This is a genomic window from Acinetobacter sp. A1-4-2 (assembly GCF_040233925.1).
Taxonomy (GTDB): domain Bacteria; phylum Pseudomonadota; class Gammaproteobacteria; order Pseudomonadales; family Moraxellaceae; genus Acinetobacter.
Map to the genome: position 1 here is coordinate 2,475,608 of NZ_CP157981.1, position 230,686 is coordinate 2,706,293.

Sequence of the window (230,686 nt, forward strand, 5' to 3'; positions counted from 1 at the left end):
CGATCAAATACTTCCAGTGCAGCTTGAGTTGTACCATTTGGAGAGGTCACATTTTTGCGCAATTCTGCAGGTGTATTTGAACTGGTAATCGCCATTTGTGCGGCACCCAATGCTGTTTGCAAGGTCAATGCAGTCGCCACTTTTTCATCCAGCCCCAGGTTTTTGCCTGCACGAATCATGCTTTCCATCATATAGAAGAAATAAGCCGGACCAGAGCCAGATACTGCCGTTACAGCATCAATTTGTGCTTCTGAATTGACCCAAATGGTTAAACCGGTTGCAGCCAAAACCTGACTGGCCAATTCACGATCCTGTGCATTCACCGCTTCCGTTGCATACAGGCCATGTGCTCCTGTTTGCACCAAAGCAGGTGTATTGGGCATAACACGAACAATTCGATTGGTTTCTAGCAGGTTGGCAATAGTCGCGATTTCAGCCCCAGCCACAATCGACATCACCAGTTTGCCTTCAAACAAACCTTTAAGAGGTTTTAATACGCTGGCCAGTACTTGCGGTTTCACTGCAAAAAGTACGATATCGGCATCACGAATGGCAGCAATATTGTCATCCGTCACATGTACATCTTTTTCTGTTAATAAAAGACGGACTTTTTCGACCGGATCAGAAACTGTAATACGTGTTGGCGGCAAGCCACGCGAAATCAGCCCACCAATCAAGGCCTGGGCCATATTACCGCCACCAATAAAACTAATATTACAATTTAAAGCTGCACTCATGGATTCATACTCGACTTAGAATTTTTTAACTAAGAGATCAAATTTGGTTGCCATCCACCGATTTCACAATATTCAGATTGGGCTAACCAAAACCCTTTTGGTGTAAAAACACCAAGCATAACATTATCTATGCTTAATATTTGAATTCTATAACGCTGCCAGGGAAAAATTTGTGCTTCCTGAATGGCTTTCTTTAACGGCCAAGCTCCTACTCGACCATATAAATGAATTTTTTCGCCCCCCTGACGCATCACTAAATCCAATTTTTGACCCAGCAATGCTGTTGATAGGCCTACTTTTGCAATTTCAGCCAGATAATTTCCTGACAGTATTTCAAGCTTTTGTCCTAACTCGACAAAGATTGCCTGTTTATTAGCAACCGATTGATTTTTTCCAGCCAAATATTCTGTGGCACTTAAGCGGAAAAGTTTTTGCTGATAACGCACATAATAATATTGATTCCAGTGCAATGCCGCCTGTGCATCAGATTTGGATCCAATCACTTCAAGCAACAAGCGTTGCACCATTTCAAAACTCGGGCGATAAGTATCCTGCCCTTTCATCCAGGCAGAGAGCAATTGCCTTTGCCGTGCACTTGATAATGGGGATAACTTTTCTAAATCCAGTTCAGTGGCCGATCCGCAAGCGCTTAAATCCTGCTGTAATACGTCCAGCAAAATATCTTCCGCATCCTGCATCAGATAACTGGTGCGGCTGAGTGCCTGTTGCATTTTTGGATAACGGTTTTGCAACAGCGGCCACAATTCATGACGGCACCAGGCACGATCATAATGGGTATCTAAATTGGTGGGATCTTCAATATTTTGCACGCCCAGATGGGTGGCCCATTGGCCAATCTGCTCACGGGAAATATCAAGCAGCGGTCGCCAAATGGTGAATTGCTTTCGTACATCGACCTGCTTCATGGCGGATAAACCATGTACGCCGGCACCCGAAAGCAAGCGTAGCATCAAGGTTTCAGCCTGATCCTGCTGATGATGCGCCAAGACCAAGATTTCATTGGCTTTTAAATGTTTTGAATAAGCTTGATAACGCGCGTTACGTGCCTGATGTTCCAAGTTGCCATATTGCACTTCAACGACTTCAACAATACACGGTACATTCACCGCTGCACATTGATCAGATACAAATTGCCCCCAGTCTGCACTAATTTTTTGCAACTGGTGATCGACATAGATCGCACGGATTTTTTCAGGAAATAAATCAGACATTAAACGCAATAGCAGCATGGAATCCATGCCGCCACTACATCCAATCAAGAAAGTGCTTTCAGGAGGAAAGCACTGGATTTGTTTTAAGATGCCAGACCGGAATTGTCGCTGCCAAACTTCATTAAGCGCTGGTAACGTGCTTCGCATCTCTCATTCGCATCCATCGATTGCAATTCTTCTAAAGCCTGTTGTAACACATCTTTAAGATCTTGCATCACTTTTTCAGGCTGCAAATGCGCGCCTTCACCTTCATCAACCACATATTCAACAATACCAAGTTGTTTTAATTTCTCTGCAGTTAATGCCAAGGCTTCGCTGGCTTGTTCCGCTTTCTCTGCTGTTTTCCATAAAATGGATGCACAACCTTCAGGAGAAATCACCGAATAGATACTGTGAGATAACATCACCACGCGATCCGCCACACCAATACCGAGTGCACCACCTGAACCGCCTTCACCTAAAACGGTCGCAACCACCGGAACTTTCAGGCTTGAAAGCTGTGCAAGGCTAGTGGCAATGGCTTCTGCCTGACCACGTTCTTCCGCACCGACCCCAGGATATGCACCCATGGTATCGATAAAAGTGAATACCGGCAGTTTAAAACGTTCAGCCATGTCGAGTAAACGCTGTGCTTTACGGTAACCTTCGGGATTACTCATACCGAAGTTGTGTTGCAATTTTTCACGAGTGCTGCGACCACGATGTTGCCCAACAATCATCACTGGCTGACCATTAAAACGTGCCAAGCCACCGATCATCGCACCATCGTCACCAAATACCCGATCTCCATGTAAAGCATCGAATTCAGTGAAGATTTCACCAACATAATCCAGGAATTGCGGACGTTCTGGATGACGCGCAATTTGAACCGTTGTCCATGCTTTAGATTGAGCAGCTTTATTTTTCATAGGTCGACCATTATCCCTAAATTAACAATACCTTGTTAACCAATCACTTGTTAATAGATAAATTGTTCCGACTGAATATTCAATTCAATATCCCAATGCTTAAACTGCATCTGTTCATCATGCAAGTCTGCTACAAGCAAAGGCCATTGTTTGGCATCGCCAGAAACGCTGAGCTGCCATTGTTGCTCATTGATGATACTTAATTCAATGGCAGGAAGCATCTCATCACTACGACTATGATTCAGTAAAACTGCTAAACGCAGCAATAGACATAAGTACACAAGTTTGCTACCACCGACCTTAGCAACATCAACCCGTGCATCGCCACGAAGTTTACGACGGTGATGAGCGACCAAATGTGACAAATGGTTTTGGTCAATTTGTGAGAAACCGGGAATATCCGAATGCTGCAATAAATAAGCCCCATGGCGATGGTAACCACTGTGACTAATCGCCAGACCAATCTCATGCAAATATGCAGCACGACGCAGTAAGTCACTGTCATCATTAGTTAAATTTAATGATTGTGCAACGCCATTAAATAGTTGCTGTGCCGTATTGACTACACGTTCAGCCTGTTTGCTATCTGCGTTATAACGCCCCATTAAAGCATGCACAGAACGGTCGCGAACGTCTTCATGCTGGAAACGACCAAGCAGGTCATACATGACACCTTCACGTAACGCACCATCTGAATAAACAAGTTTGTCCAGACCCAGTACATCAAATACCGCATATAAAATGGCAATCCCTGCTGGCAAAACTGCTCGGCGGTCTTCTTTCAGGCCGTCAAATTCCATTTCGGTCACGTGCTTGTATTTGAGCAGCTTGTCTTTGAGTTTTTCCAGACCTTCACGGGTGAGCTCTTCTTTTTCATTGCTCCAGCCCATATTCACGGTAATCTGACGACAGGCTTTAATTGTTCCGCTTGAACCCACCACTGTATCCCAACCGGCGGCTTTATAAGTATTGGCAATGCCTGAAATTTCCTTACGGGCAGCGGTCACCGCTTTATCGAAACTTTTCTGATTGATCTCACCCTCCATAAAATAGGCTTTGGTGAAGGCCACACATCCCATTTGTACAGATTCAGTATGGATCGGCTCGAATGCCTCTCCGATAATCAGTTCAGTTGATCCACCACCAATGTCAATCACCAGGCGGCGGCCACTATTGGCCATGGTATGCGATACACCTAAATAAATCAGACGGGCTTCTTCACGACCGGCAATAATTTCGATCGGTTTAGGTAAAATTTCTGCAGCTTTTTGAATAAATTCATGACCATTTTTTGCCTGACGTAAAGCATTGGTAGCTACAATACGCAACCGGTTGGCCTGTACAGAACTTAAACGCCCGACAAAGCGTGCCAGACAGGCTAGACCCCGTTGCTGTGCCGCCTCAGTCAAATTTTTGTTTTCATCTAAACCCGCGGCCAATTGTACTTTTTCTGACATTGAAGCCACTTTTTTTACTTCGCCATGATCTACACGTGCAATCGCCAGGTGAAAGCTGTTCGACCCCATATCGATGGCAGCAAGTAACTCTTCATCAATCAAAAAATCAGACATTATTCAAACAAACCTATAAGAATTGTGCTTAGAGTAATTCACATGCATGCAATTTAAAAGCCATTTATCAGTTCAACTGAAGCAGTTTTTAATTTTTTTAATCGCTTAAACAATTGTAGAACACGATAATCAATATCGTGAGCATCAATTAGACAAACTCAATATAATGATTGAAAATTTACATATCCCTCTACATAGTTAAACGAGGCTATGTAATACTTATAGTTATAGAACTAACTTAAAATTTATCTGGAGCATTCCATGTCTGGCAATATCGTAAACACAACTGATGCGAACTTCGAAGCTGACGTTTTACAATCTGACATTCCTGTACTGGTCGATTTCTGGGCAGGCTGGTGTGCACCTTGTAAAGCTATTGCACCTGTACTTGAAGTATTATCTACAGAATTCGAAGGCAAAGTAAAAGTTGTTAAAGTTGACGTAACTGCTTGTGAAGCGACTGCCGTAAACTACAATATCCGCAACATTCCTGCACTATTGATGTTTAAAAATGGTGAAGTTGTCGCTCAACAAGTCGGTGCTGCGCCAAAATCTAAATTAACTGCTTTTATTGAAGAAAATATCTAATTTAAGACAGTGTAATTGAATCCAATGCGCTATCGCCAGATAGCGTATTTTTTTCGTCTATAAATTGACAAAAATACGATTAGCTCTTATATTGCTTGTTCAAGGAATAAAGGATTTCTAATCCGTCATTTTCTTACAAGACACAACACATAAGATCGCCGCTCGGCAACAGAAATTGTTTTTACACTTTTCTCTTCGAAACAATGAATCAGACCTCTGAATTGTTATTGTGCAAATACAATTGCGTTACGTTTATTGCGTGTAAGCGGCTGAATGTTGCTCCCTTTTCTCATCTCTATCCCAGAATTTTAATTCTATCTGACCCCCTATGAATTTAACTGAACTCAAGAAAAAACCGATTGGCGAACTCATCAAGATTGCCGAGTTTATGGGCCTGGAAGGAATGGCCCGTAACCGCAAGCAAGACATCATTTTTGCCATCTTAAAACGCCATGCAATGAATGGCGAAGAGATTTTTGGTGATGGTGTTCTGGAAATTCTGTCTGATGGTTTTGGTTTCCTCCGCTCAGCAGCGGGCTCTTATCTTGCAGGCCCAGATGACATTTATGTCAGCCCATCACAAATTCGCCGTTTCAACTTACGCACCGGTGATACCATTACTGGCACAATTCGCCCACCCAAAGAAGGCGAACGCTATTTTGCACTTTTGAAAGTGAATCAAATTAACTACGACACGCCTGAAAACTCGCGCAACAAAATCCTGTTTGAAAACTTGACCCCATTGTTCCCGACTGAACAATTGGTAATGGAACTGGGTAACGGTACGACTGAAGACTTAACTGCACGTGTAGTGGACTTGGTGGCTCCGATTGGTAAAGGCCAACGTTCTATTATCGTTGCGCCGCCAAAAGCGGGTAAAACCATGTTGTTACAAAATATCGCACAGTCGATTGTACGTAACAATCCTGAATGTTTTCTGATCGTGCTTCTGATTGACGAACGTCCTGAAGAAGTAACCGAAATGGAACGTACCGTTCGTGGTGAAGTGATTGCTTCAACTTTTGATGAATCCCCAGCACGTCACGTACAAGTGGCTGAAATGGTCATTGAAAAAGCAAAACGTCTGGTAGAACACAAGAAAGATGTGGTAATTCTGCTGGACTCGATTACTCGTTTAGCGCGTGCCTATAACACTGTCATCCCTTCATCAGGCAAGGTGTTGACTGGTGGTGTGGATGCACATGCCTTAGAGCGTCCAAAACGTTTCTTCGGTGCTGCACGTAACATTGAAGAAGGCGGCTCATTGACCATCATCTCTACTGCCCTGATTGAAACCGGCAGTAAGATGGATGAAGTGATTTACGAAGAATTCAAAGGAACCGGTAACCAGGAAATTACGCTTGATCGCCGCATTGCCGAAAAACGTGTATTCCCTGCAATGAATATCAAAAAATCCGGTACTCGCCGTGAAGAACGCCTGATGTCTGAAGACAACTTACGTAAAGTATGGATTTTGCGTAAATTGTTACATACTCAAGATGAACTGGCTGCTATGGAATTCTTGCTGGATCGTATGAAAGAAACCAAAACCAATGATGATTTCTTCGATCAAATGAAGCGTAAAGCGACCAACTAAACACAGCATTATTCTTTTTTTCTATAAAAAGGCTATCTTAACGATAGCCTTTTTATTTGGTTGACTTTATTTACATAAAGCTACAATCAAGTCTTTTCTTTGTAAACTTAAGGGACAAGTTCATACCTGTTAAAAATATTAACTTTAAAAAACCATAATTTTTAGCGAGTTATTTAGTATTTATCCAATATAAACTCTCCGATTGATTGTTATTTTCTGTTAAAAAAATGCTCGTTTTTTATCTTTTTTTGCATTTTTTACTAGCCTCCTAGTAGCAATTCAAAATGCGCAGTGATAGCATATTCGCAGACCAGTTAGACTGCCTCTGCATTGTTACTGCCTAACAGATTTTAGGAAGAATAAAAGCACTCAACAGGCTAACATAGGTTTTTTTTAATCTCATATTTTAGAGAGTGATGCCATGTTATTCAAAAAAATCGCTATTGCTGCTGCAGTTGCTACTACTTTAGCTTTCGTTGGTTGTGCTAAAAAAACTGAAGAAGCTCCTGCTGCTGACGCTGCTGCATCTCAAGCTACTGTAGCTGCTTCTGAAGCTACTGCTGCTGCTTCTGCTGCTACTGTTGAAGCTTCTGCTGCTACTGAAGCTGCTGCTTCTGCTGTTGACGCTGCTCCAGCTTCTGAAGCTGCTGCTTCTGCTGCTAAATAATCTTTACGATTATTCAGTACAAAAAAGAGAGCCATTGGCTCTCTTTTTTTATGACTAAAATAAAGTTCAATTCTATAAAAACAATTGTACCTCTCCCTATTCTAAGTACAGAATTGATTTCTAATCCCGATTGTCAATTAAATTACAAGGGGCTGAATCTCTCAAATACTTAGGCTCTACTCCACAAATAACGCTTTTATATACAAATCTTATAGCAAAAAAAGAGCAGATCAATCGATCTGCTCATTTCCTACACGCTGGCGGAATTTCTGCCCTGCGCGGAATGTGACTACACGGCGTGCTGAAATTGGAATTTCCTCGCCAGTTTTCGGGTTACGGCCTGGACGTTCACGCTTGTCACGCAACTCAAAGTTACCGAACCCCGAAAGTTTAACCTGTTCGCCCGAGATTAGCGCTTGGCTAATCTCATCAAAGAACAATTCGACCATTTGTTTAGCTTCACGACGGTTTAAACTCGTGAGCTCACTTAAATGATCAGCCATTTCTGCTTTTGTTAGTGCTGTCATGAAGCCCTCAATGTCGCTTGGTAAGTGTTTTCCAACACTTGAAGGATATTATCCATACCTGATTTAATTTCAGCATCTTCCAATGTACGGCTTGGATGCTGCCAGAGAAGGGCAAATGCCAGTGAGCGTTTCCCTTCTTCTACCCCTTGTCCAGTATACACATCGAATAACCATGTCGAGTCTAGCAGCTCCCCACCTGTTTTTTCGATAAGTCTCTGAATTTCGCTAACATTAATCTTATCACTAATTAAAAGCGCAATATCACGTCTTACTGATGGAAAACGTGATAATTCTGTAAAATTAGATACATAAGTTTGCAAAACAGCCTTTTGATCAAGTTCGGCAACCCAAGTCATGCCCAAATCAAGTTCATCTTCCAAAGAGGGATGTAAACGCCCCAGATAACCAACAGACTGACCATCAACCAGAATTTCAGCTGATTGTCCAGGATGCAACCAGCTACGCTCTGAACGAACATATTCCACTTGAACCCGTCCAGCTGCCAGAATTTCCTCAACTTCACCTTTTAAGTCAAAGAAATCCATCGGTAGAGCCTTGCCATGCCAAGATTCAGTTGTTTTAGCACCGACTGCAATTAAAGCCAAAGTCGGAATCTGTTTTAGATCATGAATGCTTTGTGCATCCTGATAATCAAAACGTAAACCCAGTTCAAAGAAACGTACGCGGTTTTGCTGACGGTTAATATTGTATTGCACACATGGAATCAAGCTGGATAACAAAGTCGAACGCATTGCAGCCAGTTCGCTTGAAATCGGGTTGGCCAACATCAACGGATTGACCGCAGGATTCAACTGTTTTTCAAGTTTAGCATCGGCAAAGCTAAAGCTAATCGCTTCCTGATAACCTAAAGTCACCAGGGTTTGACGAAGTTGTGGCAATTCAAACTGATCTTGATGTTTGGCAAGTTTGACATCAATCACTGGTAAGCTAATCTGAATGTTGTCATAACCATGAATACGGGCAACTTCTTCAATCAGGTCTTGATAGATTGCCATATCATAGCGATGTGATGGAGAAACTACAGACCATTGACCCTCTGCTTTTACAGTCACCACACAAGCTAAGCGTTGCAGTGCATCGGTAATAAAGTCACTTTCAACTTTGTAACCCAATAACTGATCCACTTGAGCTTGATTCAGCTCAATCGCTTCACGTTTTGGTAAAAGCTCAGTTTTTTCTGCAACAGTAATTGGACCAAACTCACCACCAGCAAGATCAGCAATCAGTTGTGATGCGCGGTGCATGGCGATAAGTGGTAATTCAAAATCTACGCCACGTTCATAGCGCTGAGATGCATCGGTATGTAAACCAAAGCTACGTGCACGACCCGCAATATGTAAAGGCGCAAAGAAAGCAGATTCCAGGAAGATTTCCGTGGTTTCATCGGTAACAGAAGAAGATAAACCACCCATGATGCCGGCAATTGCCAATGCTTTCACATCATCAGCAATCACCATTACATCATCAGATAACTCAACTTCTTGTTCATTGAGCAACACCAGTTTTTCAGCAGCAGTGGCTTGACGTACATGCACTGAACCTTGAACCTTGCCACCATCAAATGCGTGTAATGGTTGACCCAATTCAATTAAGACATAGTTGGTGATATCGACCAAAATGCTGTGCTGACGGATACCTGAACGAGCAAGTGCACGTTCCATCCATACTGGGGTCGCTGCTTTGGTATTGACGTTTTTAATTACACGACCCAAGTAACGTGGGCAGCCTTCAGTTTCTACAACTACTTGCTTCTCATCAGCAATAGTCGCAGCCACTTCCTTGATTTCCGGTGCAGTCACAGCAAGCTGGTTAATGACACCAATTTCACGTGCGATACCACGAATACTGAAACAGTCACCACGGTTAGGCGTGATACTGATATCAATGACATTGTCATCAAGGTCTAGATATTCACGGATATTCATGCCCACCGATGCATCCGCAGGTAGTTCTAGAAGGCCATCAATTTTATCTTCAAGATCAATTTCAGAAGCACCACACAGCATACCTTGGGATTCGATGCCACGAAGCTTACCTTTCTTGATTTTAAAATCACCCGGTAAAACTGCACCAATGGTGGCTACAGGTGCTTTCATGCCTGCACGTACATTCGGTGCGCCGCAGACAATCTGTAAAGGCTCACCTGAACCGATGTTGACTGTAGTCACACGTAAACGGTCTGCATCCGGATGCTGTTCTACAGTGAGTACTTCACCCACAACCACACCTGTAAATGGTTTTGCCGCTGGCGCCAGTTCATCCACTTCCAAACCGAGCATGGTGAGTTGGTCAGATAAGGTATCGCTGTCGATGGCTGGGTTGACCCAGGTGCGTAACCAATTTTCGCTAATTTTCATTTCTATAAAAACCTGTAATTTCAATCTCTAGAATCCCCCTCTGACTCCCCCTTTTTCAAAGAGGGAAAACCCCTATCTTTTTGCGGAGTCCCTCTCCTTTTTTAAAGGAGAGGTTAGGAGAGGATTAAATAAAAGCCTTAAGCAAATTGGCGTAAGAAACGCACATCATTCTGGTAGAACATACGCAAATCATTAATGCCATAACGCAGCATGGCAAAACGCTCTACACCTAAACCAAACGCAAAACCTTTATATTTTTCAGGATCAATGCCTGCTGCCTGAAGCACATTCGGATGCACCATACCGCAGCCTAAAACTTCTAGCCAACGACCACGTTCATCCATGATATCCACTTCAGCACTTGGTTCAGTGAATGGAAAATAAGATGGACGGAAACGGACAGTTAAATCTTTTTCAAAGAATTCGTTCAGCAAGTTCACCAGCAAACCTTTCAGTTCAGCGAAGCTGGTATTTTCAGCCACGTATAAACCTTCAATTTGATGGAACATTGGCGAATGGGTTTGATCAGAGTCGCAGCGATATACGCGACCCGGGCAGACAATACGAATTGGCGGCTGATTCTTTTCCATAGTACGCACTTGCACCCCTGAAGTGTGGGTACGAAGCAAGTGGTTGGCATCAAAATAGAAAGTATCATGCATTGCACGTGCAGGGTGATGACCTGGAATATTCAGTGCTTCAAAGTTGTGATAATCATCTTCAACTTCAGGGCCTGTCGCAACCGTGAAACCGGCTTTGGTAAAGAACTGGCAAATACGTTCTTGCACTTGAGTCACAGGATGAATACTGCCTACGCTTTGACCACGACCCGGCAAGGTAATATCAATCGTTTCGCTGGCAAGTTTTTGTTCTAGTGCAGCTTTTTGTAATTCGGCCTGGCGTATGGTTAATGCACCAGTGATGGCTTCACGCACAGCATGAATTTTTGCCCCGAAAACTTTACGTTCTTCAGGGTCCATTTTACCCAGTGCCTTGGATTGTTCCGCGAGCTGGCTTTTCTTCCCTGTAAATTGCACTCGTACTTGATCGAGTGTAGCAAGGTCCTCTGCTGCTGCAATCGCAGCGAGCGCTTCAGTGGTCAGGGCTTCCAGTGACATAGTAACTCTCAAAGCAACAATTTAAAAATATAATAAAACTCCATATTCTAACAGTTTTTAAGCGCATTGATGAAGTTCCCTGCAGAGGAAAAATTAGATTGGCAACCATATTTAGAAAAAGTATAAGATAAAGCCAATATTTATGAGATCAATAACAATGGCACTCGATCAGATTTGGAAACAGCAGCTTACTTTGGTGACCTATGGCAATGAATATCTCAGCCAGAATCTGAGCTTTAATCATTGGGTACAACATGCCATTTTTAACCAGCACAATTTGCGTTTCCGAAATCTGCTGTCACAACATTTATTGGCACAACATTTTCAAATCTGGCTGGAAGGTCTAAAAAAACAGGGAACGCTGCGCATCAGCCTGCACAGTTCCAGCCTGCTCAATGATGAACAGAATCCAAATGCCAATGTTGAACTGCTAGCCATTCCGCATTTTATTGTCAGCCATGAACAAAATAAGAAAACGGCATGGATTTTCGGCAAGGAGTTGGCGGAGTGGTATAACGCAGATCATGACTATGCAGCGCCCAAGCCACAACAGGAACAGTGTCGTCAGGAAACCTTCTGGCGTTTCGAGCTGAATTCAAAACTGGCAAAGCGTATCGATGCCGACCTGCAACAGCCGAAGTGGGATGACATTCAGATTTATACCAACAACGAATTATTTGACAGCAAGCTTGCCCAAGGCTTTATCGAGCCTGCCAATCGTGATTTTCCATATTATGGAATGCCGCAAACTGCAACGGAAAATGCCGATGGTTCCCCATTGTTCGAGAGTAAATATCTGCCTTTACTGCCAAGCGATTATCAGGCGGATTATGCGCATACCACACTGCATCGTTTAGAAGCACTATCCAGTTATATTCAGCAAAAACAGCAATATCCCTATCATGCGGATGGCAGTGAACTGACAGCAGAAGAGCAGCTGAATCTACGCCATTTCTCGCAAAAACTGGATGATTTAACCGCAAAATTTATAGTTAAAGTTGCCAATCATTATCAATCCGCACGCTTAACCAAAGTTGAAGTCGCCAATCCTCTGGATGATACACCCAGCACTCCGCATAGCGCTCCACAAGTAAAAAGCCATCCTGCACATGCCTCGCACAAGGTCGGGACATCAGGCGTCATCAAACTGATTCTGCTGACCATTGTGATTTGTGTATTGGCTTATTATTTTGGACTTTAATTTTCTATAAAGATGCTCAAAACTGCTGCCAGGTATGGAAAATTTCAAATAGATCCAACGAGTATACTGATACTGCGGATTTTTCAGCATGATTGAGATGCAAGATGAACTCGATAACCTAGCATCGAGCTCATCCTTTTATAAGCTTCTAATTTTTATCGTGATTGGATCATTGCAGTTTTTTAGGCTTTTTTAGTGCCAGTTTTTTTAACACTTCTGATACCGCTACCATAGCAAAACTTGAAGTCACCACCACTGCCGAGCCATAACCGCCACAGCGCAGGCCGGCACTGGCACAAACTTCTGCGCCAGAGAACGGATTATCTATGGAATAAACGCAGGTAATGCCAAATTTTTCTTTCGGCTTTTTGCAAATACCTTTGGCACGTAACTGACTACGCAGTTTCGCCAGCATCGGGTCCTGTTCAGTTTTGGACAAATCGGCAACCCGAATTTTTAACGGATCCAACTTACCACCGGCCCCACCCGAGACAATGAGCGGAATTTTATTAAAACGGCAATGCAGCATTAACGCCAGTTTGGCTTTGACATCATCAATACAGTCCAGAACGACATCAGGGGTATTTTCTAACAGTTCTTTAACATTGTCTGGGGTTAGATAATCATCTACCAGATTGATCTTGATCCGTGGATTAATTGAATAACAGCGCTCGGCCATCACTTCAATTTTTTCCCGACCCAAGGTCGAACTCATGGCCGGCAATTGACGGTTAATATTCGATGCCGCGACCACATCCATATCAATCAGGGTCAGCTCAGCAATGCCGGTACGTGCCAAGGCTTCAACCGCCCAGGAACCCACGCCGCCAATCCCGATCACCATCACATGGCTGTGTTCGTACTGACGAAACGCCTCATCTCCATAAATTTTTTCTACCCCGGCAAAGCGGCGCTCATATTCATCATCTTCAGGAAGATCAGTCATTCGTCATCTAACAGCTAAAAAACACCGCTGCATTTTATCAAATTCCGGCTCAATTCGATAATCTATCTCTTTCACATCATTCAATAACTGTAGCAGACATAAAAAAAGAGACTTTCGCCCCTTTTTCTTTGAACCCTGTTCAGTCCTCTTTCATCACTGTTTATACCCTCTTTATTTTTCTCCCAGAGGGAGAAATAAAAAGCGTGATGAAAGAATCCTGTTACTTATTCATGATAAAGAAATATTCACGGTAATATTTGAGCTCTGCAATGGAATCACGGATGTCATCCATTGCCAGGTGTGAGGCATTCTTTTTCAAGCCACTCATAATTTCCGGGCGCCAGCGTTTTGCCAGCTCTTTTACTGAAGATACGTCTAGGTTACGGTAATGGAAATACTGTTCCATTTCCGGCATTAAACGGTGCAAGAAACGGCGATCCTGGCAAATCGAGTTACCACACATCGGGGATGATTTTGGATTGACCCATTTTTTCAAGAATTCGAGAGTTTGCTGTTCGGCATCTTGTGCAGTCAATTTACTGCGGCGTACCCGCTCGATCAGCCCCGATTGACCATGCTGACGCGTATTCCATTCATCCATCGCATTTAGTACGCGATCCGACTGATGCACAGCCAGCACTGGACCTTCCGCCAGAATATTCAGGTTATCGTCAGTCACAATCGTTGCAACTTCAATAATTTGATCGTTATCCGTATCCAGACCTGTCATTTCAAGGTCAATCCAAATCAGGCGGGTATCAGGGGTGCTGCTCATAAATGTGCAATCTTATTGGGCTTAAAAACCGCTATAGTAGCAAATTTATTGCAACTTGGCTGTAACTCCTACCCCGCTTCATGCTATTTTTGCCATTCTTAGTCCATGCTTTTTTTAGGATATGAATGGCTTTAATTCGTAAACGTCGTTTAACTGAACAGCAGCAACGTCGCATTCAGAAACAACATCAAACACGTCAAGAAGAACCCGACACTTCAAATGATTTAGAAGGCCTGGTGGTTCAACATTATGGCCGTCAACTTGAAGTGCAAGCCTTATCAACGCCCGAAAATCACCCGAGTAAACCTGTCGTTGCAGCAGGTGAACCCGAACCGTTCTGGAAGCCGATTGAAGTCGGCAGTGTATGGCGCTGTCATACCCGAACCAATCTGGAAGCACTGGTCACAGGTGACCGGGTCAAATGGCAGGCCGATCCGAATACCGGACTTGGTATCATTACCGCCATTCATCAACGTAAATCGCTGCTAACCCGTCCCGACCGTTATCACAAGGTCAAACCGGTAGCTGCCAATGTCAGCCTGATTGTGATTGTGTTTGCATCCTTTCCGGAAGTTGCCCCCAGCCTGATTGACCGTTATCTGGTGGCCTGCGCGGATGCCGATATTCCAGCTTTACTGGTATTGAATAAAGCAGATTTAATTCAGGAAAATGACCCGATTCTAGACCTAGTCAGAGAATACCGAGACCTGGGCTATGAAGTCATGCAATGCCAGTCTACCGGTGATGTATCGGTTTCCGCACTGGCAAAACGCCTAGCCGGTGAAACGGTCGCCTTTGTCGGTCAGTCTGGTGTGGGCAAAAGCTCGCTGATTAATGCCATGGTTCCCGAAGCGGCGCAAAAAACCAATATCATTTCGGAAAACTCGGCGTTGGGTCAGCACACCACCACCTCTACCCGTTTAATCGCCTTTGGTGAAGGTGCTGCACTAATTGACTCTCCGGGAATCCGTGAATTTGGGTTATGGCATCTGGACCTGGCCAAAGTGCAGCATGGCTTTCCTGAAATTGAAAATTTGCTGGGACATTGCCAGTTCCGTAACTGTACCCATAAGCATGAAAAGCAATGTGCTTTGCGTCAGGCCGTGGAATCTAGTGAAATCTTGCAACGCCGTTTAGACAGTTATTTGCGTTTAATCGATGAAATTACTGAAGCGCAGCAAAAAAATTAATTTTTCTTAACCCTTAGCCCTTGAAGCAGTGATTTTGATCGCCATATTTATAGGCTATACTCTACGCAATTTTGAAATTGTAATTAGGTGACTTGTGGAACGTTGGTTCGAATTTATGGGGAATCACCCCTTCTTGTTTGGAACACTCGGGGTGTTGGTTGTTTTGTTCTTTATTTTAGAAGGACAACGCAATGGCCGTAAAATTTCACCACAATCTTTAGGTATTTTAGTCAAAGCTAAAAATGCCATGCTGATTGATTTACGTGATGCTAAAGATTTCCGTGAAGGTCATATCAGCGGTAGCCGTAATATTCCCTATAGCCAGATTACCAGTCATATTGAAGAGTTAAAATCTGCCGATCGACCACTAGTGTTCATTTGTAACCTGGGTCAAATCGCAGGAACTGCCTTACAACAAGTGGGACATGCCGACAGTTACCGTCTAGACGGTGGAATCAACAACTGGAAAGTGCAAGGCTTACCCCTGATTAAAAGCAAATAATACGCTTGGAGATTTTGAATGGCTGAAGTAATTATTTATTCCACCACCGTATGCCCATATTGCATTCGCGCAAAACAACTTCTTGAGCGTAAAGGCGTGGCTTATAAAGAAATTAACTTATCTAACGAAGCGCCTGAAGTACGTGTGGAACTGATGCAACGCACCAATCATCGTACTGTTCCACAAATTTTTATTAACGACCAGTTTATTGGTGGTTTTGATCAACTTTATGCTTTAGAGCGTGAAGGAAAACTAAACGAACTATTGGCTTAACCCTATATTAAGTCAGCTCTTCATATTAAGGATTAAAGAATGAGTGAACAACAAGCTCAACCACAATTAGCACTAGAACGTATTTATACTAAAGATATTTCTTTTGAAGTACCTGGGGCACAAGTATTTACTAAAGAATGGCAGCCTGAATTAAATATCAACCTGTCTTCTTCTGCAGAAAAAATTGATGCGACGCATTACGAAGTGTCATTACAAGTCGTGGTTCAAGCGAACAATGCAGGTGATACTGCATTTATCGTGGATGTAACGCAAGCCGGTATTTTCCTGATTGACGGTGTTGAAGAAGAACGCCTGCCATATATTCTGGGTGCTTATTGTCCAAATATCCTGTTCCCGTTCTTACGCGAAGCAGTCAATGACATGGTCACCAAAGGAAGCTTCCCGCAATTGCTGCTTACACCAATCAACTTCGATGCTGAATTTGAAGCAAATATGCAACGTGCGCAAGCAGCCGCTGCTGAAGGCCAAGCTTAATCGCTTAAGCTTCAATATAAAAAAGACCGCATTTGCGGTCTTTTTTATTGCCATATTTCTCCTTCTCCCTTTGGGAGAAGGTCGGGATGAGGGGGAAAAAGCAATCCCTCACCCTAGCCCTCTCCCACAGGGAGAGGGAATTGACAGATGATTATTCACCATCCATCATTAAATCAGCGCTCATACCCACAGTATTAAAGCCGGCATCAACATACATAATTTCGCCAGTAATACCATTAGCCCAAGGTGAGCACAGGAACAATGCCGCATTACCGACATCTTCAATGGTCACATTACGTTTCAGTGGCGCAACTTTTTCATTCAGGTCGAGCATTTTACGGAAAGACTTGATGCCTGAAGCTGCAAGAGTACGGATTGGACCTGCCGAAATGGCATTTACGCGAATGCCTTCAGCACCAAGGCTTGATGCCAAATAACGCACACCCGCTTCCAATGATGCCTTCGCCATACCCATAACGTTGTAATTTGGCATTACACGTTCAGAACCCTGATAAGTCAAAGTCAGCAAGCAGCCTTGGCGAACTTTTAATAAAGGTTTTGCAGCACGTGCCATGGCAATAAAACTGTATGCACTGATGTCGTGGGCAATGTTAAAACCTTCGCGGTCGGTAACATCGGTAAAGTCACCATCTAAAGTATGTGCTGGTGCAAAACCGATTGAATGAACCACGCCATCCAGACCATCCCAATGTTTTGCCAATTCTGCAAAAGCCTGGTCAATTTCAGCATCTACCGCCACGTCACAAGGGAAAACCAGTGTTGAACCGAATTGTGCAGCAAACTCATCAACACGTTTTTTTAATTTTTCATTCGGATAGGTAAATGCCAGTTCAGCACCTTCACGATGCAAGGCTTGAGCAATACCAAATGCAATGGATAATTTACTTGCAATACCCGCGATGAGAAAACGCTTACCCGCCAATAGTCCTTGTGCCATGTGAATCTCACTCAAAATAATTTAGCAGCATAATGCCAAGTCTGAAGCATTTGCGAAATTGCATAATGCGCCTTTTTTTAACATGTTGTGTAAAAATCAAAAAAAATGCTCCACCATTGGGGAGCATTTCTGAACTGATCGTGCTATCTAGCTCGCTGTCCTGGTTAAAAGGATTAATCATCCCCTTGTAATAAACCCAGCAAGCGCAGGAAGGAATAATACATCCAGACCAAGGTCGCCAACAAGGCAATACCACACAACCATTCCATCGCTTTTGGCGCATACTGTGCCGCAGATGATTCGATCAGGTCAAAATCGAGTATCAGGTTTAATGAAGCGATCACTGCAACAAAGGCAGCAAAGCCAATCCCCAACCAGTTACTTTCAAAAATATAGGGAATACTAGAACCAAAAGCCAACCCCATAACCATTTGCACTACAAATACAATGGCAATGGCAATCGAAGCGGACATCACTACAGCTTTAAATTTTTCTGTGGCACGAATAATCTGGAAGCGGTATAACCCAAACATGACCAATGTGGTAACAAAGGTTGCCAGCAAGGCTTGTAAAGGTACACCTGGAAATTTCAGCTGAAATACAACCGAAATTCCCCCTAAAAATGCCCCTTCAAACAGTGCATAAGGAATGGCTAATGTGGGGGCGGTATTCGGCTTGAATGTGACGATGAGTGCCAGGATAAATCCACCAATCGCTCCCACCATTGCGGCAGCATAAGCCATCGATATATTCAGGGTCAGAAAGCTATATAAAAAGAGTGATATACCGACTACAGCAGCAATTACCGTCAATATCACCGATTTTTGAATGGCACCTTGCACCGTCATGGCATGGTTAAAATCACTCTGGGTTTCGACCCGGGTTAAAATAGGATTATTACTTTGCATAATTCCCTCATTATTGTCATTTAGATTTTTGAATTAGTATAAAACGCATCTAAGAACAGAAAATGAATCTTTGCAACTTTGCATAAAATATCGCTCAGACAAGCAAGCCGATTCATGGCACAACATACCTTAAAAACCCATATTGATGGATAAAATATGATTTTACAATGTTTTTCAAGATGCCAACTTTAAAGCATCCAGGGAGTTTTGCCAGAGTTGTGCGGCAAGAAAAGCCTGATCCAGATTCAGCGATTGTGCCAATCCATCCAGAACATAAGGTAAATTGACTGGCGTATTGCGAGTTCGATGTTCAGTGGAACTTTGACAGCATAAGGGTGTCATATCCGGACAATCGGTTTCCAGGACCAGATGTTCAGCACCTATAGCCTGAACCACGCGATGCAGTTTTTTGGCATTGGGATTGGTAATTTGCCCAGTGACGCCAATTTTAAAGCCCAGTTGAATAAAGGCCTTGGCTTCTTCTATCCCGCCACTAAAGGCATGGGCAATTCCACCCAAGCTAAATTGCTGCTGTTTTAATATCGCCAGCGTTTCTGCATGTGATTTGCGGATATGCAATAACACCGGCTTATCAAACTGTTGCGCCAATTCCAGTTGTGCAGCAAAAAAATCTTTTTGTTTCTGAAACATGGCTGGCTGCTTGTGCTGTGTTAAAAAAGTATCCAGGCCAATTTCACCCACTGCGACACAATCTTCATTTTTCAACACTGATTCTAAATCGCCCAAATGTGCATTTTGATGCTGTTCAATATAAACAGGATGCAATCCCGGTGCTAAATAACTTTGAGGAGCATCCTTTAATTGATTGAGAAAATGCTGCGTGTAGAGCAGATCCTGAAAACGCGACTGAACAAAACCAATCAAAATCAGGCGTTCTACCCCCACTGCTTTGGCCGCATGCGCCAGTTGCTCCCGATCTGCATCGAAATCGGGAACATCAAAATGGGTATGGGTATCAAACAGTGAATAAGACATTAAGATTGGGCTTTATTTGCAATAGGTGTACTTGCCGATGCAGCATCATTTTTGACTTCAGCCTGAGGCAAGTACTCTTTCTTCAGTACTGTTTGCAACTGCTCATAAGGAATGGTCAAACGTGGCAATCCCACCACATAAGGCCCAATTTCATATTCGCCATATTGCAAAATCAGACCTTGAGTGGATAGGTAAAAATTGTCCGATAAAGTAAATTTCCACGCCTGTTCGTATTCTTCAACGCTATTTGCCAACTTGGAATCAATAACCCAACGTTTAAACTCTTCATGAGCTTTCTGTTCCAGTACAGCTTTCTGTTTTGGCGCCAGAATATCATCCAACTCGACCAATTTTTTCTTTTTCAAATCAAAGTTATAATAATACTGTGAGGATGAACCATGTGCACCACCCAGATAACTGCTGGAATTTAACACCACAGTTGCCAAAGGTTGGCCTGCATTGAGAATCTTCGGCTTGATCATCAGGCTGATCTGATGATTGGCACTTAAAGCTTTCAGTTCTTTATCCAGCGATAAAAAGGTCTGTAGATAAGGCGCCACCTGTTTTTCCAGTTTCTGTTTCGGTGTTTCAATAGTTTCCGATGCAGCAGCTTCAGATGCCTGAGCTGGATTTAAATCTTTCGAATTTCCGCTTGCTGTAGTCGCCTGCTGCTCTGTCTTCAACAATTTCGGCGAAATATCTAAAATTTGATCCAGCTGCTTTAAAACTTGTTGATCAATAAATTCATCAATAAATGCCTGGTTACTAGAAAGACGCTCGACATTTATTTCAGGACAACTATTCCCATCACATTCAGGCAAATTTAAAGTCAGCTTTTCCGTGTCGCCTGCCAATGTTAAAGCTTCGGCTTGAGCAGCTTGCGATTGGGCTACTTTGTCCTCTTTTTTAGGCTCAGGCTGTTTAGGTTGGCATGCACTCAAGGCAATTGCCGCCGCAACAACTCTGAGGGTAAAGATCGTTTTATTTTTTAGCATCATCTGACCTATAAACTTAAATCTGGTAAATGGACGTTCACTCAATGTCTGAATTGATTACCGATGACTAAAACATATGCTGATAAGCGTCAGCTTTCAATATCTGCTTGGTTTGTTCTTTGGTTAAATAAATATCAAGCTGGGCACCATCTTTAACAATTTCATGGGTGCGATAATGCAAACCGATCCCTTCCTGATCAAAGAACCAGTCTGCCTGTCCCCAGTACAGTTTCTTTGGCGCTTTCTGTCTGACTTCAGCCTTTTGTTGCTTTAACCATTTTTGATAAGCCTGCTGCACAATACTATTCATGGCGGTTTGCTGCTGAGGTTCCAGAATATCCAGCAACGTCACCGTTTTCTGTTTTTCACGGTCAGCCACAAAGAAATAATAGCGCTCTTTCACTTTTATTTCTTCTTGCATCGTGTCAACGCCTAATTGCATCAGCACATACTGGTTCCGCTGATAGGCAATTCGGGTATACATTGACAGTTCATAGGGCTTATTTTTGGCAAATTCGGCCTGCCAGGCATCCGACTTTTTCACATAGGCATTTACGGCCTGCTGCAGGCTCATGTCCTGTTTTAAGCTAATTTGATCTTGAATAACCTTGGCCTGACTCTTGGCAATCCAGTCATTTAACCAAGCATCTTCGGTATGTACCGTTTGAATACTCAGGTCAATACAGTTCTTTGTTTCACAAAAAGGCAAGGCAATTTTTGCCGGCTGTTCCTGAATGTTTAAATAGGGTAAGATATCTGCCTTTTCGGTTTTAAAGACTGAAGCTGGCGACTGTTCCTGATCAGGTTGTTTGGATTCTTGTTTTGAAGCATCACAGGCACTGAGCATCAGCCCCATGATGATTACGGATGTAGCCCCGAGTTTTCCGTTCATGCTGACCACTCTTTTTCTAAAGCAATTCATTTATCTTAATAATTTTACACAGGGTCTGTTGACACTTCATCTATGTTTGCGACGATACATATTGATGAAATGTCATCAACTCCCTAAAAAAACAGCTTCATAAAGAAGCTGTTTTATTGGTTGTCTTAGTGTTCACGGGTATTACGGAACACGATATCCGGATAACGCTCCTGCATCAGCTGCAAATTCACCCGGCTTGGTGCAAGATAAGTCAAGTGACCACCCCCATCCACTGACAACTGATCATGGGCTTTTTTCTTGAATTCGTTGAATTTCTTCTCATCTTCACAAGATACCCAACGAACGGTATTGATGCTGACCGGCTCATAGACACAGTCCACTTTATACTCTTCTTTCAGACGGTACGCGACCACTTCAAACTGCAGCACACCGACTGCACCCACAATCAGGTCATTGCTGTTTTGCGGCATGAACACCTGAGTTGCACCTTCTTCTGAAAGCTCTTTCAGACCTTTTTGCAGCTGTTTCGATTTCAATGGATCTTTTAGACGCACACGGCGGAACATTTCCGGTGCAAAGTGTGGAATACCGGTAAACTGCAGTTTTTCCCCTGAAGTAAAGGTGTCGCCAATCTGGATGGTGCCGTGGTTGTGTAAACCGATAATATCGCCCGGCCATGCTTCTTCCAGGTGCTGACGGTCACCGGCCAGGAAAGTCAAGGCATCACTGATGCGCACGTCTTTATCAATACGTACATGCTTCATTTTCATGCCTTTTTCGTACTTGCCTGAACAGATTCGCATGAAAGCAATACGGTCACGGTGTTTCGGATCCATATTGGCCTGAATCTTGAAGACAAAACCGGTAAAACCTTCTTCAGTGGCATCTACTTTACGGTCTTGGGTCGGATGGGCTTTAGGTTCAGGTGCATAGTTACTGAAAGCCTCCAGTACATGATCTACACCAAAGTTACCCAGCGCGGTACCAAATAAAACAGGTGTTTGACGACCCGCCAGGAATTCTTCACGGTCTAATGGATCATTGGCCATTTGCACCAGTTCCAGCGATTCTTCAAATGCCGCCCAAGCCAGTTCCCCTACTTTTTCACGCAGATCGGCATGATCATAGCCATCACGGACTTCGATATCAGTAATCACTGAACCAAAACCGGCTTTATAAACGTAGAATTTTTCTTCCAGAAGATTATAAACACCGGCAAAATCACGGCCGGTACCGAGTGGCCAGGTTAATGGCACACATTTGATTTTCAGGACGTTTTCAATTTCATCCAGCAGCTCTAAAGGCTCACGGATTTCACGGTCCATTTTGTTGACAAAAGAGATGATCGGTGTATCACGCATACGACACACTTCCATCAATTTAATGGTACGGTCCTCGACACCTTTTGCACCATCAATCACCATCAACGCTGAATCCACAGCAGTCAGGGTACGGTAAGTATCTTCCGAGAAGTCTTCGTGCCCCGGGGTATCCAGCAGGTTGATCATCTTGTCTTTAAACGGGAACTGCATTACCGAGGTCGTGATCGAAATACCACGTTCCTTTTCCATTTCCATCCAGTCAGAGGTGGCGGCACGGTCCGATTTACGGCTTTTCACCATCCCTGCAACCTGAATCGCCTGACCCCATAACAGCAGCTTTTCTGTCATGGTAGTTTTACCGGCATCGGGGTGGGAAATAATGGCGAACGTCCTGCGAGTCGCGACTTCTCTAGCGAGTTGCTCTTTAAACATAGGGAAAATCTTCAATATGTACACCGTTTTGTACACACGTATCAATGTGTATCAAGCCAGTGAAGTGATAACTTAAAATTGGCGCAATTGTAGCAGATTTATAGTTATTGTATCGGGCTGTTGTGATTAAAGCACTTTGATCACCACTGATAGACGGTTCATATCTCTAGATAGCATCATTCTATCCCCTAGCTATCTATTCGGTGAAAATTAAGAAAAATTGCTGTAGGAGTAAAACTGCTGTTCATACATGAACATCATCAGCATGAGGGAATGATTCTACACAACAATAAAAGCTGTAGATAAAGAAAAGCCCGGATGATTTCATCCGGGCCCAATTAACACTTAAATTATTCTGCTTTCTTCACACCAGTGACATCAACTTCTACCCGGCGATCCGGCTGCAAACAGGCAATCAGTGTTGCCGTTGCCTTATTGCCCACACAACTGGTGGTTTTAGGCTGACTTTCACCGGCACTTGCCACTTCCATCGCCACATTCACACCTTGGCTCATCAGATAATCCTTGACCGTGGTTGCCCGGGCCAGGCCCAGACGCTGGTTGTAGCTTTCCGAACCAAGACGGTCAGTATGGCCGGTAATACGAATCTGTTCAATCCGTACATAACCATTACTGATGCGGCTCGCCAATTCATCCAGCTGACGGCGTCCTTCAGGTAACAGATCCGCAACAGTGGAACGGTCGAACTTAAATAGGGCATCCGCAGACAGTTCCACACGCTCCATCTGTACAGGTGCTGGTGGAACCACAACTGGTGCAGGAGCCGCTTCTACCGGCGGACACCATTTATTATCAACATTCTGCAGGCTGGCACACGCTGTCAAACTAAGCAAAGCTGAAGCCACACATGTCATTATCAGTTTTTGTTTCATCACGATTTCCTTCTATTTCATGCTTGAATGATCATCCCCGACATGACATATGCCGAGAATGACCTGCTTCAGAATTACCAGCTGTGTTTCAGACCAATCGTGCCGGTGTAGCCATTACGGTCTTCACCAGACAGCTCTTGCTGATAGCGTGCATCTGCATAAACATAGGCAGATGTGGCAATCGGCAACTGCATCCCTAAACCAACCTCACCCCAAGTACGGCTATAGTCTTCATTCAACTTGTCACGGCCAATATTGACATCAGTCGGTTCAATAAAGTCACTCAGTACATTGGCAACTGCATAGAAAGTTTTGGTACGGTAGTCTGCAGTCGGTGCGTTATACGCCAAACGTGTACCAATACGGCCTCTCAGGCTGTGTTGATCATCCTGATCTACATGTGCACTGCCATCATTGAAGTCTTCCAGGCTAACAAACTGATAAGACAATTGAGCTTGCGGTTCAATCAGCCAGTGGCTGTTGCCCAATTTGTACGGACGACCCACCTCAGCGGATAAGCCAGCACCCCAACCGTCCTGATCAGCATTATGACCATCACGAGCTTTATATTCGTTTTGCAAATAAGACACTTGACCAACTAAATCCAGATAGCTGCCATTTTTGTCGTAATAAGTCGAGTACAATCCTACACTTGCTGCATCGGTAGTGCCTTCACCAGTAAATTTATCTGCAACGATCTGTGCATTTTCGGCGCGGTATTGGTCAAAGAAGTCGATCTTGCTTTGGCCATAGCCCAGCATGAAACCGGTATGACGACGTGAACCATTGTCCGGATTGTAGTTGACTGAAAAATCATAGCCCAGTTGGGCTACGAAGTTATCCATTTCCATATCCAGACGGTTATCACCCGTTAACTCGGTATTGCCGCCACGTACTCGTGCCCATACTTGGTTGCCCTGAGTTTCCTGGCATTCACCACACTTGTCCCAAGCCCAAGTCTGCTGCTCACCGACACGATCATGCAAGGTGCCCAGCATGTCATAGCCCAGCAAGGTGTTGGCATATGGCATTTGGGTATAGCCCGATACTTCCGCTTTATAGATTGGTGTGCCTTCAGCGTTCAAGGCATTCAGCGTCCAGCTATATTCCGTTCCTAGTTCATTTGATATTAGTTGACCTTCACCAGCATTTGACGTTCCTGCCATTCCAGTAAATGTACCACCACCTGTTGGATCTGTAACAATGACCGTCGGAAGTTGAGTGATCTGATCTGCCGCAGTGACATCGCCTAAACCGTTAATCGCGGTCACATGGGTATTCCCTGTTGCAGTCCCATTAATCACAAGTTGGTCTGATGCACCTGTAGCCAGATTCACATCCACAATTAAATCTGAACCAGCAGCATAATTCCCTTCAACGGTTAACGTGTTGACAGGTGCTGCATCACCACGATGCAAGTCGATAGTACCAAAATTGTTCACATTCGCAGTTACTGTCGATGCAAGGGTGCCTGGTGCCAACGCGAGCGTACTACCCTCTTCAATATTCAATGTACCTGTTGTAGTTGGCGCGAGCATCGTGATTGTTGGCACAGGCTCAGAATCACCTGATAAATTAAGATCACCACTCAGGCTAAAGACTGCACCCTCCTGCACATTAACGGTTTCCCAGCCTACCAGTGCGACATTACCCGCTGCACCTGGCAATATTGGGAATTCAGGGTAGATGGTCTCTGCTGGCTCGGCTTCAGAACGACCAGTCAAATCGACACCGATATTTAAGGTATCCGCTTGCGAACCACCGTCCAGATAGCTAAGTTCTGAAACATCAGTTCCTGCTTTCAGGCTCAGGGTATCTGAACCAGCTTCCATCCAGATATCACCGACTATTTTACCGCCAGTTGCAATCAGCGTATCGTCACCTGCTTTCAGATTAATACCACCGATTAGCGTACCACCTTGCTGATTAACCGTTTCGTCACCAGCGCCACCTAAAATGGCGTACATATCTGCCAACTCCCAATTCGCAGGATTTTCTGGTTCGTTAGGGAAAGGTAAATCACCTTCAACTGGGACATAATCTCTAAAAGCAGCCGTAATATTTGCAGTATTGGTAATTTCAGCAGCACCTGAAGTATTGACACGAATACCATTGCCAATAGCACTGATTATATTTCCAGATGTATTGACGACAACTTTGTTGGCATTCACAAACTCGGTGCCATCGTCATTATGACCACCTGAGTGAGCATAGATTCCATCTTCATAGGCCAACAAATCACCTGAAGAATTTACTGTAACGGTTCCACCGCCAGAATGGGCATGAATCGCACGTCCACCATTGCTAATATCCTGCATGGCGGTTGAACTATTGGCATAAATAACTTCATTATTGATAGGCTCAAGCGTTGCAGCCACAATATCAGCAGCATTATTGACAATCACGTTACCACCACCGGAATGGGCATGAATGCCGGATTCAGCAGCTTGAATCGAGCTACCATCAGCGGTGACGACAGTCACAACACTTTTATTTCCCGATGCTAATCCATCTTCGCCTTTATAGTTGCTAGTATGGGCATGAAGACCACTTTCACCAGCAACAATTTGCGCAGTTGAAGCCAGATTCACTGTTACATCGCCTGCGCCCGCATGTGCATGAATACCGTTACCGCCAGAATTAATCGTGCCAGCCATCGCTACAGTGACATCACCGGCTTCACCTTCTGCAGCGATACCACCATCACCAGCACCAATAACTGCACCCGCATCCTGACTAATATTCACGGTGCCCAAGCCACCTGCAACGCCCTTAATTCCAGCACCGCCAGCCGCAATGGTACTCGTAGACAGCTGTGTGATAGAAATGGCTTGTGGCGTTTCAGGATAAATTCCTGTTGGTGATAGAGTATCGACATAAACACCATGACCACCACCGGCAGTCACTACAGCTACTTCGCGGGTATCCCCGGTAGGCTCCATGACCTGAAGATAAACAGGATCACCATTTTCATCAAATACAGGTTTGTCGTGTTCAATTAACTGGACATAGACAGGATTATTGAACTCATCAAAAACCAATTCACCATTTCCATCGGTTTGCTGAACATAGATAGGATTGCCGTTTCCATCCACAGCAGGGCCTAATACATTTCCGGTATACGTGGCACCAAACACACGATCTGGAGTATTGATATCTCCAGCAATGGTTACGTTCACATTACCGGTCTGGTTGGCTGCATAAATACCATGTGCAGTACCTGTAGCGGTCAAACTACTTTCAGCACCTAAATGAATTAAAGTATTGCCTGCATCTGCAGCTTGCACAACAGTTCCAAAAGTACCGTGATCAACAATCTGTACAACACCGGCAGGAACAGCGGCGAGCTCTAATTCACCATGCTTACCTTTGGTGGTCTTGGCCATATCGGTGGCATTCTTATCCAAATAGGCCTGCTGTGCTTGCGTTAATGTACCACTTCCATCTCCCAATAAATTGAAAGCAGTTGATGCATAGTTATTGGTAGCTTCCAGCGATGAATAATTAAACTGTGCACCATTGGCCACGACAATGGTTGAATCTGGCTGAGGATCTGGCAAAGTTTCAGGATAAGATCCAATTTCAGCATCAATCGGTCCTACAACAACAGGCGTTGTTGCAGAAGTCAGAGTAACGCTCGCATCACTTCCATCTACAATAATTTGTGAATAACTGGCTGCTGGTAAATCAACTGCAAAAGCTGCAGAGCTGCCTACGGTTCCCGCCACAGCAAGGCTGGTCGCCAAAATGGTTTTTGCTAAACGTCCCCGGCTGCGCTTGCCCTTTGCCTGTGCTAGCTCACTAACAGCCACCCATGTACCTAATGCTTCATTATATATACAACGATAAATCTTATTCATAATCTAGTCCTCTCAACAAAATGAGGTGGAAATTAGATGCCTTTGACCAGCATCCTTTTTTTCTTAAATTGAAACGTTTTATTTAAAAGTTAATGATTTCGTGAAAATACATTTAAAGATTACTAAAGTGTTTCCTTCACTTTTTATTCATAATGTTTACAATTTAGAACTTTTCCAACAACACAAATATGGCTTTTTGTATCATTTTTAGACAAAATCATCTAAGCCACCTAAATCGGAAACAATACTTTAAATTTTTATAAAATGTATAAATTTCAACCATATATATTATCTTCGACTAAAGTTGCACAAAAAAGCCCATTGAATAAAAAAATAATTATATTTATTTATATCAATAACTTAATTAAAAAATAACTCTTTAAAGATGATTAGAATTGGTAAAAGCAATCATTATTATTTTTATCTTATATTTGTAATGCTGACATTTTATTCCATTGTAACTAGACCAAATCTAAAGCAGCTGAATATAGTTGAAATATAAAGTGTATTTTCAAACGACTCTTCAGCCAGACTATGAATTTATTAAATAAACTTAATGATATTATTCACCCTAGGTGGGAAATAATGGCAAATGTACGTCGCTGAACGACCTGCGCCGCTAACTCATCTTTAAAACTTATGGAAAATACTTACTGCAGAACCAGAGTGCTCAAGATCAAATATGATCAATATGAAAAATTGACCATATTGCAGCAGATCATAAAACTTTTGAAATAAACTAAACCTGTTCAACCCGCATCAAGTTTAAGTAAATAGTGCCTTGTCCATTGTTTCCAGACGGTTCACATCCATTGGCATTCCCAGCAGAAAACCCTGCAATTGCTGACAGCCTAAACGGGTCAGGATATCTGCCTGCAAAGGTGTTTCCACCCCTTCTGCAGTGACCACCAAACCCAGTTTTATGGCCAGCTGGATAATACTTGCCAGAATGATTTCATCTTTTGAGCCGACTGCCAGATCCCGGATAAATTCCCGGTCTATCTTCAACTCATCCACAGGCAGGTTCTTCAAATATAAAAAGCTGGAATGCCCGGTTCCAAAATCATCAATCGCCAGTTTAATCCCCATCTGACGTAACCGCTCAAAACTCCGAATGGTAGAGTCCACGTGATGCATAGCTGTCGATTCTGTAATTTCGATGGCTAAATGATTAGGATTAATCTGATATTGAGCAAATAATTTTTCTAGTGTTGTAAACAGATGTTTATGTTCAAATTGTACGGCGGATAAATTCACTGCGACTGGAAAATAGTTGGAATCGGTCTGTTCCCAGATTTGAATTTGCTTACAGGCTTGCTCGAGTGCCCAATAGCCCATTTGAATAATCAGCCCGGTTTTTTCAGCCCCCGCGATAAACATGTTTGGCGTCAACATTCCCAAGCTTGGATGATTCCAGCGGATCAGGGCTTCTACGCCGCAAATGGCATAATCCCCAGTGGTAAATTTGGGCTGATAAAACAGAACAAATTGTTGTTCTTCAACTGCTTTATATAAATCATTAATCAGCTTGGTCTGACTTTTGGTCTCCTGCTGATCAGCACTGTAACTAAACAGCGAATAGGTATTTCTCCCTTGATATTTCGACGTCAACATGGCTGCATCCGCATTAATCAGCAGATCCTGCAAATTATTACCATGATCGGGATACAGGGCGATGCCAATGCTGCTAGAAATATTAATTTCTTTACCAGCAATCAAAAAGCTGTCCTGGATTTGTTCCAATAACTGCTCGGCCTTTTCAACTGCATGTTCGAGGGTAGCCTGTTCCAGCACCATCAAAAACTCATCTCCACCTAGACGAAGCAGTTTTTCGTTTGGTTTCAGATTCTGCTGAATGCGGGTCGCCAGTTGCACCAGCAACTGATCACCGATATGATGCCCAAATACATCATTGACCGCTTTAAAACGATCTAAGTCGATATAGAGAAAGGCAATTTGATCATCCCTGTAACGATGATCGGTAAATAAAAAATGTGAATATTCCGCTAGGAATAAACGATTGGGCAACTTAGTTAAATTGTCCTGCACAGCCTGATTGGCCAGTTCACGATTGGCTTTAGAAAGCTGTATATTTCGGATTTCCAGTCTTTGTTCCAGCACAGCAACACAAAATGCAGCGAGAAAAATTAAACTGGTGACTAAAATCACACTTAATAAAATTAATCCTTGGCCAATTTGATAAGGTGCAATCTGTTGATCTGCAGAAACTTCATAAAAAGCGATTGCCCACATACCGACATAGTGCATCGCGACAATGGTTAGCGCCATCATCAATACCAGAAAAATCTTGATCATCAGCTTTTGCTGTACTGCATTTTTATATTTAAAAATAAGCCAGAACGTTAAACCTGAACCTGCAATTGCAATTAAAACAGAAAAAATTGTCAGCAAAGGATCATAATAAATCCGATGCTGATCGATGATCAGCGCCATCATGCCAGTATAGTGCATTCCGGCACTACCTATTCCCATCAGTACCGCACCTAAAACAAGCCGGCCAAAGGGTAAGGTTTCTCGTGTAGTCAACCAAATGGCAAAAGTAGATGCAATGAACGCAATAAGATAGGAAACAAAAGTAAGACTATAATCAAAAGAGTAATCTGCTGGTAAATGACAAGCGAGCACACCAGCAAAGTGCATACACCAAATTGCAGCTCCAAGCATCAGACCACTGATGACGAGAAGCATTTTTTCATATTTCTGACGCAGGCCACGGAATAATAATTGTTCGAATGAAACAGTAAAATAACAGACCAAAATAGTAACAACTATCGAAGCAATCACCAGACTAAAATCATAATGTATATGAACCATATTCAGTTCCGTATAAGGTATCTTTCTTGTTTTAATCCACGTGATTGATACTTTTCATACAAGCAAGAAAATTTTTATCTTTAAAGAGTGGTTATAAAAACAATCAATTAAAACAAGAATCTAATACTATTCCATTTTGGTCAAGTGATAATTGCTCTATTCTTTTTTATTTCTATGTATTCATTTTACAATAGAAACATAGTTCAACATTTTTATCATTATCCTCACACCGTTCATATTTTTAAAATAATGCCTCTGTTTGCTCATGCATCAATAAAAAGCCAGTCAGATCAACTAACTGGCTTTTTCGGAAAATTTAAATGAAAAATACCAAATTACAGCGCCTACTGGCCAGCAGCCTTAGTGGATTGTAATTTTGCATAATCTAATAAAATATTGGCAGATTCCATAACAAAGCTTTCTTCTTCGGGCAAAGCAGGTCGTTGTGTTGCTTTCATTTTCGCACGCGACTCGATTAAAGCATCCATTGAGGCTTGATAACTTTCCCAATTAGCATAAGGCTTTTGCCCCGTCAGGCTGCGGCGCTGATTTTCCGCCTCTAAAGTTTTCTGCTCAAGTGCGTTCAGCTCGGCTTTGCGCTGATCAATATCCAGCACTACACGCTTTTGCTCATCGGTTTTTTTCGCAATCGCTTTACGTTGCTCCAGATATTTAAATTGCGGATCAACACTTACACGCTGTTGTGACATTTGTGCCAGATTTTGCACATAAGGTTGTACCGAACCTTCACGCTTAAATGGTGCAGTTGGAATGGTATCCCATTTCAAGGCATTCTTCGCCTTACGCTCGCCAAACTCTTCATTGTAGATATCAACCAGCTTGATATCAGGTACTACCCCTTTATTTTGGGTACTTCCACCCGTAACACGATAGAACTTACGCTGGGTCAAGGTTGCCTGACCATAGGCCAAAGTATCCAGTTGAACCTGGGCTGTACCTTTACCTGTGGTGGTACTGCCAATCACGATACCACGCTCATAATCCTGAATAGCAGCAGAATAAATTTCACTGGCCGATGCTGAAGCCAGATTAACCATGACCGCCAGTGGACCGGCATAGGTTTGTGCACCACCGTCATCGTCCTCAAATACGCTGACATTGCCATTACCGTCGCGAATTTGCACCACTGGACCAGATTTGATGACTTGTCCCAGCATACGTGCAACTTCTTCCAGCGAGCCGCCCGGGTTATTACGCAAATCGATAATAATCCCTTCTACATTCTTGGCTGCCAGGCTTTTTAAAGCATTGTTGGTGTCTTCAGAAACCGAACGATAATCCGCACCTGCACGGCGCGCACGATAATTCAAATAAAATGACGGAATTTCAATTACACCAAAGGTATGGTTTTTGCCATCCCGTTTGATCTCAACTGTACGTGAACGAACACCCGCATCTTCTTCCTGAATGACATCACGCACCAGGCTGACTGTACGTGCCTGCCCCATGGATGCACCCGCGCCCAATAAACGCAGACTCACCTTGGTTCCACGCTTGCCACGAATCAGGCCGACCACTTCATTACTGGCCCAGCCGATGACATCGACCATTTTATCGCCGTCTTGTGCTACACCAATAATACGGTCTCCGGGTTTAATCTGACCTGATTTGCTGGCCGGACCACCTTCAACAATGGTTTCAATCTTGGTGTAATCTTCATTACCGCGTTCAGGACGAATCGAAACCCCGATCCCCTCTAGCTGCAAGGTGGTTTGACGGTTCAATTCCATCGCATCAACCGGCGGGAAATAATTGCTATGCGGATCATAGGTCAGCATCATCGCATTCAAAGTCTTGTCGAGGACATCATCGCTCTTTACACGGCTAACGCGTTCAAGCTGACGGGTATAACGCTTGGTCAGGGTTTGAACTGGAGTTAAATCTTCAGGGCTGGCCAGATCCTGACCATTGGCCAGGGTCGGATCATCTTTTAAGGCTTTTTGCTTCGCAGACTCTTCTTCTTTACTAATGTTTAAGTTGATGAGTTGCGATACCAGCATTTTTTTCCAATGTTGTTGCTGCTCTGCGGCAGTCTTGAAATAAGGTGCTTTTTCACGATCAGTTTCAATATAAGTATTGCCTTGCTTCAAGTTTTGCGGCTTTTTCAATTCCGCCAGCATGAACTCATAAAACTGTTTTAAGCGTTCACGATACTGTGCATGAATTAAATACGGACCCGACAAATCCCCAGCTTTTAAAGCCGCCCCAAAATTTGCACCATACTTTTTCTTATATTGTTCTACTTCAGGTGCCAAAAATAATGAATGGTCTGCATCCAGACTATCTAGATAAAAATCAAGGATCCGATTAGAAGTCGCCGCATCTAAACGCTGATTTAAATAATGCTGACGGTCAACCAAAGTCGCCAATTGGCGTGATACAAGGGCTTGTTCCTGCGTTGGCTGAATGCTTTGAGAAACTGCAACGGTATTGTTTGCAGCAATTGCCTCATTTACTACATGAGTAAAGAAAAACCCTCCAGTCGCAATTGCAACTGCACAAGCTAATGATTGAAGTTTCATAAATAATTCGTACTTCCTTGGTCTTTGACCAATATTGCAACGTCGTTTTTCAACATGAACGCAGTATATTCAAAATCTTAAACAACTTAATATGTGTATGTCGTGTAGTTTTATCATATTCTGTACTGTCAAAATGTAGCAAATCATTGCAGAATTCGGGTATTGTTTTTCTTTATAAAATTCCAACACGGACACCGATATGATTGGCGCATTGATGCTAGACATCGCTGGCACAGAACTTACTCAAGAAGATATTGAACTATTACGAGCACCGCAAGTAGGCGGCATGATTTTATTTTCACGAAATATACAATCACCTGAGCAGGTTCGTGCCTTAACCGATCATATGCGTCGTGTCAGACCTGATATTTTAATTGCTGTGGATCAGGAAGGTGGTCGCGTACAGCGTTTGAAACAGGGCTTTACCTTACTTCCAGCCATGGGCCGTTTAGGTGAACTTTATCTCACTGAACCTGAAAAAGCTGTTGATCTGGCTGAACAATGCGGCTGGCTGATGGCCACCGAAGTGCTTGCTGTAGGTATTGATTTCAGTTTTGCACCGGTACTGGATTTGAATGATGTCAGTGATGTGATTGGCGATCGTGGATTTGCCAAAAATATTGATGATATTGTTCCTCTTGCCAGCGCTTTCATAAAGGGTATGAAACGTGCGGGCATGGCCAATACCGGTAAACACTTCCCGGGTCACGGTTCTGTTAAAGCAGACTCACATGTAGCCGCACCGGTAGATTCGCGTTCTTATGAAGAAATTTATCAAAAGGATATGCAAACCTTTATCCAGCTCATGCCGCAGCTGGATGCCTTGATGCCCGCACATGTGATTTATGATCAGGTCGATCCGAACCCTGCTGGTTTCTCACCCTACTGGATTCAAAATATTTTGCGTCAGCAACTCAACTTTGATGGCGTGCTGTTCTCCGATGACTTGACCATGCAGGCCGCATGTGTTGCCGGCGGTGCCGATGCCCGTATTCAGGCTGCACTCAAAGCTGGTTGTGATATGGGTCTGGTCTGTAATGACCGCTCAGCAGCATGTACGGCATTAGAAGGGATTCGTGATTTGCCTTTACCGCATCAAACACGTCTGCAGCGTATGCGTGGTAAAATTCCAGAGATTAGTGTTGGGCAAGCGCTGAACTTGGGGGCAAAATGGCAAAAAGTTCGCGATACTATAGAAAATTTTAAAAAATCATTTAATTAATGCGACAAAAGGAACACGACAAGGTGTTCCTTTTTCTTTATGATAAATAAAAATAAATTACGCTTACTTCCTTCAGGTCATTGCGCTTTGTGTCAAAACTAAAAATAAGCTGAGCTGGCAATGTAAGAAAACTCAACCGATAAACAACCAAAGTTAAAAACTAAAAAAACAGATAAGGTCAGGATGACATGACACGACAACTTTCAGAACATCGACATATTTCATTTACTGCCCATTACACCGGATACATCTGGTACACCATGGGAATTTCTCATCCGGTTTTTGCGACATCTAAAGGAAAAATGCTCGCCAAACTGCTGCATCCTTTAGAAAGCTGGGCAGAAAAATTTGTTGGCGGCAGTATGCGTACCACCTTGAAACAACGCCACCACATGATTGATCAGCATCTAATTCAACTGATTGAACAACACCCGGATTTACAGGTGCTTGAAATTGCCAGCGGGCTTTCTCCGCGTGGCTGGAATTTCCGACAGAAGTTTCCCCATATTGATTATCGTGAACTTGATTTACCCGATATGGCAAAAGTCAAAACCGAGGCCTTAAAACAGATTGACGCCAATAGCCCGGAAGTTTTATCCGTGGATTTATTCACTGCTGATTTTGAACAGGCTTTCCACGTCTTTGATCCAAACCGTCCTTTGATGGTGATTAGTGAAGGCCTGATCAACTATTTTAACAAAGACATGTTATTACAATTGCTTAAAGCAATTCATCATTATGGTGAAAATTTCAGAGAACTGCATTACTTGACTGATATCTATCCAGAACCGATCAAAAATAAACTGGCCAATTTTATTTGGGCATGCAGTAAATTACTGAAATGGATGTCTAAGAGCGCATTTAGTTTCCATTTTATTAATCCTCAGCAGGCGCAGGATTTTTTCCAGCAAGCTGGTTTTGAACAGGTCAGTATTCTACAACCGCAGCAGTATTTTCAAAATCCAACTGTGCCCTCTCCCTCACATGAAGAACACCTGGGTGATCTGGTGTGGATGATTCATGCAAGCAAAAAAAACAGCGTTATATAACGCTGTTTTTTTTTGGGGACGGATCACAAATTAACTGACCGATTCTAAAACCGTCATCACTTCTTTTTGTCGTTGCACATAACGCAATAAACGTTCCGCCACATCAAAACTGCCATGCTTGAATAAAGCCCGAACTCGTGTTGGATAAACTTCAAAAATTAAGCACTCAATTTTAAATTGACCTTCTTCATCTTCCAGATGCAAAGCCAAATCACGTGGATACTGTGCAACTTTGTCAGTTACCCCAGGAGTAAACTCGAGTAAAACGCCAAAAAAGTTTAAATCAACAATATGGGTAGGTAACTGCAAATCTGAATGACGATGCATTAATACAGTCATCGGTTTTTGTACCGCAATACGTTCTTCAGCACGGCGCTCCAAAGTCGACAACTGGGCACGGCTCATGGGAATAATCCCTTCTACATTTTGAATAGATTGTCCCTGCAGGAATGTTGCGAACAGGCCCATGGTTTCCTTACGGCGCTGTAATTGCGGAACATGGTCGGCATTGGCAATCATGGCAAATTCCATATCCGGACATTGCAAAGCAAAATTGGCATTTTCATGTGGCAAGGTAAAACTGTCATATTGCCCACATGCCACCAGTACTTTACATTGTGGAATAGGGACATCAGTTAAACGTAGCAAACGGCTACAGTTAATTTCATAACGGTCTTGCTCGGTTGCGGTAAATTCAGCCATCTGTTTAAAGAATAAACGTTTTGCTGTCGGTGACATGCGGGTTTGGTCGATTTTGGCATGATTGACCAGATACAAAATCACCGCCTGACCAAACTCATCCATGCGCTGTTCATTCATTAAATGCAAAGATTCTTCCAGCAACATACGCCAGCTTTTACGCGTCTTTTGCATCACACCCATCAGAATCATGCGATCGACCAGTTCCGGACGTTGCACGGCAAAACTTGAAGCCACAACCGAACCGAGCGACATACCCATGACTGAAACTTTGGATAAATTTTCGATATCGACCCACTCACCCAACATTCGAGCCAAATCAGGTAATTCCAGTGTTCCCGCAGAAATACCGGTATCGCGATTGGTAATTTGCTGATTGGCGCCCATGGAAGGCAGGTCAATTAGAATGATCGGGCCTGCACTGAGCAATTGCTCCACACAATATTTATAAGAATTAAAATTTTGAAAAGCACCACCAATAATAACAATTGGAGTGTTGTGGATGGTTTCTGGCTGGGCAATGGCCATATATTCTATTTTCCAGCCATCAATCCAGGTGGTACGTGCCAGTTGTTTAAAACTGTTCCTATGGTAAAGATCAAAAAAACCAGAATTTGAGTTTGATTCTTCTACTTCCGAGTCCATTTGGATCATGGAATTCATATCCCTTCCTCCATTCTTGCCTTATTGTTATTTTGCAAGAAAATAAATATAGAATTTCTGCGTTATGCTGCGTCCATTCTTCGCTGTAATTATCAGACTTCACTGTCTTTATCTTTTCATAATATACAGAGGACGCTTGCGCAAGCAACTGATTCCATAACCACTTATCTAAATTTAGCTAGAAAAGGATTTCAAAATATTAACAGTCCAAAAGTTTCAGGGACTTTTTTCTGAGCAGGTGCTTCATTGTCGGGTTCCAGACTGTTACTATCGAAGATGTAATTTCTAAGTGATCAAACCGCTATGCAAGATTCGATTGAACAATATATGCAAACGGTAGGACAACAGGCACGCCAGGCTTCTCGCGTGTTAGCAAGCGCTTCTACCCAAACCAAAAACAATGCCTTATCTGCAATTTACACTGCATTACAAGACAGTGAAGCTGCTATTCTGGCTGCCAACCAAATCGATATGACCAATGGTCGTAACAATCATTTGGACAGTGCATTACTTGATCGTTTAGAACTTACCCCCAGCCGCTTTAAAGACATGCTGCATGGCTTGAAAGATGTGATGAACCTGGTTGACCCGATTGGCGAAATCACTGACCTTGCCTATCGTCCTTCAGGCATTCAGCTCGGAAAAATGCGCGTACCTTTAGGTGTGGTCGGTATGATTTATGAATCGCGTCCGAACGTGACTCTGGAAGCCGCCTCACTTGCCTTGAAATCAGGCAATGCCATTATTTTGCGTGGTGGTTCGGAAGCATTGCAATCCAACAAGGCGATTGCTGAAGCGATTCAGCATGGTTTAAAGGCTTCAGGCTTGCCTGAAACTTCGGTACAGGTCATTAATACAGCTGATCGTGCCGCAGTCGGCCATCTGATTACCATGTCTGAATATGTGGATGTGATTGTTCCACGTGGAGGCAAAGGGCTGATTGAACGGATCAGCAATGAAGCACGTATTCCGGTGATCAAGCATCTGGATGGAAATTGCCATGTCTTTGTTGAAGCACAGGCCGATTTGCAAAAAGCCCTGCCCATTGCACTCAATGCCAAGACCCATCGTTATGGCGTATGTAATGCCATGGAAACCTTGCTGGTGGATGAGAAAATTGCAGAAGATTTCTTGCCAAGCATTGCTGAACTGTATGCAGAAAAGCAGGTCGAGCTGCGTGGCTGCCGTGAAACCCAGCGCATTCTCGGTTCAAGCGTCAAACCGGCCAGCGAAGAAGATTGGTACACTGAATATTTAGGTCCAATTTTGGCAGTTAAAGTGGTGAGCGGAATTGATGAAGCCATTGATCATATTAACAAATATGGTTCACACCATACCGATGCCATCATTACCGAGAACTTTAGTCTTGCGCGTCAGTTCCTGGCCCGTGTCGACTCAAGCTCAGTGATGATCAATGCCTCTACCCGTTTTGCCGACGGTTTTGAATATGGTCTGGGTGCTGAAATCGGCATTTCCACCGACAAGATTCATGCGCGTGGCCCAGTCGGTCTAGAAGGTCTGACTTCGCAAAAATGGGTGGTATTTGGGGATGGTCAAATTCGCCAATAATTCCTCTATCTAAAGTATCTTTAAGTGTTCAGTTTCAACTATGAGGCTGAACACAGCGACTACACTATCCCTGCCCTAAATTTTGTAACATGATAAAAAAATTGAAAAAGATAAAAGGGAAATCACATGTTTTATTATTTGATCATTTGTACCTTTTTACTGGCATTACTGGTTTCTTTTACAGTGATGAAAATTTTTTCCAATTCGATTAATGCCATTCTGGCACGTATTATTCACGACCCGATTCATGAAGCTTGGGCAAAATATACCAAATTTGCCGGCATGGTGGTCGGAACATCTTCAGGCATTCGTATTTACGATATGGAAAAATACATCACGCCGCTGACTTATACTGAGAATGACAAGAAAATTGTGATTGAACTGACTCAAGAGCGCTGGGTACTGGAAATTTACCGGACAATTATTGAAACCTTGCAAGGTCTGGCCTGGATGATGCTGGTGTTTTTTATGGTGGCATTGATTGCCTATGTCATTGTACGCTGGTCAGAAATCAAGTATCAAAACTAAGCATAAAAACAACACTTAGCTCCTGCTCAAAATTCATTTCTCATGCTAGGGTTAAAGGCGTACAGGAAGGAGCGTTTATGCTTGAGTACTATTTCATTAATAAATGAAAACCATCAACCAATAAATTCTATTTATTATTATTTCACTGGTCGATAGTGCTTAAGTCTAATCTCCTAAAGTCTATCTAGGACAGAAAATCAACACATGATACAACATGCAGACTGATCTGAATTGCATTGAAATGTACTGCATAAAGATCACTTTAGGGACGACTTATTTCAATTAAAATTCGGGTATTAAAACGTGTCTACATCAGTATTAGTTATTAACTGCGGCTCATCTTCTATTAAATATGCACTCGTTTCAGAACGTCGTGAAGATCGTATTTTTGGTTTAGCAGAAAATTTAGGTTCTGCTGAAGCACGCATTAAGGGTGTCACTGTTGGTGGCGCGCCACTCGAACTGTCTATTCCACATGCCGATCATGAAAAGGCTTTGGAAACCATTTTAGAACGTCTTTCTCATTATAATCCTCAAGCGATTGGGCACCGTGTCGTACATGGTGGCACATTGACCAAAGCTGAGTTATTAACACCAGAAATCATTGATCGTATTCGTGAAGCGACGCCACTTGCCCCGCTTCACAACCCTGCTCACCTTGTAGGAATTGACGCGACCATGCGTTTGTTCCCGGACCTTCCACAAGTGGCAGTATTCGATACAGCATTCCACCAAACCATGCCAGCGCATGCTTACCGTTATGCCGTACCAAAATTCTTATATACAGAGCACAACGTGCGTCGTTATGGCTTCCATGGTACCAGCCATGCTTACGTGTCTGAACGTGGTTCAGAATTGGCAGGCAGCTTAAAACAAGGCGGCTGGTTAACTGCACATTTAGGCAATGGTAGCTCGACCTGCGCCATCTGGAATGGTCAAAGTGTTGATACGTCAATGGGCTTAACCCCGCTTGAAGGCATTGTCATGGGCACCCGTAGTGGTGATGTAGATCCAAGTTTGCACAGCTTCCTGGCTGCCAACCTGGGCTGGGATGTGTATAAAATTGACAGAATGCTGAACAAAGAAAGTGGTTTGCTCGGTCTATCAGACAATCTTTCAAATGACATGCGTACCTTGATTGAAGCATCAGAACAAGGCAATGAAGATGCAACGCTGGCCATTGAAGTATTCTGCTACCGTTTGGCTAAATCTCTGGCTGCTTTAAGCTGTGGTCTGCCACGTCTTGATGGTCTGTTCTTTACTGGCGGTATTGGCGAAAACTCGGCTTATATCCGTGAAAAGACCATGGCTTACTTACCTCACTTCGGTTTCAACTTAAGCAAAGAACAAAACAATAATTTAAAACGCGGTACAGAAGGTCGTATTGATGCTGGCACAGGCCCTCAAATCTGGGTCATTCCAACCGATGAAGAAGGCCGTATTGCCAAAGAAACAGCACACGTTGTAGAAGGCGAGGTAAATCAGTCAGCTGCAAAAAAGCCTGAATGTGAGACTACGATTGCTTAAGCAATCGTAGCCTACTTATGCTTTCAATAAATCCCTTTATGATTTAGAAAAAATTATGAAAACAATACTTTTGGTTCCTACAGAAATTGGTGTTGGCTTAACGTCTGCATGTCTTGGTTTAATTTATGCATTGGAATGCCAAGGTGTAAAAGCAGGTTTTCTAAAGCCTTTCTCTCAAGAATTACAGCCTGAAGCAGACCGCACCACTGCACTGTATCGTCACCTGTTTAAGCATGAAACCGTTGAACCGATTTCCTATTCGGCCCTGACTGAACGTTTAAAAAATGATGAAAATGACGAGCTGCTTGAAGATGCAGTACGTTTACACCGTGAAATTTCCAAACATCACGATGTCATTATTGTAGAAGGCGTGCTACCCAACGGACGTGATCCTTTTGCGACAGAGCTCAATGCCACTCTGGCGAAAGCGCTTGATGCCAAAGTGATTATTGTCAGCAATGCCGACATTAACAATGCGGCAAAAACCGCGGCAAAAGTTGACAATCAATTACGCTTCTTTGGTGGTGCGACTTGCGAGCGTACTGCAGGCGTATTGTTCATGCGTACCAAAGGCTTGCCGGAAGATTCTGCACAGATTCCTGTGACGCTTGATCCAAACCTGCGTTTAATTAGCGATACCAACCGATTTGTGAGTGCGATTCAAAGCACGCACCCAATGATTGGTAAAGACTGTATGCCAGTCATTGGCTTAGTTCCATTCAGCAACACTTTAAGTGTGCCACGCATGTCTGACTTGGCTGTGCACATTTCTGCAGAATGGATTAACCAAGGTGAAGCAGCACAACGCCGTGTATTACACAGCAGTTTAATTGCATCGAATATTGAACACGAAATGCATAAATTCGTGGCAGGTGAACTCATCATCAGCGGTTCTGATCGTGTTGATGTCTTGCTTGCAAGTAGCTTGGCAAGCAGTAATGGCATTCCACTGGCAGGTTTGGTTTTAACTGAACATCAGGCACCAAGCACTCAAGCTTTAGAATTCTGTCAAACAGCAATCAAAAATGGCTTGCCAATTTTACATACCAAATTGAGCACTTTTGACACAGCACAACAATTGCTGAATTTAAGCAATGAAATTCCGGTAGATGATACCGAGCGTGCTGAGCAGGTGACCCGTTTCGTGGCCAGCCACATCAATGCAGACTGGTTAACGCAGTTAATCAGCGATACACATAAACCACGTTTGTCCCCTTCTGCATTCCGTCATGAACTGGTGCAAAAATCAATTGCAGCGAAAAAGCGCATTGTTCTTCCTGAAGGGGATGAACCACGTACCATTCAGGCCGCAGCAATTTGTCAATCTCGTGGAATTGCCCACTGTATTTTACTGGCAAAACCTGAAGCTGTGGTTGAAGTAGCAAAAGCACGTGGAATTGAATTACCGCATGATTTAGAAATTCTTGACCCAGACCTGATTCGCGAAAATTATGTTGGGAAAATGGTTGATTTACGTAAAGGCAAACTCAACGAGTTACAAGCGCGTGAACAACTACAAGACACGGTAGTTTTAGGCACCATGATGCTGGCTCTTGATCAGGTTGATGGCTTGGTATCTGGCGCAGTCCACACGACAGCCAATACGGTTCGTCCTGCATTCCAGTTAATCAAGACTGCACCGGATTACTCACTGGTATCTTCAGTATTCTTTATGCTGTTACCGGATGAAGTCTATGTCTATGGTGACTGTGCGATTAATCCTGATCCAGATGCAGAACAACTGGCTGAAATTGCCATTCAATCTGCAGACTCTGCTAAAGCATTTGGTATTGACCCACGCATCGCGATGATTTCTTATTCAACCGGTACTTCAGGTGCAGGAGCAGATGTAGAAAAAGTAGCCAAAGCGACTGAAATTGCCAAGCAACGCCGTCCAGACTTACTGATTGATGGTCCATTGCAATATGACGCAGCTTCGGTTGAAAGCGTAGGTCAGTCTAAAGCACCAGGCTCGCCAGTTGCAGGTCGCGCAAATGTATTTATTTTCCCTGACTTGAATACAGGTAACACCACCTATAAAGCAGTACAACGTTCTGCCAATGTGGTGAGTGTTGGTCCAATGTTACAAGGCCTGAACAAACCTGTGAATGACTTGTCACGTGGCGCATTGGTCGATGACATCGTGTTCACGATCGCACTGACTGCCATTCAGGCAGAGCAACAATCGGCTCAATAATTCGTAAATTTAAGTTTTCCAAACCATCTGATTGAAAAATTGGGTGGTTTTTTTTTTGATATTTTAAAATTTAACTTATCTATTCACCGAAACTTTTTAAGCATGGCTTAATCAAAACTTTTGCGCCAACCATACCGTATGCCCTGTACAGTCCTGATCTTCCTCGACCATCTTGACCACGTCAAAACCGTGATCTTTCAATACTTGGCGATATTCATCTTGCGACAAACTGGCATGATACAGTACATCACCAAACAGATCTCCAAGAGCCTCTCCATGACTTGTCCCACTGGTGAACATCAAAGCTGCCCCTGTTTCAGCCAACTTAGAAAACTGAGCAAACATCTTGCGCTGATCATCTTGAGTCAAATGAAAAAAACTGTCCCACGCTAAAATCCCCTGAAACTTTTGCCCTAAATCCAGCTGACGCATGTCTGCCTGAATCCAGTGCTGTTCAGGAAAGTTGTGCTTTGCCATTTCAATCATCGTATCTGAGCTATCCATACCCGTCACGGCATGACCTTGTTCAATTAAATAAGCCGCAACCGGTTTTCCCGAGCCACAACCTAAATCTAGTATTTGAGCATGTTCGGGAATCAGCGAAAGAAAATGATCGAGCCAGGTTTTTTCATACAAAAACTGGCCGCGTAATTCTGTCCATGCACGTGCATGTTTCTTATAAATTTTAATAATATTTTTGGCAAACTCAGACTGATCTTTCATGAGCAGTTTTTCTAAACGTTATTCTCAAGAGTATAGGCAGATTTAGATCTAGATTTGAAGATTTGAAGATTTGAAGATTTGAAGATTTGAAGATTTGAAGATTTGAAGATTTGAAGATTTAGAATGTTTTTATTTTTGAGAAAATTTAAAGCAAAAAAAGAAGATAAAGCCTATGCCTAATCTTTTTGCTGACCGAAACCCTATCACTGCACGATATAAAGAAAAACTCATGCCTGGAGCAATTGAAAGAAGTCTGTATTTATCAGATGAGATTTGATGCACTTATGATGTAAAAATTTTAGGACAAATTTATGACAACTTGACCACCTTTAACCCTACTAAGAAAACAGAAAAATTAAATTTTACTTTTCAATAATTCCAGATAATAAATAAATTAAAACCATTTAAATCAATATTTTAAATGTCATTTTTACCCAAAACAAGGATTACTCTTGTCATCTCTATGACAAAAATCACTCAAAAAACGACCATTCATTTGTGCTGAAATTCACCATTAAACTTTCGGCCAAAAAGCACGCAAAATGCCCACAAAACATGCTTTTTATCTTATAATTTAGCCCGCTAGCTAACAGCCCGCTCAAGAGATATTTGATATGACAACTATTATCAAGCAAGATGACTTGATCACATCGGTAAAAGATGCGCTTCAGTTTATTTCTTACTATCATCCACAAGACTTTATCCAAGCGATGAGCCGTGCCTATGATCGTGAAGAGAACAAAGCCGCAAAAGATGCTATTGCACAAATCTTAATTAACTCCCGTATGTGTGCAGAAGGCCACCGTCCTATCTGTCAAGATACCGGGATTGTGAACGTATTTCTTGAAGTGGGTTTAGACGTTAAATTTGATTTAACCATGAGCCTGGACGATGCAATCAATGAAGGTGTACGTCAAGGTTACCTGGAAAGCTCTAACGTACTTCGTGCATCAGTTTTAGCTGATCCTGCATTTGGCCGTAAAAACACCAAAGACAACACCCCTGCAGTAATCCATTACAAACTCGTACCGGGTAACAAAGTCGACATTACTGTTGCTGCTAAAGGTGGCGGTTCAGAAAACAAATCTAAACTTGCCATGTTGAACCCTTCTGACTCAATCGTGGACTGGGTACTTAAAACTGTTCCGACCATGGGTGCAGGCTGGTGTCCTCCAGGTATGCTCGGTATCGGTATTGGTGGTACTGCTGAAAAAGCCATGATGCTTGCCAAAGAAGCATTGATGGAAGAGATCAACATGGACGAATTACTTCGTCGTGGTCCACAAAGCAAAATGGAAGAACTCCGTATTGAGATCTTCGAAAAAGTAAATGCCTTAGGTATTGGCGCACAAGGTCTTGGCGGTTTAACAACTGTTCTTGATATTAAAATCAAAGATTATCCATGTCACGCTGCGGGCAAACCGGTGGGTATGATTCCGAACTGTGCTGCAACTCGTCACGCACATTTCCAATTAGATGGTTCAGGTGTTTCTCACATTCAAGCACCTCGCCTTGAAGACTACCCTGCTGTAACTTGGGATTCATCAACTTCTAAACGTGTTGACCTGGACAACATCACCCAAGAAGAAATGAACTCTTGGCAACCAGGTGATACCTTATTACTTAACGGTACAATCTATACCGGTCGTGACGCTGCGCACAAACGTATGGTTGACATGTTGAATAACGGTGAAGAACTTCCTGTAGACCTTAAAGGTAAATTCATTTACTACGTTGGCCCAGTTGATCCTGTAGGTGACGAAGTTGTTGGTCCTGCTGGTCCTACAACAGCTACACGTATGGACAAATTCACTCGCCAAGTGCTTGAAGCAACTGGCTTGTACGGCATGATTGGTAAAGCGGATCGTGGTCCGGCTGCTGTTGAAGCGATTAAAGACAACAAAGCAACTTACCTGATGGCTGTCGGTGGTGCTGCTTACTTAGTATCAAAAGCAATTCGCGAAGCTGAAGTTGTTGCTTTTGCTGACTTGGGTATGGAAGCAATCTACAAATTTGTCGTTAAAGACATGCCTGTTTCTGTAGCTGTAGATGTGAACGGTACTTCAATTCACGCGACTGCACCAAAAATCTGGCAAGCAAAAATTGGGAAGATTCCTGTAGTTGATGCTGCTGCGAACTAATATTCCAAGTTAAAAAAAGCACCCATTAGGGTGCTTTTTTTATTTTAAGATGAATACTTTGTCTACTCTAAACCACTTAAGGTCTATTTCACCAAGCCAATACTCTTTCTTTACCAGGTTAAAGGATTCCACAGTTTAAAAGGTTTGATCAGCTGTACATCTTCTGCAGGATCATATTTTGCAGGTTTCATTTTTTGCGCTTTCTTACGTACCTTCCCGCTATTTTGATCGAGCGCAACAAAGTTATAGCTTGCAGATTTCAGTTGAGTATAGGCAATTTCATTTAAGCCAGTTTTTTCCGGCATCAAGATTAAAGGCCCCGAAACTTCACGACGGGTGGTTAAGTTTTCTTCATCATACTTAATAAAATAAGACTGTCCTGCCTGCACGGTAAAATCCAGATATTTGGGCTTTTGGAAATGCTGTACACCTACAGGACGGCTGGTTGATATACGATATGTTCCTGCTGGTAATTCAACCCAGTAATAATGATTGTTTAATAAACTTGGAATACGTTCACTATTGATAAACAGGCTGGAAGCCACAATTTCCTGACGGTTCCACTTACTGTCAGGACGGTATAAATAAACAATGGCCGCCTGATCATTCTGTGCCTGAACTGGCTGAAAGCGCTGGCCTATTTTTTGATTGACCCAAGCACCAATGCTAAACATGCCAAAACGGTACTGTTCCAATAATCCCGGTTCATGTTCAGTATTGACAGGTTTTAAGGTCGATGTCGCTTGAGTGTGCTCCATAGCAGATTTGCCATGGCATCCCAATAAAATAAAGCTTGCACAGACTGCAATACAGACTCCACGCATGATTTTCCCTCACCGCGTATTTTTTTATTTTTGTACTAAACTGAATTAAGCACTTCATTGTTTGCTATATATTGATTTTATTTCGGCGTCCACGCCGAGTTCTTGAGATTAACATTAGGTTTTATTTTTGGAAATAAAAAACGCGCGAAAACACAAGTTTTCCGCGCGTTTCTGACGAATAGCGAATTAAGCAGATTTAGAATTTATCACTTTTAAATCTACTTTAGCCTCATTTTCAGTCTCTGATTTAGGCTGACGTTCTGCTTTTAACACTGGTTTTGCTTCACCTGCAATCACTGCATCATTCACAATCACAGTCCCGACATCGGTACGGCTTGGTAAATCATACATGGTTTCAAGTAACGCATTTTCTAGGATTGAACGCAGACCACGTGCACCGGTATTACGTTCCAAAGCTTTTTTTGCCACGGCACGTAATGCTGAATCTTCAAATACCAAATCCACATGCTCCATATCAAACAAATATTGATATTGACGGGTTAAGGCATTTTTTGGCTCAGTCAGAATCTGCATCAAGGCTTCTTCATCCAGCTCATCCAGAGTTGCGATGACCGGCAAACGACCAATAAATTCTGGAATCAAGCCAAATTTCACCAAGTCTGTTGCTTCAACCTGACGGAACAAATCAGACAACTTTCGGGTTTCATTTTTGTTCTTCACTTCAGCAGTGAAACCGATCCCGCCTTTTTCCTGACGCTGTTGTACGATTTTCTCTAGGCCAGAGAAGGCACCGCCACAGATAAACAGGATATTCGAGGTATCAATCTGAATGAACTCTTGCTGCGGATGCTTACGACCACCTTGCGGAGGAATGGAAGCAACCGTACCTTCGATCATTTTTAACAGCGCCTGCTGAACACCTTCACCAGATACATCACGGGTAATCGACGGATTTTCAGATTTACGGGTAATCTTGTCGATCTCGTCGATATAGATAATACCCTTTTGCGCTTTTTCTACATCATAGTCGGCTTTTTGCAACAGCTTCTGTACGATGTTTTCCACATCTTCACCAACATAACCCGCTTCGGTCAAAGTGGTCGCATCGGCCATGGCAAATGGAACATCAAGCAAACGCGCTAAAGTTTGTGCCAGCAAAGTTTTACCTGAACCTGTTGGTCCAACCAGTAAAATATTACTTTTTGCCAGTTCAACTGCATCATCATGCTTATGGCCGCTATGGGTCACTTTTAGACGCTTGTAATGGTTATACACTGCAACTGAAAGCGTTTTCTTGGCAACATCCTGACCAATGACATATTGATCAAGTGCGGCACGAATTTCGTGTGGCTTAGGCAACGGTTTGCTCGCCCAATCGCCCGATTCAACTTGCTGGCTGGTTTGGACTAAATCTAGGCATACGTCCACACACTCATTACAGATGTAAGCGTCCTCACCTGCAATCAGTTTCCCGACTTCAGACTGCGTTTTACCGCAAAATGAACAATGCTTTTGTCCTTGAGGATGATCGGACATATTCACTCCAATATAAAAATCTGAAAATTATGGACGTTTAGTAAGTACTTCATCCACGAGACCGTATTCTTTAGCAGCCTGTGCTGTCATAAAGTTATCACGGTCAGTATCTCTAGCAACAGTTTCATAGTCTTGACCACTATGCTCTGCCATTAAACGGTTTAAACGTTCTTTAATAAATAGAATTTCACGCGCGTGAATTTCAATATCCGATGCCTGACCACGGAAACCACCAAGTGGCTGGTGAATCATCACACGGGCATTTTCCAAGCAATAACGTTTACCCTTAGCACCTGCATTAAGCAGGAATGCACCCATAGAGGCTGCCTGTCCCATACAATACGTCACGACATCCGGTTTAATGAATTGCATGGTATCGTAAATGGCCATACCTGCAGTCACTGAACCTCCTGGTGAATTAATATAAAGGTGTATATCTTTATCTGGGTTCTCTGCTTCTAAAAACAACATTTGAGCAACAATTAAATTTGCCATGTTGTCTTCAACTTCACCGGTTAAGAAGATGACGCGTTCACGCAAAAGACGTGAGAAAATATCGAAAGAACGCTCACCACGAGAAGACTGTTCAACCACTACTGGCACTAAAGCGTTATCAATTGTTGGAACATACATACGTTATTTATTCCTAAATTTTTTGTTACTCAACTCATAGTCACAATATGAGGGATAATTGCCGAAAATGCAAAATATTCCCAATTAAATAACAGATATTTTTATATAAGCTTTGTGAATTCAGGACAGGTTCAAAATAAGCCTGTACATAAAAAAAGGCGCATCATGCGCCTTTTTTCGGTCAGCTAAGCTTAGCCTTGTTGACGAGCTTGTTGCTCTTTCAATAAGTCTTCATAGCTTACTTTTTTGTCAGTCACTTTAGCAGATGCCAAGATGTGATCAACTACTTGATCTTCTAATACAACAGCTTCGATTTGAGCACGTTGCTGTTTGTCATTTTTGAAGTATTCAATCACTTCAGTTGGGTCTTCGTAAGAAGAAGCCATGTCTTCGATGTAAGCTTCAACGCGAGCAGCATCAACTTCAATTTTAGCGTCCGCTAAAACCTTGCTAACCAATACGCCAAGTTTTACAGATTTTTCAGCTTGTTCTTTGAACAGGTCATCTGGAAGCATGCTGCTGTCAAATGCTTTCGCACCTTGAGCACCAAACTGTTGAGTGAACTGTTGAATCATTTGTTGACGTTGACGGTCAATTTCTTGAGACAACATAGAAGCAGGAACTTCAACTTCGTTTGCAGCTACAAGTGCATCGAAAGTCGCGCCTTTTACCTGATTACGAAGACCATTTTTCACTTCACGTTCCATGTTTTTACGAACGTCAGCTTTTAATTTTTCAACGCCTTCTTCTTCAGTTAGACCGAAGATTTTCAAGAATTCAGCATCAACTTCTGGAAGTTTTTGTTTTTCAACTAGCTTCACAGTGATTTTGAATTGAGCAGCTTTACCCGCAAGGTTTTCTGCTTGGTAATCTTCAGGGAAAGTAACATCAATTACTTTCTCTTCGCCTTTCTTCATACCAACGATACCGTCTTCGAAGCCAGGGATCATACGACCAGAACCTAGAACCAGTTTAAAGTCTTCAGCAGCACCGCCTTCGAATTTTTCACCGTCTACAGTACCTTCAAAGTCGAAGGTAACTTGCATGTCTTTTTTAGCCATGCCTTTGGTTTCAGTCCAGCTTGCACGTTGCTTTTGAAGGTTTTCGATCATTTGATCGACGTCTTTGTCGTTGACTTCAGTTGCTTTACGTTCAACTTCCAAGCCGTCAAATTTCACTTCAACTTCTGGATAAACTTCTACAGTTGCTTCATAAACAAGAGCGTCTTCTTTATTTTCAACTTTTTCAATGTTTGGCATGCCAACTGCATTGATTTTCTCTTGTTGAATCGCTTCGAATACTGTGTCACGAATTACATCGTTCACAACTTCTTGATAAATGCCTGCGCCATATTCACGACGTACTACATTTAAAGGCACTTTACCTGGACGGAAGCCGTTGATCTTCACAGTTTTAGCAGTGCGTTTTAAACGAGCTTCAAATTGCTCGTTCACACGGCTCGTCGGTACAGATACATTTAAACGACGGGCAACGCCCGAAACCGCTTCAGAAGTTACTTGCATGGCTTCCTCGATATAGAAATAGTAATTGCAATTTTGAAAGTGCCACATTATATGACAACATTGAAAGATATACAAAACAGGATGATTTAACCATTAAATTTTAAGCATTCTGATCATAAAAGTCTGGCTTAATTACAACTTTGAACATCTGTAGTGTATAAACATCGCCATTTTCTATATTTTTTTTACCGCTTTCGCCTATTTTTCGCTGTTTGATACTTTTTATTTCAGTATTTTTTCTGGCTATCTTTTGTGGTTCTCATTCAGCCCTGTTTTAGCCACAGTTCATAATTTTTGTCTAAATTCCCTGTTCCTCCTGCAAAAAGCTCTTTTGAGTAGAAATTTCATGATCGCATTCCCTGTTTTTATTTTTTACAAAAAAGATTATTTACTTAAAACCAGGAATAGCCTTTAAAAGTAGAATTACACGCTTGGACTCAGCATAAACATTGAATACAAAATGAAATTTTTGTTGGTGATTTGCCATATCACTGTTAAAAAAATTAGCATCAATATTCCCAATTAAAAATATAAAAACCATAGTAATATAAAATATATATATAAATTAAATAATTAACTTAGAGTAACCACATTATTTGATTCAAAAAACAAATCAATAACTTAAAAATGATTACCAATTACAATTATAACTCATAGTGATAAAAAATAAGAATCATTATTATTCTCATACGTTTTCACAGTACCCTTTTGAGTTCGAAATGGCCTTCATTAAAACACGCAAAAAAATCGTATCTTCTGCGATTGTTTCCTCACTTTCAGTGATGGCAGCGAATGCATTTGCACAAGATCAAGTTGCTCAACTTGAAACTATTCATACTCAGGCAGAAACAGAAACAACTCAAGGTTTAAAAGTAGACCAATCTGCCAACTCCAAGTTTGTTGCTCCTTTGCTGGATACGCCTAAATCAGTTTCTGTAATTTCAAAGCAATTGATTGAAGATACTCAAGTGACAACTTTAAGCGATGCTTTGCGTACAGTGCCCGGTATTACTTTAGGGGCTGGTGAAGGGGGTAACCCAAACGGTGACCGTCCATTTATTCGCGGTTATAACTCAGAAAGTTCCATGTATGTAGATGGTGTACGCAACGCGACTTCACAAAACCGTGAAATGTTTGCTGTAGAACAGGTTGAAGTCACTAAAGGTTCAGCTTCTGCAATGGGCGGTGCAGGTACGACTGGTGGTAGCGTTAACATGATTTCTAAAGTTGCAAAAAAAGGCGACTCATTAGAAGGTTCTGTTGGTGCAGGGACGGACAATTACCAACGTATTACCCTAGATGGCAACAAAGATTTTGGTAATGGTATTGCTGCCCGTGTGGCCGTGATGGGCCACCATAATGAAAAAGCCGGCCAAGCCGATGGTACTGAATACAAACGTGCCGGGATTGCGCCAAGTATTACTTTTGGCCTGGATACTGCTACTCGTGCGACTTTAAGCTATTACTACTTAAAAACAGATGATACCCCTGATTCAGGCGTACCATACAATAACCCAACTGGATATTCCCAATATTCAGGAAAACCAATTGATGTCAAGCAAGGCATTTATTACGGGTGGCAAGACCGTGATTTCCAAAAACAGGAAAATCAGGTGGGTACAATCAAGTTAGAACATGACCTGACTGATAATCTAACCATTTCAAATACCGCAGTTTATAACAGCTCTAAAAATGATTATCTGTGGACCAACCCAGATGATTCTCAAGGAAACATTTATAAAAATGGCAATGTATGGGCACGTGTAAACTCACGTATCGCCGATACAGATACATTTACCGATCAGTTAGCATTAACTGGAAAATTTAATACTGGCGCTCTTAAGCATAGCTTTAACTTAGGTGCTGAATATAGCGACCAAGAAACTGACCGTACCCAATATATTATTAACAGTTTGTCTGCCACAGGTGCAGAATACAATAAATGTAGCCCTGCCGATATTGCTTCGGGCTGGTGTACCTCTGTTCAAAACCCTAATCGGGGACCATGGACCGGAAGTATCAGTACTGAAGGTGCAGACCAATACAATACACAAACCAAATCCACTTCTGTTTACTTCCTGGACAGCATTGAATTCAATCCACAATGGATTTTAGATTTGGGCGTGCGTTGGGATAAGTTTGATACAGAGCAAACCATGACCTATGGCGCACTAAATAGTGCTGTGACTGCAACAACCCCTACAGCTCAAGCTGGCGACAAAGTAACAACAGAAAGTGATACTGACTTCTTTACTTATCAAGCAGGCCTTACTTTTAAACCGGTTAAAAATGCTTCAATCTATGCCAGCTATGCAACATCTGCAAACCCTGTGGGTGTAGATGCTGGTGACGGTTCTGAAGGTATAGGCGCGGCATATAGCAATTTAGATCCTGAAGAAAGCCAGACTTTTGAAATTGGGACCAAATGGGATCTTTTACAAGATCGCTTGAATTTAACTGCCGCTATTTTCCGTACTGAAAAGCAGAATGCGCGTATCCAGTTGAGTCCTACTACTTATAGTAATATTGGCGAAAGCAAAGTTGACGGGATCGAGTTGGGCTTGAACGGTAAAATTACAGATCAATGGGAGATCAGCGCAGGCTATACCTACCTAGATAGTGAAGCGACCAAGAATGGCGTCAGCTGTCGCGGTACCACCTGTACTGACCAAACGGTATTTAACGGCAACCAAATGCCAAATGTTCCTAAAAACAGCGCTACACTTTGGACAACATATCAGGTTCTTCCGCAACTTCAACTTGGTGCTGGTGCAACTGCAATGGACAAAGTCTATGGCGACCTAGCCAATACCAAATACGTTCCAGGTTATGTACGTTACGATGCCATGGCACGTTACAACGTTAACGAAAATGTTGACCTGCAATTGAATGTCAACAACCTGTCGGACGAACGGTATTTCACTAAAGCATATGCCTCTCACTACGCCACTGAAGCAGAAGGTCGTAGTGCAGTATTATCGCTAAATTTCAAATACTAAGCTCAATTAAAACCATAAATTAATTATGGATTTAATCTAAAATAGCCTCATAATAATGAGGCTATTTTTATAGCTAAAAGAATTCATTCTTCCAAAGGTGTATTGCCGTGATCCATCATATTCCGCATGTCCTGAGTAAAGAACAAGTTCAATATTTCCGTGAAGAAATGGCAAAAATTGAATGGGTCAATGGTAAAGTCACTGCTGGCACACTTTCAGCCACAGTTAAACAAAATCAGCAACTGCCTGAAGATCATCCCCTGACTCATCACTTAAGTACCATCATTTTAGAATCATTGGGTCAGCATCCCTTGTTTTTATCTGCGGCCATTCCCCTCGACATTATTCCCCCGCTGTTTAACCGTTATGAAAACAATGAAGCTTTTGGTTTTCATGTCGACAATTCCATCCGCCGTATCCGTGGAACCAACGACCGTTTACGCACGGACTTGTCCTGCACGGTTTTTTTAAGCGACCCGGAAGAATATGAAGGTGGAGACCTGGTGGTAGAAGATACCTATGGCTATCATGAAATCAAACTGCCGGCGGGCGATATGATCCTCTACCCGTCCACCAGTGTGCATGAAGTCACGCCAGTAACCTCCGGCTGCCGTCTCGCGTCTTTTTTTTGGGTACAAAGCATGATCCGTGATGATGCGGAACGCCACATGCTGTTTAATCTGGATCAGTCCATTCAGAACTTGCGTATGCAGTTGGGTGACAAGCATGAAGAGGTCATTAAACTCACCAATCTCTATCATAATTTAATGCGTAAATGGGCTGAACTCTAATGTCGAAGCAATGACAGGCTCAGCATTCAAATATCCCTCTACTCATGATGGTTTTTATTTGTCTAAAGGACATTTCAGTATAAGTCAGTATAAAAATCCCAGCCTAATCATCATTCTTTTTCATTAGCGCAATGGATTCAGCACATCCACTGCGCTTTTTTAAACCACATTTTAAATAAAAACGAATAATCTTCTATAAATTTATTGCAAATAATAATTATTATCATTAATATTTGTATCATTGTTACAATCCATAACAATCTATCCACTTTTAGTTCCAGATTACTGACCACAAAAGTTGCAAAACAGTATTGGAATTCCGTCATATATGAAACTAGGGATGACTGACCATGGCACACATCAAAAGCCGTAAACACCACAGAAATGCTCAACTGGTTGCCTTAGCGGCCTCATTCCCGCTCATGACTCATGCAGCAGCAAGCAATGGTGTCACTCAGCTGCCAACCATTACCGTGGAATCTAAAGCGGAAAATAAATATAAAGCCGATAGCGTCAGTTCCCCCAAATATACCCAGCCGCTGGTCGATACCCCGCAAACCGTTTCCGTGATTAAAAAAGAACTATTAAAAGAACAAGGTGCAACGTCTTTGGTTGAAGCCTTAAGAAACACACCGGGAATTACCCTGCAACTGGGGGAAAACGGCAATACCAGTGCCGGCGATGCCTTTCAAATGCGCGGCTTTTCGACTCAAACCTCTACCTATGTCGATGGTATCCGTGATTTAGGTACAGTCACCCGCGATGTCTTTAACCTGGAACAGATTGAAGTGGTCAAAGGCCCTTCTGGTGCGGAAGCTGGTCGTGGTGCAGCATCAGGGTATATCAACCTGGCCAGCAAACTACCACAGACTGAAAATAGCCGTGAAGTTTCTGCCACTTACAATACTGCAGAACATGCCCGCCTGACTGCTGATATCAATCAGGTAATTAATGATGGCATTGCAGTTCGTTTAAATGCCATGGGACAGGACGGCGGCGTTGAAGGCCGCGACTTTATTGAAAACAACGGCTGGGCCATTGCACCCTCGATTGCTTTTGGCCTGGATAGCGATACCCGCCTGTATCTCTATTCACAGCATATTCGTCAACGCAATATTCCGGATGGCGGTATCCCAACTATTGGTATGAAGGGTTTCTACAATGCCGATTCTGCTTTAGCTTCAGCACCTAAAGTCAACCGTGAGAATTATTATGGTCACGTCGATGACCATGAAGATGTCGATGCAGACATGTACACGGCAAAAATTGAAAGTGATCTGGCTGAAAAGGTCAAACTGACCAACATCACCCGTCTGGGTAAAACCAGTATGAACCGTGTTTTAACCGGGATCAATACCGGTTCAGCCGGTTTAAGAACCAATGGTTCAACTAATCCGAAAGACTGGGAAGTTAACCGTTCACGTCAGGGTGTCGATCAGGAAAATAAGATTCTGGCTAATCAAACGACGTTGAACCTGAATTTAACAACCGGTGCGATTGAGCATGATGTGGTTGCCGGTCTGGAATTCTTAAAAGAACAGCAACATACAAAAACTATGGCTACACAAATGCCGGGACAAACGACGGTAGCCACATCTTGGGCCAATCTTTATGATCCAAATCGCAATGAAGCAATGCCCGGCCTGATGTATAATGGGGGCTATACCCATGGTGAAACCGATACAGCTGCTGCCTATTTATTCGATACGCTTAAATTTGGCGAGCGCTTCCAGCTGAATGGTGGAGTACGGGTCGACTATTATGATACCGAATATGATGCTTTGACCTTACCATCGGGTAGCAACAGCTTGGTTCCATCCAGTTTTGGTGCCCATGACACCTTGGTCAGCTGGAAACTGGGAGGCCTATTTAAACCTACAGCTAAAAGTAGCGTATATGCTTCTTATGCTAAATCATTAACTCCTCCAGGAAGCGCCAACTTTAGCCTTTCAGCAACAGGGATTAACAGTGCGGCTGCAAAACCGCAAGAAACCCATCACTATGAAATTGGCACCAAGTGGGATCTGTTGAATGATCAACTGGCACTCAATGCTGCAGCCTATTACACTGAAAATGAAAACCAGTTTACACAAGATGCGATTACCCAAGAATCCATTCAGCAAGGTAAAACGACCGTGAAAGGGGTTGAACTGAGTGCTGTGGGTAAAATCACGGATGCATGGAATGTATCTGCCGGCGTGGCTCATATGAAAACTGAACAAGAAGACCAGCTCAGCGTGAATGCAACAACTGGAGCAATTACCCGAACCAACAATGTGCGCTGGTCACCGGAATGGACAGCAAGCTTATGGTCGACCTATGATGTTGCCGGCTTTAAACTGGGCTTGGGTGCACGTTATGTCGATGAGCAAAAACGTGTGATTACCGACAGCACTGCAGCGGCGAACATGCCAAACATTCCAGGCTATGTGGTATTTGATGCTATGGCTGGTTATAGCCTGAATAAAAATGCTTCAGTCAACTTGAATGTCTATAATCTGGCAGACAAGGAATACATCAGTACCCTCAATAATGGCGGTGGCCGTGTGATATTAGGACAACCGCGTTCAGCAGCTTTAACCTTTAATTATAAGTTTTAAGTCATTCGCTAAGTCTTAGCAGATTGAGTATAAATATAGTGTGTTAGATTTAGTGACTGTTGACTCCTCGTGTATGAAATAGCAACTGTACCTAATGCACTACATGATTTATTTTTGAATCCAATTAATGTTAGGGATGCAGATCAAGCTGATGATGTTACATATTCCTGAAATTCTAAGCAAACAGCAGGTTGTCGAGCTACGACAACAATTAGATAACAGTCAGGCCTGGATTCAGGGTCAGCACAGTGCCGGTTTTCAGGCACAGAAAATTAAAAATAATCTACAGATTGATCCCAACAGCATTGCTTATCAATCCTTTGCGGCCAAAATTCTCCAGGCCTTGCAACACAACCTCCTGCTCAAATCTGCGGCATTGCCCAAGCATATTCTTCCGCCTTTATTTAACTGCTATCAGGATCAGGGGCATTATGGCAATCATGTCGATAATGCCGTGCAATATTCCAGCAGCATTGGACAAGCCATTCGGACTGACGTTTCCATCACCGTATTTTTATCTGAACCGGATGAATATGCAGGCGGTGAACTGATTGTGGAAGACAATTATGGCAGCCATGAAGTCAAGCTCGATGCGGGAGATGCCATACTCTACCCTGCGACCAGCTTACATCGGGTGGAACCGGTGACCCAAGGCAAACGGATTGCGGCCTGTACCTGGATACAGAGCATGGTCAAAGATGACTGGCAACGCAGCATGCTGTTTAACCTCGACATGAACATTATTAAATTGCGCCAGCAGATTGGCGATAATGAAGAAATTCTAGGTTTGACCAGTCACTATCATAATTTATTACGCCAATGGGGAGACCTATGAAAACCGTTACACCCCTTGCTCCCCTCTCGCAGATTCCGGCTTATTTACAAACCCTTGCCGATTATGAAATTCAGGCACAAAAGCATCTGTCTGATATGGTCTGGCAGTACTTGCAAGGCGGTTCTATGGATGAGGTCAGCGTCAGGGATAATCTGGATCAGTTTCAACAGATTCACTTATTGCCCCGAATGCTCAAAGACCTGACTCAAGGTCATACCCGCTGTAAAATTTTAGGGCAGGAATATCCGCACCCGATTTTTCTGGCCCCGATTGGACACCAGCAGCAATTCCATCCTGAAGCTGAAGCAGCAACCGCACTGGCAGCAGAAGTGCTGGGTAGTAATATGGTACTCAGTACCTTTAGCAATACCGACATGCGCCAACTGAAACAGGACAATCCATACAAGTGGTTTCAGCTGTACTGGCAAGGTGACCGGGAACAATCGCTGGCGCTGGTAAAACTGGCCGAACAGCACAATTTTAAAGCCCTGGTGATTACTATGGATTCACCGCATAGCGGCATCCGTGACCGCGAACGCCGGGTATTTTTCCATTTGCCGGAAGGCATGCAGCATCCGCATACCCCGGCGCATATTCCCTTGCCTGAACTGCATGAGGGAGACCATCCCGTATTTAACGGTTTAATGAAAATTGCACCGATTTGGGAAGATATTGCCTGGATGGTTCAACAGACCTCATTACCCGTTATTTTAAAAGGAATCGTCAATCCGCACGATGCCCGGCTGGCCATACAGCACGGCGTACAAGGCCTGATTGTATCGAATCATGGTGGTCGTGTATTAGATACTTGCATTCCTCCACTGACTGCATTGCAGTTGATTAAAAAAGTGCTGCCGGCCGATTTCCCGCTGCTATACGATGGCGGGATTCGTCGTGGTTCAGATGTGTTTAAAGCCATTGCTTTGGGCGCTGCGGCGGTTTTCATCGGGCGTCCTTATATTTATGGACTGGCAACTGCGGGAGCACTGGGTGTGGCGCATGTGATTAAAATACTGAAGGAAGAATTTGAGATTACCATGGCATTAATGGGAACAGCCACGCTAAATGACATCACCGATGAGTATATTTTCCACAAAAAACAAAATTATTGAAAAATATTTTCTTAAGTCATGTTTTGGATGCAAAAATAGAAAAATATTTTCGGAATAAATGGATTAATATTAAGTTATAGATTTACAAAGTCTGTGGTAAAACTAACTTATAAGAAAGCATTGGTTTTATTACAACTTTCGACTAATGTCTTCCAGGGTCAGACTTGTAAATTGCTAGAATAGACACAATCTATATTCGTAGTACGTTGCCGTGATCTACCACTGAAAGCAACCGTTGCTACCCAAGGAGTTACCTCATGATGTTGGCTGATCCAAGTAAAAAATATCGTCGCATGTACCAGCGTGTCGACTTGCCAGACCGTCAATGGCCAAATAACGAAATTACCAAAGCGCCAATATGGATGAGCACCGACCTTCGTGACGGTAACCAAGCCATTTTTGAACCGATGGATATGGATCAAAAATTCAAGATGTTCCAGATGTTGGTGAAAATTGGTTTCAAACATATTGAAATTGGCTTCCCGTCTGCATCGCAAATTGACTTTGACTTCACCCGCAAATTGATTGAAGAAGGTCATATTCCGGATGATGTGTACATTGAAGTTTTAGTGCAGGCGCGTGATCACTTGATTCAGCGTACTTTCGAATCCTTGGTCGGTGCAAAACGTGCCATCGTGCATATCTACAACTCAAACTCTCCGACTTTCCGTCAAAAAGTTTTGAATGTGGATGTGGAAGGTGCACGTCAGTTAGCAATTAATGCTGCTCAAAAAGTGAAACAATACGCAGCACAATATCCTGAAACTGAATTTGTATTCCAGTACAGTCCAGAATGTTTCTCTGCAACCGAATTGGAAGTGGCGAAAGCGGCCTGTGATGCCGTGACTGAAATCTGGGAAGCATCACCTGAAAATAAAGTGATTTTAAACTTACCTGCAACAGTAGAGGTATCTAGCCCGAATATCTATGCCGATCAGGTGGAGTGGATGCACCGCAATATCGAGCGTCGTGATGGTGTGATTATTTCCGTACACTGCCACAATGACCGTGGTTGTGGTATCGCAGCGACTGAATTGGCGATTATGGCGGGTGCAGACCGTGTCGAAGGTTGTGTCTTTGGCAATGGCGAACGTACCGGTAACGTCGATGTGGCAGCTGTGGCCTTGAACATGTATACCCAGGGTGTTGCACCGCACCTAGATTTCTCCAACATTAACGAAATTATTGCCACTGTTGAAGAATGCACAGGCTTGCCAGTTCACCCTCGCCATCCATATGCAGGCGACTTGGTGTTCACTGCATTCTCCGGTTCACATCAGGATGCCATCAAGAAAGGTTTTGAATTCCAGAAAAATGAAGAAATCTGGGATATGCCTTACTTGCCAATCGATCCTAAAGACTTGGGCCGTGATTACGATGCCGTGATTCGTGTCAACTCACAGTCGGGTAAAGGTGGTATTGCCTACTTGTTAGAATCCAATTACAACGTGGTGTTACCGCGTCGTTTACAGATTGAATTTTCGCAAGTGGTTCAACAGGTGACTGACGAGCAAGCCAAAGAAGTTTCTGCACAAGACATCTGGGCATTGTTTAAAGATACTTATGTGGCCGTGAAAGATTCACATTACTCTGCCAAAAACTACAAATTGTCCGATGAAAATGGCAATCAAGTCATTGAGTTAGATATTGAAGTAAACGGTGAAGTTCAGCACTTGCGTGGTGAAGGTAACGGTCCGATCTCAGCCATCTTGAATGCATTACAGTTGCCAATTGATGTGTTGAACTATGAAGAACGCAGTATCGGTTCTGGTGCAAATGCCAAAGCTTTGGCCTTGGTTGAGCTTCAGGTCAAAGGTGCCGGTAAATCAGCCTTTGGTGCTGGAGTGCATGACAACATCGTGACCTCATCTATCGAAGCGATTATTGCCTGCACCAACCGCTTGATTGACCAGGGTGTATTAAGTACCGATCAGGTCATTGCTGCTGCAGTATAAGCTTTATCAAATAAAAAACTTTAGAAAGGATACCCTCAAGTGGTATCCTTTTGTTATTCATCCTAAAGATTTAAGGCGAAAATTTCCTGTGTCTTTTCCAGCTGACTCAGTGGGCTTAGTTACCCCGCAAAAGTTTATTTTCGAAGAGCCGTTAGAGCTCGAATGTGACCGAATTCTTCCACGTTTTGAGCTCATGGTCGAAACTTATGGCGAACTCAATGCCGACAAATCCAATGCCATTCTGATTTGTCATGCCTTGTCTGGCCATCACCATGCGGCAGGTTATCATCATGAAGATGACCGCAAACCGGGTTGGTGGGATGCATGTATTGGACCAGGTAAAGCCATTGATACCTCTAAATTCTTTGTCGTCGCCCTGAATAATATTGGCGGTTGCAGCGGTTCAACCGGCCCGATTTCGCCCAATCCGGAAAATGACAACCGTCCTTATGGACCGGATTTTCCTCTGGTCACCGTGCGTGACTGGGTCAAAACCCAGGCCCTGCTTTCTGACCGCATGGGCATTGATGTCTGGTATGCCATTATTGGCGGTTCTCTGGGCGGCATGCAGGCTTTGCAATGGTCGGTAGATTATCCGGACCGTTTAAAAAAATGCGTGATCATTGCCAGTGCTCCAAAACTATCGGCACAAAATATTGCGTTTAACGAAGTGGCACGTCAGTCGATTCTGTCTGATCCCGACTTCCATAATGGCCGTTATCTGGAAAATGACAGCTATCCTAAACGTGGCCTGATTCTGGCACGTATGGTCGGTCATATTACCTATCTGTCTGAAGAAGCCATGAAACAAAAATTTGGCCGTGATCTGAAGTCAGGCAAATTTATGTATGGTTTTGACGTTGAGTTCCAGGTCGAAAGTTATTTGCGTTATCAGGGCGAGCAGTTCAGCCGTAACTTTGATGCCAACACTTACCTGATTATGACCAAGGCACTGGACTACTTTGACCCATCACGCGAGTATGAGCAGTCATTGAAAAAAGCCATGGCCAATACCCAATGTAAATTTCTGGTGGTGTCCTTTACCACAGACTGGCGTTTTACCCCGCAGCGTTCACAAGAAATTGTCGATGCCCTGATCAGCAACCATAAACCTGTCAGCTATGTCGATATTGATGCAGAACAGGGTCACGACTCGTTCCTGTTCCCGATTCCGCTTTACGTTAAATCATTACGTGCATTTTTAGGTGGTGCAGAACACCTCGAAGCCACACCTAAGGAGACTGTGTAATGCGTATCGATCATCAACTGGCAGAAAAATGGATTAAACCCGATTCCAGCGTACTGGATTTAGGCTGTGGCGATGGCGAACTGCTGGCCCATATGAGCAAAAAGCACAATATTCGTGCATATGGCCTAGAAATTGATCAGGAAAAGATTGCAATTGCGGTAAGTCGGGGGTTAAATATTATCCAACAAGACTTAAACCTCGGTTTAAGCCGCTTTGCAGACCAGTCCTTCGACTATGTGGTGATGGCACAGGCCTTGCAAGCTGTAGATGCACCAGACGTATTATTGCGTGATATGGTGCGTGTGGGGAAACAGGCGATTATCACCTTTCCTAACTTTGCCCACTGGAAGACCCGTTCTTTCTTGGCATTAAAAGGAAGGATGCCGGTTTCGGAAGCTTTACCGTATATGTGGTATAACACGCCAAATATTCATTTATGTACTTTCCGTGATTTTGAAGCACTGTGTGCGGAAAATGATATCCGGATTATTAATCGACTTGCCGTGAATGGGGATCAGCAAGGTAGTTTACTTAGTAAACATATCCCGAATCTGTTTGGTGAAGTCGCTATTTATCGAGTGAGCGCACTATGAAAAAAATATTATTAAGCACACTATTGGCTGGACTGTTTAGCATTCAAGCCCATGCAGAATATGTTGCACCTACGGCATCGGTTTCAAGCCAGGCTGCGCAGTATTCTGTTATGGATATTAACAACCTGACCAAAGCTGCCAAAGCCGGTCAACCCGCTGCACAATTTTATCTCGGTACCCGATATCAGCAAGGCAGAGAGGTCCAGAAGGATGAGCAGCAAGCTTTTTCCTGGTACAAAGCTGCTGCCGATCAAGGTCTGACTGCTGCACAACTGAATGTCGGCCGTATGATGGCTGATGGTATTGGCACCAAAAAAGATGAAGCTTTGGCACGTAAATATTTTGAAAAAGCAGCAAGCCGTGGCGATAACCGCGCCAGCTTTAATCTGGCCATGATGGAAGAGCAAAAGAAAAACTATGTCGGTGCATATCAGTGGTATGAATTGTCTACCCGTGACGGCATGCTCGACAATAAAGTGATTTCACTGTCTGAAGGTAAGAAAACCGCTTTGGCTGCCAACTTGAGCCAAGAACAGATTCGTCAGGCACGTGACCGTGCGGACAAGTGGATTCAGGCACAGTAATTCTGCATAATTCTATAAAGCACCTTCGGGTGCTTTTTTATTGGCTGATTGTTAGTCCCCATTTCAGGTAAAATTGAACTTATTTTAAAAATTAGAGCTTTTATAGAATGTCTGCACAAGATTGGTTATCGCAAGGAACACTGGTACTGGCAAGCAACAACAAAGGAAAGATTGCTGAATTTGAAAAAATGTTTGCCGAGCTAAATTTACCTGTTGAGGTAATCCCTCAAGGCAAACTGAATATTGAAGATGCAATTGAAGATGGTTTGAGCTTTGTTGAAAATGCCATTATAAAAGCCCGTCATGCATCTAAAATTTCAGGCAAACCGGCCATTGCCGATGATTCCGGGATTTGTGTTCCTGTACTGGGTGGTGCGCCAGGTATTTATTCTGCTCGCTTTGCCGGCGAACATGGCAATGATACCGCCAACAATGAAAAACTCTTAACCCGACTTAAACCGCTGCGTAAAGAAGGCGAAAGTATTGAAGGCATGTTTGTCTGCGTGCTTGCTCTGGTTCAACATGCTGAAGATCCGCTACCTCAAATTTTTCAGGGCATCTGGACAGGTGAAGTGCTGGAAGCGCCCCGAGGCGAAAATGGTTTTGGTTATGACCCGCTATTCTGGTTGCCTGAACTGGGTATTTCTAGTGCCGAAATGAGTAAGGAAGATAAAAATAAAATCAGCCATCGCGGTCAGGCGATGCAGTTGTTTAAGGCGAGCCTAGAGAAGTAATTTCCGCCTCTTATTACCCCCTCTCCCTTTGGGAGAGGGCTGGGGTGAGGGATTTTTAAAATACATCTCTCCCTAAAACTCTCCTAGTAGGAGAGAAAAAAATTATCTTTCTCTAAAGCTTTTAGACCCTCTCTCTAACTCTCTCCCACAGGGAGAGAGGACTTTTTTATATTTTTATAAACCCGACACCAATGCATGCAACATTACGCCATAAATCCCGATCAATATCGCACTGGCCACAGTACCCGACGCAATATATTTTGCTGAATAACCCGTCCCCTGATAATGCGTTTCTAGCGCTACAATATTGGCCGCCGGCGGCAGTAGAAAGAACATCAACATCACGGCATAGGTCAGCATTTGATGCGGAATAGGCAAAAACAGATAAGCTGCTATACACAATAAAACAGACAATAACATACGGCTACTGATGATCAATAAGCTACGTTTCAAATCACTCCAGCCAATCCTGACCTTACTCAGCCACATACCCAAAACACACATACCGGCAAAGGTCACCAAGACTTTATTGGCCTGGTAAATCAGCTGTATTACGGGATGAGATTCATAGCTGCTAAAGTCCCAGAATGACAAAACAGCAGCAGTGGTCAAGGCAATGACAGGAGGCGAAAGCATTACATTTTTAATAATAAATCCCCTATCCTGCCGGGTTTCACTCACCGCCATCACTGCACAGATATTGCCAAATAAAGAACCGCCGATATACAAAGCCACAATGGTGCTGCTGGCTTCCGGTCCAAAGACGGCTAAAGCAAAAGGAAGGCCTAACCATGCACCATTCAAATAACTAAAACACAGGGCACGTAATTTGTCTTTTTGAAGATAATAAAAACCACTGAAGAAAATAATTGAACTGAACAAGCTGAAACCGATCAGCCACAGACTGCCTTCTTTATAAAACACCATATTGTAAATAATCAGCAGCGGTATAAAGAGACGGGCCAGCAAAGCTGCCAATAATGGCCGGATCGGCTTTAAAACATGCACTCCCCAATATCCGGCAAGAAAAGAAATAAGAGGAAGAATCAGTGCCATGAGGGTGCAAACTTGGTTTTTTACTTAAGAAATCCATCCTAGCACAGCTGATATTCAAACATGATCTTGCAGGACTCATTTTTCATATTCATCTAGCCATGAATCACTTTGTCTTAAAACCGAAACAGAAACGTCACGGCAATGTCATACAGACCTGTTGAGATAGTTCTCAATAAAAATGAGGATATTTTCATGGCAGGATTATCAATTTGGCACGTTGTCATTTTTGCAATTGTGGTGATTTTATTGTTTGGCACATCCAAACTGAAAAATCTGGGTAAAGATGTCGGGGGTGCCGTTAAGGATTTTAAAAAATCGATTAAAGATGATGAAGTCACTACTTCTGCATTAAATGAACCGCGTACCATTGAACATCAAGGCAATCCTGCCGATGTTAATTCCACAGCAAAAACACATTCAGGCTAAAACGTTATGCTCAATATCGGTATGACTGAACTGCTGGCTTTTGGCATCATTAGTTTATTGGTGCTTGGACCGGATAAGCTGCCGGAAGCTGCTCGTTTTGTTGGCAAATGGTACGCCAAAATCAAGCGCACCATCAGCAATGTGCAAAATGATATTGACCGAGAGTTACGGGTGTCCGAATTACGTGAACAGATGCAACAGGAAATGCAGCGTATTCAAGCTCTCGAACAGAAAATGCAAGCTCAAATGCAGCAACTACAACAACAATCTCAGCCTGCTAAAGAAAATATCTTACAAAATGCAGTGCCACATAATAAAAATGCTTTCACTGTTTATATTTTTATTCAATCACAACAGTCTTGTCGTATTTATCTAAAAATACCGGATTGTGCCAAGCAGACAATGGTTCAACCCGCACCATTAAATAACATGCCTGCAAGTACACAGTTCAATCCGTTAAAGGTGGCCGTATGAGTACTCCCCTAGAGCACCAGTTACCCGCTCCCCTAGCAACGCAACAGCAACCACCACTTGAAGAAATGCCTATTACCAAACATTTAATGGTATTGCGTAAACATCTTTTTAAAATGATGGCCTTACTGATTGGCTTATTTTTTTGTTTATTGCCTTTGGCCAATAAAACCTACCAAGTTTTGTCAGAACCATTACGCGCACAGTTGCCTAGTACCTCGACCATGATTGCTACCGATGTCACGGCAACATTTATGGCCCCATTTAAACTGAACTTTTTTGTGGCCTTGTTATTGGCCATGCCTTATATCCTGTATCAACTGTGGGCCTTTGTAAAACCGGCCTTATATGAAAAAGAAAAGAATCTGGCTTTACCCTTACTGATCGGCAGTATCAGTCTATTTTATATCGGGATCAGCTTTGCCTATTTTGTTGCTCTGCCTTCTATTTTGCATTTTTTCATCAGTGTTTCCCCCGAAACCGTTGCTCCGATGACAGATATTAATAGCTATCTGGCCTTTTGCTTAAAGCTGTTCTTGGTATTCGGATTTACTTTTGAAATTCCGGTGATTACCTTGTTATTGATTTTAATCGGGCTGGTCAATACCGAACAATTGGTGGAAAAACGACGCTTTATTGTGGTGGGCTGTTTCTTTGTGGCGATGTTTGTTACTCCGCCGGATGCCCTGTCAATGATTATGCTGGCTGTTCCAATGTGGCTGTTGTTTGAAATAGGTTTATGGTTGGGCAAGCTGCTAGAAAAACGGCGCACCGTTTAAATGTAACCGCGATATTACTGAGCAGACTGAGGTCTGCTTTTTTCATGAAACAGACTTATTTTCTTCACCAGAATGTCATTCAAACGTCAGCACGTTGTCATATTTTTCACCTAAGTTTAAAACAACTTTACAACAACCATACATTTGGAAAATTATCATGACAGACTTTACGCCATATCATGAAGATCAAGAATTAGACAATAATACTTCTGAAAATATCCATTTCCGTGACATTTTAGAGCAGGCGATTACACGCCGCAGCCTCATCAGCAAAACTGCGAGCGGCGCAGTTGCCTTGACTTTAGCTTCAACTTTGACTGCTTGTGGCAGCGATAGTGACAGTACCCCAGGCACAACAACTCCACCTGTTGATCCAACCAAATTACCGACAAAGTTAAGCTTTACCCCAGTGGCAAAGAACCTGAAAGATATCGTCACGGTTCCTGAAGGTTATGAAGCTAAAGTACTGTATGCAATGGGTGACTCCATCAACCCATACTATGAAGCATGGGATGACAGCAAGATTCCTTCAGGTGCAAGCTTTCAGTTCCGTTCTGGTGACTGTCATGATGGCATGAGCTTTTTCGGTTTAAATACTTCGACAGGCCGTTACGATAACACCAAATCAGATCACGGCTTACTGGTGCTGAACCACGAATATATTAACCAGACTTTCTTACACCAGACAGGTCCGACCAATAAGGGAACGGGTCCTCGCCCTGAAGATGAAGTGATCCGTGAAGTCAATGCACATGGCGTATCCATTATTCATCTGAAAAAAGACAGTAAAACCCAAGCCGTTGAAATTTTGAAAAATTCAATTTTTAACCGCCGTATCACAGCTTCTACACCCATGACTTTTACCGGCGTTGCTGCTGGTTCAGCTTTACTTTCAACCCGCTTCTCTCCATCTGGTGTAAAAACCCGTGGTACTCAAAATAACTGCGGTAATGGTTATACACCTTGGGGCACCTACCTGACTGCTGAAGAAAACTTTATCGGTTACTTTGTGCGTAATGCAGCAGATGATAGCTCGCGCACTGCCAATGAAATTATGGCATTAAACCGTTACGGTTTAAAACAAGGGGCTAAATCGCGTTATCAATGGGAAACTGCAACAGGCAGCCTGGAACAACAGGACATGTATGATCGCTGGAATGCATCTGTTGTAGGTGCATCTGCATCTGTCGACTATCGCAACATTCCGAATACTTTTGGCTGGATTGTAGAAATTGATCCATTCGATAGCCGTCAGGACCCTGTAAAACGTACCTCACTGGGCCGTTTTGCACACGAAGACTGTCGTACCAGCCGTGCCATTGAAGGCCAGAACTTGGCATTTTATATGGGTGATGACTCACGTGGTGAATACATCTATAAATTCGTTTCTGATGCGAAATGGGATGCAAAAGATGTCAACGGTGGCTATGCAGCCGGCGATAAATACATGAATAGCGGTAAACTGTATGTTGCCAAATTCAATAGTGATGGTACAGGTCAGTGGATTGAGCTATCGATTAGCAACCCGGCAATTTCTGCTTACACGACTTATAAATTTGCAGACCAAGCGGATGTCGTAACACATGCACGTATCGCTGCAGATGCTGTTGGCGCAACCAAAATGGACCGTCCTGAATGGGTTGCAGTCAATCCGAACAATGGTGAAGTATATGTCACTCTCACCAATAACAGTAACCGTGGTACCAGCTATGTAACTGATGCCGCCAACCCACGTAACTATACAGATCCTGAAGGCGGTAAAGGTAACGTGAATGGTCACATTATCCGCTTCCGTGAAGATGCCGACAAGACAACAGCTACCACATTCAAATGGGATATTTACCTGTTTGGAGCTGAAGCAAAAATGCTTGAAAATGTTAACCTGTCTGGCCTAACTGACAATAATGACTTTTCTAGCCCGGATGGTATGTGGTTTGACCCACGCGGTGTGCTCTGGATTCAAACCGATGATGGTGCCTATACGGACGTAACCAACTGCATGATGCTGGCTGCATTGCCAGGTACAATGGGTGATGGTGGCACAGCAACTGCACTTTCAGGTGCTGGTACACAAGACACCTTTATGGGTGCCAAAGTGACCGATGAAAATTTACGTCGCTTCCTGACTGGTCCAAAAGAGTGTGAAATCACCGGCGTAACCATGACACCGGATTACAAAGCCATCTTCATTAACGTTCAGCATCCAGGTGAAGATTCGGCTGCTTATAATAACGCAACCAGCCACTGGCCTGCGACACAAACAGATCCAAGCAATACCACTGCACGTCCGCGTTCAGCAACGGTAGTGATTACCCGTAAAGATGGTGGAGTAATTGCTGGATAAGTTTCCAACGTTTTGAAAATGCCGACCTCGTGTCGGCATTTTTTATTTACTTAAAGGTAAATCTATCTGAATAATATTGCCCTGGGTTGTCCCTTGCTGGGATTTTTCCTGCCATTGCCATTGCTGATTTTTCATCCGTAGAAAATTGGAACAACGCGTACCATAGACCGGGCTTTGAATAAAAGTGGATGAAAGCAATTCCTCCATCTCTAAACTAATGCCGGTTTGAGGCAAAAGCTCGGGAATAATTTTCCGTTCATCTTCCAGAATGTCCCAAACCGCAAATTCCAGATCTGCTTCGGGTGTCGCTGCCTGCTGGAGCATCGGTAAAAATTCCTGGGTAAAGCGTTTGCGTAGATGTCTGGTTTTTTCCCAATGCTCGGTCATTAAACCATTGGACACTACATACACGCCTTGGGCTAACACCTGCGGTGCTTCACCACGGTTGCTCATATATATAGCCTGGGTTTGATCACCTAAAAATAAATTAAAGCCGGCATAATCACACTGGCGTTGTTCTAATGCTTGAGCAAATCTGATCGGAGCTAAGACTGATTCCAGAAAAGCCTGAATCAGATGACCGCGTGAAGTCGGATACTGTGTTTTATCGGTCGCATCCCTGAAATTGGTCAGCACGGCCCAGCGACCTGATGCAGTAATCCCCATCCAGGTACCACCAGACTGCAAATCTTTTCCGGCAACAATCGGACTATTTTCCCAGCAATGCAATGCTGCACTCTGCCGCTGATAAAACTCATCCCGATTGGAAATCAGACATAGTGGAGTATCCGGCAAAACTTGCCAGGCTAAAGCGACAATACACATAATTCATGCTCTTTATCTTTACACATTGAATGTACAACATTTTTCCCAGGTTTCAGCTAAAATCTGTGCAAAACATAATGACAAGGAACAGGAATGCTGACCTATCCAAATATAGACCCGGTTGCGGTATCGCTGGGACCATTACAAGTCCACTGGTATGGATTGATGTATTTACTGGCATTTTTATTTGCCTGGGGACTTGCCACCTATAGAACCAAACAACGTGATGGCTGGACACCTGACATGGTCTCTGACCTGATCTTCTATGGTGCCTTAGGGGTTGTGGTGGGTGGTCGTGTAGGCTACGTATTCTTTTATGGCTTTGAACAATTCATGGCCAATCCACTGTGGTTATTTCAGGTCTGGACCGGTGGCATGAGCTTCCATGGCGGATTCCTGGGTGTGATGCTTGCCATGCTGTTCTGGTGCAAAAAATACCAGAAAACCTGGTTTCAAACGCTGGATTTTATTGCCCCTTGTGTCCCGACTGGCCTAATGTTCGGTCGTATTGGCAATTTCATTGGTGGTGAACTGTATGGCCGCCCGGTTTCTGATCCAAACTTTACCTTAGGTATGATTTTTCCTACCGATCCATTGCAGTTGGTCCGTCATCCCTCACAGCTTTATCAGGCTTTGGGCGAAGGTTTAATCCTGTTTATTGTATTGTGGGGGTTCAGCTCCAAGCCGCGTCCGCGTATGGCAGTTTCTGCCCTGTTCCTGATCGGTTATGGTATTGCCCGTTTTGTGGTGGAATTCTTCCGTGAACCCGATAATGGTCAGCTATTTATTGACTGGATGAGTAAAGGCCAGTTCCTGACCGTACCGATGATTTTGATTGGCCTGTGGATGATGTGGTATGCCTATCAGAAGAAAATCTATGATTGGGGTCCACAGAAAAATAGCTAAATAAAATTCCTTCTCCCTTTGGGAGAAGGTTAGGATGAGGGAGACAAAAAATGTCTCCTTTTTTTATCTCTCTAGTTATGTGCTCTTAAGAAAGAGATTTAAAATAATCTACAGGTAGGTTGAATCTGTGCTTCCCTCTCACTCGTATGCTAAAGTGCCCTTAGTTCTTATTCATCCAATAGAAAAACATGCTCGAATTTTGGTTTAATCCTAAAGTTTCCATCCTCCGTAAGCTGCTGATCTTTGTGGTCATCGCAATTGCCACGGGCGGACTGTACTGGATGGAACCTTTAAAACCGGATGCTATCCTGATGTTCATGGGTACAGGTATTATTTTCCTGATTTGCCGTTACTGTAAAATTCATTTTGCTGCTAAAAACCCGACCGGCCTGTTCTATCGACTCTTGGTCTGGATTCCGCTTGCCTTGCTGCTGGCCCTGATTTTCATGCATATGCAGAATGGTGAAATTCTCATCCCGGGTGCCCAAGGCATCGGTTTTATGGCTTTGGCCATTTGCCTGTTTTCACCCTTGTCTTTATTGAATAAAAATGCCACCTTGGATGAGCAAAAATAATGCTGGAGTTCTGGTATTCCGACAAATGTAGCCGCCAGCTGAAACTGATGGTCTGTATTGCAACCTGTGTGATCATTTATCTCTGCTCTACGGTACAGCAGCTTTCGCCCATCTTGACAGGAATAAGTGTAGGCATTGGTATGGGCATACATGTATTAAGGGCTTTAAGCTTAAAAATTACAGCAGATAATCCCTATAAAAAGGGGTTTGAGATTCTTGTGTTCATCATGCCGCTAATGGCATTCATTACTTTAATTTCTGCGTTGCCCGCACAACATCAGCTGATGCTCGCCATTCAGGCGATTGGCTTTGCCGCCATTGGCCTATTTATATTATCGGGCTTTCCAAAGCGCAAGTTTGATTAAATTGAAGTGAATTAGCTTCTCGTGTATTTCACACCCTTAAATAAGCCGAAATCCATATTGGATGTATTTTAAAAAGCCAAAATAAAAAAGACCGCTAAAAAGCGGTCTTTTTCAATCATCGAGAGATGATTAAGCAGCTAATGCGCCTTTAGCTTTTTCAGCTAAAGCAGCAAATGCAACTGCGTCATGCATAGCGATGTCAGCAAGTACGCGACGGTCGATGATCACTTGAGCTTTTTTCAAGCCATCGATCATACGGCTGTACGACAAACCATTTTGACGAGCACCAGCGTTGATACGTGCAATCCACAAAGCGCGGAATTGACGTTTCTTTTGACGACGGTCACGGTAAGCGTATTGACCTGCTTTGATTACTGCTTGGAACGCAACGCGGTAAACGCGTGAGCGAGCGCCATAGTAACCTTTAGCACGAGCAAGAATTTTTTTATGACGGCGATGAGCCTGTACACCACGTTTTACACGAGCCATTTATAAATCTCCTTAGATGTATGGGCACATAGCACGAACTGAAGCAACGTCACTTACGTGAACCATCACACAGCCGCGCAATTGACGGATACGTTTAGCAGATTTTTTGGTCAAAATGTGGCGTTTGAACGCTTGTTTACGCTTGAAACCGTTAGCAGTCGCTTTGAAACGTTTAGCTGCACCACGGCGAGTTTTTAACTTAGCCATAACAACCTCTTTAAACACCTGTTCAGCACGTCTGCACCATTGCAAAAACGACCTGCAGGTAAGGGAGCCAATATTCTAAAGCATCTTTGCTCAAAACAAAAGCAGAGATACTGAAAATTGCACACCAATGATCAGATTCTCTTAGTCTTATTTTCACTATCAAAAGCGGGATGTTTTTATTAATAAATCCACTATTCGGCATTATAATTATCAGCCCATAAGAATACTGGACTGCTATGAACCCTGCACAGGATGCTTTTGCCGCCCTGCGTTATCGTGACTTTTCCATTGTCACGATGAACCAGTTCTGCCTGACGCTCGCCATTTTAATTCAAGAAATTATTGTCGCGTATTCACTGTATCAGATTACCAAAGATCCTTTAACACTAGGTTTAATTGGTCTGGCCGAAGCCATCCCTTTTATTGCCTTGTCCTTGTGGGGCGGTTATTTTGCTGACCGCTTTAACAAACAGACTATCATGAAAATATGTCTGTTTTTTGCCGTGCCCTTGCCTGTGATTTTATGGTGGCTATTCCATTCCTATGGATTAGGACAGATCGACGTGACTACACTGTCTTGGGGGATTTATGCGGTTATTTTTGCCCTAGGGACTATCCGTGGCTTCTATAATCCTTCCGCTACTTCACTCAAGCCTTTTTTAATCCCACGTGAGCTTTATACCAATGGTGCCACCTGGACCACGATTGGTTGGCAAAGTGGCGTGATTATCGGACCCATGCTGGGTGGATTTATGCTGGCTTTTTTAGGCCGTGAAAACAGTTTATGGGCGGTAACCGGGTTATTGTCCATCTGTTTTGTCCTGATTAACCTGCTACAAAAGCGCAGTTTTCCCAAAATTGAAACTAACAACCTGCTGGAAAGTTTGGGAGATGGTTTCCGCTTTATCTGGAAAACCAAAATTGTACTCTGGGCCATTTCGCTGGATCTGGTTTCGGTGCTGTTTGGCGGAGTTATTGCCTTACTGCCAATATTCGCTGAAGATATTTTAAAAGTCGGTCCTGAAGGTTTGGGTTACTTGCGTGCAGCGCCATCGATTGGTGCACTGATCACCATGATTGCCTTAACCAGATTTCCACCAACCCAAAATGCCTGGCGTAATATGTTGCTCGCCGTTGCCGGATTTGGCCTATTTACCCTGCTGTTTGCCTTCTCGAATAACCTGTGGCTATCGCTATTCGCTTTGGCCATGACTGGTGCCTGTGACAGTATTTCAGTGGTCATTCGCCAGACCATTCTGCAAATTTATCCGCCAGAAAATATGCGTGGCCGTGTCGCTGCGGTGAATGGCATGTTTGTCTCATCCAGTAATGAACTTGGTGCTTTTGAATCCGGCTTAGCCGCCAAATATATGGGCACCATTATGGCAACCGTCTTTGGGGGCTGTATGACTATGGTAGTAGTAGCGCTGAGCTGGGCAAAAACCCGCGATTTATTTGGCGTCGACATTACCAAAGTGCATGATCATGAACATTAATTGAGTTTTTAGACTTGCCAGTATTTCCAATTCAGGAAATACTGCGCACTCATAATACTCCGCTACCACTGCAACATCTGGTTTGACTAAGAAATAAATATTTATGAAGCAAATACTGTGTTTTTCTCTACTCATGTGTGTACCCTTCAGTACTGTTTACAGTGCTGAATCTAAAGCAACCAAACAGCTTGCCGTTCAGAAAAGCGTAGCCCTTCCCGCGCATTTGACCACACGCATTCAGTGGACCAAATTTCCGCATCCAAACTATAAAAATGAAGATTTAAAAGAGCAAAACCGCAGTGCCATTATTCGCATTTATGCAGATGAAACCGGTAATGTCATCAAGGCCAGCGTACAGGAAAGTACCGGCTTAAGCCATCTGGATAACCTGCTGGTTCAAGCCGTGCATGAAGCACATGTCAAACCCCATATCGAAAATGACACGGCAACACCTCTCATTGGCTATCAAACCTTTAGTTTAAAGTTAGACCAAGAGGATGTTGAAGCCTGTCCCTATCAGTTTGAATCGAAAAATTGGCAAGCCCAACAACAGAACAGAAAAACAGCCTTTTCATACCGTACCCAGCCCCAGCTAGAGCTTAATTCTGACTTACTGGCTGGACACAATCGCGCGGTTAAATTTAACTTTAAAGTGAATAAACACGGTGAGGTGAAAAAGGTCAAAGTTACTCAGGGCTCGGGGATTTATGCTTTAGACCAGAAAGTTGTTCAAGCGGTATCAAATAGCCAAATTAATGTAAAGCGCACTGCCAGCACTTTATGGATGTATAAAAAATCCAGCTTTAAAGATGAAATTAAGTTCGACCTAAATCACTGTGAATAAGCAAAATTAAAAACGAGATGCCGAAGCATCTCGTTTTTTTAAAACAGGCTAAAAGCCAGATAGATAAACAAGTAGCGCCCTATTTTAGCAATTGCAACCATCAATAAAAATCGGGCAAAATTTTCTTTTAGCAGACCGGCAATAAGGGTAATGGGATCGCCAATGATGGGCACCCAACTCAACAATAATGACCAGTAGCCATATTTGTGATACTTCGCCTGTGCTTTCACCATTTGCTGCTGTGAAACAGGAAACCATTTTTTGTCTTTGTAACGTTCAATCTTAAAACCGAGCCACCAGTTCACGCAAGATCCCAAAATATTTCCCAAGCTTGCAACAAATAATAGCCAAAAAACTGAATGACTGCCCTCCGCCAAAAAAGCCAATAAAACCGCTTCAGACTGCAAAGGCAATAAAGTTGCCGCACCAAAGGCAGAAATAAACAGTAACAGGTAAGCCGGCATCAGGCTGCTACCGGGTTAAAGCCCGAGTTTTTTCTTGGTTGAGGTATATTCATAAACTGTCCAAAGCACAGACAGAACCAGGACCAGATAACGGCTATAGCTATAGCGTTGTGTCAAAGGCTGGATGGCTGCATATAAGGCATTTTCGTCCTGTGTATTTAAAGTCGCCATAAAATTCTGGATGTGCACGGCTTCGGCAATAAAAAGAATCAAACAGGCTGCTATACCAAAAATAATGCTCCAGTAGATTTTGGCATTGTGTTCCAGAATACGCGTTGAATTTAAAAAGAATGCTTTCATAAGATGCTGATCCAGTAAAAAACCACAGCACGGGTGGTTTATTTTGCTCTATCGTCATCTTAACACAACTGCGCTTCAAGTCATTTTAGCCAGAGACCTGAATCGACAATGCTTTCTGAATGGCAGGACGTGCAGTCAGGCGATCTACATATTCTTTCACGTAGGGATAATCTTCCAGCTGAATTTGCTGCCATTCATGGCGTAGGATCCACGGTAAAATTGCCATATCGGCAATTGAATATTCACCCGCCACATACTTTTGCCCAATCAGCTGCTTATTCAGCACGCCGTACAGACGCTTGGTTTCATTGACATAACGGTCTAAGGCATAGGGAATTTTTTCCGGTGCAAAGCGACCAAAATGATGGTTCTGTCCCAGCATCGGCCCGAAACCACCCATTTGCCACATCAGCCATTGCTCGACTTCAACGCGCTGTTGCTCATCTACTGGATAATACAATCCGGTTTTACGGCCCAAATACTGCAAAATTGCCCCAGACTCAAATACTGAAATGGCTTCACCACGCGGTCCATCCTGATCCACAATCGCGGGAATTTTATTGTTAGGTGAAATACGTAAAAAGTCAGGCTGAAACTGATCATTTTCTAAAATATTGACTGGAAAAATTTGGTATTCCAAACCCATTTCTTCTAATGCTATTGTAATTTTATGACCATTGGGTGTTCCCCAATAATAGAGATCAATCATGTTTCCTACCTTTTGCCTTTTTCGTTTTACATGACATGCTTAAAATTTATTCCAGTTATAGCATGATTTAGTACCATACATCCGCATATTTAATTATAGATTCATCAATAAAACCACTAAATATAAAGCATTATTTTCAGGCAAAAATCAGCCCCGGATGTTGTTACATATTGATGCTTGAAAAGCCTCCACCCAATCTTATATTAGACATGAAGCAATCATCCATTCAGGATATTGCTTCACATTACTTATGCCATCCATTACAGAATTATCATCATGCTTCTATAACTTTTCTGAGAACCGGAGGTTCTATCCATGAGCAATTCCAGTCTTACCCCACTGTTCCGACGTAGCATCGGTTTTGACCGTTTTAATGACCTGTTTGACTATGCAATGCAAAGTGAAACACCGAATTATCCACATTACAATATTGAAAAAACCGGCGATAATAATTACCGCATTGTCGTCTCTGCAGCCGGATTTAACGAAGACCAACTCGAGATCAACCTGGAAAATCAGGTTCTGACCATTAGCGGCAAAGCAGTTGAAGAAAAATCGGATACTACGGTAGAATTTTTACACAAAGGTATCGCCCACCGTTCCTTTAAACTGTCTTTGCGTCTGGATGAACACGTAGAAGTACAACAAGCTGACTTTGCAAACGGTTTGTTAAAAATCGAGTTACAGCGCAATGTTCCAGAAGAAAAACTACCTCGCCAGATTCCAATTGGCAGCAAAACCACGGAAAAACTTACGTCACCTCAACAGGAAACAACAAAATAACACCCCAAAAGACTGGTCAATGACAGGTCTTTTAAATAATTGAAACGATCTCTTAAAAAACCGATTCAAAAAATCATCGCTATAAAAAAGCCCTGCTTTTGCAGGGCTTTCTTCATCAATAGAGGCTTACTTTTTCTTTTTAGGACCAAGTAGCATACCCATTTGACGACCTTCCATTTTTGGTGCTTGTTCAACTACACCGAATTCAGCCACATCTGCTTCAACTTTTTGCAATTGAGCCAGACCCAGCTGTTGGTGAGCCATTTCACGACCACGGAAGCGTAAAGTGATTTTTACCTTGTTGCCTTCTTCAAGGAACTTGATAATGGCACGTAATTTTACGTTGTAATCACCAACATCAGTCGCAGGGCGGAGCTTGATTTCTTTCACCTGTACTTGATGCTGTTTTTTCTTCGCTTCTTTCTGCTTTTGTTTCAGATCAAACAAATGCTTGTTGAAGTCCATGATTTTACACACGGGTGGCTCAGCATTTGCAACAATCTCAACCAGGTCAAGATCGACAGCTTCAGCTGCACGTAAAGCATCATTTAAGCTTACGATGCCTTTTTGCTCGCCATTTTCGTCTACAAGACGGACTTCTTTTGCACGAATTTCATCATTCAAAGCAGGACGGTTTGATTTGTTACCGCCCTGTTGATTACGGTCAGGCTGTTTAATCGCTTTTACTCCACAATATACCGGCCGCGTTCGGCAACGGCTGCTTTTACTAGGTCAACGAAAGCATCGATTGACATAGTACCCAAATTTTTTCCTGAGCGGGTACGCACATTCACTGTACCTTCCTCTACTTCACGGTCCCCAAGTACCAATAAGTAAGGAATACGCTCTAAAGTACGTTCACGAATCTTAAAGCCGATTTTCTCATTTCTCAAGTCGGAAATGGCACGAATACCGTTTTCTTTAAGTTTAGCGACGACTGACTCACATGCTTCCGCTTGAGAATCGGTAATGTTCATTACACATGCTTGTGTAGGTGCCAACCAAGGTGGCATAAAGCCTGCGTAGTGTTCAATCAGTATACCAATAAAACGTTCGAAACTACCAAGAATTGCACGATGTAACATAACAGGCTGATCACGGTCGTTATCTTCTGTTACATAAGAAGCATCCAGACGCTCTGGCAAGTTGAAGTCACACTGAATTGTACCGCACTGCCATACACGGCCTAGGCAGTCTTTTAATGAGAATTCGATCTTAGGACCATAGAATGCGCCTTCACCCGGTTGAAGTTCCCACTCCAAACCGGCAGCATCTAAAGCATCAGCCAAAGATTTTTCCGCCATGTCCCAAAGTTTGTCATCACCGACACGTTTTTCCGGACGTGTAGAGAGTTTCATTTGAACGTCTTCAAAACCGAAGTCTTTGTACACATCTAAAGTCAATTTAATGAAATCTGCAACTTCAGTTCCAATCTGTTCTTTGGTACAGAAAATGTGTGCATCATCTTGGGTAAAGCCACGAACACGCATAATACCGTGCAATGAGCCTGATGGCTCGTTACGGTGACATGAACCAAACTCAGCCAGACGGATCGGAAGATCACGGTAAGATTTCAACCCCTGGTTGAATACCTGTACGTGACATGGACAGTTCATTGGTTTAACCGCATAGTTACGGTTCTCTGAATGAGTCGTAAACATGTTGTCTGCATAGTTTGCAGCATGTCCCGATTTTTCCCAAAGCGTGAAGTCCACCACTTGCGGGGTACGAATCTCAAGATAGCCATTCTCTTGCTGAACTTTACGCATGTACTGTTCCAATACCTGGTAAATGGTCCAGCCATTCGGATGCCAGAACACCATACCCGGTGCTTCTTCCTGCATATGGAACAAGTCTAAAGCTTTACCGATTTTACGGTGATCACGCTTTTCTGCTTCTTCAATACGTTTTACATACGCTGCAAGCTGTTTCTTGTCCGCCCAGGCTGTACCGTAAATACGTTGCAGCTGTTCATTCTTCGCATCACCGCGCCAGTAAGCACCAGAGATTTTAGTCAGTTTGAACGATTTTAAGAATTTGGTATTCGGTACGTGCGGACCACGGCACATATCCAGATAGTCTTGATGGTAGTACAAGCCCATTTGCGTTTCTTCAGGCATGTCTTCAATCAAGCGGAGTTTGTATTCTTCGCCACGCGCAGTGAATTCTGCAATCACTTCATCGCGTGGGGTCATTTTTTTGATGACATCATAGTCCTGATCGATGAGCTTTTTCATACGCTCTTCAATCGCCGCCAAGTCATCTAAAGTAAACGGACGTGGCATCCAGATGTCATAGTAGAAACCTTCTTCAATGACCGGACCAATCACCATCTTTGCTTCTGGGAACAATTGCTTCACCGCATGGCCGACCAGGTGCGCACAAGAGTGACGAATGATGTGAATACCATCTTCATCTTTAGGCGTAATAATTTGTAAGGTTGCATCTTCGGTGATGAGATCAGACGCATCAACCAAACGGTCGTTTACGCGACCCGCAACTGTATTTTTTGCAAGACCCGGACCAATGCTCAGTGCAACGTCCATCACAGATACGGCTTGATCAAACTGTTTTTGATCGCCATTTGGCAAAGTGATAATTGGCATAAAAAAATCCTTAAGGAGTGATGCCCCGTACCATAGGGCATGTCACCGCGAGATTATGATCGAGGCAGAACCTCAAAAGATAAAAACGGTGGATAAATAAAAATCGATTAGAATTTTACACGTCTTATCCACAGGATTAAACCTTTTCTCCTAGAAAATTCGCGATTTGGCGCATTTTGAATTTATTTGCCAATGCCTTAGCTCTAGCTCAATCAAGGAATTTCCACTTCCCTTTTTATGCTCTAAAGTTATTCCATGCTTGGAACTTGCACTAAGCATAGGAATAAAGCTGAGCAAATTGCGGAATCACAGCTTCGCTCTGGGTGGGTCTTAAAAATACATAATCACCCCATTTCGGATAGAGCTCGTGTAATGCAGCGTACCCCAATGCAATCGGCCCTAATATTTCTGTAAAATGGGTTCGACCAAATCAAATATCGCCTTATAATCCTGTTTATAAAACTGGTGAATGGAAATGGAGACCGAATCGCGCTGATTGGCTAAAGACTGATTGATCGGAGCAAGATATTTCCCCAGGTCATATAAGCGTGTATCTGATTGAACTGTGCATTAACTTCTATCTTCATCAAAGGCCAGCATGCCTTTTAATTGATCAAAATTAAGCAAAGTTTCATCCGTCTTGGCCAACGCACTAAATGAATGCCCTGCACGACGACACGAATATGAGCAGAGGATTTGACTCATTTTTGTAATTCATTGACATGCTGAGGTTGAAAAATTTCTGGATGTGCCTGCTAGCTTCCAGACCAGTTCTGCTATCCTTTATCCGCCTGTTGTATTTTCATTATTATTTCCTGGCTAATGTTATTTAAATTGCCTGTTTAGAGTAAAATACCTAAAAAAGCAAATATGGGAACCCGTGCGTTCAAAAAAAATCCATGCCATAAAATAATTTTTTAATTTTCAATATGTTAAAAATTACCAAATAGCACTCGACTAAAGCATAACTGCAAGATTTCTGATAAATGCATATCTTTTTCAAAAGGATATGAAAACAAATATAGAATGGAGTTTTAACATGGTTAGCGCATATGATGAATTACCGCGTACCCCCGCAAATTTTGTAGCGTTGTCACCTTTACGCTATCTGGATCGGGCTGCTTATATTTACCCGAATCAAAATGCAATTATTCATGGTAAACGTCGTATTACCTGGCGTGAAAAATATAATCGTTGCCGCCAGTTTGCCCACCAACTCCAAAAACTCGGGATCGGTAAAAATGATACCGTTTCGGTACTGCTGCCTAATGTGCCGGCAATGATTGAAGCACATTTTGCCGTACCAATGGCAGGTGCCGTACTGAATACCTTAAATACCCGTCTGGATGCCAAAACAGTTGCCTTCATGCTGGAACACGCCGAAAGCAAGGTATTGCTGGTTGACCCCGAATTCAGCCAGCTTGCTACAGAAGCCTTGGCGCTAATCCCGCAAAAAATCTATGTCATTGATGTCGCCGATGAAGAATATGAGGGTGAAGATACCCGTATTGGCCAGATTGAATATGAAGACTGGATTGCACAAGGTGATACCAATTTTGAGTGGCATTTACCCGCAGATGAATGGGATGCCATCAGCTTAAGCTATACCTCGGGCACCACGGGTAACCCGAAAGGCGTGGTCTACCATCACCGCGGAGCCTACATTAATGCAGCCAGTAACATCATTGCCTGCGGCATGATGCCTCGCGCGACCTATTTATGGACCCTGCCATTGTTTCACTGCAATGGCTGGTGCTTTGCCTGGACCATGGCTGCCAATGGCGGAACCAATGTCTGCCTGCGCAAAGTTGATGCAGAACAGATTTTCAAATTGATTGCCGAACATAAAGTCGACTACTTCTGTGGTGCACCGATTGTCCTGTCGATGCTGATCAACACCCCTGAAGAAAAAAAGACCCAGATTGATAACCGGGTTGAAGTGATGGTGGCCGGTGCTGCACCTCCTGCGGCGATTATTGAAGGCATGCGTAATATTGGCATTAATGTCACTCACGTCTATGGTTTAACTGAAACTTACGGCCCTTCTGCACTGTGTGCATCACAAGCGGGCTGGAGCGACCTGTCGATTCAGGAACAGGCACACTTGCACTCTCGTCAAGGAGTTCCATATCCACTGCAAGATAGCATGAAAGTACTTGATCCGGAGACCATGCACGAAGTGCCGCATGATGGTAAAACCATGGGCGAGATTATGTTCCGCGGCAATATCGTCATGAAAGGCTATTTAAAGAATCCGGAAGCAACCGCCGAAGCCTTTGCTGGTGGCTGGTTCCATACTGGTGACCTTGCCGTTTGCCAACCGGATGGCTATGCCAAAATTACCGACCGCTCTAAAGATGTGATTATTTCCGGCGGTGAAAATATTTCCTCGCTCGAAGTGGAAGAGGTGCTGTATCAGCACCCAGCAGTCCTGACGGCAGCGGTAGTGGCAAAACCTGATCCACGCTGGCAGGAAGTTCCATGTGCCTTTGTGGAACTCAAACAAGGTAAAACGGCAACAGCGGAGGAACTGATTGAATACTGTAAACAGCATTTGGCCCGTTTTAAAGTACCTAAAGATGTGGTGATTACCGAAATTCCAAAGACATCTACAGGCAAACTGCAAAAATTCATCTTGCGTGACTGGGCCAAAGAACGTGCTACAGGCGAGTTTCAGTAACTCTCCCTCACCAGCCCTCTCTAACTCTCTCCCTGAGCAAGCGACAACGCACTGCTTTGTCGCAAAGCGCAAGAGAGCAATCTTAAGGCATAAAAAAGCGACTCCATCGAGTCGCTTTTTTAATTTTATTACTGAAGCTCAAGATCAATTATCTGAAATCAAAGCCACTTGCTGAATATAGTTGAACAGTTTCAACTTGGATGCAGCCAGCTCTTCTTCCGTCACCTGATTTTTGATATCACGATGGATACGCAAAATATGCTGACGAATCGCATGATGCTCAGCAGCATTATGCGCTTTCATGAATTCTTTAATCACCGGATCACCTTGCGCGATCATACGATCGACCCAACGTTGCAACTGCGCGGTTTTTTTCGCACCTTGCTGTGGGGTTAGGTAAGACAAAATCATGGTTTCATCTTCATTACGCAATAATTTTCCTACACGCTGAAACTGACGGCGACGTGCTTCATGTGAAGTAATGGTTTGCACATCCAGTAAAGCATCAATCAGACGTTCTTCCACCGGAAGGTTTTTAATTTGTTTGATACTCAACTGAGCCAGTTGCTCACCTAAAGCAGCCATACGCTGAACTGCTTTTTTCTGTTCGGTTTTACTCGCCCGCCCTTCTAAACTTTCAAAGTCATCTTCAGTAAAACGGTTCGGTCGACGTGCCACGATTAATCTGCCTCGTAAAATTTTGCTGCAAATAATGCCTGAATTTCAGATAAAGCCTGTTCTTCATCTGTACCTTCAAGCACTAAACGTAAAGTTGTGCCTTTGCCTGCACCGAGCATCAGCAAAGACATAATATTTTTTGCATCTACTAATTTGTTGCCTTTACCAATTTGAATCGATGAACGAAATTTGGTGGTAACTTCGATTAGCTTTCCAGACGCACGCGCATGTAAACCTAGTTTATTAATTACGTCAACAGTTGTGTCAATCATGACCAGTGCTTCATTTCTCTGTGGAGGACTTGGATAGACCATTTTTCCTCAAGGGCTTTTTTGAGTCTATCTACGATATATACGGAACGATGCTGCCCGCCGGTACAGCCAATGGATACCGTCATATAGTGACGATGCCCTTCTGCAAAGGCAGGCAACCACTTATCTAAAAAATGATAAATGTCTTGGAACATTTCATTGGTTTGTTCACTTTGCAGCAAAAACTGTTGTACAGGCAAATCCAAACCTGAATATTTTCGCAATTCCAGATCCCAATGCGGATTCGGCAAATGACGTACGTCAAAGACATAATCGGCATCAAGCGGAATACCGTGTTTATAACCAAATGATTGTAAAATTAAAATGAGGTTATCTGATTGTCCAAGTTTAGACAACAAGGTATGTTTCAGATCATGTACGCTTTTATCGGTGGTATCAATATGTACCGTTGAACGCAACTGTATCGGAAGTAATAAGGTTTTTTCTTCCTGTATACATTCAATCAGGCTTTTAAAACGACCTGCTAAAGGATGCGGACGCCGCGATGCACTAAAACGCGAAATCAGTTCCTGATCTTGCGTGGTCAAATAAATGATATCCACCGAACCAGATTTCTGCAGTTGTTCAAAAACATGATCAAATTCCTGCAAATCTGCACGCGTACTGCGTACATCTACGCCCAGTGCCAGCTGTTCAAGATTATTGTCACGATCCAGTTTTTCCACAATTTCCGGCAGCAATGCCAGCGGTAAATTATCAATACAGTAATAGCCCAAATCTTCAAGCACCTGCAGGGCAGATGATTTTCCCGATCCAGATTGTCCTGTGACGATTAAAATACGCTTCATGGCAAGGCTGTCCTTAATAGTGAAGTCTATGCGGTATGCTTAACCTGCAAGTTATCAATCAGTCTGGTGGTGCCCAATTTAGCGGCAACAAACAGCACCACATCCTGATCAAAGGCTTCTATTTTTTGTAATTCCGGAGTGCGTGCTTCCACATAATCCAAAATAAAACCAGCTTGTGTCAACTTTTGCTTTATATTTTCTAGCACGTCCGCAAGGCTGACACCACTGTGCAGTTCCTGCTCGGCAGCAGTTAAACTCTGGTAAATGGTCGGAGCAATGGCACGGTGTTCTGCACTCAAATAACCATTACGCGAACTAAGGGCCAAACCATCTTTGGCACGGGTAATCGGCACCCCAATCACTTCTAGCGGAATATTCAGGTCACGTACAAACTGACGAATCACCGCCAGTTGCTGGTAGTCCTTTTGCCCGAAGAAGGCAAAATTTGGCTGCACAATATTAAACAGTTTAGTAACCACTACCGCCACGCCATCAAAATGCCCCGGACGCTGCAACCCGCATAAGTCATTGGTAATCTCAGACACGCTAATGTTGGTTAAACGCGGCTTGTTGCCATACATTTGCTCAACGCTAGGGGCAAAAATAATGTCACAGCCGACATCTGCTAACAAATGACTATCCTGCTCCAGAGTACGCGGATAACTGTCAAAGTCTTCATTGGGCCCAAATTGAATCGGATTGACAAAAATACTGACCACAACAACATCACAGATTTTTTTTGCTTCACGTACCAGGTTTAAATGCCCTTCATGCAAATTCCCCATGGTCGGAACAAAACCGATAATTTTTCGTGCCGATCGAGCTGGACTCAGTGAAGCGCTTAATCCCTGAATGGTAGTTTCTGTTTTCATGTTTACAGCTCAACTTGAAAAGTTTGTTCTTTAGCAGGAAAAGATTGATCTTGTACCGCTGCATGGTAAGCCTTAAAAGCATCCAGAATTGCAGTTTCCCCTGCCTGTTCTTTCATAAAATTACGTACAAATTTGGCCACATGACCACCGGTCAGTCCAAGCATGTCCTGTACAACCAACACTTGGCCATCCGTATCTGCTCCCGCCCCAATGCCAATCACAGGCGTATGTGGAAACAACTCACTAATTTCCTTACCCACCTGCGCCGGAACACATTCCAGTAGCAGTACCGCAGCACCGGCTTCCACCACAGCCTTACAATCGGCAATCAGCTGATCGGCAGCTTCACGGGTACGCGCCTGAACCTTATAGCCGCCAAACACATGCACAGATTGTGGAGTTAGGCCCAAATGCACACATACAGGAATACCATTGCGGGTCAAGACCTGAACGGTTTCAGCCAGCCATGCACCGCCTTCAATTTTCACCATGTGCGCACCAGCTTGCATGACTGTTTTTGAACTAGATAATGCCTCATTGAGGGTGGCATAACTCATAAATGGCAAATCAGTCAGAATAAAGGCATGCTGGTTACCACGGCGAACAGCTGCGGTGTGATAAGCCATATCCTGTACCGTCACAGGCAGGGTAGAATCACAGCCCTGAATGGTCATTCCTAAAGAATCACCTACCAGAATCGTATCAATTTCAGCAACTTCCATTGCTTTGGCCATGCTCGCATCATAGCAAGTCAGGCAGGAGAATTTGCGGCCTTGCGCTTTAAATTTTCTTAAGTCACTTAGACTAATCATCCGGATATTCCTCTTATGACGACTTTCTCAAGCGGTCATGCAAAAAATTAAATATTTGCCCAATTTCCCTCATCCAATACGGTAAGCGATGGATGTTGCAATATCGGTAAATCTTTTAATAATTGTCCTTTGAGTTGTAAATTTGCCTCTAAATCAAGCAGTGGCATCAGCACGAAATCACGTTCCATAACACCAATATGTGGCACGGTTAAACGCTCATGATGAATCTGTTCTTCGCCATACATGAGGAGATCCAGATCCAAAGTCCGCTCCCCCCAACGGCGCAGTCGAACCCGACCGGATTCTTGCTCAAAACGCTGCAACTCATCCAGCAAAGCCAGTGGCTCCAAGTCTGTAACCAGCTGTACAGCCGCATTTAAATAATTGGGCTGGTCTTGTGGCCCCATTGGAGGACTTTGATACAACCTTGATGTTTTCACTGATCCCAAAGTCGCCAGTTTCTGGACTGCTTCGGTCAGAATTTGACGCGAATTACCCAGATTACTGCCTAAGCCGATGTAGGTTACTGTGCTCATTGTGTCGGTCCAAAAATCACCTGGCTTAAGTCACGCTTAACCCGTTTGCGTTTTAAAATCGGATGATCGGAGGCAATTTCGGAACCGCCTGCTGACACAGTTTGAATCGGTCTTTCCGGTTTTGCCCGGCTCTTACGTTCACGGCGACTACGCGGTTCCGGCTCGTTCACCAAAGGTTCAATTTCAGTAATTGCAGCAACCGGTTTGGTTTCCACCACATCGTCTGTAGTTGCCTTACGGCGGCTTTTTGCACGCTGGCGGTTATATTGACTGATGGCACGTTCTTTTTCATCCGTAGACATCTGTTGATACGCATCCCACCATACACCCATGCCTTGAGTGGTATCGTCACCCGATTTCTCACGCAGTAACAGAAAGTCAAATCCGGCACGGAAACGCGCATGGGTCGATAAAGCCTGAATTTGCTGCGGCTTCGGATTGAGTAAACGCGTTTGCATTTCCCATACTTCACGAATAAAAGTTTCTGCAAAACGTGGAATGATGGTCCGGGTAGCCTGACGCTTTAAGACATCCAAACCGGCTTGTGCTCTTGCCTCTGCCGGAACAACGCCTTTACTTAAATAAAATTCACAACGCTCTAAAAAAGGTTTCCATAACAATACGGCATAGAAGAATGCAGGATTGATGGTCTTGCCCATTTGAATGCGCTGATCGGTATTGATCGCAGCGCGTTCGATAAAGGTGGAGATATCCGGACTGATGTCCGCAAACAGCTGATGCCAAATACCGAAATCAATCAGCATTGGCAGCACCCGGTTCAAATGTCCCATGGTGAACAGCTTCTGTGATTCATCATATAAGCGGTGTGGAGAGATATCACGCAACAGTTGAGTCAACTCGGGGGTAAAAATCTCTAGAATTTCAGGTGCAATACTAAAATTTAATTTTGCAGCAAAACGTAAAGTACGCAGCATCCGTACCGGATCTTCTTCGAAACGTAAGGTCGGGTCACCCAACAAGCGCAAGGTTTTATTTTTTATATCATCAATGGCATGGCAGAAATCCAGCACAATCCCTTTACGCGGCTGGTAATACATCGCATTAATGGAAAAATCACGACGCACAAAATCTTGCTCAATCGTGCCCCAGTTATTGTCGCGCAGAATCATACCTGAGGCAGAAGTGACTGCTTTTTTAGGCGGGGCACGGAAAGTGGCCACCTCGACCAGTTCGCGACCGGCATAGACATGAGCAAGCTCAAAACGTCGTCCGATAATACGGCAACGTCGTCCGAAGACCTCTTTGACCTGAGCCGGAGTTGCGTTGGTGACCGCATCGAAATCTTTAGGATTCAGCCCTAAAATTAAGTCACGGACGCCGCCACCGACGATATAAGCTTCATAGCCTGCCTTGGTTAAGGCATCAATAACATCTAATATGTAAGAAGGTAATTGAGCGGTTGATAAACCACATTTTGACGCGCGCAAAGTTTGCAAAAGACGCTGTCTCCTACGTCTGAACGTAAAATATCTAAGATGACGCTAATCATATCTCTAACACAATCAAAGGGCAATTTGATTATCTTAATGCATCATACTTTGTTCGATATTCTAAGCGGATATTGCCATTCATCTACAAGCCTAAACGGTCTTTATTCTTGCTAAATAGCGCAGGTCCAATCCCCTTGACCTGTTGCAATTCTTCAATATTTTTAAATTTTCCATTTTTTTGTCGATAGGCAATAATTGCTTCCGCTTTCTTCTGTCCTACCCCTGAAAGTTCTTGTAGCTGTTCCGCATTGGCCTGATTCAGGTTGATCTTGTTGGTCGCTGAAGTCGCAGAGTTTAAAGCAGGCCTAGCCAAATAATAATTTCGTGTTGAGACGCGCGGTATTTTTAACCGTGCATCCTGGGCCTCCTGTTCAACCTTCCATTTTAAATACTGCTGGTCAAACTGTTGAGCATAACTACTGGATACACTCAACAAAGACAGCAGACTAAAAATATAAGAAATCCCCTTCAGGATAGGTATTATTTTTTTCATTGGGAAACCTATTATTTTAATTGTTGTTTCGCTTGCTCCCACAGTTGATCCATTTCTTCTAATGATAGGGCTTCAATATTTTTATGTTGTTGCTGAGCCTGATCTTCAATGAAAGCAAAACGTGTTCTAAATTTATGAATGGTACTTAACAGTGCCATTTCACTAGAAAGCCCTAGTTTACGTCCAACATTGATCAGTGAAAATAAACAATCGCCAAATTCGTCGAATATTTCGTCGGAATTTTGCCTTTGCATGGCGTGTTGTAATTCGCCTAATTCCTCATTCAGTTTGCCATAAGCACCTGCCACATCTGGAAAGTCAAAGCCAATTTTCGCCGCATTTTTTTGAATGTCATGTGCTTGCTGAATGGCAGGACCATGCTTGATCTCATCTAAGCGTGATTGTGCTTTGCCCTGCCTTTCCTGCTGTTTAATTTGCTTCCACAGTACGGATACATCTTCCGCGCTCAATTGTGAATATTGTTCTGCCTGAAAGACATGAGGATGACGGCGAATCAGTTTTTCACTAATGGCATTGACCACATCATTAAAATCAAAAGCACCTTGCTCACTGTACATCTGTGACTGAAATACTACTTGTAACAACAAGTCGCCCAGTTCATCGCGCACTTCATTTGCGTTTCCTGCTCTGACTGCCGCTTCGACTTCATACGCCTCTTCTATGGCATATCGGGTTAGGCTTTGCGGTGTTTGCAGCTGATCCCATGGACATTTTTCACGTAGCTCACGCATGACTGCCAATAATTTATCCATGTTTTCATTACTCCCCGACATGTTCAGATACAAGCATTTTCCTGCTCCATTGTAGTGATATTGAACCCCATTGCACTCAAAAATAAAGTACCCCAATCATAAAAGTGCAAAGAGAACACATAGGGGCACTCGATCGGTATGGGTGAGACAACACAAGATAAGATGCGAGGAATTATGCGACTTGCTGTTAATAGGCAGTGGCCTGCGCATAAAAATGGGGAGAGAATAAAGAAAATACCAGCAAAAGAGCCTGATGATCAGGCTCTTCTTTAGTGTTCAATATATTTAATGAACGGTACGAGATTTTAATCAGTCTAAAATCTATATCCCAATCAATATGTTAAATATCATTAAGCACTCTTGGTTTTTCTGCAGAGCTGGTTGGCAGTTTAAATTCAATACCGGCTTTTTTAAACAGCTTAGGATATTCTACCAAAGCCAAGGTTGAGTTTTTTGCAATACCGGTAATATCACCCACTACATTTTTAGCATCAACCAATGACATTCCAGTATTGGTCAAGCTGGCTGGATTTGTGATCAAACTGGTACTCACCTGTTTTGCCCCTACCGCCAATTCACGAGCGGTTAAACTTGCAATCACAAAGTTTGTTGCAGAATCCAACAAGTGTTTCTTTTGGTCTGCATTCAATGATGCAAGTTTTGCGACTGTTGCTGCCTCATCCTTTTGAGAAGCTTCTAAAACAGCATTAGACATCGCCACAATTTCTTTTTGAATGGCTTCTTTTTCTTTCAGATCAGAAGTCGTTTTCAGGCTTTTCTGTTTTGCTTTTAATTCATCCGAATCCTTTTTGCTTGCAAGCAATGAAGCTAAAGCAGTACGGCTCTGAAGAAACATCGCATTCGCGGCTTTGGCTTGAGTAAAGAAACCATTCAGATCCATATTTGACGAAGATACCCCAGTAGCCGATTCAGTGAGTGTCGAAGCCAGGCTACTAAGTGAACCAAAACCGGCATAAACACTTGATGCTCCCATTGATGCACTGATGGCTAAAACAATCGAAATTTTTTTCATATCCTATTACCCTTATTGTGAAGAATCGGCTTTTTGCACGATTTGATTTAAAATTTTTGGCAAAGCATCAAACATCTGAATGTTATACATTTCATGACGATGCTGATGAACAATGCCTTTGAGTTGAATTTCCTGCTGCAAACCATATGCACCGATTTTTTCAGCGTTCTGGTTGAATCTGCGCGCACCACTCGTCATGACCAATGTCGCATCACAACTGGATTGATCACTATTACATTTCACCGAGTTTTCTTTCACCTCGATCTTAAAGACAGGCTGCAAACATTCATCTTTTGGAAGATAGAAATTCACATCCATATTCTTTTTAAAACCGGCATTTTCGGTCATACGAATAACAGCGTCTTTTAATAAGGTTTGCCCTTTAAAACCTGCACCAGTGGCATAAAACGGTCGCTTCGACTGGCTGGTAAAAGCGCTATAAAGCAATGGACCAAAACCGTAAAACGGAATTTCACCCACTTGTTCGGTATGTAAGCCCGGACATAAAACCCGTGCCTGCTTGGAATCACCGACGGGTGCAGAACTGTCCAGCAAAATACTGTCGCCAGAACGCACCGGCAAACGATCATTGCTGCTGACCGGGAAGTCGAGTTGCGCGGTGACTTTCTTGTCTTGACGTTCTAATATGGTCGCTTCCCATGTAGGAATCAGGATATTGCGTCCTGCTGCCCGATCGGAGTGATAGACATGAACTTTCATGCCTCGACTTAAGCGCTCACCGGCATCATCAATGGTGATGCTTTGCCCGCTTGAACCCGAAACCTTTAAATCAGAGCGGGTGAATTGAATACCCTTCTGAAATTGTTGACCCAGTTTCAACAGCGCATTTTTCAGCACCACTTCTTTACGAGCTTCCAAAGAAAAGCCCATTCCTTCAGAAATCACATCTTTAATTTCATCTGTTGCATGGGTTGAATAAATCACCCGACCGGAACGATCAATCATTTCGGCAAAGACTTCACTATGAAAGATCTGCTGTTGGGTCATTTTGCCAATCCGCTGCTGATAAGCAATCACAGGAATGACATTAATCCGAATAAAGAATTCTGGCAGCTCGCGCTGATTAATATCGGCACTTTGCGCCAAAGCCGTCTGCTCACTGATACTTTGTGCCATCGCACTATAACGGCGGTTGACTGGCGTCAGGGTAAAAGATGCCTGCTCACCAATCGCATCCGAAAAAATCTGTTCGATCAGGTCTTTGGACTCACCTTGATAGGTCAATACATCCACCACCAAGGCTTTAGGCTTGTTCATGGCCTGACGTGTATTGGTCGATACTTTGCTAAAGCGTTTGCTATTGCTCTGCATCAGCACTGGTACAGCGACAGCATAATCGCTGTCTGCATGTACCACACGAATCAGGTCACCTTCAGCAGAACTGAGTTCATCCTGTATGGCAATTCCCTGCTTAAATCCTTTATCCAGCACCAGATAGGATTTCCACTGGTCAATCACCTGCGTATCAATTTCAGTCACCTGGAGCTTGGTTTTCAAGTCTTGAGTGAGTTGCTGCGTCAAGCTCAACAAGGTACTTTGAAATTTCTGTTTAATCGCTGCTTTGGTTGCTGCCGACTCAAGCTCACTGCTCAGCACCTGGATTGGCTGAGACAAGGTCGCACTGTCGCTATAAATCACTTCGCCCGACAAGACATTCGTGAGTTTCAAACTCAGGGTCACAGGCAGAAAAATTTCAGCCGTTGACTCTTTTTGAATGATATATTCACTGGCACGTAATACGTCCAAGGATGCAACATAGGTGCGGTGCTTGGTCTTTTGCGAAATGCTGTCGACAATTTGTTCGCCCAGACTTTGCTTTAATCCCTGCACAAACAGTTGTTCTGCTTGCTTACGAATCACATCATTATCAATTGCCTGGCTAAAATCACAGACTATGGATGCACCATTGGCTTCATATTTATTCGGGTCGGCACGGCAACCTTGCTCCAGGCCAAAAATCCCTTTTGATGGATAAATCTGGATATCTGCATGTGCGACTGCCGAAAATAGCATTAGCATCGCCAGACACAGGGCTTTGAATTTTACTTGCATTGTGTACCACCAATACACAGTGTGATGGTATTGCCCGCCTGTAAGCGTTCAGCATTTGACAGGGTTGGATTGACATTGCGCAATGCTTTGGCCAACTCTGCACTCATCGGCTTTTCACCCTTATAGGTCATGGTCATTTCAACCAATTTGCCATCTTGCGTACGAATATCGATATTCTCCGCACCGTCCATTTCATCCAGTGCAATATATAAGTCATCACCTAAACGGCTCGATACATTGCCAGAAATGCTTTTCACAAAAATGGTGATTTCCTTACCATACATGGAACGGTTTTTTGCATAACCCAAAATCTGCGGGCCAATTTGGCTAATCGCCAGCTCGCCGAGTTTAGCCGCTACATTGGTTCGGCAGGCATCTGTCGTTGCGCCAGTTGATGATTCAGTACGGGTTTGGCCACCCATTAGGGTCGAGTCATCCACTGAATAAATTTTAAAGCTCACCGCACCATCACAAACAAACTGGCCCGTTACAGGAGAACGGCCACGGTCATAAATATACGAACTGCCAGCCATAAACCAGTCAGCTTTTTCCTTACGTGCAGCGGCCACCAGTTTATTCAGTTCAGCATCACTCGTCAGCTGCTGAATCGTCATACTACGGCCATTCAAATACTGGCTTCTGAAACGGTCAGAATCGAGTAAGCGCAGGTCATAACGAACCGCTGACTCAGCAATCGCATTCAAGGTCTGGTTATCGCGTTCGGCCTTGGTGCTTGGCGTTTGATATTCCACATATTTCACGAAACTTTGAATATCATTTTGCCGTTCAGACTGGCTATATTTTGCCGATTCACTGGCATTGTAACTACTTGAAGATGACGATTTTCCCGAATTATTATGACTTGCCGAGCGTGCCGACACGCCCACACCGGCACCATAATAGTTGTCATAGGCATAGCCTGATGCAGCAGATGACCGGCCTTTAGATGAATAAGAGTCTGAAGCACTGGCTTTAGCACTTTCACTGGCTTTGTAACTGGCATTTTCATCATAGCTATAACTACGATCGGAAAAATAAGAGGTAAATTCTTTGACGGGTTTGGAATTATCTTTGGGAACACCAAAGTATTCATCCATGACAATCATGATCGGGCTGGTTCGGCTATTTTTTTTTGCTAGCCCCAGATCATTTAAAATAGAACGGAACTCTTGATCATCCATTTCAAGACTGACCTGGGTCAGCAATTCATTATTGCCTTGAGTTGAACTGCCACGGTTAATGAGGTAGCTGGAATCGACTTGCTTCACAATTTCATCCAGATACTGCTGAGCCTCTTGCATTGCTTGTGGACCATTTATTTTTTTAATCATTGCAATGACAGCATCAGTTTTTGCATTCTGGAATGCCTGGTTACGCGTAGCATTCGGATCTTTTTTGATAATCGGCGCGGTGCCTTCCCCATTCACTTTAATAATTTCTGCATTAACCGCCTGAATACCACCCAGACACAAAAGTGCCAATATGGTCTTTTTCATGATTTACACCCTTTTTCACTAATTTTTTCTGATTTACTAATAAATAAATTTAGATATTTTTAACGTGATTTTTAAAATACAAAAAACACACAAATCATAACAAAAATTAAGACCAACTCCATCACTAAATTCTATTTTTTATTGATTTTTTATACCATTCAATCAATAACATAATTTTATAAGTCAAATTAACACCCCCTTAGACACAAATTCATTACTCTATTTTGATGGTTCCTTTTGAATAAATATTTCAGTATATTTCAATCAATCTAAAATACAAAAAGAGGCATTTAAAACACCATTGTTAAAATTATTTCGTACAGTAGCTCAACAGCCCCAAATCACGGACTGCAATCCCCTGCACAGACATAGCCTGAACAGAAAATTCACGTTCATCCATCAACAGTCCGATCACAACATACGGGTCGCTTAGGAAGCATCTTGTGCAGGATAAATGGAAGACATCCCCCATGAAAAATGGGCAAATACTCATGAATACGCCTGAGAAACCAGCTTCATCAGCAAGGGCTGGATCAGAAGAATACAGACTCATCTTTCCTAACAATTGGTAAAACTTTAGCTAAAAAACAACTGTTGGCAATATCGCAACTGGGACTAAAATTATCCCTAGAATCCTTCAACATGAATAAGGCGATAATAATGAAAAATGCTCTTCTAATTTTAATCGGCAGCTTAAGTTTAATGGCTTGTTCGACTATGCCTTCCGATAAACAGACTCAAAATAACTCATTAAATTCGGAGCCGAATAGCAATGCCACCAAAGAGGTTTCGATTGATGGCAGCTATACGGGTGAAATTGTTGGCGATTACCAAAATTCTAAATTTTCCCAGTTAAAAATTGGTATGTCTAAAGGTCAGGTAGAAGATTTAGTTGGTGCTTCAACAGATCAAAGAAGCTATCAAACAGTGAAAGCCTGGATTCCAGTCGCAGGTGCTTTTTCCAAGGATCAATTTCGGATTGAAACCTACTACAAAGAGGCTGGACGCTTAATCTACGCCAATAATGGAACCAAATTATATCGAATCGAAGTGGATCAAAGCGAAGATGGCCTTCAATAATCCCCGGATCTTTTCACACACTCACTAAACATTCATCACTATCGATCATTGAAATAAAAATGCCTGTTTTGATTTTAAAACAGGCTATACAGGTCGCTGTTTTTTTTATCCTATCGATTTTTATTAATCTGTGTTTATCCAGATGAATCTTGGACTTTAAAACTGTTATGATCTTATGGCGACATGAATAAGAACCACATATTTTAAGATGACCAAATTATATTTATTTCAGGAAAGCTAAACCCCTTACAGGAGGCTTCTGAACGCCAGGCAACCGTAAGCATGACATGCCCCAAATGAAAGTTTTGATAAGCAAATGTTCCAATTAAAGGATGACTGCACAATCCGCCATTATGTACTGGATGAACGAAAGTATTTAACTCATTTAAATTTAAGCGCACGCCCAGTCCGGCAGCTTTCAATACTGCTTCTTTAGTGGTCCAGACTTTGAACCAATATTCAGAATCCTGCTCCAAGTCATTCCAGTATTTTAATTCATCAGGATGAAATGCATGATTCGCCAATGCTTCAAATCTAACCTTGCGATCCAGATCTTCAATATCCACCCCAATATCAGGCATAGTATGACTGGTGGCTAAAGCATAATTTTTTTGGCTATGACTATGATTAAAATAAAATTCAGGAAAATTAATTAAATACGGTTTACCATATTCAGTAGTCGTCAACTGCTCTTGCTGAATTGTGACCTGCAATTGCTCGGAAAGTAATTGATTACGAAAGTGATGGATTTGTTGTTTTTGCAACTGGATTTTGCTCTTGTGATCAAGTGCATGATCCAAATGAACGATCTGCTCCAGTGCATTTACTTCTACCCGTATCCGTCTGCTCACCAAGATCACCTGTCAAAAATAGAAGTATATTTTAAAAGAAAAAAAGCCCAAAGATCACTTTGGGCTTTTTGAATACCATTTAAAGCTGGTCTTTAACCACGTTTAAATTTCTTCTCAGCTTTCTTAAACTTCTGAACATAACGACGCTTACGTGCTGCAGTACGTTCATCAAGCTGAGATTTACGCCCTTCAAACGGGTTTTCTGAGGTTTTAAACTCAATTTTCACCGGTGTACCTTCAAGCTTGTACACTTTACGGAACACGTTTTCCAGATAACGACGATAATCCGCAGGGGTTTTATCCACCTTGTTCCCATGAATGACAATCGTCGGCGGGTTCTGACCACCAATATGGGCATAACGCATTTTGATGGCACGACCTTGAACTTTCGGTGGATGATGTGCATCGGTTGCATCATTCAAAATTTGCGTGATTTTTGCCGGTGATACTTTCAGATGTGAAGAATCATAAGCTCGGTGAATTGATGGATAAAGATCACCGACACCCGTACCATGCAGTGCAGAGATCAGGTGAATCTTCGCCCAAGGAATAAAGTCAAAGCGACGTTCCACATCCAGCTTGCATTGCTTACGATCATACTCGGACATGTTGTCCCATTTGTTGATCGCAATCACCATCGCACGACCGGCTTCAATCGCATAACCAATTAAATGCAAATCTTGCTCGACAATCCCTTCACGCGCATCCACCACGATCACCACAACATGTGCATCTTTCATGGCCTGTAAAGTTTTCACAATCGAGAATTTCTCGATCATTTCATCGACTTTACCTTTACGACGTACACCAGCAGTATCAATCAGGGTGTACTTACGGCCATCACGTTCGAACGGAATATAAATCGAGTCACGTGTTGTACCAGGCTGGTCAAATGCCACCACACGTTCTTCACCTAGAAGACGGTTGACCAGTGTCGATTTACCCACGTTTGGACGACCAATAATTGCCAGACGCAAGCCTGTGTCACGGTCATGTTCATCAAGGTTTTCATCTTCAGGCACATCTTGCAATACTTCTTCAAGCATTTGCTGTACGCCACGGCCATGACTGGCAGCAACTTGTAGTGGCTCACCCATACCCAGTTTGTAGAATTCACCCAGTGCAGCTTCAGCATGTACACCATCTACTTTATTGGCAACCAGGAAGACTTTTTTGCCCAAGGTACGCAAATCACGTGCAATCTGCTCATCAGATGCAAGCAGTCCGGCACGCGCGTCTACCACAAAGATGATTATGTCAGCTTCATGAATGGCTGTTTTGGACTGTTCAGCCATGTACGAGTCGATTCCACCTTCAGTTTCGCCAATACCACCAGTATCGACAACGATGAACGATTTATTTTGATATGTCGCATCGCCATACTTACGGTCACGGGTCAGACCGGCAAAGTCAGCAACAAGCGCATCACGGCTCTTGGTGATCTGGTTAAACAACGTTGATTTTCCGACGTTCGGACGACCAATGAGCGCAATTACGGGTTTCATAGATTAACCTTTATTCAAGATCAGCCAGTAGGTCTGGTCTGAACAATCAGAAACAATGGAAGAAATAATTAGCCAAAAATAAATAAAACACGGGGCATTGAACACTCAATCCCCCGTGTAAAAAAAATACGGTTAGCTTAGTTTAACATAAGGCTGAAAAAAATTTTAACGGTTCTGCCAAATGCTTAAAGCCCCCTTACGGGTCGCTACATAAAGTTGGTTATCAATTACACGCAGGGTACGCACTTCACCACTGGTTTTTGAACGACCAATCAGCTGGCCTGTAGCCGGATCAATGAGATGCAATACGCCATCCAGATCACCCACCACCAGATCCTGACCCAGAATTACCGGATTGCTGAGCTGGCGATTCAGTAAACTGTCATTTTGCCACAATTGTTCACCGGTGGTCAGTGAATAAGCGGTAATTTTTCCATCGGCTTGAGCCACATAAACGGTGTTATTAAAGACTTCCGGGCGTTGGATACTGCTGGCATCTTCGCTCCACACCACTTGTTGACTCGCCAGATCCATCACCGTTACCTGTCCCTGGTAGCTGGTTGTTACCAGAAATTGTCCAGCCACAACAGGATCGCCATCCAGATCATTCAGACGCTGAATATCCGAACGTCCATCACTCACAGCAACACGACGCTGCATACGCGGCACACCGCTAATAATATCCAGCGCATAAATATAGGCATTGGATGAAGCAATCAGTACAGTACGCGGATCAAGCGCAACCGGTGTCGCAACACCACGCAAGCTAAACTGTACATTCGGCAGATTATAAGTCCAGACTTGCTGACCAGTAGCCAGATCATGCGCATAGACCGTGTCATCATTGCTAACCGTAATGACACGACCGGACTGAATAAGTGACGCAGATAAAATGGCACCCGATAACTGGGCTGTCCACTTTTGCTCACCTGTGGCCTGATCCAGAGCAAACAGTTGACCTTTTTTATTACCGACCACCACCATGCCTTCGGCTGCTTCTATACCCGAGCTTAAGCCCAGCTTAGACACCTTTTTCTGCCACAAGCGTTGTTTGCCCTGATAGGCAGTCACTTCACCATTTGGATCGACAGCAAAAATCACGCCGTTATCGGCATCTAAGCGTAAACGTAACGGGTCTGCTTTACTGGTCGAAGAAACACTTTGAGAAAATACAGGAACAAGAGTCTTTGCTTGCACCAATTTAGGCAATGGATTCGGTTTAACCTCTTCTACCTTGATTTTATTGGTAGAACAACCAGCAAGTGCAAATGTTAAAATTGTTAGTGCAAACGGTATTTTGTATTTTCTATCCATTACGACTCATCCACTTGTGTTTCTAAAATTGGGCGTTCAACATCAGGATCATCAACTAAAACGCCAACACTTTCGAGTTTAATTTGTAAAATTTGACGTTCTTGCTTACGTTCAAGTAACGCATCCCATGCGCTCATATACGATTTTTTAGCATTTTCGATATCATTTTTAGCCACATAAACATCACCGCGTGCTTCATCAGCAGTTGCCTTAAAGGCAGGATCGGTCACTGCAGCTAATGTTTTAATGGCATCGTCATATTTTTTTTGTGCCAACTGGGCATAAGCCAAACGCAGCTTAACCACCTGTACCAGACCGACATCATCCAGTTTGGAATTTTCAACTTTTTTCAAGGCACGTTCTGCATGTGCATAATCGGCTTTGTCATAAGCCAGTTTGGCCATTAACAATTGAGTTTGAATGGCCTGCACAGAATCCGGAGCTTCTTTAACAATCTTGTCTGCAGTTGCAGATAAGGCATTAAATGCATTGGCATCGCCTGAGACACTTTTTGCATCATCCATCAACTGTTGAACCTTGGCTGTTTCCATTTGAGACTCAGCCAGGTTCTTCTTCTGCCAATATTCCCAGCCGAAAAAGGCAATCAACGCAATTAAAATTCCGCTCATCATGGCAGAACCATATTTTTTAGCGAAAGATTTTAAGCTATCAAGTTGTTCTGCATCACTCAATGCGTTCATGGGATTACCTTTTCCTTATGTTATTCGGCTTATTTTGAAGAAAATTTTTCAATGATAAATGGCACAAAGTCAGTCACTGCAATTTCAGTCTGTTCTGCTGTTGCCAGTTCCTTGACCAGAATGTGCTGCGCTTCAGCTTCACGCCCACCAAAGATTAAAGCATAAACAGCACCCGCCTGATCGGCTTTTTTCATCTGGCTTTTCATTGAACCTTGTGAACCGGTTTTTAAACGGATACGGCTATTGGCTGCTTCAAGCTGGTCACGGATCTGTTCGGCAAGCACCAAGGCTTGACCTTGAGTTGCAGGGTCTGAAACCAGGAACATTTCACAGTCACGGACTGGCGTATTGTCTTCCACCTGTTCAAGTAGCAGCAACAAACGCTCCATACCCATGGCAAAGCCCACCGCAGGCACCGACTGATCAGGCTTGCCTTTAAGCTGACCAACCAGACCATCATAACGACCACCGGCACATACGGTACCTTGTGAACCCAAATGCGTGGTGGTCCATTCAAATACAGTTTTGTTATAGTAGTCCAGACCACGTACCAGCTTCTGGTTAATGACAAAACTTACGCTAGCATCAGTCAAATATTGCTGAAGCTGAGCAAAATGCGCCAAGGTTTCTTCACCCATGAAATCATGCAGCTTAGGCGCATTTTCCAGAATCGACTGCGTTTTCGCATCTTTAGAGTCAAGAATACGTAGCGGGTTTGTGGTTAAACGGCGCTGAGAATCCTCATCCAGATCGGCTTTATGCGACTCTAAAAATTCAACCAGTGCTGCACGGTATGCTGCACGCTCATCCGACTCACCTAAGGTGTTGAGTTCAAGTTGAACTTTGTCCGCCACACCCATACGTTTCCACAAACGTGCCGTCATCAGAATCAATTCAGCATCCTGATCTGGCGTTGCCACACCAAACGTTTCCACACCAAACTGGTGAAACTGGCGGTAACGGCCTTTTTGCGGTTTTTCATAACGGAACATTGGCCCGATATACCACACACGAGGGGTCGCACCGCGAAGCAAGTTATGCTCCAGCATGGCACGTACACAGCCTGCCGTTCCTTCCGGACGCAGCGTCAAAGACTCGGGTGGATTACCTTTGTCCAGAAAAGTGTACATTTCTTTTTCGACGATATCGGTTGCATCACCAATTGAACGCTTGAACAGATTGGTCTGCTCAACCATCGGCAAACGGATTTGCTGGTAACCATAAGCATCCATAAGTGATGCTAAATGTTGCTCAAGACGTCTCCACGCGGGGGTTTGCGTTGGAAGAATGTCATTAAAACCTTTGATTGCGACAATTGAACTCATGATCTACTCAGAAAAACCTGTGCGAATAATCTCTTTAGATTTAGCTTCTTCAAGCTCGGAAACACGTTGACGAACCATAGATTCGATTTCATCAACCAGTTGATTGGTATCGATTAAATGGCTTTTCTCGCCATTACGATACACCAGTGAACGCGGACTTGCACCTACCACGCCAATATCGGCTTCTTTGGCTTCACCCGGACCATTCACTTTACAGCCAATCACAGACACATCCATGGGGGTACGAATATCTTCTAAACGCTCTTCCAGTGCCTGCATCACTTTAATCACGTTAAATTCCTGACGTGAACAGCTTGGGCAGGCAATGAAGTTAATGCCGTTGGAACGAAGACCCAGTGATTTTAAAATATCAAAACCGATCTTGATTTCTTCTTCAGGCTCGGCCGCCAGCGAAATACGCATGGTATCGCCAATGCCTTCCATGAGCAGACCGCCAAGCGCAATCGCCGACTTCACTGAACCTGTACGGTAGATACCTGCTTCGGTCACGCCTAAATGCAGTGGATTATCAATTTGTTGAGATAAAAGACGATATGCATCCATAGTCAGGAATACGTTCGAAGCTTTCACTGACACTTTAAACTCATGGAAGTCTAAGCGGTCTAAAATATCGATATGACGCATGGCCGATTCAAGCAATGCCTGACCAGTTGGTTCGCCATATTTTTTCTGGATATCTTTTTCCAGTGAACCGGCATTCACCCCGATCCGCATAGAAATGTCATGATGTTTCGCCGCAGCCACCACTTCACGAATTTTTGCTTCCGAGCCAATATTGCCCGGATTAATCCGTAAACAGTCTGCACCCGCATCCGCCACCGCTAAAGCAATTTTATAGTCGAAGTGAATGTCAGCCACCAGCGGAACATTCACCTGCTTGCGAATTTCACCGAATGCGGCCGCTGCTTCCATACTGGGTACGGAAACACGCATGATATCGGCACCGGCATCTACACAACGCTGAATTTGTGCAACAGTTGCAGCAACATCACAGGTTTCGGTATTGGTCATACTCTGGATGCTGATCGGGGCATCACCACCTACATACACAGAACCGACACGAATTTTACGAGTGGGACGGCGCTTAATCGGATTTTCAATCATTGCTATCGCTCTATTCTTGACTCATTAACGTGACAAACGGAAATCTGCTTTTCCGTTGACGGTATAAGGTGACAATGCAATATTTTCATTGTTTAACTTCAACGTTACCGCTGCTGCATCATCCAGACGAATCTGGAAAGGGGTTTCACCATTCAGCTTCAAGGTAGATGCCTGACGGCCTGTTGCCAACACTTTACCCGTTGAATCTACAATATGCACAGACGTTGGCTGGCTAAACTCTAACTCAAGCTGGTCACCCGAAACCACAGTCGAGTTATCCAGATTCAGCACCTGCACATCGGATTCGGCAGGTGCTGCTTCAGGACTCTGGGCATCTTTGCTGGATGACCAGTTTTGTATCCCCATCACAACAGCAGCGATGACAACCAATGCCACCAAAGCAAGCAGAATACGTTTTAACCATTTCTTGTTACGATCACGATTAGAACCTGGTAGCTTACCCATGATTTTAATTGGTGAATTGTTTAAGGCATGATTGGGCAACAATCCTGTATCATTTTGATAAATTTCATCAAAACGTTGAATGATAGAACTTGCATCCACCTTCAGGTACTTCGCATAGGTACGATAATAACCCTTAATAAAGGTCGCTTCTGGCAAAGACTTATAATCATCTTGTTCTAAAGCAGTCAAAGTCTTTATAGGGATATTTAAATCTTTGACCACTTCACTTAATTCACGCTTTTGTGCAATTCGAACTTGACGTAAGTACTCGCCTGGACGCTGAACATTTCCTAACGCAGTGGGTACTACGCTTGAACCATTCGATTGCGGTGAATTAGGATTTACTTCCATACGGCCTCAGTACTGTACTGTAATTGCAGATAACGTTGGTATTCCGGACTCTCGGGAAAAAGCGCGCGCAACTGATTGACAAGCACCTGTGTTCCCATTGGGTCGCTATTTGCCCGCGCAATTCGGATACCAATCCAAAGCGCACGCGCACCTTGATTCTTTTGACCAACACTGCGCACAAACTGTTCATACAATTGTGTTGCAGCAGCGGTCTGCTGTTTGAGATAAAAAATTTCTGACAACTCTAACATTGAAACATAAGAGTCGCGATTTACTTGCAGAGCCTGTTTGAATGTTTTTTCAGCATTCACCATATCGCCTTGCTTTAAATAAATCCGTCCCGCATTTTCCAATGCTCTGTAGCGTTGTTCATAGCCCAACATAGTTCCGGCCACATTGAGTTGTTCAAGCGCGTCATTATAACGCTCAATTTGATACAAATAAGTACCGTAGTTGTTACGCGCTTGTGCATTTTTCGGATCAGCAGAAATTGCGCGCTTAAAATAGCTCTCTGCTTTGTCCATGCTGATTTTACTGCCCTCTTGTTGCAGTAAAACCCCCATCATCATATTTGCTGTTGAATCACGTGAATCTACTTCCAGTGCCTGATCCAGAGTACGTTTTGCTGAATCCAGGTCACCCGACTTAATATATTCTGCCGCCAATTGAGTGCGAACTTTCACTGCCTTCTCAGGATCTTTTTTCCCGATTGTTGCTGGTGTCTGACACCCGGCAACAAAAATTGCGGACATACAAATTGTTGTAATAAAAGCTAATTTATATGTGGGCTTTCTCAATTGACATCCCCTTTATTATCCTTGAGTGCGCAGAATCTCATTCTGCTGTGCCACTTTCTTTTTCCACTGTTCCGCACGACGGGTACGGTCAGCAACTTGTCCAACCAACTGTCCACACGCGGCATCAATATCATCACCACGCGTCTGACGAATCGTACACACAAAACCGGCATCAGACAAAGTTTTTTGGAAAGAAATAATCCGGTTACGGCTGGAACGCCCATAGGGTGCATGCGGGAACGGATTAAATGGAATCAGGTTAATTTTGCTGGGTAAATTTTTAAGCAGCTTAATCATTTGCTGTGCATGCTCAGGATGGTCATTCACGCCATCCAGCATCACATATTCAATAGTCACGTGTTTACGTGAACTTTCATTACCATCTTTGCCAATATAGCGCTGACAGGCTGCAATCAACTGCTCTAAAGGATATTTTTTATTGATCGGCACCAGCTCGTTACGCAGCTCATCATTGGTGGCATGCAATGAAATCGCCAAGGCAACATCAATATCTTGTGCCAACTGATCAATTTTTGGTACCACGCCCGAAGTCGACAAGGTCACACGGCGTTTTGACATGCCATAAGCAAAGTCATCTAGCATGATACGCATTGAATTCAGCACGGCATCGTAGTTCAACAATGGCTCACCCATGCCCATCATCACCACATTGGTCACAGAACGCTCACGTTCTGCCACAGGCACATCTTCCATATAGGAATAATTTGCCATCCACAGCTGACCGATAATTTCAGCCTGGCTTAAATCACGCTGGAAACCCTGTTTGCCCGTAGAACAGAATGAACAGTCCAGTGCACAGCCGACCTGTGAAGAAATACACAGAGTTTTACGAGAACCGGTTTTGTCTTCTGCAGGAATCAGCACGGTTTCAACAAGAGAACCATCACCATCGCCGACACGGAACACCCACTTACGGGTACCATCTTTGGAATAGTTTTTATGCACCACTTCCGGGGCTTTAATTTCACAAATCTTTTCTAATTTTTCACGCAGTTTGCCAGAAATATTGGTCATTTCAGCAAAGTCGGTCACGAAGAATTGGTGAATCCATTTCATCACCTGCCCGGCACGAAATTTCTTCTCACCCATATCTTCGAAGAATTTTTCCATTTGCGGACGTGACATGCCAAGTAAGTTCACTTTTTCCACAGAATTTTGCTGCGTCGGAGCGGATGGAGATGGTTGCTGTGCATCAGAAATTGCTGATGTAGCGACTACTTCAGTACTCATGTGTATTACCTAAACCATGCCTAAAGATGAAAGGAGAAGCTCAATATCTGAGCAGAGAATTATTCAGAGAATAAAAAAACCAGATAAGTATAATAACACTTATCTGGCTTGAATACTGCGTATTAACGAGTACGTGGAGCAATCTCAGTTTGCGCGAAGAAATAGTTAATTTCGCGGTCAGCAGATGCTACAGAGTCAGAACCGTGAGCAGCATTTTCGTCGATGCTTACAGCAAAGTCTGCACGGATAGTACCAGGAGCTGCTTCTTTAGGGTTAGTTGCACCCAAAATTTCACGGTGAGCAAGTACTGCGTTTTCGCCTTCAAGAACAGAAACTACAACTGGACCAGAAGTCATGAACGCAACTAAATCACCAAAGAAACCACGTTCTTTGTGCTCAGCATAGAAGCCTTCAGCTTCAGCTTGAGTCAAGTGTTTCATTTTAGTTGCAACGATTTGAAGACCAGCTTTTTCGAAACGAGCAAAAATGTCGCCGATGTGGTTTTTAGCAACTGCGTCTGGTTTAACGATAGATAAAGTACGTTCAATAGCCATTGATTGGCTCCTTAAGTCAATTGTTGACATGAAAATTTGCCGCATTATACCGAATAATGGGCTTTTTTCTGCTTTTGATATGTAAAAAAATTGCTTTTTTCGATGTAGCGCTTAACGCACTTCATCAATCCAGGCCATTTGAATTCCTTCCAGCAAACCTTCAGTCGATTTGGTTGGGTCATCACTAAAGTCTGGTAATGCACATACCCAGGCATGTAAGTCGGTAAAACGAATCCATTGCGGATCCACATCTGGATGTGCTTCAGAAAGCTCAATCGCAATATCAATAGTATCTGTCCAACGCAAACCCATGGCTATTCCTAATATGTTCAAATCAGTGGCAATACTTTAGCAAATTTTGGAAAAATCGCGTGATTTTCCTGATTCATCAGCATGCATTTTTATAACATGATATTAAAAAAAGGCGCACTCTCAATAATGCCACCTGCAATCACAACACCAATCAATGCGCCTACCAGCACGTCACTCGGATAATGTAGCCCCAATACCATACGTGATATCGCCACCAGAATGGTAAAAGGTAACATCAGAATCAATAGCACGGGCTGAATATAGCCCATGACCGTACTTGCCATGACAGCATGCAAAGTATGACCAGAAGGAAAACTGAAATGGTCGAGCGGCGGTTCTTGCAATCGAATCACCTGATGTACTTGATAAGGTCGAGGACGTACCGTTTTTTGTTTTAAGATTTTATAAATTACGGTACCTACCGATCCGCTAACCAGCAGATATAACACTTGTACAATATAAAATACCCCTTCCAGCACCCATAGACTGGCGAGCATAATGAACCAGAACAAACCATTGCCAAAACGGCTGATTATTTTAAAAAAGTGGGCTACCGTATGTGAATGTGAAAAATTATTCAAATACAAGCAACCCTTTAAATCCAGATCCAACATCGTTATTTTTGCTTTTTTTAAATCCATGATGATGCTCCTTTAAGCTGTCGCTTAAAATTTAGGATGTCATTACTGTCTCCATCGCTGCCGTATACAGTGCTTGCTCAAACTGTTGCACTGGATATTGCCAACCTATATGTTGCACGGCCTTTCGAGCTTCCAGTCCCATATGTTTCAATTGCTGATTGCTCGGCAACTGATACATTGACTGCATAAAACCTGTCTTATCACCCAAAGAACTCAACCAACCTGTCAAGCCGTGTTTAACATGCAAATGTGCACAGGCATAATTATAGGCAATCACTGGCAAACCGCTTGCCATGGCCTCCAGCACCACATTGCCAAAGGTTTCAACCTGACTGGCAAATACAAAAACATTTGCACTTGCATAAGCTTGGGCAAGTTTCTGACCTGATAAATTTCCTGTAAAAATGACATCATGTCCTTGGCATAATGTTTCGAGACGACCACGCTCCGGACCATCCCCCACAATTACCAGTTTGATATCCGGATTATTTTTCTTCATGGAGAGATAGGCTTGAACCAGAACATCTATCTCCTTTTCAGGTGACAACCGTCCCACATAAAGCATGACCTGAGTGCTCGGTGTTGCCTGCCATTGCTGACGTAAAACGCTGGAGTAATGTTGGGGTGAAAAATGCGTAACATCCACGCCACGCCCCACCACAACCAAAGGACAACAAATGCCAAATTCTCTTAAAATATATTCCGTATCTTTACTGGGAATACAGGTCAGTTGTGTATTGTTATGAAACCAACGTAAATAACGCTGAATGGGCTTAATTAAAAAGGCTAAATCGAAATAGCGACTAAATTCTTGAAAAGGTGAATGGAAGGCACTTGAAACAGGTATGCCCTTTGTCTTCGCTGCCTGCAAAACGCTTAATCCCAATGGTCCTTCTGTAACAATATGCACAACATTTGGTGCAAACTGATCCAATGCCTGAGAGACTTTTAAAAATTGTGGCCAGCCAAATTGCAAGCTTGGATATTGAGGAATAGCCTGAGCTTTGACTAAACACTGCTGATTTGGCAAAAATTGATCACACAGCTGCTTTTGTTCCGGCCGAATCAGTAAAATTTTATGGCCCTGTTTCTGCAAACCCTTGCAGAGTTGCAATAGAGACAGTGCCACGCCATTAATTTCTGGAGACCAGGTTTCTGTCACAATGGCAATTTTCAGCCGTGGGCGAATTAACCCAGTGAGTATCGCGACATCATCAAAAATGCGGTCTTGCTTATTTTTTTTAAAATAAAATTGGAAATTTTCTGGAAAATTTTGTTGTCTTAGCAGGTTGCTCGCATACAAATTTGCCATACAGCACCTATATCGTTATTTTAGATTTAGCTTAGATGTTAATTCTTTCAGTTTGATGATTCTTAGATGACTGTTTATTGAAACGTTGTATAATGCTAACAGCCAATAAAAACACGCTCCTCTTCCAAAGCTAGCTATTTTAAACAGCTCTTTTCAGTTTTACGTTCAATTACAGACCAGTCCTTCACTGGCATACAAAATAATTAAAATAATAGGTTTACGTATATTACATCGCTATATATGCCAACTGGCGTACGTATAGAAGGCTGTTCTTCCAATCGTACCGCAATGACATATTTACTATCTTTTGAATTTCCCGACTGGGAAAGAGGCACATTCCACTGATTTCTCACAGGACCCGAAATATTCATTCGGGTTTTCAAGCGGTAAGTACCATTTGATACATAACTCGAACCATCCGAGCTACGCAAATTTTGACTGCTAAATTTAATTGCATAGGACTGGTCACAAAAGACTTTAAAGGAAGTTGCAGCAAAACTATGATAATAATCTGCCAAATGCATGACCGGTTCTGATATAGCATTTAAATAGCATTGCCCCGCATAAGCTAAAGCACAATTTGCATAGAGTAAAATGACCATGATAATTTTTTTCATTGTAATAACCCTTTCTAGCGACAAATAACATCCATAACTGACTGCTCTAGCGCTTTTTGGTTCTGATTTGACACCTCAAAAGTACCCTGACATGTCTCGCCACCCTTGGCTTTCGCTAAAAACCGATATTTATTCGGTTTTAATCCATATAAATACACCCTACCCTGGGCATCCACAGGGAAATACTGGCTCTCTTCACCATTGATATATACTTCGCTTGTACGAGGCATCTGTTGATTATTTTGATCCAATAAACGCAAAATGACTTGTTGGGTATGATATACAGGAAAATCTAGAATATAGCCCCGTTGATTTAAGCCAATCATTTTTTGGCTCGAATAATCAAATGCATCTTCAATTGCTAACTGATTTTGGTCAAACGAAATATCATAGGGCACATAAGGAATAATATTATGTACAAACACATAGCCATCTTTATTGGTGCTTCCTACAGGAGATAATGACCTTGCAACATCAATCTCTGGAGAATCCTCAACTTTAACTAAAGCGAATGCATTATCAACAGATTTTGTTAATGCTACTTTTCCACCCAACCAGACAATAGCCCCGCGATAAATCACCTGATTATTTTCATATTCATCAGATTGGTCCAATTGAACACGTAAATCCCCTACATTTGATTTTAATAAACCCGCAGCTTGATAAGCTAAATTTCCACGACGCTGATTTGCCCCCAAAACATAATCAAACCCAGTTTGTGCTGGAGATGCTTTGACAAATTGCACCCTTGTTTCATTATCTGTTGAATGTGAGAAGTAAGCATTCTTGTTATTACCTAAGCTATAGTTTAAAGATAAATATGCACCAGAATTTTTATCACCAGCAAACTCTTTAAAACCTGAAATACTGAATGAAAGATTTGAACGCAGCATTTTAGAAATACTTAGATTTAATATACGGCTATCTGAAATATTAAAATTATCATTTTCATAATAAATTCGTTCTAAATAATTTAAATTAAAATTATTTATTATTGGCAAATCATACATACTGAAATAAAAAATATAATCATATTTTGGAATGAGTACTTCATTACTATAGCCCAAAGTTTTATAATTATCAGTGGAATACTGCCCACTAAAACCCAAGTAAATATTATTTACAGTACGACTAATCGAGCCACCTACCGAATAGCCAGATCCATCATTACTATCACTTCCTGCAATAAAAGCGTCTAATAATGCATATTTACTAATCGCTTGAGTCCATAAAAACCCCAAATTCTTTACTTCTTCACTATATGTAGCATTAAACCCAAGGGTAGTTAAATTACTTATACCCCGCCTAAAATAAATATTAGAAAAAAATTCCCTATAATCATTACTTTGAAGATCATAGTTATATCTAATCTTACCTAAAGAAATATTATATTCATTTAACCCAGGTTTAAGCAGTTTATTATTAATATATACAGGAAAAATCTGGACTGTTTTATTACCCAAAATATCTTCTACCACTACCTGAGCATCTCCAGATTGTTGAATCAATGCACCAGGCTGTAAAGTATAATTCCCCGGAGTAATTCTTTGTTGAGAAATACTCACCCCATTAATATATAAATCCACAGTTGAGGGTAAAACAGCGCTTCCTTTTAAAGTCGGCATATTCCAATAAATATAGTCAGGCCGATCTGTAAAATTTGTTCCAAAACTTAAACCACCATAACGTACTGAATTAACGAAGGGGTTGGAAATAGTGGTGGTATCACCCACGGTTAAACTTAAAAACTTATCGGGAAAATCTAGATCAAAAGCGGACCTTAGACGAACTATTTTTTCTTGTTTTACCTCTTCCGGTGCCAGAGCCAGTTCATTCTCAGTTAAATTTCGTATAAGCGTAGAATTTTGAAATAACCAATAATCTTTAAACACCCCTAATTCTGCTAATGAATTAAATTGGTCATCCTGTGAAGTCTGCTCATAAAAAAGATCATAATTTAAAAAAGCACCCAAAGCTGCCCTATTAGGCATAATCAATTTTTCTTGATCTATTTCTTTAGCTTGAAAATACTCTGCGGGTACTGTTAGTTTTACTGACTGTACATGTGTATCTATTTCAGCAAGAGCTGGGTTCAGTGAAACCAAGCAAAACTCTTTTTTTATGGGATGGATAGGAAAATAATCTCCTTTCAACTCTAAAGCATTTAAAGATTGGCACTCTATATATATTTTTTTATCTTCTTCAAATACTAATGTTTCTATATTTTTATCTATACCATTTAACCAGACGTTACTAAAAAAAACATTGTTCTCCTCTGCATTTACCCGCTGAATAGGTAGGACTATATTTAAAAATATACATGGCAAAAACAATATGATTTTTTGCATAACCCCTCACCCTGACAAATTAAATTCCATTGGCAATTCACTTCTATCTGTTTCAATGATTAATTTATATTTATTGAAATCCCCCAACTCAATCTCACCAAAATTAAATTTTTGTTGCTGATTATTAAGTAAATATTTCATATCTGTAGTGACTGCAACTTCTTTTTTCTTGTCATCCAGAATGGTTATTTTTTTAATTTGAACATGTGTATTGGTATTATTTTTCACATTTAATGAAAGCTGTGATCCATTATATATCGGGTTAAAATTTAGCTTCACTTTTTCTTGTACCCCTACGAATAGTGGGACAGAAATATTAAACAGGAAATTAACTTTTGACTCTTTTACAGTAGGTGCAATTTCATTAAAAATGATTCGCCAAGTTTCTTCTTTTTTTGGGGCTTGCATTTGAGTGAATCCTACCCGAACAATCTGCTTACTATTGGGTTGTAATACAAAGTTTTTAGGATTAATCACTACGGAATTATCAGGCTCTAAAACATCTTCCCCTTCTGCATTTTGTCCCCATTTAACGGCAGAAACTTCAAATATTTTAGCTTGATCAGATTCACTATAATCTAATGTAACGGTAGCACTACGCTGTTTTTTAACATCCGATATATACAGTTGAATAGGCGTAATTTTTAGTCCTGCATAAATTGTCTGTGAACATGCCAACACAATAGAAATAGCGAACATCGAAAATAACTTATTCATTTTCCCCTACCTATTATTTTTTATTTTTAAATTTTGATCTTTTTATAGTGAAGTTGGCATCACTATAAAGTGATACCAACTTTTTTTATTTCTAATTAAAAATTAGAATGAAACAGCAATTCGCAATTCTTCAGTATAAGTACCTACTGGTTTAGATACACCAACTTGTGGACTTACAACAGTAACATCATAAGGCGTCCACCCTCCTGGCGTAAATGGTTGACCTGCTGTTGTCGCATTCAAAGGAATAGTGGTTGTACCATTACGTTTGGTGGTAATTGTAACAGGAATTTCATTAGCACCCATTTTAAGTTTAGAACCATTTGCAGTTGTTAAACCAATCTTAAACTGTGCATTTGCCCCAACACGGAAACTGCCCTGTGCAGTATCGCCACCCACTTTATCTTGTAAAGTCAAAGTAGGAGTAAGTACTTGTAGTTCACAATGCGGTTCAACTTTAAGTTTAATATCAATTTTACCACTACAATCTACATCACAACCTGAAGGTGGTGGTGGAGTTGGTATCCCTCTTGCCAAATCATCTTCTGCATACACGCCTGTTGCACAAACGCCAAGTACTAATGCCGCTAATGCAGCTTGGGTCATTTTATTCATGATTTTCTCCATTTCTTTTTTTAAAAGAATATGTGTGTATAGTTATTTTAACGATTACGATGTAACTCTTTTTATTGTGAGTAAGGTTACGTAACCGTTGACCTATCTTATTATCTTTAATTTTAAAAAATGCAAAAATGTTATTATTCACAATACACAACTTTAATATTTGTTTTTTATTTGTTTTACAACTTTAATTCTATATTTATAATAAGGTTACGATACAAAATAAAATGATACAATTTAGAAATGTTTCCAATTATGTCAAATAAAAAAACAATAAAATAATATTTAAAACACATAAAAAAAACTAAATCACTAATTTTATTATTATTTTTTAAATCATCTCAACTTACACTAGCTTAAAATAAAGTTACATAATTTACAAAAGTTTGTAAATTACAGCTTATTATTTAAAAAATATGTGATTTTATCGATAATTTTACTTTATTTCTCAAACATTAATACTGTTCTTTAGGCACAATAAATTTAATTCCAAATTCCATCAAAAAATAAATTCATTTAGAAAATAACCATTTAAAAAAAATCAAACTTATATAAATTATTTTTATAAAAAAGAGAAGGCGAAAAAATTATTTTTAGTCTTGTTTTTATTTAATACCAATTTTTTCTCAACCGTAATGTATCTTACTTTATTTAATACAACATGTAATATTTTATGGTTATAAAAATTTGACATATAACCATTTAGTAAAAAATATTATTCATATAAATATTTAAGGAATTTATAAGATGAACATTCATCCAATTAAATATTTTCTTTTAATAATAATTAATGCAAACTCAGTTTTTTATTTATATTTTTTAAAAAATTATTTTATAAAATATTTTTCAATTATTTTCTATCCGATTTAATAAGCCATCTTTTACTTGATAGACTTGCCCATAACCGAAATCAATTTGTTGTTTTTCTCCCTGAACAGCTGGAAATCCAGTAATATTTTCTAATTGGGGGGAGCGTTGAAATTGATGGGTTTTAGGGTTATACATCCAGTAGATAAAGCGCTTATCTTCAATTTTCCGTTCATTGGAAGTATCTGAAAGCACGATGTCATAATAGCCATCAAGATTAATATCCATATAGCCAATACTCTTGGGATAAGCAGTAAACCCTGACAAACTTTGAACGACTGTATTGGTCGTTTTATTCCATACATCCACTTGTTTTAAGGCTCTTCCATAAGGCTGTTGGGGATTTTCAAGACCATAAAATTTAAATATGAACAGCGGCTTTTCTACTGCTGTAAATGCAGGCCCAAATTGAATTGAAATACTTTCGTTATTCTTTGCTGTGATCAAAACTGATGACATCTGTCCTGTATTGGCATTTAAATTTCCATTCAACTGATATTGTTCAGATGCTGTTGCCTCCCCCTCTACACTTACCGATTTAAGATTAAGCTGATCTCCTTTTTGCAAACCTTTAAAAGCAATCGTTTTTTGCTCGTTCAAATCATGGAATTTGCCGTGTGGATTCCAGATTCCTGCATACAAATCAAGAAAATAGCGTCCATCATCTGAACGCAACATTCGCTGCATAGAGACCCGAACATTTGTGAAAGATTTGAGGTGATCAATCCTGGTTACAGGCATTGTTTCTGCAAAACTTAAACATGCAAAAGATAAAGTGGTAAGACATAGCAGGATTTGAGTTTTCATTACTCAGCCAAACTTAACAATAAATTATGTCTACTCTATCACACTTAAAATTACATTTGATCTATCCTCAGCCGCTGTGTTTTGTTGCGAATTATTAATAGACTGATCTTCATCAAAAAACTAAAAATACTTTAGACAATAAAAAACCCTTGTATCAACAAGGGTTTTTTAAAGATTAAACTAAAAAATTAGTTCTTCTCTTTGTCAACGATTTTGTTCGCTTGAATCCAAGGCATCATTGCACGTAACTTGTTACCTGTTACTTCGATACTATGAGCAGCATTTTGACGACGACGAGCAGTCATAGATGGGTAGTTCAACGCACCTTCCTGGATGAACATTTTCGCATATTCACCAGATTGGATACGTTTAAGCGCATTACGCATTGCTTCACGAGACTGTTCGTTGATCACTTCAACACCAGTTACGTATTCGCCATATTCAGCATTGTTCGATACTGAATAGTTCATGTCCGCGATACCGCCTTCAAACATCAAGTCAACGATCAATTTAAGTTCGTGTAGACATTCGAAGTAAGCCATTTCAGGCGCATAACCCGCTTCAACCAAAGTTTCGAAGCCCATTTTAACCAGTTCAACAGCACCACCACAAAGAACTGCTTGCTCACCGAAAAGATCAGTTTCAGTTTCTTCACGGAATGAAGTTTCGATAATACCCGTACGACCGCCACCTACGCCTGAAGCGTAAGAAAGTGCTACATTACGCGCGTTACCAGAAGCATCTTGGTGAATCGCGATTAAATCAGGAACACCTGAACCACGTTGGAATTCAGAACGTACAGTGTGACCTGGTGCTTTAGGCGCAATCATGATTACGTCTAAGTCAGCACGTGGTACAACTTGGTTGTAAAGAACAGAGAAACCGTGAGCAAATGCTAGAGTCGCGCCTTGTTTGATATTTGGCTCGATCACGTCACGGTAAAGTTGAGATTGGAACTCATCTGGAGTCAAAATCATGACTAAGTCAGCTTGAGCAACAGCAGCAGGAACTTCTGAAACTTTAAGACCAGCATTTTCAGCTTTTTTCCAAGAAGTCGAACCAGCACGTAAACCTACAGTTACGTCAACGCCAGAGTCTTTAAGGTTAAGCGCATGCGCGTGACCTTGTGAACCATAACCAATGATCGCTACTTTCTTAGATTGGATGATCGATAAGTCTGCGTCTTTATCGTAAAAAATTTGCATTGCTGTCTCCGCTTAAATGCTTATGTTTTCTTTTATCCAGGTCAATGATGTTATTGGTATTCATTGACCTGGATCCTCATCTCCACGATGAGTAGAATGTGTTAAAAAATTAGACTGTTAAAACTTTTTCGCCACGTGCGATGCCCGATACACCTGAACGCACCACTTCAAGAATGGTATTTTCTGCAAGCGCATCAATGAAACCGTCAAGCTTTTCAGTTGTACCGGCAATCTGAATGGTATAAGTCGTCGGGGTCACATCCACAATTTGTGCGCGGAAAATGTCAGCGGTACGCTTGATTTCTGCACGTGCCGATCCAAGTGATTTCACTTTAATCAGCATCAGTTCGCGCTCGATATGCGCACCCTCAGACAAATCAACCACTTTCACCACTTCAACCAGTTTATTCAGCTGTTTGGTGATTTGTTCAATTTTATGATCATCACCATAGGTGGTCAGCGTCAAACGCGACATGGTTGGGTCTTCGGTTGGCGCAACGTTCAAAGTCTCAATGTTATAACCACGTTGAGAGAATAAACCCACCAAACGAGAAAGCGCGCCCGCTTCGTTTTCTACGAGAACAGAGATGATATGTCTCATTGAGTGCGCTCCCCTTTTCCTAACCACATATCTTGCATCGACTGACCCGCAACCAGCATTGGATATACATGCTCGCTACGATCAACCATAACGTTAATAAATACGCATTTATCGTTGATGGCCATGGCTTCTTCAAGCTTGGATTCAAGTTCATCAGCATGGTTAATCTGGATGCCTACGTGACCATAAGCTTCCATCAACTTGGCAAAGTCAGGTAATGATTCAACATAAGAGCTTGAATGACGACCTTCGTAGTTCATATCCTGCCACTGTTTCACCATCCCTAAGGCACGGTTGTTGAGGCAAAGAATTTTCACATTTAGGCCATATTGCTTACATGTTGATAATTCCTGAATACACATCTGAATCGATGCTTCACCGGTAATACATACCACTTGCTGGTCTGGGAATGCCAATTTCGCAGCCATGGCATAAGGCAGGCCTACACCCATGGTTCCCAAACCACCTGAGTTAATCCATTGACGTGGACGCGTGTATTTATAATACAACGCACCAAACATCTGATGCTGACCAACGTCAGAAGTAATAATGGCCTGGCTATTGGTAATTTTATCTAAAGCGGCAACGACTTGTTGTGGCTTCATCGTACCATCAGTTGGTGCTACAACTTTTAAGCCGTGTGCTGCACGCCACTCATCAATTTGTTTCCACCAAGCTGCAATATCTTCAGGGTTCGGTTTTGAAACATTCATTTGTTTCAACTGCACCAGCATCTCTTGAAGTACCGGCTCTACCGCACCCACAATTGGAATGTGCGCCATGATGGTTTTAGAAATGGTTGCCGGGTCAATATCAATATGAATAACCTTGGCATTTGGACAGAATTTTGCCGGATTATTGGTCACGCGGTCATCAAAACGCGCACCTACACACAGGATCAAGTCCGCATTGTGCATGGTCATGTTGGCTTCATAAGTACCATGCATACCCAACATACCGATAAATTGAGGGTCATTGCCCGGGAATGCACCCAAGCCCATCAAAGTATTGGTTACCGGATAGCCCAATAAATGAGCCAATTCAGTCAATAATGCTGAGGCATTACCCTGTACCACACCACCACCAGTGTAAATCACTGGACGTTTCGCACTGATCAATTCGTCAATTGCTTTACGGATCTGGCCTGAATGACCACGATGCGGTGGCTGATAAGAACGCATCTTCACTTTTTCAGGATATTCGTAAGCAAATTTTTCTGCAGGATTAGTGGCATCTTTAGGAATATCGACAACCACAGGACCCGGACGGCCTGAAGAAGCAATATAGAATGCTTTTTTAATAATCGCAGGAATTTCGCTGGCATGACGCACTTGGAAACTGTGTTTTACGATTGGACGAGAAATACCGACCATATCGGTTTCCTGGAACGCATCCTCACCGATAAGATGGCTTGCAACCTGACCAGACAAAATCACCATTGGGATTGAGTCCATATAAGCCGTTGCAATTGGCGTTACGGTATTTGTCGCGCCTGGACCTGATGTGACAAGCACCACACCAGTTTTACCTGTTACACGCGAATAAGCATCAGCCATATGACCGGCAGCCTGTTCATGACGTACAAGGTAATGATTAATTTTGTCTTGTTGAAAGAGCGCATCGTAAATATGCAGTACTGCGCCGCCTGGATATCCAAAAACATGTTCAACGCCTTCGTCCGCCAATGCGCGAACAAGCATTTCACCACCAGATAAAAGTTCCAACGTGATTCACCCTAATCTTTTTTCACGCACAAATGGAGGGCATTTGTGGTGATTCATTCATTCACTGTGTGCTCTGTTATAGCACACAAATTTCATAGTTTTCATAGCAATAAGAAAAAAATCTGACCTGGTCGCTGTTTGAGCAATATGAGGTCTAAAACATGTTGGGATAAACATATTTTGTTGGCTTTGTTCAGCTTCTCGGCTAGAGAAGAAGTCCATTGCTAAAAGGCGCTTATTCGAAGGGTGATCGATCTAAGGCATATAAAACTAAAGCAGCATTTTTGTGGTTTCGAGTATTAAAGTCAAGTTTAAAAATTAGCTTTTTATAGCTTAATTTTAAATTATTCATTTTTTATGCATTAGTTTTGTCTTTAGCAGTGCACACCATAATAAAAAAAAATTAACTTTTTTATATTTTTCAAATAATTAAAAAATATTTTCATAAAAAATAAATATAAAAATTATAATAAAATGGAATGAATATTTATTTTATTAAAAAATGTTTTTATTAATTCAAATGTATTTCTTACACTTTGATTTTGTATCTGGATATATTTTTGTATTCAGATTCACAACACCGTAACGAATCAAGGAGTATCTTTCTAATTAAATGAAGATCAAATAGTACGATTGCCTAATCATTCATTTATCTGCATTTTGGGACAGTTTATCTTTTTTCTCTGCAAAACGATCAAGATCATATAAAATACTGAAGCAATCAGGAGTTCTATTTACCCCACACTCTATCCAACTGATTATGACAATAAGGACTTGATTATTATGGCATCATCTTTCATCAAAATTGCATTCATGGCTGCATGCCTGAGCTTCAGTCTAAGCTCAACCACGAGTTTTGCCAAAGAATATTACAAATGGGTGGATGCCAAAGGGTCTACGCACTACACCACCACCCCACCACCAAAATCGGCAAAAAAGAAAGGTAAAGTGGAGACTTATGGCACGACACATTCTGCTAGTCCTGCGACTCAAGAAAATAATGCTTCGAAAGAGGCCAAGAATACTGTTCAAGAAAATAAGCCAGTTAATCCTACAATTCCTGTAATTCCAGAAGGCAGCATTCCTGCAACACCTAAAGTCCAATAATATTATATTGTGCCCAGGAGTGATTACGAACCGGTAATCACTCTAGATAATCTAAAAAACTATAAAGATGAAAAGAGCGATAACAAAACCCTATATTCACCTTAGAAAAAGGGTCGCAAATGCTTAAGCCTTATTCGCTGTAATGAATAGATGAGTACTTCTGCTTGTTGATGCTGCGAATAATATTGCCCCCTCATATTATTTTTCCCCATCCAGGCATGCTGAAGATTTTTATAAAGGATTGGATACCAAGGATTCAACGCATACTGGCAAAGCATCTCCGCCGAAACATGCATAGAGACCAGACTTATATCAACCTTTCAACACAAAACTGAACAAGCTGAAAAAGTAGTAGCATTGTCCAGACAACATATAAGAAAGATCCTTATGCAAGCATGTTTGGTGCGATCACATAACAAGAAATCCACGCATCAATAAAAGCAGCTTATTTATAAAACAAAGAGAAACTTGCGAATTCAAAAACATTAGATCATTAAATGATATGTTTAAAAGTTCCATTTCTGGTGCTCAGGAAGATAAAATCCTGATTTGAAAACTGACATTGCATCGCATTTTGCGCTATGCTGTGGGCTAAATTTTTTAACCGTTCTCTTGTATTACGTATATGACTACTCACATTGACTCTGAATACCAAGCCAGTGCGATTGAGCCTCAAGTCCAACAGGATTGGGAATCTCGCAAAGCCTTTAAAGTTGCCGACACTGTAGAAGGTCCACGTCGTTATATCCTCTCGATGTTCCCTTACCCAAGTGGCAAACTGCATATGGGTCATGTGCGTAACTATACGATTGGTGACGTAATCAGCCGTTTCCACCGTCTAAAAGGTGAAACCGTGCTGCAACCTATGGGTTGGGATGCATTCGGTCTACCTGCTGAAAACGCGGCGATTGCCCATCAGGTTGCACCTGCAAAATGGACCTTTGAAAATATCGATTACATGCGTAATCAGTTGAAAAAACTCGGTCTGTCGATTGACTGGGATCGCGAATTTGCAACATGTACACCAGAATACTACCGCTGGGAACAATGGTTATTCGTTCAGCTGTATAAAAAAGGTCTGATCTACCGTAAGCTTTCAACCGTCAACTGGGATCCTGTCGACCAGACTGTTTTGGCAAACGAACAGGTTGAAAATGGCCGCGGCTGGCGTTCAGGTGCATTGGTTGAAAAACGCGATATTCCAATGTACTACTTCCGCATCACAGACTATGCACAAGAATTACTTGACGATTTAGAAACTTTAAAAGACGGTTGGCCACAACAAGTTTTAACCATGCAACGTAACTGGATCGGTCGCTCACAAGGGATGGAAATCACCTTCCCTTCAGCGAATCCAGACGTTTATGCAGATGGTTTAACGGTATTTACCACACGTGCGGACACGTTAATGGGTGTGACTTATGTTGCTGTTGCAGCAGAACACCCGATGGCGCTGAAAGCGGCTGAAACTAACCCTCAACTTCAAGCATTCATTGAAGAATGCCGTATGGGTTCTGTGGCAGAGGCCGATCTTGCCACTGTCGAGAAAAAAGGCATGGCAACAGGGCTATCTGTTAAACACCCGGTTACAGGTGAAGAAGTTCCGGTTTGGATCGCAAACTATGTATTGATGTCTTACGGTTCAGGTGCGGTGATGGCAGTTCCATCACATGATGAACGTGACTTCGAATTTGCCAACAAATATGGCTTAACCATCAAGCAAGTGATTGATGCTAAAGGCGCAGATGATGCTGACTTTGATGCAACTCAATGGCAAGAATGGTACGGTTCTAAAGAAGGAAAACTGGTTAATTCAGGCGAATTTGACGGTTTAGATTTCCAAGGCGCATTTGATGCTTTCCTTGCTAAACTTGAGCCACAAGGTCTTGCCAACGTTAAAGTTCAATTCCGTCTACGTGACTGGGGTGTGTCTCGTCAGCGTTATTGGGGTTGTCCAATTCCAATGATCAACTGCGACACTTGTGGTCAAGTGCCCGTACCTGAAGATCAACTTCCGGTGGTTCTTCCAACTGACGTGGTTCCAGATGGTTCAGGGAATCCACTGAACAAAATGCCTGAGTTCTACGAAACCAAGTGTCCTTGCTGTGGTGGCGACGCACGTCGTGAAACAGATACATTGGATACATTCGTAGAGTCATCTTGGTATTATGCACGTTATGCATCTCCAGACTTTACGGGCGGTATGGTGAAACCTGAAGCGGGTCAAACCTGGCTTCCTGTAAATCAATACATCGGTGGTGTTGAACACGCGATTTTGCACTTGCTCTATGCACGCTTCTTCCACAAATTGATGCGTGATGAAGGTGTGGTACAAGGCAACGAACCGTTCACCAACTTGTTAACACAAGGTATGGTACTGGCTGATACTTACTACCGTGAAGCAGAATCAGGCAAGAAAACCTGGTTTAACCCTGCGGATATCAAGCTGGAAAAAGACGAAAAAGGTCGTGTGCTGTCTGCAAAATACACAGGCGACGGTCAAGAAGTCGTGGTTGGCGGTCAGGAAAAAATGTCGAAATCGAAAAACAACGGTATCGACCCGCAAGCGATTATTGACCAATACGGCGCAGATACTGCACGTGTGTTCATGATGTTTGCTGCTCCACCAGATCAATCACTTGAATGGTCGGATGCAGGTGTCGAAGGTGCAAACCGCTTCTTGAAACGTGTATGGCGTTTGGCAACAGGTTTCCTTGAGCAAGGTAACAATGCTTCAAACATCGACAAAGTGGCGCTTTCTACGGCTGCACAAGACTTACGCCGTAAAACGCATGAAACCATCCAGAAAGTGGGTGATGACATTGAACGTCGTCATGCCTTCAACACTGCCATTGCAGCGATGATGGAATTGTTAAATGCGAACAACAAGTTCGAAGCGAAAGATGACAACGATGTTGCTGTTGCTCGTGAATCCATCACCACACTTCTGACTTTATTGGCTCCATTTGCGCCACACTTAAGCCAGACTTTATTGGCTCAGTTTGGTATTGAATTAACAACTGCTGCGTTCCCTGCTGTAGATAAATCTGCATTAACACGTAATACGCAAACGATCGTGGTTCAAATCAACGGTAAACTTCGTGGCAAGCTCGAAGTGTCTGTGGATGCATCTAAAGATGACATCTTGGCACAAGCCAAAGCATTGCCTGAAGTACAACAATTCTTGACCGGTCCAACCAAGAAAGAAATTGTGGTGCCGAATAAGTTAGTGAACTTGGTGGTTTAAGAATCCCTCCAAACCTCCCTTTGAAAAAGGGAGGCTTTCCCTTCTTTATCAAAGAGTGGTTAGGGGAGATTTCACAATTCCCAAACAAAGCCCGTTGTCAATCAACGGGCTTTGCACATACAATCACTACATATTTTTCGATCTTCCTTTTTTGCTTTGAAGAACAATACAGAGGACAACGCATGCATTTGGGCAAACGTTTAGCAGCAATTGTTTTAACTTGTGGTCTAAGTGCAGGCTTAGTGGGCTGTGGCTTTCATTTAAAAGGGACCAACCCGACAACTGCTCCTGTGGCTTATTCTAAAATGAAATTGGCACTGCCGGATAATGCAGGACAATTGCATGAAAAACTTGCAATTTATTTGGGTGCAACAGGTATTCAGCTGAGCAATAGTCCCGATGCTTATGTGTTGCGTATACTGGATTACACCCCACAGCGTCATGAATTGAATGGCAAACTGGTGGAAACCCTATTGCGCTTAACCGTGACTTTCCGTATTGAAGATGCACAAGGTAATCCGGTTACTGAACCGCGTGCCATCATAGCTTCACGCAGCTATCAATATGATGTGGCTACGGTAAACACGGATGATCAGGAACAGAAGTACCTCAATCAAGTGATTGTTGATGATGTGGCACAGCAAATTGTGCGTCAGATTTCATCCAACCGTTTACCCAAAGTCGTGACCAAACCAGCGGCTTCTACGACCCAACCTTAACTATAGAAAATCGCGCTATGAAACTTGACTATCCCCAAGCACTCAAACGTGTTGATGAAGCTCGCGGTGCCTGGATTATGTATGGTCAGGAACCTCTGCTCGAACAAAATTTACTTGATGCTTTCCGGCAGAGTTGGCAAAAACAGGAAATTGAACGTCAGCGTTATGATATTGGCAATGTCAGTGACTGGAAAAATGTCTTTAATGCTTTAAACAGCCTGTCCTTGTTTTCCACACAACTGGCTGTTGAAGTACATGGCAATATCAAGCCCGATGCCAATGGCATCAAGCAACTGAAAAGCTATATCCAGCATAATGAACAAAACCTGCTATTGGTGGTAATGCCGAAACAGGACAGCAGCAGCCTAAAATCCAGTTTTTTTCAGGTGGTGGATGCCAATGGCGTGACAGTGTCACTTGCGGCCAATTATCCGCAAGATCGGCAACGGATTTTAAGTATTGAGGCCGAAAAGCTGGGCATTAAACTAGCCCCTGATGCTTGGGCCTGGCTGGAACAGCACCACGAGCACAATCTGCTGGCTGCAAAAAACAGTCTCATGCGCGTCAGCGATACTTTTGCCGATGTGGAGATCATCCAGATTGAGCATTTGTATTCATGTCTACAAGATCAGTCGCGCTACACCACTTATGATTTAAATGATGCCCTGCTTGCAGCCAATCTGGCTCAGGCAATTAAAATTTTCCAGTATTTAATTGCCTCGGGTGAACCGATGAGCCTGATCTTGTGGAGCATCAGCAAAGAAATGCGTTTACTGATGCAACTTTTTGAACAGCCACACAATGCCTTACAGTTGGGCATCTGGAAAAATAAAGTTAGCCAATATCAACAAGCCTTAAGACGGCTCAATCCGAACTGTTTCCTGACTTGGCCATCCCTGTTGTTACGCATTGATGCTTCAATAAAAGGTTTAGGCAAAGAAAACCCCGAACATCTGGTTCTGCAAGCCATTAGCAGCATGTGTGGTCAAACCTTATTTTTATCGCCAAGTGCCTAACTAAAGAAACGTGAAAACCAGCTTTTGCCTTTTTTCTCTTCTTGTTTACGTAGATAGCTCAACATATTGTCTCGCACTGCATCAACATAATCCTGATCATCATGCTGAATATGGTTGATCAGCCACTTGGACAGCAGACGATACAAGTCTTTTTCAATCGATTCACCTTTTTCAAATTTCAGGCGGTAATCATTCAGACGTTTTACAAATAAGTCATGGATACCACGATGTGATGGTAAGTATTGATAACTGACTTGTTCCAGCAAATTTTCTTCAAAGCTAAAATGCGACTGGGTGTAGTCAATTAAATCCTCCAAAACCTCTTTAATTTTATCGCGCTGCCCCGTGTTTTTCACCTGCTCCAAAGCATTAATATAATCCAAGATCTGACGATGCTGATTATCAATCACATCAATCCCAATATTATAGGTTTCATTCCATTCCATCACTTACCTCTTACAAATTTTAATATTAAAGTTATGATCTTTTTCGCATAATTATGGGGATTAATGCTCTTATTATTAAACCCATAATTATTTTATGGATTTAATACTACAAACTTTTTTTATTTAAATCTAGAGATAAAACAAAGATTTTTTAAATTATGTCTACCAGTTGGAAACTCAGGAGAGTGAAGGTAAAAAAGAAATCAACATCTCCAGCACGAAAAAGCTATTTAAATAAAAATCATTAAATAAATCCATTATCATTCGACTAAAATCCAATGCATCTTGATACCACGGATTCAGTGAACGACATTCCACTTTTTCAGCAGCATTTTGAAAAACTCAAGCATCAGGCTGAAAACCATCTTTTAGAAAATTGATGGAATCGAAATTTAATAAAATTTCTCTCCTCTATTCATTCATGCTAAAAGTTTTGTTAAAAAGGAATCAACTCTCTGTTTAGTAAATTTTCAAGAGAACTTCAAAAGGAAAATAATTCTCATTTGTTTTTAAAAAGTTCACGTTTTATCCTTATTTAGCTTTTATAATTGCTGCAATTTTCCTCATTTATCAGCTCACTATGCCAAAAATAAAACCGTCTAAAATAGTTGTCGCCATAGTCAGTATTGTTGTTATTGCAGTCACCGTCTGGTTCTTTTTAAAACCAAAAGAACAAACGCCGCAATACATTAGCAGTGAAGTCACGCGTGGCGATATTGAAGACTCTGTACTTGCAACCGGTGTACTTGAAGCCACCAAAATGGTCAGCGTCGGGGCGCAGGTTTCAGGTCAGGTGAAAAAAATGTATGTGCAATTGGGTGACCAGGTCAAACAAGGTCAATTAATTGCGCAAATTGATTCGATCCGTCAGGAAAATGACCTAAAAACGGCTGAAGCAAGCATTAAAAACCAGCAGGCTCAACTGGCAGTCAAACAGGCAAACTTGGCGAAAGTCCAAGCTGAATATCAACGCCAGCAAGCCATGTATGCACAAGATGCAACTTCTCGTGCAGAACTTGAGGCTGCATTGGCCAGCTATAAAACTGCCCAAGCGGAAATTTTGGCCATTAATGCCCAGATTGAACAGTCACGCTTAACCCTGGCAACAGCCAAAGAAGATTTGGGCTATACCCGGATTGTTGCACCTATGGATGGCACCATCGTGGCCATTGTGACTGAAGAAGGTCAAACCGTTAACGCCAATCAAAGCGCACCGACCATTGTCAAACTGGCCAAGCTCGACAACATGACGATTAAAGCTGAAATTTCTGAAGCTGATGTGATGAAAGTTGAAGAAGGTCAAACCGTGTATTTCACCACCTTGGGCAATAGCGACAAAAAACATTATGCCAAACTACGCCAGGTAGAACCGGCACCGAACTCTATCAATACAGAAAGCAATAACTCATCCACTTCGTCTTCAAACACGGCTGTGTATTACAACGCCTTATTTGATGTACCCAATGAAGATGGCAAACTGCGTATTGATATGACTGCGCAAGTGTATATAGTCTTGGCTGAAGCAAAAAATGTATTGACTGTCCCTGCAGCAGCTTTGCAAAGTTCAAATCGCCCTCAAGGCAAACGTGCTGATCGTAATGCGGATCAGGCAAAACAACAAAATCCGACTGATCATGATCAAGCTAAAACTGACAGTCCCAAACGCTTGCAACTGTCTGCGGAAGAAAAATCACTGATTGAACAAGGCAAAGCCTCCATGTCGATGGTCCGTGTAGTTCAGGCAGATGGTACGGCCAAACCGCAACCTGTCTTGGTCGGCTTGAATAATCGGGTAACAGCACAAATCATCAAAGGTCTAAAACAGGGTGACCAAGTCGTGATTGCAGATGCTTCCGATACATCAAATGATGCTGCCAAACGCAGTAACCGTGTAGGTGGTGGTGCCGGTCCAGTGAGAATGTAATCATGAGTCAAGATCAACAGCCTTTGCTCAAGGTCACAGATCTGACTCGTGAATTCCCCGCTGGGGAAAGCACCATTCAGATTCTAAAGGGCATTAATTTAGAGATTTATCACGGAGAACTGGTCGCCATTGTCGGACAGTCCGGTTCGGGAAAATCCACCCTGATGAATATTTTGGGATGTCTGGATCAACCAACCTCAGGTAGCTATCAGGTCAAAGGGCGTGAAACACGTCAATTGGAAGCAGATGAACTGGCACAATTGCGCCGGGAATATTTCGGTTTTATTTTCCAGCGTTATCACCTGTTGGGCGATTTAAGCGCGGCAGCTAACGTAGAAGTTCCGGCCATTTATGCAGGTGTCGATGCCTCTGCGCGTCAGCAACGTTCAACCGAACTGCTCTCGAACCTGGGATTGGCTGAAAAGACCCAAAACCGCCCCAGTCAGCTTTCCGGTGGCCAGCAGCAGCGTGTTTCCATCGCACGTGCCTTGATGAACGGCGGTGACGTGATTCTGGCCGATGAACCGACCGGTGCACTGGATAAAAATAGTGGTATTGAGGTGATGCGTATTTTGCGCGAGCTGAATGCCAAAGGTCATACCATCATCCTCGTTACCCACGATCATAACGTCGCCAAAAATGCCTCGCGTATTATTGAAATTAGTGACGGTAACATTATTTCAGATAAACCGAATGTACCTGAAGTTGCCACAGATGAAGTTTTAGAAAAACAGACCTTAGAACAAACCACACAGAAAAAAACATCTTCTTGGCGCTCTGCGGCAGACCGGCTAGGCGAAGCTTTCCACATGGCCTTACTGGCCATGAACGCCCACCGTATGCGGACCTTCCTGACCATGCTCGGGATCATTATCGGGATTGCATCGGTGGTATCTGTAGTCGCACTGGGCAATGGTTCACAAAAAAAGATTCTGGAAAATATCAGTAGCCTCGGCACCAATACCATTACCGTCTATCAAGGCCGTGGATTTGGGGATAACTCCAAAACTTCCCAGGCTAAAACCCTGGTTCCTGCCGATGCTGATGCCTTGGCCGAACAGCCCTATGTCGATGGGGTCAGTCCTTCAGTTAATAGCAGCGTCACTGCCCGTTTTAAAGATACCGAAGCTTCTGCCACAGTGAATGGTGTCAGTGAAGACTTCTTTTATGTAAAAGGTATGAACTTTGCCTCAGGACAGCCTTTTGACAAAGAAGGTGTCACTGAACGCGCCCAAGACGTAGTGATTGATGACAATACCAAAAAGACGTTTTTTAGTGATGGTACCGACCCTGTCGGTCAGGTCATTCTGTTGGGCAGTGTGCCAAGTCGTATTATTGGTGTGGTTGAAGCACAAAAATCAATGATGGGGAATTCAGACAGTCTGAATGTGTACCTGCCCTACTCCACCGTGATGAGCCGCATGTTAGGTCAGGCCAATGTGCGTAGCATCATCGTCCGGGTCAAAGATGAATACCCGAGTGCAGCAGCTGAAAATGCCATTTTAAATTTATTGGTACAACGTCACGGCGCACAGGATGTTTTTACCCAGAATGCAGACAGTATCCGTGAAACCATTCAGCAAACCACCCAGACCATGACTCTACTGGTTTCTGCAATTGCGGTGATTTCCCTGATTGTCGGCGGGATTGGGGTGATGAACATCATGCTGGTTTCGGTGACCGAACGAACTCAGGAAATTGGGGTGCGTATGGCTGTGGGTGCACGTCAAAGTGACATCTTGCAGCAGTTCCTGATTGAGGCGGTACTGGTCTGTATTTTAGGCGGAATCTTGGGGGTGCTTTTATCTTTAGGCATCGGACAGTTGTTTAGCCATTTTGCTGGCGGTACCTTCCAGATGGCCTATTCCACCACTTCGATTCTTGCAGCCTTTGTCTGTTCCAGCATGATCGGAATTATCTTCGGCTTTATCCCTGCCCGTAATGCCGCACAGCTCAATCCTGTCGATGCACTTTCTCGCGAATAAGGATACCTAGAATGCAAATGAATTTTACCAAACTTATTGCTAGCCTTATTTTAACTGGCTCATTGGTCGGTTGTGCCACGGTGGTAAAAACACCGTACGAACAGCCTGCCGTGAATATTCCAGGCAGTTTCCAGAATAGCAAAGTACTCAGTCAGCAGGTGCATGCCGATGTCTATGCCGATCAATGGTGGACCTTATTTGGCGATGCGCAGCTGAACCAGCTGGTCAATCAGGTTTTAACCAGCAATAGCGATCTGGTGGTTGCCGACATTAATTTGCAGCAGGCAAGTTTACAGGCCGGTTTGGCGAAAAACCAGCAAGGCCCTCGGGTCAACTCCAGTGTTTCTGCTGGACATACCGTTGATCTGAATTCCGGTGATGATGCATCTCGTGGCTTGTCTTTAAGTGGCGGCGTAAGCTATGAACTGGATCTGTTCGGCAAACTGGCACGGCAAACTGAAGCCAGCAAGTGGGAAGCGCTTGCCACTGAACAGGACTTGCAAAGTACCGCACAAAGCTTAATAGCAACGACTGCGAATTTATATTGGCAGTTAGGTTATTTAAACGAACGCTATCAGATTGCCCAACAAAACCTGACCAGTACGCAAAAGGTCTTTGAGCTGGTGCGCACCCAATATCGTGTCGGTGCAGTTTCCGGTCTGGACTTAACCTCGGCAGAACAATCGGTGCAAAGTCAAAAAGCTAGTTTGAGTCAGATTGAACAGCAGCGTGTGGAAGCACGCACGGCTTTGGCAGTTCTACTCAATATGCCCGTGCAGCAACTGAATATAGCCGAACCGCAGCGCTTACCGCGTATAGCCTTGCCGACTATTTCTGCCGGCTTGCCAGCTGATCTGTTATCACGTCGTCCAGATTTACAAGCCAGTGAACTGCGTTTACGCAAGGCACTTGCCACTAAAGATGCCAGCAAAGCCAGTTATTATCCTTCCATTAACCTGACCGGAAACCTGGGCTCTTCCAGCACATCTTTAACCAGTCTCTTGCAAAATCCGGTATTAACTTTGGGTGCCAATCTCAGCCTGCCGTTCCTGCAATATAACGACATGAAAAAAGATCTGGCAATCAGTAACCTGGATTATGAAAAAGCGATTGTCCAGTACCGTCAAAACCTGTATCAGGCCTTTGCCGATGTGGAAAATGCCTTGTCTGCGCGTACTGAATTAAATAAACAGGTGGCTTTGCAAGAGCGCAATGTACAGCTTGCAGAGAAAACCGAGCGTCTAACTGAAGTACGTTACCGCAATGGTGCCATTGCCTTGAAAAACCTGCTCGATGCGCAGGAAACCACACGTAATGCCCGTTTGTCTTTGGTTCAAACCAAACAGAGCCAATACAATTCCTATGTCACCTTGATGCAGGCTTTAGGCGGTAGTCCAGTCAAACCGTTGCCTTAAGTTAAAAGTGAAATAAAAAAGATGCCATTTGGGCATCTTTTTTATTTCAGAAAAATTTCTGAGAAAATGTTCTGTTTGGCTATTTTTAACTTTTTAAAAATTAAAAACTCGGGCGGTAATATTTATAGGTCAGGCCTTTTTCATTATAAACATCATAACTTCTTTGCTTAAAGTCAGATACCCATTGCTTGCCGTTAAATCCTGCAATATGTCCATACACATGCTTGCCGGTTCGATCAATAATATAAATATCACCTTCTTTCGGGGCATCGAACTTAGGATTAATTTCTCGATAACCAATTTTCATCAGGGTATTTCCCCAGTCTGCCGCAGCGACGGGATGACTTTGAAATCTTGCACCCGCTGACTCCAAAGCAAGTCTGATACTTTTGGCACATTTTTGTGAACTGCTGGTTGAAGAAACGGACTGCAAGAAATCGGTGAATTTACTGATATCAATTCGCTGGCCATTCTTTGCAAGCACATTCTTTTTAGCTATGGCCTGCCCAGTCTGAAATTCTGAAGATTTTTTCGAATTTTTACCCGATTGGGAACGAATTATGATGTTTGCCTGAACAGGAGCATGAACTGCACTCATGTTTACATTATGATCATAAACCATTCTTTACCAAACACTCCTAAACCTGAAACTACCGGCTTTTCACTCATTTCGACGGCAAGATGGTAACCCCTAAAATGTGATTTTTCATATAACAAATGTAATTAAATATAAATAAATTACCGATAAGTGAGTTAACTGACTATTTTTTGTAGATTTTTATCATCAAATAATGCCTATAAATTTATTTTATCCTCACTCCATTCACATTGCGCTGTCATTGAAATCCGGATTTTCAATTAATAAATTGCTGGGATTGAACAGAATAAATACACAATCTGGCGTTCAGCAGATCGTGTATTGCTTTCTCCACACATGCTTTACTTCATTTAAATGATGAACCCATGTTTTTATTCTTTGATATCGGCAGACCTATCAGATTTTTTATCAAGCCCGGGAAAATACATTCAATAAAATGTAATACATTTTCCTCAGCCTTATAATTTTTAATTAAACACCGCCAAGATTAGGCCCTAGGATTTATACCACTTTACAAAAACAAATAAAACACATATAAATCATTTACTTATAAATATAATCACCATAATTTAAACTTACTTCTCCCCTCAATGGATACAGTTTCCTCCCCGGTAAAAAAAGGCTAATATGTGCCACAAGAAATTCACAATATTATGAGAGAGACATGCGTCAATATTTAGACCTTTTACAACATATCCTTGACAACGGTGGCGATAAAGGCGACCGCACGGGCACAGGTACACGTTCAGTATTCGGTCACCAAATGCGCTTTGATCTTTCTCAAGGTTTTCCTTTATTGACCACTAAAAAAGTACACTTCCGTTCCATCGTGATTGAACTTTTGTGGTTTCTAAAAGGCGATACCAACGTTAAATATCTGCAAGACAACAAAGTCACGATTTGGGATGAATGGGCTACTGTAGAACAAACGGCGCGTTTTGGCCGTCCTGAAGGTGAATTGGGTCCGGTTTATGGTCATCAGTGGCGTAATTTTGGCGCAAGCAAAAAAGAAAATGGTTTATATGAACAGGATGGTTTTGATCAGATCACATGGCTGATCAACGAAATTAAAACCAATCCCAATTCACGCCGTTTAATTGTGTCAGGCTGGAATCCGAAAGAAGCGGGAACGGTTGCCCTGCCACCTTGCCATACCCTGTTCCAGTTTTTTGTAAAGGACGGCAAGCTATCCTGCCAGTTGTATCAGCGTAGTGCCGACGTGTTTCTAGGCGTTCCATTTAATATCGCCAGCTATGCCCTGCTCACGCACATGATTGCGCAAGTTTGCGGTTTAGGTGTCGGTGACTTTGTCTGGACCGGTGGCGACACGCACTTATATGTGAACCATTTTGAACAGGCTCAATTACAACTTAGCCGTGAACCTTTGCCGCTTTGCCAATTGAAACTGAATCCAGAAATTAAAGATATCTTCGCGTTTAAATTTGAAGATATTGAAATTGTCGGCTATGCATCGCATCCCGGCATTAAAGCGCCAGTAGCGGTTTAATTTTTTCTCATTCATCATTCCACTTAAATTCCTAATCCCCCTAATTCCCCCTTTAAAAAAGGGGGAATTGAATAAAAAAATCCGGGAATATAATCAGATAAGGCGAACTTTATGACCTTCCAAAATTTAGAAGTTGTGCATGTTGTGGCCATGGATCAACAGCGCTGCATTGGCAAAAATAATGACCTGCCTTGGCACATTTCAGCTGACCTCAAACACTTTAAGGAAATCACCCAAGGCGGTGTGGTGGTCATGGGACGCAAGACCTTGGAGTCTATGGGCCGCACTTTGCCAAGACGGGTCAACTGGGTCATTACCCGTGACAGCAACTGGTCATTTGAAGGCACCAAAGTAGCCTACTCGATTGAAGACGCCTTGGCTCAAGCCGTTACCGATGTTAAAGCATCAGAAAAACCTGAATCAATCTTTGTGATTGGCGGCGGTGAAATCTTTAAACAGACCATGAACATTGCCGACCGTTTAGAGCTGACCCATGTTGAACTGGACGTTCAAGGCGATGCCTACTATCCGGAAATTCCAGCTGAATTTAAAAAGGTCGTCTCAGAACAACATATTGACGACAAAACCGGGATTGCTTTTGAGTTCGCAACTTACAGAAAATAAAGGCAATAATTATAGATAACAGTCAAATATGCATAATACTGAAACAAGAGAATTCCTTCTTGCCTTAGGCATGGTGCTACTCCACACTGCGTTTGGTCTGTTCGTTATTATGTCCTCTATTTGGCTATGTCTGGCCTTATGGTTTCAGCAACCCTTTGGTGGCTTAGTCACCCGTGTACTGATCGGCATCTGGATTGCCTTTGCCTTAAGCATACTCGCCCTTTATATCACCCAATATGTCTTGAACCGTCAGACTGATGTTCTGATCTATGTTCTGTTCTTTCTTGTCGGCTTATCCTGGTATTTTGGTTTGCAAGCCAGACAAGATCGTGAGTGGAATCCGGAAGTTGCCCAGATACTGTCTTATGAGCAACAGGATAATCTGGTTACACTGCACAATGTGCGTCATTTTAATTGGCATGCGGATGGCAGTTATGATGAACGTTGGGAAACCCGGCAGTTTGATTTAAACCAGATTAACGGTGTAAATATTATTACATCGTACTGGATGGGACCACGCATTGCCCATACGCTGGTCAGTTTCGATTTTGCCAACAGCCCGCCGCTGACCTTTTCAATTGAAATTCGCAAACAAAAAAATGAAGAATTTTCCACGTATGGCGGTTTTCTCAGAAAATATGAACTCAGCCTGATTGCAGCAGATGAAAAGGATCTGATTTATACCCGCAGCAATATTCGTGGCGAACAGGTCTATTTTTTTCCAATTAATATGCCAAAAAGTGAAATACGTGCCCTGTTTGAAGAATATCTGCATAAAGCCAATGAATTAAAACATCAGCCAAAATGGTATAACAGCCTAACCAGTAACTGCACCACCCTGGTATTTGACATGGTGCAGGCAATATCCAAAAGACCTTTCCCAACAGATTACCGCCTGCTGGCTTCAGGATATTTACCTAATTACCTCTATGACTTGAATGCCATTTCCCATCACTTAAGCATGAAACAGTGGTATGAGATGGCCTACATTAACCCACGTGTCAGCCAGTTAAAGAATATCTCCAGCACACAATACTCACGCCTGATTCGTCAGGGCATCCCCGCAGCGACAACAGACGAATCAGCTGAATTTTAAAATTAAAAATATAAAAAACATCCATTTAATCCTAGTGAAAAGCCTGTTTTTTTGTTTATATAGACTCCAAGTTAAACCAAAAATGAGAACTCCAATATGTTAAAAAAAATATTTGCTATTGGCATACTAGGCACTGCTATTGCTTTGACAGGTTGTGAAACCACACCAAGTGCATCTGCCACCATTGAAACTGCCAATTTAGTGCAACTGCAAAACCGTAGCTGGATTGCCACCCATATTGGCAATACCGCAATCAAGACAGCACCGACTGCACACAATATTCCAAGTTTACAATTTGATGCCATAACTAAACGTGTCAGCGGTGCCGATGGCTGCAATCGTATTATGGGCAGCTATGCAGCAGGTCGAGATACCCTGGTGCTCAGTCAAATGGCAGGGACTAAAATGGCCTGTCTGGAAAATAACAATCCGTCTGAACAATTTAATGCAGCCTTGGCTAAAGTAGCCCACTATCAGGTTTTCGGGAAAACGCTTAAATTGCTTGATCGCTACGGCAACGTGCTGCTGCAATTTACCAGTCCGGTGCAACCACGTTAAACTGCTCAAATAAAAGCCTGAAAGCTCAGGCTTTTGTGTTTAAAATGTTTCAATACATTTTAGCTTCATAGAAAGCCTCTATATTAAAAACAATAAGCAAATACAGGATCAAACTATGCAACAGGCCTTATTCGGTGGTGGATGCTTCTGGTGTGTCGAAGCCGTTTTTTTACAGTTAAAAGGTGTGGAAAAAGTGGTCAGTGGTTATGCTGGTGGCCATACTGAACATCCCAGTTATGATGATATTTGCCGTGGCGATACCAACCATGCCGAAGTCATCCTGATTGATTATGATGAAACGCAAATAAGCTTCGCTCAGCTGTTAGATGTCTTTTTTACCACGCATGATCCAACGACCTTAAACCGTCAAGGTAATGACATCGGCACTCAATATCGTTCTGTGATTTATTATTTTAATGATGAACAGCAACAGCAGGCACAACATACAATTGATGCACTAAGAGCAGAAGGTCTCAATATTGTGACTGAGCTAAGCCCTGCACCGCAGTTCTACCCTGCCGAAGAATATCACCAGAATTTCTTTGCCCGCAATCCTGCTCAAGGCTACTGCAATTTCACCATCCCTCCGAAATTAATGAAATTGCGCAGCAAGTTTCAGGACCTGCTGAAACCGGAATAAGCGACTGTGTATAAAATTCTAGCCATAAAAAAAAGCGACCTTAACGGTCGCTTTTTTAAAGGATCAGATTAGTTATCAGTCGCAAAGGCAATATCGCTGAGCCCGGCTTCGCTCGCACGAGACATCACTTGTGCAACCGTATCATAACGTGATTCTTTATCTGCTTTCAAAATAATGGTTGGCTGACGCTGTTCCTGACCCGCTTGGTTAAATTTCGTCTGCAATTCATCAAGCGTGAGCACCTTGCCATTCCAGGCAACCTCTCCACTGGCATTAATACTGATGGTGACGTTTTTAGGCGGCAAATCCGTAATATCTGCTGTTGTTTTAGGTAAGGTTAATGGAATTGACGGGTTAGCAACGGTTGCTGTCACCAGGAAGATGATCATCAATACCAACATAATATCGATCAGTGGAATGAGGTTCATCTCATTCATACCTACATCGTTGTCTTCGCCCAATTGAAAGCCCATTAAGCCTGACCTCCCACCAGATTGTTTGTTGCTGCTTTAGTTTCTACCTGAGCTGCACTGTACTGTTGCAACATGGTATCAATCAACAAACTGTGTGCCTGATCTTGTAACTCGTGTGACAAACTTCGATTGGCACGGGTACACATGTTATAAGCCAGTACCGCAGGAATCGCGACAGCCAAACCTAGACCGGTCATAATCAAGGCTTCACCAACAGGTGTCGCCACTTGAGCTAAGCCTGCCTGACCACTCTTACCTACTGCAACCAGCGCGTGGAAAATACCCCAAACCGTACCAAACAAACCTACAAACGGTGCCAGTGAAGCAATGGTACCCAAAACTGCCACACCTTTTTCAGCATTGGATTTTTCAGCTGAAATTTGACGCAACAAGGCCTGTTCAGCGACCGCTTTACGTTGTTCAAAATTCAAAGCTGCAAATTTTGCTTTTAACTTGCTTAACGCTTGAGAAAGTTGAGCATAAGCTTGTTGCTTCAGTTGGCGAGTCCCCATTATACGTAAAATGAAGATGGTCCATGTCGCAATCGACATTGCCAATAACACGAAATACAGGGTTTTACTCACTGCATCAGCATGTTGCCAATAAACTGAAAAGTTCATACTCGAACTCCTAATAAATGTTAGCCGCGTGGATTCACTGTCAATTCCAATGGGAGGTTAGCCTTGATTGGATAAGCCACGCCATTTTCTTTGTACGGTTTGAATTTGGAACTACGCACTGAGCGTAAAATCTTTTCATCTAAAGCAGGAACGCCGGTCGAACGCACTATACGCGCTGAGGTAATCACCCCTTTTTCATTCGCTTCAATATACACCATGGCTGTACGCGTTTGCCCTTGCAGATCGCTATTGCTATAGGACGGTTTTGGCGAACGGCTCCATTGCACGCCTGAACCACCAATCGAAACATTTTTTGGTGATGGCGGTGCAGAAGGTGCAACCGGTGCAGGCGGTATAACTGGTGCTGGTGGAGGTGTCACCGGAACAGGTTTCACCACTTTGGTTTCAGAAATTGTGGTCGTTACTGTCGGTTTGGATGGTGCTTCCACCGGTTTGATCACGGGTTTCGGTGTTTCTGCTTTTTTAACTTGTTGAACCTTTTCTACCTTTTTCGGTGGGGGTGGAAGCTGTTTTTTTACAATTTCAACCTGTTTCACTTCTTTCGGTTTTTGGGGTTCTTTTTTCGGTTCCGCTTTAGGCTTTGGTGGTAGCGGTTTTGCTGGCTCTTGAATTTTTACAAAACGCACCTTTAACGGTTCTTTTTCAATCGGTTTCAGTTCCGGCGTTTTCATGTGCCCTACCGCCCACAACACGCCCATATGACCCACCACCACCGCAAGCAAGGCAGTGATCATTTTCTTTTTCATTGGATTGGGAGTTTGCATCTTTAGAGCGGAGGATTGACTCATTAAAATCAGTTACCTAATTAAAGCGATTGTAGATCAATTAAGATTTCAGCAATCAGGCCCATCGGTTAGTACAATTAAAGCACCGCAATAATAAATGAGAAGTGTTTTCATTTGCAACTATTAAATCGTAAGTTTTGATGAGTTTTTTGAATCAAAAATAAGAAAGGCATACTTAAAGTACGCCTTTCTTTAAAAATTAGTCAATGTTGTTTTATTGGAAGACTACGGTTTTATTGCCATCGACAATAATACGGTCTTCCAGATGCCATTTCACTGCACGGGCCAAAACATTTCGTTCCACATCTTGTCCAAGTTCACGGAGCTGATCAACGGTAAAATCATGATTCACGCGTTCCACATCCTGTTCAATGATCGGACCCTGATCGAGGTCAGCAGTCACATAATGTGCTGTTGCACCAATCAGTTTCACCCCTTTATCATAGGCCTGTTTATACGGGTTCGCACCAACAAAGGCTGGCAAGAAAGAATGGTGGATGTTGATGATTTTCATTTCCCACTTTTGCACGAATTCTTCATCCAGAATTTGCATATAACGCGCAAGAATCAGTAAATCGTTGCCCTGCATGATTTCATCAATTTTGGCATAGGCTTCACGTTTATTTTCTTTATTCACCGGCACCACTTCAAATGGAATACCAAAGTTTTCTACCGCTTCACGCAAGGTGTCATGGTTGGAGACCACTTTGGTAATTTCACATGGTAAACCGCCACGTGCATGACGCCATAACAGCTCAAGCAAGGCATGATCGACTTTAGAAACCAGAATCCCGACTTTTTTCACATCACTGACCAGTGCCAGACGCCATTGCATGTCATAGCGTTCTGCCACATTGGTGGCAAAAGTCTGGGTTAAACTTTCTTTACGGCTTTGCAAATTTTCCAGTTCAAATTCAACACGCATGAAATAACGTCCGCCCTGAGCTTCAGTCGCGTATTGATCAAGTGCGGTAATATTTGCTCCCTGATGATACAAAAAGCTCGAAACAGCTTGCACGATACCTGGTTTATCTTCACAAGTAATCAGTAAACGTGCCGTGTTAGCAGTGGACATATTCATGTTGGTTAATATCACTAATCAGTTAAATTGAAAAACAAGCCGAGTATTCTAACGCTTTTTTTAGGCTTTCTAAATAGGCTAGCCTGCATCATGTTTTTTACTGGACGATAAACTTTCAAAAAGCTCTGAAGGGCCGAGCGTTTCAAGTAAATGTTCATAGGTTTGACGGCTTTCACCACGCAGGTAAGCCCCTTCCAGAAATACCATTTGACGTAATGCCTGCCATACCCATTTTTCTTCCAGATGGTTCGAATCGGTAATATGACCTGACATATACAGGAAGTTGGTCCAGTTGGTCAAAACAATCCACAAGTTAATAATCAGGGCTTCAATTTCTGAGTCTGTCATTTCCATTAAGCCCGCATTCACGAAAGCTTTATAGATTTTTTGCCCCTGCTGCATCACCTGTCCGGCAAAGCGTGGATACATTTTTCTAAAATCTTCATTATTTTCAACCAAATGATAGACATCACGATGCAAAAAGCGATAGGCCCAAAGCTGGCTGCTCAGCACCTGAAAATAACGAATTTTATCGTTGGCATCAAGCGGACGATCATCAGGCAATGCCAGCATCTCCAGAGTTTCGCCTTGATACTGCTCCATTAACTCTTTGATGATTTCGTTTTTATTGCGAAAATGGTAATACAAATTACCCGGGCTCATATTTAGTTCAGCTGCAATATGATTGGTTGTTACCGAACGCTCACCGCGTTCATTAAATAACTGTAAGCTGAGCTGTAAAATACGTTCTTTGGTTTTCACCGTTTTGGAGTGAGACATCCTAAAGTAACCATTCATTCAATAGGTTAGCGAACTAACACATAAAGTAACTTGACTATTTAGAGTTTTTACTCTAAAAATTAAATTAATCGCTTTTTATTCAATGGTAGCAGGTCATGAACAGTCAGACAAAAACAACTTCAATGACACCACATTCGTTTAATATTCAGCACTTACACGACGTACTAGAACAGCAAAAGCACGCTTACCTGCGTCATTCCTTTCCATCGGCAAAAGAGCGGATTGACCGTTTAGCACGCCTCAAGCGTATCTTAGTTAAATATCAAGATCAATTTGCTGAAGCAATTAATCAGGACTATGGTAACCGTTCTATTGGTGAAACCAAAATCGGTGAACTACTCACCTGCCTTGAACAGATCAGATATTATAGCAAGCATTTGACCGGCTGGATGAAACCTTCGAAGCGCCATGTTGGAATTATCCATCAGCCGGCAAAAGCATGGGTGCAATATCAACCCTTGGGTGTGATCGGGATTATTGCTCCATGGAACTACCCATTATTGTTGTCGGTTGGTCCACTGATTTGTGCAATTGCCGCCGGCAACCATGCCATGATCAAGATTTCTAGTGCCTCCGGCCATTTTGGTCGTGCCTTGGAAAAAGCCTTGGGTGAAGCATTTCCGACCGAACTGGTTGCCGTGATTAATGGTGGCGGGCCAGTTTCCGATGCTTTTAGCCATTTAGCCTTTGATAAAATTGTTTTTACCGGTTCAACAGAAATTGGTAAAACCGTCATGGCAGCAGCTGCAGAAAACCTGGTGCCGGTAATTTTAGAGCTGGGCGGAAAATCACCGGTACTGGTTCATCCTTCTATTGATTTGCAAGATGTGGCACAGCGCCTGGCCGCGGGTAAACTGTGGAATTCAGGTCAAACCTGTGTGGCACCAGACTATATGTTCCTGCCTAAAGGTAAAACGGCCGAATTTATTGAGCATTTTAAAGCCTGTGTGGAAGAAATGTATCCGAGTATTGAATACAATCAGGATTACACCTCGATTATTAATGACAAACAATACAACCGCCTGCAGGGCTATCTGGAAGATGCCCGTACCCATGGCGCTAAAATTATTGAATTAAATCCGGCACATGAAGATTTAAGCAAGGTTCGAAAAATTGCGCCAACCGTCGTGACCGGTGTCACAACGGAAATGCGGATTATGAAAGAGGAAATTTTTGGTCCGATCCTTCCTATTCTCGAATATGATCAAATTGACGATGTGATTGACTTTATTAATAGCCGTCCTCGTCCACTTGCATTATACTATTTCGACTTTGATCAGGCGCGTGCCGACTATGTCGCACAGCATACTCATTCAGGGCATTTCGGACAGAATATGGTATTAACCCATGTAGCACAGGATGACTTACCTTTTGGTGGGGTCGGTGCTTCAGGTATGGGTAAATATCATGGTCCAGAAGGTTTCTTCAGTTTGTCGCATGAACGGTCAGTAATGTCTAATCCAAAGCTGTATAGCTTAAAATTCATTCTCCCACCGTTTAACAAGCCGATTCACAAACTGATTTCCAAGACCCTTCTTCGATAACTGATCAAGGCATGATCTATCACACATGATCATGCCGCGTTTTTCTTAAATTCGCTTGTCTTTTAAGCGTATTTTTGGTATAAAACGCCCCTTGAATGATTTCATCCGTTTACTTTTAATGACTAGCCGCACAATCGGTGCTGTCTAGCAATGGAGTTCACCATGTCTAAGGTTTGCCAAGTTACCGGCAAGCGTCCAGTCGTTGGAAACAATGTCTCGCACGCCAATAACAAAACCAAACGCCGGTTCGAGCCGAACCTGCATCACCACCGTTTCTGGTTAGAAAGCGAAAAACGTTTCGTACGTATTCGTTTAACCACTAAGGGTATGCGTATTATCGACAAATTGGGCATTGAAAAGGTTGTTGCTGATCTTCGTGCTCAAGGTCAAAAGATCTAAGGAGTCAGTACAATGCGTGATAAAATTCGCCTAGTTTCTTCAGCTGGTACAGGTTATTTCTATACTACGACTAAGAACAAACGTACTATGCCGGAAAAAATGGAAATCAAAAAATTTGATCCAAAAATCCGTCAACACGTAATCTTCAAAGAAGCTAAAATTAAATAATTTTGACTTCTTGAAAAAAGCGGCCCTTCCGGGTCGTTTTTTTTTGCATTTTTTTTACCCGACTTGTTACACTTCTAGACATTCTTTTTTGGCATTTTTTGTGCTTATTCTTTTTTACCCTTAACTTTGGCTCAAGCTTAAGGAGTCTTTAGTGCCTCATGATGTAGATCTGATTATATTACTTGCCGTTGGCTTTGGACTGGCACTCATTTTTGGCTATATTGCTGCACGTATTCGTCTTCCTCCCCTAATTGGCTATTTAGTTGCGGGTATTGTGATTAGCCCGAATACGCCAGGCATTGTGGGCGACATTCATCTTGCCAACCAGCTGGCTGAACTGGGGGTCATGTTCCTGATGTTTGGTGTCGGCATGCACTTTTCCTTAACCGACCTGATGCAGGTACGCCGTATTGCCTTACCAGGTGCAGTTCTGCAAATTGCTGTAGCAACCTTGCTTGGTATAGGCGTAACGATGATCTGGGGCTGGAGTTTTGGCTCGGCACTGGTGTTTGGTCTAAGCCTGTCCTGTGCCAGTACCGTGGTCCTCCTGAAAGCCTTGGGAGACCAAGGTCTGATTAACTCTGTAAACGGCAAGATTGCCGTGGGCTGGTTATTGGTTGAAGATCTGGTCATGGTGCTGGTACTGGTACTACTCCCTGCCACTGCAGTTTTACTGGGTGGAACAGCAATTTCCGGCTCAGACCCGAATGCCAATATCTGGATGACTTTAGCTGTCACCCTATTGAAAGTAGCCGGCTTTATTGCCTTTATGCTGATTGTGGGTAAACGTCTGGTACCCTGGATTATGCAGATCGTTGCACGTCTGGGATCGCGTGAACTGTTTACCTTGACCGTAGTGGCAGCTGCAGTTTCTATTGCCTTTGGTGCTTATAAGATTTTTGGTGTGTCGATGGCACTGGGTGCATTCTTCGCCGGGATGGTAGTCAAAGAGTCCGATTTCAGCCATCGTGCCGAAGAAGAAACGCTTCCACTACGCGAAATTTTTTCCATTTTATTCTTTGTCTCGGTAGGCATGCTGTTTGATCCCATGATCTTAGTGCAGCAACCGTGGCATGTGCTTGCCGTGGTGGCCATTATTATGGTTGGCAAGACTATCGCGGCAATGGCACTGGTGCTGTTCTTCCGTTATCCAATTAACACCGCTTTAACAGTGGGTGCCAGCCTTGCACAAATTGGCGAGTTTTCTTTTATTTTGGCAACTTTAGGCGTTTCACTAAATCTATTGTCTTTAGAAGGACAAAACCTGATTTTAGCCGGTGCACTTATCTCCATTACCTTAAATTCATTTGTGTTCTCTGCCATTGAACCGGTACAAAACTGGATTCGTGAACGCTCACATTTGGCCCGCTTGCTTGAACGTAGTGGTGACCCGCTATCGATGTTGCCAGATGAAGTCTCACAAGAATACTTGCGTGATCAGGTGGTGATTGTCGGTCATGGTGAAGTCGGTCGTCGTATTACCAAAGCCTTAATGCAGCAAGAAATTAAAGTGGTAATTGCCGAGGAAAACCGTGAGATCGTTGAAAGCCTACGTGACAAAGGCATTGCGGCGGTATCCGGACACGCGACCGAAGCCGGGGTACTCATTCAGGCGCATATCCAGCATGCACGCCTGCTGGTACTGTCTCCAATGGATATTCTGGATATCCATAAAATTGTCGACATTGCCAAAACCTTGAATCCACAAATTCAGGTATTGGTATGTGCCGAAAGCAAGGAAGAAGCTGAAGTGATTCGCCGTGAAAATATCGGTCAGGTTTATTTTGCCAAAGAAGAAATGGCCATCAACATGACCAATCATATTTTAAATCAGATTCAGATTGCGCATCATCAAGCACCGACACACTAATCTTCAATTCATAAAAAAGCGCACCAAAGTGCGCTTTTTAGGTTTAAACAAGCTTAGCTCAGATACTTCGGCTGTTCATCCATGATTTCAGCCTGCCATTCATTGACCTGCTTTTCCATCATTGCAAACAAAGCTGCTTGCACCATATGCTGGGCAATCACTGGCGTCTGGTCACCAAGTAACGCTTTAACTTCATCATTAAACTGAATTTTGACGAGCGGTTCTTTTTCAGAGCCTGCATTTCGCAATGCCAACTCACCACCTTCAAGTTGAACAAGTTCTAAAATCGCTTCTTGACTACCAAATAATTCTTTCAAATGTTCTATAGACATATATCCTCCATGTTCAACATGGTGGCAAAGAGCTGTTGCACTTTGCATTGCTTAGACTATTTTATATAAGGTCGATGACAGAAACTTCAAGAGTACCGGTGCTAAAGTTTAAAATTCAACCATTTCATTACGAAACCCGTCAATTAACTGGGTCAGGTCACGATGCCATTCACGCAGGATTTTGGTATCCGGCAGCCAGGCTTGAGGCGTTTGAGTCACTTTAATAATCAGGTTGGAAGAGGTTTCATCTTCAGGTTCTGGAGCACTCGGTTCCGGTGCATATTGACACATACGGTAGGCACGTTTTAGCTCGGCAATAAAACCCTGTTTCGCCAACTGCTGCATCACCGTCACTTCAGGTGAGATCTGCCCTTTTTCTGCCATATGTTCTTCAATCGATTTCAAGGTCGGGGCAAAATCATTTAAACGGTAGTAACGAACCAGTTCCTGCAAAAATGCCAATACCGCACCATGCAAATGGAATACCGCAGCTTCACGATGTGCCTGAGCCTGCTGAATATGGTCGGTTTGTTCCGCTTGTTGACATGCAAGACGTGCAAAATACAGTTTCTGATTGGTACGATCGGCATGAAAGCGAGCAACACGAGACATGGTGATTTCCTAAGTTTTGGCGTGATTACACCGTTAAGATTAAACGGTCTTTCAGAAAAATTACAATAAAAATTGTGGAAGATTAATTTCAATGAGTGAGATATCTGCTGTCACATCAATGATCATGGATGATTTCAGCCAGAATAATTTACGTCCTTCCAGCTCAAGAGATGGGGATTCAATAGACCAATTCAACCTGATCAAAGCCTGGTTGTTTTATCCATAAAAAAAGGAGCATCGCTCCTTTATTCTTTACTCTGCTGCTGGCTTGTCTTCAGCCTGCTTGACCCGAATACCCTGTCCATGCAAACGCAGGGTATTTAAGCCTTTAATCGCTTTCACCGCTTCACGGCCATGTGGCATTTCCACAAAAGCAAAACCCTTTGATTTACCTGTGGCAGCATCTAAAACCAAGGTGCATGAATCTACCGTGCCATATTGCTTAAACAATTCCAGCAATTCAGCTTCTGTCACTGTACGTTCTAAATTACGGACTAAAATTTTCATCTGATGACCTTTAAATAGGCTAAAAAAACCAAAAAGCACTCGCCTACTTACTTTTTGCACTTCAATATTGAGATAGTTTAATCGAGATCGATACCAAAATCTAAATTAATCGATTGCCGCTCAATTAAGGCACTTTTCACCGTTTGTTGCCGCTGCTTGTAATGGGTCTCGGTCGTGCACAGGTTGCGGGTCAAGTCATTCAGAAAATAGCTTTCAATTTTTCGTCCCTGTTCATCGACCTGGTCGCGCGCCCAGAGATTCAAATTTTGCTTGGTTAAAATCAGTTCATTTTTGGCACGGGTTAAAGCCACATACAAAACCCGACGTTCTTCTTCGACTTCATCAAAATTGCCTTGCGCACGTGCATGCGGATACTGTCCGGCAGAAACATTGGCCACATAGCAAATCCTCTGTTCTGTGCCCTTGGCAGAATGGATAGTAATCAGCGTCACCACATCATCTTCAGACTGGCGTTCAATTTCACTGATTGATACCGGATCGAGCACATATTCTTCCAGAAATTCACTCAGCTGATCATGTTTGGTGGCTAGCTGTTTGACCAGATCAAAATCACCCATGCGTTTCGACCAGTCTTTCTTGGCGTAGTTTTCTTCCAACTGTTCGACCAGGGCTTCTATTCCCAAAGTGACACAAGCTTGCACCTGATCTTTTAATACCGACATCTGCTTCATAATCAGCAAGGTTTTTTCAGGAATACGGCCAAATTTTTCCAGTTTGTCGAAAATCAGTTCTGGATTGTCCTGCTGCAATAAATGCTGCGCCAATTTACTAGCACCAACATCCCCCACTCCATTCCACAAGGTCAGAAAACGCATCCAGGCAATATCATCCAGCGGATTGGCAATCACCCGTAATAAACTGAGCAGGTCTTTCACATGCGCGGTTTCCAGCAGTTTCATGCCACCAATAAAACGATAAGGAACATTGGCCTGAATAAACGCCGCCTCAATGTGACGTGCCGCAAAACTGGAACGCACCAGTACCATATGGTCATGCCACGGGGTTCCTTCCAGAAAATGCCGCTCTTTAATATCAATGGCAATCCATTTGGCTTCATCAAACTCGTTCGGGAAAATATGCAGTTTCGGTTTAATGCCCTCGCCACGATGTGCATCCAGACGTTTGTCATACTTGATTGGACTCTGATCCAGCAACCAGTTAGACAAGTCCAGAATTTGCTGGGTAGAACGGTAATTCTGTTCCAGTTTAAAAATCTGCGCATCCGATACGCGTTCTTTAAAATGGTGGATATTTTCAAAGTCTGCGCCACGAAAACCGTAAATCGACTGAGCATCATCCCCGACACAGAACAGGCTGACTTTATCTTTTAAAGGTTCCAGCAAAGCCCATTGCAGCGGATTAGTATCCTGCATTTCATCTACCAGCATATGCTGACAGATAGAAGCTACATAATCACTCAGTCCTTCCGATTGAGCCAGTGCCGATGCTACCACCGCCAAAATATCGTCATAGTCCAGGAAGCTGCGCACACGTTTTCGTGCCTCATACTCTTTCATAATGTCAGCGATCTGATCTTTATATTCCAAAAATTCAGGATGCTGTTTCTCTAAAGCAATACTGAGTTTTTGTCGGGTATTGCGGGCAAAGGAATACAGGTCACACAGCTGCTGTGGCTTGGGCAAGGCATTGGGATTTTTTTTATCATCCTTACCGCGAATTAAGCGGAACATCATCAGCTGATCATCCCGGTCGATAATCGAAAACTGTTCCAGACCAAAAGCTTTCGGAATACGGCGCAGCAGATACATACAAAAAGTATGAAAGGTGGATGCGCGTAAACCTTTGGCCTGCTCACCCAAAGCCAATTCGACCCGTGCCACAATTTCACTGGCGGAACGACGGGTAAAGGTCAGAATTTGAATCTGATTCGCTTGAACGCCCTGATCAATCAGATAGGCTGCCCGAGCCACAATGGTTTTGGTTTTGCCACAACCTGCCCCTGCAAGAACCAGACTGTGCTTTGATTCAGTCGTGGCAGCCTGTTTTTGTTGCGGGTTTAATTCATTAATCAGGGTGGCTAAACTCATGGTGTCTCATCGTGCTAGGGAGATGAATAGTTTAACAGAGGTTTTAGTAAAACCTGAGTAATGCGCCTTGATTCATTTTTTTATTCCTTAAGCATTTTTTCAAAAACTGAATACTGTGTTTACTCAATCAAATGCCCATCGTTATTCCCTCTCCTTTTTAAGGAGAGGGTTAGGGAGAGGTTACTATTTAAAACTCCCCTCATCCTAGCCTTCTCCCTGAGGGAGAAGGAACTTCACAAATTTGATGATGTCTTAATTATTTAAATAAGTTCATTAAAATTATAGTTTCTTACATATTGCTCAACTGCTTCTTCCAAATACATTGAAGCATGCGCAATTGCATGTTCCATTGAAATTTCAGGAGGATTAATCCCGATAATTTGACTAAAACCTAAGTCATATAGTTCGCCAACTACACCCGCAAAAGCAATCACAGGCTTATTGAATTGCTTTGCGACCTGCGCCACCCCAAATGGTGTTTTGCCAAATTTGGTTTGAAAATCAATTTTTCCTTCACCCGTCAACACATAATCAGCCTGAGCAATTTTGTCTGCCAATTTGGTCTGTTCAATTACCAGCTCTACACCTGAGCGAATCTTGGCATCTGTAAACACCATCAAACCAAAACCCAAGCCACCTGCTGCACCGGCTCCAGCAATCTCCCGACAATCTATTCCAAGTTGCTGCTCCACGACATCAGCAAAATGATTTAAGTTATTATCCAGAGTTTTCATCATTTCAGAGGTAGCCCCTTTCTGCGGCCCAAAAACATACGATGCCCCATTTGCACCACACAAAGGATTATTCACATCAGAAGCAATCAGGATTTCAACCTGTTTTAACCTTGCATCCAAACCGGAAAGATCAATCTTTTTAATCTGGTCAAGCTGACCACCGCCTAACGCAGCATCGCAGCCTGTAGCATCGAGAAATTTTACACCCAAAGCCTGTGCCATACCCGCACCGGCATCATTGGTCACGCTGCCCCCCAAACCGATAATGATCTTGGATATAGCTAAATCCAGCGCTGCTTTAATCATTTCTCCTGTACCTAAGGTAGTGGTGAGTAAAGGATTGCGCTGGGCGGGTTCTAAAAGATGGATGCCATTGGCTTTTGCCATTTCGATAATGGCTGTTTTTCCCTCCTCGACTAAACCGAAGTAGGTTTGGATTTTTTGCCAGGCTAATGGACCAGTCACTTCACACTCAATCTTTTGTCCGCCTTGTGCAGCAATCAAAGCATCCACAGTACCCTCACCACCATCTGCCATGGGCACCGAAATACACACTGCATCTGGATATACATTTTGAATGCCACGCTGTATCGCCTGACAGGCCTGCTCGGCAGTCATACTTTCTTTAAAGGAATCGGGTGCAAGAACAAAAGTTTTAGGCATAATCAACAAAAAGTGAAAGCAATAAATCTTTATACAATAAAAAAGAGCACTCTATGCGCCCTTTTCTCCTAGTTCACTATTATACATCTGCCGAACTTTGCGGTACTTCACGTTTGATATACGATGCTAAAGTCAAATAATTAATCCCCTGAAATAAAACATCTATCGCCAGAAACAGCCCCAGTACCCAGAACGGAGCATCAGGTGATTTTAAAATCATAACCCCGGCCACCAGGGTTAACAGGCCCGAAAATAAGATCCATCCCCAACCTTGATAGATTTTAAAAATAATGGCACTAAAAATACGGATGATACCGGCCACGATCAATACAATTGCCAACAGATTGGTCAGCACAATCGCGGTTTTTACCGGTGTGCTAAAAGCATAATAACCAGCAACCAGATACAGTACGCCAAACAGGGCCCATAGCCAGCGGGTCCCCCCTTCAAAAATTTTAAAAGCTGCAACAAAGTGCAGAATACCGCCAATCATCATCAGTATCCCAAACAGGAATACCACAGAAAGCGTAGCAAAAGGCAGTGAAGCAAGCAGTACAAGAGCAAACAAGGTCAGCACAATGCCCAGACCTAAATACCACTTTCGATTTTCATGCAGCTGATGTCGAACTAAATCATTTCCTACTGTTCTCATGTTTTTTCTCAAGTCTTTTGTTGAGGAATACCTGTAGTTTTAGCTGATTTTCGGTCAAAAGTCTGTTATTTCTCTGCATTTTAATCCACAGCCCGATACGTAACTGTGGATAAAAGCATCGTTATCCCCAAGGGTTATTTTTTCCAGCCCAATTCAATTGCGGTTATTTCATTAATCAAAGTCTGTTTCAATGAATCCGGCATCCTGCTTTTTTGTTGTGACAGTGGAATATGTCCGGCCATCAACTCTGCTTTGGCTTGAGGAAATAAAGGCTGCTGGTTTGGATAAGCATATCCAATCGGATAGGCAGGCTGTCCTGTGGACAAATCATACTTATCACTTGCGCCAAAGCTATGCAGTAATTCATGCACCAATACAATCTTGTTTTGTTCAGCCTGTTTTTTAGATGCAAATAAATTGACTGAACCAATGCGGCCTTTTTGCAAGGCAGTAGAATGTTTCAACTCTTTAATTTTTTCCGGATCATAATAATTTAAATACAGCGTCACACTGGGTGAACCGTCAGCACTTTCATGCTGTTTCCAGGCATAAAAACGGAATTTCAGACTCCATAAAATGGTATCTAGCATGGTTGCCTGTGCAGGTACTTTCGGGGGTAATTGTTTCAGCTCACGACCCAACTGAAAGTAAATGGCAATCGGCTGTCCTCGATACTGTGCCGACATCTGCTGGAGATATACTTGTGCCCCATTCAGCTCAGACAAGTTTAGCGATTGAATATAATGTTGAGTCGCAGCTCGTCCATCTGCATTGATGGGATGCAGCATGACAATAATGGGTTTGGACCAGTCCTGATTCTGGTCACGGTAAGCATTTACTGCCACAATCAATAAAATGATGAGTAAACACAGTATCCGAATGTTTTTCCACATTAATTTTTCTCATTATTAAGCAATAAAATTTTAAAAATCCATCCAAGAATTGGATACACAAGAAATCATCCGCACTTGTCTGAGATAGACTGAATTATTATAGATAATGTTTCTGCGAGCTTTTAGATAAAATAAGAAATCTGGCGAGTTTTACGGTGAAAAGTTTCTAAATAATTATTTAGACTCTTCGCAAGATGGCTTTCTTACTCACTATCTGTACTTATTTTTTCCAAAACCAAACTAACAGATGAGCTCCAAGCATTAGATGGAATATCGAGAAGACTTCGCTGAACCACATAGTATCAACAGATAAAAAATGCCGACTTTCGTCAGCATTTTTTACATTTCTTAAAACTTAAGCTTCAACCCATTTTCCATCCTGAAATACCAGACCCCACTTGGTTTGCTTGCCTTCAGGCGTTTCCGAACCAATATATTGCGCCTGGTTCTTACGGCTGAATTTCACTAAAGTTGGATTTCCTTCAGGGTCAACATCCGGAGCTTGTAAAATAAACTGATATTTTGGATCCAGCTGCTCGGCCACAGTACGAAGTTCTGCCACTTTCGGTGCACGTGTTTCACGAACTTTCGGGAACTTACTTGCTGCCAGGAATAAACCTGCCGCACCATCACGCAGGACAAAGAAGTCATCATGTTTGGTAGAACGCAAGTGTTCCATTTTGATTGGATCTACACGCGGAGGAGCAGGCTGACCATTCTTTAACACTTTACGGGTATTGTCACAGCTGGTGCAGGCAAAATAAGGCCCAAAACGACCGGTCTTGAGCTGCATCTCGCCATCACATTTATCACATGGGATGGTCGGGCCATCATAACCCTTAATTTTGAACTCACCTTCTTCAAGTTCAAAACCGGCACAGTCCGGATTGTTCCCGCAGATATGCAGTTTACGGCCACCATCAATTACATAGCTGTCCATAGCTGTGCCGCAAATCGGACAACGTTTTTTCGACATCAAGTCGGCAGTTTCTGCCGCGTCGTCATCAGACAGCGCTGCCAGAGATTCAACCGGGGTTAAATTCAAGGTGCCTTTACAGCGCTCTTTAGGTGGCAGGTTATAGCCTGAACATCCTAAAAATACGCCTGTGGTTCCGGTACGAATCTGCATTGGACGAGAACATTCAGGACAATGTACTGCCTCTACTTCCACAGGCAGGTTACGGCGCATACCGTGTTCGCCTTGCGCTGTAGTCAAGCGTTTCTTAAAGTCGCCATAGAAATTATCTAACAACTCTTTCCAGTTCCGCTGGCCATCAGCCACTTTATCCAGCTGACCTTCAAGATCTGCGGTAAAGTCGTAGTTCATCAGGTTATTGAAACTTTCATCCAGACGATCGGTGACAATTTCGCCCATTTTTTCGGCAAAAAGACGACGGTTATCCAGCTTCACATAGCCACGGTCTTGAATGGTAGAAATAATGGCTGCATAGGTCGAAGGACGACCGATGCCTTTTTTCTCTAATTCTTTTACCAGTGAGGCTTCGGTAAAACGCGCAGGTGGTTTGGTAAAATGTTGCGATGGATCAAGTTTCTCAAGTTTAAGCACTTCACCCACTTTTACTGCAGGCAACAATACATCATCATCCGACTTGTTTTGACCACGTACTTTGGTGAACCCATCAAAGATCAAGGTACGGCCTTTGGCTTTCAGTTCCACACCGTTGGCATCGACTAAAATGGTCGATGACAGATATTCTGCTGGAGTCATCTGACAGGCCACAAACTGGCGCCAGATCAGGTCATACAAACGCTGTGCATCACGTTCCACACCTGCAAGGCTGTCGCCTTTCAATGCCACATTTGAAGGACGAATTGCTTCATGGGCTTCTTGTGCACCCGCCTTGTTGCCATAACGATTGGGCTTAGCAGGCAGGTATTTTGCACCATATTCATTTTCAATATGACCACGCACCATATTGACTGCATCATCACTCAGAAAAGTGGAGTCAGTACGCATATAGGTGATAAAACCCGCTTCATACAGGCGCTGCGCCAGCATCATGGTTTTCTTTACAGAAAAGCCTAAACGTGTGCTTGCAGCCTGTTGCAGGGTTGATGTGATATACGGGGCGCTTGGGTTGACCTTGGTCGGTTTATCTTCACGACTGGCAACTTTATATTCAGCGTCTTTAATCAGCTTGAGTAAAGCATCAGTTTCAGCTTGATTACGCAGTTTGAGGGTTTTACCGCCCTGCTTCACAGCTTCAAGACGGATATTATCTTTTTGAGATTTGGTGTCTGCAAAAACCTGCCAGTATTCTTCAGGAATAAAGGCACGAATTTCGCGTTCGCGTTCCACCACAAGTTTAACTGCAACTGACTGGACACGACCCGCCGACAGACCACGGGCAATTTTTTCCCAAAGTAATGGCGAGATCATAAAGCCCACAACACGGTCGAGGAAACGACGCGCTTGCTGCGCATTGACCTTGTCGATATCCAGACGTGCAGGCTGTTTAAAGGCTTCCTGAATGGCATTTTTGGTAATTTCGTTAAATACTACACGCTGATAGCGTGAATCATCCCCACCAATCACTTCTTTTAAATGCCAAGCGATGGCTTCCCCTTCACGGTCCAAATCCGTTGCGAGGTAGACCTCATCGACTTGCGATGCCAGTTTTTTCAGTTCCGCCACGACATTTTCTTTGCCAGGAAGCACTTCATAATGCGCTTTCCAGCCATGCTCAGGATCAACCCCCATACGGTTGACCAAAGCCTGTTGTGCTTTTTCCGCTTTTTGCTCATCGGTTAATTTGGTACGGGTTGCCGGTTTTTTTTCTGCCGTTTTAGAACCGCCAGTCGGCAAATCACGAACATGACCTACCGATGATTTCACGATGTAATTTGGACCCAGATATTTGTTGATTGTTTTCGCTTTTGCAGGCGACTCCACAATCACTAAGGCACGTTTGTTCGCAGCACTCGGTGATTTTGCTGTGGTGCTTTTGGATGTGGACCGAGGAGCGTTCGCCATAGTTAACCGTTAATCCTGTTTGATGGGTTTATAAATTAAAATTCAGCCAAAGACGTTAAATAAGCTTTGATGTCATCTAACTGAGTTGCTCGAAGGTCTGATTCTTCATCCCAATAGAGTCCTACACAGTTTGCCTGCATATCAATAGCATAAATGCCCTTTAATGCAATGGGAAAATCGTTAAACTTCTCATCACCTTGCACAACTTTGAGTTTCTGATCTTCCACACGTGCACGCATCAATGGCAGTCGGGCATCTGGAATTAAAATACTGTAATAGGCCACCATACTGGCACGCTTTTCCGTTGCCATAGGCACTTTGGTCCAATCGGGAGCAGCCACTAAACGCGGATGTAAAGCCATCTTGCGCGCCTTTTCACGCATCAGGCCTAATGCTTTTTCTCTTGGGCTGACACGTAGCCCAAAAATTGAGCCGAGTACAAACAGCACAATGAAGACTGTAATCCAAATTCCAGTATTTTCCATAGCAAAACCTTTTTATTCCTTTATTAGAGTTGCATAAGCTGAATATAAAACGCAAGTTACAGCGATGAAATTAATTCAGGAACAGCTCATGACTATACAGGACTTCACTACCATTCCAGTAAATATATCCTTTCTCAATCAATTCCTTAAGCAATAATCGTACATCCGATTTCGGGAAAAGCTGCTCCAGCAAATCGCGCAAGGCATAAATGTCTTTCGGTTTATCAGATTTTAATTCACGTAGTTTTTGCGCCACAATCACCTGCACCGGATCAATCTTGGAAAAGTTTTTAAATAACTCTTTTTGCGCCTGATGCAATATTTTGGCCTGTACTTCTTCTACTTCTTGTGAAGATTCAGTGGATAACTCAGCAAAAGCAGAGGACATGTTCTGGGATTTTTCTAAAGATGTTTTCTGCTCCAAATCCAGTTGCATCCATTGCTTAATGACTTTTTTACGGAAACTGATTTGCTGGTCAAAACGTTTCACAATTTTTAGATTAATCAATAAGCCAGTGAGATGTTGCAACTGATCATTTTCGACTTGCAAAATATTCGCCAGCGAGTTCTTCAATTTCTCCAGCGTATTCGGTTTGCCCTTCATTTTCCCTAAAGCATCACAATACTTTTTGACAAGCAACAAATCCGGTTTTTGCAGAATGGTCTCGACACTGGGAATTTTGTACTTGGTATTTAACGCCGGTTCTTCAGCCTGAACCTGGATCAGACTACAGTTCAGGTTGGAAGACTGCAGCATTTCGACCAGCATTTCACTGCTTGGCATGGCAGATATGAGTTCAATAGAAACATCGGCATCTAGCAGCGCAAGCAGTTGCCCAACCACAACCGCATACTCAAACTCTTTGTGCTCGACTTCTGCCGTTTCCAGAATGACCACTTGCCCACTGCTGACCCAACTTGAAAATTCCGTTAAATCTTGCAGAGAATATTCAAATTTTCCCTGGCAATTAAACAGGTAAATTGCTGCATAATGCGGAATGATGTTACGCAACAATTGCGCAGTCGGCATATTATTTTCAAGATCAAGAAGAACGACTTTATGACTCATATCTTCGAATAAACAGTTCGGCTAGGCAGATGCGGTGCATTAGAACGGGAACCATGGCAAAGGTCAAATACTTTATGCTTCTGGTTTTTTACTCAGTGGCATGACTCGACCTAGTGCTTTAATTTTAGAAGGTTATTCAATGGCGAAGGAAAGGATAAGTTAAGTTCTTTTTCAAATAAAAAAGCCCTGATCAACACCAAGGCTTTAATACACGGACGGGTTCAGCTCAATAATGCGGTGGCCGGTTGGACATCGGATCAAAGGCAGCAATGCCTTCCGATAAATCGGCAGATTCCACACGCTGATAAAGCAGCTGCATTTGCTTCTTTAAATCCATAATTTCAATATGTTGACGTGTTACCTGTTCATTCAGCTGTTCAACTAAATCATCTAAAAATGTAATTCGGACTTGCAAATCTTCCAAGTGTGCGGAAAATGACGCCTGATCATTAAGATTTTTTTGTTTAGTCATTTTAAGTCCTCATTGGGGATTTCAGGAAACAGTATGGCCTATATTACTTTAAGGGATGTCCAACTTGCGTTTGGCGGACCGTCCCTGCTCGACGGCGCGAACTTTAATCTGGAACGCGGTGAACGAGTCTGTTTGATTGGCCGTAATGGTGAGGGTAAGTCTACCTTACTTAAACTCATCGAAGGAAGTTTGCTGCCAGATCGTGGTGAAGTTTCTATACAAAATGGCATCACCATTTCCATGCTGGCCCAAGATGTACCGATGGATTCCGGCAAAGTCGCCGACATTGTAGCCGATGGTGCTGGTGAAGCTGCTGCTGTACTCAAAGCTTATCATGAAGCCAGTGATGCCTGCGTACTGGGAGATATGGAAGCCTGCGACCGCATGGGTAACTTACAGCACAAACTCGATCAAGTCGATGGCTGGGCTTTAGAGAACAAAGTAAATTCAATTTTAAGCAAAATGGGTTTAGACCCGGATGCCGATTTAGCCGATTTGTCCGGTGGTCGTAAACGCCGTGTTCTTTTAGCACGTGCCCTACTCACTCAACCCGATGTACTTTTACTCGATGAACCGACAAACCATCTGGACGTTGAAAGTATTGAATGGCTGGAAAAATTCCTGCTCGATCAAAATAACCTGACCCTGTTATTTATTTCGCATGACCGTTCATTTGTCGACAGCATTGCCACCCGTATTGTCGAGTTGGACCGTGGTCAATTGCGCAGTTTTGAAGGCAACTATTCACGTTACCTTGACCTTAAAGCTCAGCAAATGGAAGCAGAAGAGAAGCAAAATGCTTTATTCGACAAACGTTTGGCTGAAGAAGAAGTCTGGATTCGTCAAGGCATTAAAGCACGCCGCACCCGTAACGAAGGCCGTGTCCGTGCCTTAAAAGAATTGCGTGAAGAATCAAAAGCACGTCGCTCACAGCAAGGCAAAGTGAGCATGGCCACTCAGGACGCCAACCGCTCAGGCAAGGTCGTGTTTGAAATTGAGCATTTACGTGTGGCCTTTGGCAATCAGGAACCGATTATCAAAGATTTCTCTGCCTTGGTATTACGTGGCGACCGTATAGGTCTGGTCGGTGATAACGGTGTCGGGAAAACAACCCTGATTAAAGCCATTTTAGGTGAAATTGAACACGGCGGTTCGGTAAAAACCGGCACCCAGCTTGAAATTGCCTATTTTGACCAGCTACGTAATGCACTTGATTTAGAGAAATCGGTTAAAGATAACGTTTCTGAAGGTTCGGACTTTGTCGATGTCAACGGTGGCCGCCGTCATATCTATAGCTATTTACAGGACTTCCTGTTCTCGCCTGAACGTGCGCGTACACCAGTCAAAGCACTTTCTGGTGGTGAACGTAACCGTATTCTGCTCGCCAAACTGTTGCTCAAACCATCCAACCTGATTGTGATGGATGAACCGACCAATGACCTGGATATGGTGACACTTGAACTGCTGGAAGAAATGCTCGGCGATTATAAAGGTACCCTGTTACTGATCTCGCATGACCGTGCCTTTATGGACAACGTGGTGACATCCACCTGGGTATTTGACGGTAAAGGCAATATCGATGAATACATCGGCGGTTATCAGGATTACTTGCAACAACGTCCTGATCAGACTGTGGTTGATCAGAAAAGTGATGTCAAAAAAGCTATGGCCAAAGCAGAAGCCAAAGCCGCTGAACCTGCTCCGGCAAAGAAAGTGAAACTCAGCTATAAAGATCAGCGTGCTTTAGAGCAACTGCCTGCTGAAATGGAAGCGCTGGAAAAAGAGCAAGCTGAAATTAACGCTCAACTTGCCGATGGTTCCCTGTTTGTGAGCGATGCAGACAAAGCCATGAAATTTTCCAACCGCTTGACTGAAATTGATGACCTGTTACTGGAAAAATTAGAGCTTTGGGAAGAATTAGAAAAGCTGGTCAACGGCAACTGATCTGATTCATTCTAGGGGCACCTGTAATTAGCGTTGCAGGTGCTTTTTTATTAAAAAAATAACTTCATGTTACACTTGCAAAAAACTTTTGTTCAAAATGGTCACTATGAGTAAAAAGCCAGATTACACTCCCGGAGAATTCCAATGGTCTTTCCTGCTCCCTCAATATTGGGGCATCTGGATCGGTATTGTCTTGCTGATGATTTTGGCGATTTTACCTTGGGCGATTCAGTACCGTCTGGCCACTTTTATGGGCAATCTGGCCTTCGACAAGCTGAAATCGCGCCGCAAAACCACTGTCCGTAACCTGGAAGTCTGTTTTCCTGAATGGTCCGCACAGCAGGTTCAGGAGAATGCACGTCAGGTTTTTATCGACCAGATGATTGGTATTTTTGAAACCTTGAATGCCTGGTACTGCCCGCAATGGTTTAAAGACCGTGTCACGATTGAAGGTCTGGAACATATTCAAAATGCCCAAGCCGCAGGAAAAGGGGTTTTACTGCTTGGTACGCATTCTACTTTGCTGGATGCAGGTGGCTACCTGTGTGCCCAGTATTTCGAACCGGATGTGGTTTATCGTCCGCAGAACAATCCTTTGCTCGATATGCTGATTTACCGTTGTCGTGCCACGATTTATGCCCACCAGATTGACCATGACGACATGCGTGGCCTGATTCGCAATCTGAAAGAGGGTCATGCCATCTGGTATAGCCCGGATCAGGATTTTGGTTTAAAACAGGGTGTGATGGCACCGTTTTTCGGTACTCCTGCTGCCACGGTAACGGCACATCGCCGTTTACTGAAAATATCCAAAGCCGTACCGATTCCTTTATATTTTTATCGTAGCGGTGATTTAAAAGATCCGCGTTATCATGTGCTAATTGAACCTGTGGTGGATAATCTGCCCAGTGAAGATGAAGTCGATGATGCCACACGTGTCAACCAGATTATTGAACGTCAGCTACGTATTGCCCCAACCCAATATATGTGGTTCCATCGTCGCTTTAAAACTCGTCCGGAAGGCTTTGAGAAAATCTATTAATAAGATAATTAAGATAACTAGGAAACCTCGCACAGAATCTACTATCGTGTAAAGGCGACAAGGATGTCGCCCGTTGGACTGCGATATCATAGATGTATCGTCAGTCCAACAGATGGTTTTGTTACTTTTGCCGAAACAAAAGTAAAGAATACACTCCTAATATTGGATAAATGAACGGTAAAACTCCGCTTTGCGACAACCCTAAAGGCAAAAAACCATGAAAGTGATGCAACTTCTTCCTGAACTGAATAGCGGTGGCGTAGAACGCGGTACTTTAGAAATCGCCCGTGCCTTGGTTGCAGAAGGTCATGAATCTTTGGCGGTGTCGAATGGTGGCCGGCTGGTGACCCAGCTTGAAGCGGAAGGTTCAACACATTTGACGCTAGCCATTCATAAAAAAGCCCTGTCGAGCTTATGGCAAATTCGTCCGCTACGTCAGCTGATTGAACAGCACCAACCCGACATCGTGCATGTGCGTTCCCGCGTGCCTGCATGGCTGACCCATTTTGCTTTAAAAGGCATTCCTGCTGCGCGTCGTCCACATTTAATCAGTACCGTGCATGGCTTCTATTCGATTAACCGTTATAGTCAAATCATGACCCAGGCTGAAAAAGTCATTGCAGTATCAGACAGTGTGGTCAAATACATCACCGACAATTATAAAAATTGCCCAGCACAAGATATCGTGCGGATTTACCGTGGTATAGACCCTGTAGCATTTCCACATGGCTATCAACCGTCTGTACAATGGCTGAATCAAACCTTTAAAGACTTTCCTGAACTGGAAAATAAGTTTTTACTCTGCCTGCCAGGACGGATTACCCGTTTAAAAGGTCATGAAACCCTGATTGGATTGGTCGAAAAATTACAGCAACAATACCCCAACTTGCATGCGGTAGTGGTGGGTGGAGCCGATCCGAAAAAAGCCGCTTATTTGAAAGAAATGCAGGACACAATTCAAGGCAAAGGCTTAACTAAAAAAATTACTTTCGTTGGTCATCGCTCAGATATTCGTGAATGGCTGGCATTTAGCGATGTGGTGCTCTCCCTTTCCAATCAGGCAGAAACCTTTGGTCGTACTGCTTTAGAAGCACTATCGGTAGGCACTCCGGTGATTAGCTGGAACCGTGGCGGGGTTGCGGAGATCTTATCGCAGCTGTATCCACAAGGTTTAATTGCCGTGGATGATCACGCTGCACTGTGCAATGCAGTCAAGAAGCATCTGGATGAACCGCAACAAGTAAAGCCAGTCACAACGTTTAGCTTGAAAGAGATGTGTGATCAGACGCTTCACTTATATAAGCAAGTCTTGAAATAGACTTCATTGATGAGTCATTTTTCAATGGCGACAAGCTGTTAGTAATACCGAAATTAAAAGCAAATTTTCGTAAACATTGAATAATTGGATATATGAAGAGGATGGCAGGCATTGATATTTCGAAAGCCATAACGTATTAAACCCTCCACACCCGAAATCTTGCCATGAGCCAAATGAGCAGCGGCCAGAAAATGGTATTGATGATATCGTGCACACTGGCACCAATGTGCCACAGCCCATAATTGATTAAATCATCACGGGCATCCAACAGCTCTGCAGCAATTGCAACAATAAGCACAGCCAAAATCGCCCACTTCGACTTCAACTGATGATGGTGGAAAAACGCCACGATAAAAAATAGCGTCAGCCCTGCATAAATATGTAAAGCATCACGTGATAGTTCAGTAAAATTTACGACATAAATTTTAAGTTCTTGAAATATTGATAAATACATGACTGAAATTTTATTTTCAAGAGGTTCTATAAAACCATAGACCCGAGTTCTGCATCCTGCAAAACTCGGGTACATGAGGTTGTGCTTTCAAATGTTATTTTTATTCTGTTATTGCTATCCATTGCTGCATCATATCCATGATGACTTTCTATCAGCCATGTGTTTGATCTTCCATAATGGGATTTTCCTTTCCCGGCTCCTTGGCTGATGAGTACAGATTAAGCTAGTTTATAAAAAAGAAACATTCGCAATTGACCTAAATCAATGTAAGCCATTTCGTACACTTTTCTATTATTTAATCTGCCTGCTTGATTGCATTTTTATAGCTCTGGGCAATTTCATCAGTGACTGGTTTTTCTTCTTTTTCAGCTTTTTCAATACCTTCTTTTATTGTTTCTTGTGCCTGCTGTTCATCAGCATCCGTTTGCTCCAGTTCTTCTTGCACCCGTTCAAAAACACGTCCTGTCTGTAGAACCACATAAACCGGAAAATGGTCTGAACCGATATGAGGCAACCGTTTCATGTGAACCAAGGCAAAATCGGTACTGTGAAAAATATGATCCAGTGACCAACGCAATAAGGGATAATCGGCATGGAAGGTATTGACAAAGTGACGCCCCACCCGTGGATCGAGCAAACCACTCATGCGCTGAAACAGTCGGGTCGTTCGCGACCAGGCCACATCATTCAAGTCTCCCATCACAATACAGCTTTCATCCAGATCCTTGATCTGGTCACCCACAATTAATAGTTCCGCATCCCGTAGCGTCGAATCTTTCGCTTCAGTAGGGCTCGGCGGTTTGGGATGTAGGCAATAAAGCTGGACTGGCTGACCTGAACGCAAAATGACTGTGGTATGAATGGAAGGAATTTCATCACTTAAAATGAACTTGACCTCGGTATCTTTCAGCTCTAAACGGCTATACAAATGCATGCCGTATAAATTATCCAGAGGTACAGGCACCCGATAGGGATAATCTTTTTCAATCGCGGAAAGTGCTTTTTGCCAGACCCGATCTGATTCTAGTGTTAACAGCAAATCTGGCTGATGCTTTTGAATCTGCTCAATCAATAACTGGTATTGGGTATTTGGCGTCAGTACATTAGAAATGATCAGGGATATTTGCTTGTCCGGATTCAGCTGATGTTTGCGGACATGCTTGACCTGCTTTTTCCAAAGAAAGGTATAAGGCAGCACCATTTTGAGCTGGTACGCCAGTGCAGCAATCAGACCGATAAAAATAATTTCCCGTATTAAATTCCAGGGTTGGTCCCAGACCAGCAGCAGAACAAAAGCAATCAGTCCTAAAACCAGAATTTGTAGCCGTGGAAAATCAGCACCTCGAATCCACCACTCATCCCGTGGAATCAGTGACCAGAATGTCAGCCATATCACTAAAACTGCAATTATTTCCACCCAAATCATCAGCTTTACTCTGTTTATCTTGGTAATTCGATCTGCAGTTGAAAAACTTTATCAATTTTGTATGTAACATAAACAAGAGATTTCTCTCAATAATATTGATGTTTTCATTATGTAGTACTTGCAGTCACGTCCCTTTTTGATACACTCGAATCCCTTTTGATTTTTTTTAACGCACCGAGGCGAAGTGGCATGAAAGTAGGTCTGGTCGGTTGGCGCGGGATGGTAGGTTCCGTCCTTATGCAACGTATGGTTGAAGAGAATGATTTTGCTCATTTTGAGCCATTCTATTTTTCTACCAGTAATGCAGGTGGTGAAGCGCCTGCGTTTGGCGGTAAGACTGCCCCAGCACTTATGGATGCGACAGACATTAACAGTCTGAAGCAAATGGATGTCATTATTACCTGCCAGGGTGGTGATTACACCACTGACGTTTTCCCGAAACTGAAAGCTGAAGGCTGGAATGGTTACTGGATTGATGCAGCTTCTACCTTACGTATGGATGATGAAGCCATCATCGTGCTTGATCCGGTCAACATGAACGTGATTAAAGATGGCCTGGTGAATGGTACTAAAACATTCGTTGGTGGTAACTGTACCGTTTCCTTGATGCTGATGGGCTTAGGTGGTCTGTTCCAGAATAATCTGGTGGAATGGGCAACTTCGATGACTTATCAGGCCGCTTCTGGTGCGGGCGCGCAAAACATGCGTGAACTCATCAACGGTATGGGTTACTTGTATAACAATACCAAAGATTTGTTAGATGACCCTCGCTCTCCAATTTTAGAGATCGATTCTAAAATTGCGGCTTTACAACGCAGCGAAGGTTTCCCATCAGCAAACTTTGGCGTGCCTTTAGCAGGTTCTTTGATTCCGTATATCGACAAACAGCTTGAAAGCGGTCAGTCGAAAGAAGAATGGAAAGGCCAGGTTGAAACCAACAAGATTCTGGGTAACTCGCAGATTGTTCCTATTGATGGTCACTGTGTGCGTATCGGTGCAATGCGCTGCCATTCTCAAGCACTTACATTGAAATTGAAGAAAGATGTACCGCTTGATGAAATCGAAGACATTATCCGTAATGCAAACGATTGGGCAAAAGTCGTTCCAAATACCCGTGAATCATCGATGACCGATCTGACGCCAGTGGCTGTTACAGGTACCCTGTCTGTTCCAGTGGGCCGTTTGCGTAAACTGAATATGGGTAAAGAATACCTTGGCGCATTCACTGTCGGCGATCAGCTGCTATGGGGTGCTGCAGAACCTTTACGCCGTATGTTACGTATCCTGATTGATTACAAAAATGCTTAAGTGCTAAATGAAAGAAAAGCCGATCACAATTGATCGGCTTTTTTATGTATCCTTTATGTTAAATGTTTTACAATTCTGCAACACCTCGTTAATGTATAACTTTCGCAATACGATAAGAAACCGAGCTAAAGATTAAGATGACCGTATATAACAAATTAAAGATAGCCATTTTAGCCATTATTGCTTCGCAGAATATTCATGCGATTACTATTGATCCTATTCAAGTTCAATCTGCAGCAGGTGAATTATTGTATGCGGAAATGAATTTTCGCAATGCTGATCCTCATGCACAAATCCAAGCCAGCCTGGCTGATGCAGAAGATATCGCAACTTTAGGCGCTGTCTATCATGCTCCCGGACATCTCAATTTCTTTACCCGTCGCGATAGCTCGGGCAATGGTGTCATTACCATTACCTCATCACGCCCCTTAACGGATGCTGAATTGAACATTATTGTTAAAATTCAGGAAGGTAATGCGACACGTTTACAGCATATCAAGACCCCTCTGAAGCGCAGCCAGGTAAATGCTCAGGCACGGGCCTCAGGCAATGAAAAACCTTTAATGCCTATCACCATTGTGAATGAAAAAGATATTGCCTTACAACTGCCTGAAAGTACGCAATTTCGGATTGAAAAACCACAAACGGCACTACCGCAATCATTTGAAGCACCATTAATGGTACATAAAGCGACACCACCGATTTTAAATAGTACCTCTGCTGCACCCGTCGTCATTGCAGCAATGGCGATACCATCTGCACAGCCACTTCAGACTCCGCAAAATACGCCAGTCAAAACCAAGAGTTCCATTGCAGCACAACGTTTGACAAAAAATGAAGCGAAAATTTCAGCTAATTCAAACAACTCGAATAACAATGTCTCCACAGACCCTTTAGTCAGACAATATGCAGCATCTGCACATCAACACGTAGCTAAAGCAAAAGTAACGGCAGAACCTGTAGCAGCCGCTGCGCCAAAAGCCAAATCAGAAACAGCGCCTACACCATCACCTCAGCCTGCGGCCACAGCACTAGCCAACCAGCATGTGGTGCAATCGAATGAGTCACTGTGGGCAATTGCCTCACGTGTGGCCACTGAGCAAAATCGTCCGATTGGCGAAGTCATGAAACAAATCAAGGCCAATAATGAACATGCCTTTATTCAAGGGGATGTGAACCGTTTACGCCGTGGCGCTGCTTTGAATTTAAATACTGTGACCAGCCCCAAAGAAGAGCAAAAAGCAAAAGTTGCCCATTTAGCCCAAGCCCCTTCCAAACCGTCCAATCAGTCGGCTAAAGCCAAATATCGCTTGAATCAGGCAGAAATGAGCCTGGTTGCAGAGAAAGAACAAGATTCAGCCAGCGGTTCTGCCAAAAAGAACACAGAAAAAAGGCAAACTTCAAATGAATTATCATTAAAAGTTATGACATCGCGTGAAAAAACCGTTAAATTACAGAGAAACGTAACACAGTTAGAATTGGCATTGCGTAACAAGGATCACAGAATTCAATTATTAAATACTCGTCTTGCCCAATTGCAGCAACAATTGAAAGCACAACAAGTACAGAAAAAGCCAACGCACTAAGGGTGTTATACAATTTGATTTTTTAGGATGGGTTTCATGGATAAAAACTCAATCCTGCAAGGGGTAACAACATGCTGCTTTATGTGATTCCGTTTATATTGTTATTAGTGATCGCAGTTGTATTAAAAAAGCGCGAGGCAAGTAAACAAACAGAACAAACACCAAAGACGAAAAGCAAAAAAGTCACTTCAACCAAAAAGTCACCGCAAAAAACTCAAATTGTGGAAAGCTCGGTTGTTGCAAAGAAAAAAACCACCCCTTTAGCTGCCGATGTCCGCAGTAAAATTGAAGCCCTGATTCACGAAAAGAACTTTTTCTCGGCCGAAGCACAGATTAATCAGGCTTTAAATAAAGACAATTCACAGCATGAGTTGTATTTGTTGTTGCTGGACATTCACATCTTGCAAAAAGATGAATTTGCCATCAGCCAGCTGATTAATCACCTGCGCTCATTAGAACTGGATGATTTTTTAGAACAGGCACTTGCTAAAAAAGCAGCACATGAAAAACAAACACTAGGTTCTAAAGATACCATTGAGTTTAAGCCATCATCAACTGTTGCTAAAGCAGCTGAACCAGCGGTTGCAGAAACAAAAAATACGGCTGCTTTTGATGCTTTAATGAGTGATGCTGTACCCGCTGCAACAAAAAATGATCTTGCCTTTGATCAGTTACAGCAGGAATCGCGTTCGGCTCAGCCGGAAGTTGTTAAGGAAATCAAACCTCTTGATTTCAATTCTGCATCTTTAAATACAGCACCAAAAGCAGAAATAGCAGCTACTCCGGTGGAAGAAATCAAACCCCTTGATTTCAGCAGTCTATCGCTGGATTCAGCGGCAGAAGCAGCAACTGCACCAGCTGAAGAAATCAAGCCTTTAGATTTTACTAACTTTAAGCTTGATCCTGTACCTGTGGCAGAAACCAAGCCGGAAGCTGCCCCAGTTCAAGAAATTCAGCCTCTGGATTTCTCATTTAGTTTAGACACTGCAACAACCGGGCAAGCAGAAACAGAGAAAGCGGCTAGCATTGAACCTACTGTAGAAGAAAAACCTGAATTTAATTTTGATTTTTCCGTTGCAGAAACTCCAGTAGCTGAAACAAAAGTTGCAACTGAAGAAATTACGCCAAGCCTGGAACTGGACTTTAATTTAGAGTCAGCAAGCACGGTTGAAGAGCCAGCTGTAGAAGTAGCTCCAGCAAAAGCCGCAGGCCTAAACTTTGATATTAGCAATATCAGCTCATCTGCTGCCAAAGCAGATAAAAATGATCCATTGGTTCAGTCTTTCCCCGAACTGATTGAAGTCAATGAAATTAACCTGAATCTAGAACTGGCGCAGCAATATATCCAGCTTGGTGCGTTCGAATCGGCACGTGAATTACTGGCAGAGCAAGAAGCTGGCTATACACCTGAACAACGCCAACAGGCAGATCATTTACGCAATCAAATAGCATCTTAAGCAATTTCGATCTACTATAAAGCAGTCATCCTTGGCTGCTTTTTTTATGATGAAAAAAATAGCGTTAATCTATATGGGCGGTACATTTGGCTGTATTGGTGATCCACTCAGCCCTATGCCAGCTGAGCAATTTATTCCGAAACTGCAACATGTTCTCCCTCTCGATCAGCAGATCGAATGTTTTGTTGCACCAGTCATTCAGGACAGTAGTGCTTGTACAGCCACAGACTGGCTAAAACTGGTTCAATCTATTCAACAACTTCAGTTACAGCAGTTTGAGCATTTTGTGGTTATTCATGGTACCGACACCCTCAGTTATGCTAGTGCGGTGCTGTCACGCTTTCTGGGTCAATCCGCGCATGTGGTCATGACCGGCAGCCAGTACCCCCTGTTAAATACTGCGGGAGACAATACCCGTGAATTTACTGATGCCATTGATAATTTAAACTTTGCCCTGGACTGTGTAGTTAAATATCCGGTGGGAGTTTATTTAGCCTTTCATCATCATTTAGTACATGCACAGACGGCATTAAAAATTCATACCACAGAACTGGATGCCTTTAGCGGGATCAACGCAGCCGAGCCCATTACCCACAGCCCCAGCTATATCGTACATGAGGGTGATATCAGCAAGGCATCGAGGTTTAACTGTTTAAGCTTGATGATGCAACCGCTGGATTTAGCTCAGCAAGTTGCCAATCTGCAAACCATTTGCCAAGCACCGCCAAACTGCCTGATTTTGCAAGGTTTCGGCACAGGCAACCTGGCAGTGAATGAACCATTCATTGCTTGCATTCAAAAACTGCAACAAGCAGGCTGCGTCGTCATTCTCACCACTCAAGTGCCTTTTGGGAGGATTGATCAGCGTTATGCCATCAGCCAATGGAGCCAGCAGACCCATATTCTTCTGAATGACTGTTTGGGACATGCAGATCTTTATGCAAAAGCACTGAAAATGTATTTACAATACGACGCTGTAGACCAATGGCAGGCACATTGGCATGATCACGTGTAATTTGAGGTAAGTATGCAACGTTTTGCAGTCGGTATTGAGTTTTGTGGCATTCGATATAGAGGTTGGCAAACTCAACAGCCTGGCGTTCCAAGCGTGCAGGAAACCATTGAAAAAGTACTCAGTAAAATTGCCGATGAACCGATCATCTTACATGGTGCGGGTCGTACCGATGCCGGGGTCCATGCCACCAATATGGTCGCGCATTTTGATACTAATGCTATTCGCCCGATTCGTGGCTGGCTGATGGGGGCAAACAGTCAGCTTCCTAAAGACATCGCCTTCCAGTGGATCAAGGAGATGGACAGCGATTTCCATGCCCGCTTTAAAGCTCAGGCACGCCGCTATCGCTATGTCGTCTATAACAATCCGCAGCGCCCTGCACTTTTGCATAAGCAGGTCACCCATGCCTACTATCCGCTGGATGTGGAGAAGATGATTGCTGCGGCGAAAAAGTTTGAAGGCACGCATAATTTTGAAAGTTTCCGTGCTGCAGCCTGCCAGTCCAATCAGCCGGTTCGGCATGTCAAACATTGTCGCCTCATTCAACATGGCTGTTATCTGGTGTTAGATATTCAGGCAGATGGCTTCTTGCACCATATGGTACGCAACATTATGGGCTGTTTACTGGAAATCGGTCAGGGCATGTATGAAGTTGACCATATTGACCATATTTTTGCCGCTGAAGATCGCAAAGCAGCAGGAATCACCGCACCACCGGATGGCTTGTATTTTATCCACGCTGATTATCCGGAACAGTTTGATCTGCCGAAAATGCCATTAGGCCCGCATTGGCTGAATATGCCGGAGTGATTTCTTTTAAAAATTTTGACCTTCCCCTCACCCCCTATAAAAATACGGTAATGAAAAATCCCTCCGTTCAGGAGGGACTTAGGATGGTAGTTTAACGCTGCTTCCGCTTGCGATATTCCACTGGGGTTTCATTGGTCCAGCGCTTAAAAGCCCGATAAAAAGTGCTGGGTTCGGAAAATCCGGTCAGATACACAATCCGTTCCACGCTTTCTGCCGTATTGGCCAATAATTTCTTTGCCAACCGGCAACGATAGTCGGACAGAATTTGCTGAAAACTGGTATTGGCTTCACTCAGCTGGGTACGTAAACGGCGCGGCGTGATATTTAGATGTGTGGCTACGGTTTCCAAAGTGGTTTCGCCACTTTCTAAAGTCGAACCAATTGCACGGCGTACTTCACCGACCAGATCATAACGCGCCAGCTCCTGCAGCTTTTCAATCGCCAGTTGCTCATGTAACTGCAATAGCTCTGGCTCTGCTTGCCATAACTGGTAATCTAAAATTGCAGGATCGAAATATAAACGGGTTTCTTTTTGCCCTAAGCTGACTGGACATTCATAGACCCGGAAATATTCATCATCAGGTGCACCCTGACTGAAATTAAAATCGATATAAATCGGCTGAAAACGACCTTCGGTAATAAACTTGAAAAAACGCAATACGCCGGATAGTGCACATTCGGAAAAATGCCGATTAACGATATTTTCGCCCCAAGGTTGCTCACCATTGGTCAAATAGCAACGGTCATCTTCAATCACCAGTTTGGCATGGAAAGCATCACTAATCAGGCGCTGATAAGCCAGTGCACGTTTGAGGCCTTCACCAAAGTTTTCACTGGAAATAAACAGGTGCTCAATCACCTGCCCCCGGTATAAAGGCAGGTGTTCGCCCAAATGCAAACCAATATCGGGATCTTTACTGACCTCTTCCGCAGCCACCCAAAACGCATATTGAGCACTAAGCGGAGTACGGTCATTGGTTTCGACCTGATTTAAGGCCACACCAGCTTTCATTAAAATTTCTTCAGTTGGCAAACCTGCACGACGGATGGCTTGATAACCCAATCGTAAAACAACTGATGCATCAGTTAGCTGACCCACGCAAAGACCTTCCTTGTATGTTCTTCATTTATACTTAAAAAGATTGATTTTAGATTAACTGCGATTGACCAAACTGACAACATGACAATGGGCTTTTTTACAGAAAATCTGTATACGGAGGGTTCGCTTATTTAACTGACAGATGAACGAGCAAAGCCGCATTGCGCCTTGTTTTATGCAAAAAAATTGACTATAATTTGCGCCTTTCCAATTTATTCATTCAGGTAGGCTATGGCCAATAAAGAGGAACTCATCGAGTTCGAAGGCGTTGTCACCGAGACGCTTCCTAATACTATGTTCCGTGTACGTTTAGAGAACGGTCACGAAGTGATTGCCCACATCTCTGGTAAAATGCGTAAGCACTATATTCGTATTTTAACTGGCGACAGTGTGAAAGTAGAAATGACGCCTTACGATTTGACCAAGGGTCGTATTACTTACCGTGCACGCTAAGTTTTAGCGAAAGCATGAAAGCCACCTTTGAGTGGCTTTTTTATTGCCTTCAGTTTTTATTATTCAATAAAACAATTTGACACCGTTTGATCATTTAACGGCTATAATTTAATTAAAATTAAGCAGATATGCTAAAAAAGATGAAAATAAAATATTTAACCCTATTTTCCTGCCTGATGCTCACAGCATGTGAAACAGGTGGTTCTCATCGTCTTAACCAGTCTCTACAACAATATGTTGGTCAAACTGCAGCACAAGTTCGTAGCCAGCTTGACCTGAATAAAATGGGATTTAAAACCACTCAAGAGCCTACTCAGACAGCAGAATTGCTCAGCTATACCATTGTTCGTGATATGAATATCCCAATGGGCACGCCCAATATTAGCCACAGTATTTCGATGGGTGCACCGATGCCTACCCCTTCAAATGGTGGCTACAATATCAAGATGGAATGTCAGGTAGGATTTAACCTGAAAGACGAAATAGTTCAATCCATTCACTATACTGGTAGAGCTTGCTAATTGCCAAGAGCATAGGTTAAGGGTCTATATCAGATTGAATAAGGGCTTAGCATCATGGCTACACCTCTCTGTACCGTGTATCAAATCACAACAGTATTTCTGCCTGCAATTTGCTTAACTTAAACTGATTTTATTTGGTGTGAGGACAACTCATGAAATTCACACTGATTTTGGGATGCTGTATGGTTTTTAGTTTACTCACTGTATGCACGACAACATCCACGACAACCGCTATGCAGCGTGATGCCTATTTACAGCAATTCATCGGGCAGACCAGTCAAAGCATTCAAGCTAAGCTCGATTTAACCCGCATCGGTTACCAGCTGGTGTTAGCGCCTGTCGCGAATGATCAGACACTTACTTATACCGTCATTCGTTCTGTCACCATTCCGGTACCAATGGCACAAAATCCTGCCGATATTAATGCTGGTCATATCCCTATACAAGTTACACCCCGAGCACAAAGCTATGATATCAACTTGCAATGTAAAATTATCTATCGCCTAGAACACAACATTGCCACATCGGTTCATTACACTGGCCATACCTGTTAAAACCCTCTGAAAAGCCATAAAAAAACGCAGCTCATGGCTGCGTTTTTTCTGTCAGGCGAACTTAGTTCAATGCAGTAACCACTGCTTGACCCATTTCAACTGTACCTACCTGAGTATTGCCTTCTGACATGATATCGCCAGTACGTAAACCCTGATCCAGTACATTGCCTACCGCATCTTCAATGGCTTGCGCTGCGGCTTCTTCACGGAAGGTATAACGCAGCATCATCGCTACAGAAAGAATGGTCGCTAACGGATTGGCAATGTTTTGGCCTGCGATGTCTGGTGCTGAACCATGACATGGCTCATACATGCCTTTACCGTTTTCATCCAGGGATGCAGATGGCAACATGCCAATAGAGCCAGTAAGCATCGCTGCTTCATCAGACAAGATGTCACCGAACAGGTTACCGGTCACAATCACATCAAACTGCTTAGGCGCACGTACCAGCTGCATTGCGGCATTGTCGACATACATATGTGACAGGTTGATTTCTGGATATTGCTCTTCCTTCAACGTAGTCACGGTTTGCTTCCAAAGCTCGGTCACTTCAAGGACGTTGGCTTTGTCGACTGAACATACTTTACCACCACGAAGACCAGCAAGTTCAAATGCAACTTTAGCAATACGTTTAATTTCAGACTCTTTATAAACGTCAGTATTGAAGCCTTGTTTCTCACCATTTTCCAGTTCACGGATACCACGTGGCTGACCGAAGTAGATACCACCAGTGAGTTCACGCACAATCAGGATATCCAGACCAGAAACGATTTCAGGCTTTAAGCTTGAAGCACCGGCAAGTTGCGGGTAAAGAATTGCAGGACGCAAGTTTGCAAATAAATTCAATTCAGAACGGATTTTCAATAAACCACGTTCAGGACGGATTGAACGTTCAATCGTATCCCATTTTGGACCACCGACAGCACCGAGCAGGATTGCATCCGCACGTTTTGCCTGTTCTGCCGTAACGGCAGGGTACGGTTCGCCATGTGCATCAATCGCTGCACCACCCAATAAACCCTGTTCCCAAGTCAAACCCAGATTGAATTTTTCATTCACGCGTGCAAGCACCTGTTCAGCTGCTTTTACGATTTCAGGACCAATACCATCACCTGGTAAAATCAAAATATGTTTTGACATGAGTGTTTCCATTTATGAAGTCGATAGATTAAATCGACGGGATTTTAAATTTTCTTTTCCACAAACTCGCCCAGACCGGTCAAGGCATTATAGGGTCTGCAGAAACGTCGGATTGTCTTGTGTTCTTGCAGGAGATCTACACATAAGGGTTCAGGTGCAGATACATTCAGCAAGCTGCCCTGCTGTTTGTTGCGTTCACGGTACATTTTAAAAATGTAACGCTGCTTCGGCTTAAACTGGTGAAAAACATGAAGGGTTTCGGCACGATCCTTGGAAATCGGATAAAAGCGGATCACCAGTTCATGTTGCCCAGGAGGGATTGAAAGATATAACGCATTCGGCTGACTTAAGGAATTCGCCTGTAAACGTAAAATACCCGATTCAACCGCAGCACTATTCACACGGCGCTGTGCTGCATCAATAATTTGAATTTTGTTTAAACGTTCAAATTCACAGTTCGCAGTACCCGCACAGTAAATTAAGGCATTTGTTTTGCTACTTTCAGTTTCTTTTACATGTTTAATTCGTACTGTATCAATACTTTGGCATGCACTTAAGGATGCGGCCATAAGACCCAGTACAGCAAGCTGACCGTAAACTTTTGTCATTGTTTGAGCCCAACCCTCACCAAATAAAGCCAACTAAATATTTTTATGGATCCGATATTAGCAAGAGTTAGGCTGCGATACTACTAGCGCTGAAAATTCAAGCAACTAACCGTGAATTTCCTGAAATACCCACGGACGTGACTGTTTGGTCTTTTCTTCATAAGCACGAATATCATCTGCAGCTTGTAAAGTTAAGCCAATATCATCCAGACCATTTAACAGGCAGTGTTTACGGAACGGATCGACTTCAAATTTAAAGCTCTCACCCGATGGTGTACGCACTTCCTGAGCTTCCAGGTCGATGGTTAACTGGTAGCCTTCTGTCGCAGCACATTCTTTAAACAACTGATCCACGATCTCTTCAGACAAAATCACCGGCAACATGCCGTTTTTAAAGCTGTTGTTGAAGAAAATGTCGGCATAGCTTGGTGCAATCACGGTACGGAAACCGTATTCGTTCAACGCCCATGGCGCATGCTCACGGCTTGAACCACAACCGAAGTTGGCACGAGAAATCAACACAGTCGCACCTTGATAACGCGGCTGATTCAAAACGAAATCAGGATTCTTTGGACGTTTTGAATTGTCCTGACCCGGATAGCCTTCATCCAGATAACGCAATTCATCAAATAAGTTGTCACCAAAACCGGTACGTTTGATCGATTTCAAAAACTGCTTTGGAATAATTAAATCTGTATCGACATTGGCACGGTCTAATGGTGCAACGATACCTTGTTCAACGGTATATTTTTTCATGTCATTTGCTCCTTTAGCCGAAATTAAAACGTACGTACGTCAACGAAATGACCGGCAATCGCTGCCGCAGCTGCCATCGCAGGACTCACCAAGTGCGTACGACCGCCATTGCCCTGACGACCTTCGAAGTTACGGTTAGAAGTTGAGGCACAGTGCTCGCCCGGTTGCAATTTGTCTGCATTCATCGCCAAACACATTGAACAACCCGGTTCACGCCATTCAAAACCAGCTTCCAAGAATACTTTATCCAAGCCTTCAGCTTCAGCTTGCTGTTTGACCAAACCAGAACCCGGAACCACCATGGCCTGTTTGATTGAAGCAGCTACTTTACGGCCTTTAATCACTTCAGCGGCAGCGCGAATATCTTCAATACGCGAGTTGGTGCAAGAACCGATAAATACGCGGTCTAACTGGATGTCTGCCAATGCCTGACCGGCATTTAAACCCATATATTGATAAGCACGGGTCCAGTCATTACGTTGCACGTCATCTTTGGCCTGTTCCAACGTTGGAACCGCTTGGGACACCGGAATCACCATTTCAGGGGAAGTCCCCCAAGAGACTTGCGGTTCAATTTCTTCACCCTGTAACACCACCACAGTATCGAAATGCGCGCCTTCATCAGAATGCAAGGTATTCCAGTAGGCAACAGCAGCATCCCACTGCTCAGCTTTTGGTGCATAGTTGCGGCCTTTTACGTATTCAATGGTTTTGTCATCAACAGCCACCATACCGACACGGGCACCGGCTTCAATCGCCATGTTACAGACGGTCATACGGCCTTCGATGGACATGTCACGGAACACTTGACCGCCAAATTCAATCGCGTGACCAGTACCGCCTGCAGTACCGATTTTACCGATAATCGCCAAGACCACATCTTTTGGTGTAACGCCCTGACCCAATTTACCGTCAACACGCACCAACATGTTCTTCATTTTCTTTTGAACCAGGCACTGGGTCGCCAATACATGTTCAACTTCTGAAGTTCCAATACCGTGAGCCAAGCAACCAAATGCACCATGAGTTGCCGTATGCGAGTCACCACATACCACAGTCATGCCCGGCAAAGTCAAACCTTGCTCAGGCCCAACCACGTGCGCGATCCCTTGGCGAATATCGTTAATATCAAATTCAACAATATTGAAAGTTTTACAGTTATCATCCAGGGTTTGCACCTGAATACGTGAAGTTGGATCTTCAATACCGGCAATACCCTGCTCACGCTCGGTTTTTGAAGTCGGTACGTTATGGTCTGGCGTGGCCACATTGGCACTTAAACGCCAAGGTTTTCGACCTGCAAGTTGCAAACCTTCAAAAGCTTGTGGTGAAGTTACTTCATGTAATAAATGACGGTCGATATAAAGTAAGGCTGAGCCATCATCGCGTTGTTTTACTAAATGGTCATCCCACAATTTATCGTATAAAGTCTTTGCTTTTGGGGTATTGCCTGCCATGTCGACGCGCTCCATAGAACTGGGTAATGCTTTCATTAACTTCGATTATAACCACGTATTCACATAAATCTAATTTATCATTTTTATTAGTTTAAAAACTTTTTGGAATTAATTTTAACCCTATTAAAACCCTGAATTTTGGCAAAATTTTATCTCTTGGTTTTTAAACCACACGGCTATCTCCTTATGCTCAGACTTAACAAATCAGGCATATTTAAAGCACCGTGCAGGGAATGATACAGACAGGATTTAGCCCGACGGATTGTCTTTTGCTGCGATCAGCTGCTCAATTGCCCGGATGAGTTCTGCTTTCGCTGCGCCACATTCAGCGGCAGCCTGATTTTCGTCATCTTCATCATCGGCAATTTCATAGACCTGACTGCGTTTTTCCACAGCTTCCTCAAAAATATCAAGGAGGTATTTGATGTGTTTAATATCCATATGTTCACCCTGCCAGAAAAGTATCTCTAGACATATATCTCCAGGCGATACCATTCCCCAGTTGTTGTATTGATGGTTCAGTTTAACCAGCCAAATAATTCACAAAACCGATTAAAAATATAAAAATGTTCGTTTTTACAAATTAAATAAGACTAATTATCATTTAGCTATATCCCAAGGCAAAGATTGAGGAACAAACCATGGCTCATATTCAAAAATTTGTTAATAACAACCAGCGTATGTTCAAGAAAACCTTTAGCTATTACATTATGCACATCACCATTGCCATGTTGGTCGGTTATTTCGTCACAGGAAGTATCTGGATGGCAGTAACCCTCAGCTTGCTTGAGCCGACGATTCAGGCAATCGCATTCTTCTTCCATGAAAAAATCTGGGAAGCCAAGCCAGCTCAAAGACAGAATAGCAATAATAATATAGTCATCTAAAGGCTGCATCGGCCCAAACTAGAGATCATGGCTTGCCCGCTTCCACTTTATTATCACTCCATTCCAATGGGGTGATTTTTTTATTTTTACCTTTTAAGTTCACATCTGTATACATTTTTTACGGTCTTTTTTAAGATGAAATACCCCTTTGGTATAAAAATATTTTATAATTATTTAACTTTAATATAACCAGATATCTCCCTATGAATCTTGCTGCCTTTGAAGCTTTTATTAAAGTCATGGAAACAGGCTCTATTTCTATGGCTGCCGATTTATTGTTTATCACCCAGCCTGCTGTGACCAAACGAATTCATAGTCTGGAAGAATATTTTGGTGTGAAACTATTTGAGTCTGCCGGTCGTGGTGTTCAGGCCACCCACGCTGCCCACTCTTTATTACCGAAAGTGAAAAACTGGCTCAATGAACTGGGCGATATTCATCATACCCTCAGTCACGAACAGGAACAGGTGCAAGGCAAGCTGAAAATTGGCACCAGTCACCATATTGGTTTACATCATCTGCCGCAGCACCTGCGCAATTATGTGCAAAAGTTTCCTGAAGTCACTTTAGATGTGCATTTTGTTGACTCGGAACAGGCTCATGAACAGGTACTGGCGGGTGACCTGGAGCTGGCCTTTTTAACCCTCCCGCCGAAAGGTGATGAACGCTTGAGTTATGTGACCATCTGGAATGATCCGCTGGTCTTTGTGGTGGCACCTTTTCATCCATTGGCGCAAAAAAAGCATTTGAGTCTGGAAGATTTGATTCAATATCCAAGCCTATTGCCAGCATCGCAAACCTATACCACGCAAATCACCTTGGCAGAATTCGAAAAGCAAGGCGTTAAACCAAAAATCACCATGAGCAACAATCCGCTTGAATCCATCCGAATGCTGGTTTCAATTGGTTTGGGATGGTCGGTATTACCGAAAACCCTGCTGAATCAGGATCTGCAAATGCTGGATATTAATGTGCAAATGCAACGTCAACTGGGCATGGTCTGGCATCCGGGGCGTACCCAGTCACGTGCCGTACAGGAACTGGTGGCCATGATGAAAAACTCCAATCTCAACTAAAACCAGCTCTAGTGCTGCATCTGCATGGATGCAGCATTTTGTTACCTTAATCCTCAGCACAGCAGCACAGCTTTCGAGTACTTTTAAATAAAACACATAAAACAACATGTTTTAAATGTGCAAAAGAATTCGAAGGAGTATGGGGCTATGCTGAGGGATTCATCACCAACAATATCTACAACAAATTCACCTGAAACAACCCAATTTAAAACCAACCCAGTCAAAGCCGATGTCGATGCTCCACATATATGGCCAAGCGCTAAAATTTCTTTGTTGCCTACGTCGGATTTAAACTTTACTGATGAAGCCACGGCACGGCATAGCTTGCGTGATTATTTCCTCAATACTTTTGACAGCTATAAACTGCTGTTTGACTGTCTAAGAAATGATGCAGCCTATTACCTTAAACCCATCTCTTTACGTCATCCGCTGATTTTTTATTTTGGTCATACGGCGACCTTTTTTATCAACAAATTGCTGCTCAGCAAACTGATTAGTACACGTTTGAACCCACAGCTGGAAAGCATTTTTGCTGTCGGGGTCGATGAAATGAGCTGGGACGATCTGAATGATCAGCATTATGCCTGGCCGAGTGTAGAAGAAGTCCGGGCTTATCGTAATCAGGTACGAGCACTGGTACTGAATCTGATTGAGCATGCCCCTCTGACGTTACCCTTGAACTGGAATCATCCATGGTGGTCGATTCTCATGAGCATTGAACATGAACGGATTCATCTTGAAACCTCATCAGTCCTGATTCGCCAGCAGCAGCTGGACTATGTCTACAATCATCCACAGTGGCATGCCGAGGTTATGACTGGAGTTGCGCCAGAAAATGCCCTGCTTGCTGTGCCTGCAGGACAAGTCAACCTGAATAAGACTTTTGACAGTAACTTTTATGGCTGGGACAATGAATATGGCCAGCATCAGGCGGATGTGGCCGCTTTTCAGGCTGCACAATATCTAGTCTCCAATCAGGAATTTTTCAGTTTTGTGGAAGATGGCGGTTACACAACTGATCGCTACTGGACAACAGACGGACAGGCCTGGCTGAAATTTTCTCAGGCCCAGCATCCCAGCTTTTGGCGAAAAACCCCTTCAGGTTGGTCACTACGTCTGATGCTGGAAGAAATTTCCATGCCTTGGGACTGGCCGGTAGAAGTGAATTATCTTGAGGCCAAAGCTTTCTGCAACTGGAAAGCAGAGAAAACCGGTCAAAGCATTCGCTTGCCAACAGAAGATGAGTGGTATCGGCTGTATGATGTGGCCGGTTTGGATCCTGACCTGCCCAGTCCTGAACAGGCCAACATCGAACTGAAATATGGAACCAGTCCCTGCCCGGTCAATCATTTTCAGCAGGGTGATTTTTTTGATATTCAGGGCAATGTCTGGCAATGGACTGAAACCCCGATTTACCCTTTTGACGGTTTTCAGGTGCATCCGATCTATGATGATTTCAGCACTCCTACCTTTGACGGACAACATAATTTAATTAAAGGCGGTTCCTGGATTTCTGCCGGCAATGAGGCTTTGCACAGTTCACGTTATGCCTTCCGCAGACATTTTTTCCAGCATGCCGGATTCCGCTATGTCGCTGCCTCCCAAGAACTTCAACAGTTTCAATCGCAGTATGAAACTGACCAGATGATCTCGCAATATCTGGAATTTCAGTACGGTGCAGAATATTTTAACGTGCCCAATTTCGCCCAAAGCCTGATTAACCTTGTGCAACCCTATTTTAAGAATATTGCTACCGAGAAGGCATTAGATATCGGTTGTGCCACAGGTCGGGCCAGCTTTGAACTGGCAGCTTATTTTGATCAGGTCACAGGACTGGACTTTTCCGCGCGCTTTATTCAGCAGGCGGTACAGCTGGCACAAGGTGAAACGCTACGTTATACCCTGCCAATTGAAGGTGAACTGATGGAATATAAAGCCTGTAACTTAAAAGAGTTGGGTCTGGATACCCATACGGATCGGGTCGAATTTTTCCAGGCCGATGCCTGCAATTTAAAACCTCATTTTAGCAATTATGATTTTATTCTGGCTGCAAATTTAATTGACCGCCTGCATCATCCGAAAGATTTCTTAGCCGAAATTCATCAGCGTTTAGCCATGGGTGGCATTTTAATGCTGGCCTCTCCCTATACCTGGCTGGAGGAATATACTGCACGCAGTGAATGGCTTGGGGGCTTTAAGAAAGATGGAGAAAACTTAAGTACGCTGCAAGGTATTACGGAACTATTACAAGCGCATTTTGAAATGCTCGATGAACCTCAGGATGTGGCATTTATGATTCGTGAAACCGTACGTAAGTATCAACATAGCCTGTCCCAAGTGACTTTATGGAAACGAGTCAGATAAACCATTTGCCCAAAAAGCCAATTAGTTGATTTAATACTGACCAGTTAAAGGATTTGACCATAAAATCCTCAGCTTTTAGGTTATTCACAGCAGAGTCTTATTTTTTAAATCAAATATTTGGAGTTCGTCAGTTCTTTTGTTTCGCCAAAAGAACCAAAAACATTTGTCATTCTCAAAACTCGTCCACTACCACCGAGTAGCAAATTCCTCGCAGAAACAGTAACTTCTTAATGTAATCCTGCCTCAAACAGTTGCGAATGACGTTCTCGCGTATCAAATAACATTATGAATTAAAAATCAAAAATGCCAGCCAATTTCTTAACTGACTGGCATTAAATCATTTGATTGACTTTGATCTTTATTGAATCACTGAATCTTCATGTAAGGATTCATTTAACTGGTCAACAATAATGGCCCATGAACCATCGGATTTAATTTTTTCTGCTAAAAACTGGCGCTGTGCTTCAGTCCAATATTCCGCTTCGGTAATTTTGGTCTGGGCATTGAGCTGATGCGTGGCAATAAACAGGGCTATCGCCTCTTCACTGGAATCTAACCCTAACTGCTCAAAAAGATTGGTCATTCTTGGACGTGTTTGGCTCATTCTTCTCTCCCATTCTTCTTCAATTTCAAACTATAAATTTTATTTTTTACCCTTTTGCTTTCAGTCTACTATACGGTAAAGGCATAATCATAGTAAGGCTTATTTTATCGTCCCTTAGTCGATATAAAACATTCCATCCGGTTTAGTAGATCGGTAGACACTATCTACAAACATGCAAGGATTCCGGTGCAATCATTTTTTATTTTTAACTTTTAAAGCAGAGAGAACAACCATATTCCATACAGCTCTCCCCTCCATCAAAACAAATTGCCTAAATTGACCAGTCCTGAATTTCCCAGTTTTGCGCTTTGGCCAAAGCCTCCAAACGCTCATCCGGATTGACCACAATGGCATGATCGGCATATTCCAGCAAGAAACGGTCATTGAATGAATCCGAATAGGCCCATGACTCATCAATATCGCGCCCTTGCAGCCATTGTTCCAGACGGATCAATTTACCCTTTTGATAACATGCAGTATTGATGACTTTACCCGTATATTTGCCATCCACCACTTCTGCATTGGTGGCAATAATTTCAGTAATACCAAACTCGTGAAAAATCGGTGCCGTAATAAAATCGGAGGTTGCGGTAATCCCGACCAGCTCGTGTCCTGCATCACGGTGTTTTTGAATGGCCGCAAAACCTTCAGGACGCATTTGTGGACGAATGACCTTTTTCATGAATAATTCATGTAATTCAGTCAAATAATCATTATCATGCTGGGTTAAAAATTCAAAGACGAATTCGTTATAGGCAATCGGGTCAAGTTGCCCTGCTTTATAGTCTTCATAAAACTTGTCATTCATTTGACGGTGTCGGATTGGATCGACTAAACCCTCGTTTACTAAAAACTCACCCCATGAATAATCTGAATCGGTATTTAATAAGGTGTGGTCGAGGTCAAATAAAGCCAATTTCATGAAAATACTCGTAAAAACTGAAATTTAAGAAAAAAATTGTAAATCTATCTCCGCTAGTCGATAGAAATTCGTTAAGATCATAGCAATTTTTAACATTTAAGCTGTGCTTTTTTTCGAGATGGATATAGAAATAACAATCCCCGAACAAAAAGCCATACATTACAGAAGATTTAGGTAGCCAAATGATCGACTCAGAAGGTTTCCGACCGAATGTCGGGATCATTTTGGCAAACGACATTGGACAAGTTTTATGGGCAAAACGCATTGGACACAATGCTTGGCAATTTCCGCAAGGAGGAATCCAGTTTGGAGAATCCCCCGAACAGGCACTTTATCGTGAGCTGAGAGAAGAAGTTGGCTTATTGCCCGAACATGTTCAAATTGTAGCGCAAACAAAAGGTTGGCTGCGTTATCGTTTGCCGCAAAGATATATACGCCCAGATTCGGACCCGGTGTGTATTGGTCAAAAACAGAAGTGGTTTTTACTCAGGCTGACAGCGCCAGCAAAGCATATTCAGCTGGACCTGTCAGACCCACCAGAGTTTGACCAGTGGCAATGGGTAAGTTACTGGTACCCATTAGGTCAGGTCGTGAATTTTAAACGCGATGTATACCGAAGGGCGATGGTGGAACTGTGTCAGCAGTTACCCTCACTCTAGCTCGAAAAAATTGCATGAAAATGCAGATTTTTTAGTAGCATGTTGTTATAAATAAAAACAGTTTTAAACTTATTTTGGAGCAGATTTTATGTCGAATATGCAACTGGACACCTTAAGACGCATTGTGCAAGAAATCAATGCGTCCACCAGTTTGCATGAGTCACTCGACATCATGGTCAATCAGGTTGCTGAAGCCATGCACGTGGATGTCTGCTCCATTTATCTACTCGATGAGCGTAACCAGCGTTATCTGCTCATGGCGTCTAAAGGGTTAAATCCTGAAGCTGTGGGGCATGTCTCCTTACATACCAGTGAAGGTCTGGTCGGACTGGTGGGACAACGCGAAGAAATCGTCAATCTGGATAATGCACCAAAGCACGAACGCTTTATGTATCTGCCTGAAACCGGAGAGGAAATTTATAATTCCTTCCTGGGTGTTCCGGTGATGTACCGCCGTAAGGTTATGGGCGTATTGGTAGTGCAAAATAAGGAACCGCAAGATTTTAGCGAAGCAGCGGAATCGTTCCTGGTCACCCTGTGTGCCCAGCTGTCCGGTGTAATTGCCCATGCTCATGCCGTGGGTAATATCGATGTGTTCCGCAAGCCAAGCAATTTGCCTGCTTATAAAACCTTTCAGGGCGTTTCCGGTTCAGGCGGGATTGCTTTAGGGCGTGCGGTAATTCTCTACCCGCCTGCAGATCTGGCAGCTGTGCCTGATCGTGAAGCAGATGACATCAGTGAAGAACTTGAGCTTCTGGATGCCGCATTAAATGCAGTGCGTCAGGAAATTCAGGCACTGGATGAAAAAATGCAGGATGCCTTGATGGCTGAAGAACGGGCTTTATTTAGCGTGTTCTTGCGCATGCTGGATGAAAACTCCCTGCCTGCTGAAATTAAGGCTGAAATCCGCGATGGTAACTGGGCACAGGGTGCGGTCCGTATTGTCATTGATAATCACATTGCCCTGTTCGCACAAATGGAAGATGACTATTTACGCGAACGTGTGTCCGACCTGAAAGATCTGGGGCGCCGTATTCTGGCATTTTTACAGGAAGCCGATGCCAGCCATCGTGAACTGACCGATGAAAGCATTCTGATCGGGGAAGACATTTCAACCGCGGCACTGGTTGAATTACCGGTGGATAAAATTGCCGCGATTGTCACCACTGAAGGTGCCATGAACTCACATATGGTGATTGTGGCACGTGCACTGGGCATTCCAACCGTGGTCGGTGTGACTGAACTGCCAATCAATACCCTGGATGATGTGGAGATGATTGTCGATGCCCATCAGGGACGGGTGTTTATCAATCCGCCGCGCCGTTTACGTACCCGCTATAAAGAAATCCAGAAAGAAGAAGAACAGCTGGCGAAAGACTTAAAACAATACGAAACCAAAGATGCCATTACACCTGATGGTGTTGCAGTCAAACTGTATGTGAATACCGGTTTAATGATTGATGTCGTTCGCGGGGTACAGCGTGGTGCTAAAGGCGTAGGTTTATACCGCTCTGAAATTCCGTTTATGCTACGTGATCGCTTCCCTGGTGAAGAAGAGCAGCGTGCCATTTACCGCCAGCAACTCAGCCACTTTGCCAATAAACCTGTGGTGATGCGTACCCTCGACATTGGTGCAGATAAAGATTTACCGTATTTTTCGATTGAAGAAGAAAACTCGGCGTTGGGCTGGCGCGGCATCCGTTTTACCCTGGATCATCCTGAAATTTTCTCTTCCCAGATTCGTGCCATGCTGAAAGCCAGTATCGGGCTGAATAACCTGCATATTTTGCTACCCATGATCACCAGTGTCAGTGAAGTGGAAGAAGCCCTCTATCTGCTGGACCGTGACTGGACCGCAGTGCAGGAAGAAGAACAGGTTAAAATTACCAAGCCCAAAATCGGCATTATGGTTGAAGTACCGAGCGTGCTGTTACAGATTGAAGAATTTTCTGAGCTGGTGGATTTCTTCTCGGTCGGTTCAAATGACTTGACCCAGTATTTACTGGCAGTCGACCGTAATAATCCTCGGGTTGCCAATGTCTACTCGCATTTCCACCCTGCCGTCTTACGCGCTTTAAGCCGTTTGGTTCAGGAATGTCATAAATATGACAAACCGGTGAGCATTTGTGGAGAAATGGCTGGCGACCCATTGGCGGCTGTGCTGCTGATGGCGATGGGCTTTAATACCCTGTCGATGAGTTCAAGCAATATTTTGCGGGTGCGTAAGGCCATTTGTCATGTGCCGATGAGCGATGCACAGGAACAACTGGAACGTGTATTAAAAATGAGTAATCCACTGATGGTGAAAAGCTGGATGGAATATTACTTCAAGACCCATGGTCTGGGCGATATGGTGAAATCTGCTACCCGTATTGTGGGTGCTTAATTCTATTTAGATGTAAGAAAATACGGTAAAATAAAAAGGGAGATAATCATCTGAGTATCTCCCTTTTTTGTGCTTGTCATAGCCACGTTTTGCATTTTTCTTTCGGTCTACAAAGACCTGGCTTTTGTTGACCTCATACATGTGTTTGGCCACAAAGTTGTGAATCACCACTTCTGGCAGTACTTTTTTCTTTGCCATTTTACTCACCTGTTTTCATTTACCATCCGGATGGGATAGCAAAGTGATATTACGCTTTTTTGTACAGAATTCAAGCAGTTTTTAAAATCAGATAAATATTTAAAAAACAATTAATTTCAAAAACTTAAACTCAAATTTAAAGTCTATACATAAACCGAATATTAAAATTTCTGTATATTAAAAAAATGCATGGTCAAATAACCAAGAAAAAGCAGCCAGATTAAAATAATCACACCTGCCGCCCAACGGTTTACAGGCCGTTCTGCCAATAGCGAGGCACGAATCCTGCAATCCTCTATAATTTCTTGTGGCGTAAGCTTAATCACCAATAGCAGCCCCAAGGGCACAATAATAAGATCATCCAGATAGCCCAGCACCGGAATAAAATCTGGAATCAGATCAATCGGAGATAGCGCATATGCAGCAATAATTAGTGCCAGTATTTTGATCCAGACGGGCGTTCGCTCATCTTTAGCCACCAGCCAAACCACCAGAACATCTTTTTTAATGGTTTTGGCCCATTGTTTAATTTTTTGATACATACAGGTACTGAAAATCAAAAATTTATAAATGACATGTTAAATAAGTTTTCTTAAATAAATATAAGTTTTGCAGCTTTAACATTTTTTATGTAAGTGGTAGAAGGACAACTTTCATTATAAATCACAATAAAAAATAAATTTATTAAAGAATTTTCCTCATTTAGAAAATTCACAATATATTTTGAGTACGCAAAAGAGAGATTCTTAACATTTAATTATTTAATTCTCCCTCCCTCTAGCTCCCTCCCATAGGGAGGGAGAATTTCGATTGTGAATTCCCTCTCATTCCAGAAGATGAATAGCACGGCTACAAGGGAGAGGTGCTTTTAACACTGAATAATTAAAAAGTGGAGTACAAGCGAAGGCTAGAAAGAGGGCAATTTACACAGCCAACGCCCTTTCCAGCACCCGCTCCACATCTACCTGCTTCACTGCAATCATACCCACCACACGGCCATGAAACTTGCTGTAACGGGACTGGATAAATCCGTTTGCGACAAAATCAGGTGAATAGCGTTTTAACAAGACTGCTTGTGCCAAAATGACTAAACGGCTGACCAGACTGCGCCCCATACACTGCAACTCTTCGGGTGATTGCTGGAACAACTTGAACAGGCTCTGTAATTCATTTTGCAAAGTTTCATCATGCATTGCAGTTGAGGCTAAATCTTTAAACAATACGTCTATGGATTCAGGCTCACGTGCAATCGCGCGCAGTACATCCAGGCACATGACATTACCCGAACCTTCCCAAATAGTATTGACTGGGGCTTCTTTAAAAATACGCGCCATGATGCCGTTATCGACATAACCATTGCCGCCAAACACTTCCATCATCTCGCCAGTCAATTCGACTGCACGCTTGCAGATCCAGAATTTAGAGGCTGGTGTCATGATACGCTTCCACGCCAAAGAGAGAGCATCGTCAGATTCATAGCAATGTGCCAAATGGAAACTGAGTTGCATCGCCGCTTCGGTTTCCAGGGCTAAATCTGCGAGTACTGCTTGCATCAGGGGTTGTTCAGCTAAATGTTTGCCAAAAGCTTTGCGCTGACGGGTATAGGCAATACATTGCACCAAGGCCTGACGCAGCATCGCTGTACTGCCCACAGAGCAGGTCAGACGGGTATAATTGGCCATTTCAATAATAGTCGGAATGCCACGACCTGCTTCACCGATCAGGATGCCCCAAGCTTCCTTAAATTCGACTTCCGAACTGGAGTTGCTACGGTTGCCGACTTTTTCTTTGAGGCGCTGCACATGAATATGGTTCTTGGTTCCATCCTCCAGCCAGCGCGGGACAAAGAAACAGGCCAAGCCATCCTGCTCGGTTTTCGCCACCACCAGATGTGCATCACACATCGGAGCTGAGAAAAACCATTTATGCCCGGTCAGCAAATAAGCCTGCCCTCGACCTGATTCCCTAACGGGTACGGCAAAAGTTTCATTGGCACGCACATCAGAACCGCCCTGCTTTTCGGTCATGCCCATACCGAGCCAGATTGATGTTTTCTGGGCAATCGGCAGGTCACGTTCATCATATTCAGTGGATAATAATTTTTCGCCTATTTTTGCCCACAGTTCAGGTTCACGCTGAATCAGGGGAATGCTGCCAAGCGTCATCGAAGTTGGACACAGACTGCCACACTCCACCTGCCCGCTTAAGTAAAAACGCGCTGCCCATTCCACCCATTTGGCAGATGATTCTGCATGATTAAATGGATGAGCATGGCTGTCAAACTTGCGGTTTAAAGCCATCCATTTATGCCATGCAGGATGAAACTCGATGTAATCTTTACGACGACCACGTGCATCGAAGGCATGTAAAATAGGCGTGTGTTTATTGGCTAAATCGGCATATTGATAATACTCGGCTGATCCCACCACTTTACCCATATCATACAAGGTTGCTTGGTCATGGCTGCCATAACGCTTCAATATTTCATGTAAAACCGTATCTGATGAAAATAAATTGTAATCTTGCAGTTCATCAAACTGATTGCTGATTTGATGGGTCATCCATGCCTGATTCGATAACTGGTTCGATGTATTCATCGTCTATATTTCCTGCTTGTTGTTCTGGGCTTTTCATTCCAGTATAGAGAAAAAATAGCCACTGCATGTTCGGCTTTGTTGGGTCAAACTTTTTATGAAAAATCCACAGATTCAGGTACGGCGTAAGCCGCGTCAATCAAGAGCCAAACTGACACAGGAAGCCTTGCAGGACAGTTTTGTTCGGCTTTTGCATGAGCATGCCGCACATGACATTACCATTCGGGAAATTACCGATTTGGCTGGTGTAGGCTTGGGCACCTTCTATGAATATTTTTCCAAAAAGGAAGATTTGGTTGCACTGACCATTCACAGACACGTAAAAAACAATGCCGAGGACTTAAAAACTTATGCATACAGCCTGCTCAAGTTATCCACAGATATGGCTCTAGATGATTATTTACAGCAAGTTATTCATTATCAACTTGAGCAGATTCAGGCACAGCAGTTTCTATGGGCACAGACGTTTTTGCTGGAACGGCAGATTTCCAATATTGAAAGTTACCGTAAAAGTTATGAGATGATGGTGCAGATGTGGCAAAGTATTCTCGCGCCTTTTATTCAGGATGCTAAACAGCTCACGCGGATGAGTTTAAATGTACAACGGGTGTGTTATGGCTTTGTGTCGCAGACGTTGTTGGTAGAGCCTGAGTTTGGGGAGTGGGAACAATTAGAATTTGATATATTTCAATTTCTACTGAGTATCAAAAATAAATAGAATGACTTTTTGAAATTTATTAAATAAATTTTAAATACCTTCATAATTCTTTAATATACAAACTTGCAGAGTAATAAACATGGAAAACTCAACATTCAGAGGAGCTGACCCCATAGAATTTAACGCTTGTGTAGGAAATAATGGTATTGTTAATTATTTAACCTATGCTAAAGGTTTTTCGAAAGCTGCCAATCTAATTTTAGATCAAGTAATTCATACCAATGGAAATGATGTAGATTCCTTTATCTATCCCATTTGTTTCAACATGCGCCACTCTATTGAATTACGATTGAAAGATGCTATTGAAGAGATTAATAATTTAGCTAAGATCCAAAAATTAAAATTAGCTGACTTTAATTTAGCAGGATCACATAATATTAGAAACATTTGGGATTACTTTAAAACTAATTCTGAAAATTTAGATCAATGCTATCAAATAATTAATGATGCTATAAAAACAACTATTTTAGATATTGCTGAAATAGATTCTACGGGACAAACTTTTAGATATCCATTTGATACAGAAAATGTAAAGCACTTAACCGAACAAAGCATCATTAATTGCTTAGTATTGAAATGTAAATTTAAAGAACTTGAAGAAAATCTTGATAACCTTCACTACCTAAATGAAATGTTAATTGAAGAGTAGAGAGAAGGTACATTTACAAGCAAATTTTCACGCTCTCAAATTTTCAATTTGGTGCAAGAGCTACCATTACATAAAAGCTGGAAAACTAATTTAAATAAATCAGCTCTTCAAGAGAAATATACTTTAAGTAGTAGTGAGTTATCAAAAATCTTGACCTTTGTTCAAAACAATTATGAAATCAGTTCTAAGATTGGAATTAAAAAGAATTTAATTACGCTACCAGATGATTTTATTCTAGATATATGTTCTGCATGGGTATCATTTTTTCATGCTGATTTAAATTCTTTAAATATAGAAGGCGCTGTATTAACAAATGAATCAGATTCATTTAACCCTCCAACATTTGATGAAATATTGGAATATTCAGAACAAAAAAAAGTTGTTTACAAAACCTTTAAAGAAAAGATAAATATAGACTTAGTTGCAGATTTATGGAGTTTATTTTACTTATCCCGAGACAATTATAAATATTCTGAAAGTTACCTTTGGTTATATGAGTCTTATCTACTAGAGGTTAAAAATGAATCTTCTCTTTTAGATACCTTTAATCATGTATTCTTTAAAACTAATTTTTTAAAAAAAATTATTCGTAGCTTATTCTTTTTACAACAAATTGAGCTTGCCGAAAAAATAGTAAGCACTCTGAGTTTGGAAAAAATATTTCCCGAACTCATTTCTAAAGCCCGCGATAGAAGCCTATTTCAGAAATGGGAATATTTAGATTATCAAGTCTATTAAAAATAAAAAACCGCCCCTCAAGGCGGTTTTTTACATCCCAATGCAAATTATTTCTTCACATCAAAACGGTCTGCATTCATCACTTTGGTCCAGGCAGCAACAAAGTCTTTGACGAATTTTTCTTTGTTGTCATCTTGTGCATACACCTCTGCATAAGAACGCAGAATCGAGTTCGAACCAAACACCAGGTCCACACGTGTTGCCGTCCATTTCACTGCGCCCGTTACACGGTCTACAATCTCATAACGGTTCTTGCCAACCGGTTTCCAGTTATATGCCATGTCAGTCAGGTTCACGAAGAAGTCGTTGCTTAACACGCCTTCACGGTCTGTGAACACACCTTCTTTTGCACCCGCATAGTTGGTTCCCAGTACACGCATACCACCAACAAGTACCGTCATTTCCGGTGCAGTTAAACCCAATAACTGGGCACGGTCTAACAGCAATTCTTCAGGTTGCGCAGTGTAGTCTTCTTTTAGCCAGTTACGGAAACCGTCGTGTTTCGGCAACAAGTCTTCAAATGAATAGACATCAGTTTGTTCCTGGGTGGCATCCCCTCGTCCCGGCATGAATGGAACTTGAATATCCACACCCGCAGCCTGAGCCGCTTTTTCAACTGCAGCTGTACCGCCCAGTACAATCAGGTCGGCAATGCTGACTTTCTTCTCAAGACCTGCCTGAATTTCTTCAAGTTTCGCCAATACTTTTGCCAGACGTTCAGGTTCGTTACCGCCCCAGTCTTTTTGCGGTGCCAAGCGGATACGTGCACCATTGGCACCGCCACGGTAGTCAGAGCCACGGAAAGTACGCGCGCTGTCCCAAGCGGTGTTGATTAACTCGGCTGTGCTTAAACCGCTGTTCAGCAATTTCGCTTTGAGGTCTTCAATTTCCGCTTCAGACAACACGTAGTTCACCGATGGAATTGGGTCTTGCCAGATTAAATCCTCAGCAGGAACATCGGCACCTAAATAACGCGATTTTGGCCCCATGTCACGGTGAGTCAGCTTGTACCATGCACGCGCAAACACTTCAGCAAAATAAGCTGGGTCTTTATAGAAACGCTCAGAGATTTTGCGATACTCAGGATCAATTTTCAGTGCCATATCGGCATCGGTCATCATCGGGTTACGGCGGACATTCGGGTTGTGTGCATCAACGGGTTTGTCTTCCTCTTTGATGTTGATCGGTTCCCATTGTTTCGCACCTGCCGGGCTGAGGGTTTTTTCCCACTCATAGGTGAACAATAAATAGAAGAATTCATTGTCCCATTTGGTTGGATGCGTGGTCCATGCCCCTTCCAGACCACTGACCATGGTATTGGCACCGTTACCTGTACCTTCAGGGTTATGCCAGCCTAGGCCCTGGAATTCGACATCCGCACCTTCAACGTCTTTACCCAGCAATTCAGCCTTGCCGTTACCGTGTGCTTTACCAATGGTGTGACCACCTGCAGTCAAGGCCACAGTTTCTTCGTCATTCATGCCCATACGGTCGAAGGTTACACGCATATCCTGTGCCGTACGCAGCGGATCCTGTACACCATCTACCCCTTCAGGGTTGACGTAAATGAGACCCATCTGCACGGCAGCAAGCGAATTGTCTAATGACTTACGGTCCTGATCATTTTCATAACGATTTTTGGTGGCATCCAGCCATTTCTTTTCAGAACCCCAATTGACGTCTTTTTCAGGATGCCAGATGTCTTGACGACCGCCACCGAAACCAAAGGTTTTCAGACCGGCTTCTTCGTACGCCACTGTACCGGCCAGGATGATCAGATCGCCCCAAGAGATTTTATTGCCATATTTACGTTTAATCGGCCAAAGTAGACGGCGGCCTTTATCGGTGTTGACGTTGTCTGGCCAGCTGTTGAGTGGTGCAAAACGCTGGTTACCAGTATTGGCACCGCCGCGACCGTCCTGTTTACGGTAAGAACCGGCTAAGTGCCAGGCAGTACGCACGAACATGCCAATGTAGCTACCGTAGTCCGATGGCCACCAGTCCTGGCTGCTGTTAATCAGTTCGCGTAAATCCTGTTTCACTGCTTCCAAATCCAGTGAATTGAATGCCTTGGCATAATCAAAATCCGGGTCCATCGGATTGGTTTTTTTATCGTGTTGAGCAAGAATGTTAAGATTTAGAGCATTCGGCCACCAAGCGGCATTTGAGCTGGCGGCATTGGTATTCGCACCTTCTTGATGGAACGGGCATTTCCCTGCAGTTTTCGTATCATTATTCATATCTGAGCTCCAAATTAATCATAAAATGACGATTGTCATGAACCGTTAAAAATTTCTAACTCATCATCAAAATAGCTGTTTTTTATGACAATAGAAAGCAAGTTATACGAATGAAAACGATCGAAAAAGCCTATTCTAAAACGGGCTTAAAAACAGGATTTATCAACCCTCACAACAAGAGATCAAATTTTTAGAACTGCTTTATCAATTGGTGATAAAGACGATCAGGATTTGAGATTTTGGACAATATTTCTGATTAAAAATAATGTGCTATAGTGAAGTCGTAACAAGCAAGAATACCTCACATCATGTCGATCAAGCATGATCGCTATTGCTGAGAACAGACCGTATTTTCTGGAACCTGCCATTCGTGAATCATCAGCCTCTATTGGAAAAACCGCTTCGGCTCATTCAGATCACACTTGCTGCACTCTGGATTTATCAGGGGTTGGTTCCGAAAATTCTGTTTCAGTCAGCTGCAGAAATCGCCATTTGGCAAAGCATGGGTTTAGAACTCCCTCTGGCAAAAATGGCGGTTACCCTGTCAGGCATAATTGAAATGATGTTTGGCTGTACTTTCCTTATTTGGCAAAAAGCAGCCGTCATCCATCAGCTGAATATTTTAGGTTTAGCCGGATTATTAGTGCTGATTGCGCTCACCAGTCCCTTGCAACTCACTTCTGCATTTAACCCGGTCGTGATGAATATGGCCATGATTTGCCTTTCAATGCTTGCCCTTCAACTGTTAAAGCTGAGCCAACCTTCATCTTAAGAAACAAACATCTTGCACAACATCAAACCACCAGACGCCGCCCTTCGCGAATGCAGTAAAAAGGGGTCATCAATTTGGAGGTATTTTTCATGGCCACTTTTAAGTCCAGTTCAGGCTGTTCCCGACTTTCATCGGTCAGCTGAAAAGTGTGGTAATGAATCGCCAGCGAACATTTAGAATGTAAATCCTGATGTGCCTGAAAAGCCTCCTGCGGATTCATATGCATATAGTTCATCAGCTCACGCGGCTGGTAGGAACCAATCGGTAACAATGAAATACGCGGTGCACCCAAACGGGTTTGAATCTCTTTAAAATGTGGTGAATAGCCGCTATCTCCGGCAAAGAAACAATGATCCTTTCCAGCACGCACTGAAAAACCGCCCCACAGTGCCCGGTTGTGATCGCGTAAGCCGCGACCGGAAAAATGTTGTGCTGGAGTATAGATAATTTTTAAATCATGCAATAAGGACGATTGCCACCAGTCCATTTCCAGCACATGAAAACTTTTCGGCAAATACCATGCATTGCCCAGGCCAGTATAAATCGGCATGGCAAATTTATCATGCAGCCATTCCAGGCTGGCCAGATCCATATGGTCATAATGATTATGACTCAGCAGCACCGCATGAATGGTCGGCAATTCTTCTAGGGCGATTCCCGCAGGGATGACCCGTTTCGGACCTTTGCCCTGCTGGGGACTGACATGTTCGCACCAGACCGGATCGGTGAGCAGATTATAAGGCCCAATTTGTAACAGTACCGTAGCATGCCCGACAAACCACACTTGCCAGTCGTCTATACTGGCGTTTGGACGGCTCTGGGGAATAGCGCGTTTGCTGGCATGGAATTCGGCTTGTTCTTTATTTATATCGACATTCCAGGTCGATGAGTTGCGGCTAAGCAGCCACTTGAGCAGCTCGACCCGCCCATGTCCTGCAGGACTGGGCAAGGCATTGAAGAACCGTTCACCATCATGATGATTGGAATGCATAAACTGAAATGAAGGCTGACGCCAGGTATGTGACCAGCATGCTTTGGTCGGGAGTTGAAAGTGTAATTGTTCAGGCTTCTGCTTCATGTAGATTCAATTTCTTAGTCTGACCTCAACATTCAAAATCCGGTATTCTGAATGCACTGACATATATATCACGTTTTATTCTAAACGTCCTTGCATACGTTCCAACCACACCTGTTTAGTTTGCGGTTTGATAAACAATGCCACAATTTCCGGATGAATCTGTTTGATTTTCGCTTCAATTCTATTGACGCAAGCTTCGATGTCATCCGAGCTTAAATTGTCTTCAAACTCCAGGCTTAACGATGCCAGCACCTGATGTGCACCCATCTGTTCGGTCAGCACGCCATTGGCTGACTGTACCGCTTCATCTTCCTGGGCAATCAGCAAGATATCATTACGCAGTTGCGGATCGGCCGTTTCCCCCAGCAATAAACCCTTGGTTTCACGCGCCAATAAAATAGCAGAAACCGCCAGCACAAGACCAATCAAGATCGAGGCCATGCCATCCAGTTCAGGAATATTCAAGGCATGGGCCAGATATATCCCGATCAGGGCAATCAACAGACCACATAACGCGGCAGTATCTTCAAACAGTACGGTAAAGGTAGTGGGATCTTTACTGTGTCGAAAAGCCTCGAAATAACCTTGCTTGCCTTTCACCTTACGGAATGCTTTTAAGGCCACCAACCACGAGGTGCCTTCACACAAGATGGCGATGCTTAACACAATATAATTAATGGTGGGATTCAGCATTACTTCAGGATGCAGCACATGTTGTATGCCCTGATAAATCGACACAATCGCACCCAGTGCAAAAACCATCAATGCCACAATAAAGGCCCAAAAATACAGCTCACGGCCATAACCAAAAGGATGCTTATAGTTGGCGGGCTGCTGGGATTTTTTCATGCCATAGAGCAGCAAAATTTCGTTCAAGGTGTCTACCACCGAGTGAATGGCTTCACTGAACATGGCCGAACTGTTGGTGATATAGGCGGCCACAAACTTGACCAGCGCAATCGCCAGATTACCTGCCAGTGCTGCATAGACCACAATCTTATTCGAATCAGACATTCAAATTTGTCCCGGGTGTTTTTTTGTTAAGCGTTATTGTTATCAAATAGATCTATTTGATTTTTATAGCTCTTTGCATAGTACTCAATGTAGTTGTTGTCGTGGTTTATTCTTTTGTTGTTTTTAGCGTAACTGGTGATTATTTCGCCAGTGCGTATATTGATGTTTCATGTGAAACGCTGTGATGAAATATGATGCATTTTCACAATTCACGCAGATTGCAAGCTCATAAAAAGGAAGCCTAAACTTCCTTTTTATCCTGTTGTATTAACGCAGTTTAGAAAAATACTGCTGGCGCCATTCTTTCCAGAAATACATCACAATACCGAACATCACCACCACAATGCCGACAAAGGCATTCGGACTGATATGTTCATTATTCAAGGTGGCACCCAGAACCAGGGCAATCACCGGGGTCATGACATTGCTTAGGGAAACCGTAGAGGCATTTAAACGGCGGATCAGCCAGAAGTAACACAGCATGGCCACAATGGAAGACATGATCATGGTAAAGATAAAACCAATCATCGCTCGTCCACTAGGCAGTGCCGTTGGGAAATGCTGCCAGATAAACGGAATGATCAGCAGAGAACCCACGGCTGAGACCATCAGTGAACCGGTCGCTTGAGACATCGGTTTGAGTGGAGCATTAATCTGTTTGACCCAGAAAATCGAGCTGATATAAGACACCATGCTAATCAGCATCAACACCACACCAATTGGATTGACTTTACTGTCGGCAGAATCGGCAAAGACAAAGCTCAGACCGGAAACCGCAATCGCCATACCCAGCCATTGTAGCCAGATCAGTTTTTGCGTTTTTAAAATCACATGTCCGATCAGGCCTGCAATCAGCGGTGAAAAACCAAAAATCAGTGCCATTAACCCGGAAGTCAGATAATTGGCTGCAAGATAGATAAACAGCTGCGCACCAATTAAATTCAGACTGCCCGCCACATAACTTTTTAAAGAAGTCTGATCAAAAGGCAGCGGGTCACGCATCAGCTTTAAAAGGAACAAGGCAATCAGCGACGCGCCGAAATAACGGATGATCAGCACCCACATCGGGTGGACTTCCTGCACGCTCCAGACAATTGCCAGTGGCGTAGTGGCCCAGATGAATACCAATAAAGCGTAAATACTTGCCATGACCATCATGGAAGATGAATTTGAACTCATAAATTGCTCAATTAAAATTTATCAAAAAGCAGCGAACCAAATTTATGTTCAAATCCGCAATCAACAATACTGATGGCAGCATGCATGCCGCCTGTGGTACTGGGAGATATAGACATCCCCTCAGCACCACAGAAGATTTTTGTTACTTTTCATCTTTGAAAAGTAACAATCACCTATACGAAAATATATTAAATCACACTGACACATGAAGTCATGACAATGAAGGTAAAGACATAAAAAAACAGACCTATGCAAAACATAGGTCTGTCCAGAAATATCTCAATAAAACTTAAGCCACTTTGCGTAAATCCAGGCTTAAATCAAGATGTTTTTCTGCTTCAAAAACGGTATTTTTGCTGATCATTTTTTTCAAATGACGCATTTCTTTTGCAGCATTGACCGTAATACCGGCAACGATTTGACCGTCAGTCACACCATACATCACGAATGAATTGTCTGCACCTTTGGCTGCATCCATTTCACCGCGAACATGCCATTCAGCTGCAGCCATATCGCCCACAAACTGATAGTTAATGTCGAGTTGATCGGTCCAGAACCATGCCGGATTGGCTTTCGGATGCTCTACACCCATCACATGACGCGCGAAAATACCTGCCTGTAGGTTGGCATTTTCCCAGGTTTCGACACGGCGGTATTCACCATCTTCACGAAGCTGACTCGCGACATCACCTGCTGCATAAATGTCAACATTTGAAGTCTGGCAGTTTTCATTGACTTTAACCGCAAAATCAACATCCAGGCCAGCCTCAACAGCCAGCTGAGCATTTGGCACGATACCAATACCGTAAATGACCGCATCGGCACGAAGCTCTTCACCACCCTCAAGGGTCACGACAACTTCTTCACCATCTAGCTTGCAGTCTGCAATCTTGGTTTCCAGACGTACATCCACACCGGCACGGCGTTGCTGCGCCAACAAGAATTCGCTCAGGATACGTGGCGATGAACGACCCATCACCATTGGACCCTGTTCAATCACTGTCACTTCACATTCTTTGTAACGTGAAGATGATGCAAGTTCAAGACCAATCACCCCACCACCAATCAACACAATACGTTGACCGGCTTGAAGCACAGGTACCAGTGCTTGTGAATCTTCAAGATTACGCAGGGTATACACATGTTTACCCAGCGCATCAAAGTTTGGTAAACGACGTGCTGCACCGCCTGTTGCAAGCAATAGCTTGTCATAAGCAACAACGTCACCGTTTTGAAGTTCAACTGTATGGGCCTCGGCATTGATTTTAGCCACGCCATTGCCACGAATAGTTGTTACACCAAGTTCAGCCAGTTTTTGCTCTGACAGAATTTCAATCTTGGTTTCTTCAGGTTTTAGAATCACATCCTTGGATAATGGTGGACGCTCATAAGGCAGATGCGTTTCATCACCAATCAAAATGATTTTGCCTTCGTACTTATTGGCACGAAGTTCTAAAATCGCACTTGCACCTGCCTGTCCAGCACCTACAATTACGATGGTTTCGATGTTGCTCATGTCATTAACCTTTTAACTCTGCAGATACGATGCCGAAACCAGCGATCCACTCACTGATGTCTTCGTAGCAATGTGTCGTCATGTCATATTCACCCATTTCATGCAGGGCAGCGAATGCAGCCATCCATGAACGGACTTCCTGACCACCACGGCCACCGTCACGGCGGATGTCAGCTTCAGTCATGGCTTCCAGTGCAGCGAAATCTGCATTCTTGAATTTCTCAAGCAATGCAATATCCCACTCCGGGCTTAATGGTACAGAAACTGAGGTATCCCCTGCAGCAAGCTTCTGTCCTACAGCAATCACTTTGGCCTGACGGGCATTACGTGCTTCAGGGCTTGGGTTACGGCCCGCGATCAGGAATTCTTCCACTTCTGGTGGAACAGAACCCATTTGCGGAGTCGGTGGATCGTGCGACAAACCACCGGTACCCAGTACAAGAACACGTTCATTTTCAAGGTTTAAAGACTTGATAAACTGACCTACAGCACGACCTAAAGCGATGGTACGCTTGGTGGTTGGCATGGGTGCTGCAGCGCCATTAATAAAAACTGGAATCGTTGGATAACGATCAAGCTGACCTTCACACAGGAAATGTAAAGGCTGAGTCACACCATGATCCGCCTGCATACGGTATGAGTATGCAACGTCCACACCTTCGTCCAATACGCGGCGAACCAGCGCCAGCGCCTTGTCTTCAGGCACATCAATATGATCATTGTCCTTACCATAATCCCAGTCACCTGCCGCTTTGGCACGAATGCCCACGCAGAAACTTGGCATCAGGTCATAGAAGAAACCATTGAAATGGTCTGGACCAAAGGTAATGATCAGGGTTGGGTCGTAAGCTTTGACTTCAGCAGACAATTTCTCAAAAGCAGCACGGACTTTCTGCTCTTTAGACTGATCTTGTGGTGAAGCAAATTCCATTAACGGACTGTGCGAAGCACAAATAAGTTTAACGGCCATGAGAGACTCCTTAAAAGGAAGGCAGCCAGAACAGGCTGCCGATAAGTCCATTTGATTTAGACTAGATTTTTATTCGTCAAAGAAACCGGCACGAGGCTGACGTAAGCCGCGAATTCCCAGACCACATTCTGCATTGATCAGAACACCAGTCAAAGGACGGTTATTTTGACGAGATGCCAACAGCACGTATGAACCCGTCATGTCTTCCGGTTCAGGCAAAAAGTTCAGTGGCATGCCACGTGCAATTTTCTCAGGATCACGCGCATCCAGCAGACCAAGATTTTCCTGACCTAATGATGCTGCCCCTTTGATATTGACATTCATACCTGACGGTGCAACGGCGTTCACTCGTACTTTAGGCGCAAGCTCGTAAGCCAGTTCTTTCATAATACCCACACCAGCATGCTTAGATGCCGTGTACACAGGGCCTCCGCCTGCCGAGTACAGTGCAGAGTTAGACAAAGTAAATATGATAGAACCTTCAGAAGCTATCAATGCATCCAGCGCAGCTTTGGCACCAAGAATTAAAGACTTGGTGTTAATACCCATGATTTCATCAAAGGCTTTTTCCAGTTGCTCACCCGATGTATTGACGATATCTGCATAATGATCCCAGATACCAGCATTGCCAACGAAACAGTCAAGCTTGCCGAAGCGCTCAACTGTTGCGTTTACGGCACGGACGTTGTCTTCATAGCTGGCTACATCACCGGCAATTGCTAATACTCGATCACCGAAATGGGCTTTCAATGCATCAACTTTTGCCTGTGAACGTTGAAGAACAGCAACTTGTGCACCCTCTTCCAGGAAACGTTCGACCAGTGCCCAGCCTAAACCTGAACCACCACCGGTAATAAGTGCAACTTCGCCTTGTAGCCAACCCATGATTACTCTCCTGCCATCTCTACAAATAACTGACCATCTTCCACAATCACCGGGAAAGTCTGGATTGGATCAGTTGCTGGTAAGCATAATGCTTGACCAGTTTTCAAACAGAAACGTGCTGAATGCAGTGGACATTCCACAGTGCCGTCATCTTCAAGATAACCTTCCGACATAGAAGCATTACCGTGTGAACAACGGTCGTTCATTGCAAAGAACTCACCGCCATTGTTAAAAACTGCAAGCGCTTCGATACCGTTCACGCCGCAATCCACTTTCAATGCTTCGCCTTCGTCCAATTCGTCAACTTGGCAAACAAAAATCTTATTCATCAGAAGAACACACTCAGGTTATGTGAGGTATAGGTCACTTGGTCTAGGGTGATTTTGCGGTCAAAAATTTGCCAGCCTAAACCACCTTCAACTTTACGGATCTTGTCGTGACGTTTACCACAGTAAATCGTAATATCTTTCTCTTTTTGAGAACGGTAGAGCAGATAAGTCACGTATACGTCGTATTCGCCTGCAACTTCAGTTGGTTCAACAATCACGTTGCTCACCATGTGAGTAGTACGTGATGGAGGCTCTTCCGCCCAAGCCATACCCGTTTCCAGACGCGCTACACGGCGTTCCAACAGATGTTTGTTGTCGTTGAACACCCAAGTTGTTGGTGGCTCAACTGAACGACGACGGTCACGGGTTTGCGCGTTTGGCGTGGTACGTAGCGTGTACGAAATATCTTCCGCCATTACGTCCAGCCATTCGCGGAATTTCCAGTCATCCAGCAATTTTGCTTCACGATAAAGGAACTGACTAATTTCGTGATGAAGTTCTAAACTGATTTGACTCATTTCACAAGCTCCTTCTCATATGCTTCAGCTGCTTTCTCAACATCTTCCCATTTTTCATGGATCAGCAGGTCTGCCCAACGGCGGTATAAGCCACGTGCAGCAGTTTCAGAGAAGATGTAGTTGGTAATACCTGGAATACCATCTTCACGTACTTTTTCGTTACCTTTACCCATTTCCATAATGAGTTTGTTTTGACGAGCTTTATAACCACGTAATACTTTTTGAATTTCTACCCAGTTTTCAGAGTCATCTTGCTCTAGGAAACCAGCAGGACCGAAAGCACGGGTTGCAGAACGTTCAAATGCTTCTTTTACGTCTTGTGGTGCGTCAGCATCACAGATACAGAATGCCCAAACTTCAGTTTTGTTTGGACCACGTGGGTGCCATACACGAAGTGTTGCCGTACCGTTCAACCAAGACAATGTCGGGAACATGGTGTTGTGACCAGCAAGGCGTAGCGCACGGATTTCACCTAAACGGTCTTTTACTTCTTCGTAAGTTTCACGGAAATAGTTTGCTACTTCACCATCTACCCAAACGTTAGCATCTGGTTTTTCAGTGAAGAAGAAACCTGAACCATGGCCACGTTGACCGTATTGAAGAGCATCTTTCGCTGTTTCCCAAACTGGACGAGCCGTTTGTGCCGCACCTAACTGTTTAGACGCGTCATCATCCGGTTTTGCACCAAGAACTTGTACCGCAGATGCGTGAGAGAACAATGCATGGTATTGGTCAGATGCAAACTGTTCAGCTGCAAATTTCCAGTTACACTCGATTTCCCACTTGTGTACACCACCAACGATGCAAGTACCGCCAGGACGACGATCAAGAACACCATCCAGGTACCAAGCGATGTCACCCATGTATTCTTCTAGGTCAGGTGTTGTTTCATCCCAGCAGCCAAATACCAGGCCTTTGTAAGATTTAACACGGTTAACTTCTACCAGACCCCATTGCTCTTTACATGCACCCTGTGGGTAAGCACGCTCTTCAAGCGGGATGTCTTTTAAAGAACCGTCAATACCGTAAGACCAGCCGTGGTATGGGCAAGTAAATGCACGGGTATTACCACAGTCTGCGAAGCTCACGCGCATAGAGCGGTGACGGCATTGGTTTAAAAATGCTTTGATTGAACCGTCTTTTTGACGTGCCACAATAATCGGATCTTCACCCATGTAGGTATTGAAGAAGTCACCCGCCTTAGGAATCTGGCTTTCATGACAAAGGAATAACCATGTACGACCAAAAACGCGTTCAAGTTCTAGTTCATATAGATCTGGGTCTGTATAGATAGATGGCGAGATACGTCCATTTTGTGCATCGACTAAAGCGTCGATTTCGCGCACATCAATTTTTCCACTCATGAAAAGCTCTCCTGTGACCAGTAACGGCACAAAGTAAATAGACTCAACTTTTCAGCGATAATGGATTTTTAGCCAGTTTTGGGGAAATATTTTTTTTGTTTTAATTAAGATATTTTATGAATTACTTAAAACTGTAGCTTATATATTTAAACACTAATGAAAAATACAAGATCATTTATTTTCTAAATGGCAGAATAATCTTCACCTAATAGTTGTTTATAGATTATACTGCTACAAAAATATAGTAAGACATTTTTTGGATTACTCTTTTGGACGAGTTATATGGAATTACGACACCTACGCTATTTTATCACCGTTGCAGAAGAACTTAACTTCAGTAAGGCTGCATTAAAGCTTTATACCGCACAGCCCTCTTTAAGTCAGCAAATTAAAGATCTGGAAGAAGATGTCGGGGTAAAACTGCTTTATCGTACTAAACGTAAGGTTGAGCTGACTGAAGAAGGTGCCGTATTTCTCGAGCAGGCGCGCTTAACCCTGGCACAGGCAGATAAAGCGATTGCCATGGCACGCCAGGTTTCGCAAGCCAAACAGCAAATGCTGCGCATCGGCTTTGTTCCGGTGGCGGAAATGAAAATTTTTCCTTACGTACTACCGAATTTACGCGTGCAAAACCCTGATTTAAAAATCGATTTGCTCAGCTTAAACAACAGTGAACAAATGAAGTTGCTGAAAAAAGGGGAACTGGATGTCACCTTTACCCGGCACAATCTCAATAGTGATGAAATTGAAAGTCTATTTGTGTTACGTGAGCCACTGATCTTTATTTTACCGAAAGACCACCCTTTGGCTAAGTATGAACGTATTCCTGTTAAAGAATTGAATGGTATAGATTTTATTATTCCTGCTGCAGAACAGTCCTTAACATTACATAATGCCATTATAGATTTTTCCCATGCCAATGGCATTGAATTCAATATTGTACAAAAGGCCGATAACATCCTGTTTAACATCAATTCTGTAGGGATGGGTTTAGGCTGCACCATTCTGCCGGGCTATGTTGCGCCACTAACCATGGAAAATACCGTGATTCGCCCTTTAGATGTAGAACTGCCTTACCTCGACCTGTATGTGAGTTACCATAAAAACAGCAGCTCTATCGCAGTGAAGAAATTTATTGAATTGCTGACTCATGTGTTCTATCTAAATATAAACCGCACTTAAAAAAATTTTTATGCTTTTGCACCGGATTGAAGCCACCATTATTTTACTAATAAATAATGGTGGTTTTTTTTATTTCAATTTGTGTATTTTTAGTCCAGATTAGACTTAAGTCTTACGCTTTTTTCTTATCATTAACACGCTATTTATAGGGAATAACGCATAACTTTTTCTTTAGCCATTTATAAATCACATTTCATCATCGATGAATTACAACTTAAGTCTAATAAATTTCCCACAAACTTTTTAAAATGTTAAAAAACAACAATAACGATAAAAGGTTGCCCACTCATGCATCTATTACGCCGTATAAAAACAGGGATTCAGCACCATCTTTATTTCTTTCTAACCTTTCCGTTTATTGCTGTGCTGTATGCTACTTTTCAGTTGATGACCTCATGGAACTGGTCAACCTGCCTGCTAATGAGCTGGAATCTGGTCATCTATGCCTATTTATTTTTCACCCTGAAAAAACTCTGGCGCATTGATCATGCGCATATCCTGCAACGTGCGAAGGAACAAGATGCCAGTAAATGGCTGATTCTATTTCTGGTCCTGCTGACCTTATTCATCTGCTTCATTGCGCTTATTATTGAAGTGAATAATTTGCCGAGCAATACGCTCATTCAAACCGCTCATATCATTTTATCCATGGTGACCATTACCTCTGCCTGGTTCCTGATGCATACCATTTTTGCGATTCATTATGCACATGACTTCTATCTGGCACTCGACAAGAATAATGAAGGCGGGCTGGAGTTTCCCAAAACCCCTAGACCGACTTATCCCGACTTTTTATATTTTAGTTACATCGTCGGTACTTCCGCACAAACGGCGGATGTTTCCATTACCCACTCCGCAATGCGGGTTTTAAACACCCTGCACCTGCTGCTGGCCTACGGCTTTAATACCACCATTCTGGCCATCACGATCAATGTGGCAGCGAACTTTATCAGTCCTTGAGCAAGAGCATAAAAAAAGGATGACCGAAGTCATCCTTTTTTTATTTGCTAGACGGCGGGATTAAACGCCACGAGCAGTTAAATAGTTTTTAATCACTGTATTGAACTCTTCAGCTTTTTCCACTTGAGACCAGTGGCCACACTGGCTGAAAATGTGTGCATCAGCATTTGGTACAACATTGAGGATATCCCAGGTACGAGAAACTGGAATCACCACGTCTTGAGTACCGTGAATCAACAATACAGGCACAGTGATGTCTTTCATTTTTTCGAAGTCTAATGGGAATTCGAAACGGTCACGGTCACGTGCGCCCACTACGTCCATCAAACGGTTCGATGCATAGTCATTTGCAGCAGAAGCAAAGCGTACTTTCACCAGTTCGTCTGTGATCAGGTCTTTGTTCACTACAAACATAGACAATGTTTTCTTGATGCCTTCCTCGGTCAATACCGGATTCGCATGCGCTTTCAGTGCAGCAGTCTGTTTTGCACCACCCGTACCCATAGATACAATACCGAGAACACGCTCAGGGTAATCCAGTGCCAATTGGAATGCCAACCAGCCACCCAGTGAGTTACCCACCAACCAGGTTTTTTCAATGCCCAGTGCATCTAAAGTACGAACTGCATGGTCTACCCAGGCACGGATACCGTAAGCTGTGTTTGGTGCAACTACAGTTTGACCATAACCAATAGTGTCGATAGCGATACAACGTGCCTGCTCACCAATTGATGGCAAGTTTAACCACCAGTTTGCCGCAGCAGATACACCGGTACCTGAACCATGCAAGAATAGGATAGGTGTACCTTCACCCACTTCGTGATAGTGAGTCAACTCACCTTCTGCAGTTTCAATCCATTTGTCTTCTAAGCCAAAGAATGGATCTGTTGTATATTCAGGGATTTGAACAGTGCTCATACATACTCCTCGTACAGTCTTTAGCTTGCGTTTCCATCTTGATTCAGAATTTAACGTCAAGTTGACTCGGTGAAATTTACTTTTTTACTGCCTTATATTACCTGTTCAAAGCAGTCAAACTGATACAAATTTACGATCAAATACTATAAAAAAACGATAATTTAACTATTTGTTTTTTAAAATTTTATTAAAGACCAAACCCTTATTTTTATTAAGGCATTTAATAATAAAATAGCGCTCTCTATAGAAAAAAAAGCGACTTATTGAAAGTCGCTTTTTTATTACACTGTTTAATTAGAACTTGTAAGTATAAGTTGTCGCTACACGGTACTCTTTTAAGTCTGATTTCCAGTCGAAATCGGTGTCAATATACATCGCCTGGAAGCCTAGGCCCTTAAGTTTACCTTCTGGAACCGTGTAATTCAGAATCAAATTCAGCTCATCCGATTTCTGGTCTTTCAAAGTAGTCGTTGGAGATGTTTTCACCTCAGCATCTGAACCGATAAAGTACACTGCAGTAGCATTCAAGCCTTTGGCACCCAATTCAGAGAAATCATAGCCATAAGTGAAGCCCCATGATTTTTCATTGGTATTGGTAAAGGTTGCGACACCCCAGTTGACCAAGTACGGCTGCGGCACCCAGCCACCCAATGTCGGGAACGGAGAATCACCAAACATTTGCTGGTAGCCCAAACCAACAGTATGTGCGCCATAATTGACTTTAGCGCCTACAGACAACGCCTGGTTATCAATATTACCATACAGCTTGTCACCTGACTCCGAGTTATCAAAGTAACGGATATGGCTGTCTAACTTGGCTTTTTTACCCAGCTTGGTTTTGTAGCTTGCACCGACATAATGCTGCTGATAAATATCTTCAACATCTGCATACCAGTAGCTACCACCAATTTCAGGGGTAAACTGATGATCAACACCCGCAATCAACATGCCATCAGAAGCATCACCATTATCGTAATACTTTTTGCCCTTAGCAGGTGCAAACAAAGTTAAGTCACGGAACTGGTTGTCATAACGGTTATTGATCTTATCAATATAAGCCACAGTCAGTTTGGTGTCTTTAATCTCTTTAGACTCTAACCATGCACCGCTATAAGTCGTCAATAACTGACGTGATGGATCGAATACTAGTACTGGAGATACCGGTAATAATTCACCGACTTTTAATTCAGTTTGTGAAACTTTGGCTTTTAAAGTTGCACCAACTTTACCAAAATTGTCTTTCGACTCTTTGCCATCATGCGGCAAAACCCAGTCTGCATTTTTATCACGACCATTCAATTTAAATGCGTGCTGCACCAAAAGGTCTGCACCCACTTGAATACCGCCACCGATATCCTGATAACCCGATTTTGCATCTAGTGTGATACCCTGAGACCAAGAACCCCAGTTGTTTTGCGGAAGATCCGCATACTGACGGTCTAAATAAAAGTTTTTAAATTTTAATTGGACATTACTGTCGTCAACAAAATCTGCATTCGATGCAGTTGTTCCTAAAGTTGCTGTCGCAGCAAGCATTGCTATCCATAAGTTTTGACGACGCATGGCTGAATTCCCTAGTAATCAAATTAAGCTATGGCGCCATCATGCTAAACAATCACAAAAAACGAAATCCGACCAGAGTATTAAGATTTATTGCCTTTATGGCTATTTCTGCTTGTTTTTATTTTAGTGATTCAAATCACGTTAAGAACTTTAAACAATAAGTCATTTTATCTTCCGTTTATTTCATTTTTGTTAAACCTTTGTTTCAGTGTTTATTTTAAAAGAATTTAGGCTTTTTGACCGCAAAAAAAAATTGATTAATCGCTTTTAAGTTTAACCCAGAGCTAAAGCCACTTAAATAATTGATTATATTAATATAACTATCCTATGATATGATATTTTTTATCTATAAACTCAAGTGTAAAATCAAGGTCTAGCCATAAAAAAAGCGCCCTTTCGGACGCTTTTTTTGCTTCAACTTAAAGCAGATTAAGCATTGGCTTCTTTAGCTTTAGACATGGTCAATGCCAAGTCTTCAATCATGTCTTCCTGACCACCTACAGTACCACGGCGACCCAGTTCCATCAGGATTTCACGCGCAGACACGCCATATTTCGCTTCTGCACGTTTAGCAAACAACAGGAATGAAGAGTAAACACCCGCATAACCTAAAGTCGCTGCGTCACGGTCAGCACGAATCTGATGGGTCATCATTGGAATGATCAGATCTTCTGCAACGTCTTGAACCTTAAACAAGTCTACACCGGTTTCAATTTGCATACGGTTAGCAACCGCAACAAACAGTTCAAGTGGTGTATTACCTGCACCTGCACCTAGACCAGCAGAAGCCAAGTCAACACGCGTTGCACCAGCAGTCACAGCAGATACAGAGTTTGCAACACCCATACCCAGGTTATGGTGACCATGGAAACCGATTTCGATGTCTGAACCTAAGTTAGCACGTAAAATACCTACGCGGTCAGTCACATCTTGAGGAAGCATGTAACCTGCAGAATCCGTTACATAGATACAGTTTGCACCGTAAGACACCATTTTTTGTGCTTCTTCCAAAAGTTTTTCTGGAGAAGCCATGTGTGCCATCATCAAGAAGCCCACAGTGTCCATACCGAGTTTACGTGCAGCAGTAATGTGCTGTTCAGAAACATCAGCTTCAGTTGAATGCGTTGCCACACGAATGGTAGAAACACCGACATCATGCGCCATTTGCAAGTGATCAACCGTACCGATACCAGGTAGTAAAAGTGCAGAAACTTTTGCCTGTTTCAGGTTTGGAATGACAGCTTTTAAGTATTCTTCATCAGTTGCCGCTGCAAAACCGTAGTTCACAGAGTTACCGCCCAAGCCGTCACCGTGTGTAACTTCAATTAAAGGGACACCTGCATCATCCAGAGCCGTTGCAATCGCAACCATTTGCTCAGGTGTAGTTTGATGGCGCATAGGATGCATGCCATCACGTAAAGTCATATCATTAATAATAATCTTAGACATGAAGATGCTCCTTATGCTTCAACTGCGTTTAAAACACGTTCTGCAAACATTTCTGCGGTACGCGCAGCTGCTGCAGTCATAATGTCGAGGTTACCGGCATATTTAGGCAGGTAATCGCCCAAGCCTTCAACTTCAAGGAAGATGGATACACGGTTACCATCAAATACTGGACCGTTTACAAGTTTGTAACCTGGAACGTATTTTTGAACTTCCTTGATCATCGCATGCACAGATTCAGTGATGGCAGCCTGATCTGGCTCACCTTCAACCAAGCAATGTACTGTGTCACGCATCATTAATGGTGGCTCTGCCGGGTTGATAATGATGATCGCTTTACCCGCTTTAGCACCGCCGACTTTTTCAATCGCGCCAGCAGTAGTACGGGTGAATTCATCAATGTTTTTACGTGTACCTGGACCTACAGATTTAGTCGATACAGTGGCAATGATTTCACCATATTCAACCGGTTGAACACGCGAAATTGCGGCAACCATCGGAATAGTCGCTTGACCGCCACAAGTCACCATATTCACATTTGGCACTTCGCCTGCATCTAACAAAGCTTCCAAGTTTACTGGTGGTACACAGAATGGACCGATCGCAGCAGGCGTCAAGTCAATCATCAACACGCCAAGTTCGTTCAACTTGCGGCTGTTTTCAGCGTGAACGTAGGCAGACGTTGCATCAAATGCGATTTTGATTTCGTCTTCAATCACATGAGGAAGTAAACCGTCTACACCTTCACTTGTAGTTTTCAAACCCATTTTCGCAGCACGTGCCAAACCTTCAGAAGTTGGGTCAATACCCACCATCCATACTGGCTCTAGAAATTCACTGCGTTGTAATTTGTATAGCAAGTCAGTACCAATGTTCCCCGGACCGATCAATGCACATTTAATCTTTTTCATGAACAATTTCTCTTAAAAAACGCTCTTAAAATCTGGACTTATTCAGCAGCGAATGCAGCAGTTACAGAACCAAAACCTTCAATTTCAACCACGAATTCATCACCCGGGTTAGCGACAACCATAGGACCTAATGCACCTGTCAGGATGATGTCGCCTGCAAGTAAAGGACGACCACGACGTACCATTTCATCTGCCAGCCAAACCGCAGCATTTAACGGGTTAGCCAGACATGCTTTACCAACGCCTTGAGACACGACTTCTTCACCGCGTTTCATGGTCATTTTGCAATTTACAAGATCGAGATTTTCAAGTTTCACAGGACGTGAACCCAAAACATAAGCCGCAGAAGATGCGTTATCTGCAACAGTATCAATCAATGAAATTTTCCAGTTTTCAATACGGCTATCGACCACTTCTACAGCAGGCAGTGCATATTCAGTCGCACTGATAATGTCTGCATAAGTGTGTTTTTCTTGGGTTAAATCTTTGTTGATGATTAACGCGATTTCTGCTTCAACTTTAGGTTGAATCAATAGACCCGCTGGAATCGCTTCGCCATCACCATAAGCCATGTCAGCAAACAACATACCGAAGTCCGGTTGGTCTACACCCAGCTGCGCTTGCACAACTTTAGAGGTCAAACCAATTTTACGGCCAACCAAACGACGACCTTCAGATAATGCGCGCTCTGTATTTACTTCCTGAACGGCATATGCGATATCCACGTCAGCACTTTCGCCACCAAGTTGCGGGCGAACAGGGGCAATCGCAGTTTTTGATAATTCAGCGTTACGTAATGCTTGCGCAACTGATTCAACAACAGCAGAATTCGACATCAATGTTTCCTTAAACTGCAAAAATTGGACTTATACCGTTATCGATGGAAATGCGATGAACAACAAGAAGAAATCTGTGAACTGATCAAAGCCATCAGCAAAGGGCTGCTGCCCATCTTGGCAAACGCGTATATGTATAAACAGTTTTAGAATCGGAAAATTGCGCTTTTTATGCCAATACTTATTTTATTTATGACAATAGCTAATTCCTATAAATTAACTTGGTTTTATTTAAAAAAAACAGCCATATGAACCAAATATAAAAACTGTTTTCCCATATGAACTGAAGGTCAGATTGTCAGATTCATGAAATAACCATCGATCTACGACTAAAAGACTAGATCGAATGCTTATTTTGAGCACAAATATTCTATTTCAGCAGACCTAAAAATGTTATTTATACTTTTTAAAATCAACAAACTATACCTACTTTATGAACCGCAAAACCATTTTCAGTACAATTTTACTGAGCACCCTCTCCTGCTCAACTTTCGCACAAAATTATCAACAGTCGCTGAAAGGCAAATATCTTGTTTTGGCGGGAGCTGAATGTGCAGGCTTAAAATTTAATGCCCAGGCAACCGCCGCAGCATGGCAAAATGAAATGGACTGCAGCGATGGCTACTATAATAAAGATGCCTGGCGTATAACCTGGATTGCACCAGAAATTTTTGTCATGACTGAAGTGATTCGCCCCAATGAAATTTCACCGCCACGCAATGAAATTTATAAAATCATGAGTATTCAGAATAAAACGGTCACCGTTACCAATTACTGGACGGGTTGGGGCAGTCACAAACCGGAACTACAAAAATTTAGAATCCAATAAATATAAAAAGGATGATAAAGCTCATCCTTTTTATCTAACTTACTGATCAAACCGCCTGTTTTAAATTCACATGGTTTAATAAAAGCTGATTTAAAGCCGTAACATCCTCTGCAATGGCCAGCGGATGATAGCGGGCAAGCACTTCTGTAGTATGCACGCCATAACTTACCCCTATACGCGGCATGGCAATATTTTGTGCCATTTCCAGATCATAGGAAGTATCACCGACCATAATCGCATGTTCAGCCTGGACACCAGTTTGTGTCAAAATTTCTTCCAGCATTAAAGGATGTGGCTTAGATCGGGTTTCACTGGCCGCACGTGTCGCCGCGAACAGCTCCATGCTTTGTGTCTGCTTCAAGACACGATCCAGACCTTTACGGCTTTTGCCTGTAGCGACTGCCAGTTTTACCCCCGCTTGAGCCAATGCTTCTAACATGTCGGCAACACCAGCGAACCATTGATCACCAGTTGAGTTGGCAACATAGTGCTCTGAATAGGACTGTAAAATATCGGCATGTAACTCAGGCACAGCCGGAAATAAACGCTGTGCGACTTCCGGTAAACCTAGCCCAATAATACTTTTGGCATCTTCATCAGTTAAGGGTTGCTGGAATTGTTGTGCTGCGAACTGCAAACTTGCCACAATTTGACGAACCGAATCAAATAAAGTGCCATCCCAATCGAAAATGACCAGTTTTACAGGTGTGTTCATAAATGCTTTCCTAGTATTTGATTCAGTATTTAATTGTTCACCTCTCCCTAACCCTCTCCTACAAGGAGAGGGAAACCCTTTTGCTTAGTCATTCATTTTTTACTAAATCAAAATACTGACTACACGAAGTCTGAGTTAATGACAGAATATTTTACGTGATGTCCCCTCTCCTGAACGAGTTTAAAGCACTGCTTTAAACGACGTGCAAGAAAGGAGACTTGCGCAGCAATGCTGCTCAGGGAGAGGATTAAAACTTACTAGTCGTCAAAAGTAACGACCGGCTTATCCTTCTTCTGCGCTCTGAGCTGCGCCACCAAACTCTGCATATCTTCAGGCAAAGGTGCTTCAATGGTCGGATAACCCGGAATTTCCAGACGCATGGCATGTAAACATAAACGACGCGGCTTTGGCCCCTTATATTCAGTCTCATGACCGTATTTATCATCACCAATTAAAGGATGACCAATACTCAAACCATGTACACGAATCTGATGGGTACGACCTGATAGCGGTGAAGCATATACTAGTGTGCCATGCATGAAACGCTCTGCCACATTCCACTGGGTTTTACTGTCTTTACCTTCTTTAGAAACACGAACCCGGCGCTCACCATTGGCCAGCTCATAACGGTGCAATGGCTGGTCAATGAGTTGCTGATCCAGGCTCACCTGCCCTTTCACAATCGCGGCATAGGTTTTTTTGATTTTGTGTTCACGCAGCAAATCTTGCAGCGTTTTTAAGGTACTGCGTTTTTTACTGATCATCACCAAACCGGATGTGTCGCGGTCGATACGGTGAATCAGTTCCAGATATTTCTTGCCGGTGGCTGCACGCAGACCTTCAATCAGCCCGTAGGCCACACCGCTACCGCCATGCACCGCAATGCCTGAAGGCTTATTGACCACCATCAGCCCTTCATCTTCATAGACCACACGGCTGAGCAGGCTTTGTGCCACCTTGTCCGATACCGGTGCCGCCGTTTCATCTTTAGGCTCAAAACGAATTGGTGCAACGCGAATCTGGTCGCCAATATTCAGTTTGGTTTCCGCCTTAACGCGCTTTTTATTGACCCGAACCTGTCCTTCACGGATTAAACGATAAATCCGACTTTTTGGTACACCTTTCAGTCTGGAAAATAAAAAATTGTCGATGCGTTGACCCAATTGATGCTCGTCCACTTCAAACCAGGTGACACTTTGCCATTCTTGCGTAGAATTCATACAGTTACGATGACCCAAAAAATACTAAAATTGATTAAAAACTGATCACTTGGGCTATGCTTTACACAAGAAAGATAAGCTTAGCCCATAGGCAGATGATGCAAGGTTTGATATAGTCAGCGCACGGATACCACCGTTAGTGTGAAAAAATTTAATCACTTCAATCTTTTTTGAAGCTCAATATTAAATTTCACCATTCACATTAAATACGGAAAGGTCCCTAAAGAATATGCCGACGCCGAAGGCTTATTATATCGGCAAAAAAGCAAACTGTTGCGTTTAATTGTACTTCGTACATAAATCAGTTTGCCCTAAAAAATATGTCGCCAACCTAGTTGGTTTTTAAACGTAAACTGATACACATCAGATTAGTCGCACCCTGAAGTCGCATTCAGGCTACAACGTTGATGCATTGGATCTGCACATAAAGCAAAGATACGATGATAATTCCGTATCAAGACGCCCGATCATGAATTAATGAAGGGACGATCTTCAAGCTACGTGACAGTGAAAGTTACTCACATCTAATGCACCGTTTGTCCGCCAGTGAATCGTTCAGGTGACTTTAATCGTTTATAAGATTGAAGCCGTATTGCCATCTTCAATACGTGAATCAAAAAACCGCAGCCCAAAAAAAGGCCGGTAAAAAAGCTCAGACCACAATTGCGTCATTTTGAGATCTGGGTGTTGATCCGTAATGTGTGATGTTCGCTACGTGTATAGCGATGTCCTGCTGTGTATCACTATTAGGTGTTACACCCATGAAACGTATGTTGATTAATGCAACACATGCCGAAGAGATTCGCGTTGCACTTGTCACTGGTCAGCGTCTTTACGATTTCGATCTAGAAAATCGTACCCGTGAACAAAAAAAATCCAATATCTATAAAGGTCACGTCACTCGCGTTGAACCTTCTTTAGAAGCTGTTTTTGTAGAGTATGGTGCAGGCCGTCAAGGCTTCCTATCCATGCGTGAAATCGCAAACTCGTATTACAAGGCAGATCCTCGCCAAACTTCAAATATCCGCGAATTGATCACTGAAGGTACCGAACTTTTAGTACAGGTAGAAAAAGAAGAACGTGGCAATAAAGGTGCTGCCCTTTCTACCTTCATTTCGCTTGCTGGCCGTTATTTGGTGCTTATGCCAAATAACCCGAAAGGTGGCGGTATCAGCCGTCAAATTTCCGGTTCAGTGCGTGAAGAACTGAAAGAAATGTTGGCCTCACTGAATATTCAGCGTGGCATGAGCGTGATTGTGCGTACCGCAGGTATTGGCCGCTCGCAAGAAGAATTGCAACTTGATTTACAGCACTTGATGGATCTTTGGGCCCAAATCCAAAACACCGCAAGTTCTGGTCCATCACCCATGCTGGTCCATCAAGAAGCCGGTGTGGTAACACGCGCAATTCGTGACTATTTACGTGATGATGTTGCAGAAATCCTGATTGACTCGGAACAAGCCTATAACGAAGCCTATAACTTCGTGAAAGCAGTAATGCCACGTCAAATCGACAAGCTCAAAACCTATACTTTAAATGAGCCTTTATTTGCCCATTTCGGTATTGAAAGCCAGATTCAGACGGCTTATGAACGTGAAGTAAAACTTCCTTCTGGCGGTTCAATCGTGATTGACCAGACTGAAGCTTTGGTATCGATCGATATTAACTCGGCTAAATCGACTCGTGGTCACGACGTTGAAGACACTGCTTTAAACACCAACTTAGAAGCAGCAGAAGAAATTGCGCGTCAACTGCGTTTACGCGATATCGGTGGATTGGTGGTGATCGATTTCATCGACATGACCAAAGACCGCAACCAGCGCATGGTGGAAGCCAAACTGCGTGAAGCCACCCAAAGCGACCGTGCCCGCATCCAGTTCGGTCAATTGTCGCGTTTTGGTTTAATGGAAATGAGCCGTCAACGCTTGCGCCCATCGCTGGAAGAAGCAACCGGTTACGTTTGCCCACGCTGTCATGGTACCGGTATGGTGCGTGATTTACGTTCTCTTTCCCTTTCGATCATGCGTAAAGTGGAAGAAATTGCACTGCGTGAACGTCACGGTGAAGTTCAGGTTGAAGTTCCGGTTGAAATTGCCGCATTCATGTTGAATGAAAAGCGTCATACTTTGGTGTATTTAGAACAAACTTCAAATGTCCGTGTAACCGTGTTGCCACATCCGCACCTGGAAACACCGCATTACGAAATCACTTATAATGCTGAAGGTTTTGCACCAACCAGCTATGAACGTACCGAAGCAACCCGTTCAAGCGAAAAAGAGTTGGGTTATGAATCTTCTGAATGGCATTTGGAAGGTGAGCAACAAGCTCAAGCTGCTGCGCAGGCACCTGCTCAGCAACAGGCTAAAAACCAAAACAACAAGCCACAACGTCGTCCACAACAAGTAGCTCAAGAAGTACAGCAATCACAACCAGCTCAAGTTGCGCCTGCTGCTCAAGCTTCATCAAGCCCATGTGCATGGCTAGAAAACCTGTTTGTGCAAAAGCAAGCTAAAACAGTTGATCAAGCACGTACTGCAAACAATGCTGCTGCTGCCATTGAACAAATGGTCAATGCTGGTGCGGTCAGCCGTGGTCAATTCGGTCAGGTTGTAACATCTGCGCCTACTCAGAGCGCACCACCGGTTGCCACTGCAAACAACAATGCTTACTTATCGCCAACTGCGCCTGTAACACAAAAACAGGAACAGCATGAAGTTGCAGATAAATATTCTGATAAGGAAGAAAAATCGCAACGTCACAATAAAAAGCGTAACAAGCCTAAAGAGCAACGTGAACAAGTTCAGTACGACAATCAGCAAAATCAAGTGCATGAAGAAATTGTTCAGGTTTCCCGTCATGAGCAACGTCAAGAACAACGTCCGGAACAGCGCCAGGATTCACGTGAAAACAAGCGCCCTTCTCGTCGTCAACACGCTGAACAACAACATGCTGATCAGCAAACCGAGCAAAATGCTGTGCCACGCCGTGACCGTCGCAACCAGCAACGTCCGGAACGCCCGAATCGCCACCGCGATCAGAGCGTATTAAACGAACAGCCAGCGCAACAAACTGCAGCTGCTGTAGTCGTAAATGAACGGGAACCTAAGGTCGAAGTGATTGATACACCTCGTCAGGAAGTTCTGCCAACTGCATTGTTGGTCAATGTTGATCAGGCAAAAACCGAAATTGTTGCATTAAATTCAGCACCTGCTGCAGTTGAAGCACCAATTATTCAGGCTGCTCCTGTAACAGTTGAAGCACAAGAGCCGGTCATCGAGAAACCAGTGGTCGTGCAGGAAGAAAAACCTGCTGCAGCTGAAACTCATGAACCACACAAGCCACGTCCTGCAGAAAAACGTGCCAGCAACGATCCGCGTATGCGTCGTCGCCAAAAACGTGAAGCTCAGGCAAGACAGGCTCAGGCACCGAAGCTAAGTCCTTCTCAGGTTCCAACTTTGGGTCAATACACCGTGATCAGTCTCATTCGCCATGTCTATGGTGAAGATTGTTCAGTGCTGATTGAACAGTTTGGTTTAATTCCAACGTTCAACCGTGCCCTGGTGAAATTTACCGAGCAATATGCTGCAACACTCGCGACTCAGACAACTGAAGCACCAGCACAGCCGGTAACACGCGATGTAGCAGTCACCAAAGCCGCACCTGAAGCAGAACCTGCACCAGTGCTGGACTTGACACCACCAAAACCGGTGTCTGACAAACGTGTAGCAAATGATCCACGTGAACGTCGCCGTTTGGCAAAACAGGCTGCTGAACAAGCTTTAGAGCAAGCAAAGCAGGCGCATAGTCAACCTGAAACTGCTCCGGCTGAAGCAATACCGGCCGAAACTGTTGCTGTAACAGAAGCAGAAACAGCGCCAGCCGAAGTGGCCGAGCCTGTTGTGACTGAAGTAGTTGCTGAACCTGTTGCAGAAACTGTTGTTGCTGCTGAAACAGTAATTGCTACAGAGGAAACCGAACAGGCTGCTGAACCCGTACAGGCTGAATTGGCGGTAGAAGCTACTCAGGACGCACAAACTCAGGTCGAGCCAACCGCAGAAGCTGAAAAAACCGAAGGGGAAGATGGAGACAAACCTGTCCGTCCTCGTCGTCCTCGCGGTCGTCCACCAAAGAAAGCAACACCTGCAAATGAGTCGTAATTTGTTTTAAATTAGCTCTAGTGCAGTGAAATAAAAAAACCTAGTCATTCCGGTGACTAGGTTTTTTTTGATACTTTTGTCAGATTAGGTTGATTGCACTAGATTGAAACGATTAAAAGACAAGTGTACAAATCACAGCAAGTGTATTGCAAACAAATAGACTGTATTGGATTATGAAAAAATAAATAGGATTCATATGAACCACACTACACCGAGCGATCTTATTGGTATTGCGGATGTTGCAGCAAAAATACCTAAATTCATCAGCAAAGTCCCTCATTTATTGAGTGGTCTCAAACAAGCCTATTTGCGCACATCCAATACTCCAGCAGGCTTGGGTATTGCCTTTGAAAAAGCGGTAAAACATAATCCGCACGGCATGGCTTTATTATTTGAAGATCAGAAATTCAGTTATCAGGAACTGAATGAATGGGCCAACCAAATTGGACACTTCTATTTATCGCTCGGTGCACAAAAAGGCGATGTGATTGCGGTGATGGTAGAAAACCGTCCGGAACTGATTGCCACAGTTATCGCCCTGGCAAAAATTGGCGTCACCTCTGCTTTGGTCAATACCTCACAAAGCGGTAAAGCGCTGACCCACAGCATCAACCTGGTCAAGCCGATTGCCGTAATTGTCGGTGAAGAATGCCGTGCAGCTGTAGAAGATGTTCGTCAGGACCTAGAACTGGCAGCAGACCGTTTCCACTGGTTTGCCGATCAAGCTACACAGGTGGATGCCGGTAAAGCACCTCAGGGCTGGACCAACCTGGCGGAAAAAGCCGACCAATTTCCAAAATTTAATACTCCGACCACGCACACCATTCAAGGTAAAGATGGCTTATTTTACATCTATACCTCAGGCACGACCGGACTACCTAAAGCGGTCATTTTCACCCATAGCCGCTGGACTTTGGCTTATGGCACCTATGGTCACGTGCTGGATTTAAAACCTGATGATGTCATGTACTGTACCCTGCCGCTGTATCATGCCACCGGTATTGTGGTGTGCTGGTGTGGCGTGATTGCAAGCAGTGCAACATTTGCATTACGCCGCAAGTACTCAACCTCTGCTTTCTGGAAGGATGTCAAAAAATTTGATGCATCAGCCATTGGATATGTCGGTGAACTCTGCCGCTATTTAATGGATGCTCCCCCATCTGAACTGGAAAAAGGTCACCGTGTCACCAAAATGATCGGTAATGGCATGCGCCCGAATATCTGGGATAAATTCAAGGAACGCTTCGGGATTGAAGAAGTACTTGAGCTGTATGCATCCAGTGAAGGTAATGTAGGCTTTAGTAACGTGTTTAACTTTGACAACACGGTCGGCTTCTCTCCAACACCTTATGCGATTATTGAATTTGATAAGGAAAGTAATCAGCCGGTGAGAGATGCCGAAGACCGGTGTAAAAAAGTGAAAAAAGGTGAGGTCGGCTTACTGGTGGGAAAAATTACCCGTCGTTCACCTTTTGACGGCTATACCGATCCGGAAAAAAATAAATCTGTCATTATGAAAGATGTGTTTAAACATGGAGATGCTTTCTTTAATACCGGTGATCTGGTACGCGATATCGGTTTCCGTCATGCCCAGTTTGTAGATCGCCTCGGGGATACTTTCCGCTGGAAAGGCGAAAATGTGTCTACCACTGAAGTTGAAAATGTAGTCAGTGAATATGAAAAAATTGCTGAGGCAGTGGTTTACGGGGTAGAAATTCCCCATACCAATGGACGTGCCGGCATGGCAGCCATTACCTTGAATGAGGGTGCAGAATTAACTGCACAAGACTTAAAGCAAATGGCAAGCGAGTTCAAAAAATGTTTGCCGGCTTATGCTGTTCCGGTATTTTTACGTGTTCAGTCTCAAGTAGAAACGACAGGCACATTTAAATATCAAAAAAATACCCTCAAAGAACAGGCTTTCGACCCCAACAAGACCGATGAGCGTTTACTGGTCCTTCTGCCAAATGCGACAGAATATTGTGATTTAACTGCGGAAATCTTCAGCAATATTCAAGCCTATCAATACCGTTTCTAATTGCAGAACCGCTATTTTTTTATAAGATTAGGCAAATTTGTTGTATTTATAATCAAACATCAACAAGTTTGCTAATTTTTACTTGCGCTCGTTTGATAACTTGCTACAATACGCTCCATCAAAACGAAGTGGTGTTGAGAAAACTCTTTCTTTTCTTTCACTGCACATTCGGACAAGTTCTGAATGTTGGTTCAGGGTCGTTAGCTCAGCTGGTAGAGCAGCGGACTTTTAATCCGTTGGTCCCGCGTTCGAATCGCGGACGACCCACCACTTATTTTGATTGATCTAGAGATGGGTCGTTAGCTCAGCTGGTAGAGCAGCGGACTTTTAATCCGTTGGTCCCGCGTTCGAATCGCGGACGACCCACCATCTTTTCAAAGGCTTCTGACATGAAGCTTTTTTAGCTTTTAAAGCACATTTTCTGAATGGGTCGTTAGCTCAGCTGGTAGAGCAGCGGACTTTTAATCCGTTGGTCCCGCGTTCGAATCGCGGACGACCCACCATTCTTTCTTAGGGCTTCTTTCTGTACTACAATAGAAACGAAACCTGCAATATTCCGACCAAGACAAACCACACCGTTTCGGTTGATTCGCCATTCTCGAAATTTTGCTAGACCGATGTTGCAAAACACAATGCTTCAATGCATCTGTAAAAAATCTTCGATTTTTTTCTTGCACTCGGGTGAACCCTTAAAGCAATGCTTTAAGTTCACTAATCCTTGCTCAGGGTTGTTAGCTCAGTTGGTAGAGCAGTAGACTCTTAATCTATTGGTCGAGGGTTCGAGCCCCTCACAACCCACCAGATTTTTTATTATTCATCTTATATCCACACGCCCATATAATAAAAAGTGCTCCACATTTACAGCATTTCTCCCCCTCTTGAATTGCAAGTCTGGTTAAATGAAAACAACATCCAATTTTTCTTTAACTGACTTTCTCTTTAACCAAACGATATGCCTGTTGTGGAAAGGGATTGCCTTCGGCAAAATATTGCTCGTTTAAGACAGAAGCATGCACAATCTTGTCCAAATCCATGACCAGATTTTGATCTTTATCAATATCATAGAAAAATTCCACCCCATTTGAGCGATGCAAAATCACCTGATGATTTTGCCTATCATAAGACCAGCGATCTTGCCGGTGATACAGATTTGAAGCGAAGCTGATTTGCCCCGAATGGATCAGGGTGCGATGGGCAATTCCATCCTCCTGTAAATTAATAATATAATCTGCTGTACCATCTTTACATCTGACAAAAGGATCATCACAACTGATCGTGGCTTGATAACGGCCAATATAAGGCTCGGCACAGTCTGGAATGGCTTTTTTGATTCTAGATTCTGCCTGTTCCACCGGAACAGTCGCCCGCCCTGCAACATCAGTCAGGCTTCTAGCCTGCTCATCGCTATTCGTTGGAGTTTCTTTTTTTATTTGTTGCGCGACAGAGTCTTCTAAAGGCTTATTGCAACCCACCAAAGCTGCACAAATCACCCCCAAGAAAAAACCACAATAATTCGCTTTTCGAAACACCGCTCTCCCTCCTGAGAGTTAAATTTTGTTTGGCTTTCCATAGCCATATTTGCCGATGTACACAATAAAGACTAAAGCACGGATCATCATTTTACCCTCACACATATGGGAATATTTTGTTGATTTTTATTCATATAAATCAACTTATTCAACAAAACATATCTTAAATGACGACCTCGCAATTAAGCCCTTAGCTTTACATAAATTAACTATTTTTTATGGCATGCCCCTTTAAAAAGAAGGGTTCATCTCCATTTTTTTATTACAGGCATGTTGTTTTAACTGCTTTGTTATTTTTATTAAGGAGACCTAGATGGCCAATGTTGGTTTATATCGCTCTAAGCGTCAGAACATGATTGCAGGTGTAATGGGCGGTATTGCTGAACGTTTTGGTTGGAATGTGACTTTACTGCGCATTATTTTCGTTCTGGTTTCTGTCATGAGCGCAGCATTTCTGGGAATCCTGGTGTATTTAATTTTGTGGCTGGTGATTCCTAAACAGCCCAATACCATGTTTGGTCAGACATCAGCCTATAACAACCCGATCCGCACGGTAAATCCGGATCAAAATCGCTAACATCCCGTTGAACTCCATGAGTTGAGTTCGTTTTATGCTACGACTTTTCCCCCAATCAGTCGTAGCTTTTTTTTTGCTTCATTTCTGCTTTATGCCGCTACATTCAACTGCTGGTTCAATGCCGCAATTATATCGGCACGGCTAATAATGCCGACCATTTTCTGTTTTTCCACCACTGGAATATAGTTAAATGAACGCTCAACAAAGTAAGGCACCAGGTCCTGAATCGGTTGCTCCGGCTTTACGGTGACCACTTGGCGAACCATAATATCCTTGACCTGACGCTGCCATGTGGTTCTTAAATCGGTTGCGCGCTTAAACCATTCCACCACTTCATATAAAGCCAGCGTACCGACCAGTTGCTGCTGGGCATTAATCACAGGCAGACTCATCAAATTCATATGTTTGAATTTATCCAGTGCAGAATGGATATCATCATTTGCATTCAGGCTAATCACGTCTTTGGTCATGATGTCCTGACACTTGAACTGGCTCACACCCCGGGCATTGGCTTTCTCCTGAGCGGCCAAAATAATTTTTTGCAGGTCATATTCACTAATATCCAGCAGCTCGGTCTGCTGATCCAATGTGGCCTGAATATCTTGCGGTTGAATGGTGACTTTTTGCGTGGGCGTTGGGTCTTTGGAACGCTGGTTGATTTGTGCTACTTGTGGATACTGTTTTCCTAAAAGACGGTTAAAGATAATCGCTACAAACATCAACAGGACCGAATTTAATAAAACCGGATAAAAAATAAAGTAATATCCCAGCTCATGGACCGCTTCGCCACCCAAAACGGCAGTAATCGCCACCGCCCCACTCGGTGGATGCAATGAATCCGTGGTCATCATCAGAAAAATAGACAACGCCACCGCTACACTAAAGGCTTCGGTCAGGTTTGGAATATAGGCCGCGCAGGTCACCCCAATGACTCCTGCAATGATATTTCCAATCACCATATTCCACGGCTGTGCCAAAGGACTGGCAGGCACGGCAAACAGTAATACTGAAGATGCACCCATCGGCGCGATATACCATGCATTGATATCTCCCAACACCCACCAGCTTATGAAAGATGAAAGTGTCAGTCCAAGTAATGCACCCAGACCGCATAGCAGACGATCTTTCAGAGGAAGAATCTTGAAATTGGGTTTTAGGGTATTTAGCCATTCGAGTCGGGAATGAAACACAGCACGCCTTTTATTGTTTTGGGGAAGAAGTTGCAAATTATAGAATGCTAATGATTAAAGATGTATTTATTTTATATCTTATATTTATCAATAAATCTGTGAATCATTTTTAAACAGCTGATTTCTTGTCCTGAAACCTTTGCCACACCTTTGCAAAATCCTTATACTTAGAGCCAATTTTTCTCTAATTTTAATGGATGCTACATGAGTCGCGCCATATCGCATATTGATACATTTCAAGGCTTAATTCTTGCCTTACAAAACTACTGGGCTGAACAAGGTTGTGTAGTGTTACAACCTTACGATATGGAAATGGGGGCAGGAACATTCCACACTGCAACTTTCCTTCGTGCTTTAGGGCCAGAAACATGGAACGCGGCTTACGTACAACCTTCACGTCGTCCTAAAGATGGCCGTTATGGTGAAAACCCGAACCGTTTGCAACACTACTACCAGTTCCAGGTGGTGCTTAAGCCAAACCCGGACAATATCCAACAATTGTATTTGGATTCCCTCAAAGCCATTGGTATTGATACCCTGACTCACGACATCCGTTTCGTGGAAGACAACTGGGAATCTCCAACGCTTGGCGCTTGGGGCTTGGGCTGGGAAGTCTGGCTAAACGGTATGGAAGTGACCCAGTTCACTTATTTCCAGCAAGTCGGAGGTGTTGAATGCTACCCGGTAACAGGCGAAATCACTTACGGTCTGGAACGTCTGGCGATGTACCTGCAAGGTGTAGACTCGGTTTACGATCTGGTCTGGACCAAAGGCCAGTTCGGTACGGTAACTTACGGTGATGTATTCCATCAAAATGAAGTGGAACAATCCACTTACAACTTTGAATATGCACCAGTCGATAAAATGTTCGAGCTGTTCGACTTCTACGAGGCTGAAGCAACACGTTTAATTGAAGCTGAACTGCCACTTCCTGCTTATGAACAGGTGATTAAAGCATCACACAGCTTTAACTTACTGGATGCTCGCGGTGCGATTTCAGTCACTGAACGTCAACGTTATATTTTACGTGTCCGTACATTGGCACGTGCCATTGCACAAAGTTACGTGGCAGCCCGTGCGAAACTGGGTTTCCCAATGGCAGAACCACATTTACGTGACGAAGTATTGGCGCAGTTAAAAGCACAAGTTGAAGCAGAAGCAGCTCAAGCAGAAAAAACAGGGGAGAACAAATAATGTCTAAACATACTGTTTTATTTGAACTTGGCTGTGAAGAACTTCCACCGAAAAGCTTAAAAAAATTACGTGATGCCCTTCAGGCCGAAACTGAAAAAGGCTTAAAAGATGCTGGCCTAGCTTTCGATGCCATTGAAGCTTATGCAGCACCACGTCGTTTAGCATTGAAAATTATCAACGTTGACGGTGCACAAGCAGATACACAAAAACGTTTTGACGGCCCTGCCAAACAAGCAGCCTTTGATGCTGAAGGCAAACCAACTAAAGCCCTAGAAGGGTTTATGCGTGGTCAAGGCATCACCGTTGATCAAGTATCAACTTTCCAGGCCGGTAAAGTTGAAAAAGTGTGCTACTTAAAAGACGTCAAAGGCCAAAGCCTAGACGTACTTTTACCACAAATTTTACAAGCTGCTTTAGACAACCTGCCAATCGCTAAACGCATGCGTTCTGCGGCAAGCCGTACCGAGTTTGTACGTCCTGTGAAATGGGTTGTGTTGTTAAAAGACAACGACGTGGTTGATGCAACTATTCAGGATCACAAAGCAGGCAACGTGACTTATGGTCATCGTTTCCACGCACCTGAAGCCATTATCTTAGCCAATGCAGATGAATATCTACCTAAATTAAAAGCAGCGCATGTTGTTGCGTCATTTGAAGAGCGTCAAACCATCATCGACCAGCAAGTCAAAGCATTGGCTGATGAAGTCAATGCGATTGCCATTGTGCCTGCTGACCTTCGTGATGAAGTGACTGCATTGGTTGAATGGCCTGTTGCGTTACGTGCCAGCTTCGAAGAACGTTTCCTTGCGGTTCCGCAAGAAGCATTAATCACGACGATGCAGGACAACCAGAAGTACTTCTGTTTGGTAAATGCTGACAACAAACTGCAACCTTACTTCATTACTGTGTCAAACATTGAGTCGAAAGATCCGACACAAATTATTGAAGGTAACGAGAAAGTGGTTCGTCCACGTTTGTCAGATGCTGAATTCTTCTTCCTGCAAGATCAAAAGCAACCGCTTGCATCTCGTAAAGAAAAACTGGCCAATATGGTGTTCCAAGCTGAATTGGGTACACTTTGGGACAAATCGACACGTATTGCGAAACTGGCTGTAGCATTAGCGCCGATCACTGGTGCTTCGCCTTCCGATGCTGAAAAAGCTGCCCTTCTTGCGAAATGCGACTTAACCTCTGAGCTAGTGGGTGAATTCCCAGAACTTCAAGGGATCGCAGGTACTTACTACGCACGTCTTGAAGGTGAAAATGCTGAAGTTGCTGAATCTTTAGGTGAGCAATACTTGCCTAAATTCGCAGGTGACGTGTTACCGAAAACCAAGACTGGTACAACCATTGCCCTTGCCGACCGTTTGGATACCTTGACCGGTATTTTCGGTATTGGTCAAGCGCCTACAGGTTCTAAAGACCCGTTTGCACTGCGTCGTTCTGCAATTGGTATCTTACGTCTTGTGACTGAAAACGAGCTGGATGTGTCGATTGAAGACCTAATCAAACTTGCTTTAGCTTCATATGGCGATGTATTGAAAGACCATGACAAGACTTTGGCAGATGCTATTGCATTCCTGGAAGGTCGTTACCGTGCGAAATACGAAGACCAAGGCGTTGCAGTTGATGTGATTCAAGCTGTTCAAGCGTTGTCTCCAAAATCTCCGCTTGATTTTGACAAGCGTGTAACTGCAGTCAATCACTTCCGTGCGTTGCCTGAAGCTGCTGCACTTGCTGCTGCAAATAAACGTGTTGCAAACATTCTTGCAAAAGAAGCAACACCTGAAGGTGCTGTAGTTGAAGCGAATCTGGTTGAAGATGCTGAGAAAGCATTGTTCGCTGAACTTGCGAAAATCACGCCTGTGGTTGAGCCGTTATTTGCTGCGAAAGACTACACTGCTGCATTGTCTGCACTTGCTGCACTTCGTGCGCCAGTAGATGCATTCTTTGACGGTGTAATGGTCATGGCACATGATGCTGACCTGAAAGCAAACCGTTTGCGTATGCTTGCACAGCTGCGTGATTTGTTTACGAAAGTGGCTGATATTTCGGTATTACAACACTAAGCCTTAAACAATTGTAATTTAAGAAAAACCCCGCTATAAGTTAGTGGGGTTTTTTTATATAGATAAATTATGAAAATAGAAAAGAGAAAGCTAACTTACACAATTAATGGCATTAAATTTATCGATTTAGATTGTCTGGAATATGCAGTTCAAAAAAAACTTTTTAATGCTTCATCTTATCAATATTTATTAAAATCACACAAAAAGAAAGGGGATAAAGATAACTTAATCTCTTTTACATTTTTTCAAGAGATTTTAAGAAAGCTTCCAAAGAAGCAGCCATGTTGGTGTTTATCTAATTTAAATTTCATAGATTGTCATTTTCATAAAGAAAAAATGCAACAAAAGACAGAAAATGAGATTAATAAAATATTCAAAAATAATTTTTCTTATAAATCATGCCTTCACCAAGGTGTTTCTAATTGTGATGGCTCAATTATAAAGGCTCACTCAATCTCAAAAAAAGGTTCACTACAATATATTAGTGATAATCAGCATGTTTATGGGATGAAATTTGAAATTAATGGTTTTAATTTCAAAAAGATAGGAATTGGAAATGCCTCAACATTTACTGGCTTTTGTAAGTGGCATGATGAAATTCTATTTTCATCTTTTGAAAAAAATAATTTTGAAAAAACGTCTAAGCAATTATTTGATCTTTGCTATCGAGCAATTTGCATTGAATATAATGCTATGCAATCAGTTAGCAACTTATTAACATTGATTAAAAAAAGTACTGACAACTCAAAGGATATTTTGTCCCAAATAACATTTCAAATAGAAATTAATAGCCAAATAGCTTTTTATAACCTTGGCTTAAAATATAGCAATTACTACAAACGTAAAATGGAGGAATCATATAAAAAAAATAATTATGACAACTTACTACAGCATTATATTTTTGAACTACATGATGGATACCCACGTTTCCAAAGTAGCAGTTGTTTCAACTTAGATTTTGACCTAAACGGCGTAGAACTTCAAAATTTAAATAATGCTGAAAAACAATCTAAAAACCTTTACGTTAATTGTATCCATCTAAATGGAAAAGGATATTTTATCTTAAGTTGGTTTACAGAAAATAATGAATATGGAGAAAGTATCATTCAATCTATATTAAGTGAACCTTTAAGAATTGAAGATAAACTCTTTTCATTAGTATTTTTATATATACATAATACTTATGTATCACCATCTTGGTTTGAAAGCTTATCTGAAGAACAACGACTTAAAATTAAAGAACTACAGGACTTTTGGAATGAAAAGAATAATTTCAATACCACCCTTCTTCAAGACCACATGAATTCCCTTAAAGTTAAAAACCATTACTATCTGAAAACATATGAACTTAACAATATCAAAGACTAATAAACTATATGAAATTTTATATCAATTCCCTATACTCAAGCTAACAACACTCAACAAGAAAGAATCATATGAAATTGAAAATGCTTATTTTGACTGGTCTTGCGGGTATTGCTATTACGGCGTGTACGACTGCGCCTAAAATCCCGCAACTTGAAGCAGGCGTATTACAAGAAGTTCAAAATCTGGAAGTCTATCCAGACACAGTGGATAACAAAGCCAAACTGACTAAATTTATTGATAAATGCGTGATTGAATTTACTGGCAACCTCAAAGCAGGGAAATCGATAGAACACTGGTCATTTAAAGGCAATACCCTGATTTCAGGTGGCGCAACCACCTTTGCACAAGATGGCTCAAGCACCGCCAATAACTTCGACCTGCATAACCCAGAAGTACAAAAAAACTTCCTTGCCCTGCGCCATCATTTCCATAAAGATGCCTTGGCCCAATGTAACTAATTCCCCCATCAGAATCACTGAATCTATTGGCACTTGGTGATTCTTTCTTTATACAGTCAAAGCGATAGAGAAACTAAACTTCCAACTGTATGGCTTAAAGCAGCATGACTCTTATAAAATAATAAAAATCAAAAACATATATAATTTAGTTTGTAAATTATTTTCACATATTGCGGCAGATTGTTATTCGGTGTTGCGAAAACATGTGAATTTAATCTCTGATTCCAAACTCCCGCATTAAACTGGTTATGATGGTGCTCTTATAACTCGGTAAACACTCGAGTTTTATCATGCAAGGATAAATCGGGCTATGAAAACAATCAGAACAATAGTGATGAGCACAGCACTTTTAGCTTGTACTTCCCTTTTTGCTAACCCATACACCAAAACAACTTCAGAGCTAAAAGCTAAACACAGTGATCAAAATACTGCTGACATCGTTCATAGCAGTCAAAAAGGGATGAGTAAAACTCGAACTGAAAAGCCAGGCTCCCCAGAAAACATCCAGAACTTTGCCGCTGAAAATGCTCCCCCAAGTAAAAATAGTAACCATTCACATCCCAGCAATATGGATATTAACGGTCAAACCCATGCAGAACTGAATCCATATTCTGAAAAAGCAGCTTCAGCCGATCCCACTCAGGAAATTGAAAAATAAGGTATCTTTTTAAATGACTGTATAAAAAGCTCATTTTCACGAGCTTTTTTTCTTGGATAAAACAATCAGGAGATTGAACTTAAATGTAATGAATCTGTATTAATTTCGCCACATTTCACATTTTCCCCTCAATTCACTCTTAGAATAAAATCCAATAGAGAATTGAATTAGATTGCAGCCATTACTCGCACAGGAATTATCCTTACAATGAAAACGATGAAAACGGTATTGATTACAAGTGCCATTTTGGTATCCACCTCTGTTTTGGCTCAAACCAGTACCAAAGTTACAGCACCGACACCCGCGCACAGCCATCCTGCACCTTATGGAGATAATCCCAATATCTTTAAAGTGCTCGGTCATAAGGCCCAGCAGAAGGTTCAGAACACAGCGGAAAAGGTTGATACAGCGGCACAAAAAGAAATCGCTAAGGTAAAACCAAAAGTCGAAAATGCGTGGGAAGACACCAAGGACTTTGCCACTGAAAAATCTGCCGTTGCCAAAGAAAAGTCACAACACGCAGCAGCCACGGTCAATCAAAAAATAACTGAAACTAAAGATCATATTATTGGCAGTCCAAATGATCAGCCTGCACCGATTATTTCGCATCCGCTCAGTGAATCTTCAACCAGTAATTAATTTGCACCTACATATGACTGGCTGCTCAAGTACAAGCTGTATAGGAAAACCAACGCCGATTTATAAATCAAGTTGATTATAAGCAATCAGCCTCTGTGTGAGAGGCTGATTGAAAAGATAAATTAATTGACCTGACGAATCGGTTGTCCTGCTTTAAAGGCCGCTACATTCTGCTGCATTTGCTGCACAATCCGTTGCCGTGCATCGACACTGCCCCATGCACTATGCGGAGTAATGATCAGGTTGGGAATATCATCGGCTAACAGCACATTACCTTGTTTAGGCGGCTCAACCGTGAGCACATCGGTGGCAGCTCCGGCAATTTTGCCCTGACGCAAGGCACCAGCCAACGCAGCTTCATTGACGATTCCACCGCGTGCGCAGTTAATTAAAAATGCGCTTGGTTTCATGGCATCGAAAGCCTGAGCATCAATTAAATCACGGGTATCGTCAGTTAAGGGACAATGCAGACTCAGGAAATCCACTTGCGGCAACAGTTCAGCAAAAGGTACACGGCTCGCATCACCAGGACGGTTCGGCAATGAGCCGACCAAAACCGTCATGCCAAAAGCTTCAGCCAGCTTTGCCACAGCCTGTCCCAATTCGCCATAACCGACAATACCCAGCGTTTTACCTGCCAACTCGATAATCGGGAAATCCAGCAGGCAGAACTGTGAAGCCTTATTCCACTCGCCTTGCTTTACGGCACGGTCGTATTTGAGTAATGACGTTGCTAAAGCCAGCATTAAGCTTAAAGTATGCTGTGCCACTGCCGCAGTGCCATAACCCTGACAGTTGCATACCACAATGCCTTGTTTACGTGCCTGAACCAGATCAATATTATTGGTGCCCGTTGCGGAAATTAAAATCAGTTTTAACTGTGGACATTGTTGCAAGGTAGCAGCATCGACCACGACTTTATTACTGATAATGACCTCTGCCTCTTGTACACGTTCGAGCAGCTGTGCCTGGGTCGTCGTTGGAAAAAGTGTCAGCTCATCAAATACAGCTTCAAGCTGACTGAAATCCAGATCATTTTTATCCAGCGATTCATAATCTAAAAATACGGCTTTCATGCTGCTTCCCTTGGCTGAGTTTGATGAATATCTAAAAATTATTGCCCAGACATTAAAAGCCAGTTTTACATTCTTTTTCAACCAAATTTAGAGATGAAAAATACAAAACCCACTATTTAGTGGGTTTGTTCATATGCAGCTGAATTGACTTGTAGATTTCATAAAATACATAAATTGCCAGGGTAAACACCACCAGCATTCCCCCGCCCATAATGATATAAGTCGGATCTAGACTGTCTGCGAAAGCATAGCAAGGTATGAATATAGAGATGATGGTTAAAAGTACAGCCAGTATAAAATCACGTTTCATCCTGAAGCACCCGTTATTTATTGTTTAATTTTGAGTCATGAAAACTTGCCTTACCGTTCTATCTTAGACCGATTTAAAGATAAAGCAAGTGATCAAAATTAAAACAAATTGGGGTGCATGCTCAACCCTGAATCTATAGGCTATAGCGCAGATAACGGGTCAGGCTGGGTCACAAATTGCGCAGTTTCAGGAGCATCTTCCACAAACTCATGACTGCCATATTCGTTATTGCTCAAGTTTAAATGCTTATAACTAAGCAGATAAAAATCACTATATTTTTTAATGACCAAGGGATGCATCCCTGCGGCTAAAGCTTCCTGTTCCCTGAACAGTTTCATCACTTGCCGGTCATTCATGGCCACGATAAAACGTTCGTCATTCATTGAAATGTGTACCAGTCCACTGCCCTTGGCAAAGATCGGCATCAGAAATTTATGATTCAGGGCGATGGCACTGGCCGCATAGCTTTCAATCTTCTGGTTAATCACATTAAATACCAGACCATGACCAAAACAGTCCAGTAACTGACTGCGATTTTCCTGCGGCAAATTGACCTGTATGCCCAGTTTCAGTAAATCTTGCTGACTGACCTGTTTATTGCGCAGCAATTCCCTGAGTAAATTATTCTTTAACTTGGCATCAAAAAACTGACTGTCCAGCTGCAAATCATTATTGACCAGAATGGAACCCAAGGCATTGCGGTGTCGGGGCAACAGGTTTTCAATGACTTTACGATAGTAAAACTTGCTGTTCTTTTTCACCTGACGGATTTTGCGATAAAAATAGCTGGCATCAAACTCATGCAATAAAAAGTCATGCAGCAGTTCTGAATTGGCCAGTACCGCAATGGCATCGTGTCCGGTAAAAGGCAGGTTCAGGGTCTGAATTTTTGGCAGCACCTGTTCAAGTTTTAAATAATGCGCACGGTCTTCCGGACAGTAAGGGTCATAGACCACAATATATTCACGTTCCGCTGCAACATCCTGAGGCTGAATGCGCATATGGGCATTCTGTTTAGGATGAAAGAACATGTTATAGCGCGGATCTTCGACTTCTTCAGGATTGATGGAATACTGCGGCACCAGCGCCACTACGCGCTTTAAATCCAGCAGGTTGGAATACTTGATGACCGCATACCCGCCCATGGAACCACCATAGCCAATCCGGGTTTTAAACGGTGCAATCAGTTCCTGAATCTGGGCAAACATCTCGCGCATCGAACTTTCAGGAAACCAGGATTTCTGCTTCGGCATAATGCCAATCACGTTAAAGTTATACTTATGCAGTGATTTTTCCGCATTAATCGACAGTCCTTTGGCGCGGGTAATTAAATCGCCAAAAGAAAAAATCAATTCATCCGATGAGCCTTTCAGAAAGATTGCACGAATTTGTTCGTCTTCAAAAATAATGTGTTTATCCATTTCCACACCGAAGCAAATCGGCCCTTTATCAGAATCAATGCTACAAATAGACACCTTGCCTATTTACGAAAAGCGACTATGGTATTTTATAGATGCCATGAAGATTAAAAAGCGCAAAATATGACACAATCACTTCATCCTGCTGCTCAAAAAGGCTTCAGTTCTGCCGCTGAACTTTATCAACAAGTTCGTCCGAGTTATCCACAAGACATCGTCAATTGGCTACGTGATCAGCTCCAACTGGGTGAACAGTCGCAGGTGGTTGATCTGGGTGCAGGTACTGGCAAATTCTTACCTTACTTAAAACAGCTGACCTCACACATCATTGCCATTGAGCCGATTCAGGCCATGCTGACACAATTGCAACACGCCTATCCCGACATTAAAACGCTACAGGCGTCGAGTGACTCTCTGCCTTTAACCGCCCATAGTATAGATGCTGTGGTCTGTGCACAATCCTTTCACTGGTTTGCCAATCTTGAATCATTAACACAAATTCATCAAGCGCTCAAACCATCCGGACATCTGGCACTGATCTGGAATCAGCGCGATGTTCAAGTCGACTGGGTCAAAGCACTGGCAGACCGTATTGAGCCTTTGGAAGGCAATACGCCACGTTATCATAGCGGTCAATGGAAAAAGGTCTTTGAACGGCAAGCCTTGTTTCAATTACAAAATACCGCAACTTTTCAGCAGCAACATGTCGGCACTGTGGAACAGGTGGTGTCCAAACGCCTGCTCTCTACCAGTTTTATTGCCGCCATGTCAGCACATGAACAGCAGCAGTTAAAAGCTGAATTTGAACAGATCGTTTTAGAGTATACAGGCAAGCATCCTCAAGATGAAATCGCATTCCCCTATGTGACCTATGCCTATGACTTTAAAACACTCGATCAGAAATAAAGGAACCATCATGATGCAACGTCAATTCAAACATTTTGCTCTTCCTGTTTTACTGTGTTCAAGCGTACTGATGACGGCTTGTAATGACCGTGACGGTACTCCATCTCCAAATGATAAAGTTCAATCCGAAGATAAAGTGATGCAGGAGCTGATTACTGAACCGGTGAAAGCATTTGAAAAAACCCCAGATGATCCGCATGATATCGCCATGCTGACTGACTTTGACACGCGTTTTACCCAAATGAGCGATGAAATGGAAGATGAACTGGTGAAAATGCAGGAGAACGGTTCGCTAACAGAGGAATTTGCCTACAATCGCAAACGTGACAATATCCAGTCTGCCCTGAACATGCTCAAACAACTGGATTTAAAGACTGAACAAGGGCGCTATATTCAGGGGCTGATGGCGGAATACTGGCAATCTCAAGCCAAACTTTATGATGAGCACAAAGATAAAAAAGCAGAACCCATTAAAAACTCAGCAGATCAAGCCAAAGGCCTGGGTGAATTTTTACATGCTCAGGAACAGCTGGAACACTGGCAATCACAATATCCGGACATGAACCAAGCCGAAACAAAAAAAACTGAAGTAGCCAAATCCGAGACAACTGAATCTGGCTACTAAAATCAGGTACATAAAAAAAGGATCATTTGATCACTACTGTCCCATAATTAAAGTCCAGGTGTTAGATTCGCGAGTGTGGCAGGGATGCCACACATTCTCCATCACGACAGGATGTCGTGTATGGGGAATAAAGACTTTTGCCTACTTTTGGTCTGTCAAAAGTAGGGTTCAGCCTACACAAAGCGACTTAAACTCATAAAGAAAAGACAAGGCTGTAAAAAATAAATATCAAATACTTAAAAATAACAGGTCATCATGTTGATTCATTACTGAAATAAAATTCAAATTATGGGACAACACTGATCATTTGATCCCTTTATCTTTTAATCTCAGGCTTCAGCATGACTAAGGCCGCTCGTCATATTGTGGCAGACCATCACAGATGGTATCCCACTCAGCCTTGGAGGCCACAAAAATATGTTGCGTCGGCTTTTGCTGCAATGATGTATCCAGCGTGCCGATTCTCAGGCGATACAGATCGGGCGTATCGGTTTTAATGCTGATAATCGGCGAGCCACAATCGCTACAAAAACAGCGCTGCGTGGTTTCTGTGGACTGAAATTTTTTCAGTAAATGTTCACCTTGCACAATGTGAAAATCGGCTTTTCGAATTGGAGCATTGGTGGGGCAAAGGCCGTCCCATTGGCCTTACGGCAACGTTGGCAATGACATTGCACGATGTCGCCAATTTCGCCCCGAATTTCATAGCGCAAACCGCCACACAAACAACTTCCTGTATATCGCTTTTGTTCAGACATAATGGCTGCATTTTTTATAAAGATTGAATCTGCAACTTAGCATGCTTTAAATCACAGTTCAAAACCGGCCGCATAATGCACTGTTATTTTTGTGCAGCCAGATAGGCATGCACACCCTCGCCTGCAGCACGACCTGTGGCAAAACAGGCAGTAAGCAAATAGCCTCCGGTCGGTGCATCCCAGTCCAGCATTTCGCCGCAACAAAACACATGCGGATTGGACTTTAATTGCAACTGTTCCGACAACACATCGCGTTTTACCCCACCTGCACAGCTTATGGCTTCTTCGATCGGCCGGAATCCCGCTAAAACAACAGGCAAATGCTTGATCTGCTGGGCCAAAGCCAGCGGATCGTTCCATACGTCTTTTTTAACCAGTTCACGTACCAGATTGGCTTTGGCTGCATCCAGTCCGGCCTTACGCCAGACATTGCTCAACGACTGCTTTTTACTTGGCTGTAATTTTTTCGCCAATTGCTCCATGCTTTGCTCGGGGATTAAATCCAGATACAGCTGCATGGCCTGACCATTTTTCACTTGCTGGCGTAATGCCCGTCCCTGCTTATAAACCAAGCCACTTTCCAGACCATAATGGGTAATCACAATATCGCCCATACTTTTGGCTTGACCATCTACCCAAGCTTCCACACGTTTTAAAGGCTGGCCAAAGACCAGCTGCATAAATTTGGACCAGGTACGCTCCACACCGGCATTACTGGCCTGAAAGGCTTCAATGTCCTGCGCGGGCAGCCATTGCTGCCAGGCACCGTCACTGCCCAGTTGCGACCAAGATACAGCCCCACAAGCCATAATGATGGCATCAAAAACCTGCTGGCTGTCTTGCTGGGTGGTTAAATCCCGGATACGCAATTGCTGAGCCTTTAAATTCAAAACCTGATGGCGATAATGAAAGATCACGCCCTGTTCAGCCAGACGTTTTAGCCAGGCACGAAGTAAAGGTGCCGCCTTCATTTCTACCGGAAACACCCGTCCTGAGGAGCCGATATAGGATTCAATCCCCAAACCATGCATCCATTGCTGAATCCAGTTCGCATCCCATTTTTTTACCCAAGGGGCGAGCCATTCTGCCTGATCGTAGCGCTGAATAAATTGCTCGATTGGCTCGGCATGGGAAATATTCAGCCCAGTTTTACCCGCCATCAAAAACTTACGTGCAGCAGACGGCTTTTGTTCATAAACATGAATTTCGTAATCATATTGGCTTAACAGTTCCGCGGCCATTAAACCGGCGGGGCCTGCTCCAATAATTGCAACACGCTTTTTCATAACCAACTCATTCAGCGTTTTTAATATCAGCTTCTGCTGCTACCGCTTGAACCGGATTTTGCCCTTGCAAAGGCATAAACTCATCAAAACGTGTGCTGTAACCTTCAGGTTTGCTGATGATCAGTTGCTGGCACAATTCCCCGCGTTCCAAATACTTAATTTCAAAATGGGTACGTGCCGATGTGGCTGGAATCACTTCTTTGACAAAAGGCAATTTCCAGACTTCAATCAACTGCTGCTGTGCTTCTGCAATATATTCAGGAATGTTGCTAGCCAATATGACTGTTCCACCTGGCTGTAAGCGTGACAGCAGAAACTCAAAAAATGGCATGTTTAACCAGCGTTGCGCCGGATTATGCGGTTCCGGATTCGGATAGAGAATAAAAAACTGCTGCACTTGAGCAGGCAATAATGCATGCACAATCCACGGCATGGCATCGGCATGAACCGCCTGTAAATTCTTTTGTCCTTCCAAGGCATGCTGTTTCTGCATGGCCAGGTATTTTTCACGTGTGCGCTCAATGGCAATCAATTTTTTTTCAGGATTTTGAGCTGAAAACAGCAAGGCATGTTTACCTTTACCGGCACCAATTTCCACACAAACGGGATCTGGGCGAATCATTTGAAAATCGCGAGGCGCATGCATACGCTGTGCTTGAAATTGACGAATTGGCATAATCAGATCAAACTAACAAAAATCCGCTCAAGTCTAGCAAGAGCAACT

General features: G+C 43.0%; 211 protein-coding genes, 4 tRNA genes and 2 pseudogenes (1 of these 217 only partly in view). 91 read left to right on the plus strand and 126 right to left on the minus strand.

Annotated elements, in window-relative coordinates:
• The 4 genes in view from proC to ppx are tightly spaced (at most 50 nt apart) and all read right to left on the minus strand, a layout consistent with a single transcriptional unit that may run on beyond the window.
• Nucleotides 1–737, minus strand: the 5' portion of a protein-coding gene (proC, locus tag ABJ384_RS12015; protein ID WP_180174721.1) for a pyrroline-5-carboxylate reductase. Its footprint begins 94 nt before the window's first position; only the first 737 of its 831 coding nucleotides appear in the window; the start codon lies at nt 735–737; its stop codon lies beyond the left edge, outside the window.
• A 29-nt stretch (nt 738–766) separates the two neighbouring features.
• Nucleotides 767–2,116 carry a tRNA lysidine(34) synthetase TilS gene (gene tilS, locus ABJ384_RS12020; protein WP_349927565.1) on the minus strand — a complete coding sequence of 450 codons (1,350 nt, stop codon included), beginning with the start codon at nt 2,114–2,116 and terminating at the stop codon, nt 767–769.
• Nucleotides 2,053–2,877 (minus strand): acetyl-CoA carboxylase carboxyltransferase subunit alpha, encoded by an 825-nt coding sequence (locus tag ABJ384_RS12025; RefSeq protein WP_086197461.1) that lies wholly within the window; start codon nt 2,875–2,877, stop codon nt 2,053–2,055. The genes tilS and ABJ384_RS12025 overlap by 64 nt, the downstream gene beginning before the upstream one ends.
• Before the next feature lie 50 nt (nt 2,878–2,927).
• A complete protein-coding gene (gene ppx / locus ABJ384_RS12030) occupies nt 2,928–4,448 on the minus strand; it encodes an exopolyphosphatase (protein WP_086197462.1) in 1,521 nt (506 codons plus the stop codon).
• Between the two features lie 261 nt (nt 4,449–4,709).
• Here ppx and trxA point away from each other — a divergent pair, with 261 nt between their 5' ends.
• From trxA to ABJ384_RS12045, 3 genes are all read left to right on the plus strand, one after another.
• Nucleotides 4,710–5,036, plus strand: a complete 327-nt coding sequence (trxA, locus tag ABJ384_RS12035) for a thioredoxin (protein ID WP_092820879.1) — start codon at nt 4,710–4,712, stop codon at nt 5,034–5,036.
• Between the two features lie 328 nt (nt 5,037–5,364).
• Nucleotides 5,365–6,633 carry a transcription termination factor Rho gene (gene rho / locus ABJ384_RS12040; protein ID WP_005007569.1) on the plus strand — a complete coding sequence of 423 codons (1,269 nt, stop codon included), beginning with the start codon at nt 5,365–5,367 and terminating at the stop codon, nt 6,631–6,633.
• 421 nt (nt 6,634–7,054) lie between these two features.
• Nucleotides 7,055–7,300, plus strand: a complete 246-nt coding sequence (locus ABJ384_RS12045) for a hypothetical protein (protein WP_086197464.1) — start codon at nt 7,055–7,057, stop codon at nt 7,298–7,300.
• Nucleotides 7,301–7,530: 230 nt separating this feature from the next.
• Here the strand turns inward: ABJ384_RS12045 and ABJ384_RS12050 are convergent, their stop codons facing one another.
• The 3 genes from ABJ384_RS12050 to pheS all read right to left on the minus strand — a co-directional run bounded on the left by ABJ384_RS12050 (nt 7,531) and on the right by pheS (nt 11,323).
• On the minus strand, nt 7,531–7,827 hold the full coding sequence (locus ABJ384_RS12050) for an integration host factor subunit alpha (protein ID WP_086197465.1): 297 nt from the start codon (nt 7,825–7,827) through the stop codon (nt 7,531–7,533).
• Complete coding sequence (gene pheT / locus ABJ384_RS12055) at nt 7,824–10,205, minus strand: phenylalanine--tRNA ligase subunit beta (protein ID WP_349927569.1); 2,382 nt, start codon at nt 10,203–10,205, stop codon at nt 7,824–7,826. The genes ABJ384_RS12050 and pheT overlap by 4 nt, the downstream gene beginning before the upstream one ends.
• Nucleotides 10,206–10,342: 137 nt before the next feature.
• Nucleotides 10,343–11,323 (minus strand): phenylalanine--tRNA ligase subunit alpha, encoded by a 981-nt coding sequence (pheS, locus tag ABJ384_RS12060; RefSeq protein ID WP_349927571.1) that lies wholly within the window; start codon nt 11,321–11,323, stop codon nt 10,343–10,345.
• Nucleotides 11,324–11,480: 157 nt separating this feature from the next.
• Between pheS and ABJ384_RS12065 the strand changes: the two genes are divergently transcribed.
• On the plus strand, nt 11,481–12,524 hold the full coding sequence (locus ABJ384_RS12065; RefSeq protein ID WP_349927573.1) for a hypothetical protein: 1,044 nt from the start codon (nt 11,481–11,483) through the stop codon (nt 12,522–12,524).
• 169 nt (nt 12,525–12,693) lie between these two features.
• Here ABJ384_RS12065 and ABJ384_RS12070 read toward each other — a convergent pair whose 3' ends face one another.
• A complete protein-coding gene (locus tag ABJ384_RS12070) occupies nt 12,694–13,470 on the minus strand; it encodes a tRNA threonylcarbamoyladenosine dehydratase (RefSeq protein ID WP_349927574.1) in 777 nt (258 codons plus the stop codon).
• Nucleotides 13,471–13,690: 220 nt separating this feature from the next.
• Entirely contained in the window at nt 13,691–14,245 is a 555-nt protein-coding gene (gene orn / locus ABJ384_RS12075; protein ID WP_086197470.1) for an oligoribonuclease, read from the minus strand.
• A 125-nt stretch (nt 14,246–14,370) separates the two neighbouring features.
• Between orn and rsgA the strand changes: the two genes are divergently transcribed.
• From rsgA to secB, 4 genes are all read left to right on the plus strand, one after another.
• Entirely contained in the window at nt 14,371–15,435 is a 1,065-nt protein-coding gene (rsgA, locus tag ABJ384_RS12080) for a small ribosomal subunit biogenesis GTPase RsgA (RefSeq protein WP_349927576.1), read from the plus strand.
• Between the two features lie 94 nt (nt 15,436–15,529).
• Nucleotides 15,530–15,937 carry a rhodanese-like domain-containing protein gene (locus tag ABJ384_RS12085; RefSeq protein WP_086197472.1) on the plus strand — a complete coding sequence of 136 codons (408 nt, stop codon included), beginning with the start codon at nt 15,530–15,532 and terminating at the stop codon, nt 15,935–15,937.
• Between the two features lie 18 nt (nt 15,938–15,955).
• Entirely contained in the window at nt 15,956–16,210 is a 255-nt protein-coding gene (gene grxC, locus ABJ384_RS12090) for a glutaredoxin 3 (protein WP_086197473.1), read from the plus strand.
• A 39-nt stretch (nt 16,211–16,249) separates the two neighbouring features.
• On the plus strand, nt 16,250–16,705 hold the full coding sequence (gene secB, locus ABJ384_RS12095) for a protein-export chaperone SecB (protein ID WP_166169354.1): 456 nt from the start codon (nt 16,250–16,252) through the stop codon (nt 16,703–16,705).
• 151 nt (nt 16,706–16,856) lie between these two features.
• On the opposite strand, the gene ABJ384_RS12100 is transcribed toward secB, so the two are convergent.
• From ABJ384_RS12100 to ABJ384_RS12145, 10 genes are all read right to left on the minus strand, one after another.
• Entirely contained in the window at nt 16,857–17,663 is an 807-nt protein-coding gene (locus tag ABJ384_RS12100; RefSeq protein ID WP_086197475.1) for an enoyl-ACP reductase, read from the minus strand.
• Nucleotides 17,664–17,836: 173 nt separating this feature from the next.
• The gene (locus ABJ384_RS12105) at nt 17,837–18,571 is read right to left on the minus strand and encodes a Bax inhibitor-1/YccA family protein (RefSeq protein WP_200223698.1); all 735 of its coding nucleotides are present in this window, start codon (nt 18,569–18,571) and stop codon (nt 17,837–17,839) included.
• Nucleotides 18,572–18,745: 174 nt separating this feature from the next.
• Nucleotides 18,746–19,567, minus strand: coding sequence for a TatD family hydrolase (locus ABJ384_RS12110; protein WP_349927580.1), 822 nt, complete (start codon nt 19,565–19,567; stop codon nt 18,746–18,748).
• The gene (locus ABJ384_RS12115; protein ID WP_349927582.1) at nt 19,567–20,562 is read right to left on the minus strand and encodes an RsiV family protein; all 996 of its coding nucleotides are present in this window, start codon (nt 20,560–20,562) and stop codon (nt 19,567–19,569) included. Before ABJ384_RS12115 ends, ABJ384_RS12110 begins: the two co-directional genes overlap by 1 nt.
• Before the next feature lie 67 nt (nt 20,563–20,629).
• A complete protein-coding gene (locus ABJ384_RS12120; RefSeq protein ID WP_349927584.1) occupies nt 20,630–21,454 on the minus strand; it encodes a hypothetical protein in 825 nt (274 codons plus the stop codon).
• 155 nt (nt 21,455–21,609) lie between these two features.
• The gene (locus ABJ384_RS12125; RefSeq protein ID WP_166169344.1) at nt 21,610–23,199 is read right to left on the minus strand and encodes a peptide chain release factor 3; all 1,590 of its coding nucleotides are present in this window, start codon (nt 23,197–23,199) and stop codon (nt 21,610–21,612) included.
• Between the two features lie 350 nt (nt 23,200–23,549).
• Entirely contained in the window at nt 23,550–24,092 is a 543-nt protein-coding gene (locus tag ABJ384_RS12130; protein WP_086197481.1) for an OmpA family protein, read from the minus strand.
• Nucleotides 24,093–24,166: 74 nt separating this feature from the next.
• Nucleotides 24,167–27,952: an autotransporter outer membrane beta-barrel domain-containing protein gene (locus tag ABJ384_RS12135; RefSeq protein WP_349927587.1), complete on the minus strand. Its 3,786-nt coding sequence runs from the start codon at nt 27,950–27,952 to the stop codon at nt 24,167–24,169.
• Between the two features lie 765 nt (nt 27,953–28,717).
• Entirely contained in the window at nt 28,718–30,787 is a 2,070-nt protein-coding gene (locus ABJ384_RS12140) for an EAL domain-containing protein (protein WP_349927589.1), read from the minus strand.
• Between the two features lie 344 nt (nt 30,788–31,131).
• Entirely contained in the window at nt 31,132–33,330 is a 2,199-nt protein-coding gene (locus tag ABJ384_RS12145) for a carboxy terminal-processing peptidase (RefSeq protein ID WP_349927592.1), read from the minus strand.
• Nucleotides 33,331–33,529: 199 nt separating this feature from the next.
• Between ABJ384_RS12145 and nagZ the strand changes: the two genes are divergently transcribed.
• Both nagZ and ABJ384_RS12155 read left to right on the plus strand, forming a co-directional pair.
• Nucleotides 33,530–34,552: a beta-N-acetylhexosaminidase gene (nagZ, locus tag ABJ384_RS12150; protein WP_349927594.1), complete on the plus strand. Its 1,023-nt coding sequence runs from the start codon at nt 33,530–33,532 to the stop codon at nt 34,550–34,552.
• Between the two features lie 188 nt (nt 34,553–34,740).
• Nucleotides 34,741–35,601, plus strand: a complete 861-nt coding sequence (locus ABJ384_RS12155; RefSeq protein ID WP_349927595.1) for a class I SAM-dependent methyltransferase — start codon at nt 34,741–34,743, stop codon at nt 35,599–35,601.
• A 30-nt stretch (nt 35,602–35,631) separates the two neighbouring features.
• On the opposite strand, the gene ABJ384_RS12160 is transcribed toward ABJ384_RS12155, so the two are convergent.
• On the minus strand, nt 35,632–36,963 hold the full coding sequence (locus ABJ384_RS12160) for an alpha/beta hydrolase (RefSeq protein WP_349927597.1): 1,332 nt from the start codon (nt 36,961–36,963) through the stop codon (nt 35,632–35,634).
• A gap of 303 nt (nt 36,964–37,266) precedes the next feature.
• On the opposite strand from ABJ384_RS12160, the gene ABJ384_RS12165 reads away from it, so the two are divergent.
• From ABJ384_RS12165 to pta, 4 genes are all read left to right on the plus strand, one after another.
• Entirely contained in the window at nt 37,267–38,532 is a 1,266-nt protein-coding gene (locus ABJ384_RS12165; RefSeq protein WP_086197488.1) for a glutamate-5-semialdehyde dehydrogenase, read from the plus strand.
• Between the two features lie 126 nt (nt 38,533–38,658).
• On the plus strand, nt 38,659–39,060 hold the full coding sequence (locus ABJ384_RS12170) for a hypothetical protein (protein ID WP_016168218.1): 402 nt from the start codon (nt 38,659–38,661) through the stop codon (nt 39,058–39,060).
• A 303-nt stretch (nt 39,061–39,363) separates the two neighbouring features.
• Nucleotides 39,364–40,587, plus strand: a complete 1,224-nt coding sequence (locus tag ABJ384_RS12175; RefSeq protein ID WP_086197489.1) for an acetate kinase — start codon at nt 39,364–39,366, stop codon at nt 40,585–40,587.
• A gap of 55 nt (nt 40,588–40,642) precedes the next feature.
• Nucleotides 40,643–42,784: a phosphate acetyltransferase gene (pta, locus tag ABJ384_RS12180; protein WP_349927600.1), complete on the plus strand. Its 2,142-nt coding sequence runs from the start codon at nt 40,643–40,645 to the stop codon at nt 42,782–42,784.
• Nucleotides 42,785–42,895: 111 nt separating this feature from the next.
• Here the strand turns inward: pta and ABJ384_RS12185 are convergent, their stop codons facing one another.
• Nucleotides 42,896–43,507 carry a class I SAM-dependent methyltransferase gene (locus ABJ384_RS12185; RefSeq protein WP_349927602.1) on the minus strand — a complete coding sequence of 204 codons (612 nt, stop codon included), beginning with the start codon at nt 43,505–43,507 and terminating at the stop codon, nt 42,896–42,898.
• A gap of 614 nt (nt 43,508–44,121) precedes the next feature.
• Between ABJ384_RS12185 and ABJ384_RS12190 the strand changes: the two genes are divergently transcribed.
• Complete coding sequence (locus tag ABJ384_RS12190) at nt 44,122–45,648, plus strand: fumarate hydratase (RefSeq protein ID WP_349927604.1); 1,527 nt, start codon at nt 44,122–44,124, stop codon at nt 45,646–45,648.
• Nucleotides 45,649–45,758: 110 nt separating this feature from the next.
• On the opposite strand, the gene ABJ384_RS12195 is transcribed toward ABJ384_RS12190, so the two are convergent.
• The 4 genes from ABJ384_RS12195 to tig form a co-directional block, all read right to left on the minus strand.
• Nucleotides 45,759–46,472, minus strand: coding sequence for a DUF2846 domain-containing protein (locus ABJ384_RS12195; protein WP_349927606.1), 714 nt, complete (start codon nt 46,470–46,472; stop codon nt 45,759–45,761).
• 186 nt (nt 46,473–46,658) lie between these two features.
• Entirely contained in the window at nt 46,659–47,969 is a 1,311-nt protein-coding gene (clpX, locus tag ABJ384_RS12200) for an ATP-dependent protease ATP-binding subunit ClpX (RefSeq protein ID WP_166169320.1), read from the minus strand.
• 27 nt (nt 47,970–47,996) lie between these two features.
• Nucleotides 47,997–48,602 carry an ATP-dependent Clp endopeptidase proteolytic subunit ClpP gene (gene clpP, locus ABJ384_RS12205; protein ID WP_086175809.1) on the minus strand — a complete coding sequence of 202 codons (606 nt, stop codon included), beginning with the start codon at nt 48,600–48,602 and terminating at the stop codon, nt 47,997–47,999.
• Between the two features lie 191 nt (nt 48,603–48,793).
• Complete coding sequence (gene tig, locus ABJ384_RS12210; RefSeq protein ID WP_349927609.1) at nt 48,794–50,125, minus strand: trigger factor; 1,332 nt, start codon at nt 50,123–50,125, stop codon at nt 48,794–48,796.
• A 719-nt stretch (nt 50,126–50,844) separates the two neighbouring features.
• Here tig and ABJ384_RS12215 point away from each other — a divergent pair.
• The 10 genes from ABJ384_RS12215 (at nt 50,845) to rdgB (ending at nt 63,577) form a co-directional block, all read left to right on the plus strand.
• Nucleotides 50,845–53,124: a TonB-dependent siderophore receptor gene (locus tag ABJ384_RS12215; protein WP_349927611.1), complete on the plus strand. Its 2,280-nt coding sequence runs from the start codon at nt 50,845–50,847 to the stop codon at nt 53,122–53,124.
• Between the two features lie 107 nt (nt 53,125–53,231).
• Nucleotides 53,232–53,915, plus strand: coding sequence for a Fe2+-dependent dioxygenase (locus tag ABJ384_RS12220; RefSeq protein ID WP_349927612.1), 684 nt, complete (start codon nt 53,232–53,234; stop codon nt 53,913–53,915).
• 350 nt (nt 53,916–54,265) lie between these two features.
• The gene (locus ABJ384_RS12225) at nt 54,266–56,515 is read left to right on the plus strand and encodes a catecholate siderophore receptor Fiu (RefSeq protein WP_349927614.1); all 2,250 of its coding nucleotides are present in this window, start codon (nt 54,266–54,268) and stop codon (nt 56,513–56,515) included.
• 151 nt (nt 56,516–56,666) lie between these two features.
• Nucleotides 56,667–57,350 (plus strand): Fe2+-dependent dioxygenase, encoded by a 684-nt coding sequence (locus ABJ384_RS12230; RefSeq protein WP_349929748.1) that lies wholly within the window; start codon nt 56,667–56,669, stop codon nt 57,348–57,350.
• Nucleotides 57,347–58,462 carry an alpha-hydroxy acid oxidase gene (locus tag ABJ384_RS12235; protein WP_349927616.1) on the plus strand — a complete coding sequence of 372 codons (1,116 nt, stop codon included), beginning with the start codon at nt 57,347–57,349 and terminating at the stop codon, nt 58,460–58,462. The genes ABJ384_RS12230 and ABJ384_RS12235 overlap by 4 nt, the downstream gene beginning before the upstream one ends.
• 257 nt (nt 58,463–58,719) lie before the next feature.
• A complete protein-coding gene (leuA, locus tag ABJ384_RS12240; RefSeq protein WP_086195407.1) occupies nt 58,720–60,417 on the plus strand; it encodes a 2-isopropylmalate synthase in 1,698 nt (565 codons plus the stop codon).
• An 88-nt stretch (nt 60,418–60,505) separates the two neighbouring features.
• A complete protein-coding gene (locus ABJ384_RS12245) occupies nt 60,506–61,666 on the plus strand; it encodes a homoserine O-acetyltransferase (RefSeq protein ID WP_086175816.1) in 1,161 nt (386 codons plus the stop codon).
• A complete protein-coding gene (gene metW, locus ABJ384_RS12250; protein ID WP_086175817.1) occupies nt 61,666–62,259 on the plus strand; it encodes a methionine biosynthesis protein MetW in 594 nt (197 codons plus the stop codon). Before ABJ384_RS12245 ends, metW begins: the two co-directional genes overlap by 1 nt.
• A complete protein-coding gene (locus ABJ384_RS12255; RefSeq protein ID WP_349927619.1) occupies nt 62,256–62,843 on the plus strand; it encodes a tetratricopeptide repeat protein in 588 nt (195 codons plus the stop codon). Before metW ends, ABJ384_RS12255 begins: the two co-directional genes overlap by 4 nt.
• A 107-nt stretch (nt 62,844–62,950) precedes the next feature.
• Nucleotides 62,951–63,577, plus strand: a complete 627-nt coding sequence (rdgB, locus tag ABJ384_RS12260; RefSeq protein ID WP_349927621.1) for an RdgB/HAM1 family non-canonical purine NTP pyrophosphatase — start codon at nt 62,951–62,953, stop codon at nt 63,575–63,577.
• Between the two features lie 174 nt (nt 63,578–63,751).
• Here rdgB and ABJ384_RS12265 read toward each other — a convergent pair whose 3' ends face one another.
• Nucleotides 63,752–64,633, minus strand: coding sequence for a permease (locus ABJ384_RS12265; protein WP_349927623.1), 882 nt, complete (start codon nt 64,631–64,633; stop codon nt 63,752–63,754).
• A gap of 192 nt (nt 64,634–64,825) precedes the next feature.
• Here ABJ384_RS12265 and tatA point away from each other — a divergent pair, with 192 nt between their 5' ends.
• The 4 genes and pseudogenes from tatA to ABJ384_RS12285 all read left to right on the plus strand — a co-directional run bounded on the left by tatA (nt 64,826) and on the right by ABJ384_RS12285 (nt 68,653).
• Complete coding sequence (tatA, locus tag ABJ384_RS12270; protein WP_086195402.1) at nt 64,826–65,059, plus strand: twin-arginine translocase TatA/TatE family subunit; 234 nt, start codon at nt 64,826–64,828, stop codon at nt 65,057–65,059.
• A 6-nt stretch (nt 65,060–65,065) separates the two neighbouring features.
• Nucleotides 65,066–65,326 (plus strand): annotated as a pseudogene (gene tatB, locus ABJ384_RS12275) (Sec-independent protein translocase protein TatB); the annotation flags it as partial.
• Between the two features lie 203 nt (nt 65,327–65,529).
• A complete protein-coding gene (gene tatC, locus ABJ384_RS12280; RefSeq protein WP_349927625.1) occupies nt 65,530–66,309 on the plus strand; it encodes a twin-arginine translocase subunit TatC in 780 nt (259 codons plus the stop codon).
• Nucleotides 66,310–66,466: 157 nt separating this feature from the next.
• A complete protein-coding gene (locus tag ABJ384_RS12285) occupies nt 66,467–68,653 on the plus strand; it encodes a PhoX family phosphatase (RefSeq protein WP_349927626.1) in 2,187 nt (728 codons plus the stop codon).
• 42 nt (nt 68,654–68,695) lie between these two features.
• Here the strand turns inward: ABJ384_RS12285 and ABJ384_RS12290 are convergent, their stop codons facing one another.
• The gene (locus ABJ384_RS12290; protein ID WP_349927628.1) at nt 68,696–69,478 is read right to left on the minus strand and encodes an NRDE family protein; all 783 of its coding nucleotides are present in this window, start codon (nt 69,476–69,478) and stop codon (nt 68,696–68,698) included.
• A gap of 93 nt (nt 69,479–69,571) precedes the next feature.
• On the opposite strand from ABJ384_RS12290, the gene lgt reads away from it, so the two are divergent.
• The 3 genes from lgt (at nt 69,572) to ABJ384_RS12305 (ending at nt 71,324) form a co-directional block, all read left to right on the plus strand.
• Complete coding sequence (gene lgt, locus ABJ384_RS12295; RefSeq protein WP_349927630.1) at nt 69,572–70,384, plus strand: prolipoprotein diacylglyceryl transferase; 813 nt, start codon at nt 69,572–69,574, stop codon at nt 70,382–70,384.
• 188 nt (nt 70,385–70,572) lie between these two features.
• Nucleotides 70,573–70,959 (plus strand): hypothetical protein, encoded by a 387-nt coding sequence (locus ABJ384_RS12300; protein WP_349927632.1) that lies wholly within the window; start codon nt 70,573–70,575, stop codon nt 70,957–70,959.
• A complete protein-coding gene (locus ABJ384_RS12305; RefSeq protein ID WP_349927634.1) occupies nt 70,959–71,324 on the plus strand; it encodes a hypothetical protein in 366 nt (121 codons plus the stop codon). The genes ABJ384_RS12300 and ABJ384_RS12305 overlap by 1 nt, the downstream gene beginning before the upstream one ends.
• A 129-nt stretch (nt 71,325–71,453) precedes the next feature.
• On the opposite strand, the gene rplT is transcribed toward ABJ384_RS12305, so the two are convergent.
• Together rplT and rpmI are read right to left on the minus strand one after the other, a co-directional pair.
• Complete coding sequence (rplT, locus tag ABJ384_RS12310; RefSeq protein WP_004867327.1) at nt 71,454–71,813, minus strand: 50S ribosomal protein L20; 360 nt, start codon at nt 71,811–71,813, stop codon at nt 71,454–71,456.
• A 12-nt stretch (nt 71,814–71,825) separates the two neighbouring features.
• Nucleotides 71,826–72,020, minus strand: coding sequence for a 50S ribosomal protein L35 (gene rpmI, locus ABJ384_RS12315; protein ID WP_004637967.1), 195 nt, complete (start codon nt 72,018–72,020; stop codon nt 71,826–71,828).
• A gap of 236 nt (nt 72,021–72,256) precedes the next feature.
• On the opposite strand from rpmI, the gene ABJ384_RS12320 reads away from it, so the two are divergent.
• A complete protein-coding gene (locus ABJ384_RS12320) occupies nt 72,257–73,516 on the plus strand; it encodes an MFS transporter (protein ID WP_349927637.1) in 1,260 nt (419 codons plus the stop codon).
• Between the two features lie 103 nt (nt 73,517–73,619).
• A complete protein-coding gene (locus tag ABJ384_RS12325) occupies nt 73,620–74,360 on the plus strand; it encodes a TonB family protein (protein WP_349927639.1) in 741 nt (246 codons plus the stop codon).
• Nucleotides 74,361–74,398: 38 nt separating this feature from the next.
• Here ABJ384_RS12325 and ABJ384_RS12330 read toward each other — a convergent pair whose 3' ends face one another.
• The 3 genes from ABJ384_RS12330 to ABJ384_RS12340 all read right to left on the minus strand — a co-directional run bounded on the left by ABJ384_RS12330 (nt 74,399) and on the right by ABJ384_RS12340 (nt 75,833).
• On the minus strand, nt 74,399–74,824 hold the full coding sequence (locus ABJ384_RS12330; protein ID WP_349927641.1) for a YqaA family protein: 426 nt from the start codon (nt 74,822–74,824) through the stop codon (nt 74,399–74,401).
• A 15-nt stretch (nt 74,825–74,839) separates the two neighbouring features.
• Complete coding sequence (locus ABJ384_RS12335; RefSeq protein ID WP_349927643.1) at nt 74,840–75,124, minus strand: hypothetical protein; 285 nt, start codon at nt 75,122–75,124, stop codon at nt 74,840–74,842.
• Nucleotides 75,125–75,209: 85 nt separating this feature from the next.
• Nucleotides 75,210–75,833 carry a glutathione S-transferase N-terminal domain-containing protein gene (locus ABJ384_RS12340; RefSeq protein ID WP_349927645.1) on the minus strand — a complete coding sequence of 208 codons (624 nt, stop codon included), beginning with the start codon at nt 75,831–75,833 and terminating at the stop codon, nt 75,210–75,212.
• 315 nt (nt 75,834–76,148) lie between these two features.
• Between ABJ384_RS12340 and ABJ384_RS12345 the strand changes: the two genes are divergently transcribed.
• Nucleotides 76,149–76,616 (plus strand): Hsp20 family protein, encoded by a 468-nt coding sequence (locus ABJ384_RS12345; RefSeq protein ID WP_349927646.1) that lies wholly within the window; start codon nt 76,149–76,151, stop codon nt 76,614–76,616.
• Nucleotides 76,617–76,742: 126 nt separating this feature from the next.
• Here ABJ384_RS12345 and infC read toward each other — a convergent pair whose 3' ends face one another.
• The 3 genes from infC to ABJ384_RS12360 all read right to left on the minus strand — a co-directional run bounded on the left by infC (nt 76,743) and on the right by ABJ384_RS12360 (nt 79,927).
• Entirely contained in the window at nt 76,743–77,294 is a 552-nt protein-coding gene (infC, locus tag ABJ384_RS12350) for a translation initiation factor IF-3 (RefSeq protein ID WP_086195388.1), read from the minus strand.
• 5 nt (nt 77,295–77,299) lie between these two features.
• Nucleotides 77,300–79,222, minus strand: a complete 1,923-nt coding sequence (gene thrS, locus ABJ384_RS12355) for a threonine--tRNA ligase (RefSeq protein WP_349927648.1) — start codon at nt 79,220–79,222, stop codon at nt 77,300–77,302.
• Between the two features lie 570 nt (nt 79,223–79,792).
• Nucleotides 79,793–79,927, minus strand: coding sequence for a hypothetical protein (locus ABJ384_RS12360; RefSeq protein WP_265092675.1), 135 nt, complete (start codon nt 79,925–79,927; stop codon nt 79,793–79,795).
• Between the two features lie 334 nt (nt 79,928–80,261).
• On the opposite strand from ABJ384_RS12360, the gene ABJ384_RS12365 reads away from it, so the two are divergent.
• The gene (locus ABJ384_RS12365) at nt 80,262–81,902 is read left to right on the plus strand and encodes an acyl-CoA synthetase (RefSeq protein WP_349927650.1); all 1,641 of its coding nucleotides are present in this window, start codon (nt 80,262–80,264) and stop codon (nt 81,900–81,902) included.
• A gap of 144 nt (nt 81,903–82,046) precedes the next feature.
• Here ABJ384_RS12365 and yjgA read toward each other — a convergent pair whose 3' ends face one another.
• The 13 genes from yjgA to ABJ384_RS12430 all read right to left on the minus strand — a co-directional run bounded on the left by yjgA (nt 82,047) and on the right by ABJ384_RS12430 (nt 93,852).
• Nucleotides 82,047–82,580 carry a ribosome biogenesis factor YjgA gene (gene yjgA / locus ABJ384_RS12370; protein WP_086195385.1) on the minus strand — a complete coding sequence of 178 codons (534 nt, stop codon included), beginning with the start codon at nt 82,578–82,580 and terminating at the stop codon, nt 82,047–82,049.
• 2 nt (nt 82,581–82,582) lie between these two features.
• Entirely contained in the window at nt 82,583–82,852 is a 270-nt protein-coding gene (locus tag ABJ384_RS12375) for an HPr family phosphocarrier protein (protein ID WP_086195384.1), read from the minus strand.
• Entirely contained in the window at nt 82,849–83,700 is an 852-nt protein-coding gene (rapZ, locus tag ABJ384_RS12380; protein ID WP_086195383.1) for an RNase adapter RapZ, read from the minus strand. Before rapZ ends, ABJ384_RS12375 begins: the two co-directional genes overlap by 4 nt.
• A gap of 26 nt (nt 83,701–83,726) precedes the next feature.
• Nucleotides 83,727–84,572 carry a pantoate--beta-alanine ligase gene (panC, locus tag ABJ384_RS12385; RefSeq protein WP_349927652.1) on the minus strand — a complete coding sequence of 282 codons (846 nt, stop codon included), beginning with the start codon at nt 84,570–84,572 and terminating at the stop codon, nt 83,727–83,729.
• Between the two features lie 2 nt (nt 84,573–84,574).
• Nucleotides 84,575–85,384 (minus strand): 3-methyl-2-oxobutanoate hydroxymethyltransferase, encoded by an 810-nt coding sequence (gene panB / locus ABJ384_RS12390; protein WP_180043679.1) that lies wholly within the window; start codon nt 85,382–85,384, stop codon nt 84,575–84,577.
• Nucleotides 85,385–85,431: 47 nt separating this feature from the next.
• A complete protein-coding gene (gene folK, locus ABJ384_RS12395; protein WP_349927655.1) occupies nt 85,432–85,920 on the minus strand; it encodes a 2-amino-4-hydroxy-6-hydroxymethyldihydropteridine diphosphokinase in 489 nt (162 codons plus the stop codon).
• On the minus strand, nt 85,917–87,377 hold the full coding sequence (gene pcnB / locus ABJ384_RS12400; protein ID WP_349927657.1) for a polynucleotide adenylyltransferase PcnB: 1,461 nt from the start codon (nt 87,375–87,377) through the stop codon (nt 85,917–85,919). Before pcnB ends, folK begins: the two co-directional genes overlap by 4 nt.
• A 136-nt stretch (nt 87,378–87,513) precedes the next feature.
• Complete coding sequence (locus tag ABJ384_RS12405; protein WP_349927658.1) at nt 87,514–87,924, minus strand: ComEA family DNA-binding protein; 411 nt, start codon at nt 87,922–87,924, stop codon at nt 87,514–87,516.
• Between the two features lie 11 nt (nt 87,925–87,935).
• Nucleotides 87,936–88,697, minus strand: coding sequence for a nucleoside triphosphate pyrophosphohydrolase (gene mazG / locus ABJ384_RS12410; protein WP_349927660.1), 762 nt, complete (start codon nt 88,695–88,697; stop codon nt 87,936–87,938).
• 340 nt (nt 88,698–89,037) lie between these two features.
• Nucleotides 89,038–89,730, minus strand: a complete 693-nt coding sequence (locus tag ABJ384_RS12415; protein ID WP_086195376.1) for a hypothetical protein — start codon at nt 89,728–89,730, stop codon at nt 89,038–89,040.
• Nucleotides 89,731–89,742: 12 nt separating this feature from the next.
• Nucleotides 89,743–91,803, minus strand: a complete 2,061-nt coding sequence (locus ABJ384_RS12420; protein ID WP_349927662.1) for a hypothetical protein — start codon at nt 91,801–91,803, stop codon at nt 89,743–89,745.
• Nucleotides 91,794–93,299 carry a hypothetical protein gene (locus tag ABJ384_RS12425; RefSeq protein ID WP_349927664.1) on the minus strand — a complete coding sequence of 502 codons (1,506 nt, stop codon included), beginning with the start codon at nt 93,297–93,299 and terminating at the stop codon, nt 91,794–91,796. The genes ABJ384_RS12420 and ABJ384_RS12425 overlap by 10 nt, the downstream gene beginning before the upstream one ends.
• Nucleotides 93,300–93,609: 310 nt before the next feature.
• A complete protein-coding gene (locus ABJ384_RS12430; RefSeq protein WP_349927665.1) occupies nt 93,610–93,852 on the minus strand; it encodes a hypothetical protein in 243 nt (80 codons plus the stop codon).
• Nucleotides 93,853–93,959: 107 nt separating this feature from the next.
• Between ABJ384_RS12430 and ABJ384_RS12435 the strand changes: the two genes are divergently transcribed.
• Nucleotides 93,960–94,379: a hypothetical protein gene (locus ABJ384_RS12435; protein ID WP_349927667.1), complete on the plus strand. Its 420-nt coding sequence runs from the start codon at nt 93,960–93,962 to the stop codon at nt 94,377–94,379.
• Nucleotides 94,380–94,582: 203 nt separating this feature from the next.
• Here ABJ384_RS12435 and ABJ384_RS12440 read toward each other — a convergent pair whose 3' ends face one another.
• The 21 genes from ABJ384_RS12440 to ABJ384_RS12540 all read right to left on the minus strand — a co-directional run bounded on the left by ABJ384_RS12440 (nt 94,583) and on the right by ABJ384_RS12540 (nt 116,390).
• Nucleotides 94,583–95,230, minus strand: a complete 648-nt coding sequence (locus ABJ384_RS12440) for a 4'-phosphopantetheinyl transferase superfamily protein (protein WP_349927668.1) — start codon at nt 95,228–95,230, stop codon at nt 94,583–94,585.
• A 92-nt stretch (nt 95,231–95,322) separates the two neighbouring features.
• Complete coding sequence (gene der / locus ABJ384_RS12445; protein WP_166169258.1) at nt 95,323–96,735, minus strand: ribosome biogenesis GTPase Der; 1,413 nt, start codon at nt 96,733–96,735, stop codon at nt 95,323–95,325.
• Nucleotides 96,736–96,900: 165 nt separating this feature from the next.
• Nucleotides 96,901–98,049, minus strand: a complete 1,149-nt coding sequence (bamB, locus tag ABJ384_RS12450) for an outer membrane protein assembly factor BamB (protein ID WP_349927670.1) — start codon at nt 98,047–98,049, stop codon at nt 96,901–96,903.
• Entirely contained in the window at nt 98,049–98,750 is a 702-nt protein-coding gene (locus ABJ384_RS12455; protein WP_166169254.1) for a tetratricopeptide repeat protein, read from the minus strand. Before ABJ384_RS12455 ends, bamB begins: the two co-directional genes overlap by 1 nt.
• Before the next feature lie 29 nt (nt 98,751–98,779).
• Nucleotides 98,780–100,075, minus strand: a complete 1,296-nt coding sequence (gene hisS, locus ABJ384_RS12460; RefSeq protein ID WP_349927672.1) for a histidine--tRNA ligase — start codon at nt 100,073–100,075, stop codon at nt 98,780–98,782.
• 3 nt (nt 100,076–100,078) lie between these two features.
• Nucleotides 100,079–101,200, minus strand: coding sequence for a flavodoxin-dependent (E)-4-hydroxy-3-methylbut-2-enyl-diphosphate synthase (ispG, locus tag ABJ384_RS12465; protein ID WP_086195369.1), 1,122 nt, complete (start codon nt 101,198–101,200; stop codon nt 100,079–100,081).
• Between the two features lie 24 nt (nt 101,201–101,224).
• Nucleotides 101,225–102,016 carry a helix-turn-helix domain-containing protein gene (locus ABJ384_RS12470; protein ID WP_349927673.1) on the minus strand — a complete coding sequence of 264 codons (792 nt, stop codon included), beginning with the start codon at nt 102,014–102,016 and terminating at the stop codon, nt 101,225–101,227.
• Complete coding sequence (gene pilW / locus ABJ384_RS12475) at nt 102,007–102,768, minus strand: type IV pilus biogenesis/stability protein PilW (protein ID WP_349927675.1); 762 nt, start codon at nt 102,766–102,768, stop codon at nt 102,007–102,009. The genes ABJ384_RS12470 and pilW overlap by 10 nt, the downstream gene beginning before the upstream one ends.
• 60 nt (nt 102,769–102,828) lie before the next feature.
• Nucleotides 102,829–104,064, minus strand: a complete 1,236-nt coding sequence (gene rlmN, locus ABJ384_RS12480; RefSeq protein WP_086195366.1) for a 23S rRNA (adenine(2503)-C(2))-methyltransferase RlmN — start codon at nt 104,062–104,064, stop codon at nt 102,829–102,831.
• Between the two features lie 122 nt (nt 104,065–104,186).
• Entirely contained in the window at nt 104,187–104,618 is a 432-nt protein-coding gene (gene ndk / locus ABJ384_RS12485; RefSeq protein WP_086195365.1) for a nucleoside-diphosphate kinase, read from the minus strand.
• A 111-nt stretch (nt 104,619–104,729) separates the two neighbouring features.
• Entirely contained in the window at nt 104,730–104,930 is a 201-nt protein-coding gene (iscX, locus tag ABJ384_RS12490; protein WP_092819025.1) for a Fe-S cluster assembly protein IscX, read from the minus strand.
• Nucleotides 104,931–105,019: 89 nt separating this feature from the next.
• Nucleotides 105,020–105,571: a phosphatase PAP2 family protein gene (locus ABJ384_RS12495; RefSeq protein ID WP_349927678.1), complete on the minus strand. Its 552-nt coding sequence runs from the start codon at nt 105,569–105,571 to the stop codon at nt 105,020–105,022.
• Nucleotides 105,572–105,602: 31 nt separating this feature from the next.
• Nucleotides 105,603–106,883 (minus strand): glycosyltransferase family 1 protein, encoded by a 1,281-nt coding sequence (locus ABJ384_RS12500; RefSeq protein ID WP_349927680.1) that lies wholly within the window; start codon nt 106,881–106,883, stop codon nt 105,603–105,605.
• A gap of 203 nt (nt 106,884–107,086) precedes the next feature.
• On the minus strand, nt 107,087–107,500 hold the full coding sequence (locus ABJ384_RS12505) for a hypothetical protein (RefSeq protein WP_349927682.1): 414 nt from the start codon (nt 107,498–107,500) through the stop codon (nt 107,087–107,089).
• A 14-nt stretch (nt 107,501–107,514) separates the two neighbouring features.
• The gene (locus ABJ384_RS12510) at nt 107,515–109,848 is read right to left on the minus strand and encodes a fimbria/pilus outer membrane usher protein (RefSeq protein WP_349927684.1); all 2,334 of its coding nucleotides are present in this window, start codon (nt 109,846–109,848) and stop codon (nt 107,515–107,517) included.
• 6 nt (nt 109,849–109,854) lie between these two features.
• A complete protein-coding gene (locus ABJ384_RS12515; protein ID WP_349927686.1) occupies nt 109,855–110,565 on the minus strand; it encodes a fimbria/pilus periplasmic chaperone in 711 nt (236 codons plus the stop codon).
• A gap of 102 nt (nt 110,566–110,667) precedes the next feature.
• Nucleotides 110,668–111,180: a hypothetical protein gene (locus ABJ384_RS12520; RefSeq protein WP_086195359.1), complete on the minus strand. Its 513-nt coding sequence runs from the start codon at nt 111,178–111,180 to the stop codon at nt 110,668–110,670.
• An 852-nt stretch (nt 111,181–112,032) separates the two neighbouring features.
• Entirely contained in the window at nt 112,033–112,860 is an 828-nt protein-coding gene (locus ABJ384_RS12525) for a hypothetical protein (RefSeq protein WP_349927688.1), read from the minus strand.
• Nucleotides 112,861–113,048: 188 nt separating this feature from the next.
• Nucleotides 113,049–114,065: a ketol-acid reductoisomerase gene (gene ilvC, locus ABJ384_RS12530; RefSeq protein ID WP_349927690.1), complete on the minus strand. Its 1,017-nt coding sequence runs from the start codon at nt 114,063–114,065 to the stop codon at nt 113,049–113,051.
• Between the two features lie 109 nt (nt 114,066–114,174).
• Nucleotides 114,175–114,666, minus strand: a complete 492-nt coding sequence (gene ilvN / locus ABJ384_RS12535) for an acetolactate synthase small subunit (protein ID WP_086195356.1) — start codon at nt 114,664–114,666, stop codon at nt 114,175–114,177.
• Complete coding sequence (locus ABJ384_RS12540; RefSeq protein WP_086195355.1) at nt 114,663–116,390, minus strand: acetolactate synthase 3 large subunit; 1,728 nt, start codon at nt 116,388–116,390, stop codon at nt 114,663–114,665. The genes ilvN and ABJ384_RS12540 overlap by 4 nt, the downstream gene beginning before the upstream one ends.
• 783 nt (nt 116,391–117,173) lie before the next feature.
• Here ABJ384_RS12540 and ABJ384_RS12545 point away from each other — a divergent pair.
• The 4 genes from ABJ384_RS12545 to holA all read left to right on the plus strand — a co-directional run bounded on the left by ABJ384_RS12545 (nt 117,174) and on the right by holA (nt 122,479).
• Nucleotides 117,174–117,497, plus strand: coding sequence for a DUF4124 domain-containing protein (locus tag ABJ384_RS12545; protein WP_349927692.1), 324 nt, complete (start codon nt 117,174–117,176; stop codon nt 117,495–117,497).
• 625 nt (nt 117,498–118,122) lie between these two features.
• Nucleotides 118,123–120,744 carry a leucine--tRNA ligase gene (gene leuS / locus ABJ384_RS12550; RefSeq protein ID WP_349927694.1) on the plus strand — a complete coding sequence of 874 codons (2,622 nt, stop codon included), beginning with the start codon at nt 118,123–118,125 and terminating at the stop codon, nt 120,742–120,744.
• 182 nt (nt 120,745–120,926) lie between these two features.
• Entirely contained in the window at nt 120,927–121,463 is a 537-nt protein-coding gene (gene lptE, locus ABJ384_RS12555) for an LPS assembly lipoprotein LptE (protein ID WP_349927696.1), read from the plus strand.
• Nucleotides 121,464–121,480: 17 nt separating this feature from the next.
• Nucleotides 121,481–122,479 carry a DNA polymerase III subunit delta gene (gene holA, locus ABJ384_RS12560; RefSeq protein ID WP_349927697.1) on the plus strand — a complete coding sequence of 333 codons (999 nt, stop codon included), beginning with the start codon at nt 121,481–121,483 and terminating at the stop codon, nt 122,477–122,479.
• On the opposite strand, the gene ABJ384_RS12565 is transcribed toward holA, so the two are convergent.
• Entirely contained in the window at nt 122,476–122,925 is a 450-nt protein-coding gene (locus ABJ384_RS12565; protein ID WP_166169211.1) for a bacteriohemerythrin, read from the minus strand. The genes holA and ABJ384_RS12565 overlap by 4 nt on opposite strands.
• Before the next feature lie 580 nt (nt 122,926–123,505).
• On the opposite strand from ABJ384_RS12565, the gene ABJ384_RS12570 reads away from it, so the two are divergent.
• Genes ABJ384_RS12570 through ABJ384_RS12580 form a run of 3 tightly spaced genes read left to right on the plus strand, consistent with a single transcriptional unit; the run spans nt 123,506 to nt 128,249 of the window.
• On the plus strand, nt 123,506–124,849 hold the full coding sequence (locus tag ABJ384_RS12570; protein ID WP_349927698.1) for a MacA family efflux pump subunit: 1,344 nt from the start codon (nt 123,506–123,508) through the stop codon (nt 124,847–124,849).
• A 2-nt stretch (nt 124,850–124,851) separates the two neighbouring features.
• Nucleotides 124,852–126,834, plus strand: coding sequence for a MacB family efflux pump subunit (locus ABJ384_RS12575; protein WP_349927699.1), 1,983 nt, complete (start codon nt 124,852–124,854; stop codon nt 126,832–126,834).
• A gap of 11 nt (nt 126,835–126,845) precedes the next feature.
• Nucleotides 126,846–128,249, plus strand: coding sequence for an efflux transporter outer membrane subunit (locus tag ABJ384_RS12580; RefSeq protein WP_349927702.1), 1,404 nt, complete (start codon nt 126,846–126,848; stop codon nt 128,247–128,249).
• Nucleotides 128,250–128,349: 100 nt separating this feature from the next.
• On the opposite strand, the gene ABJ384_RS12585 is transcribed toward ABJ384_RS12580, so the two are convergent.
• On the minus strand, nt 128,350–128,871 hold the full coding sequence (locus ABJ384_RS12585) for a CHAP domain-containing protein (RefSeq protein ID WP_180082133.1): 522 nt from the start codon (nt 128,869–128,871) through the stop codon (nt 128,350–128,352).
• A 640-nt stretch (nt 128,872–129,511) separates the two neighbouring features.
• Here ABJ384_RS12585 and thyA point away from each other — a divergent pair.
• The 5 genes from thyA to msrA all read left to right on the plus strand — a co-directional run bounded on the left by thyA (nt 129,512) and on the right by msrA (nt 133,272).
• Nucleotides 129,512–130,354 (plus strand): thymidylate synthase, encoded by an 843-nt coding sequence (gene thyA / locus ABJ384_RS12590; RefSeq protein ID WP_349927704.1) that lies wholly within the window; start codon nt 129,512–129,514, stop codon nt 130,352–130,354.
• Nucleotides 130,355–130,465: 111 nt separating this feature from the next.
• A complete protein-coding gene (locus tag ABJ384_RS12595) occupies nt 130,466–130,978 on the plus strand; it encodes a dihydrofolate reductase (protein WP_349927706.1) in 513 nt (170 codons plus the stop codon).
• Nucleotides 130,979–131,006: 28 nt separating this feature from the next.
• Nucleotides 131,007–132,074, plus strand: a complete 1,068-nt coding sequence (locus ABJ384_RS12600; RefSeq protein WP_349927707.1) for a DUF4105 domain-containing protein — start codon at nt 131,007–131,009, stop codon at nt 132,072–132,074.
• 96 nt (nt 132,075–132,170) lie between these two features.
• Nucleotides 132,171–132,632, plus strand: a complete 462-nt coding sequence (locus ABJ384_RS12605) for an META domain-containing protein (RefSeq protein WP_349927708.1) — start codon at nt 132,171–132,173, stop codon at nt 132,630–132,632.
• Nucleotides 132,633–132,747: 115 nt separating this feature from the next.
• Nucleotides 132,748–133,272 (plus strand): peptide-methionine (S)-S-oxide reductase MsrA, encoded by a 525-nt coding sequence (msrA, locus tag ABJ384_RS12610; RefSeq protein WP_349927710.1) that lies wholly within the window; start codon nt 132,748–132,750, stop codon nt 133,270–133,272.
• Nucleotides 133,273–133,340: 68 nt separating this feature from the next.
• Here the strand turns inward: msrA and ABJ384_RS12615 are convergent, their stop codons facing one another.
• The 5 genes from ABJ384_RS12615 to ABJ384_RS12635 form a co-directional block, all read right to left on the minus strand.
• Nucleotides 133,341–133,745, minus strand: a complete 405-nt coding sequence (locus ABJ384_RS12615) for a biopolymer transporter ExbD (RefSeq protein WP_086195340.1) — start codon at nt 133,743–133,745, stop codon at nt 133,341–133,343.
• Nucleotides 133,745–134,365, minus strand: a complete 621-nt coding sequence (locus ABJ384_RS12620) for a MotA/TolQ/ExbB proton channel family protein (protein WP_349927713.1) — start codon at nt 134,363–134,365, stop codon at nt 133,745–133,747. Before ABJ384_RS12620 ends, ABJ384_RS12615 begins: the two co-directional genes overlap by 1 nt.
• Nucleotides 134,366–134,385: 20 nt before the next feature.
• The gene (locus ABJ384_RS12625) at nt 134,386–135,174 is read right to left on the minus strand and encodes a TonB family protein (protein WP_349927714.1); all 789 of its coding nucleotides are present in this window, start codon (nt 135,172–135,174) and stop codon (nt 134,386–134,388) included.
• A 211-nt stretch (nt 135,175–135,385) separates the two neighbouring features.
• Complete coding sequence (purU, locus tag ABJ384_RS12630) at nt 135,386–136,252, minus strand: formyltetrahydrofolate deformylase (RefSeq protein WP_349927716.1); 867 nt, start codon at nt 136,250–136,252, stop codon at nt 135,386–135,388.
• Between the two features lie 78 nt (nt 136,253–136,330).
• The gene (locus ABJ384_RS12635) at nt 136,331–137,032 is read right to left on the minus strand and encodes a TetR/AcrR family transcriptional regulator (protein ID WP_086195336.1); all 702 of its coding nucleotides are present in this window, start codon (nt 137,030–137,032) and stop codon (nt 136,331–136,333) included.
• Between the two features lie 116 nt (nt 137,033–137,148).
• Between ABJ384_RS12635 and ABJ384_RS12640 the strand changes: the two genes are divergently transcribed.
• The 4 genes from ABJ384_RS12640 to ABJ384_RS12655 all read left to right on the plus strand — a co-directional run bounded on the left by ABJ384_RS12640 (nt 137,149) and on the right by ABJ384_RS12655 (nt 141,034).
• The gene (locus ABJ384_RS12640) at nt 137,149–138,597 is read left to right on the plus strand and encodes a coniferyl aldehyde dehydrogenase (protein WP_349927719.1); all 1,449 of its coding nucleotides are present in this window, start codon (nt 137,149–137,151) and stop codon (nt 138,595–138,597) included.
• Nucleotides 138,598–138,759: 162 nt separating this feature from the next.
• On the plus strand, nt 138,760–138,996 hold the full coding sequence (gene rpmB, locus ABJ384_RS12645) for a 50S ribosomal protein L28 (RefSeq protein WP_086195334.1): 237 nt from the start codon (nt 138,760–138,762) through the stop codon (nt 138,994–138,996).
• A gap of 12 nt (nt 138,997–139,008) precedes the next feature.
• Nucleotides 139,009–139,164 (plus strand): 50S ribosomal protein L33, encoded by a 156-nt coding sequence (rpmG, locus tag ABJ384_RS12650; RefSeq protein ID WP_001205031.1) that lies wholly within the window; start codon nt 139,009–139,011, stop codon nt 139,162–139,164.
• A gap of 151 nt (nt 139,165–139,315) precedes the next feature.
• A complete protein-coding gene (locus ABJ384_RS12655; RefSeq protein ID WP_349927721.1) occupies nt 139,316–141,034 on the plus strand; it encodes a cation:proton antiporter in 1,719 nt (572 codons plus the stop codon).
• 53 nt (nt 141,035–141,087) lie between these two features.
• Here the strand turns inward: ABJ384_RS12655 and ABJ384_RS12660 are convergent, their stop codons facing one another.
• The 12 genes from ABJ384_RS12660 to ABJ384_RS12715 form a co-directional block, all read right to left on the minus strand.
• On the minus strand, nt 141,088–141,366 hold the full coding sequence (locus ABJ384_RS12660) for a hypothetical protein (protein ID WP_349927723.1): 279 nt from the start codon (nt 141,364–141,366) through the stop codon (nt 141,088–141,090).
• Between the two features lie 108 nt (nt 141,367–141,474).
• Nucleotides 141,475–141,978 carry a DUF6586 family protein gene (locus tag ABJ384_RS12665; protein ID WP_086195331.1) on the minus strand — a complete coding sequence of 168 codons (504 nt, stop codon included), beginning with the start codon at nt 141,976–141,978 and terminating at the stop codon, nt 141,475–141,477.
• 60 nt (nt 141,979–142,038) lie between these two features.
• Nucleotides 142,039–142,173 carry a hypothetical protein gene (locus tag ABJ384_RS12670; RefSeq protein ID WP_349927725.1) on the minus strand — a complete coding sequence of 45 codons (135 nt, stop codon included), beginning with the start codon at nt 142,171–142,173 and terminating at the stop codon, nt 142,039–142,041.
• A gap of 57 nt (nt 142,174–142,230) precedes the next feature.
• Nucleotides 142,231–142,485, minus strand: coding sequence for an RNA-binding protein (locus ABJ384_RS12675; RefSeq protein WP_086173986.1), 255 nt, complete (start codon nt 142,483–142,485; stop codon nt 142,231–142,233).
• 77 nt (nt 142,486–142,562) lie between these two features.
• Complete coding sequence (locus ABJ384_RS12680; RefSeq protein ID WP_349927727.1) at nt 142,563–144,554, minus strand: ATP-dependent helicase; 1,992 nt, start codon at nt 144,552–144,554, stop codon at nt 142,563–142,565.
• 260 nt (nt 144,555–144,814) lie between these two features.
• Nucleotides 144,815–145,951 (minus strand): glycerate kinase, encoded by a 1,137-nt coding sequence (locus ABJ384_RS12685; protein ID WP_349927728.1) that lies wholly within the window; start codon nt 145,949–145,951, stop codon nt 144,815–144,817.
• 79 nt (nt 145,952–146,030) lie between these two features.
• Entirely contained in the window at nt 146,031–146,603 is a 573-nt protein-coding gene (locus ABJ384_RS12690) for an HdeD family acid-resistance protein (protein WP_349927730.1), read from the minus strand.
• 134 nt (nt 146,604–146,737) lie between these two features.
• Nucleotides 146,738–147,496: a hypothetical protein gene (locus ABJ384_RS12695; protein ID WP_349927732.1), complete on the minus strand. Its 759-nt coding sequence runs from the start codon at nt 147,494–147,496 to the stop codon at nt 146,738–146,740.
• A 355-nt stretch (nt 147,497–147,851) separates the two neighbouring features.
• Nucleotides 147,852–150,491 carry a type I DNA topoisomerase gene (topA, locus tag ABJ384_RS12700; RefSeq protein WP_349927734.1) on the minus strand — a complete coding sequence of 880 codons (2,640 nt, stop codon included), beginning with the start codon at nt 150,489–150,491 and terminating at the stop codon, nt 147,852–147,854.
• Between the two features lie 35 nt (nt 150,492–150,526).
• Nucleotides 150,527–150,976 (minus strand): ammonium transporter, encoded by a 450-nt coding sequence (locus tag ABJ384_RS12705; protein ID WP_166169167.1) that lies wholly within the window; start codon nt 150,974–150,976, stop codon nt 150,527–150,529.
• Nucleotides 150,977–151,046: 70 nt separating this feature from the next.
• A complete protein-coding gene (locus ABJ384_RS12710; RefSeq protein WP_349927736.1) occupies nt 151,047–152,045 on the minus strand; it encodes a hypothetical protein in 999 nt (332 codons plus the stop codon).
• Between the two features lie 226 nt (nt 152,046–152,271).
• Complete coding sequence (locus ABJ384_RS12715; protein WP_086195322.1) at nt 152,272–152,517, minus strand: SlyX family protein; 246 nt, start codon at nt 152,515–152,517, stop codon at nt 152,272–152,274.
• 33 nt (nt 152,518–152,550) lie between these two features.
• On the opposite strand from ABJ384_RS12715, the gene ABJ384_RS12720 reads away from it, so the two are divergent.
• From ABJ384_RS12720 to ABJ384_RS12730, 3 genes are all read left to right on the plus strand, one after another.
• Nucleotides 152,551–154,461: an ATP-binding cassette domain-containing protein gene (locus ABJ384_RS12720; RefSeq protein WP_349927738.1), complete on the plus strand. Its 1,911-nt coding sequence runs from the start codon at nt 152,551–152,553 to the stop codon at nt 154,459–154,461.
• A gap of 106 nt (nt 154,462–154,567) precedes the next feature.
• Nucleotides 154,568–155,503 carry a lauroyl acyltransferase gene (locus ABJ384_RS12725; protein ID WP_349927740.1) on the plus strand — a complete coding sequence of 312 codons (936 nt, stop codon included), beginning with the start codon at nt 154,568–154,570 and terminating at the stop codon, nt 155,501–155,503.
• A 217-nt stretch (nt 155,504–155,720) separates the two neighbouring features.
• Complete coding sequence (locus ABJ384_RS12730) at nt 155,721–156,821, plus strand: glycosyltransferase family 4 protein (protein ID WP_349927742.1); 1,101 nt, start codon at nt 155,721–155,723, stop codon at nt 156,819–156,821.
• A gap of 136 nt (nt 156,822–156,957) precedes the next feature.
• On the opposite strand, the gene ABJ384_RS12735 is transcribed toward ABJ384_RS12730, so the two are convergent.
• Both ABJ384_RS12735 and ABJ384_RS12740 read right to left on the minus strand, forming a co-directional pair.
• Nucleotides 156,958–157,350, minus strand: a complete 393-nt coding sequence (locus ABJ384_RS12735) for a hypothetical protein (protein ID WP_349927744.1) — start codon at nt 157,348–157,350, stop codon at nt 156,958–156,960.
• A 220-nt stretch (nt 157,351–157,570) separates the two neighbouring features.
• Nucleotides 157,571–158,701, minus strand: a complete 1,131-nt coding sequence (locus ABJ384_RS12740) for an endonuclease/exonuclease/phosphatase family protein (RefSeq protein ID WP_349927746.1) — start codon at nt 158,699–158,701, stop codon at nt 157,571–157,573.
• Between the two features lie 189 nt (nt 158,702–158,890).
• On the opposite strand from ABJ384_RS12740, the gene asd reads away from it, so the two are divergent.
• The 5 genes from asd to truA all read left to right on the plus strand — a co-directional run bounded on the left by asd (nt 158,891) and on the right by truA (nt 164,877).
• Nucleotides 158,891–160,009 carry an aspartate-semialdehyde dehydrogenase gene (gene asd, locus ABJ384_RS12745; RefSeq protein ID WP_349927748.1) on the plus strand — a complete coding sequence of 373 codons (1,119 nt, stop codon included), beginning with the start codon at nt 158,891–158,893 and terminating at the stop codon, nt 160,007–160,009.
• A 137-nt stretch (nt 160,010–160,146) separates the two neighbouring features.
• Nucleotides 160,147–161,595 (plus strand): hypothetical protein, encoded by a 1,449-nt coding sequence (locus ABJ384_RS12750; protein WP_349927750.1) that lies wholly within the window; start codon nt 160,147–160,149, stop codon nt 161,593–161,595.
• Between the two features lie 71 nt (nt 161,596–161,666).
• On the plus strand, nt 161,667–163,052 hold the full coding sequence (locus ABJ384_RS12755; protein WP_349927752.1) for a hypothetical protein: 1,386 nt from the start codon (nt 161,667–161,669) through the stop codon (nt 163,050–163,052).
• A gap of 46 nt (nt 163,053–163,098) precedes the next feature.
• Nucleotides 163,099–164,067 (plus strand): asparaginase, encoded by a 969-nt coding sequence (locus ABJ384_RS12760; protein ID WP_180174257.1) that lies wholly within the window; start codon nt 163,099–163,101, stop codon nt 164,065–164,067.
• Between the two features lie 12 nt (nt 164,068–164,079).
• Nucleotides 164,080–164,877, plus strand: a complete 798-nt coding sequence (truA, locus tag ABJ384_RS12765; RefSeq protein WP_086195314.1) for a tRNA pseudouridine(38-40) synthase TruA — start codon at nt 164,080–164,082, stop codon at nt 164,875–164,877.
• 91 nt (nt 164,878–164,968) lie between these two features.
• Here the strand turns inward: truA and ABJ384_RS12770 are convergent, their stop codons facing one another.
• On the minus strand, nt 164,969–165,976 hold the full coding sequence (locus tag ABJ384_RS12770; RefSeq protein WP_086195313.1) for an AraC family transcriptional regulator: 1,008 nt from the start codon (nt 165,974–165,976) through the stop codon (nt 164,969–164,971).
• Nucleotides 165,977–166,207: 231 nt separating this feature from the next.
• Here ABJ384_RS12770 and infA point away from each other — a divergent pair, with 231 nt between their 5' ends.
• The 3 genes from infA to ABJ384_RS12785 all read left to right on the plus strand — a co-directional run bounded on the left by infA (nt 166,208) and on the right by ABJ384_RS12785 (nt 167,504).
• Entirely contained in the window at nt 166,208–166,429 is a 222-nt protein-coding gene (gene infA / locus ABJ384_RS12775; protein ID WP_001284370.1) for a translation initiation factor IF-1, read from the plus strand.
• Between the two features lie 140 nt (nt 166,430–166,569).
• The gene (locus ABJ384_RS12780; RefSeq protein ID WP_349927755.1) at nt 166,570–166,950 is read left to right on the plus strand and encodes a hypothetical protein; all 381 of its coding nucleotides are present in this window, start codon (nt 166,570–166,572) and stop codon (nt 166,948–166,950) included.
• Nucleotides 166,951–167,102: 152 nt separating this feature from the next.
• Entirely contained in the window at nt 167,103–167,504 is a 402-nt protein-coding gene (locus ABJ384_RS12785; protein ID WP_349927757.1) for a hypothetical protein, read from the plus strand.
• Between the two features lie 61 nt (nt 167,505–167,565).
• On the opposite strand, the gene leuB is transcribed toward ABJ384_RS12785, so the two are convergent.
• The 5 genes from leuB to ABJ384_RS12810 form a co-directional block, all read right to left on the minus strand.
• Nucleotides 167,566–168,645, minus strand: coding sequence for a 3-isopropylmalate dehydrogenase (leuB, locus tag ABJ384_RS12790; protein ID WP_349927760.1), 1,080 nt, complete (start codon nt 168,643–168,645; stop codon nt 167,566–167,568).
• A 44-nt stretch (nt 168,646–168,689) separates the two neighbouring features.
• Nucleotides 168,690–169,253, minus strand: coding sequence for a hypothetical protein (locus ABJ384_RS12795; protein ID WP_166169135.1), 564 nt, complete (start codon nt 169,251–169,253; stop codon nt 168,690–168,692).
• 105 nt (nt 169,254–169,358) lie between these two features.
• Nucleotides 169,359–170,009, minus strand: a complete 651-nt coding sequence (gene leuD, locus ABJ384_RS12800) for a 3-isopropylmalate dehydratase small subunit (protein ID WP_349927762.1) — start codon at nt 170,007–170,009, stop codon at nt 169,359–169,361.
• A 23-nt stretch (nt 170,010–170,032) separates the two neighbouring features.
• Nucleotides 170,033–171,466 carry a 3-isopropylmalate dehydratase large subunit gene (leuC, locus tag ABJ384_RS12805; protein WP_349927764.1) on the minus strand — a complete coding sequence of 478 codons (1,434 nt, stop codon included), beginning with the start codon at nt 171,464–171,466 and terminating at the stop codon, nt 170,033–170,035.
• Nucleotides 171,467–171,715: 249 nt separating this feature from the next.
• Nucleotides 171,716–171,907, minus strand: a complete 192-nt coding sequence (locus tag ABJ384_RS12810) for a hypothetical protein (RefSeq protein ID WP_349927766.1) — start codon at nt 171,905–171,907, stop codon at nt 171,716–171,718.
• Between the two features lie 200 nt (nt 171,908–172,107).
• On the opposite strand from ABJ384_RS12810, the gene ABJ384_RS12815 reads away from it, so the two are divergent.
• The 3 genes from ABJ384_RS12815 (at nt 172,108) to ovoA (ending at nt 175,793) form a co-directional block, all read left to right on the plus strand.
• Nucleotides 172,108–172,353, plus strand: a complete 246-nt coding sequence (locus tag ABJ384_RS12815) for a DUF2061 domain-containing protein (RefSeq protein ID WP_086195305.1) — start codon at nt 172,108–172,110, stop codon at nt 172,351–172,353.
• A 203-nt stretch (nt 172,354–172,556) separates the two neighbouring features.
• On the plus strand, nt 172,557–173,429 hold the full coding sequence (locus ABJ384_RS12820; RefSeq protein WP_349927768.1) for a LysR family transcriptional regulator: 873 nt from the start codon (nt 172,557–172,559) through the stop codon (nt 173,427–173,429).
• 147 nt (nt 173,430–173,576) lie between these two features.
• Complete coding sequence (gene ovoA, locus ABJ384_RS12825) at nt 173,577–175,793, plus strand: 5-histidylcysteine sulfoxide synthase (RefSeq protein WP_349927770.1); 2,217 nt, start codon at nt 173,577–173,579, stop codon at nt 175,791–175,793.
• Between the two features lie 358 nt (nt 175,794–176,151).
• Here ovoA and ABJ384_RS12830 read toward each other — a convergent pair whose 3' ends face one another.
• Both ABJ384_RS12830 and ABJ384_RS12835 read right to left on the minus strand, forming a co-directional pair.
• Nucleotides 176,152–176,397 carry a DUF2789 domain-containing protein gene (locus ABJ384_RS12830; RefSeq protein ID WP_086195302.1) on the minus strand — a complete coding sequence of 82 codons (246 nt, stop codon included), beginning with the start codon at nt 176,395–176,397 and terminating at the stop codon, nt 176,152–176,154.
• A 271-nt stretch (nt 176,398–176,668) separates the two neighbouring features.
• A complete protein-coding gene (locus tag ABJ384_RS12835; RefSeq protein ID WP_086195301.1) occupies nt 176,669–177,319 on the minus strand; it encodes an HAD family hydrolase in 651 nt (216 codons plus the stop codon).
• 182 nt (nt 177,320–177,501) lie between these two features.
• Between ABJ384_RS12835 and ABJ384_RS12840 the strand changes: the two genes are divergently transcribed.
• Nucleotides 177,502–177,978 carry an RNA pyrophosphohydrolase gene (locus tag ABJ384_RS12840; RefSeq protein WP_086195300.1) on the plus strand — a complete coding sequence of 159 codons (477 nt, stop codon included), beginning with the start codon at nt 177,502–177,504 and terminating at the stop codon, nt 177,976–177,978.
• Between the two features lie 88 nt (nt 177,979–178,066).
• A complete protein-coding gene (ptsP, locus tag ABJ384_RS12845) occupies nt 178,067–180,364 on the plus strand; it encodes a phosphoenolpyruvate--protein phosphotransferase (RefSeq protein WP_086195299.1) in 2,298 nt (765 codons plus the stop codon).
• Between the two features lie 6 nt (nt 180,365–180,370).
• On the opposite strand, the gene ABJ384_RS12850 is transcribed toward ptsP, so the two are convergent.
• The 3 genes from ABJ384_RS12850 to ABJ384_RS12860 form a co-directional block, all read right to left on the minus strand.
• Nucleotides 180,371–180,562: a hypothetical protein gene (locus ABJ384_RS12850; RefSeq protein ID WP_349927773.1), complete on the minus strand. Its 192-nt coding sequence runs from the start codon at nt 180,560–180,562 to the stop codon at nt 180,371–180,373.
• Between the two features lie 161 nt (nt 180,563–180,723).
• Nucleotides 180,724–181,104: a YkvA family protein gene (locus ABJ384_RS12855; protein WP_349927775.1), complete on the minus strand. Its 381-nt coding sequence runs from the start codon at nt 181,102–181,104 to the stop codon at nt 180,724–180,726.
• Between the two features lie 381 nt (nt 181,105–181,485).
• The gene (locus ABJ384_RS12860) at nt 181,486–183,159 is read right to left on the minus strand and encodes an acyl-CoA dehydrogenase family protein (protein WP_349927776.1); all 1,674 of its coding nucleotides are present in this window, start codon (nt 183,157–183,159) and stop codon (nt 181,486–181,488) included.
• Nucleotides 183,160–183,253: 94 nt separating this feature from the next.
• On the opposite strand from ABJ384_RS12860, the gene ABJ384_RS12865 reads away from it, so the two are divergent.
• The 3 genes from ABJ384_RS12865 to ABJ384_RS12875 all read left to right on the plus strand — a co-directional run bounded on the left by ABJ384_RS12865 (nt 183,254) and on the right by ABJ384_RS12875 (nt 185,261).
• Nucleotides 183,254–183,874, plus strand: coding sequence for a TetR/AcrR family transcriptional regulator (locus ABJ384_RS12865; protein ID WP_180174269.1), 621 nt, complete (start codon nt 183,254–183,256; stop codon nt 183,872–183,874).
• A 79-nt stretch (nt 183,875–183,953) separates the two neighbouring features.
• On the plus strand, nt 183,954–184,523 hold the full coding sequence (locus tag ABJ384_RS12870; protein ID WP_349927778.1) for a hypothetical protein: 570 nt from the start codon (nt 183,954–183,956) through the stop codon (nt 184,521–184,523).
• 51 nt (nt 184,524–184,574) lie between these two features.
• Nucleotides 184,575–185,261, plus strand: a complete 687-nt coding sequence (locus tag ABJ384_RS12875; protein WP_349927780.1) for a hypothetical protein — start codon at nt 184,575–184,577, stop codon at nt 185,259–185,261.
• A gap of 47 nt (nt 185,262–185,308) precedes the next feature.
• On the opposite strand, the gene katG is transcribed toward ABJ384_RS12875, so the two are convergent.
• Nucleotides 185,309–187,501, minus strand: coding sequence for a catalase/peroxidase HPI (gene katG, locus ABJ384_RS12880; RefSeq protein WP_300044963.1), 2,193 nt, complete (start codon nt 187,499–187,501; stop codon nt 185,309–185,311).
• Nucleotides 187,502–187,871: 370 nt separating this feature from the next.
• Here katG and ABJ384_RS12885 point away from each other — a divergent pair, with 370 nt between their 5' ends.
• A complete protein-coding gene (locus ABJ384_RS12885; protein WP_180174272.1) occupies nt 187,872–188,273 on the plus strand; it encodes a DoxX-like family protein in 402 nt (133 codons plus the stop codon).
• 22 nt (nt 188,274–188,295) lie between these two features.
• Here the strand turns inward: ABJ384_RS12885 and ABJ384_RS12890 are convergent, their stop codons facing one another.
• From ABJ384_RS12890 to hcaE, 9 genes are all read right to left on the minus strand, one after another.
• The gene (locus ABJ384_RS12890; RefSeq protein WP_349927782.1) at nt 188,296–189,351 is read right to left on the minus strand and encodes an MBL fold metallo-hydrolase; all 1,056 of its coding nucleotides are present in this window, start codon (nt 189,349–189,351) and stop codon (nt 188,296–188,298) included.
• Nucleotides 189,352–189,426: 75 nt separating this feature from the next.
• Nucleotides 189,427–190,365, minus strand: a complete 939-nt coding sequence (locus ABJ384_RS12895; protein WP_349927783.1) for a cation diffusion facilitator family transporter — start codon at nt 190,363–190,365, stop codon at nt 189,427–189,429.
• Between the two features lie 267 nt (nt 190,366–190,632).
• A complete protein-coding gene (locus tag ABJ384_RS12900) occupies nt 190,633–191,544 on the minus strand; it encodes an EamA family transporter (protein WP_349927785.1) in 912 nt (303 codons plus the stop codon).
• A 289-nt stretch (nt 191,545–191,833) separates the two neighbouring features.
• Nucleotides 191,834–193,060, minus strand: coding sequence for a 3-phenylpropionate/cinnamic acid dioxygenase ferredoxin--NAD(+) reductase subunit (gene hcaD, locus ABJ384_RS12905; RefSeq protein WP_349927787.1), 1,227 nt, complete (start codon nt 193,058–193,060; stop codon nt 191,834–191,836).
• 4 nt (nt 193,061–193,064) lie between these two features.
• Nucleotides 193,065–194,030, minus strand: coding sequence for a 3-carboxyethylcatechol 2,3-dioxygenase (locus ABJ384_RS12910; RefSeq protein ID WP_086195288.1), 966 nt, complete (start codon nt 194,028–194,030; stop codon nt 193,065–193,067).
• Nucleotides 194,031–194,099: 69 nt separating this feature from the next.
• A complete protein-coding gene (hcaB, locus tag ABJ384_RS12915) occupies nt 194,100–194,915 on the minus strand; it encodes a 3-phenylpropionate-dihydrodiol/cinnamic acid-dihydrodiol dehydrogenase (RefSeq protein ID WP_086195287.1) in 816 nt (271 codons plus the stop codon).
• Nucleotides 194,916–194,917: 2 nt separating this feature from the next.
• On the minus strand, nt 194,918–195,244 hold the full coding sequence (gene hcaC, locus ABJ384_RS12920; RefSeq protein ID WP_076752998.1) for a 3-phenylpropionate/cinnamic acid dioxygenase ferredoxin subunit: 327 nt from the start codon (nt 195,242–195,244) through the stop codon (nt 194,918–194,920).
• Nucleotides 195,244–195,762: a 3-phenylpropionate/cinnamic acid dioxygenase subunit beta gene (gene hcaF / locus ABJ384_RS12925; protein ID WP_086195286.1), complete on the minus strand. Its 519-nt coding sequence runs from the start codon at nt 195,760–195,762 to the stop codon at nt 195,244–195,246. The genes hcaC and hcaF overlap by 1 nt, the downstream gene beginning before the upstream one ends.
• Nucleotides 195,759–197,126 (minus strand): 3-phenylpropionate/cinnamic acid dioxygenase subunit alpha, encoded by a 1,368-nt coding sequence (gene hcaE / locus ABJ384_RS12930; protein ID WP_086195285.1) that lies wholly within the window; start codon nt 197,124–197,126, stop codon nt 195,759–195,761. Before hcaE ends, hcaF begins: the two co-directional genes overlap by 4 nt.
• 282 nt (nt 197,127–197,408) lie before the next feature.
• On the opposite strand from hcaE, the gene hcaR reads away from it, so the two are divergent.
• Both hcaR and ABJ384_RS12940 read left to right on the plus strand, forming a co-directional pair.
• The gene (gene hcaR / locus ABJ384_RS12935) at nt 197,409–198,308 is read left to right on the plus strand and encodes a DNA-binding transcriptional regulator HcaR (RefSeq protein WP_086195284.1); all 900 of its coding nucleotides are present in this window, start codon (nt 197,409–197,411) and stop codon (nt 198,306–198,308) included.
• Between the two features lie 288 nt (nt 198,309–198,596).
• Nucleotides 198,597–199,268: a DUF1345 domain-containing protein gene (locus ABJ384_RS12940; protein ID WP_349927791.1), complete on the plus strand. Its 672-nt coding sequence runs from the start codon at nt 198,597–198,599 to the stop codon at nt 199,266–199,268.
• Between the two features lie 60 nt (nt 199,269–199,328).
• Here ABJ384_RS12940 and ABJ384_RS12945 read toward each other — a convergent pair whose 3' ends face one another.
• The 5 genes from ABJ384_RS12945 to mhpD form a co-directional block, all read right to left on the minus strand.
• Nucleotides 199,329–200,186, minus strand: coding sequence for an alpha/beta hydrolase (locus tag ABJ384_RS12945; RefSeq protein ID WP_349927793.1), 858 nt, complete (start codon nt 200,184–200,186; stop codon nt 199,329–199,331).
• A gap of 294 nt (nt 200,187–200,480) precedes the next feature.
• Entirely contained in the window at nt 200,481–201,749 is a 1,269-nt protein-coding gene (locus ABJ384_RS12950) for an OprD family outer membrane porin (protein WP_349927795.1), read from the minus strand.
• Nucleotides 201,750–202,178: 429 nt separating this feature from the next.
• Nucleotides 202,179–203,198 carry a 4-hydroxy-2-oxovalerate aldolase gene (dmpG, locus tag ABJ384_RS12955; RefSeq protein ID WP_086195280.1) on the minus strand — a complete coding sequence of 340 codons (1,020 nt, stop codon included), beginning with the start codon at nt 203,196–203,198 and terminating at the stop codon, nt 202,179–202,181.
• An 11-nt stretch (nt 203,199–203,209) separates the two neighbouring features.
• Nucleotides 203,210–204,106, minus strand: coding sequence for an acetaldehyde dehydrogenase (acetylating) (locus ABJ384_RS12960; RefSeq protein WP_349927796.1), 897 nt, complete (start codon nt 204,104–204,106; stop codon nt 203,210–203,212).
• 38 nt (nt 204,107–204,144) lie between these two features.
• The gene (mhpD, locus tag ABJ384_RS12965) at nt 204,145–204,942 is read right to left on the minus strand and encodes a 2-keto-4-pentenoate hydratase (protein WP_086195278.1); all 798 of its coding nucleotides are present in this window, start codon (nt 204,940–204,942) and stop codon (nt 204,145–204,147) included.
• 433 nt (nt 204,943–205,375) lie between these two features.
• On the opposite strand from mhpD, the gene ABJ384_RS12970 reads away from it, so the two are divergent.
• Complete coding sequence (locus tag ABJ384_RS12970; protein ID WP_349927798.1) at nt 205,376–205,771, plus strand: hypothetical protein; 396 nt, start codon at nt 205,376–205,378, stop codon at nt 205,769–205,771.
• Nucleotides 205,772–205,817: 46 nt separating this feature from the next.
• On the opposite strand, the gene ABJ384_RS12975 is transcribed toward ABJ384_RS12970, so the two are convergent.
• Nucleotides 205,818–206,486: an HAD-IA family hydrolase gene (locus ABJ384_RS12975; protein ID WP_349927800.1), complete on the minus strand. Its 669-nt coding sequence runs from the start codon at nt 206,484–206,486 to the stop codon at nt 205,818–205,820.
• A gap of 257 nt (nt 206,487–206,743) precedes the next feature.
• On the minus strand, nt 206,744–207,706 hold the full coding sequence (locus ABJ384_RS12980) for an RluA family pseudouridine synthase (RefSeq protein ID WP_349927802.1): 963 nt from the start codon (nt 207,704–207,706) through the stop codon (nt 206,744–206,746).
• 761 nt (nt 207,707–208,467) lie between these two features.
• On the opposite strand from ABJ384_RS12980, the gene ABJ384_RS12985 reads away from it, so the two are divergent.
• The 6 genes from ABJ384_RS12985 to ABJ384_RS13010 all read left to right on the plus strand — a co-directional run bounded on the left by ABJ384_RS12985 (nt 208,468) and on the right by ABJ384_RS13010 (nt 214,702).
• Entirely contained in the window at nt 208,468–211,863 is a 3,396-nt protein-coding gene (locus ABJ384_RS12985) for an Rne/Rng family ribonuclease (protein WP_349927804.1), read from the plus strand.
• A gap of 196 nt (nt 211,864–212,059) precedes the next feature.
• Nucleotides 212,060–213,901, plus strand: a complete 1,842-nt coding sequence (locus ABJ384_RS12990; RefSeq protein WP_349927806.1) for a long-chain-acyl-CoA synthetase — start codon at nt 212,060–212,062, stop codon at nt 213,899–213,901.
• 194 nt (nt 213,902–214,095) lie between these two features.
• A tRNA-Lys gene (locus ABJ384_RS12995) sits at nt 214,096–214,171 on the plus strand.
• A gap of 23 nt (nt 214,172–214,194) precedes the next feature.
• A tRNA-Lys gene (locus ABJ384_RS13000) sits at nt 214,195–214,270 on the plus strand.
• 58 nt (nt 214,271–214,328) lie between these two features.
• A tRNA-Lys gene (locus tag ABJ384_RS13005) sits at nt 214,329–214,404 on the plus strand.
• Between the two features lie 222 nt (nt 214,405–214,626).
• Nucleotides 214,627–214,702: transfer RNA gene (locus ABJ384_RS13010), tRNA-Lys, on the plus strand.
• A 122-nt stretch (nt 214,703–214,824) separates the two neighbouring features.
• On the opposite strand, the gene ABJ384_RS13015 is transcribed toward ABJ384_RS13010, so the two are convergent.
• Entirely contained in the window at nt 214,825–215,430 is a 606-nt protein-coding gene (locus tag ABJ384_RS13015) for a hypothetical protein (RefSeq protein WP_349927808.1), read from the minus strand.
• 313 nt (nt 215,431–215,743) lie between these two features.
• On the opposite strand from ABJ384_RS13015, the gene ABJ384_RS13020 reads away from it, so the two are divergent.
• Nucleotides 215,744–216,007, plus strand: coding sequence for a PspC domain-containing protein (locus tag ABJ384_RS13020; protein ID WP_349927809.1), 264 nt, complete (start codon nt 215,744–215,746; stop codon nt 216,005–216,007).
• Nucleotides 216,008–216,096: 89 nt separating this feature from the next.
• On the opposite strand, the gene ABJ384_RS13025 is transcribed toward ABJ384_RS13020, so the two are convergent.
• A complete protein-coding gene (locus ABJ384_RS13025; protein WP_180043074.1) occupies nt 216,097–217,197 on the minus strand; it encodes an HPP family protein in 1,101 nt (366 codons plus the stop codon).
• Between the two features lie 204 nt (nt 217,198–217,401).
• On the opposite strand from ABJ384_RS13025, the gene glyQ reads away from it, so the two are divergent.
• The 6 genes from glyQ to ABJ384_RS13055 all read left to right on the plus strand — a co-directional run bounded on the left by glyQ (nt 217,402) and on the right by ABJ384_RS13055 (nt 223,583).
• Entirely contained in the window at nt 217,402–218,391 is a 990-nt protein-coding gene (gene glyQ / locus ABJ384_RS13030; protein WP_349927811.1) for a glycine--tRNA ligase subunit alpha, read from the plus strand.
• Entirely contained in the window at nt 218,391–220,460 is a 2,070-nt protein-coding gene (gene glyS / locus ABJ384_RS13035; protein ID WP_349927813.1) for a glycine--tRNA ligase subunit beta, read from the plus strand. The genes glyQ and glyS overlap by 1 nt, the downstream gene beginning before the upstream one ends.
• 69 nt (nt 220,461–220,529) lie before the next feature.
• The gene (locus tag ABJ384_RS13040; protein WP_349927815.1) at nt 220,530–221,828 is read left to right on the plus strand and encodes a hypothetical protein; all 1,299 of its coding nucleotides are present in this window, start codon (nt 220,530–220,532) and stop codon (nt 221,826–221,828) included.
• Between the two features lie 68 nt (nt 221,829–221,896).
• Nucleotides 221,897–222,286, plus strand: a complete 390-nt coding sequence (locus ABJ384_RS13045) for a hypothetical protein (protein WP_349927817.1) — start codon at nt 221,897–221,899, stop codon at nt 222,284–222,286.
• Between the two features lie 310 nt (nt 222,287–222,596).
• Entirely contained in the window at nt 222,597–222,944 is a 348-nt protein-coding gene (locus ABJ384_RS13050; protein ID WP_349927819.1) for a hypothetical protein, read from the plus strand.
• Nucleotides 222,945–223,151: 207 nt separating this feature from the next.
• Complete coding sequence (locus ABJ384_RS13055) at nt 223,152–223,583, plus strand: hypothetical protein (protein WP_349927821.1); 432 nt, start codon at nt 223,152–223,154, stop codon at nt 223,581–223,583.
• A 122-nt stretch (nt 223,584–223,705) separates the two neighbouring features.
• Here ABJ384_RS13055 and ABJ384_RS13060 read toward each other — a convergent pair whose 3' ends face one another.
• From ABJ384_RS13060 to ABJ384_RS13070, 3 genes are all read right to left on the minus strand, one after another.
• Nucleotides 223,706–224,659, minus strand: coding sequence for a 2-hydroxyacid dehydrogenase (locus ABJ384_RS13060; RefSeq protein WP_349927823.1), 954 nt, complete (start codon nt 224,657–224,659; stop codon nt 223,706–223,708).
• A gap of 112 nt (nt 224,660–224,771) precedes the next feature.
• Nucleotides 224,772–224,969: a hypothetical protein gene (locus ABJ384_RS13065; protein WP_349927825.1), complete on the minus strand. Its 198-nt coding sequence runs from the start codon at nt 224,967–224,969 to the stop codon at nt 224,772–224,774.
• 140 nt (nt 224,970–225,109) lie between these two features.
• Complete coding sequence (locus tag ABJ384_RS13070; RefSeq protein ID WP_349927827.1) at nt 225,110–226,390, minus strand: hypothetical protein; 1,281 nt, start codon at nt 226,388–226,390, stop codon at nt 225,110–225,112.
• A gap of 120 nt (nt 226,391–226,510) precedes the next feature.
• On the opposite strand from ABJ384_RS13070, the gene ABJ384_RS13075 reads away from it, so the two are divergent.
• Together ABJ384_RS13075 and ABJ384_RS13080 are read left to right on the plus strand one after the other, a co-directional pair.
• Nucleotides 226,511–227,293, plus strand: a complete 783-nt coding sequence (locus ABJ384_RS13075; protein WP_349927829.1) for a class I SAM-dependent methyltransferase — start codon at nt 226,511–226,513, stop codon at nt 227,291–227,293.
• Nucleotides 227,294–227,306: 13 nt separating this feature from the next.
• Nucleotides 227,307–227,918, plus strand: a complete 612-nt coding sequence (locus ABJ384_RS13080) for a hypothetical protein (RefSeq protein WP_349929749.1) — start codon at nt 227,307–227,309, stop codon at nt 227,916–227,918.
• 345 nt (nt 227,919–228,263) lie between these two features.
• Here the strand turns inward: ABJ384_RS13080 and ABJ384_RS13085 are convergent.
• The 3 genes and pseudogenes from ABJ384_RS13085 to ABJ384_RS13095 all read right to left on the minus strand — a co-directional run bounded on the left by ABJ384_RS13085 (nt 228,264) and on the right by ABJ384_RS13095 (nt 230,644).
• Nucleotides 228,264–228,676, minus strand: a pseudogene (locus ABJ384_RS13085) (GFA family protein).
• Nucleotides 228,677–228,759: 83 nt separating this feature from the next.
• Entirely contained in the window at nt 228,760–229,962 is a 1,203-nt protein-coding gene (locus ABJ384_RS13090; protein ID WP_349927830.1) for a TIGR03862 family flavoprotein, read from the minus strand.
• A gap of 7 nt (nt 229,963–229,969) precedes the next feature.
• Entirely contained in the window at nt 229,970–230,644 is a 675-nt protein-coding gene (locus tag ABJ384_RS13095) for an SAM-dependent methyltransferase (RefSeq protein WP_349929750.1), read from the minus strand.
• Nucleotides 230,645–230,686 lie beyond the last annotated feature (42 nt).

What these genes read in the sequence shown, in the direction of transcription:
- tilS (WP_349927565.1), bottom strand. Translation starts at nt 2,116, where the DNA reads ATGCGAAGCACGTTACCAGCGCTTAATGAAGTTTGGCAGCGACAATTC.
- ABJ384_RS12025 (WP_086197461.1), bottom strand. Translation starts at nt 2,877, where the DNA reads ATGAAAAATAAAGCTGCTCAATCTAAAGCATGGACAACGGTTCAAATT.
- ppx (WP_086197462.1), bottom strand. Translation starts at nt 4,448, where the DNA reads ATGTCTGATTTTTTGATTGATGAAGAGTTACTTGCTGCCATCGATATG.
- trxA (WP_092820879.1), top strand. Translation starts at nt 4,710, where the DNA reads ATGTCTGGCAATATCGTAAACACAACTGATGCGAACTTCGAAGCTGAC.
- rho (WP_005007569.1), top strand. Translation starts at nt 5,365, where the DNA reads ATGAATTTAACTGAACTCAAGAAAAAACCGATTGGCGAACTCATCAAG.
- ABJ384_RS12045 (WP_086197464.1), top strand. Translation starts at nt 7,055, where the DNA reads ATGTTATTCAAAAAAATCGCTATTGCTGCTGCAGTTGCTACTACTTTA.
- ABJ384_RS12050 (WP_086197465.1), bottom strand. Translation starts at nt 7,827, where the DNA reads ATGACAGCACTAACAAAAGCAGAAATGGCTGATCATTTAAGTGAGCTC.
- pheT (WP_349927569.1), bottom strand. Translation starts at nt 10,205, where the DNA reads ATGAAAATTAGCGAAAATTGGTTACGCACCTGGGTCAACCCAGCCATC.
- pheS (WP_349927571.1), bottom strand. Translation starts at nt 11,323, where the DNA reads ATGTCACTGGAAGCCCTGACCACTGAAGCGCTCGCTGCGATTGCAGCA.
- ABJ384_RS12065 (WP_349927573.1), top strand. Translation starts at nt 11,481, where the DNA reads ATGGCACTCGATCAGATTTGGAAACAGCAGCTTACTTTGGTGACCTAT.
- ABJ384_RS12070 (WP_349927574.1), bottom strand. Translation starts at nt 13,470, where the DNA reads ATGACTGATCTTCCTGAAGATGATGAATATGAGCGCCGCTTTGCCGGG.
- orn (WP_086197470.1), bottom strand. Translation starts at nt 14,245, where the DNA reads ATGAGCAGCACCCCTGATACCCGCCTGATTTGGATTGACCTTGAAATG.
- rsgA (WP_349927576.1), top strand. Translation starts at nt 14,371, where the DNA reads ATGGCTTTAATTCGTAAACGTCGTTTAACTGAACAGCAGCAACGTCGC.
- grxC (WP_086197473.1), top strand. Translation starts at nt 15,956, where the DNA reads ATGGCTGAAGTAATTATTTATTCCACCACCGTATGCCCATATTGCATT.
- secB (WP_166169354.1), top strand. Translation starts at nt 16,250, where the DNA reads ATGAGTGAACAACAAGCTCAACCACAATTAGCACTAGAACGTATTTAT.
- ABJ384_RS12100 (WP_086197475.1), bottom strand. Translation starts at nt 17,663, where the DNA reads ATGGCACAAGGACTATTGGCGGGTAAGCGTTTTCTCATCGCGGGTATT.
- ABJ384_RS12105 (WP_200223698.1), bottom strand. Translation starts at nt 18,571, where the DNA reads ATGCAAAGTAATAATCCTATTTTAACCCGGGTCGAAACCCAGAGTGAT.
- ABJ384_RS12110 (WP_349927580.1), bottom strand. Translation starts at nt 19,567, where the DNA reads ATGTCTTATTCACTGTTTGATACCCATACCCATTTTGATGTTCCCGAT.
- ABJ384_RS12115 (WP_349927582.1), bottom strand. Translation starts at nt 20,562, where the DNA reads ATGCTAAAAAATAAAACGATCTTTACCCTCAGAGTTGTTGCGGCGGCA.
- ABJ384_RS12120 (WP_349927584.1), bottom strand. Translation starts at nt 21,454, where the DNA reads ATGAACGGAAAACTCGGGGCTACATCCGTAATCATCATGGGGCTGATG.
- ABJ384_RS12125 (WP_166169344.1), bottom strand. Translation starts at nt 23,199, where the DNA reads ATGTTTAAAGAGCAACTCGCTAGAGAAGTCGCGACTCGCAGGACGTTC.
- ABJ384_RS12130 (WP_086197481.1), bottom strand. Translation starts at nt 24,092, where the DNA reads ATGAAACAAAAACTGATAATGACATGTGTGGCTTCAGCTTTGCTTAGT.
- ABJ384_RS12135 (WP_349927587.1), bottom strand. Translation starts at nt 27,952, where the DNA reads ATGAATAAGATTTATCGTTGTATATATAATGAAGCATTAGGTACATGG.
- ABJ384_RS12140 (WP_349927589.1), bottom strand. Translation starts at nt 30,787, where the DNA reads ATGGTTCATATACATTATGATTTTAGTCTGGTGATTGCTTCGATAGTT.
- ABJ384_RS12145 (WP_349927592.1), bottom strand. Translation starts at nt 33,330, where the DNA reads ATGAAACTTCAATCATTAGCTTGTGCAGTTGCAATTGCGACTGGAGGG.
- nagZ (WP_349927594.1), top strand. Translation starts at nt 33,530, where the DNA reads ATGATTGGCGCATTGATGCTAGACATCGCTGGCACAGAACTTACTCAA.
- ABJ384_RS12155 (WP_349927595.1), top strand. Translation starts at nt 34,741, where the DNA reads ATGACACGACAACTTTCAGAACATCGACATATTTCATTTACTGCCCAT.
- ABJ384_RS12160 (WP_349927597.1), bottom strand. Translation starts at nt 36,963, where the DNA reads ATGAATTCCATGATCCAAATGGACTCGGAAGTAGAAGAATCAAACTCA.
- ABJ384_RS12165 (WP_086197488.1), top strand. Translation starts at nt 37,267, where the DNA reads ATGCAAGATTCGATTGAACAATATATGCAAACGGTAGGACAACAGGCA.
- ABJ384_RS12170 (WP_016168218.1), top strand. Translation starts at nt 38,659, where the DNA reads ATGTTTTATTATTTGATCATTTGTACCTTTTTACTGGCATTACTGGTT.
- pta (WP_349927600.1), top strand. Translation starts at nt 40,643, where the DNA reads ATGAAAACAATACTTTTGGTTCCTACAGAAATTGGTGTTGGCTTAACG.
- ABJ384_RS12185 (WP_349927602.1), bottom strand. Translation starts at nt 43,507, where the DNA reads ATGAAAGATCAGTCTGAGTTTGCCAAAAATATTATTAAAATTTATAAG.
- ABJ384_RS12190 (WP_349927604.1), top strand. Translation starts at nt 44,122, where the DNA reads ATGACAACTATTATCAAGCAAGATGACTTGATCACATCGGTAAAAGAT.
- ABJ384_RS12195 (WP_349927606.1), bottom strand. Translation starts at nt 46,472, where the DNA reads ATGCGTGGAGTCTGTATTGCAGTCTGTGCAAGCTTTATTTTATTGGGA.
- clpX (WP_166169320.1), bottom strand. Translation starts at nt 47,969, where the DNA reads ATGTCCGATCATCCTCAAGGACAAAAGCATTGTTCATTTTGCGGTAAA.
- clpP (WP_086175809.1), bottom strand. Translation starts at nt 48,602, where the DNA reads ATGTATGTTCCAACAATTGATAACGCTTTAGTGCCAGTAGTGGTTGAA.
- tig (WP_349927609.1), bottom strand. Translation starts at nt 50,125, where the DNA reads ATGCAAGTAACTTCTGAAGCGGTTTCGGGCGTTGCCCGTCGTTTAAAT.
- ABJ384_RS12215 (WP_349927611.1), top strand. Translation starts at nt 50,845, where the DNA reads ATGGCCTTCATTAAAACACGCAAAAAAATCGTATCTTCTGCGATTGTT.
- ABJ384_RS12225 (WP_349927614.1), top strand. Translation starts at nt 54,266, where the DNA reads ATGGCACACATCAAAAGCCGTAAACACCACAGAAATGCTCAACTGGTT.
- ABJ384_RS12230 (WP_349929748.1), top strand. Translation starts at nt 56,667, where the DNA reads ATGATGTTACATATTCCTGAAATTCTAAGCAAACAGCAGGTTGTCGAG.
- ABJ384_RS12235 (WP_349927616.1), top strand. Translation starts at nt 57,347, where the DNA reads ATGAAAACCGTTACACCCCTTGCTCCCCTCTCGCAGATTCCGGCTTAT.
- leuA (WP_086195407.1), top strand. Translation starts at nt 58,720, where the DNA reads ATGATGTTGGCTGATCCAAGTAAAAAATATCGTCGCATGTACCAGCGT.
- metW (WP_086175817.1), top strand. Translation starts at nt 61,666, where the DNA reads ATGCGTATCGATCATCAACTGGCAGAAAAATGGATTAAACCCGATTCC.
- ABJ384_RS12255 (WP_349927619.1), top strand. Translation starts at nt 62,256, where the DNA reads ATGAAAAAAATATTATTAAGCACACTATTGGCTGGACTGTTTAGCATT.
- rdgB (WP_349927621.1), top strand. Translation starts at nt 62,951, where the DNA reads ATGTCTGCACAAGATTGGTTATCGCAAGGAACACTGGTACTGGCAAGC.
- ABJ384_RS12265 (WP_349927623.1), bottom strand. Translation starts at nt 64,633, where the DNA reads ATGGCACTGATTCTTCCTCTTATTTCTTTTCTTGCCGGATATTGGGGA.
- tatA (WP_086195402.1), top strand. Translation starts at nt 64,826, where the DNA reads ATGGCAGGATTATCAATTTGGCACGTTGTCATTTTTGCAATTGTGGTG.
- tatC (WP_349927625.1), top strand. Translation starts at nt 65,530, where the DNA reads ATGAGTACTCCCCTAGAGCACCAGTTACCCGCTCCCCTAGCAACGCAA.
- ABJ384_RS12285 (WP_349927626.1), top strand. Translation starts at nt 66,467, where the DNA reads ATGACAGACTTTACGCCATATCATGAAGATCAAGAATTAGACAATAAT.
- ABJ384_RS12290 (WP_349927628.1), bottom strand. Translation starts at nt 69,478, where the DNA reads ATGTGTATTGTCGCTTTAGCCTGGCAAGTTTTGCCGGATACTCCACTA.
- lgt (WP_349927630.1), top strand. Translation starts at nt 69,572, where the DNA reads ATGCTGACCTATCCAAATATAGACCCGGTTGCGGTATCGCTGGGACCA.
- ABJ384_RS12300 (WP_349927632.1), top strand. Translation starts at nt 70,573, where the DNA reads ATGCTCGAATTTTGGTTTAATCCTAAAGTTTCCATCCTCCGTAAGCTG.
- ABJ384_RS12305 (WP_349927634.1), top strand. Translation starts at nt 70,959, where the DNA reads ATGCTGGAGTTCTGGTATTCCGACAAATGTAGCCGCCAGCTGAAACTG.
- rplT (WP_004867327.1), bottom strand. Translation starts at nt 71,813, where the DNA reads ATGGCTCGTGTAAAACGTGGTGTACAGGCTCATCGCCGTCATAAAAAA.
- rpmI (WP_004637967.1), bottom strand. Translation starts at nt 72,020, where the DNA reads ATGGCTAAGTTAAAAACTCGCCGTGGTGCAGCTAAACGTTTCAAAGCG.
- ABJ384_RS12320 (WP_349927637.1), top strand. Translation starts at nt 72,257, where the DNA reads ATGAACCCTGCACAGGATGCTTTTGCCGCCCTGCGTTATCGTGACTTT.
- ABJ384_RS12325 (WP_349927639.1), top strand. Translation starts at nt 73,620, where the DNA reads ATGAAGCAAATACTGTGTTTTTCTCTACTCATGTGTGTACCCTTCAGT.
- ABJ384_RS12330 (WP_349927641.1), bottom strand. Translation starts at nt 74,824, where the DNA reads ATGCCGGCTTACCTGTTACTGTTTATTTCTGCCTTTGGTGCGGCAACT.
- ABJ384_RS12335 (WP_349927643.1), bottom strand. Translation starts at nt 75,124, where the DNA reads ATGAAAGCATTCTTTTTAAATTCAACGCGTATTCTGGAACACAATGCC.
- ABJ384_RS12340 (WP_349927645.1), bottom strand. Translation starts at nt 75,833, where the DNA reads ATGATTGATCTCTATTATTGGGGAACACCCAATGGTCATAAAATTACA.
- ABJ384_RS12345 (WP_349927646.1), top strand. Translation starts at nt 76,149, where the DNA reads ATGAGCAATTCCAGTCTTACCCCACTGTTCCGACGTAGCATCGGTTTT.
- thrS (WP_349927648.1), bottom strand. Translation starts at nt 79,222, where the DNA reads ATGCCAATTATCACTTTGCCAAATGGCGATCAAAAACAGTTTGATCAA.
- ABJ384_RS12360 (WP_265092675.1), bottom strand. Translation starts at nt 79,927, where the DNA reads ATGAGTCAAATCCTCTGCTCATATTCGTGTCGTCGTGCAGGGCATTCA.
- ABJ384_RS12365 (WP_349927650.1), top strand. Translation starts at nt 80,262, where the DNA reads ATGGTTAGCGCATATGATGAATTACCGCGTACCCCCGCAAATTTTGTA.
- ABJ384_RS12375 (WP_086195384.1), bottom strand. Translation starts at nt 82,852, where the DNA reads ATGATTGACACAACTGTTGACGTAATTAATAAACTAGGTTTACATGCG.
- rapZ (WP_086195383.1), bottom strand. Translation starts at nt 83,700, where the DNA reads ATGAAGCGTATTTTAATCGTCACAGGACAATCTGGATCGGGAAAATCA.
- panC (WP_349927652.1), bottom strand. Translation starts at nt 84,572, where the DNA reads ATGAAAACAGAAACTACCATTCAGGGATTAAGCGCTTCACTGAGTCCA.
- panB (WP_180043679.1), bottom strand. Translation starts at nt 85,384, where the DNA reads ATGATTAGTCTAAGTGACTTAAGAAAATTTAAAGCGCAAGGCCGCAAA.
- folK (WP_349927655.1), bottom strand. Translation starts at nt 85,920, where the DNA reads ATGAGCACAGTAACCTACATCGGCTTAGGCAGTAATCTGGGTAATTCG.
- ABJ384_RS12405 (WP_349927658.1), bottom strand. Translation starts at nt 87,924, where the DNA reads ATGAAAAAAATAATACCTATCCTGAAGGGGATTTCTTATATTTTTAGT.
- mazG (WP_349927660.1), bottom strand. Translation starts at nt 88,697, where the DNA reads ATGGATAAATTATTGGCAGTCATGCGTGAGCTACGTGAAAAATGTCCA.
- ABJ384_RS12415 (WP_086195376.1), bottom strand. Translation starts at nt 89,730, where the DNA reads ATGAAAAAAATTTCGATTGTTTTAGCCATCAGTGCATCAATGGGAGCA.
- ABJ384_RS12420 (WP_349927662.1), bottom strand. Translation starts at nt 91,803, where the DNA reads ATGCAAGTAAAATTCAAAGCCCTGTGTCTGGCGATGCTAATGCTATTT.
- ABJ384_RS12425 (WP_349927664.1), bottom strand. Translation starts at nt 93,299, where the DNA reads ATGAAAAAGACCATATTGGCACTTTTGTGTCTGGGTGGTATTCAGGCG.
- ABJ384_RS12430 (WP_349927665.1), bottom strand. Translation starts at nt 93,852, where the DNA reads ATGAGTCTGTATTCTTCTGATCCAGCCCTTGCTGATGAAGCTGGTTTC.
- ABJ384_RS12435 (WP_349927667.1), top strand. Translation starts at nt 93,960, where the DNA reads ATGAAAAATGCTCTTCTAATTTTAATCGGCAGCTTAAGTTTAATGGCT.
- der (WP_166169258.1), bottom strand. Translation starts at nt 96,735, where the DNA reads ATGAAACCCGTAATTGCGCTCATTGGTCGTCCGAACGTCGGAAAATCA.
- bamB (WP_349927670.1), bottom strand. Translation starts at nt 98,049, where the DNA reads ATGGATAGAAAATACAAAATACCGTTTGCACTAACAATTTTAACATTT.
- ABJ384_RS12455 (WP_166169254.1), bottom strand. Translation starts at nt 98,750, where the DNA reads ATGAACGCATTGAGTGATGCAGAACAACTTGATAGCTTAAAATCTTTC.
- hisS (WP_349927672.1), bottom strand. Translation starts at nt 100,075, where the DNA reads ATGAGTTCAATTGTCGCAATCAAAGGTTTTAATGACATTCTTCCAACG.
- ispG (WP_086195369.1), bottom strand. Translation starts at nt 101,200, where the DNA reads ATGATTGAAAATCCGATTAAGCGCCGTCCCACTCGTAAAATTCGTGTC.
- ABJ384_RS12470 (WP_349927673.1), bottom strand. Translation starts at nt 102,016, where the DNA reads ATGGAAGTAAATCCTAATTCACCGCAATCGAATGGTTCAAGCGTAGTA.
- pilW (WP_349927675.1), bottom strand. Translation starts at nt 102,768, where the DNA reads ATGTCCGCAATTTTTGTTGCCGGGTGTCAGACACCAGCAACAATCGGG.
- rlmN (WP_086195366.1), bottom strand. Translation starts at nt 104,064, where the DNA reads ATGAGTACTGAAGTAGTCGCTACATCAGCAATTTCTGATGCACAGCAA.
- ndk (WP_086195365.1), bottom strand. Translation starts at nt 104,618, where the DNA reads ATGGCTATTGAACGTACTTTATCTATCGTTAAACCAGACGCAGTTGCT.
- iscX (WP_092819025.1), bottom strand. Translation starts at nt 104,930, where the DNA reads ATGGGTTTGCGTTGGACAGATACTATTGATATTGCGATTGAGCTTTCT.
- ABJ384_RS12495 (WP_349927678.1), bottom strand. Translation starts at nt 105,571, where the DNA reads ATGGATTTAAAAAAAGCAAAAATAACGATGTTGGATCTGGATTTAAAG.
- ABJ384_RS12500 (WP_349927680.1), bottom strand. Translation starts at nt 106,883, where the DNA reads ATGGCAAATTTGTATGCGAGCAACCTGCTAAGACAACAAAATTTTCCA.
- ABJ384_RS12505 (WP_349927682.1), bottom strand. Translation starts at nt 107,500, where the DNA reads ATGAAAAAAATTATCATGGTCATTTTACTCTATGCAAATTGTGCTTTA.
- ABJ384_RS12510 (WP_349927684.1), bottom strand. Translation starts at nt 109,848, where the DNA reads ATGCAAAAAATCATATTGTTTTTGCCATGTATATTTTTAAATATAGTC.
- ABJ384_RS12515 (WP_349927686.1), bottom strand. Translation starts at nt 110,565, where the DNA reads ATGAATAAGTTATTTTCGATGTTCGCTATTTCTATTGTGTTGGCATGT.
- ABJ384_RS12520 (WP_086195359.1), bottom strand. Translation starts at nt 111,180, where the DNA reads ATGAATAAAATGACCCAAGCTGCATTAGCGGCATTAGTACTTGGCGTT.
- ABJ384_RS12525 (WP_349927688.1), bottom strand. Translation starts at nt 112,860, where the DNA reads ATGAAAACTCAAATCCTGCTATGTCTTACCACTTTATCTTTTGCATGT.
- ilvC (WP_349927690.1), bottom strand. Translation starts at nt 114,065, where the DNA reads ATGCAAATTTTTTACGATAAAGACGCAGACTTATCGATCATCCAATCT.
- ilvN (WP_086195356.1), bottom strand. Translation starts at nt 114,666, where the DNA reads ATGAGACATATCATCTCTGTTCTCGTAGAAAACGAAGCGGGCGCGCTT.
- ABJ384_RS12545 (WP_349927692.1), top strand. Translation starts at nt 117,174, where the DNA reads ATGGCATCATCTTTCATCAAAATTGCATTCATGGCTGCATGCCTGAGC.
- leuS (WP_349927694.1), top strand. Translation starts at nt 118,123, where the DNA reads ATGACTACTCACATTGACTCTGAATACCAAGCCAGTGCGATTGAGCCT.
- lptE (WP_349927696.1), top strand. Translation starts at nt 120,927, where the DNA reads ATGCATTTGGGCAAACGTTTAGCAGCAATTGTTTTAACTTGTGGTCTA.
- holA (WP_349927697.1), top strand. Translation starts at nt 121,481, where the DNA reads ATGAAACTTGACTATCCCCAAGCACTCAAACGTGTTGATGAAGCTCGC.
- ABJ384_RS12565 (WP_166169211.1), bottom strand. Translation starts at nt 122,925, where the DNA reads ATGGAATGGAATGAAACCTATAATATTGGGATTGATGTGATTGATAAT.
- ABJ384_RS12570 (WP_349927698.1), top strand. Translation starts at nt 123,506, where the DNA reads ATGCCAAAAATAAAACCGTCTAAAATAGTTGTCGCCATAGTCAGTATT.
- ABJ384_RS12575 (WP_349927699.1), top strand. Translation starts at nt 124,852, where the DNA reads ATGAGTCAAGATCAACAGCCTTTGCTCAAGGTCACAGATCTGACTCGT.
- ABJ384_RS12580 (WP_349927702.1), top strand. Translation starts at nt 126,846, where the DNA reads ATGCAAATGAATTTTACCAAACTTATTGCTAGCCTTATTTTAACTGGC.
- ABJ384_RS12585 (WP_180082133.1), bottom strand. Translation starts at nt 128,871, where the DNA reads ATGGTTTATGATCATAATGTAAACATGAGTGCAGTTCATGCTCCTGTT.
- thyA (WP_349927704.1), top strand. Translation starts at nt 129,512, where the DNA reads ATGCGTCAATATTTAGACCTTTTACAACATATCCTTGACAACGGTGGC.
- ABJ384_RS12595 (WP_349927706.1), top strand. Translation starts at nt 130,466, where the DNA reads ATGACCTTCCAAAATTTAGAAGTTGTGCATGTTGTGGCCATGGATCAA.
- ABJ384_RS12600 (WP_349927707.1), top strand. Translation starts at nt 131,007, where the DNA reads ATGCATAATACTGAAACAAGAGAATTCCTTCTTGCCTTAGGCATGGTG.
- ABJ384_RS12605 (WP_349927708.1), top strand. Translation starts at nt 132,171, where the DNA reads ATGTTAAAAAAAATATTTGCTATTGGCATACTAGGCACTGCTATTGCT.
- msrA (WP_349927710.1), top strand. Translation starts at nt 132,748, where the DNA reads ATGCAACAGGCCTTATTCGGTGGTGGATGCTTCTGGTGTGTCGAAGCC.
- ABJ384_RS12615 (WP_086195340.1), bottom strand. Translation starts at nt 133,745, where the DNA reads ATGGGCTTTCAATTGGGCGAAGACAACGATGTAGGTATGAATGAGATG.
- ABJ384_RS12620 (WP_349927713.1), bottom strand. Translation starts at nt 134,365, where the DNA reads ATGAACTTTTCAGTTTATTGGCAACATGCTGATGCAGTGAGTAAAACC.
- ABJ384_RS12625 (WP_349927714.1), bottom strand. Translation starts at nt 135,174, where the DNA reads ATGAGTCAATCCTCCGCTCTAAAGATGCAAACTCCCAATCCAATGAAA.
- purU (WP_349927716.1), bottom strand. Translation starts at nt 136,252, where the DNA reads ATGAATATGTCCACTGCTAACACGGCACGTTTACTGATTACTTGTGAA.
- ABJ384_RS12635 (WP_086195336.1), bottom strand. Translation starts at nt 137,032, where the DNA reads ATGTCTCACTCCAAAACGGTGAAAACCAAAGAACGTATTTTACAGCTC.
- ABJ384_RS12640 (WP_349927719.1), top strand. Translation starts at nt 137,149, where the DNA reads ATGAACAGTCAGACAAAAACAACTTCAATGACACCACATTCGTTTAAT.
- rpmB (WP_086195334.1), top strand. Translation starts at nt 138,760, where the DNA reads ATGTCTAAGGTTTGCCAAGTTACCGGCAAGCGTCCAGTCGTTGGAAAC.
- rpmG (WP_001205031.1), top strand. Translation starts at nt 139,009, where the DNA reads ATGCGTGATAAAATTCGCCTAGTTTCTTCAGCTGGTACAGGTTATTTC.
- ABJ384_RS12660 (WP_349927723.1), bottom strand. Translation starts at nt 141,366, where the DNA reads ATGTCTATAGAACATTTGAAAGAATTATTTGGTAGTCAAGAAGCGATT.
- ABJ384_RS12665 (WP_086195331.1), bottom strand. Translation starts at nt 141,978, where the DNA reads ATGTCTCGTGTTGCTCGCTTTCATGCCGATCGTACCAATCAGAAACTG.
- ABJ384_RS12675 (WP_086173986.1), bottom strand. Translation starts at nt 142,485, where the DNA reads ATGAAAATTTTAGTCCGTAATTTAGAACGTACAGTGACAGAAGCTGAA.
- ABJ384_RS12680 (WP_349927727.1), bottom strand. Translation starts at nt 144,554, where the DNA reads ATGAGTTTAGCCACCCTGATTAATGAATTAAACCCGCAACAAAAACAG.
- ABJ384_RS12685 (WP_349927728.1), bottom strand. Translation starts at nt 145,951, where the DNA reads ATGCCTAAAACTTTTGTTCTTGCACCCGATTCCTTTAAAGAAAGTATG.
- ABJ384_RS12690 (WP_349927730.1), bottom strand. Translation starts at nt 146,603, where the DNA reads ATGAGAACAGTAGGAAATGATTTAGTTCGACATCAGCTGCATGAAAAT.
- ABJ384_RS12695 (WP_349927732.1), bottom strand. Translation starts at nt 147,496, where the DNA reads ATGTGGAAAAACATTCGGATACTGTGTTTACTCATCATTTTATTGATT.
- topA (WP_349927734.1), bottom strand. Translation starts at nt 150,491, where the DNA reads ATGGCGAACGCTCCTCGGTCCACATCCAAAAGCACCACAGCAAAATCA.
- ABJ384_RS12705 (WP_166169167.1), bottom strand. Translation starts at nt 150,976, where the DNA reads ATGGAAAATACTGGAATTTGGATTACAGTCTTCATTGTGCTGTTTGTA.
- ABJ384_RS12710 (WP_349927736.1), bottom strand. Translation starts at nt 152,045, where the DNA reads ATGAGTCATAAAGTCGTTCTTCTTGATCTTGAAAATAATATGCCGACT.
- ABJ384_RS12715 (WP_086195322.1), bottom strand. Translation starts at nt 152,517, where the DNA reads ATGACTAAACAAAAAAATCTTAATGATCAGGCGTCATTTTCCGCACAC.
- ABJ384_RS12720 (WP_349927738.1), top strand. Translation starts at nt 152,551, where the DNA reads ATGGCCTATATTACTTTAAGGGATGTCCAACTTGCGTTTGGCGGACCG.
- ABJ384_RS12725 (WP_349927740.1), top strand. Translation starts at nt 154,568, where the DNA reads ATGAGTAAAAAGCCAGATTACACTCCCGGAGAATTCCAATGGTCTTTC.
- ABJ384_RS12730 (WP_349927742.1), top strand. Translation starts at nt 155,721, where the DNA reads ATGAAAGTGATGCAACTTCTTCCTGAACTGAATAGCGGTGGCGTAGAA.
- ABJ384_RS12735 (WP_349927744.1), bottom strand. Translation starts at nt 157,350, where the DNA reads ATGTACCCGAGTTTTGCAGGATGCAGAACTCGGGTCTATGGTTTTATA.
- ABJ384_RS12740 (WP_349927746.1), bottom strand. Translation starts at nt 158,701, where the DNA reads ATGATTTGGGTGGAAATAATTGCAGTTTTAGTGATATGGCTGACATTC.
- asd (WP_349927748.1), top strand. Translation starts at nt 158,891, where the DNA reads ATGAAAGTAGGTCTGGTCGGTTGGCGCGGGATGGTAGGTTCCGTCCTT.
- ABJ384_RS12750 (WP_349927750.1), top strand. Translation starts at nt 160,147, where the DNA reads ATGACCGTATATAACAAATTAAAGATAGCCATTTTAGCCATTATTGCT.
- ABJ384_RS12755 (WP_349927752.1), top strand. Translation starts at nt 161,667, where the DNA reads ATGCTGCTTTATGTGATTCCGTTTATATTGTTATTAGTGATCGCAGTT.
- ABJ384_RS12760 (WP_180174257.1), top strand. Translation starts at nt 163,099, where the DNA reads ATGATGAAAAAAATAGCGTTAATCTATATGGGCGGTACATTTGGCTGT.
- truA (WP_086195314.1), top strand. Translation starts at nt 164,080, where the DNA reads ATGCAACGTTTTGCAGTCGGTATTGAGTTTTGTGGCATTCGATATAGA.
- infA (WP_001284370.1), top strand. Translation starts at nt 166,208, where the DNA reads ATGGCCAATAAAGAGGAACTCATCGAGTTCGAAGGCGTTGTCACCGAG.
- ABJ384_RS12780 (WP_349927755.1), top strand. Translation starts at nt 166,570, where the DNA reads ATGAAAATAAAATATTTAACCCTATTTTCCTGCCTGATGCTCACAGCA.
- ABJ384_RS12785 (WP_349927757.1), top strand. Translation starts at nt 167,103, where the DNA reads ATGAAATTCACACTGATTTTGGGATGCTGTATGGTTTTTAGTTTACTC.
- leuB (WP_349927760.1), bottom strand. Translation starts at nt 168,645, where the DNA reads ATGTCAAAACATATTTTGATTTTACCAGGTGATGGTATTGGTCCTGAA.
- ABJ384_RS12795 (WP_166169135.1), bottom strand. Translation starts at nt 169,253, where the DNA reads ATGACAAAAGTTTACGGTCAGCTTGCTGTACTGGGTCTTATGGCCGCA.
- leuD (WP_349927762.1), bottom strand. Translation starts at nt 170,009, where the DNA reads ATGAAAAAATATACCGTTGAACAAGGTATCGTTGCACCATTAGACCGT.
- leuC (WP_349927764.1), bottom strand. Translation starts at nt 171,466, where the DNA reads ATGGCAGGCAATACCCCAAAAGCAAAGACTTTATACGATAAATTGTGG.
- ABJ384_RS12810 (WP_349927766.1), bottom strand. Translation starts at nt 171,907, where the DNA reads ATGGATATTAAACACATCAAATACCTCCTTGATATTTTTGAGGAAGCT.
- ABJ384_RS12815 (WP_086195305.1), top strand. Translation starts at nt 172,108, where the DNA reads ATGGCTCATATTCAAAAATTTGTTAATAACAACCAGCGTATGTTCAAG.
- ABJ384_RS12820 (WP_349927768.1), top strand. Translation starts at nt 172,557, where the DNA reads ATGAATCTTGCTGCCTTTGAAGCTTTTATTAAAGTCATGGAAACAGGC.
- ovoA (WP_349927770.1), top strand. Translation starts at nt 173,577, where the DNA reads ATGCTGAGGGATTCATCACCAACAATATCTACAACAAATTCACCTGAA.
- ABJ384_RS12830 (WP_086195302.1), bottom strand. Translation starts at nt 176,397, where the DNA reads ATGAGCCAAACACGTCCAAGAATGACCAATCTTTTTGAGCAGTTAGGG.
- ABJ384_RS12835 (WP_086195301.1), bottom strand. Translation starts at nt 177,319, where the DNA reads ATGAAATTGGCTTTATTTGACCTCGACCACACCTTATTAAATACCGAT.
- ABJ384_RS12840 (WP_086195300.1), top strand. Translation starts at nt 177,502, where the DNA reads ATGATCGACTCAGAAGGTTTCCGACCGAATGTCGGGATCATTTTGGCA.
- ptsP (WP_086195299.1), top strand. Translation starts at nt 178,067, where the DNA reads ATGTCGAATATGCAACTGGACACCTTAAGACGCATTGTGCAAGAAATC.
- ABJ384_RS12850 (WP_349927773.1), bottom strand. Translation starts at nt 180,562, where the DNA reads ATGGCAAAGAAAAAAGTACTGCCAGAAGTGGTGATTCACAACTTTGTG.
- ABJ384_RS12855 (WP_349927775.1), bottom strand. Translation starts at nt 181,104, where the DNA reads ATGTATCAAAAAATTAAACAATGGGCCAAAACCATTAAAAAAGATGTT.
- ABJ384_RS12860 (WP_349927776.1), bottom strand. Translation starts at nt 183,159, where the DNA reads ATGAATACATCGAACCAGTTATCGAATCAGGCATGGATGACCCATCAA.
- ABJ384_RS12865 (WP_180174269.1), top strand. Translation starts at nt 183,254, where the DNA reads ATGAAAAATCCACAGATTCAGGTACGGCGTAAGCCGCGTCAATCAAGA.
- ABJ384_RS12870 (WP_349927778.1), top strand. Translation starts at nt 183,954, where the DNA reads ATGGAAAACTCAACATTCAGAGGAGCTGACCCCATAGAATTTAACGCT.
- katG (WP_300044963.1), bottom strand. Translation starts at nt 187,501, where the DNA reads ATGAATAATGATACGAAAACTGCAGGGAAATGCCCGTTCCATCAAGAA.
- ABJ384_RS12890 (WP_349927782.1), bottom strand. Translation starts at nt 189,351, where the DNA reads ATGAAGCAGAAGCCTGAACAATTACACTTTCAACTCCCGACCAAAGCA.
- ABJ384_RS12895 (WP_349927783.1), bottom strand. Translation starts at nt 190,365, where the DNA reads ATGTCTGATTCGAATAAGATTGTGGTCTATGCAGCACTGGCAGGTAAT.
- ABJ384_RS12900 (WP_349927785.1), bottom strand. Translation starts at nt 191,544, where the DNA reads ATGAGTTCAAATTCATCTTCCATGATGGTCATGGCAAGTATTTACGCT.
- hcaD (WP_349927787.1), bottom strand. Translation starts at nt 193,060, where the DNA reads ATGAGCAACATCGAAACCATCGTAATTGTAGGTGCTGGACAGGCAGGT.
- ABJ384_RS12910 (WP_086195288.1), bottom strand. Translation starts at nt 194,030, where the DNA reads ATGGCCGTTAAACTTATTTGTGCTTCGCACAGTCCGTTAATGGAATTT.
- hcaB (WP_086195287.1), bottom strand. Translation starts at nt 194,915, where the DNA reads ATGGGTTGGCTACAAGGCGAAGTTGCACTTATTACCGGTGGTGGTTCA.
- hcaC (WP_076752998.1), bottom strand. Translation starts at nt 195,244, where the DNA reads ATGAATAAGATTTTTGTTTGCCAAGTTGACGAATTGGACGAAGGCGAA.
- hcaF (WP_086195286.1), bottom strand. Translation starts at nt 195,762, where the DNA reads ATGAGTCAAATCAGTTTAGAACTTCATCACGAAATTAGTCAGTTCCTT.
- hcaE (WP_086195285.1), bottom strand. Translation starts at nt 197,126, where the DNA reads ATGAGTGGAAAAATTGATGTGCGCGAAATCGACGCTTTAGTCGATGCA.
- hcaR (WP_086195284.1), top strand. Translation starts at nt 197,409, where the DNA reads ATGGAATTACGACACCTACGCTATTTTATCACCGTTGCAGAAGAACTT.
- ABJ384_RS12940 (WP_349927791.1), top strand. Translation starts at nt 198,597, where the DNA reads ATGCATCTATTACGCCGTATAAAAACAGGGATTCAGCACCATCTTTAT.
- ABJ384_RS12945 (WP_349927793.1), bottom strand. Translation starts at nt 200,186, where the DNA reads ATGAGCACTGTTCAAATCCCTGAATATACAACAGATCCATTCTTTGGC.
- ABJ384_RS12950 (WP_349927795.1), bottom strand. Translation starts at nt 201,749, where the DNA reads ATGCGTCGTCAAAACTTATGGATAGCAATGCTTGCTGCGACAGCAACT.
- dmpG (WP_086195280.1), bottom strand. Translation starts at nt 203,198, where the DNA reads ATGTCTAAGATTATTATTAATGATATGACTTTACGTGATGGCATGCAT.
- ABJ384_RS12960 (WP_349927796.1), bottom strand. Translation starts at nt 204,106, where the DNA reads ATGAAAAAGATTAAATGTGCATTGATCGGTCCGGGGAACATTGGTACT.
- mhpD (WP_086195278.1), bottom strand. Translation starts at nt 204,942, where the DNA reads ATGTCGAATTCTGCTGTTGTTGAATCAGTTGCGCAAGCATTACGTAAC.
- ABJ384_RS12970 (WP_349927798.1), top strand. Translation starts at nt 205,376, where the DNA reads ATGAACCGCAAAACCATTTTCAGTACAATTTTACTGAGCACCCTCTCC.
- ABJ384_RS12975 (WP_349927800.1), bottom strand. Translation starts at nt 206,486, where the DNA reads ATGAACACACCTGTAAAACTGGTCATTTTCGATTGGGATGGCACTTTA.
- ABJ384_RS12980 (WP_349927802.1), bottom strand. Translation starts at nt 207,706, where the DNA reads ATGAATTCTACGCAAGAATGGCAAAGTGTCACCTGGTTTGAAGTGGAC.
- ABJ384_RS12985 (WP_349927804.1), top strand. Translation starts at nt 208,468, where the DNA reads ATGAAACGTATGTTGATTAATGCAACACATGCCGAAGAGATTCGCGTT.
- ABJ384_RS12990 (WP_349927806.1), top strand. Translation starts at nt 212,060, where the DNA reads ATGAACCACACTACACCGAGCGATCTTATTGGTATTGCGGATGTTGCA.
- ABJ384_RS13020 (WP_349927809.1), top strand. Translation starts at nt 215,744, where the DNA reads ATGGCCAATGTTGGTTTATATCGCTCTAAGCGTCAGAACATGATTGCA.
- glyQ (WP_349927811.1), top strand. Translation starts at nt 217,402, where the DNA reads ATGAGTCGCGCCATATCGCATATTGATACATTTCAAGGCTTAATTCTT.
- glyS (WP_349927813.1), top strand. Translation starts at nt 218,391, where the DNA reads ATGTCTAAACATACTGTTTTATTTGAACTTGGCTGTGAAGAACTTCCA.
- ABJ384_RS13040 (WP_349927815.1), top strand. Translation starts at nt 220,530, where the DNA reads ATGAAAATAGAAAAGAGAAAGCTAACTTACACAATTAATGGCATTAAA.
- ABJ384_RS13045 (WP_349927817.1), top strand. Translation starts at nt 221,897, where the DNA reads ATGAAATTGAAAATGCTTATTTTGACTGGTCTTGCGGGTATTGCTATT.
- ABJ384_RS13050 (WP_349927819.1), top strand. Translation starts at nt 222,597, where the DNA reads ATGAAAACAATCAGAACAATAGTGATGAGCACAGCACTTTTAGCTTGT.
- ABJ384_RS13055 (WP_349927821.1), top strand. Translation starts at nt 223,152, where the DNA reads ATGAAAACGATGAAAACGGTATTGATTACAAGTGCCATTTTGGTATCC.
- ABJ384_RS13060 (WP_349927823.1), bottom strand. Translation starts at nt 224,659, where the DNA reads ATGAAAGCCGTATTTTTAGATTATGAATCGCTGGATAAAAATGATCTG.
- ABJ384_RS13065 (WP_349927825.1), bottom strand. Translation starts at nt 224,969, where the DNA reads ATGAAACGTGATTTTATACTGGCTGTACTTTTAACCATCATCTCTATA.
- ABJ384_RS13070 (WP_349927827.1), bottom strand. Translation starts at nt 226,390, where the DNA reads ATGGATAAACACATTATTTTTGAAGACGAACAAATTCGTGCAATCTTT.
- ABJ384_RS13075 (WP_349927829.1), top strand. Translation starts at nt 226,511, where the DNA reads ATGACACAATCACTTCATCCTGCTGCTCAAAAAGGCTTCAGTTCTGCC.
- ABJ384_RS13080 (WP_349929749.1), top strand. Translation starts at nt 227,307, where the DNA reads ATGCAACGTCAATTCAAACATTTTGCTCTTCCTGTTTTACTGTGTTCA.
- ABJ384_RS13090 (WP_349927830.1), bottom strand. Translation starts at nt 229,962, where the DNA reads ATGAAAAAGCGTGTTGCAATTATTGGAGCAGGCCCCGCCGGTTTAATG.